At 64.3% G+C, this 227,592-nt stretch carries 210 protein-coding genes and 2 pseudogenes (2 of these 212 running past the window's edge); 81 read left to right on the top strand and 131 right to left on the bottom strand.

Translation table 11 applies throughout. The annotated features are described in order from the left end of the window. The 3 genes from FNV92_RS08185 to FNV92_RS08175 form a co-directional block, all read right to left on the bottom strand. A protein-coding gene (locus FNV92_RS08185) for a GMC family oxidoreductase (protein WP_143841395.1) crosses the window boundary here: on the bottom strand, positions 1–1,579 show its 5' portion. Its footprint begins 68 nt before the window's first position; the window shows 1,579 of its 1,647 coding nt (coding positions 1–1,579); its start codon is at positions 1,577–1,579; its stop codon lies off the left edge, out of view. A 17-nt stretch (positions 1,580–1,596) separates the two neighbouring features. Next, positions 1,597–2,190, bottom strand: a complete 594-nt coding sequence (locus FNV92_RS08180) for a GNAT family N-acetyltransferase (protein WP_015684158.1) — start codon at positions 2,188–2,190, stop codon at positions 1,597–1,599. A gap of 117 nt (positions 2,191–2,307) precedes the next feature. Next, the gene (locus tag FNV92_RS08175) at positions 2,308–3,234 is read right to left on the bottom strand and encodes an SMP-30/gluconolactonase/LRE family protein (RefSeq protein WP_015684157.1); all 927 of its coding nucleotides are present in this window, start codon (positions 3,232–3,234) and stop codon (positions 2,308–2,310) included. Between the two features lie 201 nt (positions 3,235–3,435). On the opposite strand from FNV92_RS08175, the gene FNV92_RS08170 reads away from it, so the two are divergent. Then, entirely contained in the window at positions 3,436–4,539 is a 1,104-nt protein-coding gene (locus FNV92_RS08170; protein WP_143841396.1) for a mandelate racemase/muconate lactonizing enzyme family protein, read from the top strand. A gap of 9 nt (positions 4,540–4,548) precedes the next feature. Here FNV92_RS08170 and FNV92_RS08165 read toward each other — a convergent pair whose 3' ends face one another. Then, the gene (locus FNV92_RS08165) at positions 4,549–4,893 is read right to left on the bottom strand and encodes a hypothetical protein (RefSeq protein ID WP_143841397.1); all 345 of its coding nucleotides are present in this window, start codon (positions 4,891–4,893) and stop codon (positions 4,549–4,551) included. A gap of 211 nt (positions 4,894–5,104) precedes the next feature. On the opposite strand from FNV92_RS08165, the gene FNV92_RS08160 reads away from it, so the two are divergent. Further along, positions 5,105–5,329, top strand: a complete 225-nt coding sequence (locus FNV92_RS08160) for a hypothetical protein (protein ID WP_015684154.1) — start codon at positions 5,105–5,107, stop codon at positions 5,327–5,329. 278 nt (positions 5,330–5,607) lie between these two features. Here FNV92_RS08160 and FNV92_RS08155 read toward each other — a convergent pair whose 3' ends face one another. After that, positions 5,608–6,264 carry a glutathione S-transferase family protein gene (locus tag FNV92_RS08155; RefSeq protein ID WP_143841398.1) on the bottom strand — a complete coding sequence of 219 codons (657 nt, stop codon included), beginning with the start codon at positions 6,262–6,264 and terminating at the stop codon, positions 5,608–5,610. 169 nt (positions 6,265–6,433) lie between these two features. On the opposite strand from FNV92_RS08155, the gene FNV92_RS08150 reads away from it, so the two are divergent. Then, positions 6,434–7,657 carry a polyhydroxyalkanoate depolymerase gene (locus tag FNV92_RS08150; RefSeq protein WP_143841399.1) on the top strand — a complete coding sequence of 408 codons (1,224 nt, stop codon included), beginning with the start codon at positions 6,434–6,436 and terminating at the stop codon, positions 7,655–7,657. Between the two features lie 19 nt (positions 7,658–7,676). On the opposite strand, the gene FNV92_RS08145 is transcribed toward FNV92_RS08150, so the two are convergent. From FNV92_RS08145 to FNV92_RS08120, 6 genes are all read right to left on the bottom strand, one after another. Further along, positions 7,677–9,545, bottom strand: coding sequence for an ABC transporter ATP-binding protein (locus tag FNV92_RS08145; protein WP_143841400.1), 1,869 nt, complete (start codon positions 9,543–9,545; stop codon positions 7,677–7,679). Between the two features lie 198 nt (positions 9,546–9,743). Next, entirely contained in the window at positions 9,744–10,670 is a 927-nt protein-coding gene (locus FNV92_RS08140) for a 2-hydroxyacid dehydrogenase (RefSeq protein ID WP_143841401.1), read from the bottom strand. Positions 10,671–10,677: 7 nt separating this feature from the next. Then, positions 10,678–12,006: an NAD(P)/FAD-dependent oxidoreductase gene (locus tag FNV92_RS08135; RefSeq protein ID WP_015684149.1), complete on the bottom strand. Its 1,329-nt coding sequence runs from the start codon at positions 12,004–12,006 to the stop codon at positions 10,678–10,680. A 67-nt stretch (positions 12,007–12,073) separates the two neighbouring features. Next, positions 12,074–12,949, bottom strand: a complete 876-nt coding sequence (locus FNV92_RS08130) for an ABC transporter permease (RefSeq protein WP_143841402.1) — start codon at positions 12,947–12,949, stop codon at positions 12,074–12,076. 3 nt (positions 12,950–12,952) lie between these two features. Then, on the bottom strand, positions 12,953–13,903 hold the full coding sequence (locus FNV92_RS08125) for an ABC transporter permease (RefSeq protein WP_143841403.1): 951 nt from the start codon (positions 13,901–13,903) through the stop codon (positions 12,953–12,955). A gap of 27 nt (positions 13,904–13,930) precedes the next feature. Beyond that, the gene (locus tag FNV92_RS08120) at positions 13,931–15,622 is read right to left on the bottom strand and encodes a peptide ABC transporter substrate-binding protein (protein ID WP_143841404.1); all 1,692 of its coding nucleotides are present in this window, start codon (positions 15,620–15,622) and stop codon (positions 13,931–13,933) included. A 217-nt stretch (positions 15,623–15,839) separates the two neighbouring features. Between FNV92_RS08120 and FNV92_RS08115 the strand changes: the two genes are divergently transcribed. From FNV92_RS08115 to FNV92_RS08100, 4 genes are all read left to right on the top strand, one after another. Continuing rightward, positions 15,840–16,472 carry a cupin domain-containing protein gene (locus FNV92_RS08115; protein ID WP_143841405.1) on the top strand — a complete coding sequence of 211 codons (633 nt, stop codon included), beginning with the start codon at positions 15,840–15,842 and terminating at the stop codon, positions 16,470–16,472. 126 nt (positions 16,473–16,598) lie between these two features. Then, complete coding sequence (locus FNV92_RS08110) at positions 16,599–18,440, top strand: ATP-binding protein (protein ID WP_143841406.1); 1,842 nt, start codon at positions 16,599–16,601, stop codon at positions 18,438–18,440. Between the two features lie 77 nt (positions 18,441–18,517). Next, positions 18,518–18,967 (top strand): cupin domain-containing protein, encoded by a 450-nt coding sequence (locus FNV92_RS08105; RefSeq protein ID WP_015684143.1) that lies wholly within the window; start codon positions 18,518–18,520, stop codon positions 18,965–18,967. Between the two features lie 43 nt (positions 18,968–19,010). Beyond that, the gene (locus FNV92_RS08100; protein ID WP_143841407.1) at positions 19,011–20,084 is read left to right on the top strand and encodes a hypothetical protein; all 1,074 of its coding nucleotides are present in this window, start codon (positions 19,011–19,013) and stop codon (positions 20,082–20,084) included. 8 nt (positions 20,085–20,092) lie between these two features. Here the strand turns inward: FNV92_RS08100 and FNV92_RS08095 are convergent, their stop codons facing one another. Beyond that, entirely contained in the window at positions 20,093–20,884 is a 792-nt protein-coding gene (locus tag FNV92_RS08095; RefSeq protein ID WP_143841408.1) for an ABC transporter substrate-binding protein, read from the bottom strand. A gap of 224 nt (positions 20,885–21,108) precedes the next feature. Between FNV92_RS08095 and FNV92_RS08090 the strand changes: the two genes are divergently transcribed. Next, complete coding sequence (locus FNV92_RS08090) at positions 21,109–22,302, top strand: efflux RND transporter periplasmic adaptor subunit (protein ID WP_143841409.1); 1,194 nt, start codon at positions 21,109–21,111, stop codon at positions 22,300–22,302. A 12-nt stretch (positions 22,303–22,314) separates the two neighbouring features. Continuing rightward, positions 22,315–25,473, top strand: a complete 3,159-nt coding sequence (locus tag FNV92_RS08085; RefSeq protein WP_143841410.1) for an efflux RND transporter permease subunit — start codon at positions 22,315–22,317, stop codon at positions 25,471–25,473. Positions 25,474–25,766: 293 nt separating this feature from the next. Here FNV92_RS08085 and FNV92_RS08080 read toward each other — a convergent pair whose 3' ends face one another. After that, on the bottom strand, positions 25,767–26,939 hold the full coding sequence (locus FNV92_RS08080) for an MFS transporter (RefSeq protein WP_143841412.1): 1,173 nt from the start codon (positions 26,937–26,939) through the stop codon (positions 25,767–25,769). Positions 26,940–26,989: 50 nt separating this feature from the next. Between FNV92_RS08080 and FNV92_RS08075 the strand changes: the two genes are divergently transcribed. After that, complete coding sequence (locus tag FNV92_RS08075; RefSeq protein ID WP_143841413.1) at positions 26,990–27,814, top strand: AraC family transcriptional regulator; 825 nt, start codon at positions 26,990–26,992, stop codon at positions 27,812–27,814. 18 nt (positions 27,815–27,832) lie between these two features. On the opposite strand, the gene FNV92_RS08070 is transcribed toward FNV92_RS08075, so the two are convergent. Next, positions 27,833–29,398: a winged helix-turn-helix domain-containing protein gene (locus FNV92_RS08070; RefSeq protein ID WP_143841414.1), complete on the bottom strand. Its 1,566-nt coding sequence runs from the start codon at positions 29,396–29,398 to the stop codon at positions 27,833–27,835. A gap of 144 nt (positions 29,399–29,542) precedes the next feature. Between FNV92_RS08070 and FNV92_RS08065 the strand changes: the two genes are divergently transcribed. The 3 genes from FNV92_RS08065 to FNV92_RS08055 all read left to right on the top strand — a co-directional run bounded on the left by FNV92_RS08065 (position 29,543) and on the right by FNV92_RS08055 (position 33,074). Continuing rightward, a complete protein-coding gene (locus tag FNV92_RS08065) occupies positions 29,543–30,514 on the top strand; it encodes a Bug family tripartite tricarboxylate transporter substrate binding protein (protein WP_143841415.1) in 972 nt (323 codons plus the stop codon). A gap of 31 nt (positions 30,515–30,545) precedes the next feature. Further along, positions 30,546–31,535: a methyltransferase gene (locus tag FNV92_RS08060; protein WP_244623747.1), complete on the top strand. Its 990-nt coding sequence runs from the start codon at positions 30,546–30,548 to the stop codon at positions 31,533–31,535. A gap of 186 nt (positions 31,536–31,721) precedes the next feature. Beyond that, the gene (locus FNV92_RS08055; protein ID WP_015684133.1) at positions 31,722–33,074 is read left to right on the top strand and encodes a malonyl-CoA decarboxylase; all 1,353 of its coding nucleotides are present in this window, start codon (positions 31,722–31,724) and stop codon (positions 33,072–33,074) included. Between the two features lie 193 nt (positions 33,075–33,267). Here FNV92_RS08055 and FNV92_RS08050 read toward each other — a convergent pair whose 3' ends face one another. From FNV92_RS08050 to FNV92_RS08035, 4 genes are all read right to left on the bottom strand, one after another. After that, positions 33,268–33,525 carry a DUF3297 family protein gene (locus FNV92_RS08050; protein ID WP_015684132.1) on the bottom strand — a complete coding sequence of 86 codons (258 nt, stop codon included), beginning with the start codon at positions 33,523–33,525 and terminating at the stop codon, positions 33,268–33,270. Then, the gene (locus tag FNV92_RS08045; protein ID WP_143841417.1) at positions 33,522–33,998 is read right to left on the bottom strand and encodes a glutathione peroxidase; all 477 of its coding nucleotides are present in this window, start codon (positions 33,996–33,998) and stop codon (positions 33,522–33,524) included. Before FNV92_RS08045 ends, FNV92_RS08050 begins: the two co-directional genes overlap by 4 nt. Before the next feature lie 2 nt (positions 33,999–34,000). Further along, positions 34,001–35,401 carry an amidase family protein gene (locus tag FNV92_RS08040; RefSeq protein ID WP_143841418.1) on the bottom strand — a complete coding sequence of 467 codons (1,401 nt, stop codon included), beginning with the start codon at positions 35,399–35,401 and terminating at the stop codon, positions 34,001–34,003. Between the two features lie 221 nt (positions 35,402–35,622). Then, positions 35,623–35,880 carry a DUF6894 family protein gene (locus FNV92_RS08035; RefSeq protein WP_168213305.1) on the bottom strand — a complete coding sequence of 86 codons (258 nt, stop codon included), beginning with the start codon at positions 35,878–35,880 and terminating at the stop codon, positions 35,623–35,625. Between the two features lie 248 nt (positions 35,881–36,128). On the opposite strand from FNV92_RS08035, the gene pqqA reads away from it, so the two are divergent. From pqqA to FNV92_RS07985, 10 genes are all read left to right on the top strand, one after another. Beyond that, complete coding sequence (pqqA, locus tag FNV92_RS08030) at positions 36,129–36,209, top strand: pyrroloquinoline quinone precursor peptide PqqA (protein WP_007595659.1); 81 nt, start codon at positions 36,129–36,131, stop codon at positions 36,207–36,209. A gap of 118 nt (positions 36,210–36,327) precedes the next feature. Further along, the gene (pqqB, locus tag FNV92_RS08025; RefSeq protein ID WP_143841420.1) at positions 36,328–37,257 is read left to right on the top strand and encodes a pyrroloquinoline quinone biosynthesis protein PqqB; all 930 of its coding nucleotides are present in this window, start codon (positions 36,328–36,330) and stop codon (positions 37,255–37,257) included. A gap of 20 nt (positions 37,258–37,277) precedes the next feature. Continuing rightward, positions 37,278–38,033 carry a pyrroloquinoline-quinone synthase PqqC gene (gene pqqC / locus FNV92_RS08020; RefSeq protein WP_416377748.1) on the top strand — a complete coding sequence of 252 codons (756 nt, stop codon included), beginning with the start codon at positions 37,278–37,280 and terminating at the stop codon, positions 38,031–38,033. A gap of 12 nt (positions 38,034–38,045) precedes the next feature. Further along, positions 38,046–38,357: a pyrroloquinoline quinone biosynthesis peptide chaperone PqqD gene (gene pqqD, locus FNV92_RS08015; protein ID WP_143841421.1), complete on the top strand. Its 312-nt coding sequence runs from the start codon at positions 38,046–38,048 to the stop codon at positions 38,355–38,357. Further along, entirely contained in the window at positions 38,354–39,553 is a 1,200-nt protein-coding gene (gene pqqE, locus FNV92_RS08010; protein ID WP_143841422.1) for a pyrroloquinoline quinone biosynthesis protein PqqE, read from the top strand. The genes pqqD and pqqE overlap by 4 nt, the downstream gene beginning before the upstream one ends. Then, positions 39,543–40,529 carry a prolyl aminopeptidase gene (gene pip / locus FNV92_RS08005; RefSeq protein ID WP_143841423.1) on the top strand — a complete coding sequence of 329 codons (987 nt, stop codon included), beginning with the start codon at positions 39,543–39,545 and terminating at the stop codon, positions 40,527–40,529. The genes pqqE and pip overlap by 11 nt, the downstream gene beginning before the upstream one ends. Before the next feature lie 25 nt (positions 40,530–40,554). Continuing rightward, positions 40,555–41,232 (top strand): DUF4286 family protein, encoded by a 678-nt coding sequence (locus FNV92_RS08000; protein WP_143841424.1) that lies wholly within the window; start codon positions 40,555–40,557, stop codon positions 41,230–41,232. A gap of 239 nt (positions 41,233–41,471) precedes the next feature. After that, positions 41,472–43,271: an FAD-dependent oxidoreductase gene (locus FNV92_RS07995; RefSeq protein ID WP_015684121.1), complete on the top strand. Its 1,800-nt coding sequence runs from the start codon at positions 41,472–41,474 to the stop codon at positions 43,269–43,271. Beyond that, a complete protein-coding gene (locus FNV92_RS07990) occupies positions 43,241–45,088 on the top strand; it encodes a 2-oxoacid:acceptor oxidoreductase subunit alpha (protein ID WP_168213306.1) in 1,848 nt (615 codons plus the stop codon). Before FNV92_RS07995 ends, FNV92_RS07990 begins: the two co-directional genes overlap by 31 nt. After that, positions 45,085–46,140, top strand: a complete 1,056-nt coding sequence (locus tag FNV92_RS07985) for a 2-oxoacid:ferredoxin oxidoreductase subunit beta (protein WP_143841426.1) — start codon at positions 45,085–45,087, stop codon at positions 46,138–46,140. The genes FNV92_RS07990 and FNV92_RS07985 overlap by 4 nt, the downstream gene beginning before the upstream one ends. On the opposite strand, the gene FNV92_RS07980 is transcribed toward FNV92_RS07985, so the two are convergent. The 3 genes from FNV92_RS07980 to FNV92_RS07970 all read right to left on the bottom strand — a co-directional run bounded on the left by FNV92_RS07980 (position 46,141) and on the right by FNV92_RS07970 (position 48,984). Next, positions 46,141–46,587, bottom strand: a complete 447-nt coding sequence (locus tag FNV92_RS07980) for a DUF4399 domain-containing protein (protein WP_168213307.1) — start codon at positions 46,585–46,587, stop codon at positions 46,141–46,143. Between the two features lie 17 nt (positions 46,588–46,604). Beyond that, entirely contained in the window at positions 46,605–48,128 is a 1,524-nt protein-coding gene (locus FNV92_RS07975; RefSeq protein WP_143841428.1) for an SUMF1/EgtB/PvdO family nonheme iron enzyme, read from the bottom strand. A gap of 271 nt (positions 48,129–48,399) precedes the next feature. Beyond that, positions 48,400–48,984: an STM3941 family protein gene (locus FNV92_RS07970; protein ID WP_143841429.1), complete on the bottom strand. Its 585-nt coding sequence runs from the start codon at positions 48,982–48,984 to the stop codon at positions 48,400–48,402. A gap of 200 nt (positions 48,985–49,184) precedes the next feature. On the opposite strand from FNV92_RS07970, the gene FNV92_RS07965 reads away from it, so the two are divergent. From FNV92_RS07965 to FNV92_RS07940, 6 genes are all read left to right on the top strand, one after another. Continuing rightward, entirely contained in the window at positions 49,185–49,805 is a 621-nt protein-coding gene (locus FNV92_RS07965) for a hypothetical protein (protein ID WP_143841430.1), read from the top strand. Positions 49,806–49,845: 40 nt separating this feature from the next. Beyond that, entirely contained in the window at positions 49,846–50,295 is a 450-nt protein-coding gene (locus tag FNV92_RS07960) for a DsrE family protein (RefSeq protein ID WP_143841431.1), read from the top strand. Positions 50,296–50,478: 183 nt separating this feature from the next. Then, positions 50,479–50,802, top strand: a complete 324-nt coding sequence (locus tag FNV92_RS07955) for an ArsR/SmtB family transcription factor (protein WP_015684113.1) — start codon at positions 50,479–50,481, stop codon at positions 50,800–50,802. Further along, entirely contained in the window at positions 50,799–51,230 is a 432-nt protein-coding gene (locus tag FNV92_RS07950) for an SRPBCC family protein (protein WP_143841432.1), read from the top strand. Before FNV92_RS07955 ends, FNV92_RS07950 begins: the two co-directional genes overlap by 4 nt. Positions 51,231–51,270: 40 nt before the next feature. After that, positions 51,271–51,477 carry a hypothetical protein gene (locus tag FNV92_RS07945; RefSeq protein ID WP_015684111.1) on the top strand — a complete coding sequence of 69 codons (207 nt, stop codon included), beginning with the start codon at positions 51,271–51,273 and terminating at the stop codon, positions 51,475–51,477. 11 nt (positions 51,478–51,488) lie between these two features. Then, entirely contained in the window at positions 51,489–51,926 is a 438-nt protein-coding gene (locus tag FNV92_RS07940) for a DUF1801 domain-containing protein (RefSeq protein ID WP_143841433.1), read from the top strand. Between the two features lie 216 nt (positions 51,927–52,142). Here the strand turns inward: FNV92_RS07940 and FNV92_RS07935 are convergent, their stop codons facing one another. From FNV92_RS07935 to FNV92_RS07920, 4 genes are all read right to left on the bottom strand, one after another. Further along, a complete protein-coding gene (locus FNV92_RS07935; protein WP_143841434.1) occupies positions 52,143–53,678 on the bottom strand; it encodes a SpoVR family protein in 1,536 nt (511 codons plus the stop codon). After that, entirely contained in the window at positions 53,675–54,952 is a 1,278-nt protein-coding gene (locus FNV92_RS07930; RefSeq protein ID WP_186355516.1) for a YeaH/YhbH family protein, read from the bottom strand. Before FNV92_RS07930 ends, FNV92_RS07935 begins: the two co-directional genes overlap by 4 nt. A 19-nt stretch (positions 54,953–54,971) precedes the next feature. Further along, the gene (locus FNV92_RS07925; RefSeq protein WP_041748088.1) at positions 54,972–56,915 is read right to left on the bottom strand and encodes a PrkA family serine protein kinase; all 1,944 of its coding nucleotides are present in this window, start codon (positions 56,913–56,915) and stop codon (positions 54,972–54,974) included. Between the two features lie 305 nt (positions 56,916–57,220). Further along, positions 57,221–57,883, bottom strand: coding sequence for an STM3941 family protein (locus FNV92_RS07920; protein ID WP_143841436.1), 663 nt, complete (start codon positions 57,881–57,883; stop codon positions 57,221–57,223). 320 nt (positions 57,884–58,203) lie between these two features. On the opposite strand from FNV92_RS07920, the gene FNV92_RS07915 reads away from it, so the two are divergent. Genes FNV92_RS07915 through FNV92_RS07890 form a run of 6 tightly spaced genes read left to right on the top strand, consistent with a single transcriptional unit; the run spans position 58,204 to position 65,709 of the window. After that, complete coding sequence (locus FNV92_RS07915; RefSeq protein WP_143841437.1) at positions 58,204–61,053, top strand: bifunctional transaldolase/phosoglucose isomerase; 2,850 nt, start codon at positions 58,204–58,206, stop codon at positions 61,051–61,053. 13 nt (positions 61,054–61,066) lie between these two features. Continuing rightward, positions 61,067–62,065, top strand: a complete 999-nt coding sequence (gene gnd, locus FNV92_RS07910) for a phosphogluconate dehydrogenase (NAD(+)-dependent, decarboxylating) (protein WP_143841438.1) — start codon at positions 61,067–61,069, stop codon at positions 62,063–62,065. A gap of 27 nt (positions 62,066–62,092) precedes the next feature. Next, positions 62,093–63,604 carry a glucose-6-phosphate dehydrogenase gene (gene zwf, locus FNV92_RS07905; protein WP_143841439.1) on the top strand — a complete coding sequence of 504 codons (1,512 nt, stop codon included), beginning with the start codon at positions 62,093–62,095 and terminating at the stop codon, positions 63,602–63,604. Next, on the top strand, positions 63,604–64,353 hold the full coding sequence (gene pgl, locus FNV92_RS07900) for a 6-phosphogluconolactonase (protein ID WP_168213752.1): 750 nt from the start codon (positions 63,604–63,606) through the stop codon (positions 64,351–64,353). The genes zwf and pgl overlap by 1 nt, the downstream gene beginning before the upstream one ends. After that, positions 64,340–64,870: a gluconokinase gene (locus FNV92_RS07895; protein WP_143841441.1), complete on the top strand. Its 531-nt coding sequence runs from the start codon at positions 64,340–64,342 to the stop codon at positions 64,868–64,870. The genes pgl and FNV92_RS07895 overlap by 14 nt, the downstream gene beginning before the upstream one ends. Before the next feature lie 26 nt (positions 64,871–64,896). Continuing rightward, positions 64,897–65,709, top strand: coding sequence for an HAD family hydrolase (locus FNV92_RS07890; RefSeq protein ID WP_143841442.1), 813 nt, complete (start codon positions 64,897–64,899; stop codon positions 65,707–65,709). A 1-nt stretch (position 65,710) separates the two neighbouring features. On the opposite strand, the gene FNV92_RS07885 is transcribed toward FNV92_RS07890, so the two are convergent. After that, complete coding sequence (locus FNV92_RS07885; protein ID WP_143841443.1) at positions 65,711–67,516, bottom strand: glycoside hydrolase family 15 protein; 1,806 nt, start codon at positions 67,514–67,516, stop codon at positions 65,711–65,713. A 29-nt stretch (positions 67,517–67,545) separates the two neighbouring features. Further along, entirely contained in the window at positions 67,546–69,507 is a 1,962-nt protein-coding gene (malQ, locus tag FNV92_RS07880; protein WP_143841444.1) for a 4-alpha-glucanotransferase, read from the bottom strand. Positions 69,508–69,710: 203 nt separating this feature from the next. On the opposite strand from malQ, the gene FNV92_RS07875 reads away from it, so the two are divergent. Genes FNV92_RS07875 through treY form a run of 6 tightly spaced genes read left to right on the top strand, consistent with a single transcriptional unit; the run spans position 69,711 to position 83,719 of the window. Further along, positions 69,711–71,657, top strand: a complete 1,947-nt coding sequence (locus FNV92_RS07875) for a maltotransferase domain-containing protein (protein WP_143841445.1) — start codon at positions 69,711–69,713, stop codon at positions 71,655–71,657. A 10-nt stretch (positions 71,658–71,667) separates the two neighbouring features. Continuing rightward, on the top strand, positions 71,668–74,961 hold the full coding sequence (gene treS, locus FNV92_RS07870; protein ID WP_143841446.1) for a maltose alpha-D-glucosyltransferase: 3,294 nt from the start codon (positions 71,668–71,670) through the stop codon (positions 74,959–74,961). Then, on the top strand, positions 74,954–77,101 hold the full coding sequence (glgB, locus tag FNV92_RS07865; RefSeq protein WP_168213308.1) for a 1,4-alpha-glucan branching protein GlgB: 2,148 nt from the start codon (positions 74,954–74,956) through the stop codon (positions 77,099–77,101). The genes treS and glgB overlap by 8 nt, the downstream gene beginning before the upstream one ends. Positions 77,102–77,104: 3 nt before the next feature. Next, a complete protein-coding gene (gene glgX / locus FNV92_RS07860) occupies positions 77,105–79,183 on the top strand; it encodes a glycogen debranching protein GlgX (RefSeq protein WP_015684094.1) in 2,079 nt (692 codons plus the stop codon). Continuing rightward, positions 79,180–80,934 carry a malto-oligosyltrehalose trehalohydrolase gene (gene treZ, locus FNV92_RS07855; RefSeq protein ID WP_143841448.1) on the top strand — a complete coding sequence of 585 codons (1,755 nt, stop codon included), beginning with the start codon at positions 79,180–79,182 and terminating at the stop codon, positions 80,932–80,934. Before glgX ends, treZ begins: the two co-directional genes overlap by 4 nt. A 1-nt stretch (position 80,935) precedes the next feature. Further along, the gene (treY, locus tag FNV92_RS07850) at positions 80,936–83,719 is read left to right on the top strand and encodes a malto-oligosyltrehalose synthase (protein ID WP_143841449.1); all 2,784 of its coding nucleotides are present in this window, start codon (positions 80,936–80,938) and stop codon (positions 83,717–83,719) included. A 3-nt stretch (positions 83,720–83,722) separates the two neighbouring features. On the opposite strand, the gene FNV92_RS07845 is transcribed toward treY, so the two are convergent. Further along, entirely contained in the window at positions 83,723–84,040 is a 318-nt protein-coding gene (locus FNV92_RS07845) for a polyhydroxyalkanoic acid system family protein (RefSeq protein WP_143841450.1), read from the bottom strand. Between the two features lie 175 nt (positions 84,041–84,215). On the opposite strand from FNV92_RS07845, the gene FNV92_RS07840 reads away from it, so the two are divergent. After that, positions 84,216–84,380, top strand: a complete 165-nt coding sequence (locus FNV92_RS07840) for a DUF3309 family protein (protein WP_007595743.1) — start codon at positions 84,216–84,218, stop codon at positions 84,378–84,380. Positions 84,381–84,490: 110 nt separating this feature from the next. Here FNV92_RS07840 and ligD read toward each other — a convergent pair whose 3' ends face one another. Beyond that, entirely contained in the window at positions 84,491–87,160 is a 2,670-nt protein-coding gene (gene ligD, locus FNV92_RS07835; RefSeq protein WP_143841451.1) for a DNA ligase D, read from the bottom strand. A gap of 119 nt (positions 87,161–87,279) precedes the next feature. Between ligD and ku the strand changes: the two genes are divergently transcribed. Then, complete coding sequence (ku, locus tag FNV92_RS07830; protein ID WP_143841452.1) at positions 87,280–88,161, top strand: non-homologous end joining protein Ku; 882 nt, start codon at positions 87,280–87,282, stop codon at positions 88,159–88,161. 117 nt (positions 88,162–88,278) lie between these two features. Here ku and FNV92_RS07825 read toward each other — a convergent pair whose 3' ends face one another. The 6 genes from FNV92_RS07825 to FNV92_RS07800 all read right to left on the bottom strand — a co-directional run bounded on the left by FNV92_RS07825 (position 88,279) and on the right by FNV92_RS07800 (position 96,393). After that, on the bottom strand, positions 88,279–88,968 hold the full coding sequence (locus FNV92_RS07825) for a response regulator (RefSeq protein ID WP_143841453.1): 690 nt from the start codon (positions 88,966–88,968) through the stop codon (positions 88,279–88,281). Continuing rightward, positions 88,965–91,688, bottom strand: coding sequence for a sensor histidine kinase (locus FNV92_RS07820; protein ID WP_143841454.1), 2,724 nt, complete (start codon positions 91,686–91,688; stop codon positions 88,965–88,967). The genes FNV92_RS07825 and FNV92_RS07820 overlap by 4 nt, the downstream gene beginning before the upstream one ends. A gap of 40 nt (positions 91,689–91,728) precedes the next feature. Then, positions 91,729–92,334: a K(+)-transporting ATPase subunit C gene (locus FNV92_RS07815; RefSeq protein WP_143841455.1), complete on the bottom strand. Its 606-nt coding sequence runs from the start codon at positions 92,332–92,334 to the stop codon at positions 91,729–91,731. 12 nt (positions 92,335–92,346) lie between these two features. Next, positions 92,347–94,464, bottom strand: a complete 2,118-nt coding sequence (gene kdpB / locus FNV92_RS07810) for a potassium-transporting ATPase subunit KdpB (protein ID WP_143841456.1) — start codon at positions 94,462–94,464, stop codon at positions 92,347–92,349. A 24-nt stretch (positions 94,465–94,488) separates the two neighbouring features. Beyond that, positions 94,489–96,192, bottom strand: a complete 1,704-nt coding sequence (gene kdpA / locus FNV92_RS07805) for a potassium-transporting ATPase subunit KdpA (protein ID WP_143841457.1) — start codon at positions 96,190–96,192, stop codon at positions 94,489–94,491. A gap of 111 nt (positions 96,193–96,303) precedes the next feature. After that, on the bottom strand, positions 96,304–96,393 hold the full coding sequence (locus tag FNV92_RS07800; protein WP_143841458.1) for a K(+)-transporting ATPase subunit F: 90 nt from the start codon (positions 96,391–96,393) through the stop codon (positions 96,304–96,306). A 611-nt stretch (positions 96,394–97,004) separates the two neighbouring features. Here FNV92_RS07800 and FNV92_RS07795 point away from each other — a divergent pair. The 8 genes from FNV92_RS07795 to FNV92_RS07760 all read left to right on the top strand — a co-directional run bounded on the left by FNV92_RS07795 (position 97,005) and on the right by FNV92_RS07760 (position 100,446). Next, positions 97,005–97,472, top strand: coding sequence for a hypothetical protein (locus FNV92_RS07795; RefSeq protein ID WP_168213309.1), 468 nt, complete (start codon positions 97,005–97,007; stop codon positions 97,470–97,472). Positions 97,473–97,509: 37 nt separating this feature from the next. Continuing rightward, positions 97,510–97,770: a hypothetical protein gene (locus tag FNV92_RS07790; protein ID WP_015684082.1), complete on the top strand. Its 261-nt coding sequence runs from the start codon at positions 97,510–97,512 to the stop codon at positions 97,768–97,770. 133 nt (positions 97,771–97,903) lie between these two features. Beyond that, positions 97,904–98,158 carry a hypothetical protein gene (locus tag FNV92_RS07785; protein ID WP_015684081.1) on the top strand — a complete coding sequence of 85 codons (255 nt, stop codon included), beginning with the start codon at positions 97,904–97,906 and terminating at the stop codon, positions 98,156–98,158. A gap of 24 nt (positions 98,159–98,182) precedes the next feature. Then, the gene (dapA, locus tag FNV92_RS07780; RefSeq protein WP_143841461.1) at positions 98,183–99,100 is read left to right on the top strand and encodes a 4-hydroxy-tetrahydrodipicolinate synthase; all 918 of its coding nucleotides are present in this window, start codon (positions 98,183–98,185) and stop codon (positions 99,098–99,100) included. A 26-nt stretch (positions 99,101–99,126) separates the two neighbouring features. After that, positions 99,127–99,516 (top strand): hypothetical protein, encoded by a 390-nt coding sequence (locus tag FNV92_RS07775; protein ID WP_168213310.1) that lies wholly within the window; start codon positions 99,127–99,129, stop codon positions 99,514–99,516. Positions 99,517–99,628: 112 nt separating this feature from the next. Then, entirely contained in the window at positions 99,629–99,820 is a 192-nt protein-coding gene (locus FNV92_RS07770) for a hypothetical protein (protein WP_143841463.1), read from the top strand. A gap of 17 nt (positions 99,821–99,837) precedes the next feature. After that, positions 99,838–100,233 (top strand): hypothetical protein, encoded by a 396-nt coding sequence (locus FNV92_RS07765; protein WP_143841464.1) that lies wholly within the window; start codon positions 99,838–99,840, stop codon positions 100,231–100,233. Between the two features lie 84 nt (positions 100,234–100,317). Beyond that, entirely contained in the window at positions 100,318–100,446 is a 129-nt protein-coding gene (locus tag FNV92_RS07760) for a hypothetical protein (protein WP_015684076.1), read from the top strand. Here the strand turns inward: FNV92_RS07760 and FNV92_RS07755 are convergent. Then, complete coding sequence (locus FNV92_RS07755; protein ID WP_143841465.1) at positions 100,443–101,027, bottom strand: TetR/AcrR family transcriptional regulator; 585 nt, start codon at positions 101,025–101,027, stop codon at positions 100,443–100,445. The genes FNV92_RS07760 and FNV92_RS07755 overlap by 4 nt on opposite strands. A gap of 85 nt (positions 101,028–101,112) precedes the next feature. Between FNV92_RS07755 and FNV92_RS07750 the strand changes: the two genes are divergently transcribed. From FNV92_RS07750 to FNV92_RS07740, 3 genes and pseudogenes are all read left to right on the top strand, one after another. Further along, on the top strand, positions 101,113–101,853 hold the full coding sequence (locus tag FNV92_RS07750; RefSeq protein ID WP_143841466.1) for a crotonase/enoyl-CoA hydratase family protein: 741 nt from the start codon (positions 101,113–101,115) through the stop codon (positions 101,851–101,853). Positions 101,854–101,924: 71 nt separating this feature from the next. Then, entirely contained in the window at positions 101,925–102,560 is a 636-nt protein-coding gene (upp, locus tag FNV92_RS07745; protein WP_143841467.1) for a uracil phosphoribosyltransferase, read from the top strand. A 33-nt stretch (positions 102,561–102,593) separates the two neighbouring features. After that, positions 102,594–104,164 (top strand): annotated as a pseudogene (locus tag FNV92_RS07740) (AMP-binding protein). Positions 104,165–104,171: 7 nt separating this feature from the next. Here the strand turns inward: FNV92_RS07740 and FNV92_RS07735 are convergent. The 11 genes from FNV92_RS07735 to FNV92_RS07685 form a co-directional block, all read right to left on the bottom strand. Next, on the bottom strand, positions 104,172–105,083 hold the full coding sequence (locus FNV92_RS07735; protein ID WP_168213311.1) for a flagellin: 912 nt from the start codon (positions 105,081–105,083) through the stop codon (positions 104,172–104,174). Positions 105,084–105,098: 15 nt separating this feature from the next. Further along, positions 105,099–106,874 carry a flagellar hook-associated protein FlgK gene (flgK, locus tag FNV92_RS07730; protein WP_143841468.1) on the bottom strand — a complete coding sequence of 592 codons (1,776 nt, stop codon included), beginning with the start codon at positions 106,872–106,874 and terminating at the stop codon, positions 105,099–105,101. An 18-nt stretch (positions 106,875–106,892) separates the two neighbouring features. Beyond that, the gene (locus FNV92_RS07725; protein ID WP_168213312.1) at positions 106,893–107,366 is read right to left on the bottom strand and encodes a flagellar protein FlgN; all 474 of its coding nucleotides are present in this window, start codon (positions 107,364–107,366) and stop codon (positions 106,893–106,895) included. Positions 107,367–107,375: 9 nt separating this feature from the next. Next, a complete protein-coding gene (locus tag FNV92_RS07720; protein WP_143841470.1) occupies positions 107,376–107,636 on the bottom strand; it encodes a hypothetical protein in 261 nt (86 codons plus the stop codon). 3 nt (positions 107,637–107,639) lie between these two features. Then, complete coding sequence (flgE, locus tag FNV92_RS07715) at positions 107,640–108,905, bottom strand: flagellar hook protein FlgE (RefSeq protein ID WP_015684067.1); 1,266 nt, start codon at positions 108,903–108,905, stop codon at positions 107,640–107,642. Between the two features lie 19 nt (positions 108,906–108,924). Beyond that, entirely contained in the window at positions 108,925–109,593 is a 669-nt protein-coding gene (locus tag FNV92_RS07710; protein ID WP_015684066.1) for a flagellar hook assembly protein FlgD, read from the bottom strand. Between the two features lie 418 nt (positions 109,594–110,011). After that, complete coding sequence (locus FNV92_RS07705) at positions 110,012–110,284, bottom strand: hypothetical protein (protein WP_143841471.1); 273 nt, start codon at positions 110,282–110,284, stop codon at positions 110,012–110,014. A gap of 166 nt (positions 110,285–110,450) precedes the next feature. Beyond that, positions 110,451–110,870 (bottom strand): flagellar export chaperone FliS, encoded by a 420-nt coding sequence (locus FNV92_RS07700; protein WP_168213313.1) that lies wholly within the window; start codon positions 110,868–110,870, stop codon positions 110,451–110,453. Beyond that, the gene (gene fliD, locus FNV92_RS07695; RefSeq protein ID WP_244623748.1) at positions 110,870–112,510 is read right to left on the bottom strand and encodes a flagellar filament capping protein FliD; all 1,641 of its coding nucleotides are present in this window, start codon (positions 112,508–112,510) and stop codon (positions 110,870–110,872) included. Before fliD ends, FNV92_RS07700 begins: the two co-directional genes overlap by 1 nt. Before the next feature lie 115 nt (positions 112,511–112,625). Next, positions 112,626–113,450: a flagellin gene (locus tag FNV92_RS07690; protein ID WP_015684060.1), complete on the bottom strand. Its 825-nt coding sequence runs from the start codon at positions 113,448–113,450 to the stop codon at positions 112,626–112,628. 143 nt (positions 113,451–113,593) lie between these two features. Next, positions 113,594–114,292, bottom strand: a complete 699-nt coding sequence (locus FNV92_RS07685) for an RNA polymerase sigma factor (protein ID WP_143841474.1) — start codon at positions 114,290–114,292, stop codon at positions 113,594–113,596. Positions 114,293–114,804: 512 nt separating this feature from the next. On the opposite strand from FNV92_RS07685, the gene FNV92_RS07680 reads away from it, so the two are divergent. From FNV92_RS07680 to FNV92_RS07670, 3 genes are read left to right on the top strand one after another with little or no spacing between them, the layout of a single operon-like run. Then, positions 114,805–117,219 (top strand): hypothetical protein, encoded by a 2,415-nt coding sequence (locus FNV92_RS07680; protein ID WP_143841475.1) that lies wholly within the window; start codon positions 114,805–114,807, stop codon positions 117,217–117,219. A gap of 59 nt (positions 117,220–117,278) precedes the next feature. Continuing rightward, positions 117,279–118,598: a hypothetical protein gene (locus tag FNV92_RS07675; RefSeq protein WP_168213314.1), complete on the top strand. Its 1,320-nt coding sequence runs from the start codon at positions 117,279–117,281 to the stop codon at positions 118,596–118,598. Between the two features lie 12 nt (positions 118,599–118,610). Next, positions 118,611–119,147: a hypothetical protein gene (locus tag FNV92_RS07670; RefSeq protein ID WP_143841476.1), complete on the top strand. Its 537-nt coding sequence runs from the start codon at positions 118,611–118,613 to the stop codon at positions 119,145–119,147. A 1-nt stretch (position 119,148) separates the two neighbouring features. Here the strand turns inward: FNV92_RS07670 and FNV92_RS07665 are convergent, their stop codons facing one another. Genes FNV92_RS07665 through FNV92_RS07640 form a run of 6 tightly spaced genes read right to left on the bottom strand, consistent with a single transcriptional unit; the run spans position 119,149 to position 126,116 of the window. After that, positions 119,149–120,393 carry an acetyl-CoA hydrolase/transferase family protein gene (locus FNV92_RS07665; RefSeq protein ID WP_143841477.1) on the bottom strand — a complete coding sequence of 415 codons (1,245 nt, stop codon included), beginning with the start codon at positions 120,391–120,393 and terminating at the stop codon, positions 119,149–119,151. Between the two features lie 7 nt (positions 120,394–120,400). Beyond that, a complete protein-coding gene (locus tag FNV92_RS07660; RefSeq protein WP_143841478.1) occupies positions 120,401–121,954 on the bottom strand; it encodes a class I adenylate-forming enzyme family protein in 1,554 nt (517 codons plus the stop codon). A 32-nt stretch (positions 121,955–121,986) separates the two neighbouring features. Next, positions 121,987–123,153, bottom strand: a complete 1,167-nt coding sequence (locus FNV92_RS07655; RefSeq protein WP_015684053.1) for an acyl-CoA dehydrogenase family protein — start codon at positions 123,151–123,153, stop codon at positions 121,987–121,989. A gap of 40 nt (positions 123,154–123,193) precedes the next feature. Then, on the bottom strand, positions 123,194–124,483 hold the full coding sequence (locus tag FNV92_RS07650) for a TRAP transporter large permease (protein ID WP_143841479.1): 1,290 nt from the start codon (positions 124,481–124,483) through the stop codon (positions 123,194–123,196). Positions 124,484–124,495: 12 nt separating this feature from the next. Beyond that, positions 124,496–125,044 (bottom strand): TRAP transporter small permease subunit, encoded by a 549-nt coding sequence (locus FNV92_RS07645; RefSeq protein ID WP_143841480.1) that lies wholly within the window; start codon positions 125,042–125,044, stop codon positions 124,496–124,498. 43 nt (positions 125,045–125,087) lie between these two features. Continuing rightward, a complete protein-coding gene (locus FNV92_RS07640; RefSeq protein ID WP_143841481.1) occupies positions 125,088–126,116 on the bottom strand; it encodes a TRAP transporter substrate-binding protein in 1,029 nt (342 codons plus the stop codon). Between the two features lie 228 nt (positions 126,117–126,344). Between FNV92_RS07640 and FNV92_RS07635 the strand changes: the two genes are divergently transcribed. The 4 genes from FNV92_RS07635 to FNV92_RS07620 are packed head-to-tail and all read left to right on the top strand — an operon-like array spanning position 126,345 to position 129,655. Next, a complete protein-coding gene (locus FNV92_RS07635; protein ID WP_143841482.1) occupies positions 126,345–127,547 on the top strand; it encodes a CaiB/BaiF CoA transferase family protein in 1,203 nt (400 codons plus the stop codon). A gap of 44 nt (positions 127,548–127,591) precedes the next feature. Next, positions 127,592–128,044 (top strand): MaoC family dehydratase, encoded by a 453-nt coding sequence (locus tag FNV92_RS07630; RefSeq protein ID WP_015684048.1) that lies wholly within the window; start codon positions 127,592–127,594, stop codon positions 128,042–128,044. Next, positions 128,044–128,895, top strand: coding sequence for an HpcH/HpaI aldolase/citrate lyase family protein (locus FNV92_RS07625; protein WP_168213315.1), 852 nt, complete (start codon positions 128,044–128,046; stop codon positions 128,893–128,895). Before FNV92_RS07630 ends, FNV92_RS07625 begins: the two co-directional genes overlap by 1 nt. 19 nt (positions 128,896–128,914) lie before the next feature. After that, positions 128,915–129,655, top strand: coding sequence for an IclR family transcriptional regulator (locus tag FNV92_RS07620; protein WP_143841484.1), 741 nt, complete (start codon positions 128,915–128,917; stop codon positions 129,653–129,655). Positions 129,656–129,714: 59 nt separating this feature from the next. Here the strand turns inward: FNV92_RS07620 and FNV92_RS07615 are convergent, their stop codons facing one another. From FNV92_RS07615 to FNV92_RS07600, 4 genes are all read right to left on the bottom strand, one after another. Continuing rightward, complete coding sequence (locus FNV92_RS07615) at positions 129,715–130,506, bottom strand: fumarylacetoacetate hydrolase family protein (protein WP_143841485.1); 792 nt, start codon at positions 130,504–130,506, stop codon at positions 129,715–129,717. Between the two features lie 88 nt (positions 130,507–130,594). Next, positions 130,595–131,413 (bottom strand): alpha/beta fold hydrolase, encoded by an 819-nt coding sequence (locus FNV92_RS07610; protein ID WP_143841486.1) that lies wholly within the window; start codon positions 131,411–131,413, stop codon positions 130,595–130,597. Continuing rightward, positions 131,413–132,201, bottom strand: a complete 789-nt coding sequence (locus FNV92_RS07605) for an SDR family NAD(P)-dependent oxidoreductase (protein ID WP_143841487.1) — start codon at positions 132,199–132,201, stop codon at positions 131,413–131,415. Before FNV92_RS07605 ends, FNV92_RS07610 begins: the two co-directional genes overlap by 1 nt. 9 nt (positions 132,202–132,210) lie before the next feature. Beyond that, entirely contained in the window at positions 132,211–133,182 is a 972-nt protein-coding gene (locus tag FNV92_RS07600; protein WP_143841488.1) for a Bug family tripartite tricarboxylate transporter substrate binding protein, read from the bottom strand. Positions 133,183–133,498: 316 nt separating this feature from the next. Between FNV92_RS07600 and FNV92_RS07595 the strand changes: the two genes are divergently transcribed. After that, positions 133,499–134,398 carry a LysR substrate-binding domain-containing protein gene (locus FNV92_RS07595; RefSeq protein WP_014440106.1) on the top strand — a complete coding sequence of 300 codons (900 nt, stop codon included), beginning with the start codon at positions 133,499–133,501 and terminating at the stop codon, positions 134,396–134,398. Positions 134,399–134,487: 89 nt separating this feature from the next. On the opposite strand, the gene FNV92_RS07590 is transcribed toward FNV92_RS07595, so the two are convergent. From FNV92_RS07590 to FNV92_RS07550, 9 genes are all read right to left on the bottom strand, one after another. Further along, complete coding sequence (locus FNV92_RS07590; protein WP_143841489.1) at positions 134,488–135,951, bottom strand: amidase; 1,464 nt, start codon at positions 135,949–135,951, stop codon at positions 134,488–134,490. Positions 135,952–135,967: 16 nt separating this feature from the next. Next, the gene (locus FNV92_RS07585; RefSeq protein WP_143841490.1) at positions 135,968–136,765 is read right to left on the bottom strand and encodes an FAD binding domain-containing protein; all 798 of its coding nucleotides are present in this window, start codon (positions 136,763–136,765) and stop codon (positions 135,968–135,970) included. Positions 136,766–136,775: 10 nt separating this feature from the next. Further along, complete coding sequence (locus FNV92_RS07580) at positions 136,776–139,163, bottom strand: xanthine dehydrogenase family protein molybdopterin-binding subunit (RefSeq protein WP_143841491.1); 2,388 nt, start codon at positions 139,161–139,163, stop codon at positions 136,776–136,778. A 2-nt stretch (positions 139,164–139,165) separates the two neighbouring features. Beyond that, positions 139,166–139,657: a (2Fe-2S)-binding protein gene (locus FNV92_RS07575; RefSeq protein WP_186355496.1), complete on the bottom strand. Its 492-nt coding sequence runs from the start codon at positions 139,655–139,657 to the stop codon at positions 139,166–139,168. Between the two features lie 20 nt (positions 139,658–139,677). Next, positions 139,678–140,784 (bottom strand): ABC transporter ATP-binding protein, encoded by a 1,107-nt coding sequence (locus FNV92_RS07570; RefSeq protein ID WP_143841493.1) that lies wholly within the window; start codon positions 140,782–140,784, stop codon positions 139,678–139,680. A gap of 9 nt (positions 140,785–140,793) precedes the next feature. After that, positions 140,794–141,684 carry an ABC transporter permease gene (locus tag FNV92_RS07565; RefSeq protein ID WP_143841494.1) on the bottom strand — a complete coding sequence of 297 codons (891 nt, stop codon included), beginning with the start codon at positions 141,682–141,684 and terminating at the stop codon, positions 140,794–140,796. Further along, positions 141,681–142,565, bottom strand: a complete 885-nt coding sequence (locus FNV92_RS07560; protein ID WP_143841495.1) for an ABC transporter permease — start codon at positions 142,563–142,565, stop codon at positions 141,681–141,683. Before FNV92_RS07560 ends, FNV92_RS07565 begins: the two co-directional genes overlap by 4 nt. 81 nt (positions 142,566–142,646) lie before the next feature. Beyond that, positions 142,647–143,996 carry an ABC transporter substrate-binding protein gene (locus FNV92_RS07555; protein ID WP_143841496.1) on the bottom strand — a complete coding sequence of 450 codons (1,350 nt, stop codon included), beginning with the start codon at positions 143,994–143,996 and terminating at the stop codon, positions 142,647–142,649. Between the two features lie 325 nt (positions 143,997–144,321). After that, positions 144,322–145,623: an MFS transporter gene (locus tag FNV92_RS07550; RefSeq protein ID WP_143841497.1), complete on the bottom strand. Its 1,302-nt coding sequence runs from the start codon at positions 145,621–145,623 to the stop codon at positions 144,322–144,324. A 362-nt stretch (positions 145,624–145,985) separates the two neighbouring features. Between FNV92_RS07550 and FNV92_RS07545 the strand changes: the two genes are divergently transcribed. The 3 genes from FNV92_RS07545 to FNV92_RS07535 are packed head-to-tail and all read left to right on the top strand — an operon-like array spanning position 145,986 to position 149,758. Beyond that, a complete protein-coding gene (locus FNV92_RS07545) occupies positions 145,986–147,200 on the top strand; it encodes an ABC transporter substrate-binding protein (protein ID WP_143841499.1) in 1,215 nt (404 codons plus the stop codon). Between the two features lie 7 nt (positions 147,201–147,207). Continuing rightward, complete coding sequence (locus FNV92_RS07540) at positions 147,208–148,941, top strand: FAD-dependent oxidoreductase (RefSeq protein ID WP_143841500.1); 1,734 nt, start codon at positions 147,208–147,210, stop codon at positions 148,939–148,941. A gap of 22 nt (positions 148,942–148,963) precedes the next feature. After that, positions 148,964–149,758: an IclR family transcriptional regulator gene (locus tag FNV92_RS07535; protein ID WP_143841501.1), complete on the top strand. Its 795-nt coding sequence runs from the start codon at positions 148,964–148,966 to the stop codon at positions 149,756–149,758. A 74-nt stretch (positions 149,759–149,832) separates the two neighbouring features. Here FNV92_RS07535 and FNV92_RS07530 read toward each other — a convergent pair whose 3' ends face one another. Both FNV92_RS07530 and FNV92_RS07525 read right to left on the bottom strand, forming a co-directional pair. Further along, positions 149,833–151,983: an ADP-ribosylglycohydrolase family protein gene (locus FNV92_RS07530; RefSeq protein ID WP_143841502.1), complete on the bottom strand. Its 2,151-nt coding sequence runs from the start codon at positions 151,981–151,983 to the stop codon at positions 149,833–149,835. A gap of 35 nt (positions 151,984–152,018) precedes the next feature. Then, positions 152,019–152,963, bottom strand: a complete 945-nt coding sequence (locus FNV92_RS07525; protein ID WP_168213316.1) for a LacI family DNA-binding transcriptional regulator — start codon at positions 152,961–152,963, stop codon at positions 152,019–152,021. Between the two features lie 186 nt (positions 152,964–153,149). Here FNV92_RS07525 and FNV92_RS07520 point away from each other — a divergent pair, with 186 nt between their 5' ends. From FNV92_RS07520 to FNV92_RS07510, 3 genes are read left to right on the top strand one after another with little or no spacing between them, the layout of a single operon-like run. Beyond that, positions 153,150–154,490 (top strand): ABC transporter substrate-binding protein, encoded by a 1,341-nt coding sequence (locus tag FNV92_RS07520; protein ID WP_143841504.1) that lies wholly within the window; start codon positions 153,150–153,152, stop codon positions 154,488–154,490. 7 nt (positions 154,491–154,497) lie between these two features. Beyond that, complete coding sequence (locus tag FNV92_RS07515) at positions 154,498–155,346, top strand: carbohydrate ABC transporter permease (RefSeq protein ID WP_014440089.1); 849 nt, start codon at positions 154,498–154,500, stop codon at positions 155,344–155,346. After that, entirely contained in the window at positions 155,343–156,170 is an 828-nt protein-coding gene (locus tag FNV92_RS07510) for a carbohydrate ABC transporter permease (protein WP_143841505.1), read from the top strand. Before FNV92_RS07515 ends, FNV92_RS07510 begins: the two co-directional genes overlap by 4 nt. Positions 156,171–156,231: 61 nt before the next feature. On the opposite strand, the gene FNV92_RS07505 is transcribed toward FNV92_RS07510, so the two are convergent. Genes FNV92_RS07505 through FNV92_RS07495 form a run of 3 tightly spaced genes read right to left on the bottom strand, consistent with a single transcriptional unit; the run spans position 156,232 to position 158,203 of the window. Further along, the gene (locus FNV92_RS07505; protein ID WP_143841506.1) at positions 156,232–157,011 is read right to left on the bottom strand and encodes an SDR family NAD(P)-dependent oxidoreductase; all 780 of its coding nucleotides are present in this window, start codon (positions 157,009–157,011) and stop codon (positions 156,232–156,234) included. Between the two features lie 53 nt (positions 157,012–157,064). Further along, positions 157,065–157,655 (bottom strand): thiamine pyrophosphate-dependent enzyme, encoded by a 591-nt coding sequence (locus FNV92_RS07500; protein WP_143841507.1) that lies wholly within the window; start codon positions 157,653–157,655, stop codon positions 157,065–157,067. Between the two features lie 5 nt (positions 157,656–157,660). Beyond that, positions 157,661–158,203 (bottom strand): thiamine pyrophosphate-binding protein, encoded by a 543-nt coding sequence (locus FNV92_RS07495; RefSeq protein WP_143841508.1) that lies wholly within the window; start codon positions 158,201–158,203, stop codon positions 157,661–157,663. A 241-nt stretch (positions 158,204–158,444) separates the two neighbouring features. On the opposite strand from FNV92_RS07495, the gene FNV92_RS07490 reads away from it, so the two are divergent. Beyond that, entirely contained in the window at positions 158,445–159,002 is a 558-nt protein-coding gene (locus FNV92_RS07490; RefSeq protein ID WP_014440083.1) for a hypothetical protein, read from the top strand. A gap of 70 nt (positions 159,003–159,072) precedes the next feature. Here the strand turns inward: FNV92_RS07490 and FNV92_RS07485 are convergent, their stop codons facing one another. The 7 genes from FNV92_RS07485 to FNV92_RS07455 form a co-directional block, all read right to left on the bottom strand. Further along, positions 159,073–159,777, bottom strand: coding sequence for a GntR family transcriptional regulator (locus FNV92_RS07485; RefSeq protein ID WP_244623750.1), 705 nt, complete (start codon positions 159,775–159,777; stop codon positions 159,073–159,075). Between the two features lie 101 nt (positions 159,778–159,878). After that, positions 159,879–160,622, bottom strand: a complete 744-nt coding sequence (locus FNV92_RS07480) for an aspartate/glutamate racemase family protein (protein WP_143841510.1) — start codon at positions 160,620–160,622, stop codon at positions 159,879–159,881. 9 nt (positions 160,623–160,631) lie between these two features. After that, the gene (locus tag FNV92_RS07475) at positions 160,632–161,897 is read right to left on the bottom strand and encodes an NAD(P)/FAD-dependent oxidoreductase (protein WP_143841511.1); all 1,266 of its coding nucleotides are present in this window, start codon (positions 161,895–161,897) and stop codon (positions 160,632–160,634) included. Between the two features lie 3 nt (positions 161,898–161,900). Then, positions 161,901–163,562: a thiamine pyrophosphate-binding protein gene (locus FNV92_RS07470; protein ID WP_014440079.1), complete on the bottom strand. Its 1,662-nt coding sequence runs from the start codon at positions 163,560–163,562 to the stop codon at positions 161,901–161,903. Then, a complete protein-coding gene (locus FNV92_RS07465) occupies positions 163,559–164,785 on the bottom strand; it encodes a pyridoxal phosphate-dependent aminotransferase (RefSeq protein WP_143841512.1) in 1,227 nt (408 codons plus the stop codon). Before FNV92_RS07465 ends, FNV92_RS07470 begins: the two co-directional genes overlap by 4 nt. A gap of 12 nt (positions 164,786–164,797) precedes the next feature. After that, positions 164,798–165,151, bottom strand: a complete 354-nt coding sequence (locus FNV92_RS07460; protein WP_143841513.1) for a RidA family protein — start codon at positions 165,149–165,151, stop codon at positions 164,798–164,800. An 11-nt stretch (positions 165,152–165,162) separates the two neighbouring features. Next, positions 165,163–166,080 carry an NAD(P)-dependent oxidoreductase gene (locus FNV92_RS07455; RefSeq protein WP_143841514.1) on the bottom strand — a complete coding sequence of 306 codons (918 nt, stop codon included), beginning with the start codon at positions 166,078–166,080 and terminating at the stop codon, positions 165,163–165,165. 237 nt (positions 166,081–166,317) lie between these two features. On the opposite strand from FNV92_RS07455, the gene FNV92_RS07450 reads away from it, so the two are divergent. From FNV92_RS07450 to FNV92_RS07440, 3 genes are read left to right on the top strand one after another with little or no spacing between them, the layout of a single operon-like run. Further along, complete coding sequence (locus FNV92_RS07450) at positions 166,318–167,157, top strand: transporter substrate-binding domain-containing protein (protein ID WP_143841515.1); 840 nt, start codon at positions 166,318–166,320, stop codon at positions 167,155–167,157. Positions 167,158–167,170: 13 nt separating this feature from the next. Next, positions 167,171–167,833, top strand: a complete 663-nt coding sequence (locus FNV92_RS07445) for an amino acid ABC transporter permease (protein WP_143841516.1) — start codon at positions 167,171–167,173, stop codon at positions 167,831–167,833. Further along, positions 167,830–168,588, top strand: coding sequence for an amino acid ABC transporter ATP-binding protein (locus FNV92_RS07440; RefSeq protein ID WP_143841517.1), 759 nt, complete (start codon positions 167,830–167,832; stop codon positions 168,586–168,588). The genes FNV92_RS07445 and FNV92_RS07440 overlap by 4 nt, the downstream gene beginning before the upstream one ends. A 30-nt stretch (positions 168,589–168,618) precedes the next feature. On the opposite strand, the gene FNV92_RS07435 is transcribed toward FNV92_RS07440, so the two are convergent. From FNV92_RS07435 to FNV92_RS07420, 4 genes are all read right to left on the bottom strand, one after another. Next, a complete protein-coding gene (locus FNV92_RS07435) occupies positions 168,619–169,239 on the bottom strand; it encodes a metallophosphoesterase family protein (protein WP_244623751.1) in 621 nt (206 codons plus the stop codon). 81 nt (positions 169,240–169,320) lie between these two features. Beyond that, complete coding sequence (locus FNV92_RS07430; protein WP_143841519.1) at positions 169,321–170,238, bottom strand: hypothetical protein; 918 nt, start codon at positions 170,236–170,238, stop codon at positions 169,321–169,323. Between the two features lie 36 nt (positions 170,239–170,274). Beyond that, positions 170,275–171,540: an MBL fold metallo-hydrolase gene (locus FNV92_RS07425; RefSeq protein WP_143841520.1), complete on the bottom strand. Its 1,266-nt coding sequence runs from the start codon at positions 171,538–171,540 to the stop codon at positions 170,275–170,277. Between the two features lie 311 nt (positions 171,541–171,851). Continuing rightward, on the bottom strand, positions 171,852–172,598 hold the full coding sequence (locus FNV92_RS07420; RefSeq protein WP_143841521.1) for a metallophosphoesterase family protein: 747 nt from the start codon (positions 172,596–172,598) through the stop codon (positions 171,852–171,854). Positions 172,599–172,859: 261 nt separating this feature from the next. Here FNV92_RS07420 and FNV92_RS07415 point away from each other — a divergent pair, with 261 nt between their 5' ends. After that, on the top strand, positions 172,860–174,557 hold the full coding sequence (locus FNV92_RS07415) for a GMC family oxidoreductase (RefSeq protein WP_143841522.1): 1,698 nt from the start codon (positions 172,860–172,862) through the stop codon (positions 174,555–174,557). Between the two features lie 163 nt (positions 174,558–174,720). On the opposite strand, the gene FNV92_RS07410 is transcribed toward FNV92_RS07415, so the two are convergent. Then, a complete protein-coding gene (locus tag FNV92_RS07410) occupies positions 174,721–175,317 on the bottom strand; it encodes a TetR/AcrR family transcriptional regulator (protein WP_143841523.1) in 597 nt (198 codons plus the stop codon). 79 nt (positions 175,318–175,396) lie between these two features. Between FNV92_RS07410 and FNV92_RS07405 the strand changes: the two genes are divergently transcribed. Continuing rightward, positions 175,397–176,281, top strand: coding sequence for an SDR family oxidoreductase (locus tag FNV92_RS07405; protein ID WP_143841524.1), 885 nt, complete (start codon positions 175,397–175,399; stop codon positions 176,279–176,281). Positions 176,282–176,377: 96 nt separating this feature from the next. Here FNV92_RS07405 and FNV92_RS07400 read toward each other — a convergent pair whose 3' ends face one another. The 6 genes from FNV92_RS07400 to FNV92_RS07375 all read right to left on the bottom strand — a co-directional run bounded on the left by FNV92_RS07400 (position 176,378) and on the right by FNV92_RS07375 (position 182,293). Then, positions 176,378–177,163 carry an ABC transporter permease gene (locus FNV92_RS07400; RefSeq protein ID WP_143841525.1) on the bottom strand — a complete coding sequence of 262 codons (786 nt, stop codon included), beginning with the start codon at positions 177,161–177,163 and terminating at the stop codon, positions 176,378–176,380. Continuing rightward, a complete protein-coding gene (locus FNV92_RS07395; RefSeq protein WP_041748716.1) occupies positions 177,160–177,972 on the bottom strand; it encodes an ABC transporter permease in 813 nt (270 codons plus the stop codon). Before FNV92_RS07395 ends, FNV92_RS07400 begins: the two co-directional genes overlap by 4 nt. 73 nt (positions 177,973–178,045) lie before the next feature. Continuing rightward, complete coding sequence (locus FNV92_RS07390) at positions 178,046–179,095, bottom strand: ABC transporter substrate-binding protein (RefSeq protein ID WP_168213317.1); 1,050 nt, start codon at positions 179,093–179,095, stop codon at positions 178,046–178,048. Positions 179,096–179,123: 28 nt separating this feature from the next. After that, entirely contained in the window at positions 179,124–180,431 is a 1,308-nt protein-coding gene (locus FNV92_RS07385; RefSeq protein ID WP_168213318.1) for an NAD(P)/FAD-dependent oxidoreductase, read from the bottom strand. Between the two features lie 16 nt (positions 180,432–180,447). Further along, the gene (locus FNV92_RS07380) at positions 180,448–181,164 is read right to left on the bottom strand and encodes an HAD family hydrolase (protein ID WP_143841528.1); all 717 of its coding nucleotides are present in this window, start codon (positions 181,162–181,164) and stop codon (positions 180,448–180,450) included. A 49-nt stretch (positions 181,165–181,213) separates the two neighbouring features. Next, positions 181,214–182,293 (bottom strand): ABC transporter ATP-binding protein, encoded by a 1,080-nt coding sequence (locus FNV92_RS07375; RefSeq protein WP_143841529.1) that lies wholly within the window; start codon positions 182,291–182,293, stop codon positions 181,214–181,216. 210 nt (positions 182,294–182,503) lie between these two features. Between FNV92_RS07375 and FNV92_RS07370 the strand changes: the two genes are divergently transcribed. Further along, positions 182,504–183,442, top strand: a complete 939-nt coding sequence (locus FNV92_RS07370) for a LysR family transcriptional regulator (RefSeq protein WP_143841530.1) — start codon at positions 182,504–182,506, stop codon at positions 183,440–183,442. A gap of 131 nt (positions 183,443–183,573) precedes the next feature. Here the strand turns inward: FNV92_RS07370 and uxuA are convergent, their stop codons facing one another. The 6 genes from uxuA to FNV92_RS07340 form a co-directional block, all read right to left on the bottom strand. Then, complete coding sequence (gene uxuA / locus FNV92_RS07365; protein WP_143841531.1) at positions 183,574–184,764, bottom strand: mannonate dehydratase; 1,191 nt, start codon at positions 184,762–184,764, stop codon at positions 183,574–183,576. 15 nt (positions 184,765–184,779) lie between these two features. Further along, on the bottom strand, positions 184,780–185,829 hold the full coding sequence (locus tag FNV92_RS07360; RefSeq protein ID WP_143841532.1) for an L-idonate 5-dehydrogenase: 1,050 nt from the start codon (positions 185,827–185,829) through the stop codon (positions 184,780–184,782). After that, on the bottom strand, positions 185,826–187,232 hold the full coding sequence (locus FNV92_RS07355; protein WP_143841533.1) for a TRAP transporter large permease: 1,407 nt from the start codon (positions 187,230–187,232) through the stop codon (positions 185,826–185,828). Before FNV92_RS07355 ends, FNV92_RS07360 begins: the two co-directional genes overlap by 4 nt. Before the next feature lie 4 nt (positions 187,233–187,236). After that, on the bottom strand, positions 187,237–187,815 hold the full coding sequence (locus tag FNV92_RS07350) for a TRAP transporter small permease (protein ID WP_143841534.1): 579 nt from the start codon (positions 187,813–187,815) through the stop codon (positions 187,237–187,239). A gap of 114 nt (positions 187,816–187,929) precedes the next feature. Next, positions 187,930–188,889, bottom strand: coding sequence for a sialic acid TRAP transporter substrate-binding protein SiaP (locus FNV92_RS07345; protein ID WP_168213754.1), 960 nt, complete (start codon positions 188,887–188,889; stop codon positions 187,930–187,932). Between the two features lie 89 nt (positions 188,890–188,978). Beyond that, positions 188,979–189,803, bottom strand: coding sequence for a FadR/GntR family transcriptional regulator (locus tag FNV92_RS07340; protein ID WP_143841536.1), 825 nt, complete (start codon positions 189,801–189,803; stop codon positions 188,979–188,981). Positions 189,804–189,945: 142 nt separating this feature from the next. Here FNV92_RS07340 and FNV92_RS07335 point away from each other — a divergent pair, with 142 nt between their 5' ends. Continuing rightward, positions 189,946–191,415, top strand: coding sequence for a mannitol dehydrogenase family protein (locus tag FNV92_RS07335; RefSeq protein WP_143841537.1), 1,470 nt, complete (start codon positions 189,946–189,948; stop codon positions 191,413–191,415). Between the two features lie 100 nt (positions 191,416–191,515). Further along, positions 191,516–191,923 carry a nuclear transport factor 2 family protein gene (locus tag FNV92_RS07330; protein ID WP_014440051.1) on the top strand — a complete coding sequence of 136 codons (408 nt, stop codon included), beginning with the start codon at positions 191,516–191,518 and terminating at the stop codon, positions 191,921–191,923. Positions 191,924–191,947: 24 nt separating this feature from the next. Here the strand turns inward: FNV92_RS07330 and FNV92_RS07325 are convergent, their stop codons facing one another. Then, positions 191,948–192,700, bottom strand: a complete 753-nt coding sequence (locus FNV92_RS07325) for an HAD family hydrolase (RefSeq protein WP_143841538.1) — start codon at positions 192,698–192,700, stop codon at positions 191,948–191,950. A gap of 143 nt (positions 192,701–192,843) precedes the next feature. Between FNV92_RS07325 and FNV92_RS07320 the strand changes: the two genes are divergently transcribed. Next, positions 192,844–193,683, top strand: coding sequence for an SDR family oxidoreductase (locus tag FNV92_RS07320; RefSeq protein ID WP_143841539.1), 840 nt, complete (start codon positions 192,844–192,846; stop codon positions 193,681–193,683). A gap of 128 nt (positions 193,684–193,811) precedes the next feature. Beyond that, a pseudogene (locus FNV92_RS07315) lies at positions 193,812–195,080 on the top strand (serine hydrolase domain-containing protein). A 57-nt stretch (positions 195,081–195,137) separates the two neighbouring features. Here FNV92_RS07315 and FNV92_RS07310 read toward each other — a convergent pair. Then, positions 195,138–196,025: a dienelactone hydrolase family protein gene (locus tag FNV92_RS07310; protein WP_143841540.1), complete on the bottom strand. Its 888-nt coding sequence runs from the start codon at positions 196,023–196,025 to the stop codon at positions 195,138–195,140. A gap of 668 nt (positions 196,026–196,693) precedes the next feature. Here FNV92_RS07310 and FNV92_RS07305 point away from each other — a divergent pair. Further along, positions 196,694–197,272 (top strand): MarR family winged helix-turn-helix transcriptional regulator, encoded by a 579-nt coding sequence (locus FNV92_RS07305; protein WP_143846064.1) that lies wholly within the window; start codon positions 196,694–196,696, stop codon positions 197,270–197,272. A 13-nt stretch (positions 197,273–197,285) separates the two neighbouring features. On the opposite strand, the gene FNV92_RS07300 is transcribed toward FNV92_RS07305, so the two are convergent. Then, on the bottom strand, positions 197,286–198,227 hold the full coding sequence (locus FNV92_RS07300) for a hypothetical protein (protein WP_143841541.1): 942 nt from the start codon (positions 198,225–198,227) through the stop codon (positions 197,286–197,288). 812 nt (positions 198,228–199,039) lie between these two features. On the opposite strand from FNV92_RS07300, the gene FNV92_RS07295 reads away from it, so the two are divergent. Next, a complete protein-coding gene (locus tag FNV92_RS07295) occupies positions 199,040–199,810 on the top strand; it encodes a response regulator transcription factor (RefSeq protein ID WP_041748075.1) in 771 nt (256 codons plus the stop codon). A gap of 188 nt (positions 199,811–199,998) precedes the next feature. Here the strand turns inward: FNV92_RS07295 and FNV92_RS07290 are convergent, their stop codons facing one another. The 33 genes from FNV92_RS07290 to flhB all read right to left on the bottom strand — a co-directional run. After that, positions 199,999–200,457 (bottom strand): hypothetical protein, encoded by a 459-nt coding sequence (locus FNV92_RS07290; protein ID WP_143841542.1) that lies wholly within the window; start codon positions 200,455–200,457, stop codon positions 199,999–200,001. Then, positions 200,454–200,966: a flagellar biosynthesis protein FlgN gene (locus tag FNV92_RS07285; protein ID WP_143841543.1), complete on the bottom strand. Its 513-nt coding sequence runs from the start codon at positions 200,964–200,966 to the stop codon at positions 200,454–200,456. Before FNV92_RS07285 ends, FNV92_RS07290 begins: the two co-directional genes overlap by 4 nt. A 39-nt stretch (positions 200,967–201,005) precedes the next feature. Further along, the gene (locus FNV92_RS07280) at positions 201,006–201,488 is read right to left on the bottom strand and encodes a rod-binding protein (RefSeq protein WP_168213320.1); all 483 of its coding nucleotides are present in this window, start codon (positions 201,486–201,488) and stop codon (positions 201,006–201,008) included. Next, positions 201,485–201,904, bottom strand: a complete 420-nt coding sequence (locus FNV92_RS07275; RefSeq protein ID WP_143841545.1) for a hypothetical protein — start codon at positions 201,902–201,904, stop codon at positions 201,485–201,487. The genes FNV92_RS07280 and FNV92_RS07275 overlap by 4 nt, the downstream gene beginning before the upstream one ends. A 5-nt stretch (positions 201,905–201,909) precedes the next feature. Next, positions 201,910–202,662 carry a flagellar biosynthesis protein FliR gene (gene fliR, locus FNV92_RS07270; RefSeq protein WP_143841546.1) on the bottom strand — a complete coding sequence of 251 codons (753 nt, stop codon included), beginning with the start codon at positions 202,660–202,662 and terminating at the stop codon, positions 201,910–201,912. Further along, the gene (gene flhA / locus FNV92_RS07265; RefSeq protein WP_143841547.1) at positions 202,659–204,740 is read right to left on the bottom strand and encodes a flagellar biosynthesis protein FlhA; all 2,082 of its coding nucleotides are present in this window, start codon (positions 204,738–204,740) and stop codon (positions 202,659–202,661) included. The genes fliR and flhA overlap by 4 nt, the downstream gene beginning before the upstream one ends. Before the next feature lie 78 nt (positions 204,741–204,818). After that, the gene (fliQ, locus tag FNV92_RS07260) at positions 204,819–205,085 is read right to left on the bottom strand and encodes a flagellar biosynthesis protein FliQ (RefSeq protein ID WP_014440037.1); all 267 of its coding nucleotides are present in this window, start codon (positions 205,083–205,085) and stop codon (positions 204,819–204,821) included. Next, positions 205,082–205,501, bottom strand: a complete 420-nt coding sequence (gene flgD, locus FNV92_RS07255) for a flagellar hook assembly protein FlgD (protein WP_014440036.1) — start codon at positions 205,499–205,501, stop codon at positions 205,082–205,084. Before flgD ends, fliQ begins: the two co-directional genes overlap by 4 nt. Positions 205,502–205,516: 15 nt before the next feature. Further along, positions 205,517–205,936, bottom strand: coding sequence for a flagellar biosynthesis repressor FlbT (gene flbT / locus FNV92_RS07250; RefSeq protein WP_143841548.1), 420 nt, complete (start codon positions 205,934–205,936; stop codon positions 205,517–205,519). Next, entirely contained in the window at positions 205,936–206,280 is a 345-nt protein-coding gene (gene flaF / locus FNV92_RS07245; protein ID WP_168213321.1) for a flagellar biosynthesis regulator FlaF, read from the bottom strand. The genes flbT and flaF overlap by 1 nt, the downstream gene beginning before the upstream one ends. Positions 206,281–206,349: 69 nt before the next feature. After that, positions 206,350–207,396, bottom strand: a complete 1,047-nt coding sequence (locus FNV92_RS07240; protein WP_014440033.1) for a flagellar hook-associated family protein — start codon at positions 207,394–207,396, stop codon at positions 206,350–206,352. A gap of 3 nt (positions 207,397–207,399) precedes the next feature. Continuing rightward, the gene (flgK, locus tag FNV92_RS07235; protein WP_143841549.1) at positions 207,400–208,875 is read right to left on the bottom strand and encodes a flagellar hook-associated protein FlgK; all 1,476 of its coding nucleotides are present in this window, start codon (positions 208,873–208,875) and stop codon (positions 207,400–207,402) included. Positions 208,876–208,909: 34 nt separating this feature from the next. Then, positions 208,910–210,142: a flagellar hook protein FlgE gene (locus tag FNV92_RS07230; protein WP_014440031.1), complete on the bottom strand. Its 1,233-nt coding sequence runs from the start codon at positions 210,140–210,142 to the stop codon at positions 208,910–208,912. A 90-nt stretch (positions 210,143–210,232) separates the two neighbouring features. Then, a complete protein-coding gene (locus FNV92_RS07225; RefSeq protein WP_014440030.1) occupies positions 210,233–210,814 on the bottom strand; it encodes a transglycosylase SLT domain-containing protein in 582 nt (193 codons plus the stop codon). Further along, entirely contained in the window at positions 210,765–212,087 is a 1,323-nt protein-coding gene (locus FNV92_RS07220; protein ID WP_143841550.1) for a flagellar hook-length control protein FliK, read from the bottom strand. Before FNV92_RS07220 ends, FNV92_RS07225 begins: the two co-directional genes overlap by 50 nt. Next, positions 212,084–213,271, bottom strand: a complete 1,188-nt coding sequence (locus tag FNV92_RS07215) for a chemotaxis protein (RefSeq protein ID WP_143841551.1) — start codon at positions 213,269–213,271, stop codon at positions 212,084–212,086. The genes FNV92_RS07220 and FNV92_RS07215 overlap by 4 nt, the downstream gene beginning before the upstream one ends. Continuing rightward, a complete protein-coding gene (locus tag FNV92_RS07210) occupies positions 213,268–214,605 on the bottom strand; it encodes a MotB family protein (protein WP_143841552.1) in 1,338 nt (445 codons plus the stop codon). The genes FNV92_RS07215 and FNV92_RS07210 overlap by 4 nt, the downstream gene beginning before the upstream one ends. A 6-nt stretch (positions 214,606–214,611) precedes the next feature. Then, positions 214,612–215,304, bottom strand: a complete 693-nt coding sequence (locus FNV92_RS07205; protein WP_014440026.1) for a hypothetical protein — start codon at positions 215,302–215,304, stop codon at positions 214,612–214,614. Further along, positions 215,301–216,926: a flagellar basal-body MS-ring/collar protein FliF gene (gene fliF / locus FNV92_RS07200; protein ID WP_014440025.1), complete on the bottom strand. Its 1,626-nt coding sequence runs from the start codon at positions 216,924–216,926 to the stop codon at positions 215,301–215,303. Before fliF ends, FNV92_RS07205 begins: the two co-directional genes overlap by 4 nt. Positions 216,927–217,229: 303 nt before the next feature. Further along, positions 217,230–218,138, bottom strand: a complete 909-nt coding sequence (locus tag FNV92_RS07195; protein WP_143841554.1) for a flagellin N-terminal helical domain-containing protein — start codon at positions 218,136–218,138, stop codon at positions 217,230–217,232. Positions 218,139–218,418: 280 nt separating this feature from the next. Continuing rightward, positions 218,419–219,327: a flagellin N-terminal helical domain-containing protein gene (locus FNV92_RS07190; RefSeq protein ID WP_014440023.1), complete on the bottom strand. Its 909-nt coding sequence runs from the start codon at positions 219,325–219,327 to the stop codon at positions 218,419–218,421. Positions 219,328–219,599: 272 nt separating this feature from the next. After that, on the bottom strand, positions 219,600–220,505 hold the full coding sequence (locus FNV92_RS07185; RefSeq protein ID WP_041748074.1) for a flagellin N-terminal helical domain-containing protein: 906 nt from the start codon (positions 220,503–220,505) through the stop codon (positions 219,600–219,602). Positions 220,506–220,766: 261 nt separating this feature from the next. Further along, on the bottom strand, positions 220,767–221,507 hold the full coding sequence (fliP, locus tag FNV92_RS07180; protein ID WP_014440021.1) for a flagellar type III secretion system pore protein FliP: 741 nt from the start codon (positions 221,505–221,507) through the stop codon (positions 220,767–220,769). Next, the gene (locus FNV92_RS07175) at positions 221,504–221,947 is read right to left on the bottom strand and encodes a flagellar basal body-associated FliL family protein (RefSeq protein ID WP_014440020.1); all 444 of its coding nucleotides are present in this window, start codon (positions 221,945–221,947) and stop codon (positions 221,504–221,506) included. The genes fliP and FNV92_RS07175 overlap by 4 nt, the downstream gene beginning before the upstream one ends. A gap of 42 nt (positions 221,948–221,989) precedes the next feature. Continuing rightward, entirely contained in the window at positions 221,990–222,685 is a 696-nt protein-coding gene (gene flgH / locus FNV92_RS07170) for a flagellar basal body L-ring protein FlgH (RefSeq protein WP_143841556.1), read from the bottom strand. Then, positions 222,686–223,462 carry a MotE family protein gene (locus FNV92_RS07165; protein WP_168213322.1) on the bottom strand — a complete coding sequence of 259 codons (777 nt, stop codon included), beginning with the start codon at positions 223,460–223,462 and terminating at the stop codon, positions 222,686–222,688. It abuts the gene before it with no gap. Positions 223,463–223,529: 67 nt separating this feature from the next. Continuing rightward, positions 223,530–224,660, bottom strand: a complete 1,131-nt coding sequence (flgI, locus tag FNV92_RS07160; RefSeq protein ID WP_143841558.1) for a flagellar basal body P-ring protein FlgI — start codon at positions 224,658–224,660, stop codon at positions 223,530–223,532. After that, positions 224,657–225,133, bottom strand: coding sequence for a flagellar basal body P-ring formation chaperone FlgA (gene flgA / locus FNV92_RS07155; RefSeq protein WP_168213323.1), 477 nt, complete (start codon positions 225,131–225,133; stop codon positions 224,657–224,659). Before flgA ends, flgI begins: the two co-directional genes overlap by 4 nt. Before the next feature lie 13 nt (positions 225,134–225,146). Continuing rightward, a complete protein-coding gene (gene flgG, locus FNV92_RS07150) occupies positions 225,147–225,935 on the bottom strand; it encodes a flagellar basal-body rod protein FlgG (protein ID WP_014440015.1) in 789 nt (262 codons plus the stop codon). Between the two features lie 17 nt (positions 225,936–225,952). Beyond that, complete coding sequence (locus FNV92_RS07145) at positions 225,953–226,282, bottom strand: flagellar hook-basal body complex protein FliE (protein WP_014440014.1); 330 nt, start codon at positions 226,280–226,282, stop codon at positions 225,953–225,955. 2 nt (positions 226,283–226,284) lie between these two features. Further along, on the bottom strand, positions 226,285–226,701 hold the full coding sequence (gene flgC / locus FNV92_RS07140; protein WP_143841560.1) for a flagellar basal body rod protein FlgC: 417 nt from the start codon (positions 226,699–226,701) through the stop codon (positions 226,285–226,287). Positions 226,702–226,712: 11 nt separating this feature from the next. Further along, a complete protein-coding gene (gene flgB / locus FNV92_RS07135; protein WP_143841561.1) occupies positions 226,713–227,114 on the bottom strand; it encodes a flagellar basal body rod protein FlgB in 402 nt (133 codons plus the stop codon). A gap of 65 nt (positions 227,115–227,179) precedes the next feature. After that, a protein-coding gene (gene flhB, locus FNV92_RS07130) for a flagellar biosynthesis protein FlhB (protein ID WP_143841562.1) crosses the window boundary here: on the bottom strand, positions 227,180–227,592 show its 3' portion. The gene runs 670 nt beyond the window's last position; 413 of the gene's 1,083 nt are visible here — the last part of the coding sequence; its start codon lies off the right edge, out of view; its stop codon occupies positions 227,180–227,182.

The raw sequence follows: 227,592 nt of genomic DNA, 5'->3' as shown, positions 1-227,592 counted from the left end.
CGCGGTCGGCGATCATCATGGTGGAGGCGTTGAGGTTCGCCGAGATCATGCGCGGCATGACCGACGCATCGATGACGCGGAGGCCTTCGAGACCGTGGACGCGGAGCTGGTCGTCGACCACCGCCCAGCTCGAATCCGCCGGGCCCATGCGGCAGGTGCAGCCGGGGTGGAAGGTGGTGGTGCCGCGTTCGGTGGCGGCGGCGAGGAATTCGTCATCGGTGTTGATGTTGGGGCCCGGGAAATCCTCATAGGCGTAATAGGGCGACAGCGGTGCGCTCTTCAGCAGGCGCCGCGCGAGCTTCATGCCGCCGACGATGACGCGGCGGTCGAGCTCGGCGTCGAGATAGTTGGTCTGGATGATCGGCGGGGCGAACGGATCATTGGAGCGGATGCGGACATAGCCGCGGCTCTCGGGGCGCTGCTGCCAGGAGGCGACCGTCATGCCGGGCTCGTCCTCGAGCTGGCCCTGCACGCCTTCCTTGTAGCTCGCCGGCGTGAAGGTGAGCTGCAAATCGGAGCTGTCGGCGCTCTCGCCCGAATGCCAGAAGCAATAGACCATGGTCGGCGACAGCGAGAGCAAGCCGCGGCGCGCGGTCGCCCATTTCAGCGCCTCGATCCACAGCGAGACGCCGCGGCGGAGCTCGTTGATGGTCTTGATGTCCTTGACGCGCGCTACCGTTCGCGGGGCGTAGTGATCTTGCAGGCCCTCACCAACAGGCAGGGCGTGACGCACCTGGATGCCGTGCGCGCCGAGCAGATCGGGCGAGCCGATGCCGGAGAGCTGCAGCAACTGCGGCGAATTATAGGTACCGCCGGACAGGATCACTTCCTTGTTGGCGCGCACTTCCACCGAGGTGCCGCCGCGGCCGCCCTTGATGTAGCGCACGCCGACGGCGCGCTTGCCCTCGAAGATGATCTCGGTCGCGTGCGCGTGCGTGTGCACATGCACGTTGGGCCGCTTCATCGCGGGCTTGAGGAAGGCCGTCGAGCCGGACACACGCAGGCCCTTGTCGATGGTGCGCTGGCAGTAGGAGACGCCCTCCTGCTTCGCACCGTTGTAGTCGGGGTTGCGCGGGATGCCGAGGCTCACCGCACCTTCCATGAAGGCCTCGCAGAGCGGATCGCGCCACTCCATCGTCGTGACCGTGAGCTTGCCGTCACGCCCGCGAAACGTGTTGTCGCCCTCGCCGACCCGCTTCTCCAGCCGCTTGAAGTAAGGCAGCACGTCGGCATAGCCCCAGCCGCGATTGCCCATCTGCGCCCAGGTGTCGAAATCCATCCGCTGGCCGCGATTGTAGATGTGACCGTTGATCGAGGACGAGCCGCCGAGCGTCTTGCCGCGCGGCGCATAAATGCTGCGCCCGCCGGTCCAGGGCCCCGGCTCCTGCTGGTAGGCCCAGTTGATGCTCTTCATGTGGAAGGTCTTGATGAAGCCCGCCGGCAGATGGATGTAGGGATGCCAGTCGCTCGGCCCCGCCTCCAGCACGCAGACGCTGGTCGAGGGATCTTCGCTCAGCCGGCTGGTGAGCACGCAACCCGCTGACCCCGCGCCGACGATCACATAATCAAATCTGTCCATGGTGCCTCGGCCGCCGCTCAGCGCGGCTTTTCGTTGAGCTGATAATTCAAATGCGTTCGCACCGTCGGCCATTCGGCCGCGGTGATGCTGTAGACCACGGTGTCGCGCAGCGTGCCGTTCGGAGCGACCTGGTGGCTGCGCAGGATGCCGTCCTGCTTGGCGCCCAGGCGCTCGATCGCATTGCGGCTCTGGTGGTTGAAGAAGTGGGTGCGGAATTCCACCGCGATGCAGTCCAGGGTCTCGAAGGCATGGGTGAGCAGCAGCAGCTTGCACTGCGTGTTGAGCGGACCGCGCTGCGCGCTCTTGCCGTACCAGGTCGAGCCGATCTCGACGCGCCGGTTGGCGGCATCGATGTTCATGTAGGTGGTCTGTCCCACGATCTTGCCGCCGGCGTCGAACACCGTGAACGGCAGCATCGAGCCCGCGGCCTGCAGGCCCAGACGGCGGTCGATCTCCTTGGCCACGTTCTCCGGCGTCGGGATCAGGGTGTACCAGATCTTGTAGATCTCGCCGTCCTTCACGGCCTCCACCAGCCCCTCGCGGTGCTGCTGCGACAGCGGCTCGAGACGGGCGTGCTGTCCACGCAGGGTGATGGGATCAGGCCAGGGCATTTGGGACTCTCTCTTGTGTCATTGCGAGGAGCGAAGCGACGAAGCAATCCAGATTGTCCCCGCGGGCGCATTCCTGGCTTGCTTCGCTTCGCTCGCAATGACGGTAACTAGCACCATTCACTTGTTTAGGAAATTGAGAGGCAAGCCGCCGCGCGGCCAGTCCATGGCGATCAGCTCACCCTTGCCCGACAGCGTGATGTAGGCGGTCTTCAGCCCGGGGCCGCCGAAGGCGATGTTGGTGGTGACGCGGTCGCCGGTCGGGATCTGCTCGACCAGCGTCCCGTCAGGCGCGATCACCGAGATGCAGCCGGAGACAAGGGTAGCGACGCAGACATTGCCGTTTGCTTCCACCGCGAGCGAGTCGAACATCTGGTAGCCGCCAAGGCCGCAGATCGGCTTGCCGCGCTCGCCGCGATAGATCACGTCGCGCGGCTTGAGCGTGCCGGGCGCGGAGAGCTCATAGGCCCAGAGCCGCCCCGTCGGGGTCTCCGCGATGTAGACGGTGTTCTCGTCCGGCGACAGCCCGATACCGTTCGCCGGCAAGATGCCGTGCACGACCTCGACGATCTCCTTCATGCCGGGCTTGAGGTAATACATGCCGCCGACATCCATCTCGCGGGCGCGACGCTTGCCGAGATCGGAGAACCAGAGGCCGCCGTGCTTGTCGAACACCAGATCGTTCGGCCCGCGCAGATCGTGCTCGCCGCATTTGGTCACGACGGTCTCGACCTTGCCGGTCTGCAGGTCGACGCGCTGGATCGAGCCGCCGAGATAATCGTCGGGCTGCGGGCCCGGCATGATCATGTTGCGGGTCGGAATCCAGGAGAAGCCGCCATTGTTGCAGAGGTAGATCTTGCCGTCGGGGCCGAGGGCTGCGCCGTTCGGGCCGCCCGGCACCTTGGCGACGATCTCCTTGCGGCCGTCAGGATAGATTCGGGTCAGGCGCTGGCCGCGGATTTCGACCAGCACCACAGAGCCGTCCGGCATCACCACGGGGCCTTCTGGAAACTCGAGGTCGGTGGCGAGAACACGAACGTTGGACATGAAGACCCTCCCGGCTGCTTGTTATGGCTTGCGCGGGATGTCCGGCACGGGCCCGCACGCAAGATTTGCCTGCGGTTATGACAAAACAGGTTCGCCTTGCCAAGCAAGCGAGCAGGTATGCCAGCGTTGCGCCACCCTACCCTTTCACCGAAAGCGCGACTACACTCGCTGAAACCGCTCACGAGAAAGAGGAACCGCGTCATGGAGATCACCGATGTGCGGGCGCACCAGATCCGCATTCCCTACGACGCCGGTGTCGCTAGCTTTCGCCAGGGCGCGTCCGCAATCTCCGCGCTCGACATGGTGCTGGTCGAGGTCACGACCGATGCCGGACTGACGGGCTGGGGGGATGCCTTCGCCTACGTCTGCCCCCGCACCACGCGCAGCGCCGTCGATGAAATGATCGCGCCGCAAGCCCGCGGGCTGAAGGTGCCTGACGCCGCCGGCATTCCCGCGACCATGGAGCAGATCCAGCGCAATCTGCACCTGTTCGGCCGCTACGGCATCACCATGTTCGCGATCTCCGGCCTCGACATCGCGCTGTGGGACCTGGCTGCGAAGATCGAGGGCGTACCGCTGCATCGCCTGCTTGGCGAGACCAGACGTTCGAATATTCCCGCCTATGCGAGCCTGCTGCGGATCGGATCACCGGAGAACATCGCCGGCGAATGCAGAAAGGCCATGGCGCTCGGCTATGGCGCGATCAAGCTGCATGAGACCACGACACCCGCGATATTTGCCGCACGCGAGGCGATCGGCCCCAATATTCCGCTGATGGTCGACATGAATTGTCCGCTGACCGGCGAGCAGGCGATCGCGTTCGCCAAAGCGTGCAAGGACGCACAGCCGATGTTTCTGGAGGAGCCGGTCTGGCCGCCGGAAGATTTTACTGCGCTCGCCGAGGTCCGCAGCAAGGGCGGGCTCGGCATCGCCGCAGGCGAGAACGCATGCACGGAATATCAATTCCGCCAGATGATGGACGCGGGGGCGGTGAGCCACGCCCAACCGTCGGTCATCAAGGTCGGCGGTATCACGGAGTTTCTGAAGGTTGCATCGCTTGCCGATCGGCTCGGTGTCAAAATCGTCCCGCATTCCCCGTATTTCGGCCCCGGCCTGCTTGCGACACTTCATCTGCTGGCGGGGCGGGACGACGGGCTTGTCGAGATGTTCTATCTCAAGCGCGAAGCCTGTCTCTGGGGCGGCCGGGCCGATGTCGATGCCACCGGCCATGTCGCGGTGCCGACAGGACCAGGGCTCGGGTACGAGCCCGATCGCGGCGTGATGGAGCGCTATCGCGTCGCGTGATAGCCGCGCCTATTTTGCCGCATCCTTCGGCGGCGGGGCGTCCTGCTTCTTCTTCAGATCCTCCACGATTTTCGCCTGCGCGGTCTGGAGATCGCTCAGGGTCTTCTGCAAGCCCGCGACACTCGTCTTCAATGCGTCGATCTGGCGATTAGCGGCATCCAGCTTCTGCTGATGATCGAGGCTGAGCTTGCCGATCGTCTTCTGGAGGAAATCGACGTTGCTCTGCAGGCAGCTCGTGCGCCGCTCCATCGTCTTCTCGACGGTGCATATCTCGATGCCGGGCACGTCCTGCGCGATCGCCAGCGTGGCGGGCAGCAACATCACGACACAAACGCCGGCGCTTTGAAGCAGCATGCAGGTTCCTCTCCCAAATCGATCACGGCAATGTGCGCTTTTTGCGCGCCGTCGCCGGAGGCTACCACACTCGTACCGCATTCTCGCGTTGAGCTTGGCTCGTCCCCGTTGGATGATCCTTGGCAGATGATCCTTGGGACGGGGAGCAGTGAACCGTGCGCGGAGGAAGTGGGCGCTCTTTCCGCGACTTTGATTAGGGGAGATTTTTGCGATGGCTACGCGCGACAGACGTCTGGCGGAATTCGATGGCGCGGGAGAACCGCCACCTGGCCTGCCGGTCGAGGTGCTGTGCGAGGATCACAGCGGAACGTATCAACTGCCGTTCGCCTGCCGTTATGTCGAGGGCCGCTGGCAGAACCACGCGGCCGGCGTCGCGGTGGAAGCCACCGTCATCGGCTGGCGCGTCCCGCGGGTGAAGCATTCGGGCGCCGCCTGACGGCCGCTTCTGTTCCAAAATGCAACGGGGCCGCGCGCCGCCTTAACCTTCGGAACGCGGCCCGAACGAATCACGTCCGAATCAGCCGAATCGCCCTGTTCCCGGTTGTTCACGGCTAGATGTCGCAACGAGGCCGCGCGCGTATACAACATCTGCGCGTACGGAGGCGGGCCGGCCCCGACGAACGGCGCCAAACGTTAACGACTTCAGGGATATGGCCGCCCGGTGCGGCGGCTCAGACCCCGCCACGGAAACAGGCAGGGCGGCGCCCGGCCTGCCTAATATTCGACCTCGAGCTCCTCGATCTCGGCCGGCTCGTCCTTGGCTGCAGCGATCCATTCCTTCATCTCGGGCATCGCCATGATGGTGTCGGCATAGGCCTTCAGCTTTGGCTCGAGCTTGACGTCATAGGTGACGAAGCGCGTCACCACGGGCGCGTACATCGCATCCGCCATGGTGCGCTTTTCGCCGAACAGGAACGGGCCGCCGGACTTCTCCAGGCAATCGCGCCAGATGAACCAGACGCGGTCGATGTCGGCCTGCGCGCGCGACCAGATCTTGAAGCCGGGGAAGTGCCCCTTCAGATTGACCGGCAGCGAGGCGCGCAGCGTGGTGAAGCCGGAATGGATTTCGCCGCAGATCGAGCGGCAATGGGCGCGCTGGACGCGGTCCGCGGGCAACAGCCCGGCATCCGGCATCGCCTCGTTGAGATATTCGCCGATCGCCAGCGTATCCCAGACCGTGGCGCCGTCGTGCCGCAGGCACGGCACCAGGATGGACGACGACAGCAGCAGGATCTCGGCACGCGCCGATGCGTCGTCCGGCGCGGTTACGATCTCCTCGAAATCGAGCCCGGAAAATTTCGTCAGCAGCCAGCCACGCAGCGACCAGGACGAGTAGTTCTTGCTGCTGATGGTCAGTGTCGCCTTCGCCATATGGCCCTTCCCTCACGCCTGATACTGGCACCCTGCCCGGCTCGCGGCGTGCCCATGCTCTGTGCTTCCCGCGAATAGAGCAGCAAGCGACGTGCCAGTTTTCCGGGCGATTTGACTCTTGTTTGGCTTCGATATTGCATAGCAGCACGGGACAAACGGGCGCTTCAGAATGATGTCGATGAATTATCAGGCGTTTCAGAACCACATGGATTTGACGGCGCCGTTTCGTGCGGGAGCCTCGTCCGCGCTCAAATTCCTCCATCTGGTGCCGCAGGGGACGTCAGATCAGGTGTTTGGCCGGCTCTCGGCCGCGCTGGAGATGATCTCGCGCTCCGCCCTCACCTATCACCGCCCGGCCTACGGCATCGACAGCGTCATGGTCGGCAACCGCGAAGTCGCGGTCACCGAAGAGATCGCCTACGCCACCCCGTTCGGTTCGCTGCTGCATTTCAAGAAGGAAGGCGTCGGCGAGCAGCCGCGCATGCTGCTGGTGGCGCCGATGTCCGGCCATTTCGCGACGCTGCTGCGCGGCACCGCGAAGACGCTGCTGCAGGACCACGACGTCTATATCACCGACTGGCACAATCCGCGCGACATCCCGCGCAGCGAGGGCCGCTTCGGGCTCGAAGACTACACCGAGCACCTGATCGACTTCCTGGGCCAGCTCGGCCCGCGCCCGCACATGGTCGCGATCTGCCAGCCTTCGGTCTCGGCGCTCGCGGCCGCCGCGATCATGTGCGAGAGCAATCATCCCTCGCGCCCGGCGACGCTGACGCTGATGGCGGGCCCGATCGACACCCGCATCCAGCCGACCAGGGTCAACGAATTCGCCAAGAGCAGGCCGATCGAGTGGTTCGAGCAGAACCTGATCAACTACGTGCCGGTGCAGTGCCGCGGCGCGCTGCGTAAGGTCTATCCGGGCTTCGTGCAGCTCACCGCGTTCGTCTCGATGAACCTCGAGCGTCACATCAAGCAGCACATGGATCTCGCCAACCACATCGCCAAGGGCGAGAAGGAGAAGGCCGCGACGATCAAGACCTTCTACGACGAATATTTCGCGGTGATGGACCTGCCGGCCGAGTTCTACATCGAGACCGTGCGCGACGTGTTCCAGGAGCATCTGTTGCCGCAGGGTAAGCTGATGCACCGCGGACGTCCCGTCGACACCAAGGCCGTCAGCCGCATGGGCCTGATGACGGTGGAAGGTGAGAAGGACGACATCTGCTCGATCGGCCAGACGCTCGCGGCACAGGACCTCTGCACCAGCGTGCGCGCCTATCGCCGCGTCCATCACATGCAGGCCGGCGTCGGCCATTACGGCGTGTTCTCGGGCAAGCGCTGGAACAACGAGATCTATCCGCTGCTGCGGGATTTCGTTCACGTGAATTCGTGATGGCGCCGCTCGTCGCGCCTCAGGCCGACCACTCCTCGCCCCAGACCTGGACGACGTGGCCGGGCGACACTTCCCGATATTGCCGCACCGGCGGCTGATAGTCCGGTGCGCGCACCGGGCTTCTGATCTCGTCGTTCGCGACCCCGCGCTTGGTGGCGCGGCGCGAGGGATCAGGCACCGGCACGGCGGCCATCAGCTTCTTGGTGTAAGGATGCTGCGGATTGCCGAACACGGCCGCACGCGGGCCGGTCTCGACGATCTCGCCGAGATACATCACCGCGACGCGATGGCTCATGCGTTCGACCACCGCGATGTCGTGGGAGATGAAGAGATAGGCGAGGCCCATGCTGGCCTGAAGGTCGAGCATGAGATTGACGACCTGCGCCTTGACCGAGACGTCGAGCGCGGAGACCGCTTCGTCCGCGACGATGAGCTTCGGTCCGAGCGCGAGCGCCCTAGCGATGCAGATGCGCTGGCGCTGGCCGCCGGAGAATTCGTGCGGGAAGCGCGCGGCCATGTCGGCGGTGAGACCCACACGCACCAGCAGGTCGGCGACCTTGTCACGCGCCTGCGACGCCGTGGCGAGCCCGTTGGCGAGCAAGGGCGCTGCGATCGCCGTCCCCACCGACATGCGCGGATTGAGGCTCGCGAACGGATCCTGGAACACGATCTGCATCTGCTTGCGATAATCGCGCAAGGTGCGACCGGTCATGGCGAGCACATCCTGGCCGTCAATCAGAACCGTCCCGCTGTCCGGTTCGATCAGCTTGAGGATGGAGCGGCCCGTGGTCGACTTGCCGCAGCCGGATTCTCCGACAAGCGCCAGCGTCTCGCCGGCGCGCAAGGTGAAGGAGATGTTCTCGACCGCGTGCACCCGGCCCGAGACTTTTCCGAACAATCCCGAGCGGATCGGAAAGCGCGTGGTGAGATTGGCAACTTCGAGCAGCGGCCGTTCGGCGATCGAGACCGTATCCGGTGTCTCGGTCGGCTCGTCCGATGTCCCCGTCACCTTGTCGACGATCGGAAACCGCATCGGCCGCGAATGTCCACCCATCGAGCCGAGGCGCGGCACGGCCGCGAGCAGCGAGCGCGTGTAGGGATGCGAGGGCGCCGCGAAGATGCGCGCGGTCGCGTCGGTCTCCACCGCCTGCCCGCCATACATCACCACGGTCCGATCGGCGATCTCGGCGACCACGCCCATGTCGTGGGTGATGAAGAGGATCGCCATGCCTTCCTCCTGCTGAAGCTCCTTCAGCAGTTCCAGGATCTGGGCCTGGATGGTGACGTCGAGCGCCGTGGTCGGCTCGTCCGCGATCAGAAGCTTCGGCTTGCAGGCCAGCGCCATCGCGATCATCACGCGCTGGCGCATGCCGCCGGAAAAACGATGCGGATGCTCGTGAAAGCGCGACTTCGCCGCGGGGATGCGGACACGATCGAGCAGACGAATGGTCTCCGCCTCCGCCGCCGCCCTCGACAGGCCGCGATGCTGGATCAGCGCTTCGGCGATCTGGAAGCCGATGGTGAGCACCGGATTGAGGCTCGTCATCGGCTCCTGGAAGATCATGGCGACGTCGTTACCGCGGATGCCCGTCATATCCACGTCCGGCAACGCCAGCAGGTCGCGGCCAGAGAGCATGACACGCCCCTCGACGCGGCCGATGTCCTTCGGAATGAGCCGCATGATCGAGAGCGCCGTCACACTTTTGCCGGAGCCAGACTCTCCGACGATGGCCACGGTCTCCCCGGCAGCGACGTCGAACGAAACGTTGCGGACGACCGGAATCCATCGCCGCTCGATCATGAAGGAGGTGACGAGGCCGGAGACGGACAGCACGGGTGCCTGTGCGTTGGCAACGACTCCGTCAGATGTGCCTGCGGCGATACTCATGCAAAGACCTTAGTGCATACCCCAGCTGAGGTGCGCTCCCGCCCCCGCTTGCGGGGGAGGGTTGGGGAGAGGGTGCTTCCACAAGCGAGGACCCCCAAGAGGAGAGAGCCTTCTCCCGGCGCTACGCGCCGACCTGTCCCGCAAGCGGGAGAGGTGAATTGAGCCCCTGGCCGCACCGATGTCATCATCATCCCGCCCTCAGTAACCACGGCTGCGATCGACGCGCCCGGGCAATTCCTCGCCGCGACGGTGGCGTGCGATCACGTCGAGCACGTAGTCGACGGCCGTGTCCGGCGTGGTCATGCTGGCGTTGTGCGGCGTCAGCAGGATGCGCGGATGGCCCCAGAACGGATGGCCCGCCGGTAGTGGTTCGGGATCGGTGACGTCGAGCACCGCGCCCGACAGCGCACCACTGTCGAGCGCCGCGAGGAAATCGGCTTCGACGAGATGCGGGCCGCGCCCGACATTGACCAGCGAAGCACCGCGCGGCAGGCGCGCGAACAGATCCGCGTTCAGGATGCCGCGCGTCTCGTCGGTCAGCGGCAGCAGGCAGACCAGGATGTCGGCCTGCGCGAGGAATTCCGGCAAGGCGTCCGCGCCCGCATAGCAAGTGACGCCCTTGATCTCGCGAGGCGAACGGTTCCAGCCGAGCAGCGGAAACTCGAACGCCCTGAGGCGCTCGAGCGCGGCTTGGCCGAGTTGGCCGAGCCCCATCACACCAACGCGCCGCCGCTTCGCCGGCGTGATCCGGATCTCGCGCCAGACCTGCTCCTTCTGCTGGGTCATGAAGTGCAGGAGATCACGATGCAGGGCGAGCACGGACATGGTGACGTATTCCACCATGGTCTCGGCGATACCCGGCTCCAGCATGCGCACGAGCGGAATGTGCGTCGGAACCTTCGTGGCATCGAACTGGTCGACGCCTGCTCCGACCGAGAACACCAGCTCGAGATTGGGAAACGTCGTCGCGATATCATCCGGCGGCACCCACGCCACGAGATAACGGATTTCGGAGGGATCGCCGATGTCGGGCCAGAGCCGGAACGGCAGCTCGGGCGCACGCTCGGCGAAGAAGGTCGCCCACTCCGCGCCGCGAACCATGTTGGCCTTGTAGAGAACCGACATACCGCCCTCAGAACGGGCTGACCGGCGCGAGCCGGCGGCCGTCGATCATGCGCTTGTGGCTGTAAGGCTCGGGATCGACCAGCGGCGTCGAGCCGGTGACGATATCGGCGGCGAGCTTGCCGGCGGCGGGACCGATGCCGAAACCATGGCCGGAGAAGCCGGTCGCGAGGAAGAATCCGGGGAGCGCGTCGACCGGCGAGATCACCGGAATGGTGTCGGGCGTGCAGTCGATGGTGCCGCCCCACGCTTCGGCGATCTCGATGTCCTTCAATTCAGGGTTTGCCTTGATCAGCGCGGCCAGCGCCGAATTGACCAGCGACATGTCGGGGGCGGGATCGCGCACGCGCTCGGTCTCGAATGGCGACGGCTTGTCGAGGCTCCAGCTGGTGCCCCGCACGATCTGGTCGAAGAACGACTTGCCGAACGACATCTTCAAACCATTGCGGCGATGCAGATAGGTCGGCCAGAACGTCCGTGCATAGCGAAACAGGTCGGGCGACAGCTCGACGGTGCCGCGGTTGCGCAGCGCCAGCGTAAAACCACCATCGAGACGGCGGCGGATGCAGTAGAAATCGGTGCCGAGCGCGCCCGAGGTGATCTCCGGTCCCGGCGTGGTCCGGCACGCGGTGGCGTTGACGAGGCCGATCGGCAACTCGATGCCATGGCGCCGGCAGAACAGCGACGACCACGCACCGCCCGACAGCAGTACGGACTGGGTACGAATGGTGCCCTTCTCGGTGACGACCGCGCTGACGCGCCCGCCTGATGTCTCCAGCCCGCGCGCGGCGCAGCCCTGGTGGATGGTGACGCCGTGCTTTCGCGCGGCGGTCGCGAGCGCGGGCACCGCCATCGACGGCTCGGCGCGCCCGTCGCTCGGCGTATGCAGGCCGCCGACCCATTCGTCGATATTGCCGGGCATGCGCTCGGCGACCTCGGCCGGCGTCAGGACGGTGGAATGAACCTGCTCCTCGCGCGCCATCGCCGCCCAGCGCTCCCAGCTCGCGAGCTCGTCCTTGCTCTTGGTCAGGAACAGCACGCCGGTACGGCGGAAGCCGGCATCGACACCGGCGTCGTTCTGCATGTCCTCCCACAGCCGCAGCGCCTCGCGCGCCAGCGGAATTTCCTCGCGCGCGCGCCCCTGCTGGCGGCACCAGCCCCAGTTGCGGCTGGACTGCTCGCCGCCGACATGGCCCTTCTCGATCAGCGCGACGGACTGGCCCTTCTTCGCCAGATGATAGGCCGCGGAGACACCGATCACGCCGCCGCCGATGACGACGACATCCACCTGCGCCGGCAGGCGTTCATCGCTGTTGATACGGTTGAGCGGCGGGGACATGGGACACTCCTTAACGTCAGTCTGGACTTCAATTCGATCGAGTTCTGGCTCGTCACGAGTTTGCCGATCATGGGATGTTCATGCGCGGATCGAGCGCGTCGCGCAGGCCGTCGCCGAGGAAGTTGAAACTCGTCACCGCCAGCGTGATGGCGAGGCCCGGCGCGATCGCGAGCCACGGCGCGCTGGTGAGATAGATCTGCGCATTGTTGAGCATGTTGCCCCAGCTCGCGGCCGGCGGCTGGATGCCGTAACCGAGATAGCTGACATAGGATTCGAGCAGGATCGCCTTCGCAACATTCAACGTCGCCGCGACCACGATCGGCGCGATAGCATTCGGCACGAGCTCGCGGAACATGATGCGCAGGTTCGACGAGCCGAAGGCAAGTGCGGCGACCGCGAATTCGCGCTCGCGCAGCGAGCGGACCTGGGCTTCGACGACGCGCGCAACCGCCATCCAGGCGGTGGCCGCGATCAGCACGGTCGTGGTGACGAGGCCAGGCTCGGTGAGCGCCGCCAGCGCGAGCAGCAGAAAGATCGTCGGGAAACACAATACGGCATCGACCAGACGCATCAGGACCGCGCCGACCACGCCGCCATAGAAGCCGGCGAAGGCGCCGACGGCGATGCCCACCGCCATCGCGATCACCATCGCGACGATACCGATCGAGAGCGACACGCGCCCGCCCATCATCAGCCGCGCCAGCACGTCGCGGCCAAGCTCGTCCGTGCCGAGGATATGCGCGCCCGACAGCGGCGGCGCGAACCGCTTCATGATGTCGATATAGGTGTCGTCGAACGGCAGCAGATAGGGGCCGAGCGCCGAGCCGAGGAGAAGCACCAGAATGATCACCGCCCCGGCGAGCGCGAGCCGATGCCGGCGGAATCGCCGCCAGGCGGCTTGGCCGGGCGCCGGCGGAACGGTGGAGAGGGCCGCGGAGGTCATCGCCTAGCCCACCCGGATGCGCGGATCGACGACGGCATAGAGGATGTCGGCGAGCAGGGAGCCGATCAGCACCATGGTCGCCGAGAACATCAGGATGCCCATCACCACGGGATAATCGCGATACCCGATGGAATCGAGGAACAGCCGCCCCATGCCGGGCCAGGTGAACACGGTTTCGGCAACCAGCGCGCCGCCGAGCAGCGTCGGAAACTGCAGGCCGCCCACCGTGATCATCGGCAGCAGCGCGTTGCGCAGCGCATGCACGGTGAGGATGCGCCATTCCGGCATGCCCTTGGCACGCGCAGTGCGGATATAATCCTGGTTGATGACCTCGAGCATGGAGGAGCGCATGAAGCGGCCCCACATCGCGGTCTCGACCAGCGCCAGCACCAGCGCCGGCGCGATCAGATGATGCAGGAGGTCGAGGAAGGATCCATCGCCGACGGTCTGCCGGTTACCCGCCGGCAGCCAGCCCAGCTTCACCGAAAAGATATAAATGGTGACGAGGCCGAACCAGAACGTCGGGATCGAGAGCGCGACCATGGCGCCGACGGTGGCGAGCGTGTCGAACAGCGAATACCTTCGCAGCGCACCGAGTATGCCGATCCAGCAACCGAGCAGCACAGCGACGATGGTCGCGGTCGCCATCAGCTCCAGGGTAGCGCCGAGATGCGACGAGATCACCGACAGCACCGGCTCACCGTCGCGATAGGATTTGCCCCAATCGCCTCTCAGCATGCGGCCGAACCAGTCGAGATACTGGACCGGAAGCGGGCGATCGAGGCCAAGCTGCCTGGTGACGCGATCGAGATCCTCCTGCGTCATCTGCCCGGATACCGCGAACTGGGAGAGCGGACCACCTGGCGCCAGATGCAGGATGGCGAAGCCGATCGCGGAGACGATCACGAGCAGCATGATCGCCTGCGCTAGGCGATTGGCGACATAACGGGCCATCTCAGGCGATCCAGCCTGCCCGAGACATCAGGCCCAGTACCATTCGCGCATGTTCCAACAATTGATGGAGGTGTTGATGTTGGGACGGAAGCCCTGCAGCCCTTCCTTCACGCCCTCGGCAATGAAGCCCTGGAACAGCGGCAGGATCGCCAGATCATTGCGGATGAGTTTTTGCAGCTCGCCATAGGTGGTCTTGCGTTGCGTCAGATCGAACTGCTTGGCGCCCTCGGCAAGAAGACGGTCGGCCTCGGCGCTCTTGTACTGATAGGTATTGTAGCCGCGGCCACCCTTGGCGGGCGTCGCGCCTGAGCCGAAGCGCGGCGTCACGTCGGGGTCGCTGCCCAGCATGAAGTTTACGCTGACCAGCACCGAATTGAATTTCGACTGCTGCCAGAAGTCGCCCCAGATCACGGCCGCCGGCATGTTGTTGACGCGCATTGCCGCGCCGATCGCGCGCCAGTCCTGGATCAGCAGCTGCTGGGTTTGCTCGCGCACGGCATTGCCCGATGTCGTCGAATTGGTGAACTCGAGCTTCACGCCGCCTTTTTCACGCACACCGCTGGAGCCGCGAACCCATCCGGCGGCATCAAGCAGCGCGTTGGCTTTGGCCGGATCGTATTTGTGTTGCGGAAGGCCTTGCTGGAACGACCAGGCCTGCTGCGGCACGAAGCTTTCGGTCAGACTCGGCAGGCCGTAGTTCAGCGCATCGATAATCGCCTGCTTGTTGATGGCGAAATACAGCGCCTCGCGCACCGTGCGGTCGGCGAGCGGCCCGAATTCCAGATTGGGCGCGATATGCTCGACCGAGGACGTCGAGGAAACGAAGATCTTGCGCCCCTTCAGCGTCTTCGCCTCCTGCACGAAGTTCGGCAGAATGCCTTGCAGACCGGTGTAATCGACCTGGCCGGTGCGGAACTGCGTGTAGAGAACGGTGAGGTCCGGGATGTATTTAAAGACCACGCGTTCGAGGTAGGGTCCCTTGCCGTGATAGGCGGTATTCGCATTCAACTGGATGTGGTCGCCCGGCACGCGCTCACCCCAGCGGAACGGCCCGGTCCCGACCGGCGCGTTGTGGAACGGCGAGGCGTTCGGATCGGTCACCTTCTCCAGAATGTGCTTGGGCACGATGAAGGTCAGCGCAGCCAGGATCGACATGTAGGGCGAATAGGCAGCTTCCATCCGCCAATGGATCTCGTCGGGGGCGACAACCTTGATGTCCTTGACGAGGCTGTGGCCGACGCGGCTGCGCGCACGAAAATCCGGATTGTTGATCAGCTCGAGCGAGAACTTGACGTCCTCGGCCGTGAACGGCGTGCCGTCGTGCCACTTCACGTCGCTGCGCAGCTTGATCTTCCAGGTCAGGCCGTCGGCCGACAGGCCGCCATTCTCGATCGTAGGGACTTCGCGGGCGAGGTCAGGAACGAACTTACCGTCGGGCTCGATGAACCAGAGCGGCGAGAACACCTGCCACCAGATGCCCTGGTCGACCTCGATGCCGGGCATCAGCGGATGAAAGACGGTCGGCTCCTGCGACAGCGCGGCAATCACTTGCCCGCGCGGCTTGTCCGGCGGATTTGAGGGACGCTCGGTCTGCGCGAACGCGTTGCCTGAAAGGCTCCATCCTGCCGCGGCGCCGGCGCCGAGCTGGAAGAATTGTCGGCGATTCGGAATGCCGAGATGCAGTGCTCCAACGCCGAACCTGCCGGTGTCGACTGCCATGACCACTCTCCGTTGTCGCACGCGGCACCTTCTCCCGCGCCCCGAAATCCCGGCAAAGGGACAGGAGTGGGCTTTAGTGCTTCTAAATTTTTCCGTCAAAAGTTCATCACGACTAAATACAGCTGTCAATCACATTGCTAGGATGCGCAACGTTTTCACTCCGACTGAAGCCCCGACCGGCACGGTCTTGGGCTGCGGCAATGCATGGGAGAGCGACATGGATGGTCGCGGCGATACCAACCGTCCGAAGGACGCCCCAACGATCGAGGCCGACGATGCGGTCGACCAGCGCCTCGGCGAAACCGTGCGGCTGCTGCGCCAGCGCGCCGGCCTTTCGATCCAGGACGTCGCCACCAAGACCGGCCTCTCCAACGGCATGATCAGCCAGCTCGAACGTGCACGCGCCATGCCATCGATCCGCACCCTGCGCCTGCTCAGCATCGCGCTCGAGGTGCCGATCTCCTACTTCTTCGAGACCAGCGATCCCAGCGACGTGCAGCGCTACATCGTGCGCAAGAACGCCAGGCGCCTGCTGCGGCTCACCGCCAGCGGCGTCGTCAAGGAGGCGCTGACCCCGGAAGACAAGGGCCAACTCGAACTCTACGAGTTGACACTCAATCCGGGAGCGTCCTCCGGCACCGACTTCCTCCAGCACACCGGCGAGAAGGCCGGCTACATCCTGTCCGGCAGCCTGCGGCTGTGGCTCGACAACCAGGCCCATGTGCTGGAAGCGGGCGACAGCTTTCGTTTTCCGAGCATCGTGCCGCACATGTTCGACAACCCGACCCAGCAGCCTTCGCGCGTGATCTGGGTGACGACGTTGCGGCAGACCGATTCGCCGGCAGGCTAGCCGCAACCTTCCTAGAGTACCGCAAATTGACCCTCGACGCAGCCGCGCCGAGTCTGTAGCTCACATCATGCCGGACTCTTCGACAGGCCGGCCGCGATCCGCGGCTGCCGTCTTTGGTGTGAGACCATGAAACTCAGGGGGCTTCTGACACTCGCGATGGCCGCGCAGGTCATCGTGACCGCTGTGGCTCTCCTCGCCTCCTATGCCGTGACCGGCGCCGGCTTCGGCGTGCCAGAGATCATCGCCCTGCTCGCAAGCGGCGCCGTCGCGGTGCTGCTCGCGCGGCTCTGCGCGCGCAAGATTGAGACGTCGCAGCAAAAACAGGCCGCGGCGCAACTTGCCGAGCAGGCGCAGGCCAGCGCGCAAATGACCCAAGCCGTGATCAAGACCGCGCTCGATGCCTTCGTTCAGACCGACGCGAACGGCATCGTCCTGGAGTGGAGCTTTCAGGCCGAGGCACTGACCGGATGGACGCGGCAGGAGGCACTCGGCACTGACGCCGTCGACCTGCTCGTCGCCGAGCCGCTCCGCGACGGCTTTCGGCAACGGATGATGCGGTTGCTGCCGGAGCTGTCGAATACGCCGATCGGCATCCGCTTCGAAGCAACCCTGCTGCACCGGGAAGGCGACGAGATCCTGATCGAGGCGTCGAGCACCGCGCTTCAGATTGGCGGGCGCACCGTCATCAACAATTTCGTCAAGGACGTCACCCAGAAGCGCGCCGCCGAGGAGCAGTTGATCCAGGCGCAGAAGATGGAGGCGGTCGGGCAACTCACCGGCGGCATCGCGCACGAATTCAACAACATGCTCACGGTGATCACGGGCACGATCGAGATCCTCGCCGACGCCGTGAAGGACAACCCGCCGCTTGCGACCATCACCAAGCTGATCAGCGAGGCCGCAGACCGCGGCGCCGCGCTGACGTCGAGCCTGCTCTCCTTTGCGCGCAAGCAGGCGCTGCAGCCGGCCGAGATCGACGTCAACGACCTGCTGGAGGAGCTCGCAAAGCTGCTGCTGGCAACCTTCGACAAGAAGATCGAGATCGTGACCAGGCTCGACGGCAATATCTGGCTGGCCTACGCCGACCGCGGCCAATTGAGCTCGGCCCTGCTCAACCTTGCGATCAACGCCCGCGATGCGATGCTGGACGGCGGCAGGCTGACGCTGACGACGCGTAACGTCGTGTTCGGCGTGCGCGAGGCCGTCGCGGTCGGTGCCGGCTATGCCGGCGACTATGTCGAGATCGAGATCACCGATACCGGCACCGGCATTCCGCAGGCGATCCTCGAGCGGATCTTCGATCCGTTCTTTTCGACCAAGGATGTCGGCAAGGGCACCGGGCTCGGCCTCAGCATGGTGTTCGGTTTCGTCAAACAGTCCGGCGGCGGCATCAAGGTCAACTCCGCAGAAGGCACCGGCACGACATTCACGATCTATTTGCCGAAGGCGGAGACCAGCACGCTCCGCCCGGCCGGTTACGACGAGCGCAAGGTCGTGGGCGGGACGGAAACCATCCTCTGCGTCGAGGACGACCGCGACGTCCGTCAATTCGTCACGGTCCAGCTCGAAAGCCTCGGCTACAAGGTCATCCCCGCCGCCGACGCGGCCGAGGCGCTTGCCATCGCGGGCGCAGGCACGCCGTTCGACCTGCTCTTTACCGATATCGTGATGGCCGGCGCCTTGAATGGACGGGAGCTCGCCGACGAGATGGTGGCCAAGCGCCCCTCCTTGAGAGTCTTGTTCACGTCCGGCTATGCCCACGACGCCCCGCATGGACCGGGACATACCACCATGGGCGCGCCGCTGCTGCCAAAGCCCTACCGCAAGGCGGAGCTCGCGCGCATGCTGCGCCGCTCTCTCGACACCGCGGTCGATGCCGCCGGCGATCCGATCCCGACGCCCTATTCGGTTCAGGCCGACGTCGAAGGCTTCTTGCGCAAGAAATCTTCCGATCGCGACCGGCGTTAACGCGCGTCTGACGGATGGACTCCGCCGCTCCGCTGGGCAAAACTCCGCGCCAGCAAGAATTCCATTGGAGGCGAGCCATGACTGCACTCGAAAAGGGCATTACCGCGAACGGCACGGGTTATGGCGGCAAGAGCTGGAACATTCTCGGCCAGGTCTATTTCCCCAAGGCCGTCACCGACTCCACCTTCGCGTTCGAGACCAACAGCGATCCCGGCCAGTTCGTGCCGGTGCACGTCCATCCGACCCAGGACGAATTCATCCTGGTGCAGGAAGGCACGCTCGACCTCAAACTCGACGGCGTGTGGGTCAAGGCCCATGCCGGCGACCTCGTGCGCCTGCCGCGCGGCATACCGCACGGCTATTTCAACAAGTCCGACAAGCCTGCCCGCGCGCTGTTCTGGGTCTCGCCGATGCAGAAGCTGGAGGCGCTGTTCACCCAACTCGACAATCTAACCGACCCCGCCGAGGTCGTGCGCATCTCCGCCCTGCACGAGGTCGACTTCCTGCCACCGGAGGCCAACGACTAGGTTACGATCTCCCGACGAACGAATCGTTCGGAGGGAGCCGGCCATGTGTGCACGCCGTCATGCCATCGCAACTCTTGCGGCGCTTGGGCTGATTTTCTCGGCTGTTGCCGTGAGCCGGGCACAAACGCTCACGGCAAGGCAATCGGAGGCGGTTGCGGCCTACGAGCGCGCGCTCAGCGATTTCAAATCCATCCTCGCCGAGCGGCGCAAGCAGATCGAGGCGAAAGAGCCGCTGCCGAAACTGCCGGGCCAGGCGATCTATCTCGCCCGCGTCGCCGTGATCAGCAGCTACAAAGACCTCACCGACGCCATGCCGTCGCGGATCGGGCGGCCCAACAAGTTCGAGATCCCTCCGGCCTATTTCGATGCCGACATCGAACCGCTGATCGACGAATACGGCAAGCTGTTCGATATCATGGAGGCGCCGCCGGCCAACGCGCAGAACTCGGCGACACCGTTCAAGGACGTCGTCGATCTCGCGGTCGCGATCGCGCGTGCCAAGGGGCTTGCGCCTGACCACGCCGAAGCCGCGGGCCGGATCAGTCTCGGGCTTTTCTTCGCGGAAACCAACGGCAAGCAGAATGTCCGCAACGGCCGCTCGAACACCTATATGGGCAGCTTCCAGACCGGCCCCTCCGAAGACCGCAACGGCCGCAGGAAGTGGGAGGCGATCAAATCAGAGATCGCGGCGGCCGATCCCGCGCTCGGCGCACGCGACGACAGGGAAGAGGCGCGCGCCCGCGGCACCGACCACCGCTTCAACCACTGGACCAACGTGCGCGACGGCCTGATGAACGCGCATGCGGATATCTTCCGGGAGATCCCGGGAATCGTGAAGACGCTGCCCGACCCGATCGACCAGATGAAACTGTTCGAGCTGATCCAGATCGTGCCGACCCCGACGCGGACCGCGCTCAAATCGGGCGACCTGCTGAACTACCGGGTGTCCAGTCCCACGATCATGAAGCACCTGCGCAACAACAGCATCTTCGCGTTCGGACAGGCCGACCGGGCGCGCAGCTCGGCCAGCTTCCCCGAGATCCTCGCCGCGATGTGGCTGTTCAATCGCAAGTTCGAGCGGGCAATGGCGAAATATGCCGAGATCAAGCCGCGCTGACGGCGGCCCTACTCGGTGCGGATCGGCGTGTCCTTCAGCCCGTTGTTGTCATAAGCCTTGCGTAGCGTGCCGTTCGTCGTCGCCTCCGTCATGAACTTCGTGACGAACGCCAGCGACTGGTTGTGGCCGAGCGGGACGGCGATGGCCGTCACCGTTTTCTTGAAGGTCTCGTCCAGCACCTTGGTGCCCGGAATCTTCTGCGCCATCTTGTTGAGCTGGTCGCGCGACAGCGCGAAGGCGTCGATCTCGCCGCTCTTCAGCAAGCCGAAGATCTCGTCATAAGTCTGATAGCCCGTGACTTTCGCATTCTTCAGATGCGCGATCGCGCCGCGCATCGTGGTGGTGGCGTTGACGGCCGCGACCTTGACGCCGGGCTGGTCGAGCGTGGCGAAGTTGGTGATGCTAGAGCCGGGCTTGACGATATAGGTGGCGTCGGCGACCTCGTAGATCGGGCCGAACATCATTTTGGTCTCGCGCTCGGGATCCCTGGGCAGCCAGGTGACGTCCCACGTCCCCTTGCCGGCCGCGTCGGTGATCTGCCCGGAATTCTGGTGCACGACATATTCGACTGGTACGCCGAGCTGCGCGGCCATCTCCTTGCCGAGATCGACGGGAACGCCGGCATAGCCGGCTTCGGTCTTGGTCGACCAGAACGCGCCGCCCGCCGGGCTGATCGCGATCGCGACCCGCAGCTTGCCGGTCGGCGCGATCTCGTCTTTCAGGCCGTCGGCTAGCGCGGGCATGGCAACCGCCGCTGCGAGTACGAGGCCGACGAAGGCCGATTGGAGAGTCGTGAGCATGTCATGTTCTCCTCACCTTTTCTTCTTGTCTTCTATCTTGCGGCCTTTGACGCAATACTGGTCGATCGTGCGCGCGATGAAAAGCTGTTTGTCATGACAAACTCGTCAAAGGGCACAGCGCCGTTTGCAGTGCAAGGTCTGTGACTGCCATGGCTATGGTGTTCCACAGCGGTTCATTTGTTGGTAGCCTGCTAGACTGACAGACTGCAATCGGGGGCCCCTGAATGACGCGCGCGAATCCCGCATCTCTCGCACATCGCAATGGAGAGTGGAGACAGATCGGGCGGGCGCTGACCGCCTTGGCTGCCGTGGCCGTGCTCGCGGGCTGCGAAGACAAGAACACCTTCGTCGCGCCGCCCCCGCCCAAGGTGGACGTCGCGACGCCGGTGCAGCGTGCGGTGACGCGCTATGTCGAGGCCACCGGCAACACCGCGCCGATCAAGAATGTCGACCTGGTGGCGCGCGTGCAGGGCTTCCTGCAGTCGATCGATTACCAGGACGGCACCTTCGTCAAGCAGGGCACCCAGCTGTTCACGATCGAGCCCGAGACCTACAAGCTGAAGCTCGAGCAGGCGCAGGCGGCGGAAGCCGGCGCACAGGCCTCGCTCCGGCAGGCGGAAGCCGACTTCAAGCGACAGAGCGATCTGGTGCAGCGCCAGGCGGTGTCACAGGCCACCCTCGACAGCTCGACGTCGACCCGCGACAACGCGCAGGCCAATCTCCAGCAAGCCCAGGCCAACACGAAGCTCGCGGAGGTCAATTACGGCTACACCAAGGTGAGCGCGCCGTTCGACGGCGTCGTCAGCGCGCACATGGTCTCGGTCGGCGAGCTCGTCGGCGTCTCCTCGCCGACCCAGCTCGCGACCATCGTCGCGATGGACCCGATCTATGTGAACTTCACCATCAACGAGCAGGACGTGCTGCGCATCCGCGCCGAGGCGGTCCGGCGCGGGCTCACCACCGCGGACCTCAAGCAATTCCCGATTCAGGTCGGCCTCCAGACCGAGAGCGGCTATCCGCACGAAGGCCACCTCGACTATGTCTCCCCGACCATCAATCAGTCGACCGGCACGCTGGCGGTGCGCGGCCTCGTGCCCAACGACAAGCGGGTGCTGCTGCCCGGCTATTTCGTCCGCGTCCGCGTGCCCTTCAGCCAGGAGAAGGACTCCCTCCTCGTCCCCGACACCGCGCTCGGCAGCGACCAGGGCGGCCGCTATCTGCTCGTCGTCAACGGCGACAATGTCGTCGAGCAGCGCAAGGTGCAGATCGGTCCCCTCGATAACGGGCTGCGCGTGATCGAGAGCGGCCTGAAGCCGGACGACCGCGTGGTGATCGCCGGGCTGCTGCGGGTGATCCCGGGCCAGAAGATCGACCCGCAAGCAACGAAGATCAGCCAGCCGCAAGCGTCTGCCAAGTAGGAGCGGCCGGTCATGATCTCAAAATTCTTCATCGAGCGGCCGGTCCTCTCGAACGTCATCGCGCTCCTGATGATCCTGATCGGCGGCGTCGCGCTGTTCAATCTGGCGATCGCGCAATATCCCGACGTGGTGCCGCCGACGGTGCAGGTCACCACACGTTACCCCGGCGCCAGCGCCAAGACCGTGATCGACACGGTGGCGCTGCCGATCGAGCAACAGGTCAACGGCGTCGAGGACATGCTCTACATGCAGTCCTACAGCGCCTCCGACGGCACCTACACGCTGACCGTGACCTTCAAGATCGGCACCGACCTGAACTTCGCGCAGGTGCTGGTGCAGAACCGCGTCTCCAGCGCGCTGTCGCAATTGCCGCAATCGGTGCAGAACCAGGGCGTCACCGTCCAGAAGAGGTCGACCTCGATCCTGCTGTTCGTGACGCTGACCTCTCCGGACTCCCGGTTCGACAGCCTTTACCTGAGCAACTACGCCACCATCAACATCCGCGATGAGCTGTCGCGTTTGCCCGGCGTTGGCAACGTCACGGTGTTTGGCGCCGGGCAATATTCGATGCGGGTATGGCTCGATCCGAACAAGCTGCAGGTACGCGGATTGGTGCCACAGGACGTCATCCAGGCGATCCAGCAGCAGAGCCAGCAGGTGTCCGCCGGGCAGGTCGGCGCGCCGCCGACGCCGCCGGGCCAGGCATTCCAGTACACGCTCAACGTCAATGGCCGGCTCGACGACACCAGCCAATTCGAGAACATCATCGTCAAGACCGGCACCAGCGGCGACGTCACGCGCGTGCGCGATGTCGGCTGGGTCGAACTGGGCGCGCAGACCTACAGCCAGATATTCTCGCTGAACAAGCAGCCCTCCGTCGGCATCGGCGTATTCCAGTCGCCCGGCGCCAACGCGCTCCAGGTCGAGCAGGCCGTCGAGAAGAAGATGGTGGAGCTCGCCAAGCGATTCCCGGAAGGCATCAAGTACGACACGCCGTTCGACACCACCAAATTCGTCGAGGCCTCGGTGCACGAGGTCTACATGACGCTGATCGAGGCCGGCCTCTTGGTGCTGGTCGTGATCCTGGTGTTCCTGCAGGACTGGCGCGCGATGCTGGTGCCGGCGACCACCGTGCCCGTCACCATCATCGGTGCCTTCGCCGCGATGGCGGCGCTCGGCTTCACCATCAACATGTCGACGCTGTTTGCGATCGTGCTGGCGATCGGCATCGTGGTCGACGACGCCATCGTCGTGGTCGAAGGCGCAGCCCACAATATCGAGCAGGGCATGAACGGCCACGACGCCGCGATCAAGGCGATGGACCAGCTGTTCGCGCCGATCGTCGGCATCACGCTGGTGCTGATATCGGTGTTCCTGCCGGCCTCGTTTCTCGCCGGTCTCACCGGGCGCATCTATTCGCAATTCGCGCTGGTGATCGCGGCAACCGCGCTTCTGTCCGCCATCAACGCAGCGACCCTGAAGCCGACGCAATGCGCGCTGTGGCTGCGGCCGACGGTGCCGCCGGAGCAGCGCAACTTCTTCTATCGCGGCTTCAACAACGTCTATAACCGGGTCGAGCACGGCTACACGCGGCTGATCACCTTCCTGTGCGGACATGCCACGGTGTCGGTCGCGGCCGCGCTGGTGCTGATCGTCATCGGCGGCTACGGCCTGTCGCGGGTGCCGACCGGCTTCCTGCCGATCGAGGACCAGGGCTATCTGATCGCCGCCATTCAATTGCCCGATGGCGCCTCGCTGGAGCGAACCCAGAAGGTGCTCGACCGTGCCAGCGAGATCATCAAGGAGACACCGGGCGTCCAGCAGGTCATCACCATCGCCGGCATCTCCGCGCTCGACAGCAGCGCCAGCCTCGCCAATGCCGGCGTCGCCTACATCATCCTGAAGGACTGGGAGGCCCGCAAAGGCCCCGGCGAGGATCTGCGTTCGCTGGTGTACGGGCTGAACGACAAGCTCGCCGTCATCATGGAGGCCCGCACCATCGTGCTGCCGCCGCCGCCGATCCAGGGCATCGGCAACGCCGCCGGCTTCTCGATGCAGGTCGAGCTGCGCGACGGCAACAGCGATTTCGCCAAGCTGCAGGCGATCACCGGCGCGGTGGTCAGCAACGGCCAGAGCCAGAGCGCGCTCCAGCGCGTGCAGTCCTCGTTCCGTTCCTCGGTGCCGCAGTTCAACGTCGAAATCGACCGCATCAAGACCCAGACGCTGCACGTCACCACCGATCAGGTGTTCTCGGCGCTGTCGACCTATCTCGGCTCGTCCTATGTCAACCAGTTCAACAAGTTCGGTCGCGTCTTCCAGGTCTACACGCAAGCCGATCCGGCCTTCCGCGTAACCGAGCGCGACATCGCCAACATGATGGTGCGCAACTCGAACGGCGACATGATCCCGATCGGCACCGTCGCCACGATCACGCCGGCCACCGGCCCGTCGCTGATCAGCCTCTACAATCTCTATCCGTCCTCGACCGTGATCGGCCTGCCGGCGCAGGGCTATTCGTCCGGCCAGTCGCTGAAGCTGATGGAGGAGATCGCGGACAAGACGCTGCCGCCGGGCACCGGCTACGAATGGACCGCGATGTCCTATCAGGAGAAGGCGGTCTCGAGCCAGATCTACTGGGTGTTCGGTCTCGCCATGCTGCTGGTCTATCTCGTGCTCGCCGGCCAGTATGAAAGCTGGTACGCGCCGATCTCGGTGATCCTGGCGGTGCCGCTGTCGCTGATCGGGCCGACGCTGGTCCTCAACGGGCTCAAGATCGACAACAACCTCTATTGCCAGATCGGCCTGATCCTGCTGATCGCGCTGTCGGCCAAGAACGCCATCCTGATCGTCGAGGTCGGGCTCGAGCTGCACGGCCGCGACGGCAAGCCCGTGCTGGAAGCCGCCATCGAGGCGGCGCGCGCCCGCTTCCGCCCGATCCTGATGACGTCGTTCGCCTTCATCCTCGGCGTGGTGCCGCTGGTGCTCGCGACCGGCGCCGGCGCCAGCGCGCGCAAGTCGATCGGCATCACCGTGTTCTCGGGCATGCTGGCCTCGACCTGCCTCGCGGTGCTGTTCGTGCCGGCCTTCTTCGTGGTGGTGCAGCGGTTCGAGAACTGGCGCGCGTCGAAGAAGGCGCCGAAGGCGCAGCCGGTGGCGGAGGTGAAGCCGTAGAGGGGCAGTCTCGACAGAGTCGCGAAAACAACCCCATGCACAGTAGAGACGGGTTGAAAAGGCTGGGAAAATTTCGGCCTTGCCGAAATCACTTGCGCCGTCGGGCAAAACAGGGGCAGAATGGCATCATCGGCGGCATGCGCAGGGTACCTCCTCATCCCCATCATTGCCGTATCCTCCGTCATTGCGAGCGCAGCGAAGCAATCCAGAGTCCCTCCGCGGAAGGACTCTGGATTGCTTCGTCGCAAGGGCTCCTCGCAATGACGAGTGGAGAAAGGCGCGCCTCACTCCCCTCACACCGCCTGCGGCGTCCGGATCTCGCGCGGCAGGATGATCGCGGCGGCGATCGCCAGCAGGCAGAGCGCGGCGAAGGCGTGCAGCATGGTGACGAAGCCGCCTTGTTCATACAACCACGCGACCAGCCCGACCGAAGCGCCGGCCGCGGTGAAGCCGATGAAATAGCGCACCGCATAGGCGCGCGAGCGCCATTCCTCGCTGGTGTACTTGCCGACCATGGCGTCGTTCACCGTGACCTGACCGAACGCGCCCATGACGATGCCGATCGAGACCAGGATCAGCGGCAGATTGGACAGGCTTGCGGCGAGATAGAGGAAGGGTGCCAGCATGAACGACAGCGGCAGCGCCACCGTTTTCAGCGAATAGCGGTCGAGGAGCCGGCCGATCGTGTACTGCGTCATCGCGCCGAACACGTAGACGCAGGCCGCGATGATTCCGAGCAGCGCCGGGCTTTTGGTGAGGTCCGCGAGCCGCTCGGCAAACAGCTTCGGCAGTGCCACGGTGACGGCGTTGAACGTGGTGGAGATCGCGATCACGACGATCAGGAGCGCGAGGATCACGCGCCACATGTCCTGTTTGGCGACGCGCGCCTGCGCTGCCGCCTGCTTCGAACCCTTGCGGTCCTCGTGCACGACCATCATCGCAAAAGCGATACCGATCAGGATCGTGACCACTCCGGGAACGATGAAGGCAAAGCGCCAGCCGAGATACTGCCCGATCACGCCGGTGACCAGCGCCGAGGAGGCCACGCCGAGATTGCCCCAGACGCCGTTGATCCCCATCTCGCGGCCGAGCCGGTCGGCATAGGACACGATCATCGCGGTGCCGACGGGATGGTAGATCGAGGCGAAGATGCCGATCGCGAACAGCGCGGCGCCGAGCTCAGCCGGCGTCCGCACGAAGCCGACCGAGATCATGGACAGGCCGATGCCGACGAAGAAGATCAGCATCATGTGGCGGCGGCTCCAGCGATCCCCGAGCCAGCCGGTGAGCAGCGAGCCCGCGCCGAAGGCAATGAAGCCCGGCGTCGCGTAGGGAAGCAGTTCCGAATAGGCCATGCCGAGCGCCGGCCCCATGATGATCACGGCGGCGGCAAAGATCAGCATCGCATAATGGTCGATGAAATGGCCTGCGTTGACGAAACTGATGACCTGGCTGGGGCTGTTCATACGAATCCTCTCCTGCTCGAAAATGAGTTATATGTCTGAGCCATGACGGGATGCGGCCAATGACTGTCTTGGAAACGCCAATTTTGGAAACGCCAATCCTCCGGGAGGTCCGGGGCAACCATCGCTCGACCGCGGGCGTGCATCTGGTCGCGCGGGACTATCCGAGGGGTCTGCGGCTCGCCCCGCACATGCACCGCGAGGCCCAGCTGGTCTATGCGGCCCGCGGCACCATGCAGGTGACGACGCCCGGGGGACGCTGGCTGGTGCCGCCGGACCGCGCGGTCTGGGTCCCGGCCCATCTCGAGCACGCCATCGACGTGCTCGCCGACATCGAGATGCGCACGCTGTATTTCGACCTGCCCTGGCTGACGCGCGAGCAGCGCAACGAGAGCCTCGCCAAGGAATTCGTGGTGCGGGTGTCGCCGCTGCTGCACCAGGCGATCCTCGCGCTGTTCGACGCCCGCAACACGCAAGAGCGCACCGAGCTGCTGGTGCGGCTGGTGATGCTGGAACTGCACCAGGCCGAGGATTCCGCCACGTTCGTGCCGCTGCCGCGCGAGCCGCGCTGCCGGCGCGCGGCGATGATCGTGCTGGACGATCCCACCGGCCTGCACGACATCGACACCCTGGCGCGCGAGGTCGGAACCTCCGCACGGACTCTGTCGCGATTGTTCTCGACGCAGACGCAGCTGAGCTTCAAGAGCTGGTGCCAGCGCGCCAGAATTGCGGCCGCGATCCAGCGCCTGTCCACCGATGCCGGCGTATCGGTCAAGCAGCTCGCGACCCAGCTCGGCTATGCCAGCGTGCCGGCGTTCTCGGCCGCGTTCCGTCAGGTGACGGGGCGGACGCCGACGGAGTTTGCGGGGAAGGGATGAGGCGCAGAGGCGAGCAGCCTACCTACTCAACACCGATTCTTCTGGAAGTCCTGCCTTGCGCAAGCCCTCGGCGATGCGAACTCGCTGTGCAAGACAGGTCGGATGATCCGTCGGCGAACTGGCATGGAATTGGGCGACGCTGAAGTTCGGAGCGAGCGTGAGCCCCGCCTGTACACAGGCCCGTGCTTCCTTGATCTGACCCAGATGCGCCTGCCCGGCGGCGAGGTAGAAATACATAAACGGCGCAATATTCCTGTTGGTCTCGATCGATCGCTTGAACCAGTGAACGGCAGCCTCATCGGCGCCGAGATATGATTGCGCAACGCCCGCCGTATTCATCCAGGAGGAAGCCTTGTTGTCGCGAGGAGAGAGCCGGAATGCTTCCATGACGTGGGCTTCGGTCTCTTCGGCTCGACCGAGATTGTTTTTACCGAGCCCAATCCACGCATGGGCCGTGGCCAGATTCCGGTCCAGCACCAACGCCCGCTCACATTCGGCAATGCCCAAGGCGGCGCGTTTTGTGAAGATCTGGACGACGCCCATCAGGCAATGCGCCCTCGCGTGATTGGGCGTCTGGGCAAGTATCCTCGTCAAGAGCGCTTCGACCACTCGCAGAGGCGCCGTCCTGTCAATCAGCATGGAGGTAGCCCGCATTGCATCGACAGAGGCTATGCCCACCATCGCCTCGACGTTCGCTGCATCCAGGCGGAGCGCCTGTTCGAAGAACGGGCGCGCCTGCGACAGGCTTGTGGGATCCGTTCCGCGATTCATATACGCCATGCCCTGGAAATACAGGTCCATGGAATCCGGATGGGGCGCCCGCGCCGCGCGCCGCGCCTCCACCATGACCAGCTCGGTCCCGAGTTGATTGGCAAGACGGGCACCGATCTCGTCCTGCATGTCGAAGAGGTCGACGATCTGCTTGTCGAAACGATCGCCCCACAAGTGATTGCCGGTCTCGGCATCGATGAGCTGGACGTTGATGCGCATCCGACTTCCAGCCCGCTGCACCGAACCCTCGAGCACATAGCGAACGCCGAGTTCGCGGCCGAGCTGCTTCAGATCGACATGCGTACCCCTGTAGGTGAAGGCGGTGTTGCGGCCGATCACGAAGATGCCGGCCATTCGCGACAGATCCGTGGTCAGGCTCTCGGTCACGCCGTCGACAAAATACTCCTGCGCGGGATCTGGGCTCAGATTGGCGAAGGGAAGAACCACAAGCGACGGCTTGCCTGTGGCGGGTCTCGGCAAGACGGCGACAGTTGCAGTCGTCGGCATTTCGCGCACCTCCGCGACGAAGCGGATGCCCTTGCGCGGAAAGGTCTTGATCAGGCGCTGCGCGTCTCCGGAATCTCCGATCGCCTTGCGCGCAACATTAAGTCGCGTGGTCAGGGCGACGTCGGAGACGGCGCGGCCATGCCAAATGGTACGGATCAGGTCATCCTTGCTGACGACGCGCTCGCGGTTGCCGATCAGATAGCCGAGCAGGTCGAAGACCTGTGGCGCGATGGCGATCGCATCCGCTCCGCGGCGCAGTTCGCGCCGCTCGGTGTCGAGAGAAAAATTTTCAAACAGATAGCGCAAGCCAATTCCCTGCGGCCATTCTGTTCAACAATAAGCTGTCGGTAAGGAAAATGTAAGCCGGCGACCAAGCCTGTCGGCGCCCCGACGTGGTACATCCAAAAGTAGAGCCCGCGCGGAAACGTGGGCCTGGTCAGGGAGAAGGCGATGATCACGCGTCGTGATGTGTTGTCGACAGCCGCTGCAGCATTCGCCACTTATCCTGCGCCGCGCGCGCTCGCACAGCCGCTCTCAAAAACCGTGCACATTCTGACAGGCTTCACGCCCGGGTTCCAGGACGCCATGGCGCGGCTCGTGGCCGGACAGATGAGCGGCTATGCGGAAACCATCGTGGTCGAGAGCCGCCCGGGCGCGGGCGGTCGCATCGCCGTCGAGGCGGTGAAGAATGCCGATGCCGACGGATCGACCATGCTGTTCTCGCCGCTCGGCTTCATGATGTTCTTTCCGCACGTCTACAGGACGCTGAGATACCAGCCGCGTGACTTCACACCGGTGTCGACCGTTGCCTCGACCCCGGCATTGCTGACGGTCGGCCCGAAGGTACCGGCCGACGTCAAGACGCTGGCGGACTTCGTTGCCTGGTGCCGCGCCAATCCTAAGCTCGCCACGTTCGGCACGCCGGGCGCCGGAACCACGCTGCATTTTCTCGGTACGATGCTGGGCCGCAGCGCGGGCTTCGATTTTCTTCACATACCCTATCAGGGCGGTGGCGCGATTCAGGATCTGGTCAAGGACGTGATTGCAGCGACCGTCATGCCGATCGGCAGCTCGCTCGGGCTTGTCCAGTCTGGAGATATTCGCGCGCTGGCGACCACCGGACCGCGCCGCTGCCAGTTCATTCCGGAGGTACCGACGATGCGGGAAGCCGGATACCCGTCGCTCGAGGACCTCACATGGTTTGCATTTTTCGTTCCGGCGAAGACACCAGCACCGATTGTCGATAAGCTCAATGCCGCGATCCAGGCGGCCGTGCGCACCGACGAGGTCAGGGCCGGCATGGCAAAGCTGGCCGTCGAGCCCGATGCGATCGCGATGGAGGACTGCGCCCGGCTGATCGCATCGGAATCCGACCGGTGGAGGGCGATCGTGCAGGAAACGGGGTTCGTCCCGACCGATTGACGGGAGGCAACACATGAGCGGGCCAGCATCCGTGCTCGACCTGGTGCAGTCGCATCGCGTCACCGCGGTGATCTATACTGCGGCGAAGCTCAATCTCGCTGAGGCTATCGGAGATGAGGCGAAATCGGTCACTGAGCTTGCCCTGCTGGTGTCCGCGGACGAAAGTGCGCTGCGCAGACTGCTCGTTGGTTTGACGACACTTGGCCTTTGCAGGCAGCTAGACCGGGATCGGTTTGCCATGACCGACCTCGGCCGGCAACTCGGCGAGACCGCCGACCCGTCCTTCAAGGACTGGGTTCTCTTTGAGGGCGAGATGCTCGTGCAATCCTGGAGCGGACTGGCCGATTCGGTTCGCACTGGAAAGACCGGGACACAGTTGCGCGGAGAAGGCGATGACCGCTATGCCGCCTCAGGCAATGCGCCGGAAGCAAATCGCCGGTTCAACGCTGCGATGGTCTGCCTCACGCGGTCCATCGTTCCAAAGATCGTCGCAACCCACGACTTCGCAGCCGCGCGCCTCGTCATGGATCTCGGCGGCGGCACCGGCGAATTGATCGGCGCCGTACTCCAGCATAACCCTCATCTTGGGGGCGTCGTCCTGGATCTCGCGCGTTGCGAGACAGATGCGCGCACGCATTTCGATCGGCTCGGTATCGCCGGCCGCTGCCAATTCGTCGCCGGGAGCTTCTTTGAAGACGTCCCCAGCGGCGCCGACACGATCGTGATGAAGAGCATTCTCCATAATTGGAATGACGACCGTTGCCTGGTCATCCTGCGAAATTGCCGGGACGCGCTGCCGCCGGGCGGGACGCTGATCGTGATCGAGCGGATTATGCCGGAGCTTGCCACGACGGAACCGGAGGATCGCTCCTGCGTCATGAGCGACCTCAACATGCTGCGCGGACCCGGCGGCTGCGAGCGGACGGAAGCCGAGTATCGCACGCTGGTGGGCTCGGCCGGCTTCGCTTTCGTCCGGACGACCAGTATCGGCTCATTCAGCCTGGTCCAGTTCAGGCAATAGGTCAATTGCTGCCATTGGCGACGCGGCGCGAGGCGCGATGTACGGCCCGGCTTCGGGACATAACAGCATTCTCGAAACGCACGGCCCAGCTCAAGTTGCCAAATTCCCCTGCATGATTGTGATCGGCTTCCGCCCAAATCACGTGTAAACTTCCCGCATCGCACAACCCGGTTTCGAAAGGCCCCGATGGCGAACGCCTTCTTCTCCGACCTGCTCGCCACCATCTCCGAGCGCGGCCGCACGCTGCTTCGGCGCGGCGATGGCGCGGACATCAAACAGGACGCCGACGGGCTGATCGAGCTCTGCGGCGCGCTGCTGTCGGGCCGGGGCGAAGCCTCCGGCACCGCGCTTGCGCGTGAGGTGCTGGATATCTACCAGGAGCTGGATGCGGCAGGACGCCGCGCCTTTTTCGATGGCCTCGTGCGTGATTTCGGACCGGACCGGGAACGCCTGTCAAAGGCCATCGAGAAGTGGCGCGCCAAGCCCAGCGACGAAGACGCAAGCGCGCTGCATTTCGCCTCGGAGCCGCGGCGGCAGGAACTGATCCGCCGCCTCAACCGTGCGCCGGGCGGCACCGGCGATCTCGTCAACATGCGGGCCGATCTGCTCGGCATGATGAAGGGCCATGCCGACCTTGCCGCGCTCGATCGCGACGTCTCGCATCTGCTGTCTTCGTGGTTCAACAGGGGGTTTCTCGTGCTGCGCCGGATTGACTGGTCGACCCCGGCCAACATCCTCGAAAAGATCATCCGCTACGAAGCCGTGCACGAGATCAGCGACTGGGACGATTTGCGCCGCCGCCTCGATCCGGTCGATCGCCGCTGCTACGCCTTCTTCCATCCCGCGATGGTGGACGAGCCCCTGATCTTCGTCGAGGTGGCACTGACCGAGACGATTCCGGGCGCGATTCAACCCCTGCTCGCGGTCGACCGCCAGCATCTGCCGATCGCGCGCGCCCGCACCGCCGTGTTCTATTCGATCTCCAACACCCAGCGCGGCCTGGGGGGCATCTCGTTCGGCAGCTTCCTGATCAAGCAGGTGGTCGAGGAGCTGCGCCGCGAATTGCCGAAGCTCGACACCTTCGTGACGCTGTCACCGGTGCCGGGATTCATGCAGTGGGTGAAGCAGGACAAGGATTTGCCGCTGACGGACGAGGACCGCGAGGTGCTGAAGCGCCTCGACGATCCCAAATGGTTCGAGAACCCCGAGACGACCACGCTGCTGCGCGCCGTGATCGAGCCGCTCGCCGCGCATTACTTCCTGAAGGCGCGCACGCCGAAGGGCCGGCTGATCGATTCCGTCGCGCGTTTCCATCTCGGCAACGGCGCCCGGCTCGAGCGCATCAACTGGCTCGGCGACCTCTCGCCGAAGGGCCTGCGCGAATCCGCCGGCGTGATGGTCAACTACCTCTATCGCCTCGACGACATCGAGAAGAACCACGAAGCCTACGCCAATGACGGCGAGGTCGTGGCGTCGAGCGCAGTGAAGAAGCTGCTGAAGGGCGAAGGACGCCGGCTGCTGGACATGCGGCTGTCGTAGCTGCGCGCTCAATTGTCGTCCCGGACAGGCGAAGCGCAGATCCGGGACCCATAGCCACAGGATCAGGTTTGACGACGACTCGGAGTTGCCAGCTGGCGCCGACGACTCCTCCCTGGGGTTATGGGTCCCCGCTTTCGCGGGGACGACACCGTTATTGGCGTGGCCACCGCGCCTCACAACGGCAATGAGCCGCCTACTTCTTATCCCTGAAATACGGCTCCACCGGGCCATGCACCTTGATGGTCAGCGGGTTGCCGTGACGATCCTTGGCGTTGCCGGCGGTGACGCGGACCCAGCCTTCGCTGATGCAGTATTCCTCGACATTGGTTTTCTCGACGCCCTTGAAGCGGATGCCGACGTCGCGGGAGAGAATATCCGCGTTGTAATAGGGGCTGTTCGGATCGACCGAGAGGCGGTCCGGAAATTCGTCGCTCATGATTGTCTCGCTCATAACAGGGTCTCGATTTGCTGCCGCAATCCTTCAGGCCGGGCGGTCGGCGCATAGCGCGCGATCACCTTGCCGGCACGGTCCACCAGGAATTTGGTGAAATTCCATTTGATGGAGGCGCCCAGCAGTCCGGATTGCTGGCGTTTCAGATACTCGTACAAGGGGTGCGCGTTGGCGCCGTTGACGTCGATCTTCTCGAACAGGGGAAAGGTGACGTCGTAATGGGTCGAGCAGAATTCCTGGATCTCACCCGCCTGCCCCGGCTCCTGCGCACCGAACTGGTTGCAGGGAAAGCCAAGCACGGAAAAGCCGCGCGGCGAGAGGTCGCGATAGAGATCCTCGAGCCCGCGATATTGCGGCGTGAAGCCGCATTTGCTCGCGGTGTTGACGATCAGCAGCACCTGCCCTTCGAAACGCTTCAGGGCAACCTCCTCGCCGGCAAGCGAGTTGGCCTTGAAGTCGTAGATGACAGACATCGTCAACCCACGGGATCGATCGGCGACGGCGGCACGCCGCCCGCCTCGATCGCTTCGCCCGCGAGCAGACACAAATCCTCGCGATAGCGGCCGGAGACGATGTGCACGCCGACCGGCGCCTTGCCGACAAGGCCGGTGGAGACCACGAGGCCCGGCAGCCCCATGAACGGGGTCGCGATCTGCGGCATCTGCGCTTCCCAGACTCGCTTGAAGGACTCCTCGTCCTTACGGTCGAGATGATCGGGGAACGGCAGCTCGCCGGAGACCGGCGTCAGCACGACAGCGTATTTTTCGAAGAACAGCATCCAGTCGCGGGTCAGCGTGGCGCGGCGGGTCAGGGCCTGCGCGTAGTTAGCCTGGTCCATCGGCGTGACCTTGGCGCGATTGCCGCGCAGGCAGGCCAGCGCACCGGGATCGCCTTCGCGCTCGGCCATCTCCAGCTGCGCCTCGTAACCGTCACCGAGCCAGAGCTTGATCTGCCACTGGACGGCTTCGCGCATCGACGGCGTGTTTTCGATCGTCTCGACGGTCCAGCCCGCGCGCTCCAGCCGCTTGCCGGCATCGATCACCGCCGCCTTCACCTCCGGCGTGGTGGCGAGCCCGTCTGGATTGAGGCAGAGCGCGGCACGCTTCGGTCGCGCGGGGCCTTCCAGCGGTGCCGGCACGTACCAGGGGTCGCGGATGTCGCGGGCCGACATCGCGGCGAGCGAAATCCTGACGTCGTTGACGGTGCGCGCCAAGGGTCCCGAGACCGCCATGATCTGCGGCCCGATCGGACGCTCCGGCAGCGCCGGATTGAAGGCGGGGATGCGGCCCAGCGTCGGGCGCAGGCCGTGCACGCCGCAGGCATAGGCGGGATAGCGGATCGAGCCGGCGATGTCGGTGCCGTGGGCGATATGGCCGATGCCCGCCGCGACCGCCGAACCGGCGCCGCCGGACGAGCCGCCCGGCGTCAGCGAGGCGTCGCGGGGATTCTTGGTGTCGCCATGGACGAGGTTGGTGGTGAACCAGCGATAGGAGAAGGCCGGGCAATTGGTGCGGCCCAGCAGAACCGCGCCCGCTTTCCGGAAATTGGCGACCACCGGATTGTCCTCGCGCGCGATCAGGTCGCGCTGGAGTTTCAGGCCATTGGTGGTGGCAAAGCCCTCCTGGTCGACATTGGCCTTGATGGTGACGGGAACGCCGGCGAGCACGCCGGGGTCCTCGCCCCGCGCGATCGCGGCATCGACGGCGTCGGCCTGCTTGAGCACGTCCTCGGGCCGGTGGTCGATCACCGCATTGAGCTGGGGATTGACCGCATCGAGCCGGGCGAGGCCGGCCTTGGCTGCCTCCCTGGCGGACACTTTCCTGGCTTTGACGAGGGTGGCGAGGTCGGCGGCCGACAGGCGCCAGAGATCTTGCATGGCTTGCTCCGTTTAACCGGCGTCTTTTAGCGCCGGGAACGCGGCAAAGCCATGTGGATTTCGCAGGGGCGAAGGGGCTAAGGGCCCGGATTGCCACATTTCCCGTCATTGCGAGGAGCGAAGCAACGAAGCAATCCAAACTGCCTCCGTGGAGACACAGTCTGGATTGCTTCGCTTCGCTCGCAATGACGAACGGAGAGAGTGGCAGGCCTCGCTACCGGCTAATGCCTTGTCGCGGACTGGTCGGGAACGTCCAGCAGGGCCTCGGTGAAGGGGAATTCCAGCACGATTTCGCCCTCGACGTCGGTGACTTCGATGACCGCCTCCATGAGCGCCGGCTGGGTCCCCTCGGATTTCAGCACCTCCAGGATCATCTGGCGGGCGACCTCCCAGGCACGATCGGGGTTGCGCAGATCCTCGCCTTCGGGATCCACGATCAACTCGTCGCCAATGCGGGTGTTGAAGAAATATTTGGGCATCACGGAGATCCAGCTAGACTCGCCTGTACCGGATTGAAAGCTGCACTGCACTCACAAGTGCTTTATCAGGACAGCGTTCACGACCGAATGCGCCACGCGCAAGGCAGCGTCACCGGAACCGATGTTCCAACATGATTTTCGCGGCGCAACATGGCCCTCTTCGGGAAAATTTCACTGGCGAACTTTTGTGCTCGCATTACTTTAACCCATGGGCGGATACGTCCGAGTTCGCGAAATGGAGAGCTGATATGGCCTGGAAAGCCCCGAAGATCGTCGAAGTGCCCTGTGGCATGGAAATCAACATGTATGTGAGCGCCACCCGCAAGTAAGCGGCTGGTGAGTTCGCGTTCTGCGCAGGTGGATCTTTCAGTCACGATGCATGTCCGGACGACAGGATTTGTGTCGGCGTGAGATCCACCTCGCGACATTGCCTCCAGGAGACGTAACATGCTTCGCGTCGTCGTCCTGGGCGCCGGGGCTGGCGGCGGAGTCCCGCAATGGAATTGCGGCTGCGAGGGCTGCCGGGCGGCCCGAGCCAACGGCCATGAGCTTTACCGAACCCAGGCCTCGGTCGCCTTCAGCGGCGACGGTGAGCACTGGTTCCTGATCAACGCCTCGCCCGACCTTCGCCAGCAATTGAACGCCACGCCGCAGCTGCACCCCAAGGCGGGCGCCCTGCGACACACGCCTGTTGCAGGCGTGATCCTGACCAACAGCGAAGTGGATGCGGTGGCGGGCCTGCTGTCGATGCGCGAGGGCTCGCCCTTCACGATCTATGCGCATGAGAAAGGGCTGGCGATCCTGGCGAGCAACAGCATCTTCAACGTGCTGAACGAGAAGAACGTCAAACGGCAGCCGATCGATATCCGCGAGCCGTTCGAGCCGCGACTGCCGGACGGCGCGCGCTCGGGGCTGGAGGTGCTGGCTTTCGCGGTGCCGGGCAAATCCGCCTGGTATCTCGAAGGCAAGGCGCATCCCGGCGGCGAAAGCGGCGACGGCGATACGCTGGGGCTGAAGATCACCGACAAGACCAGCGGCAAGTTCTTCTACTTCATCGCCGCCTGCGCCGAGGTGACCGACGCGCTGAAGGCCGAGATCGACGGCGCCGCGCTGGTGTTCTTCGACGGCACGGTCTGGCAGGACGACGAGATGATCCGGGCCGGGCTCGGCCACAAGACCGGCAAGAGCATGGGCCACGTCGCGATGTCCGGCGACGACGGCGCGATCGCGCGGCTGGCCGACCTCACTCTCGACAGGAAGATGTTTCTGCATATCAATAACTCGAACCCGGCGCTGCTGCCCACGTCACCCGAGCGCAAGGCCACCGAGGCGGCGGGCTGGCAGATACCCGCCGACGGAACGGAGATTGTGCTGTGAATGCCGCGTCACTGACTGGAATGACTGCACTCTCGATCGGCAAGGACATCAGGCTCAATTCGGCCGAGGAGCTGGAGGCGGCGCTGCGCCACATCGGCGCGACCCGCTATCACAGCCTGCACCCGTTTCATAAGCTGCTGCACGGCGGCAAACTGAACAAGGGCCAGGTGCAGGCCTGGGCGCTGAACCGCTACTATTACCAGAGCACGATCCCGATCAAGGACGCGGTGGTGATCTCGCGCTTCCGCGACCGCGCCACGCGGCTGGAATGGCGGCACCGGATCGAGGACCATGACGGCGATGTCGGCAGCGAGGGCGGCATCGAGCGCTGGCTGAAGCTGACCGACGGCCTCGGCCTCGACACGGCTTACGTGGAATCCACCGAGGGCATCCTGCCGGCGACGCGCTTCGCGGTGGAAGCCTATGTCCATTATTGCCGCGAGAAGTCGCCGCTGGAGGCGATCGCCTCGTCGCTGACCGAATTGTTCGCGCCCAGCATCCACGAGGAGCGCATTGCCGGCATGCTGCAGCATTACGACTTCGTCAACCCTGACATCATGAGCTACTTCAAGCGCCGCCTGACCCAGGCGCCGCGCGACGCCAATTTCGCGCTCGACTATGTCAGGACCCATGCGACGACGCCGGAGCAGCGCGCGTCGGTCTGCAATGCGCTGATCTTCAAGACCAACGTGCTGTGGGTGCAGCTCGACGCGCTCTATTACGCCTATGTCGAGGGCAACATTCCGCCGGGCGCGTTCGTGCCCAAAGCGGGTTGAAGAGGAACGGAAATGGCCGGGCCGCGTCATATCAGCGTCAGCGAGGCAAGCCGCCCCGTGCTGCCGCGGCACGCCAAGCTGAAATATGACGAGACGCGCAAGGTCTGGGTGATCCTGGCGCCCGAGCGGGTGCTGGCCCCGGACGAGATCGCGGTCGAGGTCTTGCAGCTCTGCAACGGCGAGCGCAGCGTCGGCGACGTCTCCGACCAGCTGGCGGCGAAATACGCCGCGCCGCGCGAGGCGATCCTCGCCGACGTCATCGTCATGCTGCAGGACCTCGCCGACAAGGGCTTTCTGACCGAGGCCCGGGAGAAGACATCATGAGCGATGTGCTCGGCCATCCCGCCATTCCACCCGACACCAGCGACAGCCTCGCGGTGCTGGAGAAGGGCCGCTCGACGGCGGAGACGTTTGGCATTCCGCTCGCGGTGCTGCTCGAGATCACCCATCGCTGCCCGCTGCAATGCCCGTATTGCTCCAACCCCGTGGAGCTCGATCGCTCCGGCAAGGAACTGACCACCGACGAATGGAAGAAGGTGCTGAGCGAGCTCGCCGAGATCGGCGTGCTGCAGGTGCATTTCTCCGGCGGCGAGCCGACGGCGCGGAAAGACCTCGTCGAGCTGGTCAAGCATGCGACCGACGTCGGCCTCTACACCAACCTGATCACCTCGGCCGTGCTGCTGACGCGCGAGCGGCTGAGCGAACTTGCCGATGCCGGGCTCTGCCATGTGCAGATCAGCTTCCAGGGCGTCGAGGAAGGCCTCGCCGACCGCGTCGCCGGCTACAGAGGCGGCCACCGCAAGAAGTTAGAGGTGGCAAGATGGACGCGCGAGCTCGATTTGCCGCTCACCGTGAACGCGGTGATGCACCGGCAGAATTTGCACCAGCTCCCCGACATCATCCAGATGTCTGTCGATCTGGACGCCGACCGGCTCGAGGTCGCCAACGTGCAATATTACGGCTGGGCGCTGAAGAACCGCGCCGCGCTGATGCCGACGGTGGCGCAGCTCGACGAATGCACTGAAATCGTCGAGGAGGCGCGCGAGCGGCTCAAGGGCCGGCTGTCGATCGACTACGTCGTGCCGGATTACTACGCGCTGCGGCCGAAGAAGTGCATGGGCGGCTGGGGCCGGCAGTTCTTCAACATCTCGCCCGCCGGCAAGGTGCTGCCGTGCCACGCCGCCGAGAGCATCACCGGGCTCGACTTCGAGTCGGTGCGCTCGAACCATTCGATCGCCTGGATCTGGCAGAACTCGGAGGCCTTCAACCGCTATCGCGGCACCGGCTGGATGAAGGAGCCGTGCAAGAGTTGCGAATTCCGCGAGATCGATTTCGGCGGCTGCCGCTGCCAGGCCTTCGCGCTGACCGGCGATGCCGCCAACACCGACCCCGCCTGCGCGCTGTCGCCGCTGCACGAGACCATCTTCAAGCAGGCCGAGCGTGAGGCCGAGGGCGAGACCAACCGCTTCCTCTATCGCAATTTCGCCGGCGGCACTCTGGAATCCGGCGATGATGCCTGACGCCGATGCGGCCGCATCCGCCAAACGTGCCGATCCCTTTGCACCGCTGACCTCCGAGATGATCGATGTCGGCGACGGCCACGAGCTCTATGTCGAGAGCGTCGGCCGCGCCGACGGAATCCCCGCCGTTTACCTGCACGGTGGCCCCGGCAGCGGCTGCCAGCCCGATCATCGCCGGCTGTTCGATCCCGAGCGCATGCATGCGGTGCTGTTCGACCAGCGCGGCTGCGGCCGCAGCCGTCCCAAGGGATCGCGCACGCACAACACCACCGCGCATCTGATCGCGGACATGGAGACGATCCGCGAGAAATTCGGCATCGCGCGCTGGATGGTGGTCGGCGGCTCCTGGGGCGCGACGTTGGCGCTGGCTTATGCAGAGGCGCATCCCGAGCGCGTCTCCGGCATCGCGCTGCGCGCGACGTTCCTGGGCACCCGAGCAGAAGTCGAGACGGCTTTCACCTCGCGCCTGTCGCAATTCTATCCTGCGCTCTACGAGGATTTTCTGAGCGTGCTGCCGCCCGAGCAGCGCGAGCGGCCGGTGGAAGCCTACTATCGTCGCATCCTCGATGCCGATCCGTCCGTCCACGGCCCGGCGTCGCGCGCCTGGCACGATACCGAACGCGCCTTGTCCGAGCATAAGCCGGCCAGGACGCGGATCGACCTCGCCTCGCTGAACGTCTGGCGCACATTGCCGGCGACGCCGTTCATGGAGGCGCATTATTTCGTGCACGACAGCTTCATGAGCGAGAACCAGTTGTTGCGGAACGCCGGTCAGCTCGCCGGCATTCCCGGCATCATCGTGCAGGGCCGCTACGATCTGTTGTGCCCACCCGAGACATCGCAGGCGCTCGCGAAAGTTTGGCCGGGTTCCGAGGTCAGGATCGTGGAAGAGGCCGGACATTCGCTCTATGATGCCGGCGTGCGGGACGCGGTCATGAAGTCGATCGCGGAGCTCGCGTCGAAGGCCGCGCGCTAATTTGCGAAAAAAGGACAACAAGAAAATGCCGCTCGCCGGGAAAGGCATGCTGCTGACGTCGATGAACATCGACAAAGCGAATGAGCCCGATTTCAACCGCTGGTACGATCGCGAGCATCTGGAAGAGCGCGTGGCGATCGAGGGTTTTCTGGAGGCGCGGCGCTATGTCGCGCACGCCGCCGATCCCAAATATCTCTCGCTGTATTCGACCGCGACGCTCGACGTGCTCGACAGTCCCGCCTATCGGACGCGGCTCGCCAATCAGACCGAATGGTCGCGGCGAACCATGGCGCATTTCAAGAACATGCTGCGCGTCGTCGCGCGCATCACCATCAGCAAGGGCAGCGGTCGCGGCGCCGCGCTCGGCCTGGTGCGGCTGCGGCCGACAGCGGACAATGCAGGCGCATGGCGTGATGCACTGCAAGAAAAGCTGGCGCCCGAGACGCACGAGGGCATCATCTCGATGCATCTGCTCGAGAGCGAGCCGGAATTATCCGGCGCAACGGCGGATATTCCGGCAACGCGCAACGAAGGCGCACGCGACTGGTTCGTGCTGATCGACGGCACGCATGTCGGCGCCGTCTCTGCCGTGATCGCCGAACGCTTCACCGGCCCGGCTGCAGCGCCCTTTCCGCTTCCCATCTCCGTCGGCACCTACAGCCTGATGTGGGACCTGGCGAAGAGCGACATCGCGCACAGGTGAGGCCTTCATCTGCAGCGCAGCATATTGCACCGCCGCATCGGTGGGCGCGGCGCGTTAATGCTGTGCGCGCGCAGCTCACATGAAAGCGGGTCATCGCGAAAATTTGCCGTTGTACTTCGGAACGGTTCTAATAAGCTAACCCAATGACGTCATTCAGAAACCAGATCGACGCGCATTAAGCGTCCGACAAGCTCAAGAAAAGGCCGCGGGGTCCTTGAGCCTGCGCGGACAGGGTAGGAATGAAACCGACCGATATTGCGGCCCCCGACTACTTTCACAAAGTGGTCGATTGCCAATGGGCCTGTCCTGCGCACACACCGGTTCCCGAATACATCCGACTGATCGCGCAAGGCCGCTACAGCGACGCCTACATGATCAATTGGAAGTCGAACGTGTTTCCCGGAATCCTGGGACGCACCTGCGATCGTCCGTGCGAGCCGGCGTGCCGCCGCGGACGCGTCGAGGAGACGCCGGTCGCGATCTGCCGCCTCAAGCGCGTCGCCGCTGATTTCAAGGACGACATCACGCAGCGCCTGCCGCGCCCTTCCGCGAAGAACGGCAAGCGCGTCGCCTTCGTCGGCGGTGGCCCGGCCTCGCTGACGGTGGCGCGCGATCTCGCGCCGCTCGGCTATCACTGCACGGTGTTCGACGGCGACCCCGAAGCCGGCGGCATGATGCGGACGCAGATCCCGAAATTCCGCCTGCCTAACTCCGTCATCGACGAGGAGACCGGCTACATCCTGGGTCTCGGCGTCGACTTCAAGGGCGGTCACCGCATCGAGAGCATGAAGGCGCTGCTCGCGGAGAAGTATGACGCGATCTTCGTTGGCTCCGGCGCGCCGCGCGGACGCGAGCTCGACATTCCGGGCCGGAAAGAGGCGGCCGGCAACATCCACATCGGCATCGACTGGCTGTCGTCAGTGTCGTTCGGCCACACCGACAAGATCGGCAAGCGCGTCATCGTGCTCGGCGGCGGCAACACCGCGATGGATTGCTGCCGCACCGCGCGCAGGCTCGGCGGCGAAGACGTCAAGGTGATCGTGCGCTCCGGCTTCGAGGAGATGAAGGCCTCGCCGTGGGAGAAGGAAGACGCGCTCCACGAGGATATTCCGATCCTCAACTTCCTCGTCCCCGTTGCCTTCGTTCACGACAATGGCAAGCTCACCGGCATCACCTTCCAGAAAGTGAAGGCCGAATACGATGCCAAGGGCAAGCGTAACCTCGTGCCGTCGGGCGAGCCGGACCAGACCATCGCATGCGACGACGTGCTGGTCGCGGTCGGCCAGGAGAACGCCTTCCCCTGGATCGAGCGCGACTGCGGCATCGAGTTCGACAAGTGGAATATGCCGAAGGTCGACCCGAAGACCTTCGTCTCGACCAATCCGAAGGTGTTCTTCGGCGGCGACGCCGCGTTCGGCCCCAAAAATATCATCTGGGCGGTGGCGCAAGGCCATGACGCCGCGCTGTCGATCCATAAGCTGCTCTCGGGAGAGGACATCACCGAGCGGCCGCTGCCGGAGGTGCAAATCTCCTCGCAGAAGATGGGCATCCATGAATGGAGCTATGACAACGACATCTCCAACGACAAGCGCTTCAAGGTGCCGCATCGCGACAAGGTGATCGCGCTGAAGGACATCCGCACCGAGGTCGAGCTCGGCTACGACGTCAAGCTCGCGCTCGGGGAGGCCGAGCGCTGCCTGAACTGCGACGTCCAGACCGTGTTCTCGACCTCGCTCTGCATCGAGTGCGACGCCTGCGTCGACATCTGCCCGATGGACTGCATCACCTTCACCAACAACGGTGAAGAAGCCGATCTGCGCCAGCGGCTGAAGGCGCCGTCGCTGCATCCGGACCAGGACCTTTACGTCTCCAGTGACCTCAAGACCGGGCGCGTCATGGTCAAGGACGAGGATGTCTGCCTGCATTGCGGGCTGTGCGCCGAGCGTTGTCCCACCGGAGCCTGGGACATGCAGAAATATCTCATCGAAATGACTCACGCAGGTTCGACATGTCCGACAAAAAGCCGCTCAGCAGCGTAAACGACTTCGTCGTCCGTTTCGCCAACGTCAACGGCTCGGGCTCGGCCAGTGCCAACGAGATGTTCGCGCGCGCGATCCTGCGCCATGGCGTACCGGTGAGCCCCCGCAACATCTTCCCCTCCAACATCCAGGGCCTGCCGACCTGGTACGAGGTGCGGGTGACGGAAGACGGCCATCTCGGCGCCCGCGGCGGCGTCGACATGATGGTGGCGATGAACCCGCAGACCTGGGACAAGGACGTCGCCGGCATCGAGCCCGGCGGCTATCTGTTCTACGATTCCACCAAGCCGATGCCGTCGACCAAATTCCGCGACGACATCACCGTGATTGGCGTACCCCTCACCGCGATCACCAACTCGACCTACACCGATCCGCGCCAGCGCCAGCTGTTCAAGAACATCATCTATTTGGGCGCGCTCTCGGCGCTGCTGGACATGGACCCGAAGCTGATCGAGCAGCTGATCGGCGAGCAGTACAAGGGCAAGGAGAAGCTCTTGTCCTCCAACGTTCACGCGCTGCATCTCGGCCGCGACTGGGCGCTGCAGAATTTGAAATGCCCGATCGGGCTGCGGGTGAAGAAGTCCGACAAGGTCGGCGACCGCATCTTCATCGAGGGCAACAGCGCGGCTGCGCTCGGCGCCGTCTATGGCGGCGCCACGGTGTGCGCCTGGTATCCGATCACGCCGTCATCGTCGGTGGCGGAGGCTTTCACCGCCCATTGCAAGAAGTACCGGCACGACCCCGAGACCGGCAAGGCGAAATACGCGATCGTGCAAGGCGAGGACGAACTGGCTTCCATCGGCATCGTCATTGGCGCCTCCTGGAACGGCGCGCGCGCGTTCACCGCCACCTCCGGCCCCGGCATCTCGCTGATGACCGAGTTCATCGGCCTGTCGTACTTCGCCGAGATCCCGGCGGTGATCATGAACATCCAGCGCGCCGGCCCCTCCACGGGCATGCCGACCCGGACCCAGCAATGCGACATCATCGCCTGCGCCTATGCCTCGCACGGCGACACCAAGCATGTGCTGCTGTTCCCGGAGGATCCGGCTGAAGCCTTCGAGTTCGCGGCAGCGGCTTTCGATCTGGCCGAGCGGTTGCAGACCACGATCTTCCTGATGCTCGACCTCGACATCGGCATGAACCACCGGCTCTGCCGTCCGCTGAAATGGGACGATTCCAAGCAGTATGACCGCGGCAAGGTGATGACCGCGGAGATGCTGGAACAGGGCCGCGACTTCGGCCGCTATCTCGACGTCGATGGCGACGGCATCCCCTACCGCACCTATCCCGGCACGCATCCGACCAAGGGCTCCTATTTCACCCGCGGCACGTCGCGTGATCGCTACGCGCGCTACTCCGAGGAAGGCTCGGTCTATGCCGACAACATGCAGCGTCTCGTCCGCAAGTTCGAGACTGCGCAGGATCTGGTGCCACGGCCGCTGCAGGCTAACGCGGAACGGCCGACCAAATATGGCGTGATCTATTTCGGCTCGACCTCGCCGGCGATGGACGAGGCGATCGGATTGCTGGAGGCGCGCGGACATCAACTCGACCGCCTGCGCATCCGCGCCTTCCCGTTCCATTCGAGCGTGGCGAGCTTCCTCGCCGAGCACGACTTCGTCTACGTGGTCGAGCAGAACCGCGACAGCCAGCTGCGCCAGCTCATCGTCAACGAGAACGGCATCGACCCCGTGCGCCTCGTGCCGATAGTGCATTACGACGGCACCCCGATCACCGCCCGCTTCATCGCAAAAGCCATTGGCGACCACCAGGATCACCTCAAGGTGACCCCGCTCCGCAAGGCCGTGTCATGACCTATATCGCCAAGCCGAAATTCCATCATCCGGGCCTCAAGAAGAACGAGCTCGGCTACACCCACCGCGACTACGAGGGCAAGATCTCGACGCTGTGCGCCGGCTGCGGCCACGATTCGATCACGGCCTCGATCATCGAGGCCTGCTACGAGCTGTCGATCGAGCCGCACCGGGTGGCGAAGATCTCCGGCATCGGCTGCTCGTCGAAGACGCCGGACTACTTCCTCGGCAACTCGCACGGCTTCAACACCGTCCACGGCCGCATGCCAAGCGTGCTGACCGGCGCCAACCTCGCCAACCGCGACTTGATCTATCTCGGCGTTTCCGGCGACGGCGATTCCGCCTCGATCGGCTTCGGCCAGTTCGCGCATTCGATCCGGCGCGGCGTCAACATGACCTATATCGTCGAGAACAACGGCGTCTACGGCCTGACCAAGGGCCAATTCTCGGCGACTGCCGACCGCGGCTCGAAGTCCAAGAAGGGCGTCACCAACACCGACAACGCCATCGACCTCGTCGCGATCGCCCTGCAGCTGGGTGCGACCTTCGTGGCGCGCTCGTTCTCCGGCGACAAGACCCAGCTGGTGCCGCTGATCGCAGCCGCGATCGGCCACAAGGGCGCGTCCTTCATCGACGTCATCAGCCCCTGCATCGCCTTCAACAACCACGCCGGTTCGACCAAGAGTTTCGATTATGTCCGCGAGCACAACGATGCTGTGAACCGGCTCGATGTGCTGGTCGGCCGCGATCCGATCGCGGTCGACTATGCGCCGGGCACGGTGCAGGTGGTCGAGCAGCATGACGGCAGCAAGATCGCGCTGCGCAAGATCGACGCCGACTACGATCCGCACGATCGGCTGGGGGCCCAGGCCTTCCTCGCAAAACATGCAGCGAAAGGCCAGATCGTCACCGGCCTGCTCTACGTCGATCCCGACGCGGACGATCTGCACGCCCATCTTAACACGGTCGAGACGCCGCTCAACACGCTGGAAGCGGACACGCTATGCCCGGGCTCGGCGGCGCTGGACAAGCTCAACGCCAGCCTGCGCTGATCATCTGCCCCGCTGAGACGGCTGCCTGACGCGCACGGTGATCTTGTCCGACACGACAGGCGGTTCGAACGGATAGTGCTTGGCGTCGCCCAGCACCAGTTGAAGGGTGTGGGTCCCGGGCGGAAGCTCGAGCAGCGTTTCGGTCTGCCCTGCCCCGAAATGCAGATGCGACTTGTCCTGCGGGATCGGCTCCTTCGGATCGATCGGGTCGTTGACATCGATCAGCAGATGATGGTGGCCGGCATTCTGGTAATCGTCGCCGGCATGGGTCACGCCCATGTTGCGCAAGCCGAACCGGACCAGGAATCCGCCGCGCACTTTCTGCCCATCATACGGGGTGATGAAATAGAGCTTTGCGTCCTTTGGCGCCGTCTTGCCCTGCGGATGGGCGACGCCCGGGAGCAATGCAAGCGCCGCCGAGAGCGCAACGCAGCGAAGGATCTGCATCAGATCGACTCCATCACTCAGGGACTGAGCGCGACACGAAACCCATGCGTCGGGTAGCGAACATTGGTATCGTAGCCGTCGCGGTTGGACGGTCGCACATATCTCGAATCGTTTTTCCAAGAGCCCGAGCGCAGCACGTGCGAGCTGCAATCGCCGCCACTCCACGCCGAGCCGTCAGTGGGCGCCCCCTGATAGGTCTTGTGCCAGCAGTCCTCGACCCATTGATCGACGCCGCCGCCCATGTCGTGGAGGCCAAACGGATTGGGCTTGAAGCTTCCCACTTTTACCGGCTGCTCGGACGCGGCAGCGCCGCAGTCCTTGCACCCGGCCATGCCCGGCTGGAGCTTGTCGCCCCACCAATATTTGGTCGACGTTCCACCGCGCGCGGCATATTCCCATTCGGCCTCGCTGGGGAGCCGGTAAGCTCTCTTCGTCGCCTTCGCGAGATAGGCGACATATTGCTGAGCGTCGGTCCAGCTGACATTGGTGACCGGCGCGTCATCGTTGCCGATGGCCGCGAAGCCGCACTCTTTTGCAGCCGCGCACTCGTTCCACTCCTGCACCGTCACCGGATATTTGCCGATCGAGAACGGCTTGACCGTGACCTGGTGAACCGGCCGTTCGGTCGGATCGTCATTGCTTCCCATCGCGAAGCTGCCGCCGCGGATGGCGATCAATTCGGGTTCACGGAGCGGCGTTGCCGAGGGACTGGACACCGGTGCAGGCGGAGGTGACGAGGCAAGCGAGGGCGATGGCTGCGGCGTCTGCACGGCCGCTTCGCGCGGCGAAGGCTCCGGGCTCGGGGACGCGACCGGAGACACGGCTGGCGCAGCGGCCTGCTGGCCGACCCTGCCCGGCTGCGCGAGCAAATACCAGAGCACGCCCGCGGCAATCATCATCACGGTGATACTTAGGAGAACGAGCAGAACGTTCTCGCGACGGCCGCGCGTCTTGCCGACCGCATCCGCGTCGGGCAGGACGCGATAGACACGGACGGGATCGGTGATGTTCTTGACCTTGCGATCCCCGAGCGATTCATAACCGCACACCACCTTGTGCTTGATCTGTTCGTAGATCGCGCCCGAGATGTAGACCTGACCGGGCTCGGCGATGCCCTCGATGCGTGAGGCGATGTTGACGCCATCGCCGTAGACATCGTCCGGTTCGACGATGACATCACCGAGATTGACGCCAATCCGGTATTCGATCCGAGTATCCTTCGGAAGCGAGGCATTGCGGCCGACAAGATTTTGCTGGATGACGATGCTGCATCGAACAGCCTCGACAGGGCTGTCGAAAATGGCAATGAAGCCGTCGCCCGTCGTCTTCACCAGACTTCCGTGGTGTTCGACGATGCTGGGTTGGATGAGATCCCGCTCGATCCGCTTGACGCGGACATGCGTGCCTTCCTCATCGACCTGCATCAAGCGGCTGTAGGACGCGATATCGCCGACAATAATGGCTGCGAGACGACGCGGCATCACGCCATGCGGCGGCGGCTCGTCCTGATTTCCAGATTTGAAGTTGCGAATTTCGCCCATTGCGGCGTACTCCACCAACTTGCAAGTGGCGAGATTAACCTACGACGTCGAGAGGCGATTGTCTGTGAAGGCTATCACATTGACGGACCGGGACAAATGTCTAAGCAAATCGCAATATCGGGTTCCAGAGAGCGAAGGCCGCACGGAGCTTGAACCTTCCCGGTCCTAGCAGCGACTAAATCTTCTCGCGAAACCTGGACTCTACCCTGCGATCGCGTTGTCCACGTAGCTGGAACATCGGCCCGGCACTGCCGGGAGATTCCGCGCCGCTTTAGCCGACAGGCACCGGCTCGGCCTCGGGCTCGGGCTCCGGTACGGCGTCGTCAGAATGGGCAGGTCGTCCGGCGCCCCAATATTGCTTGCAGATCTCGAGCAATGTTCCGACGTCCATGGTCAGGCCGCCGGCATTGACGACCACGCCATCGGCGCCGAGCGCCTTGCTCATCAATGCGCGCGTCAGAAATCCTCCGGCAAATCGCTTGGCGACAAGCGGATCGACCTTGAGCACGACGCACTTCTGCGCGCGCTGGTCCCAGATCTGTATCTTCCGCACGGCGCTCCAGGCGATGGTCTCGTCGGCGAGTCTGGTGTCGCGAATGCCGACACGGTTGATGAAGACCACCGGCGCCCTGGCGGTGGCCAGCCTCCAGAGCATCCTGCAGGTGGCAAGGCCGAAAAACACCGCGCCGATATAGCAGGCGGCGAGCTCGAACGTGGTGACGCCCTTGCCTTCCTGCCAGGTGAAGGCGAGCCCGGCACAGAGCAGCGTCAGCAGCAGGCAGGCGCCGAAGATCATCAGCAGCCGTCCCCGGGAATAGCCGATCGTGACGTGGGGCAAGTTCTGACTTACGGACATGTTCGACCGCCACCAGTCTTTTGCAACAACCTGGGGTTTAGGAACGCCCCTCCTTCTAAGGTGTTAAGGCTGGAACCTTGCGCGAGGCTCCCCACGGGAGTGCGAAGCATTCGCACGTGAACGCGCTGCGCCCGGCTTGCGACTAACTGCCAGTCGACCCCGCTGTCCCGATGCGGGCCGTTCACGCGCCCGGTGCGACCATGAAAGCTGCCCTCATCCTTCCATTCGTCCTTGCTGCATTCGTCGGCGCCGCCCGGGCCGGCGACGGCGACGACATCCGCGAGGCGGGCAAGACCGAGGCGGACAGCTTCGATGCGCGAATGTATGCCGGGGCGCCCGGCAGCAAGGCCTATGCCTGCTTCGTCCGCCGCTACGATGCCGAGCACCTGGCGCGACATCCGAAGCAGAAGGTCGCCGCCGTGAAGCTGCTGGTTTCGGCCGAACTCGACAGGGAGGACAAGCAGGTGCACAATTCCTTCCGGCTCGGCTTCAGATATCGCCATCGCTCCGGCGATTTCGACTCCAGCGGCTGGTGCAGCCATGTCGTGTTCACAAAAGACGGCAACGAGGTGCGGCTCGGCTGCGGCGTCGATTGCGAGGGCGGCGGCATCGGCGTCGCGCTTTCGAAGGACGACAAATCGGCGATCGTGCGGCTCGAGCGGGTCAGGGTCTGGCAGAACAACAAGCCGGATGACGAAGCCGAGCAATCGCTGGTCGCCGGCGCCGACGACGGGATTTTCCGCCTCGACCGCACCGGCATCGGCGAGTGCGCCTCGCTGGTGACCGACCGCGAGGAACTCGCCGCGCTCCGCCACAAATGATATGTCTCCGGCGAAGTCAGGCTTAATCGAGGAGATCGCCATGAACCGCCGGAACATCCTGTGGAGCGCCTTGTCTGCCTTCGGCACGGCGTTCGGCGTCTCGCGTGCCCAGGCCGCAACGGAAGCCGGCGCGGGCAGCAAGCTCAGAGTGGTCTATCACCTCAGCGACGCCGAGAAGGTCAATTTCGTGCTCGGCAACATCCAGAACCACATCGACGGCGTCGGCGGACCCGAGCATGTGACGATCGCGCTGGTGATCCATGGGCCGGCGCTGAAGGCGTTTCACTCGGCACAGGCCAACCCCGATATCAGCAAGCGCGTCGGCGATTTCTCCAGGGACGGCGTCGAGCTCGCCGCCTGCGGCAACACGATGAAGGCGCAGAATGTCACGCTGACGGATCTGCTGCCCGGCTTCGTCAGCGCGGAGCAAGGCGGCGTGGTCCGTTTGGCCGAGCTGCAGTCGCAGGGCTATCTGTATCTGCGGCCGTAGGGTTTGCCGCGAAGGCGATGCCACATTCGCCGTCATTGCGAGCGAAGCGAAGCGATCCAGAATCTCTCCGCGGAGAATTCTGGATTGCTTCGTCGCAAGCGCTTCTCGAGAGATATCGCTCTTGACTTACCCATAACCACACGGTTATGAATTAATCCATAACTTACAGGTTATGGATCACCAATGCCCGCCGCTCCCGACCTTCTGTTCCGGACGCTCGCCGACCCAACCCGGCGGGCGATCTTCGAGCGGCTGTGCCGCGAGGGGGAGCAGACGGTCGGGGCGCTGACGGCGCGATCGGGCGTTTCCCAGCCGGCGGTGTCGAAGCATCTTGGCGCGCTGAAGCAGGCCGGTCTCGTCCGCGACCGCCACGAGGGACGGCAAACCCACTACAGCGCGCAGCCCGGTGCGCTCAATCCGCTGATCGACTGGACCAGCCAGATGGCCGGGTTCTGGCAGAACCGGCTCGATGCGCTCGACGATCTCCTGAAGAGGATGGACCAATGACAGAAGCCGCAGCCGAGATGCGCTCCGTGGTGATCGAGCGCGAATTTGCCGCCCCGGCGGAGCGGATCTGGCGCGCGCTGACGCAGCCGCATCTGATCGAGGAATGGCTGATGAAGAACGACTTCAAGCCCTCGGTCGGTCATCGCTTCAACCTTCGCGGCGAATGGGGCGGCGTGCTGGACTGCGAGGTGCTCGCCATCGAGCCGCAGCGCATGCTCGCCTACACCTGGAACTTCTCGCATGCGGACGCGGCCTTCGATCTGAAGAGCGTGGTGACCTTCACGCTCACCCCGACGGGCGCGGGCACTCACCTGCGCGTCGAGCAAGCCGGCTTCAGCCCGACACAGAAGCAGGCCTATGGCGGCGCACATGCCGGCTGGAAGCAATTTCTCGCCAAGCTGGACGAGGTGCTGGCGCGGGTTGAGTAGCCACGCCACCAGCACAGATCAATTCTCAAGGGAGGTCCCAATGAACTCGAACATGCGGATTCGGCAGATCCATCGCTGGCTGTCGATCGCGTTCACGATCGCCGTCATCGCCAACATCGTCGCCATGATTCAGCAAATCCAGGCCGCATGGATCGGCTTCCTCGCGCTTGTGCCGCTGATCCCGCTGTTGATCACCGGGCTATATCTGTTCGCGCTGACCCATCTCAGCCGACGCAGCAACGCGTGAACGAGGCGACCATGAAAAAAGCTGTCACGGCAAAGACAAGCAGCCCGACGAAAGCTGACAGTGCTTCGCCGTCCAAGATGATCGACGGCAGGATCAAGGAGCTCGGCGACTGGCGCGGCGAGATGCTCGAGCGAATCCGTGCCCTGATCAAGGAGGCCGACCCTGATGTCACCGAGGAATGGAAGTGGCGCGGCGTTCCCGTGTGGGAGCACGACGGCATCATCTGCACCGGCGAGACCTACAAGGCGGTGGTGAAGATGACGTTTGCGAAGGGTGCAGCGCTGGATGACCCGTCCGGCCTGTTCAATTCCAGCCTTGAGGGAAACGTGCGGCGCGCGATCGATTTTCACGAGGGTGCGAAGATCAATGAGAAGGCGTTGATGGCGCTGATCCGCGCGGCGGTCGAGCTGAATGCGTCGAAGAAGAAGCCGGCCAAGAAGCCGGTTTAGAGCATCCTTGGTGAAGGCCAGCGCATGCGCCTCGTGCTTCGAGACGATCGCTTCCAGCGGTCTCCTCAGGATGAGGCCAAGCAGCATCTCGATTCGTGGAAATTGCAACCACGCACTCCCCCCTCATCCTGAGGGCCCGCCAAAGGCGGGCGTCTCGAAGGATGGGCTGCGGGCGAGCTATCCGCCACGTCGGTGCGACAGGAGCAGCCAGCCCCCTCAGGCCGCCGCGGTGACCGGGCGCGGGCTTACGACATATTCGCGCAGCACCTTGTCGTTGGCGTCGACCTCGATCAGCGAGACGTCGTAGGTCCAGAGATCGGCGAGGTGCTGGAGCACCCGCTTGGCGTCGGTCTCGTTGAGCTGCGCGCCCTTGATGACGTGGTGGTGCAGGATCAGCCGGCGGTCGCCGGAGAGATCGACGTCGACCACCTCGATGTTGGCGTCGATGTAGCCGACATCGTGCTGCCGCGCCAGCTCACGCCGCACGCGGCGGAAGCCGCGCTCATCATGGATCGCATCGACCCTAATGCCCGCACGCTCCTCGGGATCGTCGTGCAGATGGAACATGCGGAGCTGCCGCATCAGCTTCGGGCTCAGGAACTGGGCGATGAAGCTTTCGTCGCGGTAGTTGGCCCAGACGTCGCGCAGCACGCCCATCACGTCGTTCTTGCCGGCGATATCGGGGAACCATTCCCGATCCTCGTCTTCCGGCCTGGTGACGATGCGCTCGATGTCCTGCATCATGGCGAAGCCCAGCGCATAGGGATTGAAGCCCGAGAAGCGCCGATCATCGAATTCGGGCTGGAACACCACGTTGGTGTGCGATTGCAGGAATTCGAGGAAATTGCCGTCGGTGATGCGGCCAGTCTGGTGCAGCTTGGTCATGATGCGGTAGTGGACGTAGGTCGCGGTGCCCTCGTTCATGACCTTGGTCTGGCTCTGCGGATAGAAATATTGCGCGATGTGGCGCACGATGCGCAGCAGTTCGCGCTGCCAGGGAGCCAGCCGCGGCGCGCTCTTCTCCAGGAAATAGAGCAGGTTTTCCTGCGGCAGGCCGAGCAGCTTGCGGCGGCGCTCGAGGCTGAGCGTGGACTTGCTCTTGGCGGCGCCCTTGGGGACCGTCCGCCAGAGATCGTTGAAGACCTCCTCCTCGTGCTGACGGCGCCGCCCCGCCCGCTTCTCCTCGGCGCGCAGGTCGAGCTTCTTCTTGCCGGGATAGCGGTCGATGCCGTGCGACATCAGCGCATGCGCAGCGTCCAGCGTGCGCTCGACCTCGGTGCGGCCGTAGCGCTCCTCGCATTGCATGACGTAGGTCTTGGCGAAATCGAGATAGTCCAGGATGCCGTCGGCGTCGGTCCACTGCTTGAACAGATAGTTGTTCTTGAAGAAGTGGTTGTGGCCGAAGGCGGCATGCGCGATCACCAGCGTCTGCATTGTCGCCGTGTTCTCCTCCATCAGATAGGAGATGCAGGGCGAAGAGTTGATCACGATCTCATAGGCGAGGCCCATCAGGCCCTTGCGGTAGGAGGCCTCGTGATAGGCGAACTGCTTGCCGAAGGACCAGTGCTTGTAGAACAGCGGCATGCCGACCGAGGAGTAGGCATCCAGCATCTGCTCGGCGGTGATGACCTCGATCTGGTTCGGATAGACGTCGAGCCCGAGATCGTTCTTCGCCACCTCCTCGCAGGCATCGGTGATGCGCTGCAAGGTGTGAAAATCCCAATCCGCGCCTTCGAACAATCTTTCCGTCATGGAGCAGCTTTCTCCTGGGCAGTTTCGCGGCGCTGGAACAGATCGTGGAACACCGGGAAGATCTCGCTGCGCTCGCTGACCTTGCGCATCGAGAGCGGTGCGCCGCCGTTGCGCAGGCGCTCGTAGAGAGTCCAGAGCGAGGAGTCGGAGAGATCGAAGGCGCTGCCGCCCGATTCCCCGACCTCGAGATAGGCGAAGAACTGGCAGACCGGCAGGATCTTGTCGGTCAGCAGCATGCCGGTGAGCTCGCCGTCGGAATAGGAATTGTCGCCGTCGGAGGCTTGCGCGGCGTAGATGTTCCAGTCCGCCGGGCTGAAGCGCTCGCGCACGATCTCGTGCATCGCCTGCAGCGCGCTGGAGACCAGCGTGCCACCCGAGGCCGGGCCGTAGAAGAAGGTCTGCTCGTCCACCTCCTCGGCGCGGTCGGTGTGGCGGATGAAGACGATCTCGACATGCTTGTAGCGGCGCTTCAGGAACACGTAGAGCAGCATGTAGAATCGCTTGGCGAGATCCTTCATGTGCTCGGACATCGAGCCCGAGACGTCCATCAGGCAGAACATCACGGCCTGCGCGACGGGCTTGGGCACCGTCTCGAAGCGCCGATAGCGGATGTCGATCGGATCGATGAACGGAATCCGCTTCGACTTCGCCTTCAGCTTTTCGAGCTGGGCGAGCATCAGCAAGCGCTCGTCCTCGTCCGTGCAATCGGCGATTGCCGCTTCCAGCTCCTCGATCTCGTCCTTACTGGGGCGCTTGAGCGCGATACGACGCGCCATCGCGCGCCGCACGGTCCGACTCACCGAGATGTTGGAGGGCGAGCCCGATGTGGTGTAGCCGGCGCGCTGGATACCTTCGCTCTCGGTCTGCGCGATCTTGCGTTTGGCCAGATCCGGCAGCTCGAGATCGTCGAGGAAGAGATCGACGAACTCGTCGCGGCTGAGCACAAAGCGGAAGGCATCCTCGCTGTCGCCTTCGCCAGGGCCGGAATCCTTGGCGCTGCCCTGGCCGGAGCGCTGGAGATAGTCCCCCTCGACGAACTTCTTGTTGCCGGGCAGCACCATGTCGCGCGTCCCGCCTTCACGGCGGAACCGCGGCTCGTGCATGCCGTCGAGCGGGATCGTGACCTCACCACCCTCCAGGACGTCCTTGATGTCGCGTTCCTGCGAGGTCTTCTTGACGGCGCCCTGCACCAGGGATTTGGCCCGACGCAAGAACCGCTGGCGGTTCTCAAGACTCTTGCCGCCTGGATTCAGGCGCCTGTCAATGATGTGAATGGCCACTTTCTCATCCGCCTCAACCGGCTTGCTTCACGCGCATATACCATTCGACCAGCCGGCGAACCTGACGCTCGGTGTAGCCGCGCTCCACCATGCGTGCCACGAACTCGCCGTGCTTCTTCTCCGTCTCGCCGTCCTTCTTGGATCCGAACGAGATGACCGGAAGCAGGTCCTCGACTTGAGAGAATATCCGCTTTTCGATCACATCGCGAATCTTCTCGTAGGAGGTCCAGGTCGGATTCTTGCCGCCGTTCTGGGCGCGCGACCGTAACGAGAATTTGACCACCTCGTTGCGGAAGTCCTTGGGGTTGGCGATGCCCGCCGGCTTCTCGATTTTCGTCAGTTCCTGGTTCAAGAGTTCGCGATCGAGCAGCTGGCCGGTGTCGGGATCCTTGAAGTCCTGGTCTTCGATCCAGGCATCGGCGTAGTCGACGTAGCGGTCGAACAGGTTCTGGCCGTAATCCGAGTAGGATTCGAGATAGGCCTTCTGGATCTCGTGACCGATGAACTCGGCATAACGCGGGGCCAGATCCGCCTTGATGAATTCGAGGTAGCGCTTCTCGACTTCCTCGGGCAGCTGCTCACGCTTGATTGACTGCTCCAGCGCGTACATCAGATGCACGGCGTCGGCGGCGACTTCCTGCGGATCGTGGTTGAAGGTCGCAGCCAGGATCTTGAAGGCAAAGCGGGTGGAGACGCCGTCCATGCCCTCGTCGACGCCGGCGGCATCGCGATATTCCTGGACGCTGCGCGCCTTCGGATCGGATTCCTTCAGGCTCTCGCCGTCGTAAACCCGCATCTTGGCATAGATCGTGGAATTCTCGTGCTTGCGCAGCCGCGACATCACCGAGAACCGCGCCAGCGTCTCCAGCGTCGAGGGCGCGCATGGCGCGGCCGCGAGCTCGGAGCCCTGAATCAGCTTCTCGTAGATCTTCTGCTCTTCCGTGATCCGCAGGCAGTAAGGCACCTTGATCACGCAGATGCGGTCGATGAAGGCCTCGTTGTTCTTGTTCGACTTGAAGCTCGCCCACTCGGCTTCGTTCGAATGCGCGAGGATGACGCCGGTGAACGGGATCGCACCGATATTCTCGGTGCCGATGTAGTTGCCTTCCTGCGTCGCCGTGAGCAGCGGATGCAGCATCTTGATCGGCGCCTTGAACATTTCGACGAACTCGAGCACGCCCTGGTTGGCGCGGTTGAGGCCGCCGGAATAGCTGTAGGCGTCGGGATCGTTCTGGGCGTAGGTCTCGAGCTTGCGGATATCGACCTTGCCGACCAGCGAGGAGATGTCCTGGTTGTTCTCGTCACCGGGCTCGGTCTTGGCGATGCCGATCTGGCGCAGCCGCGACGGCTGGATTTTTGCGACTCTGAACTGGGAAATGTCGCCGCCGAAAGCCTCCAGCCGCTTGTAGCACCACGGGCTCATCAGGCCGGTGAGGCGCCGGCGCGGAATGCCGTATTTCTCTTCCAGCATCGGGCCGAGCTGATCGGGATCGAACAGGCTGAGCGGACTCTCGAACACGGGCGAGAGTTCGTCGCCGGCTTTCAGCACGTAGATCGGATGCACTTCCATCAGCGACTTCAGCCGCTCGGCGAGCGAGGATTTGCCGCCACCGACCGGACCGAGCAGATAGAGAATCTGCTTGCGCTCCTCTAGGCCCTGCGCTGCGTGACGGAAGAACCCGACGATGCGCTCGATGGTTTCTTCCATGCCGTAGAAGCCGGCGAAGGCCGGATAGGTGCGGATCGTGCGGTTCAAAAAAATACGGCCAAGGCGTGGGTCCTTGGCCGTGTCAATCGTTTGGGGCTCGCCGATCGCCGCTAGTAATCGCTCGGCCGCATTGGCGTATTTCATGGGATCGCTTCGACACGATTCCAGATATTCCGCCATCGACATGTCGTGCTGGCTTCTCGCCTCGAACGACCGAGCGAAAGCGTTGAACAAAGAATCGTTGTACATGATCCCTCTCCGCGTGAGTTCCGCTACACAACTGAACTAAAGCAGCGACGACTGGACCGTTCCGTAGCGCCACTCTCGAATCAGCGTGAGCACATGACGATCATTGGACACCCGGGTGCCAACTCCACGCAACGCACAACGTAGGCACTCATTGAGTTACGAACAGGCACATGCCTGTTATTTGTGCGAATCTGCGTCTATCATCGCTCATTTCCAAGAAATGTCACTCGCTCGCAACATCCGGGCATTACCGGGGGACGAGTCCATCCGGCACTGCAGCATAGAGCAGTCCGCGCGCGGCAATCTTATGTCGCTGGTACGGCGAAGCCACGAATGCCGTCGCGGGTGCCGCGTTCATCTTCCTGCTGCAATGCGGTGCGTGGGTTGCTGGCAGCATGACAATCGCGGCAGGCCCTCAGCAATGTGTCAAAATCGGTCACCAACCCATCCAGGCGGATGACGATACGATCGTTGTGCGCGCGGCGAGCCGAGGTGCGGATGGTGCAGAGCTGCCGCTGCAAGGCCGGCGTCGGCGTCAGCACGATCATCTTGTGCCCGCGGCATTCGTCAGCCGAAATCTCCGCGATCGAGTCCCACAGCAGAAATTCATTGCCGACGCGGAGGTCGCGGATGCCGTAGGGGGTGACGATCACCACCGGCCCCCGCTCGGCGGGCAACATCCAGATCAGCCGGCAGGTCATCAGGCCGAACACCACGACGCCGGCATAGCCGGCCATCGTGTCGTAGCCGCCGAGGCCGTCCCACCAGTCAAAGGCAAGAGCCGCACTGAGCAGGGTCATCGCGAAACCCGCCGCGACCAGCAGCCGCAGCTGGGTCGTACATGGACTGATTTCGAGATCGTGGAACGCGTCGATGCAAACGGCCGATCCGACCGCTTGCGGGCTGTCGGCGACGGAGAGCGCCAGACCGTCACGTTGTGCGTGCATGCTTTCCCCCAGCATGGCCATTCGCGACCAAGTCACGACGTACCAGGCGGATCGGAATCCGCCGATGATACTCCGCAGAGCCACTGGTCCAAGTGACGAAAGCCAACGAGACCAGCGGCCGGCGTTACGCAACGGGACCTCGGCCGGTCCTCCCGGCCAACGACTTTTTACGCAACACACGCTTCGCGATCTGGATCGCCATCATCGCCGCGGAGTTACACTGAGAGTATGACGCTGATACCCTTGATTAGTTCCCTCCCGGGAGCATGTAAGCTAGAGGATAGCGCGTCAGGACCGGCGCGGAAACCCCTCGCCCGCAGGCTTGGAGATAAATAAGCATCATGAATCCCGTCAAAGAACTGGAAAAGCACGGACAAGCCGTCTGGCTGGACTTCCTGGCCCGTGGTTTCATCGCCAAGGGCGATTTGAAGCGGCTGATCGACACCGACGGCGTCAAGGGCGTCACCTCCAACCCCTCGATCTTCGAGAAGGCGATCGGCAGCTCGGACGAATACGACGCCCCGATCGGCAAGGCGCTCAAGCGCGGCGACCGGACCGTCGCCGATCTGTTCGAGGCCGTCGCGGTCGAGGACATCCAGAACGCCGCCGACGTGCTGCGCCCGGTCTACGACCGGCTCAAGGGCGGCGACGGCTATGTCAGCCTGGAGGTCTCGCCTTACCTCGCGATGGACACCGCCGGCACGGTCGCCGAGGCGCGGCGGCTCTGGAAGGACGTGGGTCGCAAGAACCTGATGGTGAAGGTGCCGGCGACGTCGGAAGGTCTGCCGGCGATCGAAACACTGATCGGCGACGGCATCAGCATCAACATCACGCTACTGTTCTCGAAGGCGGTCTACCTTGAGGTCGCCGAGGCCTATCTCGCCGGTCTCGAAAAATACGTCGCCGGCGGCGGCAACCCCTCGCATGTCGCAAGCGTGGCGAGCTTCTTCGTCAGCCGCATCGACTCGGTCGTCGACAAGCAGCTCGACGAGAAGATCGCGCGCGCCAACGATCCATCCGAGAAGGAACGCCTCGCCGCGCTGAAGGGCAAGGTCGCGATCGCCAACGCCAAGGTCGCCTACCAGGACTACAAGCGCCTGTTTTCAGGCCCGCGCTGGGACAAGCTCGCCGCCAAGGGCGCGAGGCCGCAGCGCATGCTGTGGGCATCCACCGGCACCAAGAACAAGGATTACCGCGACACGCTCTATGTCGAAGAACTGATCGGCCCCGACACCATCAACACCGTGCCGCCCGCGACGCTCGATGCGTTTCGCGACCACGGCAAGCCGCGCGACAGCCTCGAGGAGAATGTCGAGGATGCCTATCGCGTGCTGGAAGAGCTGGAGCGTTCAGGTGTTTCGCTCGATGCCATCACCGAAGAACTCGTCAAGGACGGCGTGAAGCAGTTTGCGGATGCCGCTGACAAGCTCTACGGCGCGGTCGCGCACAAACGCGCCACCGTGCTTGGACCCGCGATAGACCGCCAACAGCTCTCGCTCGGCGACGGGCTCGGCAAGGCCGTGGCCAAAAGCACCGAGGAATGGCGCGGGTCCGCCAAGATCCGCAGGCTGTGGCAGCGCGACAAATCGGTCTGGACCGGCACCGACGAGGACAAATGGCTCGGCTGGCTCGACAGCGCCGCCAAGGCCGACGTCGCCGACTACGAGGATTACGCAAACCGCGTGAAGGGCCAGAAATTCTCCGATGCCGTCGTGCTCGGCATGGGCGGCTCGAGCCTCGGGCCCGAGGTGCTGGCCGAGACCTTTGCGAAGAAGGTCGGCTTCCCGAAGCTGCACGTGCTCGACTCCACCGACCCTGCGCAGGTGCGGGCGATGGAAGCGAAGATCGACATCGCCAATACCGTGTTCATCGTGTCCAGCAAGTCCGGCGGCACCACCGAGCCGAACGCGATGAAAGACTATTTCCATGAGCGCGTCACGCAGGCCCTCGGCCCGAAGGCCAAGACCGGCTTCCGCTTCATCGCGGTGACCGACCCCGGCTCGTCGCTGGAGAAGGCGGCCAAGAGCCTCAACTACGCCCGCATCTTCCATGGCGAGCCGTCGATCGGCGGACGCTATTCGGTGCTGTCGCCGTTCGGCCTGGTGCCAGCGGCAACCGCCGGCATCGACGTCAAGACTCTGGTCAAGCATGCGCTGGCGATGGCCCGCTCCTGCGGGCCTGACGTGCCGCCCAGTGAGAACCCCGGCGTGCAGCTCGGCCTCGCCATGGGCCTTGCCGGCCTCGAAGGCCGCGACAAGGTGACGATCCTGTCGTCGAAGAAGATCGCCGATTTCGGCGCCTGGGCTGAGCAGCTCATCGCCGAATCGACCGGCAAGGAAGGCAAGGGCCTGATCCCGATCGCCGACGAGCCGCTGGGCGAGCCTTCGGTCTACGGCAACGACCGCTTCTTCATCGACATCCGCACCGAGGGCGAAGCGGACGCCGCACACGACTCGCAGCTTGCCGCGATCGAAGCGGCCGGCCATCCCGTGGTGCGCATCGTGATGAAGTCGATCGACCATCTCGGCCAGGAATTCTTCCGCTTCGAGATGGCGACGGCGGTGGCCGGCAGCATCCTCGGCATCAACCCGTTCGACCAGCCGGATGTGGAAGCCGCCAAGATCAAGACCCGCGAGCTGACCACGGCGTACGAGAAGACCGGCGTGCTCCCCGCGGAGCAACCGGTGGTCAGCACGGACGAAGCCGATCTCTACACCGACGAGGCCAACGCCACGGCGCTGCGCGCCGCCGGCGCCAACGGCGACCTCACCTCCTGGCTGAAGGCGCATCTCTCCCGCTCCAATCATGGCGACTATGTCGCCCTGCTCGGCTACATCGCCCGCGACAAGGCGACAATCGACGCGTTGCAGGCGATGCGGCTAGAAGTGCGCGAGAAGCGTCACGTCGCAACCTGCGCCGAGTTCGGCCCGCGCTTCCTGCACTCCACCGGCCAGGCCTACAAGGGTGGACCCGACAGCGGGGTGTTCCTGCAGATCACGGCCGACGATGCCAAGGATCTTGCCGTGCCGGGCCAGAAGGCCAGCTTCGGCGTGATCAAGGCAGCGCAAGCGCGCGGCGATTTCGACGTGCTCACCGAGCGCGGCCGGCGGGCCCTTCGGGTGCACCTCAAGGGCGGACTCAAGAAGGGTCTCGCTGCGCTCAATGCGGCGCTCAACGACGCGCTGAACTAAGGGAATCTTTCAAATGCAACTCGGCATGATCGGCCTCGGCCGGATGGGCGGCAACATCGTTCGCCGGCTGATGCGCCACGGACATTCGACCGTGGTCTACGACAAGGACGCCAAGGCCGTCGCCGGCCTTGCCGCGGACGGCGCGGTGGGTTCGGCGACGCTCGAAGAATTCATCTCAAAGCTGGAGCGGCCGCGCACGGCCTGGGTGATGCTGCCTGCGGGCCACATCACCGAGACCACGATCGACACGATCGCAGGCGTGATGCAGGACGGCGACGTCATCATCGACGGCGGCAACACCTTCTGGCAGGACGACGTCCGCCGCGGCAAGGCACTGAAGGCTCGCGGCATCCACTATGTCGACGTCGGCACGTCCGGCGGCGTCTGGGGTCTCGATCGCGGCTATTGCATGATGATCGGCGGCGAGAAGCAGGTGGTCGACCGGCTCGATCCGATCTTCGCTGCGCTGGCCCCCGGCGCCGGCGACATTCCGCGCACGGAGGGACGCGACGGACGCGATCCCCGCATCGAGCAGGGCTACATCCACGCCGGCCCCGTGGGCGCCGGCCACTTCGTCAAGATGATCCACAACGGCATCGAATACGGCCTGATGCAGGCCTATGCCGAAGGGTTCGACATCCTCAAGAACGCCAATATCGAGGCGTTGCCTGCGGATCACCGCTACGATTTCGACCTTGCCGATATCGCCGAAGTGTGGCGGCGCGGCAGCGTGATCCCGTCCTGGCTGCTCGACCTCACCTCGACCGCGCTCGCCGACAGCCCGGCGCTTGCGGAGTATTCCGGCTTCGTCGAGGATTCCGGCGAGGGACGCTGGACCGTGAATGCGGCGATCGACGAGGCCGTGCCGGCGGAAGTCCTGACCGCGGCGCTCTACACACGTTTCCGTTCCCGTCGGGAACACACCTTCGCCGAAAAAATTCTCTCCGCGATGCGTGCGGGCTTCGGCGGCCACAAGGAGCCGAAGCAGCCGGGCGCTTCGAAACCCAAATAAGCGTAACAAAGCGAAGGCCAATCGTTCGTGACAAAAGACCCGCAGCCAAAGCCCAAGCCGGAAAATTGCGCCTTCGTCATTTTCGGTGTCACCGGTGATCTCACTCACCGCCTCGTAATGCCATCGCTCTACAACCTCGCCGCAGAAGACCTGTTGCCGGAAAAATTCTGCGTCGTAGGCGTGGCCCGCAAGGGCCAATCGGACGGCGAGTTGCGCGACAGCCTGATGAAGGGCCTGCGCGAGTTCGCAACGAGGCCGGTTGACGATGTCGTCGCCAAGCAGCTGCTGCAATGCGTGACCTTCGTCGAGGCCGACCCGAAGGACCCGCCGTCGTTCGATCGCCTGCGCGAGCATCTCGATACGCTCGAGTGCTCGCAGGGTACGGGGGGCAACCGGCTGTATTATCTCGCAACGCCGCCGGCCGCGTTCGCTCCGACCGCGCGCGAACTCGGCCGCACCGGCCTGATGAAGGAGAACGGGGCCTGGCGGCGGCTGGTGATCGAAAAGCCGTTCGGGACCGACCTCGCCTCGGCGCGGGCGCTGAACGCCGAGTTGCTGAACATCATGACCGAGCACCAGATCTACCGGATCGATCACTATCTCGGCAAGGAAACGGTGCAGAACATCCTGGTGCTGCGCTTTGCCAACGGCATGTTCGAGCCGATCTGGAATCGCAACCATATCGACCACATCCAGATCACGGTGGAGGAGAAGCTCGGCGTCGGCCATCGCGGCGGCTTCTACGACGCCACCGGTGCGCTGCGCGACATGGTGCCGAACCATCTGTTCCAGCTGATGTCGCTGGTCGCGATGGAGCCGCCGACGCGTTTCGACGCGCACTCCGTGCGCTCCGAAAAGGCCGATGTGCTCTCGGCGATCCAGCAGCCCAGCCGGGAAGAAGCGCTGAGAAATTCAGTGCGCGCGCAATATCTCGCCGGCCAGATCGGCGACGACGTCATCCCGGACTATCGCAAGACCGAGGAGGTCAAGCCCGGCAGCACCACCGAGACCTTTGTCGCACTGAAACTCATGATCGACAATTGGCGCTGGGCCGGCGTGCCCTTCTACTTGCGCACCGGCAAGGCGCTCGGCCACAAGCGCACGGAAGTGGCGATCAAATTCAAGCAGGCGCCGCTGTCGATGTTTTCGGGCACGGACATCGACCGCCTGTCGCAGAATTTCCTGACCATCGGCATCGCGCCGACCGAGACCATCGAGCTGCAGTTCAACGCCAAGATTCCGGGCCCGAGCATCACCATCGACGGCGTCGAGATGAAGTTCCGCTATGGCGATTATTTCCGGGCCGATCCCTCGACCGGCTACGAGACGCTGATCTATGACTGCATGATCGGCGACAACATCCTGTTCCAGCGCGCTGACGGCGTCGAGGCCGGATGGCAGGCGGTGCAGCCGTTCCTGGACGCCTGGAAGAGTGAAGGCACCAACGGCATCGAGACCTATGAAGCCGGCAGCGACGGCCCGAAATGCGCCGACGAATTGCTGCGGCGCGACGGGCGAAGCTGGCGGAAATTTTCGTGATGGCAACGGCCGGCCAGCCGAAGCTGATCGTCGCGGCCGACGCCGAAGCGCTGGCGCAGGCCGCAGCCGAGCGTGTGATAGCGCGGATCGCGGCCAATCCCGGACGAATCGCGATCTGCCTCACCGGCGGCTCCAGCCCGAAGAAGCTCTATCAGTTGCTCGGCAGCGATACCTGGCGCGACAGGATCCCGTGGGACCGCGTGCACTGGTTCATCGGCGACGAGCGTTTCGTGGCCGAGAGCGATCCCCTCAACAACATGGCGGTCGCCCGGGCGATCTTTCTCGATCGCAGCGCGCCGCCCGGCCATATCCACCCGATTCCGACCACGGCTGAAAATCCGGATCAAAGCGCGCAAGCCTATGCGCGCGAGCTGCAAGCCTTCTATGGCGCTGAAAGCCTCGATCCGGCACGACCGCTGTTCGACATGGTTTTGATGGGCGCAGGCCCGGACGGCCACACCGCCTCGCTGTTTCCCGGCTTCCCCGAAATCGAGGAGACCGAACGCTGGGTCGTCGGCGTCCCCAAGGCCAATGTCGCCCCGTTCGTGCCGCGGGTCTCGCTCACCCTGCCCGCTTTGGCCTCCTGTCGCGAAATGCTGTTCGAGATTGCCGGGCACGACAAGCAGCCGATCTTGACGCGCTTGCTCAATAGCGAGAGGTTGCCGGCCTTACGCGCGCGCTCGATTGGCGAGACCGTCTGGCTGGTCGACCAGGCCGCGCTTCCGGAGGGAATTCGTGGGCCGCGCTGAAGCACCTTGTGCATTGATCGTGATGGGCGTGTCGGGTTCGGGCAAGAGCACGGTTGCGGAAGCGCTGGGCGAGCGGCTCGGCTGGCGGTTCGAGGACGGCGACAGCTTTCACCCCGCCAGCAATGTCGAGAAGATGCGGGCCGGCCATCCCCTCACCGACGAGGACCGATGGCCGTGGCTCAACGCCATCGCCGACGAGATCGCACGGGTCTGCGACAGAGGTGAGCACGTCATCATCGCCTGCTCGGCACTGAAGCATACCTATCGGGACGTGCTGCTGCGCGGACGCGACGATGTCCGCTTCGTCTTCCTCAAGGGCACCAAGGAGCTGATTGCCGAACGGCTTGCGCACCGCAAAGGCCATTTCATGCCGACCGGGCTGCTGACCAGCCAGTTCGACACGCTGGAGCCGCCAGAGGCGAGCGAGCACGTCATCACCGTCTCGATCGACGAATCCGTCGAGGCGATCGTGGACGGCGTGGTGCGGCAATTGAAGCTGAGCGCGGCGAAGCGCTGAGGCCGAAAAACCCGGAAGGTCCTGCCATGACGAAAATCTCACTGGTCGTCTCCGACGTCGACGGCACGCTGCTGACCAAGGACAAGATTCTGACCGACCGCGCGAGAGGCGCGGTGCAGCGGCTGCACCAGGCCGGCATCGGCTTCACCATCACCTCCAGCCGTCCCGCGATCGGCATGCGCTTCCTGATCGAGCCGCTGGCGCTGTGGCTGCCGGTCGGCCCGTTCAACGGCTCTTCGATCGTCGATCCCGAGATGAACCCGGTCGAGCAGCATCTGATTCCCGCGAGCGCGGCCGAGCGGTCCCTGCAGATCCTGCGCGAATTCGGCGCCGACATCTGGCTCTTCACCACCGACCAATGGCTGATCGACAACGCCAGCGGCAAATATGTGCCCCACGAGCAGCACACGATCCGCTCCGAACCGACCATCGTAACGGACTTCTCGCCGTATCTCGCCAGTGCCTGCAAGATCGTCGGCGCCAGCGCCGATGCCGCCGGGCTCGAGGCTTGCGAGAAGGCGATGCAGGAGGCGCTCGGAGCTGAGGCCACTGCAGTTCGTTCGCAGACCTATTATCTCGACATCACCCCGCCCGGCTTCGACAAGGGCACGTTCGTGCAGGCGATGGCCAGGCGCCTGGGGATTGCGACCGACGCGGTTGCCACCATCGGCGACATGCAGAACGACCTCGCGATGTTCCGCGTCAGCGGCACCTCGATCGCCATGGGCAACGCCACCGACAGCGTCAAGGACCAGGCTACGCATGTGACGGCGAGCAATGAGCAGGATGGTTTTGCCGAGGCGATGGAGATGATCCTGAAGCGGAATGGGGCCGCTTGAGTCACTGCTTCGACCGCTGCACCGCCGGCTTGTCGCACTCCTGCCTTGCCGCCGACAGATTGTGTGCGGTGTTGATCAGCGCGATGTGGGTCAGGGCCTGCGGGAAATTGCCGGTCTGACGGCGCGCGCCTGAATCATATTCCTCTGCGAGGAGCCCTACATCGTTCGCGATGCCGACGACGCGATCGAGCAATACTTGCGCCTTGTCGAGACTGCCGGCCAGCACGTGGGCATCGGCAAGCCACAGGCTGCAGGCGAGGAACGCGCCCTCGATCGGCTGCTGCTCGTCGGAGACCTCGCGTGGATCGTGGCGCAAGACAAAACCGTCGCGCATCAGGTGTCTTTCGACGGCAGCGATGGTGCCGCGGATGCGTGGGTCTTGCGCCGGCAGGAAGCCGACCGCTGGCAGCAGTAGCACGCTGGCATCGAGCAGCTTCGAGCCGTAGGACTCGACGAAGGCATTCTCCTCCGCGTCAAATCCCTTGTTGCAGACGTCGCGGTGAATGGCCTCGCGCAAAGCGCGCCAGTGCAGCAGCGGCGCCCTGAAGCCAAAGGTTTCGGCGCTCTTGATGCCGCGATCGAAGGCGACCCAGGTCATGACCTTGGAGAAGACATAGTGCCGCGGCTGGCCGCGCCGCTCCCAGATGCCGTGGTCGGGCTGGTCCCAGACTTCGGCGAGATGATCGAGCACGGCGCATTCCAGCGCCCAGGTCACCTCGTCGTCGAGCTTGAGCTTGGCCATGCGCGACTGGTGGAATGCGTCGATCAGCTCGCCATAGACGTCGAGCTGGAGCTGCGCATGCGCGGCATTGCCGACGCGCACCGGCTGGGCGCCCTCATAGCCTTCGAGCCAGCCGGCCTCCCATTCCAGCAGGCGCCGCTGGCCCCAGATGCCGTACATGATCTGCATGTTCGCCGGCGCGCCGGCCGCCGCGCGCAGCAGCCAATTGTGCCAGGCCAGGGCTTCCTCGGTATAGCCCGAGTTCATCAACGCCAGCAGCGTGAAGGTGGCATCGCGCAGCCAGCAGAAGCGGTAATCCCAGTTCCTGGCCCCGCCGAGCTTTTCCGGCAGGGACGTTGTCGGCGCGGCGACGATGCCGCCGGTCGGGGCAAAGGTCAGCGCTTTCAGCGTGATCAGCGAGCGCAGGATGAGATCGTGATATTCACCGTCCCGCGTGCAGCGGCTGCACCATTCCTGCCAGAATTTCTCGGTCTCCTGGAGCGCGATCTCGGGATCGATCGCTTCGGGCGGATCGAGATGCGAGGGGCCGTAGGTTAGCACGAACGGCACGGTCTCACCCGCCTTCACCTCGAAGTCAGCGACCGTGGTCAGATCCTCGCCGCGGGTCTTCACCGGCGTGCGCAGCACCGTCATGTCCTGGCCGGCGACCGCCAGCAGGGAATGGTCGATCCGCCGCACCCAGGGAATGCCCACGCCGAAGCCGAAGCGGATGACAAGCTCCATCCGCATCTTGACCGTGCCGCTGACGCCGCGCACCAGCCGGACGATGTCGGAGGCCTTGCCGCGCGGCGGCATGAAGTCGATCAGCGCGACGGTGCCGCTGTTCGTTTCAAAGCGCGTCTCGAGGATCAGGCTGTTGCCGAGGTAGCGGCGTGAGATCGCTGTGATGTCCTCGCCCGGCGCGATCAGCCAGCGGCCGTTCTTGTGCGTGCCGAGGATCGCGGCAAAGCAGGCGTCGGAATCGAAGGCGGGCCAGCACAGCCAGTCGATCGAGCCGTTGCGCCCGACCAGCGCCGCGGTCTCGCAATCGCCGATCAGTGCATAGTCTTCGATCTTCTGAGACAATGTCTTGCGAGCCTAAAAATCCCGGAGGGTCAACTTCCGCCGATGAGGGAACGTTCCCGCGTCGCCGCCTTCAAAGCCGCGAGATCGACCTTCGCGGCGATCTTGTCGAGCGCGACAGGCAGGCGCTGGCGCCAGTTCGGATGCTCGTCGATCGTGCCGGGAATATTGGGCTGGTCGAGCACGCCGAGCAGATCCTCCAGCGATACCGCCAACAGCCGCGACGGCGTGCGCGACAGGAAGGCGAGCACCGAATAGAGGTCGTTGGCGGTGATGCCGTTCTGGCGCAGGATCTCGTCGAGCATGCCAAGAGCATCCCACCGCGCCTGCTCGCTCTCGCCGGGATCGAGTCCGAGCGAGAGCTTAACCTTGAGGTCGCTGAAGGAACGCCAGCCCGCATAGGTGCAGAGGTCGTGCGTGTTCAGCGTCACCAGCGCGTTGGGCCGGTAGAAGTCGGAGTTGCGGAAATGTCCGGCTTCGTCGCGCTCGAACATCATGACCAGGTAGGACCAGATGCCGAAATCCTGCATGGTCTCGCGGAAACCTTCCGGGACGGTGCCGAGATCCTCGCCGATCACGATACATTTGTGCGCCACGCTTTCGCGGGCGATGGCACCGAGCAGCGCCTCGAACGGCATCTGCACATAGGCGCCGTTGTCGGGCTTGAAGCCGCGCGGCACCAGATAAAGCCGCTTCAGCCCCAAGACGTGATCGATCCGGATGGCGCCGGCATGGCGCATCGAGGCCGCCAGCATGTCGGCGAACGGCACGAAGGACTGCGCCTCCAGGCCGCCGGCATTGAAGCCGGCGAGACCCCAGTCCTGACCGGCGGTGTTGAGCACGTCGGGCGGCGCGCCGACCGCAAGATGCCGCGAGATCGCGACCTGCTCATTCCAGGCATCGAAGCCGTTGGACTGCACGCCGACGGCAACGTCGAGATATAGCCCGACCCGCATGCCGAGCTGGCTGGCAAGCGCCTTGGCGGCGTGCAATTGGCTGTCGGCCGTCCACTGCACGAATTCGACGAACTCGACTTCCTCCTTGTCCGGACCATCGCGCAACTCAGCGCATTTGGTGTCGTCCGGCTGTTGCCATTCCGCCGGCCATTCCCACCACGGCGACACGAAACGATGGCGCAGCACCTCGAAGCAGGCGAAGCGGGACAACAGCGGCGCGCGATCAGCGCGAAAAGCGTCGAAATCGTTGCGGCGAACACCGCTCGCCTTTGTCACGAAAGCGTCAAAGGCGGCACGCAAGGCCCGCCATTTCAGCGCCGCCATGTCGGCATAGGGGACGCGGTCCCCCTCGCGCAGCCGCGCGGCGGTCGCCGCGGCATCCGGCACGAGGTCTGCCGAGAATTCAGGAATGGCCTCGACGTCGATATAGAGCGGATTGAGAAACAGCCGGCTGTTCGGCGAATAGGGGCTGCAATCGGCCGGATGGTTGTCGAACAGGACATGCAGCGGATTGAGTCCGACGCCGTCGGCGCCGAGTTGCTTGGCCAGCCGGACCAGACCGGCCAGATCGGTGAAATCGCCGATGCCCCAGTTGCGGTCCGAGCGGATGCTGTAAAGCTGAACGGCGAGCAGCCAGCCGCGGTCGAAATCGCCCCCGAAGGCACGCTCGGGCGCCACGATCATAGGCACGTCTTCCGTGGCACCTTCGGCATCGGTCAGCGTCAGACGGTGATAGCCGAGCGGCAGGTCGGCCGGCCAGGCGATCACGGGCTCGCGTGTCTCGCCCTGCGCGATCAGATTGCCGTTGCCGGTGATCGTCCATTTGAGCGGCGGCGCGCCAATGGCCGCGAGCTCGGTGCGCGAATGCCTGAGGGCACGCACCACCACCGGCCCCTGGACGAAGCGATAAACCCGCTTCTCCGGCAAGGCATCGAGGATGGATTTGAGGGCCACGGGATCGGTGACCCGCAGCTTTCCGAGGGCATCGACGAATTCGGACTGAACGCCCTTGATCTGGGCTTGAGCTAAAAGATCCATTCGGCACGCAGCTTGCAGGCCATTATCTGACCGGGGGGAAGGATTTTGTGAGGTCGCGGAAGAGGTTAGTTTGGGTCAACTCGCAAACCGCGCCTGCCGTTCCCAGGGGAACCAATGACACACAAGCGGCTTTCTATATAGGTATCAAGCGTAGGTTCCCGGCAAGGGAAACGGGCTCCTGCTTTCTTGTCAATGGCATCACCGTGAACAAGACAATTCAAACTGTCGAGAGCGCCGCAGCGGGCAGCGCTTTCCTCATCGAAGACATCTATCCGTCGATCGACGGCGGCCGCTTTGCCGTAAAGCGGATCGCTGCCGAACCGGTCGAGGTCTGGGCCGACATCTACCGAGACGGCGACGCCGTGATCGTCGCGGCGCTGATCTGGCGCCCGGAGCAGGAGCGTGAATGGCGGAGCGAGCCGATGATCCCTCACGGCAATGACCGCTGGTCCGGCGCGTTCACACCCGTTGAGCCCGGCCGATATATCTACGCCATCGAAGCCTGGACCGATGAATTCGCCACCTGGTCGCACAGCGTCGCGCGCAAGCAGCAGACCGGTGCGGATGTCAGCCTCGATGCGATCGAGGGCGCCGGCCTCTTGACCAAGGCGCATGGCGCGCGTCAGGACGCCGCGGCCGTCATCGTCAGGCAATGCGAGGATTTTCTTCAAACTGGTGAGGTCGCGCCGCTGCTCGCGACCGAGCTCGGCGCAGCCATGGCCGAGAGTCAGTCGCGCCCCGACCTGACCCGCTCGCAAAACTTTCCGCTGATCGTCGACCGCGACAGGGCCCGCTTTGGCGCCTGGTATCAGATGATGCCGCGCAGCCAGAGCCGCATTCCCGGCCAGCACGGCACGCTGCGCGACTGCATCGCGCGCGTGCCCGAGATCGCCGCGATGGGCTTTGACGTGCTCTACTTCACGCCGATCCACCCGATCGGCACGACTCGTCGCAAGGGCCGCAACAATGCGCCGGTGGCCAGCGAAGGCGATCCGGGGTCGCCCTATGCGATCGGCTCGGCTGAAGGCGGGCACGATGCGCTGCATCCGGAGCTCGGTACCATCGAGGATTTCCGCGCGCTGGTGGCGACCTGTCTCGAATACGGCCTCGAGCTCGCACTCGATTTCGCCGTGCAGTGCTCGCCGAATCACCCCTGGCTGACGCAGCATCCGGAATGGTTCAAGTGGCGGCCGGACCGCTCGGTGCGGACGGCGGAGGGCCCCTATTCGGATATCGTCATTCCCGATTTTGCATCCGTCGATCGAGCCGGGCTGTGGAATGCGTTTCGCGACGCCATGCTGTTCTGGATCGACCATGGTGTGACCATCTTCGCCATCGTCAATCACGACACCGCGCCGCTTCCGTTCTGGGACTGGCTGATCACCGACATCCGCCGCCGGCATCCCGAGGTCATCCTGTTCTCCAAGACGTTCGCACGTCCCAAGCTGATGAAGGGCCTCGCCAAGCTCGGCTTTGCGCAGTCGTTTAGCTATTTCCCCTGGCGCACCGCGAAGTGGGAGCTGGAGCAACATCTCGGCGAGCTGACGCGCTATCCCGAGCGGGATTTCTATCGCCCGAACCTGTTCGTCAACACGCCTGACCTGCTGCCCTATCATCTCCAGAGCGGCGAAGCCTGGACGTTCAAGTCGCGTGTCGCGCTGGCGGCGACGCTTTCGGGCAATTACGGCATCTACAGTGGCTTCGAGCTGCTGGAGCACGAGGCGTTACCCGGCAGCGAAGAATATCAGGACTCCGAGAAGTACCAGATCAGGCAGCGCGACTGGGACAAGCCGGGCAATATCAAGGCCTACATCACGGAGATGAACCGCATCCGCAACGACAACGCCGCGCTTCAGCAGACTGCGAACCTGCGCTTCCTTGCTGTCGAAGACGGCGAAACGATCGCGTTCGCCAAGGAGGCGGTCGATCCGGCCAATACCGTCGTCGCGGTCATCGCGCTCTCGCGCCATGGGCGCGAATTCTGGCTGCCGCTCGGCGACCTCACCATCGACGCCGGCGGCGAGCGCCGCCCCGTCAGCGCACTCGAAAATCTCCTGACAGGCGAACAGTCCCGCATCGAATGGGGCGGGATCAAATTGCGTATCGATCCCGACCGCGATCCGGCGCTCCTGTTCCGCTGCCTGGCGTAAGGATCACGCCATGAATGTATTGTCTTCCGTCGACACCAAGAAGGCTGAGGCTGCCGAAATCGTGGATGAGCTGTGGTACAAGGACGCCATCATCTACCAGCTCCACGTCAAGGCTTTTGCCGACAGCAACAATGACGGCATCGGCGATTTCGCCGGCCTGACCGAGAAGCTGCCCTATCTGCAGGAGCTCGGCGTCACCGCGCTGTGGCTGCTGCCGTTCTACCCCTCGCCCGGCCGCGACGACGGCTACGACATCGGCGACTATGGCTCGGTCAATCCCGATTTCGGGACCATGAAGGACTTCAAGCGCTTCATCCAGGAAGCGCAGAAGCGCGGCCTGCGCGTCATCACCGAGCTCGTCGTCAACCACACCTCGGACCAGCACAACTGGTTCAAGCGCGCGCGCCGCAGCCCGGCAGGCTCGAGCGCCCGCAACTGGTATGTCTGGAGCGACACCGACCAGAAATACCAGGGCACGCGGATCATCTTCACCGACACGGAAAAGTCGAACTGGACCTGGGATCACGAGGCCGGCGCGTTCTATTGGCACCGCTTCTTCTCGCATCAGCCGGATCTCAATTTCGACAATCCGCGCGTCGTCAGCGCGCTGATCCAGGTGATGAAGCGCTGGCTGGACGCCGGCGTCGACGGCTTCCGGCTGGATGCCATTCCCTATCTCTGTGAGCGCGAAGGCACCTCGAACGAGAACCTGCCGGAGACGCACGCGATCATCAAGCGGCTGCGCCAGGAACTGGATTCCTACTCGAAGGGCAAGCTGTTGCTCGCCGAGGCCAACCAATGGCCGGAGGACGTGCAGGAATATTTCGGCCGTGGCGACGAGTGCCACATGGCCTATCACTTCCCGCTGATGCCGCGCATCTACATGGCGATCGCGCAGGAGGACCGTTTCCCGATCACGGACATCCTGCGCCAGACGCCGGACATTCCGGCGAGCTGCCAATGGGCGCTGTTCCTGCGCAACCATGACGAGCTGACGCTGGAGATGGTGACCGACGTCGAGCGCGACTATCTCTGGACCACCTATGCCAACGATCCGCGCGCCCGCATCAATGTCGGCATCCGCCGGCGCCTTGCGCCGCTGATGGACAATGACCGGCGCAAGATCGAGCTGATGAACTCGCTGCTGCTGTCCTTCCCCGGCACGCCGATCATCTATTACGGCGACGAGATCGGGATGGGCGACAACATCTATCTCGGCGACCGCAACGGCGTGCGCACGCCGATGCAATGGAGCCCGGACCGCAACGGCGGCTTCTCCCGCTGCGACCCGGCCCGCCTCTATGCGCCGCTGATCATGGATCCCGTCTACGGCTATGAATCGGTCAACGTGGAAGCACAGTCGCGCAGCCTGTCCTCGCTGCTGAGCGCCACCAAGCGGCTGATCTCGGTGCGCAAGTCCACGCTCGCCTTCGGCCGCGGCACCATGACCTTCATCCGCCCCGCCAACCGCTCCGTGCTGGCCTATGTCCGGCAATATCGCGACGAGGTGATCCTCTGCGTCGCCAACCTCTCGCGCGCGGCGCAGGCGACCGAGCTTGACCTGTCGCCGTGGAAGGACCGCATCCCGCAGGAGATGCTCGGCCGCACGCGCTTCCCGCCGATCGGCGAATTGCCCTACATGATCACGCTCGGCCCCTACGGATTCTACTGGTTCCAGCTCCAGGAGCGCGACAAGTCCGAACCGGTGACGCCGCGCGCGGTACCGGAGTTCGAGACCCTGGTGGTGCCGGTGAATTCGACCTGGGTGTCGCTGGCGCGCGAGCGCGGCGTGTTCGAGCACGAGGTGTTGCCGGGATTCTTGTCGCGGACGCGCTGGTATCCCGAGCACAATCCCAAGCATATCAAGCCGACGCTGCTCTCGGCGGTGCCGTTCTGCGACATCGGCGACAACCGGCCCTGGATCGCGTTCTTCGAGACGGCGCAGCATGACGTCACGACGCGCTACGTACTGCCGATGCAGATCGAATGGGTGCGCTTCGACCGCGAACGCTTCAACCCGAAGGCGCTCGCCGCCGTGCGCCAGGGCGCGCGCGAGGGCACGCTGCTCGACGTCGCGACCGACCAGATCTTCATCGGCCTGTTCCTGCGCAATCTGTCGCAGAACCTGGTGGTGGAAGAGAACAATCTGCGGCTGGAGTTCAAGGCCACCAGCCGGTTCGCCGATTACACCATCAAGGAGCCCGAGCGCATCCGCGCGATCGAGCAATCGAACAGCACGGCGCTGGTCGACAACCAGTACGTTGCCAAGCTCTATCGCAAGCTCGACAGCGGCATCAGTCCCGAGATCGAGATCGGCCGTTACCTCACCGAGGTCGCCCGCTTTGCCAACACGCCTGCGCTGCTCGGCAGTGTCGAGCTGGTCGACGACGACAGCCGCAGCGCGCTCGGCGTGCTGCATGCCTATGTCGAGAACCAGGGCGACGGCTGGGCCGTCACCGCCGGCTATCTCGACCGCTATATCGACGAGCAGCGGGTGCTGCCGCCGGGCGAGATGCCGCGCGAGACCCAGGAGCAGGCGCCCTATCTGCACTTCATGGCGCAGATCGGCCGGCGGCTCGCCGAGCTGCACGTCGCTCTGGCCGCCGCAAAGCCCGACGATCTCGCACCGGAGCCGACCGGCCCCAATCAAGTCAAGCGCTGGACCGCGGACCTCAAGGCCCGCGCCGAGCGGGTTTTCGAGCGACTCGCCGACAGCCGCGTCGCCGGCCACGAGGGCGAGCGGCCGTTGATCGACCGGCTCGCCGCAATGCGCGCGACGCTGCCGGACCAGCTGAATGCGCTCTTGCCATCGGACATCGGCGGGTTGAACATTCGTCATCATGGCGACTTCCGCCTCGGGCAAACTCTGATCGTGAAGGACGATATCTTCATCATCGACTTCGACGGCGATCCGCGTCTGCCTTTGGCCGACAAGCGGCGCAAGCTGCCTGCCGCGCGCGACGTCGCTGGCCTGATCCGCTCGATTGATCTTTCGGTTAACGCTGCGCTCAGCCGTGCGCTCTCGGGCGGCGGCGACGAGCAGGGCCGGCTCGCGGCAGCGCTCGGCGAATGGCGAGAACGCGCCACCGCGACCTTCCTGTCGGCCTATCGCGAGGCTATGACCGACCGGCGGCTGTGGCCGCAAGACCGCCAATCCGCGGATGGCCTGTTAAGGTTTTTCCTGCTTGATCGAGCCTTCGACGAAGTAGAGTACGAGTTGTCCCACCGGCCGGAGGGGCTCCATGCGCCGCTGACCGGCCTGCTTCGCATCCTGTCCCGTGCCGAGAGCGAAGCCCATGCCTAAACTACCCGCCGAGGCCTACGCGATCATCGAGGGTCGCCACTCCGATCCCTTCCATTATCTTGGGTTGCATCCCGAGGGCGACACGAGCGTGGTGCGTGCCTTCCTGCCGGAGGCCTCGAACGTCGAAGCGGTCGGCGAGCATGGCGAGGTTGCGCAACTCGATCGCGTCCACGACGCCGGCCTGTTCATCGGCGCCCTGCCCAACGGTTCGAAGCGCTACCAGCTCCGCGCCAGGTTCGGCGACAAATTCGTCGAGCTCGAGGATGCCTACCGCTTTCCGCCGATCCTGACCGACTTCGATCTCTATCTGCTCGGCGAAGGCACTCATCAGCGCCTCTATGACAAGCTCGGCGCGCATCCGATGACGCTCGACAGCGTCGAGGGCATCGGCTTCGTGGTGCTGGCACCGAATGCGCGGCGCGTGTCCGTGGTCGGCGATTTCAATTTCTGGGACGCGCGGCGCCATCCGATGCGGGTGCGCGGCAACGGCTATTGGGAATTGTTCATCCCGCACGCCAAGGCCGGCGACCACTACAAGTTCGACATCATCGGACCGCACGGCCATCAGCTTCCGCAGAAATCCGATCCGATGGCGTTCGCGAGCGAGGTCCGCCCGAAGACCGCCTCCATCGTGTTCGACGAGGCCCATCTGCCGCGTCCACGTCCGGCGCCCGATGGCATCAACGCGCTGTCTGCGCCGATGTCGATCTACGAGGTCCATCTCGGCTCATGGCGGCGCAAGAACGGCGGCGAATGGCTGACCTATCGCGAACTCGCCGAACAATTGCCGGCCTATGCCCGCGACATGGGGTTCACCCATCTGGAATTCCTGCCGGTCAGCGAGCATCCGTTCGACGGCTCCTGGGGTTATCAGCCGACCGGCCTCTATGCGCCGACCAGTCGCTTCGGCACGCCGGAGGATTTCGCCGCGCTGGTCGATGCCTGTCACCGCGAGGGCGTCGGCGTGCTGCTCGACTGGGTGCCCGGCCATTTCCCGGATGATCCGCACGGGCTCGGCTGCTTTGACGGCACCTCGCTCTACGAGCACGCCAACCCGCTGCAGGGCCGCCATCTCGACTGGGGCACGCTGATCTACAATTACGGCCGCACCGAAGTGACGAACTTCCTGGTGTCGAATGCGCTGTTCTGGCTGGAGCGCTACGCCATTGACGGCCTGCGCGTCGACGCCGTGGCATCCATGCTCTATCTCGACTACAGCCGCCCCCCCGGTGGCTGGATCCCGAACCAGTATGGCGGCCGCGAAAACATCGAGGCGATCGCGTTCCTGCGCCGCGTCAACACCGAGCTGTTCGCGCGCTTCCCGCAGGCCACCACCGCGGCGGAAGAATCCACCTCGTGGCCGCAGGTCTCGCGCCCGGTCGAATTCGGCGGCCTCGGCTTCGGCTACAAGTGGAACATGGGCTGGATGCACGACACGCTGAATTACATCAGCAAGGATCCGATCCACCGCAAGCATCATCACGGCGACATCCTGTTCGGCCTGCACTACGCCTTCTCGGAAAATTTCATCCTGCCGCTGTCGCATGACGAGGTCGTGCACGGCAAGCGATCGATCCTCGGCCGCATGCCCGGCGACGAATGGCAGCGCTTTGCGAATCTGCGCGCCTATTACAGCTTCATGTTCGGCCATCCCGGCAAGAAGCTGCTGTTCATGGGCAACGAGATCGCGCAGGGCCGCGAATGGAATCACGACCAGTCGCTCGACTGGCACCTTCTCGAATACAAGAATCACTCCGGCATTCAGTCGCTGATCCGCGATCTCAACCGGCTCTATCGCGCCGTGCCGGCCCTGCACCAGATGGATTGCGACCAGGCCGGCTTCGAATGGCTGATCACCGATGATGCCAACCGCAACGTGTTCGCCTGGCTGCGCAAGGGGATCGACGCGCATGCACGCTGCCTCGTCATCGTCAACTTCTCGCCCAACGTCTACCGCAACTACCGCGTCCCCGTTCCGTTGGCGGGTAAGTGGAAAGAAGTGTTCAATTCGGACTCCGCCCATTATGGCGGCACCAATGTCGGGAACATCGGCGAAGTTCATGCCGTTGACGGCAAGGCGCCCGAGCTCCGCCTCACCATTCCGCCTCTCGCCGCGATCTTCCTCGTTCCGGAAAGCTGACCGATGCGCCTGACTGCTGGATCGCCCGCACGCCTCGGTGCAAGCTGGGACGGACGTGGCACCAATTTCGCGCTGTTCTCCGCGAATGCGCAGAAGGTCGAGCTATGCCTGTTCGACGGCCAGGGCCGGCGCGAGCTTGAGCGCATCGAGCTGCCCGAACGCACCGAGGACGTCTGGCACGGCTATCTCAACGACGTTTCGCCGGGCCAGCTCTACGGCTATCGCGTGCACGGCCCCTACGAGCCCGAGCATGGCCACCGCTTCAACGCCAACAAGCTGCTGCTCGACCCCTATGCCAAGCGGCTCGCGGGCCGGCTGGTCTGGAGCGACGCGCATTTCGCCTACCGCACCGGAAGCCCGCGCGAGGATTTGTCGTTCGACCGGCGCGACAACGCGCGCGGCATGCCGAAGGGCGTCGTCGTCGACGAGACTTTCAACTGGGGCCGCCGCGAGATCCGGCCCAATATCCCCTGGGAAGACACCATCATTTACGAGGCCCACGTCAAGGGCCTGACGCAGAAGCGCGACGACGTACCGCCGAATTTGCGCGGCACTTATGGCGGACTGTCGTCACCGGCGATGATCGAGCATCTGAAGAAGCTCGGTGTCACCACGATCGAGCTCCTGCCTATCCACGCCTTCGTCGACGATCGCATTCTGGTCGAGAAGAAGCTCGCCAATTATTGGGGCTACAACACGCTGTCCTTCTTTGCGCCCGAGGCGCGCTACGCCCAGGACAACGCGCTCGACTCCTTTCGCACCACGGTCGCGCGCCTGCACGATGCCGGCATCGAGGTGATGCTCGACGTCGTCTACAACCACACCGCCGAGGGCAATCACCTCGGCCCGACGCTGTGCTACCGCGGCATCGACAACGCCTCCTATTACTGGCTCAACCGCGACAACCCGCGCTATTACGACGACTTCACCGGCTGCGGATCGTCGGTGAACCTCACTCATCCGCGCGTGCTGCAGATGGTGATGGATTCGCTGCGCTACTGGGTCGAGGTCTGCCATGTCGACGGCTTCCGCTTCGACCTCGCCACGACGCTCGCGCGCGGACCGAACGGCTATGATCGCGGCATCTCGTTCCTGACCGCGATCCGGCAGGATCCGGTGCTGGCGACCGTCAAGCTCGTTGCCGAGCCCTGGGATCTCGGCCTCGGCGGCTACCAGGTCGGCGCATTCCCTTCGCAATGGTCGGAATGGAACGACCGCTATCGCAGCGCGATGCGGCGCTACTGGAGCGGCGAAGGCAGCCTGATCGGCGACATCTCCAGCCGCATGACGGCATCGTCCGATCTGTTCAACCATGACGGACGGCGGCCGCGCGCCAGCATCAACCACATCACGGTGCACGACGGTTTCACGCTCGCCGATCTCTTCAGCTACAACGAGAAGCACAACGAAGCCAACGGCGAGGACAATCGCGACGGCTCCAGCGACAACCACAGCAACAATTGCGGTGTCGAAGGCCCGACCGACGATCCCCAGATCATCGGGTTGCGCCGGCAGCTTCGCAAGAACGTGCTGGCCTGCCTGATGCTGGCGCAGGGCATTCCGCTGATCCTCGCCGGCGACGAGGTCGGCAATTCGCAATCCGGTAACAACAACGCCTATTGCCAGGACAACGAGGTCGGCTGGGTCGGCTGGGACAATCTCGGCAAGGAAGGCGACGACATGGTCGATTTCGTTGCCGGTCTTGCCGACATCCGCCGCCGCTTCTCGCAGCTTCGCAGCCATCGCTGGCTCGACGGCCGCCCCAAGGATGGCATCTCCTACGGTGCGCTGTGGCTGACGCCCGCCGGTGACGAGATGACGGAGAACGATTGGAAATTCCCGGAGGGGCGGTTCCTCTCATACGTGATGGGGCCGATGGAACCGGGAAGCGCCGCGATATTTATCGTACTGAACGCCGCCCCTGAAGAGATCGCATTCAAATTGCCGAAACTGACCGAATACAAGAGCTGGCAGCAGATCCTGAACACGACCGACGCCAAGCTGAACAGCGTTGATTTCCTGCCCGGAAGCGACAGCAAAGCGCCGCCGCGTTCCGTGCTCGCTTTCGCGGGGGCGCTATGAGGCCATCCTTCGGGGCGAGGCCGACGAAGGACGGCGTGTCGTTCCGGCTGTGGGCACCGGACGCACGGCGCGTCGATCTGCTGCTCGACAGGCGGCACGCGATGCAGCGCCGGCAGGACGGCTGGTATGTCGCCGACATCGCGGGCCTGCCGGTCAACAGCTCCTACAAGTTCAGGATCGACGACGATATAGACGTGCCCGATCCGGCATCGGCGTTCCAGCCCGACGACGTGTCCGGTCCGAGCGAGGTGATCGATCACGATGCTTTCTCGTGGCGCGCTGGGGATTGGCGCGGCCGGCCCTGGGAAGAGACGGTACTGATCGAAACCCATGTCGGCACCTTCACGCCGGAAGGCACCTATCGCTCCATGATCGACAAGCTTGATCATCTCGTCGCAACCGGCATTACCGCGCTGGAATTGATGCCGCTGGCCGATTTCGCCGGCCGCCGCGGCTGGGGCTATGACGGCGTGCTGTGGTATGCGCCCGACAGCGCCTATGGCCGCCCTGAAGAGCTCAAGACGTTGATCGACGAAGCGCACCTGCGCGGGCTGATGGTGTTTCTCGACGTCGTCTACAATCATTTCGGACCCGAAGGAAACTATCTCGGCCGCTATGCACCGACCTTCTTCACCGATGCACACACGCCCTGGGGCAGCGCGATCGACTATCGCGTGCCGCAGGTCCGCGCCTTCGCGATCGAGAACGCACTGTCCTGGCTGACCGACTACCGCTTCGACGGCCTCAGGCTGGATGCCGCCAATCACATCCTGGCCCTTCCCGGCGAGCAATCGATGCTGCACGACCTCAGCGTCGCCGTCGGCGAACTTGCCAAGGCAACGGGACGCCACGTCCATCTCGTGCTGGAGAATGGCGACAATCGCGCCGCCCTTCTCGACGCCGCTCAGGATCCGCCGAACGGGAAGTACCGAGCGCAGTGGAACGATGACTACCATCACGCCTGGCATGTGATGCTGACCGGCGAGCTCGCCGGCTATTACGCAGACTACCAGACGCCGCGCATGGATCTCGCCCGCGCGCTGGCTTCAGGCTTCGTCTATCAGGGCGAGATCTCGGAATTCTGGGGCAAGAAGCCGCGCGGTGAGGCGAGCGGCGAACTGCCTCCGGCGACCTTCGTCAACTTCCTGCAAAACCACGACCAGATCGGCAATCGGCCGCTGGGCGAGCGGCTGGAGAGCCTGGCTTCGCCGCGGCAGATCGACGCCGCGCTCGCGGTGACGCTGCTTGCGCCGATGGTGCCGATGCTGTTTCAGGGCGAGGAGTGGGGCTCCAAGGCGCCCTTCCCGTTCTTCTGCGATTTCCAGGGCGGCCTTGCCGATGCCGTGCGCAAGGGGCGCAGGCAGGAATACGACTGGGCCTATGAGAAATACGGCGACGAGGTCCCAGACCCGCTCGACCCCGCGACGCTGCAATCAGCCGTGCTCGACTGGGCCGGCCGTACCCCGGAGCAGGATGCGCGACTCGCGCTGGTGCGCGATCTTCTCGCACTTCGCCGCAAGGAGATCGCACCGCGGCTGAGAGGCGCCACCTTCGGCGACGCCGCAGCGGCGGATAGCGGCCTGTTGACCGCGCATTGGCGTATGGCGGACGGCGCGACGCTGCGCCTCGTCGCCAATCTGTCGGACAACGAGATCACGTATTCGAGCAACGACGCAGGCACACCGATCTGGGGCGACGCGAGCGGCGACCGGCTTCCGCCGTGGTCGGTGCTCTGGCGTCTCGGAGGCTAGCATGCCTCCCGCCATTCCTCTTGCGACCTACCGGCTTCAGCTCACCGCGGATTTCGACTTCAACAAGGCGGCCGCGGTGGTGCCGTATCTCAAGGCGCTCGGGATCACGCATCTCTACACCTCGCCGGTGATGAAGGCCCGCAAGGGCTCGACGCATGGCTACGACACCGTCGATCACAGCCAGTTCAATCCCGAACTCGGCGGCGAGGCTGGCTTCGCGCGGCTGAGCGACGCGCTGAGGCAGCACGATCTTGGCCTCGTCATCGATTTCGTGCCGAACCATGTCGGCGTGCACTTTGCCGATAATCCCTGGTGGCTCGACGTGCTGGAATGGGGCCAGGCCTCGCCGCATGCGGTCTCCTTCGACATCGACTGGGATCTGCTGCCCTACCGCGCCCGCGGCGGCGTGCTGCTGCCGATCCTCGGCGCCTCCTATGGCGAGGCGCTGGAGCGCGGCGACATCGAGCTGCGCTACGATCCCGGCGAAGGCAGCTTTTCCGCCTGGTATTTCGAGCATCGCCTGCCGATCGCGCCGGAGCGCTATGGCGAATTGCTGCGGGTGATCGTGAAGGAGGCCGATGCCGCCGAGACGGAAGCCGGCAAGCGGATGATCGCACTTGCCACGCGCTATACCGGGCTGCGCCGGCCTAACCGCAAGGAGGCGCCCGGCTTCAAGACCGAGTTGAAGGAGATCGCAGGCAGCGCCGACCTCATCGCGCAGGGCCTTGGCGCCTATCGCGCGGCCAAGGATCGACCGGCACAGACCTTGACGCTGCACCATCTGCTGGAGCGCCAGCACTACAAGCTCGGGCACTGGCGGCTCGCTTCCAGCGACATCAACTATCGCCGCTTCTTCGACGTCAACGGTCTCGCAGGCCTGCGCGTCGAGGACGCAAGCACGTTCGCCGCGACACACCGGCTGGTAAAGCAGCTCGTCGCCGACGGCAGGCTGCAGGGCATTCGTCTCGACCACATCGACGGCCTGCGCGATCCCGCGCAATATTGCCAGCGGTTGCGCCGTCTGGTGCGCGATGCGCAGGGCAACGCAAAGCCGTTCTACACGGTGATCGAAAAAATCCTGTGCGAGCACGAGCGCCTGCCGCACTTCGCCGGCGTTCAGGGCACCACCGGCTACGAGTGGATGAACGTCATCACCCAGGTCCTGGTCGACGCCAAGGGGCTGGAGGCGCTGGACGAGACCTGGCGGCAGATCAGCAACCGTCCGCCACAGCTCGCGCCCTATGTGAAGGACGCCAAGCGCCGCGTGCTGGAGACATTGCTGACCAGCGAATTCACCGTGCTGACGCGCCTGCTCGCCCGCATCGCCAACGGACACTACTCGACCCGCGATTTCTCAGCCGACAGCCTGCGGCAGGCGCTCGAACTCTATGTGCTGCATTTCCCGGTCTACCGCACCTACCTGACGCACAGCGACCCGACCGCCCTCGATCGCAAGCTGATCGACGACACCATCGAGCGGGCCCGCGCGGAATGGTTCGCCGCCGACGACGGCATTTTCGACTTCCTGCGCGATGCCCTGACCATGGACCTGCTCAAGCCCGGCCGCCCCGCGCACAGTGCCCTGCGCGTGCGCCGCTTCGCCCTGAAAGTGCAGCAGTTCACCGGGCCGATGATGGCGAAGTCACTGGAGGACACTGCATTCTACCAGTTCCACCGGCTGCTCGCGTTGAACGAGGTCGGCGGCGATCCCGCGAGCACCGGTCTCTCCATTCCCGCCTTCCATCAGGCCATGCAGGCCCGCGCCAGGGAATGGCCGCAAGGGATGACGGCGACCGCGACCCACGACACCAAGCGCGGCGAGGACGCCCGAGCGCGGATCGCGGCGCTCAGCGAGATCCCCGGCGAGTGGACCAGCGCAGTCTCACGCTGGAAGGTACTGAACGCGCCGCACCTGGCGCTCGACGGCAAGCTGCGCGCACCATCGGCAACGTTCGAATACATGCTCTACCAGACCCTGCTCGGGGCCTGGCCGCTCGAAGAGCCGGCCGATGCCGGCTTCGTCGAGCGCATCCAGGCTTATGCGCTCAAGGCCGCGCGCGAGGGCAAGGAAGAGACGAGCTGGCTCAATCCGCATGAAGCCTATGAGAACGGCGTCAACAGCTTCATCGCTAAGATCCTCGATCCTGCATTGTCAGGTGAATTCCTTGAATCGCTGCAGACGCTGGCCCGCCGCGTCGCACTGCTCGGCGCATTGAACTCGCTGAGCCAGCTCACCCTCAAGGCGACATTGCCTGGTGTTCCCGACTTCTATCAGGGCACCGAATACTGGGACCTGTCGCTGGTCGACCCGGACAACCGCCGCCCGGTGGACTTTGCCGCGCGGCACGCAGCGCTGCCGCAGGACGCCCCGGATTGGCACGGCTTGGTCCAGCATTGGCCGGACGGCCGGCTCAAGCTGGTCTGGACGCGACACCTGCTCAAGCTGCGCAATGAGCTCGCCGATGTCTTCGCCGAGGGCGACTACCAGCCTCTGGAAGTGCGCGGCGCGCACGCCGACCATGTCATTGCCTTTGCCCGCCGCCATGGCCGGACTGCGGCGATCGTCGTGGTTGGACGCCAGTTCGCGCCATTCACGCAGGCGGGCCGGGAATGGCCGGCGCCGGACGTTTTCGACGCAATTGTCGACGTCACCGGTTACACCGCGGGGGGACTTGCGGGCAACGAACTGCCGCTGGCACAGGCCTTCCGCGAATTTCCTGCCGCTGTCATCGAGGCCCGCGCAGCGAGCGCCGTCAGGCCTGCCCGGCAGCGCCAGCGCGCCTGACGCCTATTTTCCATCGTCCTTGGTCAGCAGCAGCTGACCGCGCTTGCGGATGGTGGCCTGCGCCATCTCGGCAAAGCGCTGCAGCAGCCACGGCAGCACCACCTGCACCTTGACGTGGTCGTCGGCGACGTCGACCTGACCGGACGCGATCTGGCCCATCGCGCGAATGCGAAAATTCATGGTGTCGCCGGCCCAGCGCTCCTCTTCGACCTGCATCACGGGAATGCTCGCGGCAGCGCGGCCGAGCCCGGTCTTGAGCCGACGCCCCGCCTCTTCGCGGCCGAGGCGATGCGGAATGGAGACGACTAGCGGTGCTGACATGATCCCTGCCCGTATTGACTGAACACTCACCTAGTTATGTCGGCCGCAAAGGTTCCATACGCCAAGCGCCTGCGGTCGTGTTTCATAAACGGAACTTTCAAACCTGCGGCAAGTTGCCCTCGGCACAACGGACAGAGGTGCCCCTTTCAGGAGAAAGGGGCCGGAGGAGATTCGCATGTCTATCGGTACAATCATTCTGATTATCCTGGTCATCGCCCTGCTCGGCGGCTTCAGCGGCATCGGCGGCGGCCCGTTCTACGGCACCGGCTATTATGGCGGCGGCGGCCTCGGACTCGTCATCGTCATCCTGCTGATCCTGCTGTTGCTCGGACGGATCTAACGGCGGACGGCGTAGGGCGGATTAGCGCGCAGCGCATCTGCAGGGCGTAACCCACCTCTTTAGTTTCCGCGGAGACAGACAGGGTGGGTTACGCCTTCGGCTAACCCACCCTACTTCTTTTTCCCCGCCAGCTTCTTCATCGCCGACTTGATCGACGCGGCCGCATCGTCATAGCCATCCCACGCCTTCGAGCGCGCCAGCAAGCCCGGCACGGTTCGCACCGTATAGCGCTTCGGATCGAGATCGCTCTTCACCTGTGCCCAGGTCACCGGCATCGAGACCGTCGCGCCATCCCGAGCACGCGGAGACAGCGGTCCAACCGCTGTCGACATCCGATCGTTGCGCAGATAGTCCAAAAAGATCTTCCCGTTGCGCAGCTTCTTGGACATGTTGAGCAGATAGCGCTCGGGCTCGTCATCCGCCATCCACTGGCAGACGCCTTGTGCGAAAGCCTTGGCTTCCTTCCAGCTGACCCTGTCGCGCACGCCGTGGAGCAACGGCACCACCACGTGTAGCCCCTTGCCGCCGGTGGTCTTGCAGAAACTCTCCATCCCCAGATCGGTCAAGCGCTGCCGCATCTCCTTGGCGGCATCGACGACATCGGCGAAATCCACATCCGGCGCTGGATCGAGATCGAACACCAGCCGGCCGGGCGTGTCGTAAGCATTCGGCGCGCAATTCCAGGGATGCAGCTCGAGGCCGCCGATCTGTGCGACCGCCGCGAGCCCCTCGACGCGGTCGATCTGCAAATAGGGCTTGCGGTCGCCCGAGACCTTGGCGAGTTCGAGCAGGTTCGAGCTGCCCGGCATGGCGTGGCGCTGGAAGAATTTTTCGCCGCCGATGCCGTCGGGCGCGCGCAGGATCGAGCAGGGGCGGCCTTTCAGATGCTCGATCATCCAGGCGCCGACCGCCTCGAAATAGCGGGCGAGATCGAGCTTTGACACGCCCTCCCCGTCGCCGGCGTCCGGCCACAACTCCTTGTCTGGCTTGGAAATCACGACGCCCATGACTTCGGCGCTGCCACTCGGCTTCGACGGCTTGGCCGCCTTCGCCGGAACGCGCCTTTTCGCGGAGGGCTTGGCAAGGGCGATATCGGCAGGCGCTTCCGCCTCGACCTCCTCGGCCGGCTTGTCCTGCCGCAGGCCCTTGAACGCGGCCTGGCGGATATTGCCATCGGCGGTGAAGCCGGCGAACTCGATCTCGGCGACGAGCTCGGGCTTGAGCCAATGCACGTCGCGGGTCTTCTTCGGCGCATTCTTGCCGCCGAACGGACTCTTGCTTGCCGCCGCCTCCTTCAGGAACGGCATGATGCGCTTGACCTTGTCGGCGCCAAAGCCGGTGCCGACCATGCCGACAAAGGCGAGGTGATCGCCGCGATGCACGCCGGCCATCAGCGAGCGGAATTTTCCAGCCGTGGTTTTCCAGCCGCCGATCACGACCTCATGTCCGGCGCGGCATTTTGCCTTGGTCCAGCTCTCGGTGCGGCCGGAACGATACGGCGCATCCAGCTTCTTCGACACGATGCCTTCGAGCTCGAGCTTGCAGGCCGATTGCAGCACCGCATCGCCGCCGCTCTCGAAATGCTCGACAAAGCGGATCTGGCTCGCTTTCTTCTTGGGTGCCTCCAGCAACTTCTTGAGGCGGGTCTTGCGCTCGCTGAGCGGGAGCCGGCGGCAATCGAGGCCCTCGGCGAACAGCAGGTCGAAGGCGAAGAAGATCAGCTCTTCGGTCTTGCCATCCGACAGCGCGGCCTGGAGCGAGGAGAAATTCGGTGAGCCGTTATGGTCGAGCGCGACGATCTCACCGTCGATCATCGCGTCCGGCAACGTGGCGGCTTCCTTCGCGATCGCGGCAAACTTGTCGGTCCAGTCGAGCCCTTTGCGCGTCCTCAGAGTGGCCTTGCCATCCTCGATCCGGAGCTGCACGCGGTACCCGTCGAACTTGATCTCGTGGCACCAGCCATCTCCCGACGGTGGGCGTTCAACCAACGTGCAGAGCTGCGGCGCGACGAAGTCCGGCATCTCCGAGACCTCCTTGGCAGTCGACGCAGTCATGGCCTTTTTCTTGGCCGCCTTGGAGATCTTCAGTGCCGCGCGGGGCGCCGCTTTGACGGTACGCCCTTTGGTTTCCTCCGCGCGGTTCGACTGCCAGACCGCATCGGCCTTGGTCGTGGCGCCCTTCGCCAGCATGAACGGCTTTGGCGCGCGGCCCTTCCCCTTGGCGATCTCCGCCATCGCGCGGCCGGACGCCACCGACTTGTCCTCGCTGAGAATGTCCTCGCTCTCACTGGCGAACTCGTCGCGGTGCTTGATCAGAAGCCAGTTGGTGCGCTTGCCACCGGTGCGGTCGTTGCGCATCCGCACCAGCACCCAGCTTCCGTGCAATTTGTCGCCGTGCAGCGTGAACTTCAGATCACCCTTCTTGAAGCCGGCTTCGGGATCCTCGCAGTCCCAGGTGCCACGGTCCCACAGCATCACAGTGCCGCCGCCATACTGTCCTTCCGGGATGGTCCCTTCGAAATCGCCATAGTCGAGCGGATGGTCCTCGACCTCCACCGCCAGCCGCTTGTCGTGCGGATCGAGCGAGGGCCCCTTCGTCACCGCCCATGACTTGAAGACGCCGTCGAATTCCAGCCGCAGATCGTAGTGCAGCCGGGTCGCATCGTGCTTCTGGATGACAAAACGCCGCTGCTTTGACGGCCTGACCGCGGTCTCTCCGGAGGGCTCCGGCGTCTGCTCGAAATCGCGCTTCTGTCGATAGGTGGATAGCTTTCTCAGCACGACCGAACCCGCTTTTGTCTTAGACGTTTGAGCCTATCACGGCGAAAGTCCCGCCCGGAACCAAAACCCCACAGCCCGGTTGGAGTTCCTGAAAAGCCTTGAAATCACTGGAGAATGCAATGGCCCCCCGCGCCTATTGGAAAGGGACGCTGAAGCTGTCCCTCGTCAGTTGCCCCGTCGTGCTCTACCCCGCCACGACCTCGGCCGAGAAGACGCGGTTTCACATGATCAACCGCGAGACCGGCAACCGGCTGAAGCAGCAGATGGTGGATTCCGAGACCGGCGATATCGTCGAGAGCGACCAGAAGGGTCGCGGCTACGAGCTACGCAAGGGTAAATATGTCGAGATCGAGCCGGAAGAACTCGAGGCGGTGCAGATTGAGAGCAACCACACCATCGACATCGAAAGCTTCGTGCCGAGCGAGGAGATCGACCAGCGCTATCTCAACCACCCCTACTATATCGCGCCCGAGGGCAAGGCTGCGATCGATGCTTTCGCCGTGATCCGTGACGCCATGAAGGACGAGGGCCGCGTGGCGCTCGCCAAGATCGTGCTCACCAACCGTGAGCACATCATCGCGATCGAGCCGCTCGGCAAGGGCCTGCTCGGCACTACGCTGCGCTTTCCCTATGAACTGCGCGACGAAGGCGAGTTTTTCGACGACATCAAGACGCCGAAGATCACCAAGGACATGGTCGAGCTCGCCGGTCACATCCTGCAGACCAAAGCCGCGCATTTCGACCCCGGGAAATTCAAGGACGAGTACGAGACCGCGCTGAAGGCGCTGGTGAAGCGCAAGGCCAGCGGCAAGGCCATCGAGCTGCCGGAGCGCGAAGAAAAGCCGAGCAACGTCGTCAGCCTGATGGATGCGCTGAAGCAGAGCCTGAAGGGGAGCGGGAAGAAGACCGCGGCGAAGTCGCATGGGCGCCGTACCACCGGCGGGCGGCGAGCGGCCAAGAAGACGCAGCGTTCGACAGCGCGGCAGAGGAAGGCGAGCTAGCTCGTCATTCCGGGGCGATGCGAAGCATCGAGCCCGGAATCCATCATGCCAAGCGTGACGGTCGGAAAAATGGATTCCGGGTTCGCGCTGACGCGCGCCCCAGAATGACAGCAGGGCCTAATCCCCTGCCTTCAGCCGATACCCGATCCCCGTTTCGGTCAGCACATATTGCGGCCGTTCCGGATCGGCTTCGATCTTCTGGCGGAGCTGGCGGACATAGACGCGCAGATATTGCGCGTCGGTCAGCTCGTCCCAGAGCTCCTTGAGCAGGAAGCGGTGGGTCAGCACCTTGCCGGCGTGCTGGACCAGCACACGAAGCAGGTCGTATTCCTTCGGCGACAGCTTGATGTCGCGCTCGCCGACCTTGACGATGCGGCGGACGAGATCGACGGAGAGATCGCCGGTGCGGAATACCGGGCGTTCGCCCTGCACCTGAAGCTGGTGCCGCAGCGCGGCGCGCAGGCGGGCCAGCAGCTCGTCCATGCCGAACGGCTTCGTCAGATAATCGTCGGCGCCGAGATCGAGCGCCTGCACCTTGCCGGCCTCGTCGCCGCGGCTCGACAGCACCACGATCGGTACGCTTTCGTTGCGCGCGCGTATCGTGCGCAGCAGCTCATGGCCCTGAACGTCGGGCAGGCCGAGATCGAGAATGATCAGCGCGGGGGCCTCAGCAAGCTTTTCCAGCGCGACCTTCCCGCTCGGCGCCTCCAGGATCTCGTAGCCCTGCGTCGTCAGCCCCATCCGCAGCAGCTTGCGGATCGGCGGCTCGTCGTCGATGACCAGAACCTTGATCGGGGCAGCGCTCATGCGGCAGTATCCAATGCTCGGGTCTGTGCCGGGATCGGCAGACGGATGGTGAGAACGGCGCCGCTGCGGTCGCTGCGGTTGGCAGCCGAGATCGTGCCGTGCATCGCCTCGACGAAGCCGCGGGAGATGGCGAGCCCAAGCCCGGTGCCGGGCCGAACATGATCGCCCTTCTGCGCGCGATAGAACTTGTCGAACACGCTCTCGAGCTCGTCAGGCGGAATGCCGCCGCCCTCGTCGGCAACCTGGAGCACCACATGGTCCCGCTCACGCCAGCTGCGGATCGCGATCGTGGTGTCAACTGGCGAATATTTCGCGGCATTGTCGAGCAGATTGAACAGCACCTGCTCGAACAGCACGGCATCGAGCTGGAGCATCGGCAGGTCGGCGGCCAGCACCAGCTCGACCCTGTGTGCGGTGAGGATCTTGGCTGCCCGCCGGAGCGCGCTGCCGACGATCTCGCTGAGATCATGCAGCGCCGTGTTGGGAACGATGGCGCCGGATTCGAGCTTTGTCATATCGAGCAGATTGGCAATGAAGCGGTTGAGCCGCTCGGATTCGTCGATGACCGTGGCGAGCAGATCGCGCTTCTCGGTATCGGACAGCGCGCCGGCGAGATCGCGCATGGTCGAGGCGGCGCCCAACACGGAGGCAAGCGGCGTCTTCAGGTCATGCGAGATCGACGTCAGCAGCGCCGAACGGAGCCGCTCGGATTCGACGGTGCGCTTGACGCGGTCCATGTCCTCGACCAGCAACACCCGCTCGATTGCCAGCGCGCCCTGGTCGACCAGCGCGTCGAGCAGCCGACGCTGGTCCGGCGTCAGCAGCGGACCCGTGCGGTCGTTGTCAATGCCGATGACGCCGATCGGGCCACGCCCGGTGCGCATCGGCAGGAACAGCCGTTTGGCCCCCGGCAACGTGTCCGATCCCCGGCCCGCGGGACGATCGTTGCTCCACGCCCAGTTTGCGGCGGCCAGATCGGCCTGGTCGAGCTCATCCTCCGGCGGATAGCCGGATTTGACCGTGAGCAGGCCGTCCTCGGGCAACAGCAGCACCACGCGAACCTTCAACATCAGCGCGGCCTGATAGGCGGTCGCCCACAACACGTCGTCGAGCGTGGCGGTGCCCGCAAGCTTGCGGCTGAACGCATAGAGCTGCTCGGTGGTGCGGATGCGGCCGATCGCAGTGTCGGCCTGGATCCTCACGCGCCCCGCAAGATTCGACACCAGCATCGCGATCAACATGAAGAAGAAGAACGCGGCGACGTTGGTCGGATCGGTGATGGTGAAAGTGTAGACCGGCGGCAGGAAGAAGAAATTATAGGCGAGCGACGACACCAGGCTCGCAAGCAGCGACGGCCACAGCCCATAGCGCACCGCGACCGTCACCACCGCGGTCAGGAAAACCAAATCGACATTCTCGACGCCGAACCGCGGCTTGATGACGACCGCCGCCGCAAGGCCGAGCACGGTGATGCCGAGCGCCTTGAGATAGGGCAGCGCATCGAACGGCTCCGACCGCGCGGCGGTCTGCACGGTCGGCTTCGACGGCGACTGCTCGGCGAGCTCGTCGCCGGGGATGACGTGAACGCTGATATTGCCGGCCCGGCGGACGAGATCATGCACGACCGAACCGCGCGTCAGTTCGAACCAGCGCGAACGCGTCGACTTCCCGATCACGATCTGGGTGACGTTGTTGCCTTGCGCAAAACTGATGACGTCGTCGGCGATGCGGCGGCCGACGGCGGGAATGGTCAGCGCCTCGCCGCCGAGCGCTTCGGCGAGCCGCAGCGTATCGGCGAGACGGTCACGCTGCTCGTCTGAAAGCTGAAGCGAGCGCCGCGTCTCGATCGAGATCGCGGTGAACGGCGCATGCAACCGGTCGGCGAGCCGCTTGGTGTAACGCACGAGGCTTGCCGCGCGCGGATCCTCGCTGACACAGACCAGGATGCGCTCGCCCGCGGCCCAGGGACCGGCGATGGCGTTCGCCTGCATGTGGGTGAGCAATTGCTCATCGACCCGCTCGGCCGTTCGCCGCAACGCCAGCTCGCGCAGCGCAGTGAGATTGCCCGGCGAGAAATAGTGCTCCAAAGCCCGCTCGGCTTGCCGGGACACATAGACCTTGCCCTCCTTCAACCGCTGGATCAGATCGTCCGGCGTGAGGTCGATCAGCTCGATCGCGTCCGCACGGTCGAACACCGAATCCGGCACGGTTTCGCGCACCCGCACATGGGTGATCTGGGCGACGACGTCGTTCAGGCTCTCGATGTGCTGGATGTTGACGGCGGTGTAGACGTCGATGCCGTGGGAGAGCAGTTCCTCGACGTCGAGATAGCGCTTCGGATGGCGGCTGCCGGCCGCGTTGGTGTGGGCGAGTTCGTCGACCAGCGCAATTTTCGGCCGCCGCGCGATCACGGCGTCGAGGTCCATCTCCTCGACGATCTGGCCGCGGTACTCGAGCCTCTGGCGCGGGATCACTTCCAGCCCGCGCACCAGCGCCTCGGTCTCGGCCCGGCCGTGGGTCTCGACGAAGCCGACCACGACATCGATGCCCGCCTTTCGCTTGGCATGGGCGCTTTGCAGCATCTCGTAGGTCTTGCCGACACCGGGGGCGGCGCCGACGAAGATCTTCAGCTTGCCGCTCGCACTCTCCTCCCGGCGCGCGGCTTCCAGCAGCGCCTCGGGAGACGGACGTTGTTCGGGATCGCGGCGCTCCTGGACCATCAGGCGAATATAATCATCCGGACGTCGCGAGCCTAGACCGCTACTTCGCGGCGATACGGTCGAGCGCGAGATTCAGCGCCAACACGTTAACCCTGGGCTCGCCCAGCAAGCCGAGGAAACGGCCCTGGACGTTGGAGGCCACAAGCTGCTTCACTGCATCTTCCGGCATATTCCGGGCCTTGGCGATGCGCGGCACCTGGAATTGGGCGGCGGCGGGCGAGATATCCGGATCGAGGCCGCTGGCCGAGGTCGTGACGAGGTCGACCGGGACGGCGGCGTTCGGGTTCTCCGCCTTCAGCTTGTCCACGTCCTCCTTCAGCCGGTCGGCCAGCGCCTTGCTTGTCGGACCGAGGTTGGAGCCACCCGAATTGGCGGCGTTGTAGGGCGCCGACACCGTCTTGGTCGAATCATTCGGGTCCGGCGCCAGCGTCGCCGAGAGGCGGCCGTGGAAATATTTGTCGTCCTTGAACTCCTGACCGATCAGGGCGGAGCCGATCACCTTACCGTCTTTCTCGATCAGGCTTCCGTTCGCCTGTGCGGGGAAGATCGCGCCGGCGATGGCGGTCATTGCAAGTGGATAGGCCAGTCCCGTGATGGCGGTGAGCACCAGCAACAGAACGATGGCGGGACGGATTTCTCTAAGCATGTTAGGCTTCCTTTAGGCCAGGTGCAGAGCGACGACGACGAGGTCGATCGCCTTGATGCCGACGAAGGGAATGACGATGCCGCCGAGGCCGTAGATCAGCAGGTTACGGCGCAGCAATGCACCGGCACCGACGGCACGGTAGGCGACGCCCTTCAGCGCCAGCGGAATCAGCCCGATGATGATCAGCGCGTTGAAGATGATCGCCGACAGGATGGCGCTTTGCGGGCTCGACAGGTTCATGACGTTGAGCACGTTGAGCTGGGGGTAGAACGCCAGGAACATTGCGGGGATGATCGCAAAGTACTTTGCGACGTCGTTGGCGATCGAGAAGGTCGTCAGCGCGCCGCGCGTCATCAGCAGCTGCTTGCCGATCTCGACCACCTCGATCAGCTTGGTCGGGTTGGAATCGAGGTCGACCATGTTGCCGGCCTCGCGGGCGGCCTGGGTGCCGGTGTTCATGGCGACGCCCACGTCGGCCTGCGCGAGCGCCGGCGCGTCGTTGGTGCCGTCGCCGCACATCGCCACAAGCTTACCCTTGGCCTGCTCGTCGCGAATCAGCTTGAGCTTGTCCTCGGGCGTTGCCTGCGCCAGGAAATCATCCACGCCGGCCTCCGCCGCGATCGCGGCCGCCGTCATCGGGTTGTCGCCGGTGATCATGACGGTGCGGATACCCATGCGGCGCAGCTCGGCGAAGCGCTCGCGAATCCCGCCCTTGACGATGTCCTTGAGCTGGATGACGCCGAGCAGCTTGCCGTCCTTCGCGACCGCAAGTGGCGTTCCGCCGGCCTTGGCGATCTCGTCGGCGATGGTCTGCACCTCGCGGCCGACGTCGGACAACGCCGTGGACTGGAGGGCACGGGCGGTGTTGCCGGAGGCAACCGCCAGCGTCGCACCGCCACCGATATAGCTGAGCATGGCATCGACCGCACCCTTGCGCACCGACGAGCCGCCGGCATCGACGCCGCTCATGCGGGTTTGCGCCGTGAACGGGATGAAGGTGGCGCCAAGCTCGGCCATGTCGCGGCCGCGGATGCCATACTTCTCCTTCGCCAGCACGACGATGGAGCGCCCTTCCGGCGTCTCGTCGGCGAGCGAGGCAAGCTGGGCTGCATCCGCCAGCTCCTGCTCGGTGACACCGCGCACGGGACGGAACGCGGTTGCTTGCCGGTTGCCGAGGGTGATGGTGCCGGTCTTGTCCAGCAGCAGTGTATCGACGTCGCCGGCGGCTTCCACCGCGCGGCCGGACATCGCCAGCACGTTGAAGCGCACCAGGCGATCCATGCCGGCGATGCCGATGGCAGAGAGCAGCGCACCGATCGTGGTCGGGATCAGCGTCACGAACAGCGCGACCAGCACGATCACCGAGATCGAGCCGCCGGCATAGGCGGCATAGCTTGGAATCGTGACGGTGGCGAACACGAAGATGATGGTGAGGCCAGCCAGCAGGATGTTGAGCGCGATCTCGTTCGGCGTCTTCGCACGCTCGGCGCCCTCGACCAGCTTGATCATGCGATCGATGAAGGTCGAGCCCTGCGCCGCTGTGATACGAACGCGGATCCAGTCGGACAGCACCTGGGTGCCGCCGGTCACGGCCGAACGGTCGCCGCCGGACTCGCGAATGACGGGAGCGGATTCGCCGGTGATGGCGGCCTCGTTGACCGAGGCGACGCCCTCGATCACTTCGCCATCGGAGGGGATGGTATCGCCGGCCTCGACCAGCACGATGTCGCCGACCTTCAGGCTTGTGCCCGGCACCAGCTTGAAGGGCTGGCCCGCACCGGTCAGCAGCTTGGCCTGGCTCTCGGTGCGGGTCTTGCGTAGCGATTCCGCCTGCGCCTTGCCACGGCCCTCGGCGACCGCTTCGGCGAAATTGGCGAACAGGACGGTAAACCACAGCCAGATGATGATCTGGAAGGTAAAGCCGAGGTTCTCACCACCTGTGACGAGGTCGCGCAGGAAGATCACGGTGGTGAGCGCCGCCACGATCTCGACCACGAACATCACGGGGTTCTTGATCATCAGCCGCGGATCGAGCTTGGTGAAGGACGCGCCGATCGCGGGGACCACGATCTTCGGATCCAGCATCGCCGAAACCGCCGTGCGCTTGTTGGTTTTGAGGACAGATTCCATGGACGTAACTCCGAAAGAGCTCGATCAGAAGACGTTGCCGGCGTTCATCGCGAGGTGCTCGACGATGGGGCCGAGCGCGAGCGCCGGGAAGAAGGTGAGACCGCCGATGATCAGGATCACGCCGACGACGAGGCCGACGAACAGCCCGCCGGTGGTCGGGAACGTGCCCGCCGACGGAGGGATCGATTTCTTGGCCGCCAGCGAGCCAGCGATCGCCATCGCCGGGATGATCATGAAGAAGCGGCCGACGAACATCGCGCTGGCGAGCGTGAGGTTGTAGAAGAGCGTGTTGCCGGTGAGGCCCGCGAAGGCCGAGCCATTGTTGCCGGTCGCCGAAGTAAAGGCGTAGAGCACCTCGGTGAAGCCATGCGGCCCGGCATTCGCCATCGATGCCACCGCCGCCGGATAGACTACGCCGACCGCGGTCCAGCCGAGATACATCAGCGGCAGCACCAGGATCGCGAGCATCGCCATCTTGACCTCGCGCGCCTCGATCTTCTTGCCGACATATTCCGGCGTGCGTCCGACCATCAGGCCGGCGACGAAGATCGCGAGCACGACGAACAGCAGCATGCCGTAGAGGCCGGCGCCGACGCCGCCGATGATGATTTCGCCGAGCTGCATGTTGATCAGCGGAATCATGCCGCCGAGCGCGGTGAAACTGTCATGCATCGCGTTGACCGCGCCGCACGAGGCGGCTGTGGTGATCACGGCGAACAGCGAGGACGCGACGATGCCGAAGCGGACCTCCTTGCCCTCCATGTTTCCGCCGGTGAGGCCGAGCGCGTGCATCGTCGCGGTGCCGTTGGCTTCCGCCCAATATGTGATGGTGACGCCGGCGACGAACAGCACGCCCATCACGGCGAGGATCGCCCAGCCCTGGCGCTGGTTGCCGACCATCCGGCCAAACACGTTGGTCAGCGCGGCGCCTAGCGTGAAGATCGACAGCATCTGCACGAAGTTCGACAGCGCGGTCGGGTTCTCGAAGGGATGCGCGGCGTTGGCGTTGAAGAAGCCGCCGCCATTGGTGCCCAGCATCTTGATCGCGACCTGCGAGGCAACCGGGCCGACCGCGATGGTCTGCTTGGCGCCTTCCAGCGTCGTGGCTTCGACGTAGTCGCCAAGCGTCTGAGGCATGCCCTGTGAAATCAGGAACAGCGCGTAGACGACGCAGATCGGCAGCAGCACGTAAAGCGTGGTGCGGGTGACGTCGACCCAGAAATTTCCGACCGTGCGCATCGAGGCGCGCGAGAAGCCGCGGATCAGCGCCACCGCGAGCGCAATACCGGTTGCCGCCGACAGGAAATTCTGGTGCGTCAGGCCGACCATCTGCACGAGATAGGAGATCGTGCTTTCGCCGCCGTAGTTCTGCCAGTTGGTGTTGGTGATGAAGGAGATCGCTGTGTTGAAGGAGAGGTCCTCCGCGACTGCTCCCTGGCCTGCCGGATTGAAGGGCAGCACAGCCTGGAGACGCATCACACCGTAGATGATGAGGAAGCCGCCGACGTGAAACAGCAGCATGGCGACCGTATAGGTCACCCAATGCTGCTCGCGCTTCTCGTCGACGCCGGAGAACCAGTAGATGCCGGCCTCGATAGGCCGCAGCACCGGCGAGAGGAACGTCCGCTCGCCGTTGAAGACGCGCGTCATGTACCAGCCGAGCGGCTTTGTGAGCGCGACGATGATCGCGCAGAAAAGAATGATCTGGAGCCAACCGATCATAGTCATGGCATTAACCCTTCAGGCTTTGTGTCCGGCGCAGCAGCGGCAGGAGCACCGTCAGCAGGCAGGCGACGAGCACGGCGTCCGCCAGCAGCAATTCGAGAATCAGCAGCACGATCAGAACCGCTCGGGCCGCAGCAGCGCGTAGGTGAGGTAGACCAGCAGAGCGAGCGAGACGGCGCCGGCAAGCGAATAGTCGAAGATCATGGCACGCTCCTCACAACCGTTCGCAGGCATAAGTGTAGCCGATCGCGAGCGCGAAGAAGCCGAAGCCCAGCGCCAGCATCAGAATGTCCATCATGGAAGAACTCCTCGTTGCGCTCTGTCTTGGACGCAACCATGTCTCTGTTCCCGGCGGAGAACTTGCGATGGATCAAGCGCAAGGCAGGTCTCGCGGCTCCCAGCCGGAACTTCACCGTGCTCAAGTGCCACCACGAACATAGGTTTTCGAGATGAGGGCTATGGCGAAGATATAGGAATCTCATAAGGGCTGGGGTGATCGAACGGCGCTGGTGCAACGACCTCCGCTGTCGTCCCGGACACGCGAAGCGCAGATCCGGGATCCATAACCAAGGGGAGACGTTTGGCGAGGACTCGGAGTGACCTGATTTGGGCGGCAGCTACAGCCTGTGGTTATGCGTCCCCGCGTTCGCGGGGATGACAGCGGAGAATGAGGCGACTGCGCCCTTCACCCTTCCCCTGCCCCATTTATGAAATCCCTATATCTCCCGCCCCGTCCCCATCTCGCTTTCAAATGCCCTCCCAGCCATCTTGGAGAGGCCGGCCGACTGACCGACGCCAAATCCAGGAGGTCTGACATGACCGCCGCTCTCCGACGCCTTTCCCCGCCTTCTCTCAGCCAGCAGCTCCGTGCCGCACCGGCGATGACCAGGCCGTTGATACTCGACATCATCGACAACGCCTGCCGGCGCTTCCCTTCGCTCGGGCAGAGCGAACGGACCGTGCGCGTCATGCGCCTGGTCGATGCCGAGGCGTGGGCCGATGCCGCGCTGGCGCTGATCGAGCTCGAGCTGCCGATGTGGCAGGTCCGCCGCATCGCCTATGACGAGGGTGAGTGGCACTGCGCGCTCTCGCGCGAACGCGAATTGCCGGACTGGCTGGACGCCGCGGTCGAAGCCCGCCACGCCGACCTGGCGCTCGCTCTGCTGTCCGCTTTCGTCGAAGTTCAGGCCTTGGCCGAGGAGGCGTCGCGGCCGAGCGTCCCCACGGTGCGTCCTGCCCCGGACTCGTTCTACGAGCCCGTCGGCTGCGAGAATTTCCGCTAGTTTCGGACAGGTTCGTGCCTTGCCGCAATCTTCGGACATGTCGCCGGCCCTGAGCCCGTCACGGGTGATCGCACGCTTTGCCGTCCGCATTGTGCTTCTCTCTGCCTTTGCCGCGTTCGGCAGCATCGGCTTCGGACGCAGCCTCAAGGCGCTGCTCTGGATGTCGATCATCCTGTGTGCGGCTGTCGCCCTTCTCAGGCGCGAGGCGCCGTTCGGCGCCGTCCTCAACCATTGGGACGAATGCGCCGCGTTCGGCGCGCTGTTCGCACTGGTTCATGTCGTCGACGAGCTGACCTGATCGCCGGCCTTTATGACGCGCTTATGAGATCGCCGCGCGGCCTCACTCGAAATCATATCTGCTTGAAACGATATTGATCGAACGGTTGCGGGACATGCGCCCGCCACCTCTGTCAATCGGAAGGAATACGTCCGTGAAACTCGTCGAACCTCCCTCGTGCAGCTCGCCCTCGACCATCGTCTTCATCGGCCGCAACCACAGGGGCCAATGGGTCGCCCAGGAACAGAATGGCCTCTATGGCGGCCTGTTCGTCAGCCGCGCCCAGGCCGTCAAATATGCGCTGTTCGAAAACGGGCAGCACCCTGAAACCATCGTCGAGCTGCCGCGCGAGATCGAGCTCGACATGGGCAAGAGCCCCAGCAGCAACAGCGTACGTCGCGCCGCCTGAGCCGGCGCATACAGACGAAAAGCCATGTTCACTCCTCCCTCAGCCTGGTTCACCGGCTTCATCCCGGACATGCCGACCCCGTTCGATGCGGCGGACGCGATCGATCTCAAGGCGTTTGCCGCCCTTTGCGAGCGACAGGTCGCGGCGGGCGTTCCCGCGCTCGTGGTCTGCGAGACGGCCGGCGAAGCGCCGACGCTCTCGCCGGCCGAGCAGGAGCTGATCATCCGCACCGCGGTCGATGTCGCTCGCGGCCGTGTGCGGGTCATCGCCGGCGCGGTCACGAACGCAACCAGCCATGCCATCGAGCTCGCGCGGCGGGCAGAGGCAGCCGGCGCCGACGCCGTGATGGCGGTGGTGCCAGCGTACAACAAGCCGATGCAGGAGGGGATGCTCGCGCATTTTCGGGCGATCGCCGGCTCGATCGACTTGCCCGTGATCCTGCACGACATTCCCTCCCGCACGCTGCGCCCGCTCGCCGACGAGACGCTTCTGCGCCTCGTCGAGTCCCGCCAGTTCGTCGGCCTGTGCGACGGCAGCGGCGACATAACCCGTCCGATGCGTATGAGTCGGCGCCTGCCGGCCGGCTTTCGCTTCCTATCCGGCGACGACACCACCGCGTTCGGCTTCATCGCCAGCGGCGGCGACGGGGCGATCTCCGAGGTCGCCAACATCGCTCCGGATCTGTGCCGTACGATCTTCTCGCAGGTCAGGCAGGGTCGGCTGCAATCGGCACGCTACCTGCACAAGCGCCTGATCCCGCTGATCGCGTGCCTCGCCAAAGAAAGCCCGGCCGCGCTCAAATACGCATTGAGCGTGCTTGGCTTGATCTCGCACGTCACGAGGCTGCCGATTGTCCCGTTGGACGCAGCCGCGCAGAGGGAGGTGGTACGGGCCTTCGCCGCGATCGCCGACGAGGAGCTGATCGACAGTGTCGGCGCCTGACGCGTCGCGGAGTGTCGGGGTATTTCATGCTGCAATCGGTCAAGGAATCTCACAGGCTGCTTCGCGCCTGGCAGCTGGCGCTGCTGCGCTTTGCCGTGACGCTGGATGAGTCCGACAGGCTCAATGCAGCGGCGCTCGCGGCGGAGCTCGATCGCCCCAGTGGCCAGCGTGACCCCGATGGCTCGCTCCACTTCTTCCGGCGAACCAGCTCGCAACTCTGCGCGGCCATCAGCGGGCAGCTTCAAGACGCGGATGCGATCCTCGACTGCTTCTGCAAGCAGATCGGGGAACCACGGCTAACGCTGGCCTTTGCCGCAGCGATCGGGATGACGCATCCCGATCCCGGGCCGGCCCAGCCGATGCGGCGCCCTGATCTCTTCAGCGGCCTGCCGGCACGACGGTCCGCATCATTATGATATTCCTATAAGGGCGCGGCGGCGCCCATCTCGCAATCCTACGCAACGATGGACATCATGGGTGGCAGATTGGAGCGGCTGTCTTGCCGCGCCGCTGACGAGGACCTCCAAAATGTCGATTCTGACACATGGCTTTGACCGACCTTTCGACGCAGCCGAGCGCCCGGCGCGGTTTTCGGCGGCGCGCAAGGCCCAGCTCAAGCGCGTCGGGCTTCAAGCGCTGGCCCTGCTCTCGATGGGCAGCGTGCTCACCGCGCTGATCGCACTGAAGACCGCCATTTATGTCTGGCACCTCCACGCCTGAGGGCATGGGAGACCATCATGACCTTGCAGATGTGTGAAGACGCCGCCATGGCCGCGATCGCCCTGCAGGCAGGGCGTCGCCGGCCTGAGGCCCAGCAGGCGCCGATTGGGACGCCGCTCGGGCCGATCGACCCCGATGTCGTGAGCGCTGCCATTCCCGCCTTTTTCATCGGGCGCAACCGCTCCGGTCTCTGGGTGGCGCGCGAAGCCCATGGGCGCGTCGGCGGTCTGTTCCTGTTCAGGAGCTCTGCGATCGATTTCGCCAACCGCCAGAGCAAGCCGGAGCGATGCGCCCTGGTGTTCCCAACCGGGACGTTCGAGCTCGACATCGAGAACCGCGGCAATCCGCTGATCGTGCTGGCAGAGGGAACGAGGCGGCTCCTTGCACGCATGACCACAAGAGGGCGGCCATGATCGAGCTCAAGATCGCCATCCTGGTTGCATTGATGACCGCATTGCTGCTCGGCATGCGCATCACCGCGGCCTCGGACAAATAGCATGCAGCTCCTCAAGGGGAATCTGGAGCAGGCTGTCACCACGACGATCCTGGTCATGACGCTGAGCCTGATCTGGGGCGCGATCCTGACACTCGTGATCACGCTCCTCGCACGCGGGCTTGGGGTTTAGCGCCTCTCGGTTTCCGCCTCGATCAGCCGCGCCAGTTCCGTCGCCGTGACCTCGATCGGCCTGCGACTGCGCTCGACGCGGGCCTGGATCAGCGCTCCCTGCAGCGCGGAAGTGCAGAGCACGGCAAGCGAGTCCGCCCGCGGGCGCGCAAACCCATCAGCAATGAGCTTCTCACGGAGGATCGATATTCGCGCCGCATAGGCCTTGCGGCCGGCCTCGGACACCGCGCGCTCGCGCGGCGCCAGTTCCAGCAGCACGGTCGTGATCGGGCAGCCGTTACGAAAGCCGGAGCCCTGCATCCACCCCGCCAGCAGCCTCGCATGGGCGCGCAGCAGATCGCCAGCCGAGCTGCAATCCTCCGCGAGCTTGGCCACGGTTTCCGCGACGCGGCGACCGGCCTCTTCGACCGCAGCCACCGCGATCGAGGACTTTCCGTCCGGAAAGTAATGGTAGAGCGAGCCCTTGGGCGCGCCACTGACATCCACGATGTCGTTCAGGCCGGTGCGGGCAAATCCCTGGCGGCGGAACAGCATCACCGCAGCGTTGATGATGGGCTGGCGGTGTTTCGGCACGGCCGGCATGGTGTTCTCCTCTGGCCCAAAATTATATTGATTGGTCTACATCAGCCTCCGACAGTCAAGTCACGACAACGGAAGGGAGAGCAAGATGTCCAATGGCGTGACTTACGAGCTGAGGGACGGCGTCGCACGGATCGTGCTCGACGACGGCAAGGTCAATGTGATGTCGACGGCCCTGCTGGGCGCAATCGGCGCGGCCTTCGACCGCGCCGAAACCGAGGCCGAGATCATTGTGCTCCGCTCGGCTCGGCCGGGCATCTTTTCCGCCGGCTTCGATCTGAAGGTGTTCGCCTCGGGCGATGCCGCCAAGAGCCTCGACATGGTGCGGGCCGGCGCTGAACTGGCGTTGCGGTTGATGTCGTTTCCGCATCCGACCATCGGCGTGATGGAGGGACACGCCTATCCGATGGGAACGTTCCTGCTGCTCGCCTGCGACGTCAGGCTGGCGGCGCGCGGTCCGCATCGCATGGGACTGAACGAGGTCGCGATCGGCATCGCGCCGCCGAGCTTTGCCATCGAGCTCGCGCGCAGCCGCGTGCACCCGGCCTGGCTCAGCCGTACTGCGACGCTGGGCGAGATGTACGAGCCCGAGCAGGCACTGACCGCCGGCTTTCTCGACCACCTGGTCGCGCCGGAAGCGATCGAAGGCAGCCTCGGCGAAATCATCGCGGGCTTGCGCGCCATTCACAAGCCGTCACACACCACTGCAAAGAAGCGCCTGCGCCAGCCCGCCATCGATGCCATGCGCGCAGCGATCGAGCGGGAGCTGACGATGGCTGCCTACGAGGCGAGCAGCCGGGCCCGCAGGGCGGTCGCGATGCCCGCTTGAGGCCGATGATCTCCCACTGAAAAAATCCGGCCGATCTGGCGAAATTTCGCGGAACCGTGTAGATCGGTTTCATGAGCATCAGCAGCGTCAACGTCGTCGCCCATCCCCTGGTCCAGCACAAGCTTTCCCTGATGCGGGAGAAGGATCGCTCGACCAAGAGCTTTCGCGAGATCCTGAACGAGATCGGGATGCTGCTGGGCTACGAGGTGACGCGCGACCTGCCGCTGGAGCTGGTCGGGATCGAGACGCCGATCGCGCCGATGCAGGCCCCGAAGATCGCCGGCAAGAAGCTCACGCTGGCGCCGATCCTGCGCGCCGGCGTCGGCTTCCTCGACGGCATGCTGGCGTTGATGCCGTCGGCGCGCATCGCCCATATCGGGCTCTATCGCGACCCCGACACATTGCAGGCCGTGGAATATTACTTCAAGGCGCCGCAGGATCTGTCCGACCGCACCGTGATCCTGATGGACCCGATGCTGGCGACCGGCAACTCGGCCTGCGCCGGTGCCACCCTGCTCAAGGCGCGCGGCGCCCGCGACATCCGCTTCGTCTGCCTGCTCGCTGCGCCCGAAGGCATCGCCCAGTTCCAGAGCGAGCATCCCGACGTGCCGGTCTGGACCGCCGCGATCGACGAGCGGCTCAACGACCACGGCTACATCGTGCCGGGCCTGGGCGATGCCGGCGACCGGATGTTCGGCACCAAGTAGACAGGTTTGCGCGATCGGGTTACTCCGGTTGGCATGAGCGCCAATGAATCTTCACTGCAATCGCTGATCGCCACCGAGACCGCCGCCGATCCCGCCTTCGTCTTCGACGGCGCGCCCGTCTCGCGCGCGGAGTTCTCTGCCAAGGTCGAGCAGACGGCGGCCTGGCTTGCGGCCCAGGGCGTCGGCCGGGGCGACGCCGTCGCGGTCTGGCTGGTCAACCGGGTCGAATGGATCGCGCTGCTGTTCGCGGCCGCGCGCCTCGGCGCAGTCATTGCCGCCGTCAACACCCGCTACCGCAGCGCGGAGGTTGCGCATCTGCTCAAAGTCTCCGGCGCCAGGCTGATGGTGGTCGAGGCCGCGTTCCGCTCGATCGATTTTGCCGCCATTCTCGCCGATATCGCCAGGGACGAGGTGCCCGCGCTGCAAGGGCTCGCGGTGGTCGGCGCGGATGCGATCCCCGCGCAATGGCCGTGCGTCCGCTTCAACGCCTTCGAGACTTATCCGCCTGCTCCGCTTGCGCAGAACGACGTCGACCTGCCGGTGCTGCTCTACACCACGTCAGGCACGACCAAGGGACCAAAACTCGTCGCCCACTCGCAGCAGACGCTGGCCATGCACGCCGCCTCCGTCGCCAAAGCGCTCAAGCTCGATCCGCAGCGCCATTCGCTGCTGGCGATGCTGCCGTTCTGCGGCACGTTCGGCATGACCAGCCTGCTCGGCTTCATCGCAGCCGGCGCGACCGTGCATGTGCTCGATGCGTTCGAAGCTGCGCCGGCGCTCCAAATTCTCAGCAAGCACAAGATCACGCACTCGTTCGGCTCGGACGAGATGTTCCGAGCATCCTCTCGCTCACCGATGCGCCGCGCCCCTTCCCGCATCTCGAAATCTGCGGCTACGCCGCGTTTCAGCCCGGCTGGCGCGAGTTGGCCGCGGAGGCCGAGGCTCGCGGCATGCCGCTGTACGGCCTCTACGGTTCGAGCGAGGTGCAGGCGCTGTTCTCGATCGCCCGCCCCGGTGACGCTTTCGCCGACCGCATCGAAGGCGGCGGCTGGCCGATGTCGTCCGAAGCGAAGGTGCGCGTGCGCGACATGGAGACCGGCGAGCTGGCCGCGCACGGCGTCTCCGGCGAGATCGAGATCAGCGCGCCCTCGTGCTTTCTCGGCTACTTCAACAACCTTGAAGCCACGCGCGAGGCGATCACCACCGACGGCTTCTTCCGCACCGGGGACATCGGCCGGCTACGCGGCGACGGCGCCTTCGTCTACGAGACCCGTGCGGGCGATGCGATGCGGCTCGGCGGCTTCCTGGTTGCGCCGGGCGAGATCGAGGACGAGCTCAAATCCTGCAGCGGCGTCGCTGACGCGCAGGTCGTCGCGGTCGATCTGAAGGGCCAGGCGCGTTGCGTCGCCTTCGTCATCGCGCACCAAGGGCAGCTGGAGCAGGCGACGCTGACCGCGCGGCTGCGCGAGCGGCTTGCCGGCTACAAGGTGCCGGCGCGCATCTATGTCGTCGACACCTTCCCGGTCACCGACAGCGCCAACGGCGTCAAGATCCAGCGCGCCCGGCTTCGCGCCATGGCCATGGACCGCATCGCAGCCGAATGAGCCCAGCCTATTTCAGGTAGCTCGCCAGGTTCATGCTCAGGATCTTGCCGAGCGCCGAATAGGACGCGGTCAGTTGCGACTCGTAGGTCGAGAGCTGCGCCGTAATCGCGGCGACGTCGACGCTGGTGAGGTCGCTCGACAACGTCTCGGCATAGCTCTTGTAGTCGGTTTGGCGGGCGCTCGCCGTCTCGATCGAGGATGCTGCGTTGGAGAGCTTTGCCTGGACCGCCGCGGTGTCGTCGAGAGCCGTACCGGCGAGATCAAGCGCGCTGGAGATGTCCGAGGACGACAGCGAGGTGCTGTTGGCCACGAACTTTAGAACGCGCATCACCTCCTCGAACGCCGAATTGTCGGCCGTGACGCCATAGGACACGGTCTGGTCGGCTGCGACACGCACCGAAGCTATCTCGTCATCTCCCCCGTAGTAGCCGGTGTCCGCCGTAGTGAGCGACCCCGCTCCCGACGAAAAGCTCGAGAGGTCGACCGGCGCAGTGTCCGTCTTGCCGCCGCCAAAGACATATTGGCCGTCATATTGCGTGTTCATGAGCGAGCCCATCTCCTCCAGCATCTGCTGGGCGGAGCTGATCACCGAGTTTGTCTCGGTCGAGCTTCCGGTCGAGGCGGCACTGAGCTGGGAACGGAGTTGGGTGAGAATGTCGGTCATCGAGCCGACAGCCGAATACATCACCTGGACCTTGCTGTCCGCGAGGGTCGCGGCATCGATGTAGGATTGCGCGCGCGTCACCGAGACCTGGAGGTTGACGACATGCTGCGCGTCCGAGCCATAGCCGCCATAATCGGTCGAGATCAGGCCCGACGATTCCTGGGTCTGCTTTTCGGCCATGACCGACTGCACGCGCAGCGCGTCCGCGATCATCTTGTTCGACTGCGCGAAGGTCGCGACCCGCATCGCCACCATGGCCCCACTCTCCTCTTATGTCGACTGCACGGCGGAGAGCAGCGCCGAATACATGGAGTTGATGGCCTCGATCAGCGCGGAAGCCGCCGAATATTTGTTCTGGAGCGTGCTGAGCTTCGCCGACTCCTCGTCGAGATTGACGCCGGATTGCGACGACAGCGAGTCCGCATAAGTCGATTGCGCGGTCTCCTTGGCGGTGTAGTTCGTCGACGCCTGCGACGATTTGCTCGCGACATCGGACACGATCGTCGAGGCGTAGTCGGCGAGAGAACCAGTCGTAGCGGCGAGCCCGCCAGTGGAGGAAAACGTCCGGGATTCCGTCAGAGCGTCGTAGAAGGCGTTGACGACCGTGGCTGACCCCGACGACAGCACCGTGCCGCCGACCGTCAGGCTCGACGAGGAGTCCAGGGTCGCGAGTTGAAGCTCGCTGGTCCCGGTCAGGATCTTGCTGTTGACCGCGATGTCCGACGCACCCGTCCCCGTCACCAGATCGTTGAGACCGAAATAGTCCGAAAATCCATCGCCGGAGCTCCCCACTGCGCTCGTCATCTCGTTGATGGCGACGCCATTGCCGGAGCCGGTAGCGGTGATCAAGAGATGGCCATCCGAATCGACCGATGCGGAAAGTCCGGAGATGCCGTTGATCGCGGTGACGAGGTCGCCGACCGTAGCATAGGACGACAGATCGAGATCGCCGTAGGAGACGAGATTGCCGCTCTGGTCGGTGGCGGCGATGCGCACCGTGCCGGTGGCGGAGAGCGCCGTGCTGCTGGTGACAGCGGTCGTACCCGTCAGGCTCGTCGGCGCCGGCACCGCAGAGGCGCCGTTCGAGATGCCGTTCATCGCGGAGGCGAGCTGCTGCGCCAGCTGGTCGAGCTGGGACTGCGCCGCGGGCAGGGTCTTGTCCCTCAGCGTCACCAGCGCGCCGATATCACCGCCTGATATCTGCGAGGTGATGTCGACCCCGTTGACCTCTATTGCACTGAAGCCGCTCGACGAGGAGCCGGCGGCATAGGTCGTCGACGCCGTTACGCTGGCCGCGGCTGTATAGCTGATCGTGTGCGCGGAACTATCGACCAGCGCCTGACCGGATGTCGTATAGATCTGGAGATCGCCGTTCGACGCCGTGAAGTAGCTGATGTTCATCTTGGAGGCGATGTCCTGGAGGGCCGTATTGCGCTGGTCCTCCAGGTCTGCGGTCGACTGGCCGGCCGCCGCCGTCTGCTTGATCGCCGCGTTCAGATCAGCGATCTCTTGCAGGTTCGAATTGACGTCGTCGATCGACGACGAGATGTCCTGGTCGGCATCGCTGCGGAGTTTCTGGATTCCGCTCGACGTCTCCCGCAACTGGCTCGCGACGTCATCGAGCGCGCTGATGACGTTGGATTGCAGCGAGGCGCTGCTCGGCGTACTCGCCAGCGACGACAGCGCCGATTCCAGCGAGGCGATGCTGTTTGCTAGCGAGGTTCCCGTGGAGCTCCCGTCGGTGCTGCTGGTCGAGCCGTAGAGCTTCTCAAGCGAAGTCAGATAGGTGTTGGTCGTATCGGCCGAACCGAGGTCGGAGGTCGCTCCGATCAGCGACTTCAACAGCAGCTTGTCGACCGTCGAGGTGATGCCGCTCACGGTGACGCCGGTGCCGACACCGTTGGTGACACTGCTCGACTGGCTCGCGGTCTTCGCGGTGTAGCCCGTCGTGTCGGCATTCGAGATGTTCGACGACGTCACGCTGATCTGCACGGACGTCGCCGACAGCCCGCTGAAGGCGATCGATCGTGCGATATTGAGTGACACGGCGGGACCCTCGACTCGTCAGGCGCTGCGGCTGGTGCCGCTGGAGACGGAACGCGTGGCAATCCGGCCGGAGGCGCCATAGGGCGACACCGCCGCGATCTGCTCGCGGATCGCCTGCATGACGGCCTCGATCCGGCGATTGCTGGCATCGATCGCCGCGCGCAGCCGCACCAGATTTTCGTCCATGGCCGCGCGCAGCTCCAGGATCCGCTCCAAGAGCTGCTCGCGCAGGATACGATCCGGGACATGCAGGCTGGTTGTGCCCGCGGCGCATTCGGCAACGGTCCGCTCGAACACCTCGGCCAGGCGGTTCTTCTCGTCGACCTGCTTCAGACGTGAGGCCGGCAGGCCCTTGGCGAGTTCCACATTCTCCTCAGCGACAAGCGCGGTCAACGTGTCGATCAGCGTGATCAGAGACTTGATCCGAACGTCGCCGTTCGCGCTGTTCGTCCTGGTGGCTTGGCTCTTGGCTTGAGCTACTGTCATGATCATCGCCTTCTTCTAATTATGCCGTTTGCCGCGGCCGGACTGCGCATTGCGCAAATAGGCGCCGATCGCGTTTGTTCTGACGGTGGCCTGCCTGATCTCGTCCTCGACTTCGCCACGCTGTTCCAACAGGCCGCGCCGGGTCGCTTCGACGTCGTCGATCAGCGCAAGCAGCTGCTTGCGGTCGCTCCCCTTGACGGTCTCGGCTCGCGTCAGCAGCCGGCGCAACCGGCGCAACAGCACTTCTCCGGCCTCCCTGGCTTCTTCGCTCCGCATAGCTCACCTCATCGCCGAGATCAGCGTGTCGTACATCTTGTTGACAGTGGAGATGACCTGGGACGCCGCCGAATAGGCCTGCTGCGCCGAGATCATGCTCGAGAACTGGCTGCTGGTGTCGGTGGTCGAGGACTCGAGCTCACTGCCGAAGATCGTGCCCGCGCCGTTCTCGCCGGATCCCTGCAGCGCGGCATTGCCCGACGTCACCGTCGCCGAATAGATACCGTCGCTGGAGGCAGAGAGCCCGTTGGGAGCGGCAAAGGTCGCCACCGCGATCTTGTAGATCGCGATGGTCTGGCCGTTGGAATAGGTAGCGTTGACCAGGCCGTCATCGCCGATCGCGATGCTGGACAGTTTGCCGTAGGACAGGCCGTCGGAATCGATGCTGGTGACGTTCACGGACGGCGTGGTCTCGCCGGAGGCATATTGGGTCAGCCCGTCGGTCTTGCCGACGGTGCCGAGATCCATGGTGACGGTGCTGCTGGCTGCGCCATCGGTCCAGCCTGTGATCGAGACGGTCGCCGGGCTGGGGCTGGTGCTGGCGAGCGAACCGTCGCTGTTGAAGGTGATGTCGATGGAGCCCGAGGCCGTGCCCGTCGCGGTGGTGGTATCCGAGGTCGAGGTTGGGTTGGCGAAGCTCGCGTTCCAGGTGTTGGTTCCGGTTTTCGTCCAGGTGATCTGCATCGAGTTGGCGGCACCGAGCGAATCGTAGACCGTCATCGAGCTGGTATAGGCATCGCCGGTCGCCGCATCCGACGGCAAATTGGCCGCGACCGTGGTCTTGGTGGTCGCACTGCCGCTGGTCGATGCGACCTGGGTGTTGATAGCCTCGAGATTGCTCGCCGACTCACTGCCGACGACGTTGCCATCGGCGTCGGTGCGCCATCCCTCGAGATAATAACCGTTGTTCTGGAGATAGCCGGCATTGTCGGTCGTGAAGGCACCGTTGCGGGTGTAGGCGACGGTGCCGCCCGACGTGGCGCTGGTTACCACGAAAAAGCCGGAGCCCTGGATCGCGACGTCGGTGGCGTTGGAGGTCGCAGCCAGCAGGCCCTGCTGGGTGATGTTGGCGCGGCCCGAGACGGTGACGCCACCCGAGGCATAGGAAGTCGTGTTGCTCGACGCCGTGACGAGCGCGTCGAACATTCCGGACGTCGTCTTGTAGGCGGTCGTGTCGGAATTGGCGATGTTGTCGCTGATCATCGACAGAGACTGACTCTGCGCACTGAGCGCCGAGATCGCCGAGGATAATGCGCCGCTGAGACTCATGATAAAACTCCGGAGGAAATCAGGATGTGACGCCGATGATGTTGGCGGCGCTGACGGAAACGCCGTTCACGGTCAACGAGGGTGTCGAGGTCGAGGTGTCGATGCCGGTTACCGTGCCGGTGACGGTCGTGTAGTTCAGGACCGAATTTCCGGAGGAGTTCGTCGCGGTCACCGAGATCGTGTACTGACCGCCGTCGGAGAGCTGATTGCCGCTGGAATCCTTGCCGTCCCAGGTAAAGCTGTTCGATCCGGCATTCCCGGTCCCGGTCCCGGTCCACACTGTGTTGCCGGAGGCGTCCTTGACGCTGATCGAGACATCCGAGGCGGCCGACGACAGCGAGTAACCGAACGTCGCCGAGCCATTGCTCAACGTCGATGTGTCCGTCTTCGCCTCGACGGTGTGGCCGATGTAGTTCACGGAATTCAGCGTCACCAGGCTCGAGAACGAACTCGCAAGCGAATTGAGGTTGGTGTTGATCGACTGCTGCGAGGTAAAATTCGCGTAGGAGGTGAGCTGATTGACGAGGTCGGTGGTCGAGGTCGCATCCAGCGGATTCTGGTTCTGGAGCTCACTGACGAGCAGGCTCAGGAAATCGCTGGATGTCAGCGTCGAATTGGACGACGTGCTCGACGACGACGTCGTCGTTGTCGTCGCGGTCGACGCAGAACTCGTTGCGGAAACGGTCATCAGAAGCTCCGGCTTTCCTGCGCTCCCGGCGACTGCGTGTCGATCGGCGGCGCTTGAAATCTGTGTGCTGATGAAACGGGTGGCCGCGTGGATTCAGGCGCGGATTCACGCGCGCGAAAGCGTCATTCGACACGGCAAAATCTGCCGCGTGTGTGCGTTAGAAGAGCGATGATGTCAGGCTAGCTTGCAGCCAAGAAGCCTCGCCCGCTCTCCTATCGCGACGAAACAATTGCATGTGAGATGAGTGTTTGGGGCGCTGACGCTTCCACAACGTCATGGCCGGGCTTGACCCGGCCATCCACGACTTGCCGCGAGAACGTGGATGCCCGGGTCAAGCCCGGGCATGACGACCTCTCTTGGCCAGCGAGCTATTTTTTGCCGCAACCGCAGGGTCGTGAAAAGAGACTTCGGAAAGCGCTCAGCTCTCTGCCGTCTCGCCTTCGGTGCGCGGCTCGGCCGTATCGCTCTTCATCTTCATTGCCGTTGCGACGATGCGGTCGGCGAGGCCCGCTGGCGCGCGCACAGCAGGCGCGGCAAGCGCAAGTCGCAAGGCGCGCGCCTCTTCCAGCACGGCCTGCGCTGCTGGCGATTGCGCAAGCAGCTCTTCTGCGGGCAAGCGCCGACCGTCGGGCCAGAGGGAGACATCCTCGCCCAGCCGATTGATCAATTCCTCAAACTCGGTGACGTCCATCGCCCCGCCGATCCCGCCTCGATCTGGCCGTCATAAAGCATTGCGGGCGAGGCGGAAACCGGATTTCAGCGGATTCGGGCGCCAAAAAGCGCCCGTGGCACGACGGAAATCGGCGAAAATGACCGGTCCCGACGCCGCTCCTCGCCTTGCGAAGCAACAGGCCGCCTCAGCCCGTCCGGGCCGAATCGGCCTTGCTGCCCCGCAACGTGGCATCAACGGACTCCCACGCCTCCCGCAACTCGGTCAGCCCGGCGATGATCCGCCGAAAGCTCTCGCGGGCATGCGGCCGGCCGTAGGCCTTGAGGCTCGCCAGAATCAGGACGTTGTAGGTCTGGAACATCCGTTCCGCCACCGCCCCACCCTTGGCGAAATCGAGATTGTGGCTCAGCCCGCGCAGGATCGCCGTCGCCTTCATCAGGTGCTCGTGTCCCTCCTCGAAGCGCCGTCCCTCCTGGGCGTTCAGCGACTTCTGGAGGGAGGTGATCGCCCCGCCAAGCAGCATCGAGACCGCCTTGAGCGGCGGCACGCTCGTTGCCGCTCCCCGATAGGCCTGGTTGGCCATGTACGCCATCGGATTATGCATCATCAGTTACTCGAGCTGGAATTGAGCAGGGCCTTGAGATAGTTGAGCGTGCTATTGGCGCTCTCGATCGCCGCCTGGTACTTCGCGTATTGCGTCTCGAGCTGCGACTGCAGCGTCGACGCTGCGCTGTTGATGTCGTCGACCTTCTGCTGGAGCTCATCGTCGCGGGTCGTTAGACTGGTAATCTGCGTTTGCAGCACGCCGCTCGACGACGAGTAGTCCTTTGCGAGCCGATAGAGCTGCGTTGCAATGCCCGAGGTCGACGTCACCGCGATCGACTGCGAGGTCGAGCCGCTATAGGTGAAGGCCATGCCAGCGTAGATCGAGCCGGAAGCGCCGATAATCGTAGTGCCGCTGACCGTGAACAGCGACGAGTCGCCGCCGACCGACGCCGACGTGAGGTTGCCGTCGGAATCGACCGCCAGATCAAGGGTGAAAGATTGCGGCGACGTTCCGGTATTGACGACGCTGAGCTGGCTCGACGACGTCGTCGTCTGCGCCGACAACAGCTTGGTCACGCCGCTCAGATTCGTGCTCAGGATATCCGACAGCGTGCTGGTATCCAGTTCGAGTTCATTGCTCTCGTTGAAGGACAGGCCGAGATCGGCCATGGTCAGGCCGCCCACAGTCGAGTTCAGTGCATTCTGAAGAGCATCCATGATGTTGCGCATCGTTCCGTCGCCGAACAGCACCGCGCTCGAATCCGCGGTGCCGTCGGTTGCGGTTTTCTGCTGTGCGATCACCTCGTCGCGAAAGGCGTTGTAATTGGTGACGAACGTCTCCAGCGTCGACTGGATCTGGCTGGTGTCGGTCTCGATGCTGATGCTCAGTGTCGCTCCGTCCGGCGTCACCTGGAGCAGGCTGAAGGTGACCCCGCTCAGGACGTCCGTGATGTCGTTGGTGTCGCGGGTCATCGCGATGCCGTCGAGCGTGAATTCGGCGGCCTGCGCCGCCTGGAGCTCGTCGGTGAAGCTCCCCGAACTGTCGGTCACCCCGAGCTTGTTGAGAATATCGTCCCCTGACGTGCTCGAATAGGTGATGTCGGCGGCATCCTCCGTGCCCGTCAGCACCATCTGGAACGAGGTGCTGGAGACCTGCACGATCGAGGCCTGGACATTGGTCGTCGAGGTCTGGGCATTGATGGTATCGACGATGTCCTGAAGCGACATCGTGCTGGTGATGGTGACATCGGACGTGCTGCCGCCCTCCAGGCCAATGGAAAACGTGCCGGAATATCCGAGTTCGTCGGTCTGACTGGATTGCGACGCGCCGGAAACCTTTTGCGCGGTGGCCAGCTGGCTGATCGTCAGCGTGTGGTCGCCGATCGCCGCCCCGCTCTTGAGCGTCATGGACAGCGCCGACGACGCGCTCACGTCGCCGGTGGAACTGATGCTCGCCGCGCGCGTCGCAAACGCGCTGGTGGACAGCGAATTGACCACCGCCGTGGAAAGCGACGCCAGGCCCGAAGATAGCGTCTTCAGATCGCTTTGCAGCGTCTGATAGGCCGATATCTTGGCTTCATTGTTCGTGATCGTGGTCGAGATCGTGTCCGCCTGCGCGGTCTTCGCGTCGACGGCGGACTGGATCAGCGCCGTCCAATCGATGCTGCTCGAATTGGTGGTGCCGCTCGTCGTGACCGACACGCCCGAGGAAGTCGTGCTTGTGCTGCTGGTGCTGGAGCTGACGCTGGCCACTTTGCTTGGTTGTCCCCGACAGAGAGGATCGGGCCGGCATCATGCCGGCCCGGTCAGTTGATCATCAGCCCAGGAGTTTGAGGAGGTACTGCGGCATCTGATTGGCGGCGGCCAGCGCCGAGACGGCAGCCTGGGTCTTCACCTCGGCCGAAGACAGCTTGGACTGCTCGGCCGCGATATCCACGTCCTTGATCGCCGAGTTCGCCGACTGGAGATTCTGCGTCTGGGTCGAGATCGAGTCCGACGAGAAATTGAACCGCGATTCCTGGGCGCCGATCGAGGCGCGCGCGGCGGAGACCGTGTCGATCGCGGTATCGAGGGCGTCGAGCGCCGAGGTCGCGCCGGACTGGGTGCTGACGTCGAGCGAGGTGACCGCGAGAGACGATGCCGTCAGGCTGGTCAGCTTGATATCGATGGTGTCGGAGCCGTCCGAGCCCACCAGCACGGACACGCCGGACGAGAACACGCTGGAACCGTCGAGCAGGCTCTGGCTGGAATAGCGGGTGCCGGTCGCGATCGAGTCGATTTCGGAGTTGAGCTGCGAGAATTCCGACTGGATGTAGGCGCGGCTCGAATCGGTCGTGGTGCCCGAGGCGGATTCGGAGGCCAGCGACTTCATGCGCGCGAGAATGTCGGAGATGTTCGAGGCGCCGCCGTCAGCGGTCTGCAGGATCGCGGTCGCCTGCGAAGCGTTGGTGGCGGCCTGCTGCAACGTGGTCACGTCCGAGGAAATGCGGGTGGAGATCGCAAGGCCGGCGGCGTCGTCGGATGCCGAGGTGATGCGCGAACCGCTCGACAGCTTCGAGAGCGAGCTGCTCTCCTGCGCGGAGTTGATGTTGAGATAGCGGACCGCGGCGTTGGCGGCCGTATTGGTATTGATGGCGGGCATTGGAAGCTCCTGTGCTGATGGGCAAGCGTGCCGCATCGTTGAAATCGACTTACGACGACGCGGACCGCAGCCCCGTCCGTTCGCTCAAACGACGGAGTGCAAGCAGATCAGGCGCGAAAATTTCTGCGCGGCGAATTTTATGGTTAGCAATCGGTAAACGCGGTGCGGATGTCGCGTTCGTGTTTTCGCAGCAACTGCCGAAGCTGCTGACGTCCGCGCTTGAGCAGCGACTCGACGGCCGCCACCGTGGTGTCCATCACCTGGGCGATCTCGCCGTTGCTCATGTTCTCATGGTACGAAAAGATCACCGCGATGCGCTGCTGCTCGGGCAGGCGCTGCATCGCAAGCTCCAGCATACCGTTCAACTCGTTGCGCTCGATGATCTCGACGGCGCCGGGCTGACCGTCGGCAACCTCGGGCACGGTATCGACGTTTTCGTTACGCGGCTTGCGACGCAGGTCGATGCAGCGGTTGGAGATGACCCGGTAGAGCCAGGTCGAGAATTTCGCGCGGCCATGCTGCCAGCGGCCGCGATGGCTCCAGATCTTGAGCATGGTGTCCTGCACCACGTCTTCGGCATCCGCCGCGTTGCCGACGATGCGCAGCGCAATCGCGTAAGCGCGGTCGATGTGACGCTCGACCAGCATACGGAATGCGACTTCGTCGCCGATGGCGAGCCTGTCGATAAGCTCGCTGTCCTCGTCATAGACGACATCGTCCGCGACCGGCGCGCTGTCCGGTGCGAGCGGCACCGACGGCGCTACCTGGACGATCGCATCATCAGGCATTGCCGTCGTGATCTCGGCCTCGGCGGGAGCCCAGACATCAGCAGCGTAACTCATCCCGCAACCTCCAACCCGCAACGCCGGCGGCGCACATGCCACACGGCTTCCAGGCGTTGAACGCGACACCAAAACAATCCAGGCGGATAATTTTTGTTATTTTTCAAGATGTTAGCCGGTCACTTTTGCCGGGTGTGGGGCAATAATTGCCGACTGCGCGATGGTCTTTCGCATCAAGCCTGCAATCTTCGCATCGTCTCGCGTCATGGCTGATCATCCATCCTGAACAGATGTACTCGTGAGAAAACGCTGACATTACGCGGCACTAGGTGATCGGGCGCGACACGCGCGTAGCACGCGAGGAAGCGATTGTTTCCGGGTGTGAACGAACGCGAGACGATCTCTGCACCCGGCAATTTTTTCCGAATCACCTTTTCGAACCTAGCTGTTTTTTTGAATCTGTCAGTCACGACGAACGCGATTTTGAATCGTGCGTGAACTTTTTTCGCATCGATCGCGCCTGACACCGCGTGCGCGCACGTTAATCGTCAGGGTGGACGGGGAATTGTCGCATGAAGATCGCAACGGCGGGGCTCGAGCCCCGCGCGCACATTGTTTCTGCCTGGTCATTCGATGTTTTCGATACGTTTCTGCTTCGCGCCTGCACGACGCCCGATGGCGTATTTGAAAGGACTTGCGAGCTTTCAGGCATTTCACGAATTTTGCCGAATGTTTCCGCGAGCTTCGTTCAGCATCGCATTCAGGCCGAATCGCGTGCACGCCGGACCGCGAAGGAGAAGCGCGGTACGAGCGAAGTTCATATCGGCGAAATCTATTCCTATTTTCCGTTCAAGCTGTTCGGTCTCTCGCGAGATGGCTTGAACGAGCTGATCGAATCGGAATTCGCCGCCGAGCTGGAGCTGTGTCGCGCCAATCCCGACATGATCAGGCAATATCTGGACATGAAGCGCGCCGGCCATCGCGTCGGCTTCATCTCCGACACGTATTGGAACTCCGGTCGACTGGCGCGGCTGCTGCGGGCCTGCCGTCCGGGACTGACGTGGGACTTCCTCTATGCGTCCTGCGATCATGGCAGCAGCAAGAGCGAGGCGCTGTTTGCGACCTATCTGTCGGAGCAAGGCATCGATGCCGCCGCTTCCTTTCACGTCGGCGACAACGAGAAGGCCGATATCGGGGGCGCGCGGCGGCATGGCATTCGCCCGCGCTACTATCCGCAGGCAACGGCACAGCTCGCCTCCAGGCTTCAGCGCGAGACCGCGCTGTTCGAGCTGCTGTGCGCGGGAGCGCCGTCACGGCTCGATCACGGCTCACGCACATTGCGGCGGATGGTCGCCACACGCAGCGCCGAGAAATCTCCTGCCTTCCATTTGGGTCTTACCATCCTCGGCCCGGCCATGACCGCCTTCGACGCCTTCGTGGCGCGGCGCTGCGAGGACGTTGCAGGGCCCGGCCGCAGGGTCGCGCTCGGCTTTCTCGGGCGCGACGGATTTCTGTCGCACCGGATCTGGCAGGAGCTGCACAGTGACACGGCGGCCTATCTCGAGATCAACCGCCGCGTCAGCCTGATCGCCTCGGCCGACACCATGCAGCCGCTGGTCGACCTCCTCAGCAAGGTCTTCAGGATCGACGCGCCGACCTTCGGCGATGTGGTGAAGCTCATGCCGCCGAAGGTCGCGGCGTTCTTCGCCGGCTTTCCCGGCGGTATCGCCTCCGGGGAAGAGCTCGCCGAGGCGCTTCCCGGCCTGATGGATCCCGACGAAATCGTGGAGCTCGCCGCAGGCCTGCGGGCCCGGCTGCTCGCCTATCTGCGCCAGGCCATCCCCGGCTTCGACGACTGCACCGACCTCGTGCTCGCCGATCTCGGCTATTCCGGCAGCGTGCAGAAGGCGTTGCGGCGCATCTTCGACCTCGAAGGCATCAAAATCCGCCTGCACGGCGCCTACCTGATGTCGCTCGACGACGCCTTCGACGACATCGCCGAGCGCGACAGCGCGGAGGGCTTCGTCTCCGACCTCGTCGTCACCCCCCATATCAAGCGCATGCTGATCCGCAACGTCGCGGTGCTGGAGCAGATCTGCTGCTCACCCGATGGTTCAGTGCGGGATTACGATGGCGGCGTGGCGCTGCGCGAGATCAATCCGCGGCCTGCAAGCCAGATTGCGTTGGCCGCCGAGATCCAGACCGGCGCCCTTGCCTTTGCGGAGAGCGCCGACGACGTTGCGCTCGACCATGGCCTCGATCCCTATGCGGCGACCGATGTCGCTTCACGATGGTGTGCGGCGACGCTGGCCCGGCTTCTGCTGCTGCCCGACAAGGACGAACTCGCTCTGCTCGGCGGATTGAAGCATGATGTCAATCTCGGCACGCACGCGCTGGCGCCGATGCTCGACGGCGAATTCGTCCGCCGTCAGGTCACGGCGCGCGGCCTCTCTGCCGCCTGTGCATCGGTCGCGCCACCAATGTGGCTGGCGGGCAGCTTTGCCCTGATGTCTCCGTCCCACGCCTATCTCTATACGTTGTTCGGCGCCAACCGCCTGCCAGCCGACGTCTTCGAGGAGAGTCCCTCCGGCACCGTCCAGGTCGGGCTGTTTCGCGGCGATGGCGAGGCCAGGCTCGAAACGGTGAGCGTCCATCGCACCGGCCTCGGCGAGCTGCGCGTCCGCATTCCGCTCTCGCGCACCATGGGCATCACCATGATCGCGCTGCCGCTGCCGAAATTCGCCGCCGAAGGCCTCCTGCATGGCGTGACCATCCAGACCGCCGAACTCGTCCGCGATGCGGCCGAGCGTCAGGACGTGATCGGCATCGCGGCGGAAAGCCTGGTCTATGCCGGAATTCAGAGGAATGGCGACCATTATCGCACCGAGAGCGAGGACGGCTGCCTGCTGATCCCGGTCGCCAAGATGACTGAAGATATCGCGATCTACTCCGTCGCAATCACGCCGCTCGGCTCCAGCCCCAAATAGTGCGCCTGATCGCCCGGCCCGGATCGTTCAAGTCCTGGGATGGGACCGGGGGTACGAAATTGACGGGCAGGACGCACGAAAACCTGGATCGGCTGCTGCAATCCGGCGGCATCAGGCTTGGACGAGCCCAGCGCGACCGCCTGGACTGGCTGGCCGGACAGTGCGGCGCGCCGACGTTCGACGATGTCTCAGACACCGGGCGAAAAGGCGTCATCATCCTGAGGGAACCGCCGAGTGGCGCGGCGGCCGAGCTGTTCTACCGTTCGCTCTCGCCCGGCTGTGCCGTCGTCATTCCAACGAGCGAGAATCCGGGCTTCGACTTCCTCAAGTCCAAGCTGACCGAGTTCGGCACCGTCGGCCCATGCGGCGCTGACGGCCCGCATGAGCTGTGGTGGGGCGGCATCGGTTGGTCGAAGTTCCTCACCGCGGCTGATACCTGCACCGTTCGCCCGCGAATCGTCTCCTGCTACCCGCGGGGCGGCGACGCGACCGCAGCCTCTTCGCTCCGAAACTCGCTCGAGCGACTTGCCCTTGCCTGCCACATCGAGCCGATCGACGCAGAGTTCAGCGACCGTGTCCTCTGCTTCGAGAAGGCCGAGTTCATCGTGCGGATGTGGAACAAGTACCGCGAGCCGCTGCTGTTCGTCGAAGCCGGCGCCATGCTGCGCGAGGCCCCGCTGCTGCCGTCGTTCCTCGGCTGCGATGTCGCGCTCCACAAATGGAACCGCTGGGAGATGTCGGCACGTACCCTCTATCTCGGCCGCACCGAACGCGCCGAGATGCTGTTGCGCGCCTGGCAACAGCTCGCAGCGTCCTATCCGACGATCTGGGAAGGTTATCTGCTCGACCAGGCCTGGAGCCTGACGTCCTCGCAGGTGCCGCTCGACACGGTGTGGCTGCCGCGGTCCTATCATGCGCTGAAGGGCGACCTCGGCGCGATGCGCGCCACGGTTCTGCATGACCAGCAAACGACGACGCTGGAGCTCGGGCCGGATCCGGCCTTTGCCGGCATCGTTCGCGCGGCCCGTCGCGCCGGCCGGAGCAGCGCCCGTGATGCCTTCATGGTGATGACCTCGAATGCCCAAACTGCGAACGGCGTGGCCGTGATCCTGCGCGACATCGCAGCCAGCGACGCCGGCGCGGTGGCCGCCACCGTGGAAGCCCTGACCGGCGCCTATACCGCCAATTGCGGCGGCTACGGTCGGCTCGAACTGTCGCTCTGCGCCTGGCAGGACGATGTCGGCGCCGCACGCGATGCCGCGGCCCTGGCGCGCTACCGCATCCTGGAGATCGCGCCGGGACAGCGCATCGCCAATGATTTCTTCGCTCACCAGGCCGCCGACGACGCAGTCATGACCGCCCGCCATCTCTTTCCCTGACGGACACGCAAGATGCTCAAGACCATCATCCTCCTCACCGACACCGTGCAACAGCAGCAGCCGCTGGCCAATCTGCTCCGCGAGCACAATCGCGAGCTCGCTTTCTGTTCGGCACTGCGTGCCCAGGATCTCTGCGCCATCGTGCCGGAGGTGCTGAGCGAAGCGCGGCTGGTGTCCTTTGCCGCCGATGTCGCCGTCCCCGAAAAGCTCCTGCTCCGGCTCGGCTATGGCGCCTACAAATTCTACGCCTTGCCGATGCAATATCCGGGTCTGCCGCCGGCACCCGACGAGAGCGATGACGATCCGCGCTGCTATTCCGTCATCGCACAATCGATGACGATCTGGCCCGATTTCAAGAAAGTGGTCGGCCTGGAAACCGTGACGATCCCGGACGGCACCGTACCCGCCGAGCGCGAGCGCCTGGTGTTCTCGCGCCTTGCGCATCTGTTCTGGCAGATGTCGGGCATGATCGCCGGCGAGGCCACGGATCTCCCGGGGATCATCGGGTCCGGCGAAAGCCAGCGGCCGACGCTCGCGATGATGAACTGAGTTATCGCGCAGAACGTCTCAGCTGCTCCGACAGGGCATCGCGATGCTCGGGCGCGGCTATCGCGATCATGCGGCGCGCACGCTCGACAAGACCGCAGCCGCGCAGCTCGGCGACGCCCCATTCGGTCACGATGGCATCGACATCGGCACGCGGCGTCGTCACGGTCTCGACATGCGTGACGATCCGGCTCGTGCCGTCGGACGCGGTTGCCGGCAGCCCGATGATCGCCCGGCCTCCGCGCGATGCATTGGCTCCGCGTACGAAATCGAGCTGCCCGCCGATCGCCCCGATGGTCACGCCATTCAGCGTCTCGGAATTCACGCTGCCATCGAGCCCGACCTGAAGCGCCGAGTTGATCGCGACTAGCCGCTTGACCCGCGCCAGCACGTTCTGGCCGTGCGTGTAGGACGTCGGCCGCACCGCCACAGCCTTGTTCTCGTGCACGAAGCGGTAAAGCCGCTGCGTGCCGATCATCTGGTTGGTGATGGTGATGCCGGCATCGATCTCCTTCTCCGTATTCGTCACCGCGCCGCGCTCGATCAGCTCGACGACAGCGTCGTTGATCAGGCCGGAATGGATGCCCAGATTGCGCACGTGGGACAGCGAAGAGAGGATCGCGTCAGGAATGCGCCCCACGCCGAACTGGAGTGTGCTGCCATCCGCAATCAGATCCGCAGCATGCACGGCGATGCGCCGCGAGACATCGTCGAGCGGCGGCGATGCCAATTCGACCGGCGGACGGCCGGCCGGCACGCGCACATGGACCGGCACGTCCTCGGGCCATTCCGCGCCGAACGTAAAGGGCGCATCCGGATTGATCTCGGCGACGACGAGGCGCGCGCCGCGCGCGGCATCGATGACATAGTCGTTGGAGAGGCTGGCGCTGAGCCGTCCCCCGGCTTCCGCAAGCTGCACGAGGACGACATCCGCCTTGTGGCGTCCCGCAGCGAAGTCGGCACAGAAGGCGCTGTAATTGCTCGGGATCACTTCGAGCCGGCCCGCTTTCGCAAGCCGCCGCGTATTGCCGATCACGCCGTAGCTCAGAAACGACACGTTCGCCGCGCTCGTGGCCGAAAACGTCTCCGAGAACACCGGGCCGACCATCATGCGAAAGGGTGGAAGCTGTGCTGCCTGCGCCATCAGAGCTTCGGTCAGGGTGACGGGCTCCGCCGTCGCCTGCCCGCACACGACGAGATCGCCTTCGCGGATCAGGCCGGAGAAGTCGATCGGCGCCTCCCCCGACATCGCCGCCTCAATCCATCGGCGCGAGGCGCGCGGAAGATTCGCCGAGCAGCGTGCGCAGCTCCGTCTTCACGATCTTGCCATAGCTGTTCTTCGGCAGTTCGCTGGTGAGGTAGTAGTGCTTCGGCCGCTTGAAGCGGGCGATCCAGGCGTTGCACATCTGGTCGAGCTCGTCGCGCGTGACTGCCCGGCCCGCGACGGGAACGACGATCGCCACGACCTCCTCACCCCAATCCGGATGCAGCCGCCCGATCACCGAGACCTCGGCGACGGCGTCATGCCGGAGCAGTACCTCCTCGACCTCCCGCGGATAGATGTTGGTGCCGCCGGAGATGATGACGTCCTTGGAGCGATCTTTCAGCGTCAGGAACCCGTTCGCATCGAACGCACCCATGTCGCCGGTGTAGAGCCAGCCGCCGCGCAGCGTACTCGCGGTCGCATCCGGGTTCTGCCAATAGCCAGGCATCACGGTATCGCCCCGCACGACGATCTCGCCGATCTCGTCAGGTGCAACGTCCCGCCCCGCTTCGTCCACGGTTCGCACCTGCACGACGCTCTGCGCGATGCCGACAGAAGCAAGGCGCTCCTCGTATTGCGGATGTCCGGCATCGACATGCATGGACTTCGGCAGGTATGTGATGGTCATCGGCGTCTCGCCCTGACCGTAGATCTGCACGAGCTTCGGTCCGAACACGGCCAGCGCGGCCTTGCAATCGGCGACATACATCGGGCCGCCGCCATAGATGATGGTCTTGAGCCCCGGCGCGCTCTCGCCCGCCGCTTCCGCAGCGACCGTCAAGCGCCGCACCATGGTCGGCGCGGCGAAGAAGGAGATGCCGTTTCGCCTCGCCGTCAGTTCCAAAATCTCGTCCGGTTCGAAGCGGCCGCTCTCGGGAATGATCTGCGCGCCCATGCCGATCACATGCGGCACCATGTAGAGGCCCGAGCCGTGCGACATCGGCGCGGCATGGAGCAGCGCCTCTCCCGGGGCGACCGGATTGATCTCCGCGAGATAGTTCAGCGACATCGCAAGCAGATTGCGATGGCTCAGCACCGCCCCCTTGGGCCGGCCAGTGGTGCCGCTGGTGTAGAAGATCCAGGCGGGATCAGTGATCCCGACATCGGCGATGGCGATGCCTTCAGTCTTTTCCAGGCGGCGATGCTCGGCCGAGCCGATTTCGACGGTGCGCGGCTTGACTGCCGCGATCGACAACGCTTCTGACGCAACGTTCGCCATATCCTCGGTCAAGAAGACGACCGCCGCGCCAGAATTGTCGAGAATGAACGCGACCTCGCGTGGGTGCAGCTTCGCGTTGATGGGAACGGCCACAAGCCCGGCGTGCCAGCAGGCATAGAGGCAGGCGACATAATCGGGCACGTTCTTCATCAGCAAGGCGACCCGGTCGCCCCTGGTCAAACCAAAGCGCTGCTGCAACGACGCGGCCAGCGAGGCCACCGTCGCGGCGAGCCGGCCGTAATCGGCAACCGGCGTCAGCCCCTTGAACAGCGTCGGCGCGGACGCATCCGCCTTGGCGGCGCGCAGGAGATGGTGAGCGAGGTTCATGGCGATCCTGCCAGATGGTCCACGCGCGAAGCCTAGTACGACTTCGCCAGTCCAAGCACCTTTTCCGCGATGAAGCTGAGCGCCAGTTGCGGGCTGACCGGCGCGATGCGCGGGATCAGACTTTCACGCAAATAACGTTCGACGTGAAACTCCTTGGCATAGCCGAAGCCGCCATGAGTCATGACCGACTGCTCGCAAGCCTGGTAGCCGGCTTCCCCCGCGAGATATTTTGCAGCGTTGGCTGCGGCCCCGCACGGCATGCCCTTGTCATACTGCCAGGCCGCCGACATCACCATCAGCCAGGCGGCTTCCAGCTCGACCCAGTTCACCGCGAGCGGATGCTGGATGCCCTGGTTCTTGCCGATCGGACGGTTGAACACAACGCGTGTCTTGGCGTATTCGCTTGCGCGCGACAGCGCGACCTTGCCGAGACCGACCGCTTCCGCCGCGATCAGAATCCGCTCGGGGTTCATGCCTTCGAGGATGTACTGAAAACCCTTGCCCTCTTCGCCGATGCGATCCTCCATCGGGATCTCGAAGTCTTCGAAGAACAGCTCGTTGGAATCGACGATCTTGCGGCCCATTTTCTCGATCTCGTGGACCTTGATCTTCTTGCGGTCGAAATCCGTATAGAACAGGCTGAGGCCGTGGGTGGGTGAGCGCACCTCCTCCAGCGGCGTGGTGCGCGCCAGCAGCAAGATCTTGTGCGCGACCTGCGCAGTGGAGATCCACACCTTCTGGCCGTTGACGATGTAGCGGTCGTTCTTGGCCACCGCACGGGTCTTGAGCTGCGTGGTGTTGAGGCCGGTGTTGGGCTCGGTGACGGCGAAGCACGCCTTCTCGCGGCCCTCGACCATCGGAGGAAGCATGCGCTTGCGCTGCTCCTCGGAGCCGAACACCACGACGGGATTGAGTCCAAACACGTTGATGTGCACCGCGGAGGCGCCGGACATGCCGGCACCGGATTCCGCGATGGTGCGCATCATGATGGCGGCCTCGGTGATGCCGAGGCCGGAGCCGCCATATTCCTCCGGCACGCAGATGCCGAGCCAGCCGGCATCGGCCATGGCCTTGTGGAAGTCGTGCGGGAAGCCGCCGTCATGGTCCTTCTTGAGCCAATAGGCGTCGGGAAAGTCCTCGCAGACTTTGGCGATGGCGTCGCGAATCGCTTCCTGCTGGTCGGTGAGCGCGAAATCCATGTGCTTGATCTCCTTATTGGGAGCCGCGAGAGCTCCGATCCTAGCGCCCCATCTGCGAGGGCAGCCAGAGAATGATCGATGGAAACGCCACCAGGATCGCGATCGCGATCAGGTGCGCGATGAAGTGCGGGAAGGTGCCGTGGAACACTTCGGCGACCGGCCGCTTGGCATAGCGGGCGACGATGAAGCAGTTCAGCCCGACCGGCGGCGTGATCATGCCGACCTCGGCGGTGACGATCTTGATGACGCCGAACCAGATCGGGTCGAAGCCGAGCGTCTTGATCAGCGGCAGCACGATCGGCACGGTCAGCACCAGGATCGCGATCTGATCCATGAACGAGCCGAGCACGATATAGCCGAACAGGATCAGCGCGATGATGACCCAGCGCGAGGTCGGCAAGGATCCGACCCAGGCGACGAGGTCCTGCGTAACATGCGTGAGCGTGAAGAAGTAACCGAAGATCGAGGCGCCTACGAGGATGGTCGCGATCATGCAGGTACCATGACAGGCGCTGAGCAGCGCGCGGTAGAGAGTAGCCGGGGTTACCCTGCGCTTGGCGATGGCCAGCAACAGTGCCCCCGCAGCCCCCAACGCCGAGGCTTCGGTCGGCGTCGCAATGCCGAGATAGATGGTTCCGGTGACGAGCGAGAACAGCAGCACCATCGGGCCGACCTGCCACAGCAGCGAGAATTTCTCGCGCCAGGAGACCGGTTCGACGCGCGGGGCCCTCAAAGGATCTTGCCAGACCAAAAATGAGATCGTCGCCATGATGGTCGCGGTCACGAGCACCGCCGGAAGAATGCCGCCGATCAACAATTGCCCGATGTTGACTTCCGCAAGCAGACCAAAGATTACCAGCGCCACGCTTGGCGGAATCAGCATGGCGAGCGTGCCCGAGATGGCGACGACGCCGGCGGCCATCTTCGGCTCATAGCCCTGCTTGATCATCGCAGGAAGGCTCGTCGACGACAGCGTCGCCGCAGATGCCGTGGAGGTGCCACAGATCGCACCGAAACCGGCGCCGGCCAGAGCGGTCGCCATGCCGAGCCCGCCGGGAACACGACCGATCCACGCCGATGCCGTCTTGAACATATCGTCGGCGACGCCGGACAGCAGGACAAGCTCCGCCATCAGCAGGAACATCGGAATCGTGATTAGCTCGTAAGACGAGACCGTCGAGAGCGGTGCCGTCTGGAGAATGCCGAACAGTGTTCCCGTGCCGCCGACCATCAGAAGGCCGACCGAGCCGGCGAAGCCCATGGCGAAGCCGACCGGCGTTCCGATCGCGAGCAGCAAAAACAGCAGGCCGAGTACGAGAATGAGTGTCATTTCAGGCTGCTCTTATTCGAAGCTGCGGGTTTCGTCGGTCAGAGGCGGCAATGGAAACAGATCGCGCCCAGAGGCGAGACTGAGCACATTGCCCACGAGTTGCAGCGCCAGCCGAAGCACCAGCACGCCGCAGCCGAACGGGACCAGCGCCGCGGAAATCCACGTCGGCCACGGAATAGCGCCGGCGAGCACGTCGTGCTGCTCGTAGTTCTCCAACGCACGCTCGAACCCGACCTTCGAGATCAGGATGAAGACGAACAGCCCCGTGAGCGCGGTAATGATCTCCGACAGACGCCGCTTGGCTGGCGACGCGCGCGACAGCAGGATGTCGACACCGACATGCGCATGCACACGCAAGGTATCCGACAGCGTCAGGAAGAACACGCCGGCCATCAGATAAAGGCCGATCAGGTCGTAGGTGAACGAGAGCGGACTATTCAGGAGGTAGCGCATGAAAACGTCGGCCACCACCAGCGCCATGATCGCGAACAGAGAGATGGCCGCGATCACCGTGAGCGCGCGTTCCAGCACGCCGAGAACATCTGTTGCCCGCTTGATCACCTCTAGTGCCCCCTTGCCGTATCGGATCGAGTTATTTGGCGAGTTACTTGGCACCGCCGGCGGCGAGCAGGCCTTCGAACTCCTTCAGCGCGGCGGATGCCTGCTTGCCGCGGCTGTCGAGACCAGCCGCCCATTCCTGACTGACGCCCTTCAGCTTGTCCTTCATCTCGGCGCGCGTGGCATCCGGCAGCGGATCGAAGCTGACGCCCTGGTCTTTGAGATGCTTCGTGGTGACTTCGCCTTCCTTGTCGACGTCGGCGCAGGCCTTCGGCGTGATCGCCTCCGAGGCTTCGTTCATGGCCTTCTTCACATCGTCGGGCAGCTTGTCCCAGACCGACTGGTTGATGGAATAGGCAACGATGAAGCTGCCGAAGCTGACGCCTTCGGTGGCGTGCTTGACCAGCTTGTCGAGACCGTAGGACACGACGCTGTCCAGCGGGAACAGCAGGCCATCCATCGTGCCGCGCGACAGCGACTCATAGGCATCGGGCGCGGCCATGCGCACCGGCACGGCGTTGAGCGCACGCAGCGTCAGGTCCTGCGCGCCGCCCGTGGTGCGCAGCTTCAGGCCCTGCATGTCCTTGATGGTTTCCACTTTCGACTTGACGGTCCACACCTGATAGGGCGGCAGTACCACGGCCATCAGCAGCTTGATCTTGTTCGGCGCGTATTCCTGCTTGGACAGAATGCCTTCGCGCGCGGTCTTCCAGTAGGCGAGCGTGCCCTGGCAGCTGGTCGCGAATGCACCCGGCAATTGCGCAACTTCCGACAACGGCATCTTGTCGGAGACATAGGACGGCCCGATGTAGCCGATGTCGACCACGCCGGACTGCGTCAGCCGGAGCATGTCCGCCGCCTTGCCGATCTGCTGGTTCGGATAATAGGTGAAGGTCACAGCACCGTTGGTGCGCTTGGTGACGTCGTCCATCCACGGCTTGAGCATCAGGCGGACGAGATAGTGGCCGGCGGGGAAGCTATCGGCGACCTTCAGCTCCAGCGCCTGCGCCGGAAGCGTCGAGACCGGCAGCGAAAGAGCGAGCGCTGCGGCGGCCCAGATCAGGTTCTTCTTCATTTCATTCTCCTTGACGCGTCCCCACGCCGAAGGCGGCAGCGACCCGCTGCAACACCGTCCGGCTCTCACTCCACTTCTTGCTTGAGTAAAATGTACATATATGTGAATTTATCTGTCAAGGATATGAATTACGCATAGGCCCATGCGCCGTAGCCGTAGCCCTCATAATTGACACGCAGCTTTTATGAATTCTAACTCCATGCATATGAATTCATTTAACGAGGCTTTATGGGACCGCTCGCCGGCTTCTCCATTCTCGACCTGACCTCGGTACTGATGGGCCCTTACGGCACTCAGGTGCTGGCGGACATGGGCGCCGAAATCATCAAGGTAGAAAGCCCCGAGGGCGACATCGTTCGCCAGATCGGTCCCGGCCGCACGCCCGGCATGGGCGGGATGTTCCACAATGCCAACCGCGGCAAGCGCAGCATCGTGCTCGATCTCAAGAAGCCGGAGGGGCGCGACGCGCTGCTGCGGTTGGCCAAGCGCGCCAACGCGCTCGTCTACAATGTGCGCCCGCAGGCGATGGCGCGGCTCGGCCTCGACTACGAGACGCTTCGCTCGGTCAATCCCGCGCTCCTCTATGTCGGAGCCTTCGGCTACGGCCAGTCCGGCCCTTATGCCGCAAAGCCCGCTTACGATGATCTGATCCAGGGCGCGGCCACCATCCCCACGCTGCTCGCAGCTGCCGGCGACGGCACGCCCCGCTACGTGCCCGTCACCATCGCCGACCGCATCGTCGGCCTGATGATGGTCAACGCGATCATGGGCGGACTGATGCACCAGCAACGCACCGGCATCGGGCAGCGCATCGACGTGCCGATGTTCGAGTCCATGACGGAGTTCGTCATGGTCGATCATCTCGGCGGACTGACCTACGACCCGCCGCTCGACCATGGCGGCTATGCCCGCCTGCTCTCGCGCTATCGAAAACCCTACAAGACCAGCGACGGCTATCTCTGCGTCCTCATCTACAACGACAAGCACTGGCGCAGCTTCTTCGAGGCGATCGGACGCTTGGAGTTCCTGCAGCAGCCGCGCTTCGCCAACCACGCGGCGCGTACCAAACACATCGACGAGATCTACGAGGAGATCGGCCAGATCTTCGTCACGCGCACCACCGCGCAATGGCGCGAGCTGCTGGAGCAAGCCGACATCCCCGTGATGCCGATGCACACGCTGGAGACGATCCTCGAGGACCCGCACCTCAAGGCGATCGACTTCTTCAGGACGGTGGATCACCCCGTGGAAGGCCGCATCCGCCAGATGCGCGTGCCCTCGACCTGGAGCGTGACCCAGCCGGAACCGGCCGGCCCAGCGCCCACGCTCGGCCAGCACGGCCGCGACATTTTGCACGAGGCCGGCTTCTCTCCGGACGAGATCGAACATCTCGCAGAGCAAAAGGCAGTTCACCTGGCCGCACCGCCCTAACGGCAGCGCGGGCCAAAATCGCAGAACACAGGGAGGAAACCGCGATGGCCGGACTTTATTTCGAGGACTTTTCCGTGGGCCAGGAATTCAGGCATCCGCTGACCCGGACCGTCACGGAGATGGACAACACCATGTTTAGCCTGCTGACGCTCAACCCGCAGCCGCTGCATATCGACGCGCATTTCTCCGAAAAGACCGAGTTCGGCCAGCGCATTTTCAACAGCCTTTACACCCTGGGCATCATGATCGGCATGACGGTCTATGATACCACCATGGGAACCACCGTCGCCAATCTCGGCATGACCGACGTGACTTTTCCGAAACCGGTCTTCCATGGCGACACCTTGCGGGCGACGACGAAGGTGCTTTCGTTGAGGGAATCCAAATCGCGCCCGAAAGCGGGCATCGTCGAGTTCGAGCACCACGCCTTGAACCAGAACGACGAGATCGTCGGCAAATGCCGCCGCATGGCGATGATGCACAAGAGGCCGGTCTGATGCGTTCGATGCTGTTCGTGCCGGGGGATTCCCCGCGCAAATTCGAGAAGGCGAGCGAAGGCAATGCCGACGCGCTGATCATCGATCTCGAGGATTCCGTCGTCACCGAGAAGAAGCCGGAGGCGCGCGGGTTGACACTGGCGATGCTGAAAGGCCGCAGCAAGTCGCATCATCTCTATGTCCGCGTCAACGCGCTCGACACCGGTATGACGCTGACCGATCTCGCCGCGGTGATGCCGGGCAAGCCCGACGGCATCGTATTGCCGAAGTCGCAAGGCGGCGATGACGTGCGGCAGGTTGCCACCTGGCTCGAGGCTTTGGAGGCTGCGGCCGGCATCACCATCGGTGCGACGCGCATCGTCTGCGTCGCGACGGAGACCGCCAGCTCAATCTTCGGCCTTGGCAGCTACAAGGGCTGCTCCCCTCGCCTCGCTGGCCTGATGTGGGGCGCGGAGGATCTTTCGGCTTCGCTCGGCGCCACCGAAAAAGCGTCGGCCGGCGTGTTCCACAGCCCCTATCGCCTCGCGCGCGATCTCTGCCTGATGGCGGCGGCTGCGGCGGAAGTCGCACCGATCGACACGGTTTATACCGACATCGACAACCTCACAGGGCTCGAGCAGGAGACGCGCGCGGCACGGCGCGACGGGTTTTCGGCGAAGGCACTGATCCATCCCAAACATGTCGACGTCGTCAACGCGGCGTTCGCGCCGACCGAAGCCGAACGCACATGGGCGGAGAAGGTGATCGCGGCGTTTGCGGGCAACCCGAACTCAGGCACGCTGCGTCTCGACGGACAGATGATCGACAAGCCTCATCTTCGCGCCGCGAAGAAGATTCTCGGCCAGAACTAGATCGGGACACCACCCCACCATGATCGTTCGCCAAGCCGCCAATGTACTGGAGATCATGGAATTCTTCGCGCAAACGAGGAAGCCGGCGACGCTTGCCGAGATCGCCGATCATTTCGGCTGGCCGCGCTCGTCGACCTTCAACCTGCTCGCGACGCTGTCGGAGAAGGGCTATCTCTATGAGCCGCGACCGCGCGCCGGCTTCTATCCGACGCCGCGGTGGCTTGCGATGGCACGGATGATCTCGGAGGTCGAGCCGCTGCCGCCGTGGACGCATCAGTTGATTGCCGATCTCTCGGCCGAGACCGGCGAGACCGCCTCGATCGTGGCGCCGGCCGGCGTGATGGCGGTGTTCATCGACGTCGTCGAGTCCCAGGCCGCAATCCGCTATTTCGCTACCATCGGCCACCGTGTGCCGATCCACGCCACCGCCAGCGGCCGCGCGCTGCTGCTGCAATATTCGCCGGAAGAACGCGACTCCGTCTATCGCAAGATCGAATTCAAGCAGTACGGCCCCTCGACGCCGATCAGCATCGAGGCGGTCGAGACCGAGCTGCGCAACTCGATCGCGCGCGGTTATTGCCAGAGCTTTGCCGACTACAGCCGCGACCTCGCCGGTGCAGCGATCCCGCTGCCGATCGGCGATCGCAGACTTTCCGTCGTCGTCGCCGGACCGGAGTTTCGCATCGGGCCGAAGATTGCGGAGGTTGCGGCGCTGATCGCGAGAACGGTGGACCGATTGCGGCCGAAAGCGGCGGCGTAAGCGACGGTGACAGTGCGCTCCCTCTCCCCGCAAACGGGGAGAGGCTAAAAACGTAGCCGCTATACGATCTTGATCGACATATCCGGCAGGCCCTCGAGCTTGCAGAGCAGGACGTCGCCCTTCACCACCGGGCCGACATTTTCCGGCGTGCCGGAATAGATGATGTCGCCGGCCTTCAGCTCGAACGCTTCCGACAGCTTTGCGATCTGCTCGGCGACGCTCCAGATCATCTTGCTGAGATCCGAGCTCTGCTTCACGGCCCCGTTGATCGCGAGCGAAATGGCACCCTTCTCGAAATGGCCGGTTTTGCTCGCCGGGTGGATCGGACCGATCACCGCGGCATGATCAAAGCTCTTGCCGATCTCCCACGGCTTCTTCTCCGCGGCCATGCCGTTCTGGAGGTCGCGCCTGGTCATGTCGAGGCCGAGCGCGTAGCCGTAGACGTGGTCGAGCGCCTTGTCGGCCGGGATATTGGAGCCGCCGGATTTCAGCGCGGCGACCAGCTCGACCTCGTGGTGATAGTTCTTGGTGAGCGACGGATAGGGATGATCGGCGACTTCGCCGACCGCGACGTTCTGGATCGCATCTGTCGGCTTCTGGAAGAAGAACGGCGGCTCGCGGTTCGGATCCGAACCGCGCTCGATCGCGTGCGCGGCGTAGTTGCGGCCGATGCAGTAGATGCGGCGGACCTGGAACACCTGGGTCTCGCCGACGATCGGGATCGAAACCATCGGCACCGGGAAGATCGGCCGCGGTGCCGCCTGCGCCGCGGCCGGCGCCACCTCCGTGAGGCTCGCTGCGGTCATCGCCGCTGCAGCTGTGAGCACGCTGCGTCGCGTGGTCGTTGTCATGGCTTCACTCCCTGATATTTGCCGTTTCTTGTCGAACGGTAGTCATAGAGCCAAACGACGGGCGGGCCAATGACCCGCCCTGTACGTCTTAAGTCGCGACGCGATCGAAGAACGCGCGAACCTTCTGCGCACAGGCGTCCGGATCCGTCGCAGCCACGTGATAGGAATCCCCGGGCAGCACTTCCAGCTTCGAGCCCGGAATCCTCTCCTGCCATGCCTTCACGGAGGCGACGTCGCCGAGGCCCGAGCCGGTGGTGGTGATCACCAGCGTCGGACGTTTGATCGACGGAAGCTCACCGGTGACATCGACCGTCGGCACCATTTGCAGAAACGCTTCCAGCGTCGAGGCCTTGGTCTTCGACATCAGCTTGATCCACCAGTCCAGCGCTGCCGGCGGCAGCGACGAGCCGAGCCGGCCGGCCGTGGTCTCGCGCACCCACGGCTCGACGCCCTGCTCACGGATCTGCTTGCGCCAGGTCGGTGCCCGCTCGTTGAACGAGGTTAGCGAGGCCGGCGCGCCGACTGCGGCGACAGCGATCACGCGATCCGGGTGCTTGGCCGTGAGGTGCATCGCCAGCGTGCCGCCAATCTTGCCACCGACCAGGAAGACACGGTCGAGCTTCAGCGCATCCAGCATGCGGATGATGTCATCGCCGAGACCGGCGAAGCGATAGGCGTAGTCGCCCTGCATCGGCGTCGAATCGCCATAGCCGCGCAAATCGGGGCGCACCACCAGATGATGCGTGGCGAAGTACGGCACCCAGCGCCGGAACGCCTCGCCGCTTTCGGCGAGGCCGTGCAGCATCACGACCGGCGGCTTGGTGTCCCAGGGCAACAGATAATCGTCGATGCGAACCGCAAGCTCGCAATCGTCGCTGACACCGATCTTCCGCAGTCCGCTAGCCATCAGATACACCTCGTTCCACCGCCATCGACATTGATGCAGGTACCAGTAATGAAGGATGCGCGGTCTGAACAGAGGAACGCGACGATGCCGGACACCTCGTGCGGTTGCCCGACGCGACCGAGCGGAACCGAGGCGATGGCCGCGGCATTGGTCGCGCCCTGATCCTGCCCCGCGATCGCCGCGCCCTGGGAGATGAGACTGTCCCAGCGGTCGGTCTGCACGGGGCCCGGATTGACGCCGGTCACTAGCACGTTGTCCGGCGCGCATTCCTCGGCCAGCGCCAGCGTGAAGTTCAGCAACGCCGCGTTGACCGCGCCGCCCGCCATGTAGGCCGCGCGCGGCTGATGCCCGCTGCGGCCGATGATGTTGATCACGCGGCCCCAGCGCCGGTCGCGCATCTCCGGCAGCACGTTGCGCGCGCAGCGCATGTAGCCGAGCAGCTTCAGCTCGATCGACTTGGCCCAGGTCGCGTCCGGCGTCTCCGCGATCCGGCCCATCGGCGACGCGCCGGCGTTGTTGACGAGGATGTCGATGCGACCGAAGGCTTCGCGCGCGGTCGCCATGGCGCGGGCGATGTCGTCGGGCTTGGTCATATCGCCGGCACAGGCGATCACACGCCGGCCCGTGTCCCGCGACATTTCCGTGGCTGCCGCGGCAAGCCGCGCGGCGTCGCGCGCGACGACGACGACATGCGCCTGCTCGCGCGCGAGCTCGGCGGCAATGGCCCGGCCGATGCCGATGCTGCCGCCGGTGACGACGGCAACCTTGCCGCCCAGATTGAGATCCATGAAGCGGCCCTAATCCACTGTCGCGCCGGAGGCCTTGACGAGCTTGCCCCACTTTGTGGTTTCGTCGGTCATGAATTGCCCGAAGGCGTCGCCGACAACTGTGCCGGGCTCCGCACCAAGCTCGGCAAGCCGCTTCTTCACGTCGGGCATCTTCAGGATGACCTCAAGCTCACTGCTGAGCTTCGCAAGTGCCGGCTGGGGCGTCTTCGCCGGCGCCACCAATCCGAACCAGGACGAAGCCTCGAAGCCGGGAATGGTTTCCGCGACTGTCGGCACGTCGGGCAAGGCGTCGGCACGCTTTGCGCTGGCGACCGCGATCGCGTTGATGGCCTTGCCCTGAACCTGCGGCAGCACCGCGGGCATGTTGTCGAACATGAACGGGATCTGCCCCGCAAGCAGGTCGTTCATCGCCGGCGCCGCGCCGCGATAGGGCACGTGGACGATATCCACGCCGGCCATGCTCTTGAGCAGCTCGCCGGCGAGATGATTGGTCGAACCGATGCCGGACGAGCCGAAGTTCAGCGAACCCGGCTTGGCCTTGGCCAGCACGATCAACTCGCCGACGTTCTTGGCCTGCACTGACGGATTGACGACCAGCACGATCGGCACCGAGGCGATCAGCGCCACCGGCGCAAAGGCCTTGGCCGGATCGAACGGCAGCTTCTTGTAAAGGGAGCCGTTGATGGTCAGCGGCGGCGGCGCGGTCAGCAGCAAGGTGTAGCCGTCGGCCTCGGCGCTCGCGACCGTCTCCGCGCCGAGATTGCCGCCGGCGCCGCCGCGGTTCTCCACCAGGAAGGTCTGACCGTTCCGTTCGGTCAGCTTCTGCGCGACGATCCGGGCGATGATGTCGTTGGACCCGCCGGCCGGGAACGGCACGATGATCTTGACGGGGCGGGAGGGGTAATCCTGCGCTAGAGCCGCGCCGGAAAACAGAACGGCCGCGCAGGCGGCCAGAAAGGTGCGTCGCATAACCCCGCGCATGGGCACTTCCTTGATGTTTGTCTTGTTGTTGATTGCATCATCACGCCGTCAGCATTGGCCTCAACTCTCCGGTATCGTCAAGCCGCTCAAGATCGCCGATCTGCGCGATCGGCCTCTCGATCTTGCACCGCCCTGCATTGATGCGGTCAGGTCTCGCGTCTTCTCGGACACGCCTTCGTTCTCGGTTAGTATCCTGGGAACGCGGAACGCCGAAAATCTGTAAAAATGGCTGAACCGGTGGCTATTCCTGCGTCACGCCTACGACCACCGCCGCTAGCATGGAACTTGCATAAATTCTGGGCGACATGGACGCCGCATGAACCTCATCAGTCTCGATATCCGCATGCTCCGGTCGCTGATCTCGGTGGTCGAGACCGGCAGCATCACCGAGACCGCGCGACGGCTGGGCCGCACCCAGCCGGCGATCACGCTGCAATTGCAGCGGCTGGAGGAGCTCACCGGCAAGCAATTGTTCGAGCATGCCGGCCGAAGGCTGATGCTGACCGAGGACGGCACCACGGTCCTCACCTACGCCAAATCCATCCTGCGGTTGCATGATGAGCTGATTTCGCAGCTTGCGTCGCAGGAGATCGAGGGCCAGGTCGTGCTCGGCACGCCCGATCTCTACGCGGCCTTCATGCTGCCGTCGATCCTCAGCGTGTTCCGGAAATCGTTCCCGCGCATCCAGGTCGAGCTCAACTGCGCGCTGTCGACGCCGCTCGTCGGGCTCGTCAAGCGCGGCGACGTCGATATTGCGCTCGTCACCCGCATGAACGATTTCACCGGCGGCCAGGTGGTGCGGCGCGAGCAACTGGTCTGGATGACCGGCGAGCAATCCGCCGCGCATCAGGAACGCCCGATCCCGCTCGCGCTATTGCCGCCCGGCAACATCTATCGCGACTACGCGATCGATACGCTGGAGCGCGCGAACCTGCGCTGGCGTATTGCCTGCGTCAGCGAGAGCGTCGGCGGGCTGCAGGCCGCAGCCTTCGCCGGCATGGCCGTGACCGTCCTTGGCCGCAGCGCGCTGGTGCCGGCGATGCGCGAGGTCGGCCCCAATGAGGGCCTGCCGCCGCTGCCGAAGGTCGAGCTGCTGCTCTACAAATCCAGCGGCGCCACCTCGAAGGCCGCAACCGCGCTGCACGATTATCTCGCGCATTACCTCCGTCTCGACGAGGAGCTCAGCGGCCGCGGCGCGCCGATCGACCTCGGCTAGGCTCGAAGGATCGAAAACAACCCCATGCACAGTAGAACGGACCTTGATTGCAAAGGGCTTTTTCCACGCGCCCGCGCTCTCCCCTTCGACTAGCGCAACGCCACCTGCGGCCAGAACTTCGACCAGGGCTGGGCCTGCTCGAACGCGGCAGCGATGCGGAAGATGGTGGGCTCGTCGAGCCACGGCGCAATGATCTGGAGACCGATCGGAAGGCCGTCGCGATCGAAGCCGCAAGGCAGCGTCGCCGCCGGAAGGCCGGCGAGGTTGATCGGCCAGGTGAAGGGCGACCAGCCGAGGTGCGGATCGACCTTGTTGCCGTCGATCGTGTCCACGCCGATCCGGCCGGCCTCGAATGCTGTCACCGCGACCGTCGGCGTCACCAGCGCATCGACGCGCTCGAACAGTTTGACGAATGCGCTGCGCGCCTGGCCGCGCCGGTAACCGGCCTCGACATAATCCGTACCGCTGTAGTTGCGGCCGGCGGTGACCACGTCGCGATAGTCGGGCTCGGAGCTGGCGAGATCGGCCGTGGTCTTGCTCGCGACGGCCGCCGCCTGCTCGGTGAAGGCAATCGGCTTCAGCGTATGCTCCAGAATGCGGGGATCGAGGCCCGGACCATCCATGGTGACCTCTGCACCGCAGGTGTCGAGAATGGCGAGCGCCTTGCCGAACGCCGCAAGCACGTCGGGGCTCACCGCGGCGTAGCCGAGATCGGCGCTGGCGCCGATGCGAAGGCCGTTCAACGGCGCGGCGTTGGTATCGAAGCGGCGCGGCGACACCGGCAGGCTGGCGGGATCGCGCAGATCATAGGCAGCGATGATCTCCAGCGTCAGCGCGGCATCCGCGACAGTGCGCGTGATCGGCCCGGTGTGTGCGAGCGAGGCCCAGGACGGCGGCGAAAAACCGGGCGAGCGCGGCACCAGGCCGAACGTCGGCTTCAGCCCGAACACGCCGCAGAAGGACGCGGGAACACGGATCGAGCCGACGCCGTCGGTGCCGATGGCGATCGGCCCACAGCCGGCCGCAACGCCCGCAGCCGCACCGCCGCTCGATCCGCCGCTGGTACGACCCTGATGCCAGGGATTGCGCGTGGTGCCGGTGACGGGGCTGTCAGCCGTCAGCTTGTAGCCAGACTCGCAGGTCGTGGTCTTGCAGGTGATGATCGCGCCGGCCGCCTTCAGCGCCGACACGACAGCGGCATCGGCTTCGGGCACGAACGCCCTGTTCATCGGCGAACCGCCATAGGCCGGCACGCCGGCGACGAACACGAGATCCTTGATCGTGACAGGCACGCCTGCGAGCGACCCCTTGGCCTCGCCCGCCTTCATCTCCCTGGTGACGCGATCGGCCTCCGCCCGCGCCTGCTCGTACATCGGCGTCACCACCGCGTTGCAGGCCTCGTTCGTCGCCTGAAGCGCAACGATGGTGTCGTCGACGACATCGCGCGGTGTGAACGCCTTGCGCCGGTAGCCGGCCATGATCTCGGTTGCAGAAAGCGCGCCGAGGCCAGTCGGCGCCGGCGGAAAGGCCGTTCGGCCGGAACCATCAGTCATCATCAAACCTAAAGAGCTAGCTGAGTGCCGCGTCGATGGCGCGCTTGGCCATGACGGTGACGAGATGCGCGCGGTAGTCGGCTTCGGCGTGGATATCGGAGGTAAGACCCTCCGTGTCGATCCTGATCACCGCGACCGCGGATGGATCGAAATTCTCCGACAGCGCCGCCTCCATCGGCGGCACCCGGAACACGCCTGGCCCCGCGCCGGTCACGGCGACGCGGACCTCATCGGCGAATTTCGCGACGAACACGCCGACCAGCGCATAGCGCGACGCCGGCGCCTTGAATTTCGCGTATCCCGCCTTGAGCGGCACCGGAAACCGGATTGCGGTGATGATCTCCCCGGGCTCGAGCGCGGTCTCGAACAGTCCGAGGAAGAACTTGTCGGCTGCGATCTCGCGCGTGCTGGTGACGATGGTGGCGCCAAGACCGAGCACGCCGGCCGGATAGTCCGCGGCCGGATCGTTGTTGGCAACCGAGCCGCCGATGGTGCCCCGGCTGCGCACGGCGGGATCGCCGATCATGGACGCCAACGCGGCCAGCCCGGGGATCCTGGTCTGGACCAGCTTCGAGGCGGCGACCACCGCATGCGGCGTCATTGCACCGATGGTGATGGTGGCGCCTTCATCTGTGATGCCATTGAGGTTTGGCAGCTTTGAAAGGTCGACCAGCGCGACCGGACTGGCCAGCCGCTGCTTCAGAGTCGGGATCAGCGTCATGCCGCCGGCGACGAGCTTGCTGTCCTCGATCGAAATCAGAAGCTTGGCCGCGTCGGGGATTTCACTCGGCTGGTGATAGGCAAACGATTTCATGGTGTCCTCCCTATTCCGCCGCCACCGGCAGCGACGCGTTTTGCAGCAGGCGCCAGATCCGGTTCGGCGTCGCCGGCATGTCGACATGGGTGACGCCGAGATGCGAGAGCGCATCGACCACCGCGTTGATGACGGCGGCGGGCGAGCCGATGGTGCCGACCTCGCCACAGCCTTTCACGCCCATCGGGGTGTGCGTGCACAGCGTGGAATGGGTCGCGACCTTCATCATCGGCATGTGGTCCGCACGCGGCATGCAATAATCCATCAGCGAACCCGACATGAGCTGGCCAGAGCCCTCGTCATAGACCGCGTTCTCAAACAGCGCCTGACCGACACCCTGCACGATACCGCCGTGCAACTGGCCCTCCACGATCATCGGATTGATGACCGTGCCAACGTCATCGACGGCCGTGTAATTGACCAGCGTCACCGTGCCGGTTTCCGGATCGACCTCGACCTCGGCGATGTGGCAGCCACCAGGATAGGTGAAGTTGACCGGATCGTAATAGGCCTGCTCCTCAAGCCCCGGCTCCAACACCTCGAGCGGATAGTTATGCGGGACGTAGGCGGCGCCCGCGATTTCCTCGAACGACTTCATGCGATCCGTGCCCGCGACCGAGAAGTTTCCGGCCTCGAACTGGATGTCGACTTCGGCCGCCTCGAGCAGATGGGCGGCGATCTTCTTGCCCTTTGCGATCACCTTGTCCGTCGCCTTCGACAGCGCGGCACCACCGACCACCAGCGAGCGCGAACCATACGTGCCCATGCCGAACTGCACGCGGTCGGTGTCGCCGAACACGATGTCGACATTTTCAAAGGACACGCCGAGCTTCTCCGAGACGATCTGCGCGAACGTCGTCTCATGGCCCTGACCGTGATTGTGGGTGCCGATCATGACCGTCACCTGGCCGGTCGGATGCACGCGCACCGTGGCGCTTTCATAGAGGCCGCCCCGGGCGCCCAGCCGCCCCGCGAAACGCGACGGCGCGAGGCCGCAGGCTTCGACATAGGTCGAATAGCCGAGCCCGCGAAATTTGCCCTTGCTGGCCGAAGCCGCCTTGCGCACGCCGAAATTCTTGACGTCGGCCGCAACCAGCGCGCCGTCGAGGCACCCCATCGGATCGCCCGAATCGTACTGCACCAGCACCGGCGTCTGGTACGGATAGGCTTCCTTCGGGATCATGTTGCGGCGACGGATCTCGACGCGGTCGATGCCCATCTCGCTGGCCGCGACGTCGACCATGCGCTCCAGCACGAAGGTCGCCTCCGGCCGACCCGCGCCGCGATAGGCATCGACAGGCACGGTGTTGGTGAACACGACCTTCACATTGCAGTAGATCGCGGGCGTGGTGTAGACGCCGCCGAGCAGCGGCGCGTAGAGGTTGGTCGGGATGTTCGGCCCGAACGTCGAGAGATAGCCGCCCATATTGGCGAGCGTGTTGACGCGAAAGGCGAGAAACTTTCCGGTCTCGTCGAGCGCGAGCTCAGCCTCGGTGACATGATCGCGGCCATGGCGATCCGAGACATAGCCCTCCGAGCGGCTCGCCACCCATTTGATCGGCCGCTTGACGCGCTTGGCCGCCCAGGTGATCACGGCCTCCTCGCCGTAGTGGAACTGCTTGACGCCAAAGCCGCCGCCGACATCGGGCGCAACCACGCGCAGCTTGTGCTGCGGGATGTTCAGCACCAGCGCCCCCATCAGGAAGCGCACGACGTGGGGGAACTGGCTTGTGGTCCAGAGCGTGAAGCGATCCGTGCCTGGCTCGTATTCCGCAATCGCTGCGCGCGGCTCCATCGGGTTGCCGATCAGGCGATTGTTGACGAGGCTCAGCTTGGCGACATGCGCGGCCTTGCGGAACGCGGCCTCGACCGCGGCCTTGTCGCCAAGCTCCCAGTCGCAGCAGATGTTGTTCGGCACGTCGTCGAACAATTGCGGTGCGCCGGGCCGGACAGCCTCAAGCACGCCGACCACCGACGGCAGCACCTCGTAATCGACGGCCAGCAACTCGGCCGCCGCATTTGCCTGCTCCGGCGTCTCCGCGATGACGAACGCCACCATGTCGCCAACGAAGCGCACCTTGCCCTGCGCCAGCATCGGGAACGGCGGCTCCTTCATCGGCACGCCCTTGGCATCCGAGATGCCCCAGCCGCAGGGCAACCCGCCAAGGCCATCAGCCTTGACGTCGTCACCGGTCAGGACCGCGATGACACCAGGCGATGCCAACGCCGCGCTCTTGTCGACGCCGCGCAACACCGCGTGCCCGTGCGGCGAACGCACGAATACGCCTGCGGTCATGCCGGGGCGCTTGATGTCGGAGACGTAATTGCCGCGGCCGGTCAGGAAGCGCTGGTCCTCCTTGCGCTTCGGTGAGGCACCGATGCCGATCACATTGTTCATGGTCACTCTCCCTTGGCGGCGTTCATGGCGGCAGCGCCGGCCAAGACCGAGACGACGATGTTCTGGTAGCCGGTACAGCGGCAGATATTGCCTTCGAGGCCGTGACGGACGTCGGCCTCCGTCAGGTCCGGCTTCTCAGCGGCGAGCGCGACCGCGGTCATCAACATGCCGGGTGTGCAGAAGCCGCATTGCAGACCGTGATGCTCACGGAACGCCTCCTGCATCGGATGCATCTGGTTCGAACCGGGCGCGCCCTGCAGGCCTTCGATGGTGAGCAGCGTCGCGCCGTCGAGCGCGGGTGCGAGCAGCGTGCAGCTCTTCACGGGAAGACCGTCCAGATGCACCACGCAGGCGCCGCACTGGCTGGTATCGCATCCGATATGCGTGCCGGTGAGGTTGAGCTGCTCGCGCAGCAGCTCGGCGACGATCGTCGCCGGCTCGACATCGACAGTGGTTGGCCGGCCGTTGAGTGTAAAGGATATCTGCACGGTCATACTCCTGTGCGCGACGGGTCTTAGGCGAGAGGCAACGCGCTGCCGGTAGCCCATGTGGCCATCACGACATCGCCGACGGTGAATGGATCTGCAAAGAAAGTTTTTTCCGGCACATAGGCCACGAACTCGTCGTCCGGCACGGTGTCGAGCATGACCTTGACGAAGTAGCCCTGGTATTCGATCGCGAGCACGCGGCTCGGCAGCGAGGTCGTGTAGCCCGGCGGCAACTCCTTGCCTGGACGCACCAGCGCAACATCGTCGCGGCGGACGGCAATGTCGACCTTGTCACCGACGCTGACATTCGCGCGCGCCTGCAGCGGCACTTCGATGCCGGAGGGAGCGGCCTGCGCGAGCGTGAAGCTCGCGCCGTTGACCTTTTCAACCCGTCCCGACAGCACGTTCTGGCCGCCCATGAATTCGGCGACGTAGCGATCGTGCGGATGGGCGTAGACATCGCGCGCAGCGCCCGCCTGCTTGATCTTGCCTTGCTCCATCACCACCACGAGGTCGGCCAGCGCGATCGCCTCGAGCTGGGTGTGGGTGACATGGATGAAAGTGATACCGAGCTCCTGCTGCATCCGGCGGAGCTCCTGGCGCATCTGGACGCGGAGCTGCTCGTCGAGCGCCGACAGCGGCTCGTCGAGCAGCAGCACCCGCGGCTCGGTGATCGCGGCCCGTGCCAGCGCCACGCGCTGCTGCTGGCCGCCGGACAGCTGCGCCGGCAGCCGGTCGGCGAATTGCGTCAGCCGGACCTTCTCGATCATGGCATCGGCCGCCCGCAACCGGTCGGCCTTGGACATGCCGCGCACGCGTAGCGCGAAGGCGATATTGTCGCGCACGGTGAGATGCGGGAACAGCGCGTACGACTGGAACATCATCGCGGTCCGGCGCTGCACTGGCGCGAGCCCGACGACGTTCTGGCCGCCGATCACGATCTCGCCCGCAGTGGGGTCCTCATGGCCGGCGATCATGCGCAGGATCGTGGTCTTGCCGCAGCCGGAGGGGCCGATGAAGCAGCAATAGGCGCCGTCGGCGATCTTCAAATTGACGCCGTCGACCACATTGGTGATGCCGTCAAAGCTCTTGCAGACGCCTGCCAGTTCGATATCGCCGCGATCGCTCTTCATAATTCCAGCTCAGCCCTTTGCACTGCTGCCGCGCTTCTTCTGGATCAGCACGATGCTGCCCAGGCTCGCGCCGATCACGACGAAGGAGACAATGGTCGTCACCGTGCCGAGCGCGTAGAGCGACGGCGAGGTGACATTCAGCGTCATGCTCCAGATTTCGAGCGGTAGCGTGTTCAGCGAGCCCGCCGTCTGCAGGCTGCGCGCGAATTCGTCATAGGATAGCGTGAACCCGAACAGCGCGACCGCGACGAGGCCGGGCGCGAGCACCGGGATCATGACCAACCAGATCGACTGCCAGCGGCTGGCACCGAGATCATAGGCCGCCTCCTCCCAGACGTGGTTGAAGCGCGACATCACCGCGAACATCACCAGCACGCCGAACGGAAGCGTCCAGGACAGCTGGGCGCCGAGTGCCGAGGTGTACCAGCTCGCATTGAGCCCGAGCGCCTGGAACAGAAGTCCCGTCCCGAGACCGAGCACGAGGCCGGGTGCCACCAAGCTGCCAATCATCATGTAGAAGACGAAAGTGTCGCCGCGAAATCGTTTGCGGAAACCGAGACCGGCCAGGAACGAGACCACCACGGTGATGACAGTGACGATGACAGCGAGCTTGATCGAACGGTCGAACGAGCCCTTGACGTCGCCGGTCCGCACTTGCGTGAAGAGGTCGACGAACCAGTGCAGCGAGTGGCCCTTCATCGGGAACACCAGGCCGCCGCGGATGTCCTGGAACGACAGGACGTAGATGCAGAACATCGGGCCGTAGAGCGCGATGACGTAGAGGCCGAACAGCGTCGCCAGCACGTAGAACGTCCAGGGACGTCCACCCTTGCTCGGCGCGATCGCCTTGGTCGTCGCAGGCGCGACCGTTTCGGGCATGTCGGCAGCCACCGCGCTCATCGCGTGATCTCCTGCCGGATATCGACGGTGCGCAGGATCAGCGACACGATCGCGACCAGCACCAGCGTCAGCAACACGGCGCTAGCGGCGGCGGTCGGATATTGCAGCACGCCGACGTCCTCGTAGAAGGCGCTGACCACCGAGGCCGAGCCGCCGCCGGACATCACCTTAACCACGAAGAAATCGCCCATCACGATCGAGACCACGAAGATGGTGCCGAGCGCGATGCCGCTCTTGGACATCGGCACCACGACCAGGCGCATGATATCGAAACGGCTGGCGCCGGCGTCGATCGCAGCCTCGATCAGCTTCTTGTCGATCCGGGCCATCGAGTTGAAGATCGGCACGATCATGAAGATCGTGAGCTGGTGCACATAGGCGATGACGACCGCGAGATCAGAGAACAACAGCACTTCGAGCGGCTGACGGATCACGCCCGTTCCCAGCAGCGCCTGGTTGATCAGGCCTTCCTTGCCAAGCAGCGGAATCCAGGAAATCATCCGGATGATGTTGGAGGTCCAGAACGGCACGGTGCACAGCAGGAACAGGCCGATCGCGAGCAGCTGGTTACGGACGTGGAACACCAGGAAGTAGGCGACGAAGAAGCCGATGATCAGGGTGAAGACCCAGGTCAACACGGTGAACTTGATGGTCGCCAGATACAGCTTCAGCGTCAGCGCCGAATGCAGCACATCGACGTAGCTCGCCAGCGTGAAGTCGGGCGTCAGTCCGCCAAAGCCGTCAGTGGTGAAGAAGCTCGCCGCCAGCACGACCAGGATCGGCGCCACGAAGAACGGCACGAGCACCAGCACCAGCGGCGAGACATAGAGCCAGCCGGTGAGATTGGCGCGTGGTGGAGTTTGAGCTGGACTTGGCTGCATATCGGCAAACGCCTCGAAGTCGGTCTTCTCGCACCGGCGCGTGACGGCGCCGGTGCTTCGCAACGTCAGGGAAAGCAGGTTTCACGCCACCTTGAAGTCGTTCCAGCGCTTGTTCATGTAGGCGGCTTCGTCCATCAGCGTGTTCCAGCACGAGATGTTCTTGACGCGATCGAGGAACGAACCGCCGTCGCGCTTGGTGCCGGCCTTCTCCATCGGCACGCCGTAGGGATCGTTGATCACCGCAGGCGCCGGCTTGCCGTCGTACCAGAAATCCCACTCCGCAGCGGTGAGGAATTTCTTGGCCGTCGACGGCACCGGACTGTAGTAGCCGTAGCGGCCGACGAAGCCGCCCTGCCAGCCAGACAGATACCAATTGAGATATTCGTAGGCGGCATCCAGCTTCTTGCCGGAGAGGTGCTTCATCAGGCCCATGCCGTTGCACCAGCCGCGATAGCCTTCCTTGCCGTTCTTGACGTTGACCGGCGCGTAGACGCAGGGGATTTCCTTCACGCGCACCGCCGCAACCGCGGGCGACCACATCGACTGGATCACCACTTCGCCTGCGGCCATCAACTGCACCGACTGGTCGAAGGTGGTCCAGGTCGCGCGGAACTGGCCCTGCTTCTTCAGCTCGATCAGCTTGTTGCAGGTGAAGTCGATCTCCTCCTTGGTCATGTTGCCCTTGTTGCCGTACTTGATCAGGCCGGCGCTCTCGAAGCAGAGCGCAGCGTCCATGATGCCGATCGCGGGCACGTCGAGGATCGCGGCCTTGCCCTTGAACTTCGGATCGATCAGATCCTTCCACTCGGTCACTTCATGGCCGACGAGGTCGGGCCGATAGCCGATGGAGTCGGCGTTGTAGACCTGCGGCAGGAAGGTCGCCCATTCGGTGACGCCGTCGTGCAGATCGGTGGAGTCGGGCTTGGATATGTACATCGCTTCATAGGGCGAGATGCCCTGGCGCGGGATCTTGTGGCCGTCGATCTCGCCCTTGGTGAAGATCGGCAGGATGTTGTCGAACTCCTTGATCTTCTTGACTTCGATGCCCTGGATGACGGAGCGCTTGGCGGCGAGCTTGGCCTGCCAGCCCTCGAGGTCGGCGATGTCGACCGTATTAGGCTGGCTTATGAAGCGGTTGATGGCGGCGGAGGTGTCGAGGTTCTGCATCGTCACCTTGAAGCCGAGATCCTTGGCCGCCTGGTCACCGATCGCCTTCACCACCGAGTAGGAGACGCCGACATGGCGCAGCTCGATATCCTTGATCTCCTGCGCCCAGATGGTCGGGAAACCGCGGATCGCATCCGATCCGACAGCTGCGCCCGCAACGGCTGCCGCACCCTTCAACAGCGTGCGCCGGCTCAATTTTTTCGTCGTCGTCACTTTCGTTCCCGCCGGATCGAAAGTGGACGTCCCCTTAGCCCCATCAGACATGGCAACCCTCGTTGGTTACGATGAACGTTCGCCCCGGTCGCCATTGACCGGCTGCGATGTGATCAATTGCCCGCGAGGCTAGGGGCGAGATTTTGCGAAGTAAAATTGGAAGTAAAAATCCGCCGTATAAACGCGGCTAATGGTTCGCGGCGCTGCATTCGGTTTTGGCAGCAACGCATAAGAAGGCGTCAGAACGTGTATGCAAGGCGGCGCGCAGGCCCGCGCAGGCCCACTCACGCGGCAGGCGTGATCAAGATCATGATGCGGATTGCCGCAAGCTTGTGCGCGGCGCGCGCCCGCGACGAAGCAGCGCGCCCTTCCGATCTCAGGATTTCAGCGCGGCGTGCGCCGTCTCCGGCGCCTTCAGCGTCGCGATGATCGTGATGATCGAGAGCGCGATGATGTAGACCGACACAGGCCAGTACGAACCGGCCCATGCCAGCAGCGCGGTTGCGATCAGCGGCGAGAAGCCGCCGCTCAGCGCGGCCGCGACATTGGCGCCCAGCGATGCGCCGCTATAGCGCACCTGGGTGCGGAACAGTTCCGGCATGAACGCCGCCTTCGGCCCGAACAGCAGCGCATGCGTCAGCGTCATCGTGACGACCAGCGCGAAAATGATCAGCGCCGGTTCTTTTGTATCGAGGAACCAGAACAGCGGAAACGCCAGCGCCACTGAGAACACGCCGCCGGCGAGATACAGCGCCTTGCGTCCGAAGATGTCGGAGAGCCAGCCGGCGAGCGGCAGCGTCGCGAACTCGACGAGCGCGGCATAGACCACCGCATCCAGGATCACCTGGCGCGGCAGGCCCAGCTTGGTCGTGGCATAGACCACGGTGAAAACGGTGAGGAGATAGGCAAGCCCCACTTCCGACACCGTGATGCCGATCGCGAGCAGGAAGCTGCGCCAGTCGCGGCGGAGCACCTCCAGCGCCGGCTGCGCCAGCACTTCCCTGCGCTCGACCACTTCCTTGAAATGCGGCGTCTCCGCGAGCTTCAGCCGCACGATGAAGCCGACGCCGACGAGCAGGATGCTGATCAGGAACGGCACACGCCAGCCCCAGCTCAGGAAATCCGCCTCGGGCAATTTCGTCATGAGCGCGAAGATGCCCGTCGACGCGGCGACGCCGACCGGAAAGCCGATCTGCACCAGGCTGCCGTAGAAGCCGCGCCGGTTGCCGGAGTGCTCGATCACCATGACCACCGCGCCGCTCCATTCGCCGCCAAGCCCGATGCCCTGGACGAAGCGCAGCACGATGAGCAGGATCGGCGCCCAGACGCCGATCTGGCTGTAGGTCGGCAGGCAGCCGATCAGGAAGGTGCCGAGCCCCATCGCGATCATGGTCGCGACCAGCATCTTCTTGCGGCCGAGCCGGTCGCCGTAATGCCCGATGATCGCGCCGCCGATCGGCCGCGCGACGAAGCCGACGGCATAGGTGGAGAACGCCGCCAGCGTGCCGACGAAAGGATCGAAGCTCGGGAAGAACAGCTTGTTCAGCACCAGCGCGGCCGCCGTGCCGTAGATCAGGAAATCGTACCATTCGATCGCGGTGCCGAGCGCGCTCGCCCACACCACATGCGCCGTCGCCGATTTCTCCGCGCTTGCGGAGACGCCCGTTGCTGCCGTCATTCCCTGTGCCCCAAAAGATTCCGGATGCATCATGGATAATCGTCATGACGGTTGCAATCTGTGGAGGTGTTGTCTCTCACAGGAGAACTCCACGAGATTTGGCGCCCCGCCGCTTCGACACCCGTCATTGCGAGGAGCACTTGCGACGAAGCAATCCAGACTGCCTCGGTAGAGACAGTCTGGATTGCTTCGCTGCGCTCGCAATGACGGTGCTGGGACGGTTGCGCCCCGCATCCTCGGATCGCAAGGGAGGAACGCTCCCTTTCGCATTATTCGCCATTGACAAACTCATTCGCCAATATCTAATTTACCGTCAGAACAACCGGCCGCCCCGAGCGGCCCATAAAAGAGAGGGAACGACAATGAGAGGGCTTCTGGCCTGCGCCATGTTCGCGGCCATGACTTCGGCTGCAATGACTTCAGCCGCGACCGCGCAAGTGTCCGACGACGCTGTGCGGATCGGCGTGCTGACGGATCTGTCGAGCTGGGGTCGCGACAACAGCGGGCCGGGCTCGGTCGAGGCCGCCAAGATGGCGGTGGAGGAATTCGGGCCGACCGTGCTGGGCAAGCCGATCGAGATCATCAGCGCCGACCACCAGATGAAGACCGACGTCGGCGTGCAGATTGCCCGCGGCTGGTTCGACAACGGCAAGGTCGACGCGGTCGTCGACATCCCCAATTCCGGCATCGCGATCGCCATCCACAACATGGTGCGCGAGCGCAACAAGATTGCGCTGCTCTCCGGCCCCGGCGCGAGCTCGCTGACCGACGAGCTGTGCAGCCCGAACACCGTGCACTTCACCTACGACACCTATGCCCTGTCAAAGGTGACCGCCTCCGCCGTGATCAAGGAAGGCGGCAAGTCCTGGTACTTCATCACCGCGGACTATGCCTTCGGCCAGCAGCTCGAGAAGGACGCCACGCGCTTCATCAACGAGATGGGCGGCAAGGTGCTCGGCGGCGTGAAGCATCCGACCAACACGGCTGACTTCTCCTCCTTCGCACTGCAGGCGCAGAGCTCGAAATCCGACGTCGTCGCCTTCGCCAATGCCGGCCAGGACACCGATAACGCGATCAAGCAGTCCGGCGAGTTCGGTCTCGTCCAGGGCGGCCAGAAGCTGGTCGGCCTCTTGATGTTCGACACCGACGTGCACGCGATCGGCCTGAAGGCCGCGCAGGGCACCTACATGACCACGGCGTCGTACTGGAACATGGACGAGGCGACGCGCGCCTGGTCGAAGAAGTTCTACGAGCGCACCAAGGTGATGCCGACCATGATCCAGACCGGCGTCTACGGCTCGGTGCTGCATTATCTCAAGGGCATCAAGGCCGCCGGCACCGACGATCCCGCCAAGGTGATGGCCAAGATGCGCGAGCTGCCGATCGAGGACGTCTTCGTCCATGGCGGACGCTTGCGCGAAGACGGCCGCGTCATCCGCGACATGTATCTGGCCAAGGTGAAGACGCCCGAGCAGTCCAAGGAGCCCTGGGATTATCTTGAGATCGTCAAGACCGTGAAGGGCGAGGACGCCTTCCGCCCGGTCTCCGAATCCAAATGTCCGCTGCTGAAGAAGTGAGGTTGACATGACCGGCAACGCGCACGACGCAAGCGAAACATACGAGTGCGACGTGCTCGTGGCCGGATCGGGCTGCTCCGGCATGTCGGCCGCGATCACCGCGCGCTATCGCGGCCTCGACGTGCTGATCGTCGAGAAGGAGCCGCGCTTCGGCGGCACCACCGCGCGCTCCGGCGGCTGGCTGTGGATTCCCGGCACCTCGCTGGCGAAGGCCTACGGCATCGAGGAAGGGCCCGAGCAGGCCCGCACCTATCTGCGCCACGAAGCCGGCAACAATTTCGACGCCGCGCGGGTCGACGCATTCCTGAGTGCCGGCCCCGAGGCGGTGGATTTCTTCACCAGCAAGACCGCGCTGCGCTTCGACATGCCGCTGGTGTTTCCGGACTATCACGCCGAAGCACCCGGCGGCACACAGGGCGGCCGCTCCATGGTGACGCGGCCGTTCGACGGCCGCGAGCTCGGCGATCAGATCAAGACGCTCGGCATGCCGCTGCCCGAGCTCACCGTGTTCGGCATGATGCTCGGAAGTGGCAAGGAGATCATCCACTTCATGCGCGTGACGAAGTCGCTGAATTCGGCGGTCTATGTCGCCAAGCGGCTGTCGCGCCATTTGATGGATGTGCTGCGCTATGGCCGCGGCATGACGCTCACCAACGGCAACGCGCTGGCGGGACGCCTCGCCAAATCCGCCCAGGACCTGAAGATTCCGATGTGGCTGTCCTCGCCCGTGCGCGAGCTGACGGTCGAGAACGGCGCAGTGACCGGCGCGATCGTATCGCGCGAAGGCCGTGAGGTCCGCATCCGTGCGCGCGCGGGCGTCGTGCTCGCCTGCGGCGGCTTTCCGCATGATGTCGAGCGGCGCAAGAAGATGTTTCCACACGCACCGACCGGCGTTGAGCATTTCTCCCCGGGACCGACCGGCAATACCGGCGACGGCCTGCGCCTGGCGGAGAGCGCCGGCGGACACGTCGAGAATCGGCTGCCGAACGCGGCGGCGTGGGTGCCGGTGTCGCTGACCACGCGCAAGGACGGTTCAAAGGGCGTGATGCCGCATTTCATCGACCGCGCCAAACCGGGCGTGATCGCGGTGATGCGCGACGGCAAGCGCTTTGCCAATGAGGGCAATTCCTACCACGACTTCGTCCAGGCCATGATCAAGGCCGCAAAGCCCGGCGAGGAGATCGCGGCCTATCTCGTCTGCGATCACAAGACGCTGCGCAAATATGGCCTAGGCTGCGTGCCGCCGTTCCCGATGCCGCTAGGTCATCACCTCGATACCGGCTACCTCATGCGCGGCGACACGCTGGAGGCGCTGGCGGCGAAGGCCGGCATCGATGCGACGGCATTCACCGAGACCGTCAAACAGTTCAACGCGACCGCGCCGCTGGGACACGACGCCGCCTTCGGCAAGGGCTCGAAGGCCTACAACCGCTACCAGGGCGACGCCATGCACGGTCCGAATCCCTGCATCGCGCCGCTGGAGAACGGCCCGTTCTACGCCATCAAGATGGTGATCGGCGATCTCGGCACCTATGCCGGCATCGTCACCGACGAGAATGCGCGCGCGCTGGACGCCGAGGGCCGGGTGATTCCCGGGCTCTATGCCGCCGGCAACGACATGGCGAGCATCATGGGCGGCAATTATCCCGGGGCCGGCATCACGCTTGGGCCGGCGCTGACCTTCGGCTACATTGCCGGCCGTCATCTCGCCGACAGCGCCGCCAAGCGCGACGCGGCGTAAGCCAGCCCACGCCAGGAGGCGCATGAAGAGAGAGAGCCGCGGCATCCAGTCGATCGAGGTCGGCGGAGAATTGCTCCGCGCGCTCGCCAGGAGCGGCGAGCCGATGATGCTGCGCGATCTCGCCCGCGAGGCCGGCATGACACCGGCCAAGGCACATCCTTATCTCGCCAGCTTCTCCCGCATCGGGCTGATCGAGCAGGACGAGACCACCGGCCGCTACGAGATCGGCGTGCTGGCGCTGGAGCTCGGCCTGATCAGCCTGCGCCGGCTCTCAGGCGTGCGCATCGCGCAGCCCAAGATCGCCGCGCTCGCGAGCCAGATCGGACATGCGGTCTCGCTGGCAGTCTGGGGCACGCATGGCCCGACCGTGGTACAGCTGGAGGAGCCCGGCCAGCCCATGCACATCGTGATGCGCGCCGGCTCGGTGATGGCGTTGCTGGAGACCGCGACCGGCCGCGCCTTCGCGGCCTTCCTGCCGGAGAAGACGATCAACGCCGCACTCGAAAGCGGCCTCGATCGCCAGGGCGTCGGCTACAATCCGAAGCGCGCGGTGAAAGGCGCGAAAGTCGCCGAGATGCTGGCCGAGGTCCGCAAGCACGGCCTCGCCCGCGCGCTCGGCGATCCCCTGCCTGGCGTCAACGCATTCTCCGCGCCTGTGTTCGACCATGCCGGCCATGTCGCGCTGGTGATCACCGCGATGGGACCGGAAGGCACGTTCGACGCCCGCTGGGACAGCCCGATCGCCCATGCCCTGCGCGACTGCGCCGGCGGCATCTCGAAGCGGCTCGGCTACGGCATGACGATCGCGGCGGAGTGATTGCCGCCAGGGTCGATTGCGCGGTGCGCGACCTCTCCCGCAAGCGGGAGAGGTGAGAGAGCAGCACTGCGCGGCTACAGCGGCGACACCCTCACCTCTTCCGCGGAGATCGATCCGCTGTCGACGACGAGCGCGATCGCACCGCCGGTCAGCGGCAGATCGCCACTATCGTGCACGCTGAACAGCTTCTTGCCGTCCACATAGGCTTCGATGCCGGTGCCGGCCACACGCAGCTCGACCTTGTATTTGCGATCGAGCTCCCAGGCGAACCGCTCGCCGGCCAGCACGATCTCGTCGTGCACGCGCTTGACCAGCCGCACGCGCCCGCCCTCGGCGCGATCGAACATCAGGGCATAATAGCGCTCACGTCCCTGCACGCGCGCGGCGAGGCCCCAGGCGTTCGCCAGCAGCGGCATGATCTCCGAGGTCACCCGATAATCCTTCCAGTCGCGCGTGCCCTGCGCGACGAAACCAAGCCCATCGCCATTGGTGGCGCGCAGGCCTTCCCACCGGGTCTGGAACTGGCTGACATTGTTGACCCAGGCGTGCTTCCACATTGTGCTGAGATTGTCGTCCGGCCGCTTCAGCACGGTGTCGGCCGCGCCGCTCCAGGTGAGGTAGTCTAGATAGAGCGTGCCATCGACGCCTAGAGGATCCTGCGTCACGATCTCGACGCCGATCTCGAAGATCGGATAGGCGCCTGTCTCCGGTACCTGCCAGCTCAGCACGGCCTCGCAGCCGCCCGCGAGGTCCTGCGCATCGCCATAGATATGGACCAGTTCGTCGCGCTCGTCATAGACGCTCGCGAAGAGGCGCACTGCGACGGTGCCGCTGTCCGTTTCCGACTCCAACCGGCACTCGACGCGCTGCCCGGAATACAGCGTCGGGCAGGACACCAGCTGATAGGTTGGCATCGTGAACACCTCCTTGTCGAAGAAGGTGGGGCTGGCGACGCGTGCGACGCGGCCGGGCGCGAGGCGGCGGAAGTCGATCGCAAGGCTGCGCGCGCCATTGCGGCTGTGACCGGTGACGTTGCTGAGTTGCACCTCGTGCAGGCGGGCCGGCGCTCCGCCCTTGGCATGGAAGCCCTGCAGGCTGCCCGGAAAATTGAAGTTGAAACGCGCGCCATTCTTGGCGACGGCCAGGGCGGGCGCGCCCGCGAGCATCAGTCCCGCTGCGACCAGCGACTGCGTCTCGATCACAGCATCGGTGATCGCGGCCCCGCCGTCGGCGGTCGAGACGTACATGCGGTCGGCGATCGGCGTGCGGAAATCCGGTCCGGCGTCGAGGCCGGCCAATCCAGTGCGGATGCCGAACAGGCAGCCGACGTTGCCGGCGTTGCAGTCCGTATCCCAGCCGGCCGTGTTGGCGATCCGCATCGCTTCCTGAAAGCTGTTCTCGCCATAGAGCGCAGCCAGAATGATCAGCGCGTGGTTGGGGACGACATGGCAGTTGCCGAGGAATTTGTCGTAGCCATAGCGCCCGGCGATCAGCGCACGGGTGCGCTCCCAGTCATTGCTGTTGTCGCCGGCATGCCAGTCGCGAACGTCGTTGACGACGCGCCGGATCAGCGAATCCTTCGGCACGAAACCGAGGCCGACGTCGATCAGCTTCTGCACGTCACGCTCGACGAAGGCTTGCGCTTCCATCGCCGCAAGCAGCTTTGCGGCATGCACGGATTCGCCGTCGTGGCTGACGCGCCCGGCCTGCTCGGCGAGATAGGCGGCCTGCTCGGGATTGCCCGGGCTCACCATCGCCCAGCCGTCGATGAAGATCTGCGCGCCGATCTGCTCGGCCACCGTGGTGCCGTTCAGCTCGATCGAACCGCTCTGCGGCGCGGGAATGCCGGACTTCAGCCGAAGATAGGCGGTGTGCTCGGTGGAGTTGCCGATGCCGCCCCACCACAGGATGGCACGCTCCTCGACGATATAATTCAGCCAGGCTTGCCCGATCTGCTTCGAGGTGAGCCGCTTGGGATAGCCGTTGTCCGCCAGTGCGCGCGGAAACGCAAACGTGCCGGAGACGTCGTCGTCGGTGACGACGAGATGATGCGAGCGCAAGGCGACGTCGCGGCGTTCGTTGACATAGTAGTTGATCGGCCCGAGCTCCTTCATGATGCGCTCATAGGTCCAGCCCTCGAAAGGCCGGCCGAGATAGACGCCGATGATCTTGCCGAGCACGCCGGCATAGACGCGCTCCGCGTAGTCATGAGGAATAGCCGTCACCTGTTTACTCCCATATCCAATTTTTGGCTCGCCGGTCAGACCGATGAGCGCTTCATGATCTCGAATTTCAGCTCATGGCTCCTGCCCGGCGCCTCGAGCCCGCCCGGCTGCAACCGCTTGACCAACGTCTCCGCGGCGAGCGCGCCGAGATCAAACTCCGGCTGCCGTACCGTGGTGAGCCCGAGCAGTTTTGCGACCGGGATGTCATCGAAGCCGGCGATTGCGATGTCATTCGGAATTGACAGACCGGCGCTACGTGCCGCCTCCATCGCGCCAAGCGCCAGCACGTCGCTCGCACCGAACACGGCAGTCGGGCGATAGCCCTTTCGTTCGAGCAGACGTCTCATCGCACGCGCACCTGATTCTTCAGAGTATGCGCTGTCGGTGATGAAATCGGGCGATAGCCCAGCCTCCCGCATCACCGCGCTGTAACCCTGTGCGCGCCGCTGACTCGGACCGAATTCGGCCTGGATCATGGCGATGCGCCGATGCCCGCGCGCGATCAAAAACCGAGTCATCTCGGCGGCGGCTTCCGCGTTGTCGATATAGACGCTGTCGATCGCGAGCGGCCCGTCCGGCTTGTGCTGGCTTTCCAGCCGCACCAGCGGAATGCCCTTGCGTGCGAGCACGGCGAGCTGCGGCACGCGCAGATGAAAGAACGTCGCGACGACGCCGTCGGCGCGTCCTTGCAACAGCCAGTCGATCGCGCGTGCTTCGCCGTCCGGCCGGCCATCGGTATCGAAGATCAGGACGTCATAGCCGGCTGGCGCCGCGACCGTCTGCAGCCCGCGTACAAGGCCCGGATAGAACGGGTTGGTGATGTCGGGGATGACGCACGCAAAGGTCATGGTCCGCGCGCTGCGCAGCATGCGCGCCGGATGGTTCGGCTGGTAGCCGAGCTCCTGCGCGACCTTGAGGATGCGCGTGCGTGTCTCGGGCGGGACGGACGGCGTCTCCGTCTTGTTAAGGACGAGCGACACCGCAGCCTGCGAAACGCCGGCCGCGAGCGCGATATCCTTCTGCGTGGGGCGGGCCGGCGCAGGTCTGGCGGCCCTCTTCCCCCGCGTCGTCCTCGTTGTTGACGTCGCCATCCGGCCTAGTTATACGTATTACTAAGGGAAAATCAACAATCGTCACCTGTACCGAGGAAACCGAGGTTCATCGCCATGACCATGACCCGACGCCAGCTTGTTGCCTCCATTCCCGCCGCAGCCCTTGCGGCAGGCCTGCCGCGCGGCGCCCTCGCCGAGGAGGGGCGCAAGGTCGTGACGTTCTGGTTCGGCCAGGCGAACTCGGATGGTCAGGCCGCGCTACGCAACGATCTGGTCGAGGCCTTCAACGCCTCGCAGGACAAATATCTGCTTCAGCTCGAGGTGAAGGGCGCCGCCGTCAATAATCTGCTGAAGGTCGCCCTCGTCGCCGGCAACGGTCCGGACATCGTGCAGACTGCCGGTCCCGCCTATCTCACCGCGATCGCGAATGCCGGGCAGGTTCTGCCCCTCGACGATTTCGCCGAGAAGTACAAATGGAAGGATCGCTTCCTCGCGCCGCTGCTCAACACCAGCGTCTACGGCGGCAAGCTCTACGCGCTGCCGCGCGACTACGAGTCGATGCACCTGTTCTACAACAAGGAGTTGTTCAAGCAGCACGGCTGGAAGCTGCCGACCAACCGGCAGGAGATGGAAGAGGTCGCCGACGCCGCGCTTGCCAAGGGGATCATCCCCTTCGGCGCCGGCAATGCCGACTGGAAGGGCGTGAACGAGTGGCTGATGACGGTGTTCTTCAACAACGTCGCCGGCCCCGATAATGTCCGCAAGGCGCTCGCCGGCGAATTGCCCTGGACCGCGCCGCCCTTTGTCGAAGCCGTCGAGCTGTCAAAGGCCTGGTACAACAAGGGCTATTTCGGCAAGAACTACTTCTCGCTGACGATCGAGCAGAGTTTCCTCCAGGTCGTCAACGCCAAGGCGGCGATGGCGTTCAGCGGCACCTGGTCGTTCGGTACAAAATCCTACGGCATGTCGAAGCCCGACACGGTGATGGACGTGATGCCGACGCCGACGCTTGGATCGGCCTTCACGGGATCGCTGGTGCACTTGGCCTGCGGCGCGACGCTGTCGATCGCAAAGACGTCGCAGAATGCGGAAGGCGCCGCCGCCGTGTTCGAGTTCATGCTGACGCGCAAGTTCTACGAGACCATGAACCGCGACTGGCCCGGCAAATGGGCCCTGCCGGTCAAGGACCTGCCGCCGGACATGCTCAAGGGCATCGGCTATCCGCTGTTCGAGAAGACCATCGCCAATCTGCACGAAGCCTTCAGCAGGGGGCAGTACGGCTTCACCACCTGGACGTTCTGGCCGGGTGCGACCAACTCCTACCTGATCGAGGGCATCGAGCAGGTCTGGCTCAACAAGATCACGCCGGACGCTTATCTTACCCGGATGCAGACGCTGTTCAGCCAGGAAGCGAAGGAAGGCAAGGTTCCGCCGCTGCCGCCGCGGACGGCCTGACCTCAAGATGTGGCTGTTCGCGCTTCCGGCGCTGCTGATCAATATCTGCATCATCCTGGTGCCCGCCGTGCTGACATTCACGGCGGCGTTCTTCATGTGGGATGGTGTCGGCAAGCCGGCGTGGGCAGGCCTCGCCAATTTCCAGAACATGTTCGCCGATCCCGTGTTCTGGTCCGCGCTGACCAATAATTTCATCTGGACGGCGATCTTTCTCACCGTGCCGGTCTGCCTTGCCCTGGTGATGGCCGCGGCACTGCTGATGGCGCCGAAGGCACGCATCGTCGTGCAGTCCATCATCTTCCTGCCGCGCATCATCGCGGTTGCAGTTACGGGGCGCATCTTCCAGGGCATGATCTTCAGCCCTGCCACCGGCATCGTCGCCTGGTTGAACGAGCGCGGCTTTTCGATCTCCGATCCCCTCGCCGACCCCGATCGTTCGCTCTATGCGGTCGCGGCCGTCGACATCTGGCACTGGTGGGGCTTTCTCGCGGTCGTGTTCCTGTCGGCGATGCGGCAGATCAGCGTCGACCAGATCGAAGCGGCGCGGCTCGACGGCGCGGGCTTCCTTGCGCTGTTCCGCTACGTGTTGATTCCGGGCATTCGCCCGACGCTCACACTCATGCTGATCCTGACCGTGATCTGGTCGTTCCAGGTGTTCGAGTTCATCTTCATCGTCACCCGCGGCGGCCCGGCCTATGGCAGCGAAGTGCTGGCGACGTTTGCCTATCGTCACGCCTTCTTCGAGGGCGACGTTGGCCAGGCCGCTGCCGCCGCCTGCGTCATGAGTTTGTTCGGCCTCTGCGCGACCGCTGTCTATCTCTGGCTCCAGATCACCGACGACGCGCAATCGACATGATCGGGGATCGCTGGAGCAGGACATTCAGCCTCGGGCTGATCGGCGTCGCATCGTTCAGCTCGCTGCTGCCGATCGCGCTTGCCGTGATCAACGCGCTGAAGACGACGACCGAGATCGGCAGCAATCCGCTGGCGCTGCCGACCCAGTTGCACTGGGAGAATTTTTCCTCTGCCTGGCGCAACGCCCAGCTAGGCCCGAGCCTGCTGCACAGTGCCGAGGTCGCGATCCTTACCATTGTCATGGTCTGCGTCACCGCGACGCCCTGCGCCTATGTGCTGGCGCGGCAGAGGGGCAAGGTCTGGCGCTTCATCACCTTCTACTTCATGGCCACGATCACCGTGCCCGTGCAGCTCTACCTCTATCCGCTCTATTTCATGTTCGCCAAGCTCGGCCTGGTCAATTCGATCCCCGCCGTGGCGCTGATCTACACCGCGATGTTCTCGCCGTTCGCGATTTTCCTGCTGCGCACCTATGCGCTGGCGATTCCCGTCGCGCTCGAGGAAGCAGCGCAAGTCGATGGCGCAAAACCGTGGCAGATATTCTGGTACGTGATCCTCCCGATGATGCGGCCGGGACTGTTGACAGTCGCGATCATCGTCGGCCTGAACGCCTGGAACGAGTTCGTCATCGCCGTGACGTTCCTCCAGAACGACAGCAACGTCACGGCGATCGTGCGCTTCTACAATCTGACCGGCCAGTACTCGACCGACTGGGGCGAGATGCTGTCTGCCGCCGTCATCATCGTGCTGCCGATCGTCGTGATCTTCGTCCTGCTCCAGCGCCAGTTCATCGACGGCATGACGTCGGGCGCGGTGAAGTCCTAAAGCGTTTTCGAGCGAAGTGGGTACCGGTTCGCGTGAAGAAAACACGTCAAAACAAAGAGCCCTACTTGTCCTTCACCGGCACCGTGTAGTTCAGGATCAGGCGGCCGCCATCGGGATAAATGGTCTGCCCGGTGATGTAGGACGCATCGTCACTGGCAAGGAAGGCGACGACCGAGGCAACCTCGCTCGGCTCTCCGCCACGGCCGGCCGGCGTCCGCGACATCACGGTTTTGCGGGCATCTTCCGAGGTGTAGATCGAGGATGCCACCATATCGGTCAGGATCGTGCCCGGCCCGACCGCGACGACGCGGATGTTGTGCGGGGCAAGCGCGACCGCGGCGACCGAGGTCAGCTGCTTCATGCCGCCCTTCGACATGGCGTAGGTCGCCAGCGCCGGGATCGCCAGCAGCGCGTTGACCGAGGACATGTTGATGATGACGCCCCCGCCGCCCTGCGCGATCATCTGCCTGGCCGCCGCCTGGACGCCGAAGAACGCGCCCTTCAGGTTGATGCCGATGATTTCGTCGAATTCCTCTTCGGAGATCTCCAGGATGTCCCGGTTGCGGGCGACGCCGGCATTGTTGACCATGATGTCGAGCCGGCCGAATTCCTTCACGGCGGTTGCGACGAGCTGGTCCACGTCGGCGCGCCTGGCGACATTGCCGACCACGGTACGCAGGGCGTCCGGCCGCCCGAGTTCGGCGGCCGTTGCAGCCAGACCGTCGGCATCGACATCGGAGATGACGACCTTTACGCCGTCATCGAGGAATCGCTTTGCACAGGCCTTGCCGATGCCACGCGCCGCGCCGGTGATGGCGGCGACCTTGCCGGATAGTTTCATGGGTCTCACTCCAGAAGTGCTGCTCGGGCGGCCATCCCGGATCAGACTCCGGTTCAGGCCGCCGCAAAGCCGAGATGAGCACGGAACCGGTTCTTGATAAAGACGGCATCGCGCGAGGGCAGCGAACGCGGCGGATTTTCCGCTAGAACCTTGATGACAAAGAGCCGCGGCCCATCGGCCGGTCCTGCGATCTCGGTCGCGAGACGTTTCACTTCCTCGATCGTCCGCGCGGTGCCGGTTGCGGCAAAGCCGCAAGCAACCGCGATCGCCGTGAGATCGACGCCACGACCGGTGTGGCTCGCCTGCATCCCGGTCTCGCCAAAGTGCTGGTTGTCGATCACGACGATGTCGAGATTGCGGGGACGCGCGACGCCGATGGTGGCAAGGCCGCCAAGGCCCATCAGTTGCTCGCCGTCACCGGTCAGGGCCAGCACGCGCTTGCCCGGCTGCGCCTGGGCCAGGCCGAGGCCGATCAGCGCGCCGCCGCCCATGGCGCCCCAGAGATAGAAATTGCCGTCGTGGTCGCCGACGGAATGAAGGTCATAGGTGGGCGAGCCCAGGCCGGAGACGACCAGCGTATCCTTGCGGTTCTTCAGGAGAGCCGCAACGGCGGCACGGCGATCGAGTTGAGAGGCATTAGACATCGACATCACCATTTCTTCTTTCCGATCAGGCGTTGCCCGATCAGGACCGCGATCTGCTGGTCTGAATCGTAGGCGAGCGCCGCGGCCGCTTCGACCGTCTCGACCAGATCCTCCGCCGTCTCCGCACGCATCACTTTCAAGCCGATCGCCTCCAGCGAGGGCTGCGTCGCCCGGCTCATCGGCACCTGCCAGGGATTGAACTCGGCCCATTCGCCGCGCATCGTCACCAGCATCAGGAGCGGAAAGCGGCCGATCGCCGACAGCGACAGCATGTTGATGCAATTGCCAACCCCGCTCGACTGCATCAGCAGCACGCTGCGCTGGCCGCCGAGCCAGGCGCCCGCGGCAATCGCGATGCCCTCCTCTTCGGTCGTCAGCACGTTGGTGGTGACGTCGCGGTCGGCCGAGAACAGGCGGATGAGCTGGCTATGGCCGGCATCGGGGACGTAGGACATCTGCCCGACGTCCGCGGCCTTCAGGATGCGATAGAGCTCGGATGGCCAGTCGTCGCCGGCGCGCGTTTCGGGATTGGGCTTAGGGCTGTGCACCGCTTGTCTCCTTGAATTTCGAGCAACATGCTAGCGATTATTCCGCGCGATGGCTCTGACCGTCTGGCACGATCAGGTATTGACGGATTGTATAGCCGCTCCCCCTTCGAAGCGCGGCACTGGGATATTCGGGAGCGTGATCAGGCAATCTCGAAAGAAATACTGCTCCGCATCCGCGACATTCAGGCCGTGGATTGAGACGATCGTTTGCACACAACGTTCGTCCATTTAGGAGCCTGACATGCCCGACGAGATTCTGCGCGACAAGATGCTTTCCAACTCTGCCTTCAGTCATATCATCAGGGTGCCGATCGAGAAGGTGAATATTGCCGATTGGTTGGCTTATCTGCCGGAGGCGGAATACCTGCGTTGCTGCCCTCCCGATCATATCTCATGCGGCTACACAACCACGGAGGGCGGCACACCGATGTCGATTAATGTGGAGATGATCGGCAAGACGCTCATGATACAACACTACGTCGCCGAGACCTTCACGCCGCCGCTTTGCCGGATGGTGTCCACCTCCGACGCATTCACCCCGAACGGAAGGACGCGCGTCCAGGTGATATGGACATTGTCGGTAAAGCGGATCGATGCCCAGAGCTGCGAGTACACCAACAGCGTAATCGCACACCCCACCACCGATTTCATGGACTTCATCGGCCGGAACGGCATCAGCTTCGAGGACGCAGCGGCTGGAAGGCAGCGCGACGGTGGTGATCACAATCGCCGCGAAACACCTCTCTTCGCAGAGAGCATCGCGCGCGCGGCCTTGAGGAGCCAAAAACTCGCGTCGTAGCTCTCTGGAGCCATTGAAGACAGCTGTGGCGCTATTTCTCATCCGGCGCCACGGCCGGGATTCGCTTTGGTTAATTCGCCGCAGACCTCGCCGCGGCCGGCATGTAGATCTGCGCGTAGCCTTCCTTGATCGCGGACGTGATGCGATCGAGGCGGCGATCGATGTGCTTCTCCAGCACCGAGACGCAGGCCTCTTCGTTCCGCGCCTTCAGCCCTTCGATCACGGCGCGGTGCTCGGCTTGGGTGTTGGAGCGGTTGATGCTGTCCATGTCGATCCAACGCACGAAGCGGATGCGGGCGTTGACGTTGCGCAGCACGCGCAGCATCTCGGCATTGTTCGACATCGCCATCAGCCGCTCGTGAAAGGTCTCGTCCAGCTCGACCAGCTCGACCGAAGAACGTTCGCCGGGATCGGGGCCGGTGGCTTCGAGAAACTTCAGCAGCGCGTCGATATCCTCGTCCTTCGCGCGCTTGATGGCGAGGCGGATCGAGGCGACCTCGATCGATTTGCGCAGCTCGTAGAGGTCGAAGATCTCGTGCGCGTCGAGCTCGCGGCAGAAGAAACCCTTGCCCGGCGTGAAGCGCAGGAAACCTTCGGTGTTGAGACGGTTGAGCGCTTCGCGCAGAGGCGTGCGGCTGACGCCAAGGCGTTTTGCCAGCTCGCCCTCGTTGAGCCGTTCGCCCGGCTTGAACTCATAGCTCACGGCCATCGCCTTGAGCTGTTCATAGACGCGATCGACGATACTATCGGAAGCCAGTTCCACGTTGCTCTTCATCTGCTGCATTCATGCCCGAACACAGCCTAATATACCGGGGCTGTGCCGACGATTGCAATGCAAACGACGACAGAGGTTGTGAAGAGGGACGACAGCCAAAATCAGGCGAAGGCGCGCGGGCGCAGTCCAGCATGAAACCAGGTGATCATGGAATAGATGTCGTAGACGGGCAACCCGACTTCGGCCTGCAAGGCTGCCGCATAAGGCGGCATGTTGGTGCATTCGAGGACAATGGCGCCGACATCAGGGTTTTTGGCGACAAGCTGCTTGCCGGCCTCGACCACGTCGCGCTCGGCCTGGGCGACGTCCATGTCGTCCTTCTCGGCCTTGATCAGGACGCGGAAAAACTCCTTGCCATGCTCGGTGCCGACCAGCGGCGTATCGAGCGGCACGCCGGCACCTTCGAGATGGGCCGGCGTCAAGGTCGACCCCGACACCGTGACGAGGCCGACGCGCTTGCCCGGCGGCAAGGTCGCCTGCACCCACGGCACCTGCATCAGCGATGAGGTCGCGACGGGAACGCCGACGGCGGCCGCGATCTCCTTCTGGAACAGCGAGAGGAAGCCGCAATTGGTGGTGATGGCCTCGGCGCCCAGCCGCACCAGATCCTTCGCCGCATCGATGAAGTCGGGCAGCAGACCGGCGGCGCCCTTCAGCACCACCTTCTCCGGCGATGCGCCGCTCACGACGCGATAGAGCACGGGGAATGGCCAGGTCGTGCCGTTGCCCATGTCGCCGGGAATGCGGGGGAAGCGCGCTTCCAGCATCAGGATGCCAAGCGGCGCGCCGTAGATGGCCTTGCCGCCACGGGCGATGCGGGAAGATGCATTGGCTGATGTGGTCATGGTGCGATCTCAGAGGAAGCGGGTAGGCGCGAACGGCGCGAGCGAAATTTCGGGCTGCTTGCCGCTCAGAAGCTGGGCGACGAGACGGCCGGTGCGGGCCGAGCCGACCAGGCCGATATGGCCGTGGCCGAAGGCGTAGACGATATCGCGCGAGGCGCGCGCATGGCCGATGCAGGGCAATCCGTCCGGCATGCTCGGCCGATGGCCGAACCAGGTCTTGATGCGCGAGGCCGGAATGTCCTTTGGCAGTTTCGGGAACATGCTGAGAAGATGATTGCGCAATATCTCGGCGCGCTTCCAGTTCGGCGCGGCCTCGAGGCCGGCAATCTCGACCGTGCCGGCGGCGCGCAGGCCCTTGTCGGTCCAGTTCACCACCATCTTGGCATCCGACGCCATCATCGAGCTGCGCGGCCCGGACTCAGGGTTCTCGATCATGACGTGATAGCCGCGCTCGGTCTCGAGCGGCAGCGGATCGCCGACCGACGCGGTGAGCCGCTTTGAATGCGCGCCGGCGGCGACGACGGCGGCTTCGCAGGGAATCTCGCCGATCTCGGTGATGACGGCGACGAGCCTGTTGCCGGAAAGCTTAAGCCCGGTTGCCTTGGCGCGCACGAGTTTCACACCGTTCGCCAGCGCATGATTGGCGAGCGCCGCGACATAAGCGCCGGGATCGCGGCAGCGCCCGGCTTCCTCCACCACCACGCCAAAGGTGTAGCGCGGATGCAGATCGGGCTCACGCTGACGCATCTCGTCGGCGTTGAGCTCCAGCCATTCGACGCCGACCTTCTTGCGCAGGCGCCAGCCGAGGTCGTTGTCGAAATTGCCGCGCGACGGGAACACATGCATCACGCCGTTGCGCTCGACCAGCTCGGGAACGCCGGCCTCTTCCGCAAGCTTCCGATGCAGCAGCGGCGCGTCCTTCAGGAGATCGCGCAGCGCGAAAGCCGTCTTCTCGACGCGGGCCTCAGTCCAGCCCGAGAGCAGGTACTTGACCAGCCAGGGCAGCGCCTTCGGCAGGTAAGACCAGCGGATCGCCAGCGGCCCGAGCGGGTCCATCAGATAGCCCGGCACCTTCTTCCAGATGCCCGGCTCGGCCGGCGGGATCACCGAATGCGAGGAGAGCCAGCCGGCGTTGCCGTAGCTTGCCGCCTGTTCGCCACCGGGCTCACCGGGATCGATCAGCGTGACGCGATGCCCCTCGCGCAGCGCCTCGATGGCGCTGACCACGCCGACCGCGCCGGCTCCGATGATGGCGACGTGGCGGCCCTCCGGCATCGCTTACGCCTTCACCGCCGGCGTGAAATCCTTGCCGACCGAGATCGCGCGCGGATCGATGATGCAATGGAGGATCGACGGCTTGCCCGAGGCGAGCGCACGTTCGAACGCCGGCGCGAACTCCTCGGTACGCTCGACGCGCTCGCCATGACCGCCGAACGCCTTGGCATACATCGCGAAGTCGGGGTTCTTGAGCTGGGTGCCGACCACGCGGCCAGGATAGTCGCGCTCCTGGTGCATGCGGATGGTGCCGTATTGCGAATTGTCGACGACGATGACGACCAGCGGCACGTCGTATTGCACAGCGGTCGCGAACTCCTGGCCGTTCATCAGGAAGCAGCCGTCGCCGGCAAACGCGATGACGGTGCGATCCGGAAATTGCCGCTTGGCGAGCACCGCCGCCGGCACGCCATAGCCCATCGAGCCCGAGGTCGGCGCAAGCTGCGAGGCAAAGCTGTGGAAGCGGTGATGGCGATGGATCCAGCCGGCGTAGTTGCCGGCGCCGTTGCAGACGATCGCGTCCTTCGGCAGGCGATCGCGCAGCCACGTCATGACCTGGCCATACTGGAACGTGCCCGGCAATTCGCGCGCCTTGTCGGTCCAGGCGAGATAATCGGCATGCGCCTTGGCGGCCTCGCCCTTCCAGGCAACCGCGCCTGAAGGCTTCAACGCCTCGACGGCGGCGGCGAACGCGGCAGGCGTCGCCTGGATCGCCAGCTCCGGCTGATAGACGCGGCCGAGCTCTTCCGAGCCCGGATGCACATGGATCAGCTTCTGCTTCGGCGTCGGAATGTCGAGCAGCGTGTAGGACGAGGACGGCATCTCCGACATGCGGCCGCCGATGAGAAGAATGACATCGGCGTTGTCGATGCGCGCCTTCAGGCCCGGGCTCGGCCCGATGCCGAGATCGCCGGCATAATGCGAATGGTCGGCGTCGATCAGCGACGCCCGGCGGAACGAGGTCGCGACCGGCAGGTCGAAGCGCTCGGCGAAGCGCGCGATGCTCTTCGTGGCCTCATCGGTCCAGCGCGAGCCGCCGAGGATGACGAGCGGCGCCTTGGCGCTGGCGAGCATCGCACCGACGCGCTCGACATCGGAAGGCGCCGGCCAGCTCACCGCCGGCTCGATACGCATGGCATCGGCGACGGCCGCGGTCTCGGTCAGCATGTTCTCCGGCAGCGCGATCACGACCGGACCAGGACGGCCCTGCATGGCGACGCGGAAGGCGCGCGCGACCAGCTCCGGGATGCGATCGGGACGATCGATCTCGACCGCCCATTTCGCCATGGTGCCGAACACCGCCTTGTAGTCGAGCTCCTGGAACGCCTCGCGCTCGCGCATGCCGGTGTCGACCTGGCCGACGAACAGGATCATCGGGGTCGAATCCTGCATCGCGATGTGGACGCCATGGCTGGCATTGGTGGCGCCGGGGCCGCGGGTGACGAAGCAGACACCGGGGCGACCGGTGAGCTTGCCATAGGCTTCCGCCATCATCGCGGCGCCGCCTTCGGCGCGGCAGATCACGACGTCGATCGGGCTGTCATGCAGCGCATCGAGCGCCGCCAGATAGCTTTCGCCGGGCACGCAGGTGACGCGGTCGACGCCCTGGGCGACCAGCTGATCGATCAGGATCTGGCCCCCGGTGCGGGTGTTACGAATGGTCATGACAGCTCCCTGCAGGCTTTGGCGATGCGCATCACGGCTTCGCGCAAGTTTTGTTCCGAGGTGGCGTAGGACAGGCGGAAATAAGGTGCAAGGCCGAAACAGCTGCCCGGCACCACGGCCACGTCATGCCTCTCCAGCAGGAAGCGGCAGAACGCGGCATCGCTGTCGATCGTGACGCCGTCCGGCGTGAGGCGGCCGATCAGGCCGGCGCAGCTCGCATAGGTGTAGAACGCGCCTTCCGGCCGGCGGCAGGTGACGCCGTCGATCGCGTTGAGCGCGTCGACCACGATGTCGCGGCGGCGCTGGAATGCGGCGCGGCGTTCGACCAGAAGATCCTGCGGCCCGGTCAGCGCGGCAATCGCGGCGGCCTGGCTCACCGAGCAGGGATTGGTCGTGCTCTGGCTCTGCACCACGGCCATCGCCGCGATCAATTCGCGCGGGCCGCCGCCATAGCCGACGCGCCAGCCGGTCATGGCATAGGCCTTGGAGACACCATTCACCGTCAGCGTGCGCGACTTCAGGCTCGGCTCGAGCGCCGCTGCGGTCACGAACGGCATGCCGTCATAGATCAGATGCTCGTAGATATCGTCGGCGATGAGCCAGACATGCGGATGGCGCTTGAGCACGTCCAGGATCGGACGCAGCTGCGGCGCGGAGTAGGCTGCACCGGTCGGGTTCGACGGCGAGTTCAGCAGCAGCCAGCGCGTCTTCGGCGTGATCGCGCGTTCGAGGTCGGCCGCATCGAGGCGAAAGCCGTTGTCCTCGCGGCAGAGCACGTCCACCGGCGTGCCGTCGGCGATCCGCACCATGTCGGCATAGCTGGTCCAATAGGGCGCTGCGAGGATGACCTCATCGCCGGAGCTGAGCGTCGCCATGAAGACGTTGTGGATCACCTGCTTGGCGCCGGCGCCGGCCGTGATCTCATCGGCGGCGTAGACGAGATCGTTCTCGCGCCGGAATTTCTGCGCGATGGCCGCCTTCAATTCCGGCGTGCCGTCCAGAATGGTGTATTTGGTCTGGCCGGCGCGAATGGCGCGCATCGCGGCGTCCTTGACATGGTCAGGCGTATCGAAATCGGGCTCGCCCGCGCCGAGCACGATCACCGGCCGTCCCTCGCGCTTGAGCCGTTGCGCGACCGCGCCGATCTTGAGGATCTCGGAGACGCCGATCGCGCCGATGCGCCGGGCGGGACGGAAGCTCGATGCGGAAGCCTGGACTGTCACGGCCGAGCCTTTTTATTTGCGCGCGGCGATCGCGATCACTTCGATGAGGAAGGCGGGATCGGCGAGCTCGACCTTGCCGCAGGCGCGCGTCGGCGCGTTGCCCGGCACGACCCAGGCATCATAGACCGCGTTCATGGCGTCGAAATCGTCCATCGTCTTGAGCCAGACCTGCACGCTGAGCAGGCGCGACTTGTCGGTGCCGGCGCGCGCCAGCATGTCGTCAACCTTCGCCAGCGCCTCTTTGGTCTGCTGGGTGATGTCGGCAGTCTTGGTATCAGCGACTTGTCCGGCGAGAAAAACGAGATCGCCGAACACGGAGGCGCGGCTGCGGCGGGCGTTCTGGTCGATACGGGTGATATCCGACATGGGATGTCCTCTTACTTGCCGGTGGCAATGATGCGGCGGCAGTGATCGAGCGCAGCACCAATGAGATTGTCGCTCGCCTCGGGCGTGCGGAAGGCCGAATGCGCCGACAGCGTCACGTTCGGCAGCTTGGTCACGGGGTGACCCGCGGGCAGCGGCTCGACGGTGAAGACGTCGAGGCCGGCGTGGCCGATATGACCCGAGCGCAGCGCGTCGAGCATCGCATCCTCGTCGACGACCGCACCCCGCGCGGTATTGATCAGGATGCTGCCCTTGCGCATCTGCGCGATGCGCTCGCGCGACAAAAAGCCTTTGGTCTCGTCGGTGAGCAGCAGATGCAGCGAGACGACGTGGCTGTCGGCCAGCAGCTTCTCCAGCGGAACGAATTCGACTCCGGGATGCGTCTTCGGCGTCCTGTTCCAGGCGATCACCTTCATGCCGCAGCCCGCCGCCATGCGCGCGGCTTCCGCCGCGATGCCGCCGAAGCCGATCAGGCCGAGCGTCTTCCCGGTGAGTTGCATCGCGTCACGGCGCAGCCAGTTGCCCTCGCGCATGCCGCGATCCATCTCGCCGAAATTTCGGGCGGAGGCCCACATCAGCGCAATCGCGCATTCGGCGACCGCCGTGTCGCCATAGCCCTTGATGGTGTGGACGGCGATGCCCCGCTCAGCAAGCTCTTCCGGATTCATGTAGCTGCGCGCGCCGGTGCCGAGGAAGACGACATGCTTCAGCTTCGCGCACGTCTCGGCGATCGCTGATGGCAGCGCGGTGTGGTCGACGATCATGATCTCGGCATCGCCAAGCAGGCCAGGCAGATCGTCGGGCTTGATGGAGGGGTTGCGATTGATGCTGACCGGCAGCTTCTGCGAGGCCAGCAATTTGTCGGTCACCGCCGCTAGGGTCTCATTCGCATCGACGAATAGGGCGCGCACAGGCCTCTCCTTCAGGTCACTTCCGTATTGCGTTCAGTCTTGTATTCAGAATTGAATGCTATTTACAATCCCCCGGCTTGGCGAATTTTGCGCAATCCTGCCAGGATATTGGGCTCACCTCTGCCTTGCCGCACAAATGGACAGCAAATCGAAATACCGTATTGCATTTTATCCTGAATACAGAAATAGTCCAGAGGCCGGACACGATCCGACCCAAATTCCAGGAGGCAACAAGCCATGAATCGCAGGGATGCACTCACCACCGTCGCGCTGGCAGGCGCCGCGATGGCCGCCGCGAGCAGCGCAGCCAAGGCCGACACCGCACCGACCTCCACGCTCGACCGCATCAAGAAGAATGGCGTGCTGCGCGTTTCCGTCATCGTGGGCCAGGAGCCCTACTTCCATAAGGATCTCGCCACCGGCACGTGGTCGGGCGCCTGCATCGACATGGCCAACGACATCGCGAGCAAGCTCGGGGCCAAGGTCGAGACGCTGGAATCGACCTGGGGCAACCAGATCCTCGACCTGCAGGCCGACAAGGTCGACCTCGCCTTTGCCGTGAACCCGACCCCGGAGCGCGCCCTCGTCATCGACTTCTCGACGCCGATCCTGGTGCACTCCTTCACTGTCATCACCAAGAAGGGCTTTGCCAAGCCGCAGACCTGGGCCGAGCTGAACAAGCCCGAGGTCAAGATCGCCGTCGACATCGGGTCCACGCACGAGACGATCGCACGCCGCTACTGCCCGAAGGCGACCATCCTCGGCTTCAAGAACCGCGACGAGGCAATCCTTGCCGTCGCCACCGGCCGCGCCGACTGCAACGTCTCGCTGGCGGTGCTCTCGGTCTCGACCCTGAAGAAGAATCCGAACCTCGGCGATCTCGCGATCCCGCGCCCGCTGCTGACGCTGCCGACCAACATGGGCATCCGCGCCGAGAGCGACCGCCGCTACAAGGATTTCCTCAGCGCCTGGGCCGACTACAACCGCGCGATGGGCCAAACCCGCGAATGGATGCTGAAGGGCTTCCAGGCGGTCGGGCTCACCCCCGACGATCTCCCGCCAGAAGTGCAGTTCTGACGGCTATCCGACGATGTATGTCTGGGAGTTCGCGGCGCTCAAGCCGTATTGGGGCCTGATCTGGCAAGGGCTCCTGGTCACCTTGTTCTACACGGTGACCACGGTGGTCGCGGGCCTCACGATCGGACTGGTCGTCGGCATCCTGCGCACGACGGCACCGCGCTGGGTTTCGGTGCCGCTGCGTCTCTACATCGAAATCTTCCGCTGTACGCCGCTGCTCGTGCAGCTGATCTGGATGTATTACGCCCTGCCCGTCCTGATCGGCGTCGACATGTCGCCGGCAATGGCCTGCTTCCTCGCGCTGTCGCTCTATGCCGGCTCGTTCTACGCCGAGATTTTCCGCGGCGGCATAGAAGCAGTCGATGTCGGTCAATGGGAGGCCGGACGCGCCATCGGCATGCGACGCGGCAAGATCTTCCGCCGCATCGTGCTGCCGCAGGCAACGCAGGTGATGATTCCCTCCTTCATCAACCAGACCATCATGCAGTTGAAGAACACCTCGCTGGTGTCCGTGGTGGCGGTCGGCGACCTGCTGTATCAGGGCACTGTCATCACCGCATCGAGCTACAAGCCGCTCGAGGTCTACACCACGATCGCCATCCTCTATTTCGTCGTGCTGTTCCCGCTGACCCTGGTCGCCGACCGGATCGAGCTCAGGATGGGAGCACACCGATGAGGGCCCTGATCGCGGACAACATCCACAAGGCATTCGGCGACCACGAGGTGCTCAAGGGCGTCTCGCTCTCGGTCGCGCGCGGCGAAGTCGTCACCCTGATCGGCGCCTCCGGCTCCGGCAAGTCAACTTTCCTGCGCTGCCTGAACCTGCTGGAAATGCCGCAACAGGGCGAGCTTGCGATTGGATCACACAGGTTTGCGTTCGGCAAAGGCCCTCGCGCGCCAAAGGACGCGCAACTTGCGCAATTGCGCGAACATGTCGGCATGGTGTTCCAGCACTTCAATCTGTTCCCGCACATGTCGGTGCTCGCCAATGTCACCGAAGGGCCCGTGCAGGTGAAAGGCATGGCGCGCGCCGACGCCGACGCGCTCGGCCGCGACCTGCTCGCCAAGGTCGGCCTCGCCGACAAGGCCGATGCCTTTCCGAGCCGGCTCTCCGGCGGCCAGAAGCAGCGCGTCGCGATCGCCCGCGCGCTGGCGATGAAGCCCGAGGTGATGCTGTTCGACGAGCCGACCTCGGCGCTCGATCCCGAACTCGTCGGTGAAGTGCTCGCCGTCATCCGCAGCCTCGCCGCCGAAGGCATGACCATGGTGCTGGTCACGCACGAGATGGCCTTCGCGGCCGACGTCTCCACCCGCGTCGGTTTCATGAACGACGGCATCATGGCCGAGATCGGCACGCCGGAAGAGACCATCCGCCAGCCGCGCAGCGACCGGCTGAAGGCGTTCCTGGCCCGGTTTCACGAGACGCATTAGGGCCGTTCGCGCTACCGCACGGTCAGCCGGCTACAAGCGGACGATATCGCCCAGACTGGTGGCAAACATCACCGGCCCACGCCGGCTGCTGGAAAATGCCGCGGCGCTCAGCGGGCCGCCAAAACATGCGCCGGTGTCCAGATTCAATCGATTGGCCCGCAGATCGGGGCGCCCGGATCTCACCGGCGTATGCCCGTGCACGACGAGCAGCCCGTGATCGTCGGCGGACGAGAGGAAGGGCTCCCTGATCCAGAGCAGATCCTCCTGCGACTGAAGAGACAGCGGCACGCCGGGACGAATGCCGGCATGGACGAACAGGCGATGCCGGTCCTTGTGCACCAACGGAAGCCGTCGAAGCCATGCCAGGTGCTCGGCAGGCAAATCGCTGGGATCATCGGCGCCGTAGCTGTCGAGGGTCCGCTCGCCGCCATTCCCCCACCAGCTCATCAGATCGCGATCCGCGCGATGCCTGCCCGCAGCGCGGACCAGCATCTCCTCATGATTGCCGCGCAGGCAGATGAAACGTCCCTCCTGATCCGACTGCCGGCGGATCAGGAAGTCGATGACCCCACGACTGTCGGGACCTCTGTCGATGTAATCACCGACAAGGATGAACCGCGCGTCCTCGTCCGGGCACGCCAATTCGCACACGGCGAGCAGCGTGAGCAGTTCGTCAAGACAGCCGTGAATATCGCCGACGGCAAAGGTCAGTGAATGCGCCAGAGCTCACTCCTAACCCGCGAACTGCCGCAGCAACGCCCTGAACTCCTCGAGCTTGAGCATACACGCATCATGCATTCCATAGCCCGCGAAGCTCGCCGTGAAGAAGCGAAGGTCGAAATGCTCGGACTCTTCGATCTCGTTGACGATATTCAACAGCCTTCTGCTGCGCGGGTTGTGGTTCGCCAGCAGGAAGACCACCTCAGGCTTGCCGGAAACGACGGCCCGGCCATATTTCTTGTGCGGCGTGAAATCGACCAGCTCCAGCTTCATCAACTGGTCGAACTGATCCTCGATCGTCTTGTTCAGGCTTTCGCGCTTGACGGAGTCGCCCAGGATCTTGCCGAGATCCTCGATGTGCTTTGCGATACCGGCGGCCCCGTCATAGGAACCCGTGCCATACTTCATCTCGATGAGGACCGGCGTGCAGCGGGTCTCGTCCTTGCGCTGGTTACTCGGCCATTTGAGTCCGACCATGTCGAGCCGCGCGCTGTGATCGCGATCGGCAAACTCAATGTCCGTGATGAAATACTCCGTGTCGTTCGACAGGACCGACCTGTTGTTCTCCCACGCGGCGAGTTGCTGAAACTCGCGCTCGGATTTGCGCGTCTCCGCAAAATGGAAGTTCATGGCTTCCTTGAGCCTCGGCAACGCCGTGACCCAGTTCGAACAATCAGCCGGAGTTTGAATAGCGCCGGCAGGCAGACCGAGGTCCTTTCCCCTGGCGTAGTTCAGGTCGAACTTCGCAGAGTACCCGCTAGCCTGCTCCGAAATGTGCAGAATGCTTCCGCCGCGATAGTAGACGTTGATGTAGTGACCGCGAAGCGCCAGCATCAGCGTGTCGTCGCTTTGGATCTTCTTCGTCAGTTCGGACAGCAGTCCTCCGTCCTGTAGATCCCCGATGAATTTGCTGGAGATTGCACTTCCCATTTATTACTCCCCTTCGCGGTCTCAAAAACAATTGCCTTAGACATCCCACCACTCGCCGTCCGCGCGGCGGGTGACGTTGTCGAAATAGTCGGAGAATCGTTCGCCGTGGAACGTGTGGATGGGCACGAGCCGACCCGGATTGAGCGCGCTCGCCAGCCGTTTGAGGTCGACAATGCTGGCGTGTCCCGACGTGTGGATGACTTCGAGCTGGATTCCACGCTCCAGCAGTTCAACCTTGAGTTTCGCACCGGGGCCGGCCTGCAGATATCCGTCCCATTGCGACCAGATCGCTCTCGCGTTGTCCCATAAATGACCCAGGTCGAGATCGCGCGCCATTGCGGGCCGAAACAGCATGACAGCCTTGTCGGCGATCTCCGCGATATGCTCGCGAAAGATGCGCGCCGACTTGTAGGGTTCGAGAAGGTCGAAGCGCTGGTTCCTGGCTATGTGGCGCCGTTGGTATTCCGGAACGTAAACGGACAGGTTCGGCCAACCGATAGCGGGGAGATTCGGATTGCCGGTGGCCCTCAGGATCTCCATCGCATAGAGATCAAGCAGTAGCGTCCGTCCCGTCCGCTTGCAGGCCCGGTAGATGCTGACCAGCCGGTCAATGTTCTGCGCCGATGCCGAGATCAATACCAATCCCGGCCGGCCGAAGCTCTCGGCCAGCCTGGCCTCGATTGCATCTTCGTTCTCGAAACGGTCGTGCTCGTTCAACCGGCCAAGGCTCGAGCCTTCCATCAGCATCGTGTCGATGCGTTCGGGCGGCTTGCTCACCAATCGCTCGAACAACGCGGCCTTTCGACCGTGAGCGCGGATATCGCCGCTGTAGAACAGATGACGCCCACAAGCCTCGATCTGGAGGGCGTAAGCGTCATAGGCCGAATGGTCGACGAGAAACGGCGTGATGCGGAAGGGACCGATCTGCAGGACAGTCCGGTCGCTGAGGTGCTGCGAGACGCTCGGGACGAAGGAGTTCGGTACGAATGGGGCGGCCGCGCTCAAGATGCGCGCCGTTGCCGCTCCCATGACCACTTGAATCCCCGGCCTGCACACCGGCAGCAATCCCCAGTGATCGCCATGTCCGTGCGAGATGACGATCGCGTTCAGGCCCGGATGGTCGCCGCGCAGCCCTTCCACGTCAGGCAGCAGAGCGTCCGAGACGTCGGCGGCGGCGAGAGGCAAGCCCAAATCCAGCAGTATCCTTTGGCCGCCTGCTTCCAGCTCGATGCAGGACCCGCCAATTTGTTGAGCGCCGCGGTGTATCCGCGCGCGGAAAGCGCCCGACGATTCACTTTGCATCTGCGGTCCCTGAATCTGGCCTAGCGACGCGGCCGCAGATGAAATTGGCTCTCGCGCCTCTCCCGCTGACCCGGCGCGTGCCGATCGAAGCCCCGTTCGGGAGAATTGGAGTTGTCGTGGTCGTTCAGGGGTCCAGGATTCATTGGGCAACAACTCCGAGATTGGCAATCATCTCTCTATATTCAAACGAGGGCCCGAGAAATTGCGCCTTTAGACCAAAAAAACTCCCGCGTTGCCCTCACGCAACACTTCGAAGCTCCAGTCTGGCTTCCTCGAACTCAGATTCATAGGCAATCGTTGGCCAAGCAGCATCATTTGCCCGCCCGCTGCACCCAGCCCGTCGCAATCGCGCTCGCCCAGGTCAGCATACCCTTGGCTCGCGCCAGGCCGGCCATGGCCGTGGTGTCATACGGCACGTACCGCATCGTCGCGGACCAGCCTCCTCCCGCACGATCCAGAATCGCGTAGCACGCATGCGGCGTGCCGACCTCGACCACGTAGGGCACAGGCAGCTTCCCGTCGTAGCCGGGCAATCCCACGCTGCCGGGATTGACGACCAGCCGGCCATCCCTCAGCCGCACCACGCGCGGAATGTGCGTGTGGGCGCACAGGATGATCTCGGCGTTGATCCCCTCCGCGCCAGCCTCGATGGAATCAATTCCGCTCGGATGCGCGCAGCCGTCGTCGGCGATGTGGTCGAGCCAGAATGCGGCATCATCGCCTGGCGATCCGTGGCACAGGAACACCCGCTCTCGATATGTCAGCGTGGACGGCATGCTGGCCATCCAGTCGAAGTGCCTGCGCTCGAGCTCGCGGAAATCGCTGCGGGTCGAACCACCGGCCTGCCAGAGCTCCACGAGGATTCGATCCTGATCGCCCCTGATTGACGGGAGGCCCCGCTCCATCAGCAGGTCCGCGGTTCGGGCCGCCTCGAGCGGGCCGCTGACATGGTCACCCAGGTTCACGATGTCAGTGATTCCGAGCACAGCGATATCCGCAAGAACCGCTTCAAGCGCCGGACGATTTCCGTGAACGTCCGCGATGGCAGCAAATCTCATATGGCCCACCCCATTCGGAACGGCCGATCGGTTTCGCTATGCGGGAGAATGCAGGACTGACACGTCTTTTCAGTCGGGTCTCTTTAGCTGCATTTGGTAAAGCGCCCGCAAGCTGAGGATCAAATCGGCGCTGGCGGAAAGAATACACAATCGAAGTGGCCGATCAAGCGACGCCGTACGACCTGTCGCGGCAATGCCGGCGTGACCTCGGGAAAATAACGCGCTACGCTTCCCGGACAAGAACAAGAGGAAACGCCAATCGTGTACGACTACATCATCGTGGGCGGCGGCTCGGCGGGGTCGGTGCTGGCCCACCGGCTCTCCGCGAAGAGCGCCAACAAGGTCCTGCTGTGCGAGGCTGGACAGGATACGCCGCCGGGCAACGAGCCAGCGGAGATCAGGGACAGCTATCCGGGCACCGCCTATTTCGACCCGCGCTTCCACTGGACCGAGCTCAAGGTCACGACCCAGGTCGTCAGCCACAACAATCCGCACGAAAGCCGTCCTCCCTTACGCAAATACGAGCAGGCGCGCGTGCTGGGCGGCGGCTCGTCGATCAACGGCCAGATGGCCAACCGCGGCGCGCCGACCGACTATGACGAATGGGACGCGCGCGGCGCCGAGGGGTGGACGTGGAACGACGTGCTGCCCTTCTTCAAGAAGGTCGAGCGCGATCTCGATTTCGACGGGCCGTATCACGGCAAGGACGGCCGAATTCCGGTACGCAGAATTCCGCGCGAGCACTGGACACGGCATTCGCAGGCTTTTGCCGAAGCCTTCCAGCAGGCCGGCCACCAATTCCTGCCGGACCAGAACGGAGAATTCGTCGACGGCTTCTTTCCGGTCACGCACTCCAACCAGGCCGAGCAGCGCGTCTCGGCCGCAATGGGCTATCTCGACCGCGACACGCGCAAGCGCACCAACCTCACGATCTCTACCAACACGCAAGTTCGAGAATTGCTGTTCGAAGGCACGCAATGCGTCGGCGTGAAGGCCATCGTGGACGGTCGCGAGCAGGAATTCCGGGGACGCGAGATCATCCTCTCCAGCGGCGCGATTCATTCACCGGCGCATCTGCTGCGTGCCGGCATCGGCCCGGTCGGCCACCTCAAGGATATGGGCATTCCCGTACGGATGGGGCTGCAAGGCGTCGGCCAGCGCCTGATGGATCATCCCTCGATCTCGCTGTCGTCCTTTGTCCGCCGCGGCGCGCGCATGAACGAGCATACCAGGCGCCACATGCAACTCGGCCTGCGCTACTCGTCGGAGCTGCCGGGCGTGCCCAGGGGCGACATGTTCGTCGTCCTGCTCAGCAAGTCGGCCTGGCACGCGGTGGGGGAGCAGATCGGCTCTCTGCTCACCTTCGTCAACAAGACCTATTCCGAGACCGGACAGGTCAAGCTCGCCTCGCGTGATCCCGCGGCCGAGCCGATCGTCGAGTTCAATTTGCTGTCCGACCGGCGCGACCTCGATCGCCTGATGAGCGGCTTCCGCAAGATGGCGGCGGTGCAGATGAGCGACGTGGTCAAGGCGGTGACGGACAAGCCGTTCCCCGCCTCCTATACCGACCGCGTGCGCAAGATCGGCGTGGTCAACAACACCAACAGGATCCTGACGAAGATCGCCGCGACCCTGATGGACGGACCGGCGGCGCTGCGTCACTACATGATCGACAATTTCGTGGTCGAGGGCTTTACCTTCGACGACGTCATCAACGACGATGAGGCGCTGGAAGCCTTCGTGCGCAAGGCGACCATCGGCGTGTGGCATGCCTCGTGCTCGTGCCGCATGGGCCGCGCCGACGATCCGATGGCGGTGGTCGACAACCAGGGCCGCGTCAAGGGCATCCAGGGCCTGCGCGTCGTCGATGCCTCGATCTTCCCGGTGGTGCCATGCGCCAACACCAATTTTCCGGTGCTGATGTCGGCGGAAAAGATCGCGGCAGCGATGATGCAGTGAACGCGAACAACGGCCGGGCGGATGGTGGATTCAATGGAATCCACCGCCCGCCCGGCACGTGAGGACAACGACGGCTAAACAAGCGCGATCATCCAGTGTGCGCTACGCGAGACAAATGCAGAGGCCTATACGGACAATATCCCCAAAAGGGTCGACCACAGCTTCAGTCCGGGTGCCGTTCTGGAAATGGCCATGCCAACATTGCAAGCTCTATGACGCGGCGAAGCTCGCTTACTGTCGCGCCAGCCTGCGGTAGATTCATGATTGCATGCAACACACCGAGGTAGTGCCACGCCAATCCGTCGACGTCAGCCGTCGACGCCAATTCTCCATTTGCGACCGCCTCGCGTAGGATGCCGTCGAGGACCGCGCGTTGCCGCCTAAGCCCTCGCCGCGCGACCGACTGCCCTCCTGGAGGCAGGTCGATCATCTCAGCGCACGACCGGGCCAGCATGCATCCAGCGGGGCGAGCCGTCCTGCCTTCTCTGGACAGGAATTCGTGCAACAGCGCCTCGAGTTGCTGGCGCTTCGTATCGCCTCGAACGGAGTTCATCCGCCGCACGACGCGCTCGACATAAGTCGAAAGGACTTCCTCGAACAGACCGTCCTTGTCTCGAAATCGCTTGTACAGGCTGGACCGCGACAGACCCATCGCCGTTGCCAGTTGATCGATCGATGAGGCCGAATAGCCGTGCCGCCAAAACACATCCATCGCGGAATTGATCACGGCATCGTCATCGAATTGGGGTTTCCCGCTCATCGTCTTCCCGCTTGACATATTGGAACGATCGTTCCAAGTATCTTGAACCGATCGTTCCAGGATACGAAAGGTTATCCGGATGTTCAACCCCTCCAAGCGTAGCGCCGGCCGTCCACGCATTGCGGTCGCGGGAGCCACAGGTCGCGTGGGCTCCGCCTTGATTTCGAAACTGGTCACCGAACCGGTCGAGGTTGTGGCGTTGACCCGCACGTCGGACGCTGAACGTCTGCCCTCCGGAGTTTCCCTTGCGACCGTGGACTTCGATGCGCGATCGACTTTGGACAATGCGATGCGCGGGGTTGACCGTCTGTTCCTCGCCCACGGCACGTCGCCCCGGCAAGTCGCCAACGAAATTGCGTTGATCGACGCAGCCGTGGCTGAAGGTGTAAGCCACATCGTTAAATTGTCCGTGTTGGGACCACCGTCTCGGCTGCATCCATTCGACTGGCATGCGCAGATTGAGGCGCATCTTGCGACCTGCGACATAGGCTTCACGGTTTTGCGGCCATCGAGTTTCGTCGATATCCTGGCGCGGGCTGGCGCTCCGGTTGCCAATGACACATGGGGCGGAGCAGCGGGCGATGGGTTGGTCAATTTGATTGACACACGCGATGTGGCAGACTCGGCTTTCGCCGCCCTTCTCGACGACGCGCATGTCACTTCTCAGCGCGCCTATCATCTGACCGGGCCAAAAGCGGTAAGCATGCCTGAGATAGCAAACGAGCTCTCTGGATTGCTTGGACGCGTGGTCACATATCAGCATCGAAGCCCTGCGCAGCAGCGTGAGAAGCTGCTCGCGTCGGGGCTTAACGAATTTGTCGCCGACCTGCTGCTCGGTCTGGACCGCCTTTTCTACGAATCGGTGCTCGCAGAAACCACATCAACTGTTCGCTCGTTGACGGGCCATGCTCCGCGCCCTGTGACCGACTGGCTAAGCGACAACATCTCGGCATTTCAAAAATAGCTGGGTCGCCAACCGCTACACGTTCGGCGTGCTGTTCGATCGCGACCTCGGCGAGCCCAGGTTGTTGGCCAGGAGTCGGACGCGGATGGAGCCCCCTCACCCACCCTTCTTCTGCCGCGCGCCCGCCGCGAGCACCAGCATGAACGACGCCGCCGTCATCAGCGTCGAGATCGCCGCGATCGTCGGATCGATCTCGTCGCGAAGGGCGGTGAACATGCGCTTTGTGAGCGGCTGATACTGGCCGCCGGAAATGAACAGCGCGACGATGGTCTCGTCCATCGCCGAGATGAAGGCGAAGATGCCGCCGGCGACCACGCTGGACTTGATCTGCGGCAGCGTCACCGCGAAGAAACTGCGCAGGCGGTTCATGCCGAGGCTGCGCGCCACCATCTCTTGCGCGGGGTCGAAGCTCTGCAGGCCCGCGAGCACCGAGATGACGACATAGGGCAATCCCAGCATCACGTTCGCCAGCACGAGGCCCGGCAGGGTCGCGACCAGGCCGACCTTGGCATAGACGAAGAAGATGCCGACCGCGGTGATGATGATCGGGACCACCAGCGGCAGCAGCAGCGCCATGTGGATGACGCGCATGATCCGCAGCCTGGACTGGCTGATGGCATAGGCTGCCGCGACGCCACACGGCGTCGCGATCACGACGGTCAGCAACGCGATCGTCAGCGTCACCCGCGTCGCCTGCATCCAGGCTGGATTGGCGAAATATTCCTGATACCAGCGCGTCGAGAACGACGGCGGCGGGAAGGTCAGAAAGCGCGCGCTGGAGAACGAGATCGGCGCGATGATCAGCACGGGCAGGATCAGATAGAGCAGCACCAGCGCGCTGATCACGTAGAGGGCAATCCGTGCGGGCGAGATGCGCGTCATTTCTGCCCCAGGATGCGATCGAGCGAGATGAAGCGGCTGACGGCAAAGAAGATCGCGAGCACGCTCAGGAGCAGCACGACGGCAACGGCGCTCGCGGCGCCGAACTGGTTGTAAAGCTCGACATTGCGGCTCACCAGCATCGACACCATGACGGTGCGGCCACCGCCGAGCAGCTCCGGTGTGATGTAGAAGCCGAGACAGAGCACGAACACCATGGTGCAGCCCGCGAGCACGCCCGGCAGCGACAGCGGCAGGAAGACGCGGACGAAGGTCAGTGACGGGCTCGCCCCCAGGCTGGCGCCGGCCTGCATCAGATCGCCGGGGATCTTCTGCATGGTGGCGTAGAGCGGCAGCACCATGAACGGCAAAAGGATGTGCACGGTCGCCACCACGGTGCCGAAGGTGTTGTGGACCAGCGCGAGCGGCTCGGAGATCACATCGAGATAACGCAAGAACTGGTTGATCACCCCGGTGCGCTGGAGCAGCGCCAGCCAGGCATAGGCCCGCACCAGCACGCTGGTCCAGAACGGCAGCACGACCAGCGACAGGATGAGGATGCTCCACCCTTTCGGCACGGAGTTGGCGAGGTAGGCCACGGGATAGCCGAGCAGCAGCGCGATTCCCGTGACCGCAAGGCTGATCTCGAAAGTGAGCGCGAAGCTGCGCCAGTAGATGTCCTCGGTGAAGACGCGGCGATAGTTCTCCAGCGTGAAACCGTCGTGGTAGATCGACTGCCAGGCGAGCCAACCGACCGGCAGCACGATCAGAGCCAGGATCACCAGCAGCGCCGGCGACACCAATGCCAGCATCAGCGCATGCTCGCGGCGCTGATGCTTTTGCGATGAATCGGGCACGGAAGTCGTCAACGCTGCCTCGCTTCGCTTACTTCTGCATGAACGATGCCCAGCGCTTCTCGGCGGCTTCGCCCGCGGGCGAGGACCACCAGGCGTAGGACATCAGCGCCTGCTTGGCCGCATTGGACGGCTCGCTTGGCAATTGCGCGGCGCGCTCGGGCTTGATCACGCTGGTCTCGAACGCCTTGGGGTTGCCCGGGCCGTAGTCGATGTGGAGCGGCAGGTTCGCCTGGTGCACGGGATCGACGGCTTCGTTGAGGAATTTCACGGCCGTCTCGAGATTCGGCGCGCCTTTGAGAATGCACAGCGAGGTACTCTGCAGGATGCCCTGGTTGTAGGTGAAAGCGACCTTGGCGCCCTCCTTGGCCACGGCGCTGACGCGGCCGTTCCAGGCCATCTCCATGTCGACCTCGCCGTCATTGAGCAGCTGTGCCGATTGCGCGCCCGAGGTCCACCACACCGTGATGTTCGGCTTGATCTCTTCGAGCTTCTTGAAGGCGCGGTCGACATCGAGCGGATACAGCTTGTCGGGTGCGACGCCGTCGGCCATCAGCGCCGCCTCGAGCGTGGCGATCGGGTGATTGCGCAGCGCGCGGCGGCCGGGGAATTTTTTCACGTCCCAGAAATCGATCCAGCTGTTCGGCGCGTCCTTCGGGAACGTCTTCTGGCTGAAAGCCAGCACGCTGGAATAGAACTCGTAAGAGATCGAATAGGGGCTGCGATACGCCTCGGGCATCGCCGCCGCGTTCGGGATCTTCGAGAAGTCGAGCTTTTCGATCAGCCCCTGCTCGCCGCCGCGCAGGCAATAGCCGGTGGGGGTGTCGACGACGTCCCAGATCGGCTTGCCGCTGCCGACCTGGGTCTTGATCGCGGGCCAGGCGTCCGGAATGGAATCCTGGTTGATGGTGATGCCGAGCTTCTTGGCGGAAGGATCGAGGATCGCAACCGTCTGCGCCTGCTGATAGGCGCCGCCCTGCGAAACGAAGGTGATCTGCTCGGCAGCGTTCGCCGCGGTGCCGCTGAGCACAATGGCGCCCAACACCGCATAACCATATCCAAGATTTCGCTTCATCGTCATCCTCGCCTCCTCTGTCGCCACAAAAATCTCACTGACCGATCGCATCGAGAAACTGGTACCAGCCGGCAACCATGCGCACGGCGGGCTCGCGCAACGGATAGAACGGGATCGTCTTCATGCGTCGCGCGTCGAGCAGCCCGACATCGGGCATCTCGCCGCGCACGAAAGCGGCGAGATAGCGGCCCATCAGGCTGGACATCGCAACGCCGGCGCCGTTGTAGCCAACCGAGAACAGCGTGCGGTCGTCGAGCCGGCCGATATGCGGCACCGAGTCCAGCGTCATCGCGACGAGGCCCGACCATCTGTAGGCGAGCGGGACGTCGGCCAGATCAGGGAAGATGCCGACCATCGCCTTGCGCAGGGCGTCGAAGGCAGCTTCCGAATCCTGCCTGCCGAAGGCGCCGCGGCCACCGAAGATCACGCGATTGTCGACCATGCGGAACCAGCGCATCATGCGCTTGGTCTCGGTGTAGGTGCGCCCGGTCGGCATCAGCCTTCCCGCGAGATTGCGCGGCAGTTGCTCGGTCGCGACCATGGCGCTGCGGAACGGGATCAGCGTGCGCTGCAGATGCGAGGTCGCACCGGTGAGATCGGAATAGCTGTTGGTGGCGATGATCGCTTGCTTGGCGCGCACCATGCCTTGCGGCGTCTCGACGACGACGCCGTCCTTCTCGCGCCGGAGCTTGAGCACCGGCGACTCCTGGAAAATCGGCACGCCGCGGCGCGCGACGCCATCGGCGAGGCCGCGCAGATAGTTCAGCGGATGGATGCCGCCGGAGCCGGGATTGAGCACGCCGCCGACGAAGATGTCGGAGCCGGTTTCGTCGCGCACGCCGTGCTTGTCGAGGATGCGGACCTCGGCAGAGCCCATCTCGCGCGTCATCCAGTTGGCTTCGTCGATCGCGGCCTTCAGCGTCGTCTCGTTGTGCGCGGCCTTGACCTGGCCGGTGCGCGTCAGGTTCGCGCTGGTGATGCCGAATTCGGAGACCAGCTCCTCGACCATATCGGCCGACTCATGCGCGATCTCGTACATGCGCCTGGCCATGGCGCGGCCATGCGCAGCGTCGATTTCGCGGAACGACAGACGGAATTTTGCGGTGATCACCCCGCCATTGCGGCCGCTGGCGCCCCAGCCGGGACGGTTGGCCTCCAGCACGATTGGCGCGAGGCCGTCCTTCGCAATGTGGTGCGCGGCGGACAGGCCGGTATAGCCTGCACCGATGATCACCACATCCGCCTGATGCTCGCCCGACAGCACGGGAAAGTCGCGCGCCGGCTCCGCCGTGGCTTCCCACAGCGAGTTGACCGATGGCATCGCGTTCCAGTCCCGTGTCATGCCCGCGCTCACGGACTTACGCCGCCGGGCCGATGGCGGCGTCGGCGAGCGCCTTCAGCGTCGGGAAGTGGAAGTCGGGCTTGGTCAGCGCCTCCACGGCGGGCGTGCCGCCGAAGCCGGCGATACCCTGGCGTCGCTCGATCCAGCACACTTTGTAGCCGAGCTTCCGCGCGATCCCGATGTCGTGGTACTGGCTCTGCGCGACGTGCAAGATATCGGATTGCTTGTAGCCGAAGGCGGACTGGCGCCCCTTGTTGTAGGCGAAGAATTCCGGATTCGGCTTGGCAACGCCGGTGTCGTCCGCGCAGACGGTGTCGTCGAAGGGATTTCCGAGCGCGTGCGCGTAAGCTGACAGCGCAACGCGATCGGCATTGGTCATCGCCACCAGGCGGAACTTCGTGCGCAGCCGCTTCAGCGCTTCGGCCGAATCCGCGAACGGGGCCCAGCGCAGCACCGAGAGCTGGAAGGCGTCGCAGGACGCGTCGTCGGACGGCAATCCGAGCTCCTTGGCGAGATGGCGATAGACGTGGAACATCGCCTCGCTGGAGCGCTCGTAGTGCTGGTCGCGGCCGCGCTTGTAGGGCTCGAAGATCTGATCGTCGCTAAGCTCGGCCGGCGTCTTGCCCGAGATCCTGCGCACCGCGGAAAGCACGCCGGCCTCGAAATCGATCAAGGTGCCGACGACGTCGAAAGTGAGAACCTTGAAATTGCTGAACGCGGCTTGGGTCGACATGTTGGCTTCTTCTCTCAGTTGAACAAGGCTTGAATTCAGTCCACTCTCTTCAGTCCACTCTCGGCACCACGATGGTGTCCTCGGGGTGAAGGGTGACGGTGAGGCTGCCGCCGAGCGGCGGGATGCGACTGTAGGCCTGGTGATAGGCCGGCTGGCGCAGGCTGAGCGCATCGCCGCCTTCGAGCGCCAGGAAGATGCGCAGGCTCTCGCCCTGGTAGACGATGTCGGTGACCGTGCCGGTCAGGCGGTTGCAGCCGGCCTCCTGCGCGCCGTCGTCGATCAGCAGCTTTTCGCTGTGCACGGCAAGCATCAAGGCGTCGCCATCGGGAATGGCGCGGGCGCTGCGCAGCAGGGCATTGCCGAGCGCGACGCTGCAGGCATCGACACGGCGGACCGGCAACATCGTGGCTTCGCCGATGAAGCTGGCGACAAAGGAATCGGCTGGATGATCGTGCAGCCGCTCGGGCTCGTCGATCTGGATCAGGCGGCCGTCCTTCATCACCGCGACGCGGTCGCTCATGGTCAGCGCCTCGCGCTGGTCGTGGGTGACGTAAATGATGGTGGCGCCGATGCGCCGGTGCAGCGCGCGCAGCTCGATCTGCATGGATTCGCGCAGCTGCTTGTCGAGCGCCGAGAGCGGCTCGTCCATCAGGATCAGGCGCGGCTCGAAGATCATGGCGCGCGCCAGCGCCACGCGCTGCCGCTGGCCGCCGGAGAGCTGCGCGATGCCGCGCTCTTCATAGCCGGAAAGGCCCACCATGCTGAGCGCGGCGCGCACCTTGTCCGGCCAACTCGCCTTCGGCAGGCGCCGCGCGCGCAACGGAAAGGCGACATTCTCGCCGACGCTCATATGCGGGAACAGCGCGTAGTTCTGGAACACGACGCCGATGTCGCGCTTGTGCGGCGGCATCCAGGTGACGTCGCGGCCGCCGAACAGGATCGTTCCACTCGACGGCAGGATGAAGCCGCCGAGAATGCCGAGCAGCGTGGTCTTGCCGGAGCCGGAGGGGCCGAGCAGCGAGACGAACTCACCAGCGCCGACATTGAGGGAAACGTCGTCGAGGGCGCGAACGGCGCCGTAGGCCTTGCTGGCCGACCTGATCTCGACGCTCTCCGCTCGCTTATCCAACGATCGACCTCGCCCGTGTCCTTATCCGGCGTGCCTCACTGCGCGCCATAAGCCTGCTTTATAGACAGAGATTTGGAGCAATCACGGTTCAGCGTGCGCTGCACCAAATGTTCTCACAAACACCCTGTCTTTAGGCTGTGATGTCAATGACAACAGACTTGGCAGAATCCGGCAATTGCCAAATTGTTACGGGCCTCATAACATGACGTTATGCCTGAGCTCCGCCGGATGCTTCCCTCCAGTAACGCTCTCTTCGTCTTCGACGCAGCGGCGCGCAACGGTAGCTTCACCGCGGCCGCCGCCGAACTGAACGTCACGCAGCCCGCGGTGAGCCGGATGCTCGGACAATTCGAGGAGCATCTCGGCGTGCGCCTGTTCGATCGCAAAGCGGGCCGCGCGGTGCTCACCGAGGAAGGCGAGCTGCTCTATCGCCGCGTGCTCGAAGGCTTCCGCAGCATCGAGAGTGGCCTCGTCGAGATCGAGCGGCGGCGCAAGGGCACCGAGACGGTGACGCTGTCAGTCTCCTCCGCCTTCACCACGCACTGGCTGATGCCGCGCATCGACAAGCTGCAGCGGCAGTTTCCGCAAGTTGATCTGCGCTTCCAGCTCATCTCCGGCGCATTGCGCGGCCCGGTGGAGAATGTCGACCTCGGCATGCGTTTTCGCGATCGCGACGAACCGTCGTCGGGCGGCACGCTGGTGATGAAGGAAGTGACGTTGCCGATGTGCAGCCCCGGCTACCTCGGCGAGACCGATCCCGCCGAGGGCAACACCATCATTCGTCTCGCCGAGACCCCGGGCGACTGGGCCGCGGATTACGCCTCGCTGCTCACCGGGCGCCGCGGCGCGGCCAAGGCGCTGAGCTTCACCGATTATGCGGTCGTGGTGCAGGCCGCGCTACTCGGCCAGGGCATCGCGCTCGGCTGGCTGACCGTGACCTCGCACTGGCTGCTGACCGGCGCACTGGTGCCGGCGTCAGAGACGCTCACCACCACGCGCCGCATCTGCGAATTCCTACCGCCACGCAACCGCGTGATGCGCCCCATCGCCGCCGAGATCCGCGACTGGATCATCACGCAGATGCAAAGCGAGATCGCCGCGATCGACCGGCTCTACCCGAAGCTCGGCGCGATGGCGGCGTGTTATTAAGTAGCGAGTGAACTTCATGAGAGGTCGTCATGCCCGGGCCTGTCCCGGGCATCCACGTTCTTTGTGCCGCAGGGCAAGACGTGGATGGCCGGGACAAGCCCGGCCATGACGCTGTGGCAGCTTCGGCACCCTCACCGATGCTCAATCGCCCGGATCGCGCCGCGCAGTTCGGCAAGGCCGCGCAGGCGGCCGATCGCGGTGTAGCCGGGATTGGTGCGCTTGGTGGCGGCGAGATCGTCGAGCATGCGGTGGCCGTGGTCGGGGCGGAACACGATTTGCTTGTCGGGCGAACGCCGCGCGTTCTCCTTCAAGAGCGCCTTGAGCACCGCCACCATGTCGACATCGCCGTCGAGATGGTCGGATTCGTAGAACGACAGGCCGTCCGCCTCGCGCTTGGTCGCGCGCAGATGGGCAAAGGCGATGCGCGGGCCGAAGCGCTCCGCCATCGCGGGCAGATTGTTCTCAGGCCGCACGCCGAGCGAGCCCGTGCACAGGCAAATGCCGTTGGCCTTCGACGGCACGGCGTCGAACAGCGCCTGATAATCGTCGGCGCTGGAGGCGATGCGCGGCAGACCGAACAACGGGCGCGGCGGATCGTCGGGATGCAGCGTCAGGGACACGCCGAACTGCTCGGCCACCGGCGTCACGCGCGCCAGGAACTCGGCGAGATGCTGCCGCAGTATCCTTGGCGTGATGTCGCGGTAGGTTTCCAACCGGTCGCGGAATTGCGGGATCGTCATTGGCTCGGTGGTCGAGCCCGGCAACGCGCTGGCGATCACCATGATGAGGTAGTCGATGTCCGCCTGGCTCATCTTCTCGAACAGGGCCTTCGCGCGGGCCTGCTGCTCGGGCGAGTATTCCTGTGCGGCGGCGGGCCGCTTGAGGATGTGCAGCTCGAACGCGGCAAAGCGGTCCTGGTCGAAGCGCATGGCACGGGCGCCGTTCGGAAGCTCCCATTCCAGATCGGTGCGGCACCAGTCCACCACCGGCATGAAATTGTAGCAGATGATCTTGATGCCTGAGGCGGCCACCGCCTCCAGGCTCGCGATCCACGCCTCGATCGACTGCGTTGCCTTGCCACCCAGGCGCTTGACGTCGTCGGGAATCGGAATCGATTCCACCACCGACCAGGTCAATTGCGAGCGGCCGGGCTGGCCGTTCTCGATGAAGTTCTTGCGTTCCTCGACCGCCTTGCGCGTCCAGGCCTCGCCGATCGGCACCTGATGCAGCGCCGAGACGATATCGGTCGCACCGGCCTGCCTGACATCGTCGAGCGAGACCGGATCATCGGGCCCGTACCAGCGCCATCCCTCGAGCATCATCACAACTCTCCCGGATCAGTTCGCGGTCAGCACGACCTTGACGCTCTGCGAACGGTCGAGCGCCAGTCGCAGCGCGTCCGGCGCCGTGGACAGCGGCCGTTCGGCGGTGACCAACGAGAGCACGTCGACGCTGCCGGCGCCGATCAGCTCCACCGCGGTCATGAACTCGAACCCGAAGCGGAACGAACCGCGCAGATCGATCTCCTTCGCCATCACCGCATTGGCCGGCACCGGAATCTGGCCGCCCGGCAGATTGCCGATCTGCACCACAATGCCGCCGCGCCTGACAATCCCGATCGCACTCGCAAGGCCCGCGGCCGTGCCCGAAACTTCGAACGCGATGTCGTAAGGCCGCGAGGCTGCCTGCGCCTTCAAACCTTCCTCGCCAGCGGAGACGTTCTCGACATGCGTTGCGCCGAGCTTGGTCGCAAAGGCGAGCGGCGCCGGCGCGATATCGGCCACCGTGATGTCGGCCATGCCGGCGCGGTGCGCGGCGAGCATGGTCAGAAGCCCGATCGGGCCAGCGCCGAAGATGATGCCGCGCTTGCCTTCGATGTTGCCGGCGCGCGCGACCGCGTGCAGGCAGACCGCCAGCGGCTCGGCCAGCGCCGCGGCCTGATAGGACACATGGTCCGGGATCTTCACGCACTGCGCCGGGACCGCGTCGAAGTAATTGGCGAAGCCACCCTGCATGTGCGGCGTCTTCGAGGCCGAGCCCATGAAGTAGATGTTCTCGCAGAGGTTCGGCCGGCCTTCTCGGCAGGCGACGCAATGGCCGCACCAGCGCGAGGGGTTGATGGCGACGCGGTCGCCGACTTTCAGGTTCGCTGCGGAGCCCGAGATCTCCACGACTTCACCTGATATCTCGTGGCCGAGCACCAGTGGCGACTTCACCACGAAGTCGCCGGTGCGGGCATGACGGAAGTAATGCATGTCCGAACCACAGATGCCGCCGGCACCGAAGCGGATGCGCACCATGCCGTCGGCGAGCTTGGCGAGCGGATGCTCGATCATGCGGAGATCTTCGGGGCCGAACAGGGTTGCGGCGAGAGCGGTGGAGGTCATTTGGAGAGTCCCATGTATTTCGGCAGCCAGAGGGTGAGTTCAGGGATGTAGGTGATCGCGATCAGCGCGACCATCAGCGGCACCAGCCAGGGTAGGATTGCGACCGTCGTGCGCTCGACCGAGAGCTTGGCCACGCGGGCGAGCACGAACAGCACCATCCCAAGCGGCGGATGCAGCAGGCCGATCATCAGGTTCAGCGTCATGATCAGACCGAAATGAATCGGGTCGATGCCGAGCTTGAGCACGATCGGGAGCAGGATCGGCACCAGAATGGTGATCGCCGCCGTGGTATCGATGAAGCAACCGACGAACAGGATCAGGACGTTGGCGAGCGCCAGGAACACCCATTTGTTGTGGGTGATGCTGAGCATCCAGTCCGAGAGCAGCTGGGCTGCCTGCGATACCGTCAGCAGCCAGGCGAAGATCGAGGCAGCCGTGACGATGAACAGCACCGAGGCCGTCGTCTCGATGGTGTCGAAGGTCGCCTTCGCCACCGTCTTCAGCGTCATGGTGCGGTAGCGGACGAGGCCGAGGAACAGCGACCAGATCACGGCGGCAACGGCGGCCTCCGTCGGCGTGAACCAGCCCAGCGTCATGCCGCCGATCAGGATCACCGGCGCCATCAGCGCCATCACGGCGGAGAAGTCGAAGTACCAGTCGATCGCGAGCAGCGTGCCGAGGCCGATGACCACCGCCATGTTGACCGACATGCCCGCCAGCACCATCAGCCAGATCGCCATCGGGAACGCCAGCACGATGACGATCTCGAGGCCGGCCGAGCCGAGCTGCGGCCAGGAGAACGGCGTGTCGCTGCCCCATTTGTTCTTGCGGGCGAAATAAGTCACGGTCCCCATCATCAGCAGCGTCATGACGATGCCTGGGATGACGCCGGCCAGGAACAGTGCGCCGATCGATACGTTCGCCATCATGCCGTAGATCACGAAGGGCAGCGAAGGGGGAATGATGGGGCCGAGCGTCGCCGAGGCCGCGGTGACGCCGACGGAAAACTCCGTGGAGTAGCCGTGGTCCTTCATCGCCTTGATCTCGATGGTGCCGAGGCCGGCGGCATCCGCGATCGCGGTGCCGGACATGCCGGAGAAGATCACCGAGCCGATGATGTTGACGTGGCCAAGGCCGCCGCGCATCCAGCCGACCAGCGCGACCGCGAATTTGTAGATGCGGCCGGTGACGCCGGCGATGTTCATGAGATTGCCGGCGAGGATGAAGAACGGCACGGCGAGCAGCGGAAAGCTCTCGACGCCGGCGATCATTCGCTGCGCCAGCGTGACGTCTGGCGTCACGCCGCTGACCAGAATGTAGAGCAGCGACGACGCGGCCATGGCAATCGCCACGGGAACGCCGAGCAGCATCAGGACGAGGAAGCCTCCAAGCAACAGCAGCATGACTTTATCCTTCAAAACCGTCGTAGGCGCCGGGACGTTCGAGGATCGAGTAGCCCTGTCGCAGATGTTGAACCGCCACCTGCACCGATCGCGCGAACATCAGCACGAAGCCGGCCAGCACGGCGTAGTAGACGTAGTCCTTGGGCAGATTGATCGTCGTCATCGACTCGTCGCCGATGATCTGGATGTAGACCCACACCAGCTTGATGGCGTAGCCGAAGAAGGCGATCCGGATCAGGTCGATCACGGTCGAGAGCACCCGCGCCGCGAGGTGCGGCAGATAGCGATAGATCAGATCGACCTGGATGTGCCGCGACAGCCGCACGCACATCGAGGAGCCGATGAAGACCACGCCGATCAGGCAGTAGGTCGCGATCTCCTCGGTCCAGGCGTAGCTGTCGTTGAGCACGTAGCGGGTGAAGAACTGGAGGAAGACGGCAAGCGCCATCACCCAGAAAATCGCCAGCGCCACCCAGTCCTCGAAGGCGTAGACCCCGAGATCGACTTTCGGCGCCGACTCCTCCTCGAAGGTATGGGCAATCTCGTCCGCAGTGATCTGCCGGTGCGTTTCGGCGGTGGACATGGGGGACTCCTCGGGACCTGAACGTCGTTCCGGGATGGTGCGCTAGCACCAGACCCGGAACCTCGAGATTCCGGGCTCGGCTCTTCGAGCCGCCCCGGAATGACGACTACGTTGTCACTTGACCGCCTGGATGCGTTCCCAGTCGGCCTTGCGATAGCCGAAGGTCTCGAACGGAACGTTCTTCAGCACGATGTCGCGGAACTCGTTCTTGTCGACCTCGGTCACGGTCAGGCCCTTTTCCTTGAAGAAGGCGACGAGCTTGGCCTCGTTCTGCTTGATCTCCGCGGTCGCCTTGGCGGCGGCTTCCTGCGCGACGTCGGTGAATATCTTCTTGTCCTCGTCGCTGAGCTTCTTCCAGAGCGCACCCGCGACCACCGTGTTGAGGTGGTCGACGATGTGTCCGGTCAGCACGATGTGCTTCTGCACCTCGTAGAACTTCTTGGCCTCGATCGTGGTCAGCGGGTTCTCCTGCGCCTCGACGGTGCCGTTCTGGAGCGCGAGATAGACTTCGGCGAAGGCGATCGGCGCGGTGTTGGCGCCGCAGGCGCGCGGCATCGCAAGGTATGCCGGCACGTCGGGCACGCGCATCTTCAGGCCCTTGAGGTCGGCGCAGGTCTTGATCGGCTTGTTCGACGAGGTCTGGCGCACGCCGTAATAGGTCACGGCGACGATGTGGTGGCCGCTCTTGTCCTCGTAGCCCTTGGCAAGTTCCTTGAAGATGTCGCTCTTGGTGTAGGCGAGGAGATGGTCGGAGTCGCGGAAGGTGTAGGGGTAATAGGTCACGCCGATCGGCGGAAAGCTCTTGGCCGCGAAGCTCGAGCCGGAGATGATGATGTCGACCGACCCGAGCGAGAGGCCCTGGTTGATGTCGGCTTCCTTGCCGAGCTGCGAGGCCGGATAGACGTCGACCGTGTAGCGCCCGTTGGTGCGCTTGCCGATCTCCTGTGCGGCCCAGACCGAGGCGCTGTGGAACGGCTCCGAGGTCTCGTAGACATGGGCCCATTTGAGCTTGGTCTGTGCCATGCCGGGATTGGCCGTTGCAAACATCGCCGCGACCGAAGTCGCCAGCACCATCGTCATCTTCTTCAACACTGACTTATCCTCCACTGACTAAAGTCTGCTTCTTGTTCGCCCGCCCCGAAGCGGAAACGGGCCGCCCAATCTCATCGTTGCCGCGCGCTGCCGCCCTTGGTCTGCGTCTTCGGCGCGCGTTCTGGCTTTGCTGATTTTGCCGGCTTTGCCTGATTTTCCGCCGTCCGGACTCGCCCCGCAGGCGATCCCGCGGCGCTCTCGGCGCCGAAATTCTGCGCGAAACGCTCCTGGGAGCACACCAGATGAGCGCGCATGGCATCGCGCGCGGCGTCCGGATCATGCGCCGCGATGGCGTCGCGCACGGCGCGATGCTCGTCGAGCGCGGTACGCCACGTGCCCGGGCTCTCGAAATAATGCGCAAGCTGCGCGAAATACGGATTGAGACGCTGGTCGAACAGCTCGCCGACCACGCGCACCAGAACCGCATTGCCGAGGCTTCCGGCGATCGCAACGTGAAACGCACGGTCATGGACCATCGAGGCTTCGCCGGGATGCGCGACATTCTCCATCGCGTCGAGGGCGGCGTCGATGCGGGCGACATCGTCCTTCGTCGCCACGCGTGCGGCCTGCTCGGCAATGGCGCTTTCGAGAAATTCGCGGGCTCGCAGCAGCTCGAACGGGCCTTCGATGACCGCGGCGGCAGGCACGGCCATCGCCGGGGCAGCAGGCTCGATCACGTAGATGCCCGAACCGACGCGGATACGGACGCGGCCCTCGACTTCGAGCGCGATCAGGGCTTCGCGCACCGTCGGCCGCGACACCTTGAGCTGCTCGGCGAGCTCGCGCTCGGTCGGCAAGCGGCTGCCGACCGCGTACTCGCCGCTGTCGATCAGGCTTCGCAATTGATCGGCGACCTGGCGATAGAGCCGTCTCGCCTCCACAGCTTCCAGCGGCACGCTGGTCCTCCCCGATGGAGCGCACCGGGTTCACCCCGGCGGCCCGCCAATTTTGGAAAATTGGTCTTACCAATTGACCGGAGCATTGACCGAGGATGGAGGCCATGTCAAGCAGCGGCCAAAGCAACAGGGAGAGACGACCATGCGGCTCGGCCGCGCCCAACTCGACCGGCTGCCGCCGGCCATCCGCCGTCCCGCCTATGACCGGTCGCGCGTCACGCCCGGCATCGTGCATCTCGGTCTCGGCGCGTTTCATCGCGCCCATCAGGCCGTCGTCATGGACGATTGCCTCGCCGCCGGCAGCATGTCCTGGGGCATCGTCGGCGCGAGCCTGCGCAGTCCGGAGACGCGCGACGCCCTCGCCCCGCAGGATCATCTTTATACGGTCGCGATACGTGCCGCCGAAGGCACCGAGCACCGCGTCGTCGGCGCGCTGCTCGACAGCAGCGTCGCGCGCGAGAAGCCGGCCGCGCTGGTCGAACGCATGGCCGACCCCGCCATTCGCATCGTCTCGCTGACGGTCACCGAGAAGGGCTATTGCCACACACCGCAGACCGGCGATCTCGACGAGCGGCATCCTGATGTCGTGCACGATCTCAACAATCTCGACGCGCCGCGCTCGGCGCCCGGCTTCATCGTGGCCGCGTTGGCGCGCCGGCGGGCGCAGGGACTGGCGCCGTTCACCGTGCTGTGCTGCGACAACCTCGCCGCCAACGGCCACACCGTGCAGCGGATCGTGACGCAGTTCGCGGCGCTTCGCTCCAGGGACCTCGGCAAGTGGATCGCTGATGGCACGGCCTTCCCCTCGACCATGGTCGACCGCATCGTGCCGGAAACAACCGATGCCGACCGCGACGCGGTGTCGTCCGCGCTCGGCCTGCGCGACGCCTGGCCCGTGATGACCGAGCCGTTCACGCAATGGGTCATCGAGGATCGTTTTACGGCGGGCCGGCCCGATCTCGCCGCAGCCGGCGTCGAACTCGTCACCGACGTCAAGCCGTTCGAACTGATGAAGCTGCGGCTGCTCAATGCCAGCCATTCCGCGCTGGCCTATCTCGGCTATCTCGCCGGATACGAGACCATCGCCGACACCATGGTCGATCCGCATTTCGCACGCCTCGCCGCGCAGGTGATGGAAGAGGCCGCGGTGACGCTGACGATGCCATCAGGCACTGATCTTTCCGCCTATCGCGCCTCGCTACTGAAACGCTTCGCCAATCCGGCGCTGCATCACCGCACCTGGCAGATCGCGATGGATGGCTCGCAGAAGCTGCCGCAGCGCCTGCTCGGCGCGATGCAGGATCGCCTTGCCAAAAACCTGCCGATCGCAACGCATGCGCTCGCGGTCGCCGGCTGGATGCGCTACGTCACCGCGCTCGACGAGCAGGGCCGCGCCATCGACGTGCGCGATCCGCTCGCCGGCGAGTTCGCGGCGCTGGCGCGCGAAGCAGGCCCCGTCGCTGAACGACTGGCGCCGGCACTGCTCGGCGTCGAAAAAGTATTCGGACCACTGGGCGCCGAGCCGCGCCTGCGCGAGGCCGTCACCACGGCGCTCGGCCAGCTCTATGCAAAGGGTGCGCGGCAGGCGGTGGAGGCGCTCGTCTCGGCGTGACTACAAAGCAGGCAGCCATGCTGCACTGCGGTCAAAACGAACGCAAAATCGAACGGAAGTCGCGCTTGATTTTTGCCTGTCATTGCCTCACCCGGGAGCCATGGCAAACGACAGCAAGGTCATCGCCGCGAACGCGGCCTTCTACGCCGCCTTTTCGAGGGGCGACTTCGACGGCATGGAACAGATGTGGGCCGATGACGACGCCATTTCCTGCATCCATCCCGGCTGGCCGGCGATCATCGGCCGCGCCACCGTGATCGGAAGCTGGCGCGATATCCTGCAAAATCCGGAGCGACCGCAGATCGTTTGTGCCGAACCGCAGGCCATCGTCGACGGCGACAGCGCCCGTGTGCTCTGCATCGAGATCGTCGACGGCACCGCCTTGGCCGCCGCGAACCATTTTCGCCGCGTCGGCGACGGCTGGCGCCTGGTTCACCATCAATCGAGCCCGATTGCGCAGATTGTCGAGCAGGCAGAGGACGATAGAACAAGTCACCGCGTCCATTGACCGCGCCAGGTCCTGCGGCACGTTCTACTGTGCATGGGGTTGTTTTTCGCTTTTTGTCTGGAGCGCGAGTTCTGACAGATCATTCAGCACCACTTGCGCCCCGCTGAAATCATCGTCCCGGAAGAACATGCTGCGGGTGATGAGCACCGGAATATTCGCGCCTGAGGCCGCGATCAGGCCATTGGCGGAATCCTCGATCGCGATGCAGTCTGGTGCATCCAGCTTCAGCCGCGCCAGGACTTCGAGATAGACGTCCGGCGCCGGCTTCTTGTGGCGGACATCATCGCCGGCAACGATCGCATCAAAATCCGCGGCCCAGTGGCTCCCCAGCGCCCGCGCCAGCAGCGCATCGATATTGCCGTGCGACGTCGTGGTCGCAATCGCAAGCCGCTGGCCGCGCGCCTTCGCGGCTGTGAGGAGATCCATCACGCCCGGCCGCAACGGGCAGCAGCCGGTCTTGATCAGCTCGGCATAATGCGCGGTCTTGACGCGATGGAGCGCGGCGATGTCCGCGTCCGACAATGGCAAGGCGATCCGCAGCCTGCCCTGGTAGGCGCGGATGCGCTCCTTGCCGCCGGTGACCCGCAGCAGCTCCCTGTAGATCGCACGGTCCCAGTGCCAATCGAGGCCGCGGCGGATGAACGCTTCGTTGAAGGCCTGCCGATGCAGTTCCTCGGTTTCCGCAAGAGTGCCGTCGACATCGAAGACCAGCGCAGCGGCGCGCCGGATCAGCTCTGCGGCGCCCGGTCGCGCGATGGTGGCCGTTCCTCCCGGCATGGTCGACGCCTCCCTCGTGACGTGCGACCATCGCCCGGGACGGCGAGCGAGTGAAATCGCAATATCTTTTGCCGGACCCAAAAATCCCTTATGAGCGGGCGACGCGATGGTGCGGTCGGAACCTTCATCGGCACGGGAGACGCATGCGGCTCTTCATCCTCGGCCGTGGCTATAGCGCCCGGCACTTCGTTCGCAAGTACGGCGACAGCTTCGCGCATGTCGCCGGCACGGTGCGCGATCCCGCCAGGCGGGACGATCTCTCCGGCCTCGAACTGCATGCCGTTTCCGGCGAACCGACCCGCGAGACGGTCGGGCTTGTCCGCAACGCCGATGTCCTTCTCGTCTCGATCCCACCCGGCAGCTCCGGCGACCGCGCCATCCCGGCGTTCAGCGACGTTCTGACGACCGGCCGCCGCAAGGTCATCTATCTCTCGACCATCGGCGTCTATGGCGATCACGCCGGCGGATGGGTCGACGAGAGCACGCCGCCCCAGGCCGCTCTCGACCGCACGCGGATGCGGCTGACGGCCGAGCAGGCCTGGACCGACACGACGCGTGGCGATGCCGCGATCCTGCGGCTCGCGGGCATCTACGGCCCCGGCCGCAACGCGCTAGCGACGCTGCGCGCCGGCACGGCCCGGCGCATCATCAAGCCCGGCCAGGTCTTCAACCGCATCCATGTCGACGACATCGCAAGCGCGATCATGGCCGCGATACGCCATCAGGGCGGCGGCACGTGGAACGTCTGCGACGATGAGCCAGCGCCGCCCCAGGACGTGATCACCTACGCCGCGAGACTCATCGACATCGCCCCGCCGGAAGAAGAAGCGTTCGCGACGGCCGAGATGTCGGCAATGGCGCGCAGCTTCTATTCCAGCAGCGCCCGCGTCTCCAACGCGAAATTGAAGAACGAGCTCGGCGTCACGCTCGACTACCCGACCTATCGGCACGGTCTCGACGCGTTATTGCGCGCCGGAGAGTGACGATAGGGTTCCGGCATCTCCGGCGCGTCCCAGACATGCCCTGCCCGCGCTTGACTTCGTTCCGGCGCAGACGTGATCTAGGCATCGCGCGAGCCACTCGCATAACGAGCTCGCCTTGGGAGGACGCAATGAACAAGACGATCGTCATGATCGCGGCGGCGGCTGCCGCCATCACGTTCGGGACAGCGCGCGCCGCGCCGCTGCCCGAAATCACCCCCGACGAGGCCGGTTTCTCGAAGCAGGGTCTCACCCGGCTCGACGATTTCTTCGCCCGCGAGATCGCCGCCAAGCGCGTTCCCGGCGCGGTCGTCGCGGTGGCGCGCGACGGCAAGCTCGTCCACTACAAGGCCTACGGCATGCTCGATCCGGACAAGGGCACACCGATGCCCGTCGACGCGATCTTCGCACTGGCCTCGATGACCAAGCCGATGGCGGCAGTTGCCGGCCTCACTCTGATGGAGAAAGGCCGGCTGCCTCTCCAGGCCAAGCTCTCCGACTACTATCCGGGCTTCGCCGACATGAAGGTCGGCGTGACCCAGGCTGACGGTTCGCTCAGGCTCGAGCCGCAGGCCTCGCCGATCTTCATCCACGATCTCTACCGGCATACGTCCGGATTGATGTATGGCGGTCGCCCGGACAGCTCCAGCCCGGTGGCGCGGCAATATCCCGACGGCATTTCGCCCGCTGTGGACGGCGACACTCAGGCTTTCATCGACCGCATCACGAAACTGCCGCTGGCGCATCAGCCGTCGACCGAGTTCGAGTACGGTTTTTCGATCGACGTGCTCGGAGCCGTGGTCGAGAAGGTGAGCGAGCAGAAGCTCGGCGAGTATCTCGCCGCCAATGTCTGGCAGCCTCTCGGAATGAAGGACGCCACCTTCCATCCCACCGACGCGCAGCGGCCGCGGCTCGCCCGCCCGTTTGCCAACGATCCGCTGACCGGCAAGCCGCAAGCCATCAAGCTGCTGGACACGCCGACCAAATTCGATTGCGGCGGCGCCTGTTCGTTTGCGACGGTCGGCGACTACATCCGCTTCGGGCAGATGCTGCTCGACGGCGGCGAGCTCGACGGCCAGCGCATCCTCTCGCCGAAGACCGTGCATCACATGACGACCAACCACCTTGGTCCCGAGATCTAGAACAACGTGGCAACCATCGAGCCGCATCGCGCCGGCTTCGGCTTCGGGCTGTCGGTCGCGGTCCGCACCAGCGAAGGCCTGTCGTCAGTTCCCGGCAATCCGGGCGAGTTCACCTGGAATGGTGCGTTCGGAACGCAGTTCTTCTGCGATCCAAAGGAACGTCTCGTGGTGGTGGTGGGAACCGCGGCGCCGGGCGAGCTGCGCAAATACTATCGCGAACAGGTCCAGGACATCGTCTACGGCGCGATGGTGAAGTGAGAGTCGCGCCCTGAAATGAAGAGGGCGGCCGCTCGGGCCGCCCTGCGAAATCCGGCGTCAGCTCAGGACGCCGTACTTCTTGAACCAGGCCTCCGCCTGCTTCCAGGCATCTTCCGCCGCATCCTTGCGGTAGCTGCCGCGGTAGTCGGCATGGAAGCCGTGCGGCGCGTCCGGATAGATCTTGAACTCGGCCGTCTTCTTGTTCTCCGCGAGCGCCGCTTTCATCTGCTCGACCTGGGCGACGGGAATGCCGGTGTCGGCGCCACCATAGAGGCCGAGGACCGGGGCCTTCATTTCCGGAGCCAGTTGCATCGGGCTCTTCGGCCACAGCGGATTGGCGGGGTCGGCCACCGTGCCATAGAAGGCGACGCCCGCCTTGAGCGCGCCGCTATGGGCGGCATATTCCCAGACGGTGCGCCCGCCGCGGCAGAAGCCGATGATGCCGAGCCTGGCGGTGTCGCCGCCTTGCGATCCTGCCCAGGCCGCGGTCGCGTCGAGGTCGGACAGCAGCTCGGCGTCCGGCTTGGCATTGACGACCGGCAGCAGATCCTTGATCTCACTGACTTTGGTGAGGTCGACGCCCTTGCGGAAGTAATAGTCGGGTGCGATCGCGAATGCCCCGAGCTTGGCCAGGCGCCGCGTCACGTCCTTGATGTATTCGTGCAGGCCGAAGATCTCCATCGCCACGATGATCACGGGCGCCTTGGTGTTGCCGGCCGGGCGGGCGAAGTAGACGGGCATCTCTTCGGAGCCGACCTTGATCTTGGCCTCGCCAGCCTGGAGGCCGCTGGTGTCGGTCGCGATCGCCTCGGCGCGGACCGGCCCGGCCGCGAGCGTGTAGCCGGCGGCAACGGCCGCGGTGGCGCTCATGAATCCGCGGCGCGAGACCGGGGCGACTTTCGTCAGCCCGACGACGTCGGATGTCATGGTGGTTTCAATGCTCATCGGTCTATCCTTCCTGATGCCTGGCCCTGTTCCTTCAGGCGACGCATTCGCCAATAATTGCAGGCCAAACGCAAATCACCAGCCTGCGAGCGCATGCCCTGACGATCGAGGCAAGCCAGAGCCGGTCGGCGAACGACGATCTGAAGCCCGTTGCCGACGGGCGGTGCGATACCCGGATCGGTGAGGCATGTCGGTCCTCATTGCCTGGACCGATCATGCTTTGGATTTAACCGTCCAGGCACATCGCAGCGCAACATCCATTAACCGAAAATGGCGGTTCTCCCGTCGTCATTCTCGTAACTCGAGTTGCGGGCACCTCACTCGTCCGCGCGGTTTGAAACATCATGCAGCAACAAATGGGCTCCGCAGTGGCTGCTACGACACATCATGTTGCTCGGATACCGCGCGCTATCGAAATCTGGCGCACGTCCCCCGGTCATTTGACTGAAATTTTCAGAAGAGTTGAGCCGTCCAATTTACTCGAACTTTCTTTGTGACGCTCTAGTTCCACATCCGAACCTTTGATCTCCAGAACGGAGAAGCGTCTTCCAAGCGCGGCCAGTCGTCCCGTTTCGAGTGAAGCATCGCTCGACAGCTTCATTCTCGCCCGCCCGGATTGCACGACCAAAGACCCAATTGAATATGGCTTTATCCGGTCCGGACTTGAGATGATTTTGGCTCGCGAATCGATTGAATTATTGGGGCAGATGGCCCGCATCCTGTGGTTCGAAGGCACCAAGCACGGCCTGCGCGACCGCGAATGGATGGCCCTGCGCTTCCTCTCCCGCGCCAACCGTTTCTCGCGGACGCCCTCGGCGCTCGCGAGCTATGTCGGCACCACACGCGGCACCGCCTCTTTCATCATCGGCGAACTCGAACGGCTCGGATATGTCGAGCGCAAGCGCTCCGCCACGGACAAGCGCTCGGTGTTGCTCAGCGTCACGCAACAGGGCAAGAAGTTCCTGATGCGCGACCCCGTCAACGTGCTCGTCGAGGCGATCGCCGTTCTCGACGACGATGGCAAGATCCGCTTTCGCGACACGCTCCGGCACGTGTTGGATCAGTCGGACGCGGCGGAGCAACGGCACCATACCGACGTTTGCAAGCGATGCATCTTCCTGCGTGAAGATCGTACCGCTGCGGACGGCAAGGCGACGGTCGAGTTCAGTTGCCGCCTGTTCCGCGCACCGATCGCGGAGCCCGAAATCGACCTGCTATGCACCAGCTTCGAGCATCACCGCCAGTAGAAGGCTCCGCTCGTCAGGGCCCTGCCTTGCGTGACGAGTAGATGACGCCGCCGCTGGCTTCCACCACCAGACGGCCGTTCTCGCTCCTGATCTCCTCGATGCGGCCAAGGCCGGGCACCTGCTGTCCCAACACGGCCTCTATGACGCCGTTCGGACTTTGGAGGATCGCAATCCCCTCATAGGCCTGGCGAACCGACCAGCCCTTGATCACCTTGCGCGGCGCCGTCATGCGCTCGGACGGAGCCACCGAACCGGTGATCTCGGGCGCGGTGACCGAGGCCATCACTGGCATCGGCTGCTGCGGTTGTGAGGCCACGGGCGTCGGAGCCTGGGCCTGCGCCTGCGCGAGCTTGTCGAGCTTCACCGTCGAGGACGAGCTCACTCGTTCGATACGATCCAGGTTCTCGGCGAAACGGCCAAACCGGTCGTTGGTCGCCTTGCTCGATTGATCGACCGCGGTGCGCAGTCCGTCGAGATTTTCGGACACGCCCGACACTTGCTTGCGCAGTTGCGCGACGGTCTCGCGCAGATTCCTTATCTCCGTATTGGCCGCGACGTTGTTCTGGGCGGGTTGCATGGTGAGATACGCGATCACGCCGGTGCACGCGCAGACAACGAGAACAGCGGCCACCGCCAATGTCGCGAGCGGCGCGACCCAAGTCGGACGGGGCGGCGGCGGCTTGGCCACGATCGTCGCGGGCTTCAGCACGACCGGCGCAGGCTTGGGTATCGCCATCTTGTCGAGGCGCGCCTTGGCACGAATACGCTTCAGACCCTCGAGCGCTTCCTTCGCCAGGGTTTCATCGCTCGCCGCAGCCGACGCTCGCTTCGAGCTCGCAGCAGGCTTGGTCGCTCGCGCCGCAGTGTCCTTGTTGTCGCGCGCTTCCGGACCCGGCTTCGCTGCCGCGGAAACATCAGCGGTCTCGCCGGGACGAGCTTGTCCATCGGACAACATATGAAAATGCTCCGTTCGGTTCGGTCTATCGAACAGTGAAGCTAGTTGCCGAAGCTTGCCTGAAACGTGCGCAACGAAAACCTTTCATCACGCGCAACGCGACGCGACATGAGTCCAATGCGTCATGCACGTGGTGATAGTGCGACTCGAAAGACACACACTCGCCAAGATTTCGCCAAGCTGTAGTCGCTACTCCGTACATGAGTCGAATTGTCGCATGTGGATAAACAGACTCGATCGTCAATTCGGGGTTGAAAACCCCTCCATGCACGTCACCCGCGGCACAACGCAAAATGGCTGTGATTATACGGAGATGCGGAACTTTACGACCGTCAAAGTGCAAAACTAGTTCAGATTTGAAATCAACTGATGCGATTGAATATACAAAGAAACAACCCGAAACGAATCAACAGCATCAAACACACATAGCAATCGCTTTGTTGCGCGTGCTTGATCGGAAATCGGCAATTGTTACGGTCCTACTCAAGTGATTCTCGCCAGTTGGCGAGGGGATCGGCAGAGTTCAGTAGCGTTCGAATAAGCAACTTGGCGCAACTGTTCTAGGTCGCTGTCTCAATCCGCTCCGCGAGGTGATCCGTAAGACCCCCGCCGAGCCTCACAGTAAGCGTTCAGTATCGAGTCGAAGTAGCAGGCCTGCGCACGCAGGCACTGAATGCGTAGGGCTGCCCGCGAATATCGAAGCCACAATATCGGTGCGCGGGAATGGAATGTCGTCAAACAGCATCGTTGCCGAGCCGGGGCATCACAACAACCAGCCGGCCGCAACAAGTGCGAAACAGGGGCGAAGACTGATGTATATTATCGTTGATGATCGCGAGAGCGTCACGAACAGCTACGTTGCAGGGCTTGTTCGCGAAGGCGTATCGTCGATCGGATTCTCCTCCGGAGAATTCTGGGAATGGCTGCAATCTGCGAGTGAATCGGATCTGGCAGCGGTCGACGCCTTCCTCCTCGGGGATTGCGATTCCCGCGGAAGCCTGCCGAGGGCGATGCGCAAGCGCTCTTCGGCCCCCATCATCGCCATGAGCAGCCAGAAAATGCTCAAAAACACGCTTGAGCTGTTCGAATCGGGCGTCGACGATGTCGTGCACGTGCCGATTCACCTGCGCGAGATCCTCGCCCGAACGGCCGCGATCGCGCGCCGCCGGGTGGGAGAGCTACCGAGGCCCTGCGAGACCAGGATCCAGGTCTTCTTCAACGGACGTGACCCCGAGATCGCGGGCCACGCCCTCACCCTGCCCCGCCGCGAACTGCGCATTCTCGAATATATGGTCAGCAACCACGGCAAGTGGATCACCAAGACCCAGATCTTCAACGCGGTCTACGGCATCTTCGAGTCGACCTTCGACGAGAGCGTGATCGAGAGCCACGTCAGCAAGCTGCGCAAGAAACTCCGCGACCGCCTCGGCTTCGATGCGATCGTGGCCCGACGCTACGTCGGATACCGCATCAACATCCCGGCTGGCGAGACCATCGACGTGCCGATGCAGGACCTCGACGAAGTCGGCCTGCTCCTGAACAGGGCGCATGCCGCCCCGGCGGCGTACCCGGCCGGAAACTGACGCGGCGGGACACCGACACGAACTGACGACAACGGCCTCTGCGGAGTACCCTTCGCAGAGGCCGTTGCACGTTCAGCGGCGGACACGGCAAAACACGGCTACCGCCCCGTCGCGGCAGCCGCCATGGCTCCAGAGACTCGTCCTGACGCGTCTTGAAGCGAACCGGTATCCGCCTCGCTCGAAGCGCTTCAGGGCTTCTGCTGGAATTCTTCCTTCGAAACGTAGTTGAAGTCCTCGATCAGAACGTCCTGGACGACGTCGGCCTGCATCCGCTCGTTCACGCGCTGCTTGATGGCAGTCGTGAGGATGGAGAGGTCGTAGCGGGCGAGCTTCCTGAAATCGAGACGATCGTCAGCATAGATCCTGCGGAAGGCCTCGTCGACGACGAACGGTTCCGGCGGAACGCTGAGCTGGTGCATGGTCCGCGCCTCGACGGTGTAGACGAAGCGCGCCACGATATAACCCTGCACACCGCCGCCCTCGACCATGGGCACGCTCAGCGCGCGTGTTTTCTGGTACTGAAGTCCGTCGAGAAATTCGTCCTTTGCCGGCATAAGGGTGCCGTTTTCCTTCCAATAGGCCACGCCATAGCTCGTGCCCGCGGTGAGGATGCATACCCAGAGCCCGGCCAGCACGAGTCTGATCATTTTCCGTCCTGCGTTGTACGGCCCGTGTAGGTACCGTCCGATTCGGCGTCCTTGATCGCCCTGACGATGATGGTCGCGACCTCGCGCACCGCATCGTAGTGCATTTCGAGGATGGAACGATTTCGCTCGAGCTTCTCGCGCAGCCGCTGTATCTCCTCGGTAATCTCGACCTCGCTGCCGAGATGCATCCGCGCCCGCATCAGGCGGACGAATTCGAGCATGCTGCGGCTCTTCCGCGCGCTGAAATCGTCGAAATCGACCTTCTTGCCCGTCGCGAGCGCGGCCGTCTCCTCCTCGACGATGCTCTCGAGCCGGCGGATCGCCGCCAGCAGGCCGCGCATCTCGTCGGATCTGGTCCCGTCGGCGACATCGATCTCCGCCTCGTTGCCGACATTCGGCAGCAGCACGGGCAACAACGCATCACTCGATGCGGCCTCCGTCGTCATCGCCTCGGTATCCCCGACCAGCTGCTCCATCACCACAGCCGCCGCGCCTTCTTGTGCCTGCATTGAAAATTCACCCCTCAACTTCTGTCGCCCATTTCCGGATCATGATCCGACCTTGCCCGTAACGTCCGGACCCGCCGGATGCGCAGCGGCGAGCTGCTTGGCAATGCCGATGCCCTTGCCCTTCGCGAGCTGAGCACCAAGCTGTTCCGCCAGCATCGACTTCCAGACGCCGCCGGCCGTGCCCTTGCCGAAGACCTCCTCCGATTCCTTCGGCAGCATGGTCTCGACGAAGGTCTGCAGGATGAACGCCTCGAACTTCCGGTACACCTCTCCGGACGCCGGTGCCTTGATCACCTGCACGGGCGGCCCGTTGACCGCACCCGACTGCGCTTCGGCAACCTTCGCCGCGGCTTGATCGCCGGTCGCTGCCTTGGCTTTACCGACCTCGGCATCCATCGTGGCGGCGAAATCGGTGTCGGCTGATTTCAGCGCATCGAGCTTCGCAGTCGCTGCGCGCTGCGTCACGGGATCGGCGGCATCGAGGACGTCGAGGACGAGGTCGGGCGTCGCTGTCACGATCATGTCTTTTTCCGGTTGGCTGGCCGCAGCGTCCACTCGCGCACGGCAGGGCTTATTCCCGTCATCTCCTCGAGCGAGCGCTTCTCCGCGTCGCGAAGCTTGTCGGCGAGCGCCGCCTTCGCGACCTGCTCGAGCTGTTTCACACGACGGCTCTCCGAGCGGACCTGGTCGAGCTGCTGCGATGCCTGCGCCTGAACCGCGCGCGCACCAACGCTCGTCCTGTTCAGGCGGCGTGCGATCGATTCGCTCGACGAGCCCGCCGGCGGACTCCCTTCGTTCAGCGTACCGACCAGCCATTCCTGCTCGTCCTGCAAGCTGCGCTCCTGCTGCCGCAATTGCGCCAGCTGCCACTCGGACAGCCGGAGCTGGAGCTTCACGAGCGAGACCATTCGGCCGAGCTTGTCCGCGCGCGACGTCATGGCCGTCACTCCGCCAGCCACGACGAGACGCCGAGCATGAATTGCGTCAATAGCTCGTCGCTGGTGAGGTAGAGCAGCAGGAATCCACCAAACAGCACGAAGGGCACCGAGATGAAATAGACCGGAATTGCCGGCGTCAGCTTGTTGATCAGGCCGACCGCCAGGTTGACGATGACCGAGTAGACGATGAAGGGGCTGGTGATGCGCAGCGTCAGAACGAACGCCTCCGACAGGCGACTGACGAGCAGATCGAGAGCCATGCTTCCGCCGAGCCTGCTGCCTGGATGCCAGACGTCGTAGGAGTTCATCAGCCCCCGCAGAATCTGCCAATGCTGGTCGGTGATGAAGAACAGGGTGGTGACGGACGCCATGATCAGCGGCACCAGGGCCGGCGCCGGATCGGTGTCGCCGACCGGCGTGCCCGGGATGTTGCTCAGCCCGATCGCGCTTGCCATCACGGTCGCCATGGTCTGGAGCGCGAGGAAGAACACACGCCCGCCAAGCCCGATGACGCTACCGACCACGATTTCGGAGAAGATCAGGAGCGCAAGCGTCAGCGGCGCGGCGTTGTCCGTGAGAGGCTTCAGGATTGCGATCAGGATCGGCGTCAGCGCGAACGTCGTGACGAGCGCGACGAACAGGCGGATCTGGGCCGGAACGTTGACGCTGGAATAGCCGGGCACCAGCATCAGGCAGGCGCCGATGCGACAGAACACGATGAACGTCACCAGCACGCTGTCGGCAAGGCCGCTGATCACGATATCGCTCCGAGAGCTCTGATCTCGGCGCTGCGCGCGACCTCGACATGCGACAGGATCGGCAAGGTCGGGAACACCCGCTCCAGGATCATCCGGACATAGGGGCGGGCTTCGGGCGTCACCGCCAGAACCACACTGGTGCCGTTCTCGGTAAACTTGCGGATCGCAGCACTGGCCTCGGTCGCGAACTGTTCGATCAGGCGCGGATCGGCGTCGAATTCGACGACGTCGCCCTTGGCGTCGCGCTTCAAGCTCTGGTGGAACGCCAGGTCCCAGCGGTTGCCGAGACGGATGACGTTCAGCACGCCGTTCTCGGAGAGATCGCCGCAGATCTGCTGCGCAAGACGCGTCCGCACATGCTCTGCGACCTGCTCGGAGCGCCGCACATGGGGCGCGATCTCGGCAATGGCCTCGAGGATCAGATGAAGGTTGCGGATCGACACGCGTTCGGCCAGCAAGATCTTCAGGATCGCCAGCAGGCCGGAATAGGAGATCTGCGAAGGGCAGAGATCCTCGATCAGGCGCTTGTATTCGGGATCGAGCCGGTCGAGCAGCCCGCGCATGTCCTTGTAGGACAATAGCTGCGAGAGGTTCGCCCTGATCACTTCGCTGAGATGCGTGAGCAGCACCGACAGGTTGTCGACCGGCTTGCAGCCCTGACGCTTGACTTCGTCGGTGAAGGCCTCCGCGACCCAAAGCGCCTTCATGCCGAAGGCGGGCTCGATCACCTCTTCGCCCGGCACGTCGGGCTTGCCGTCCTTGTCGACGAGCACCAGCACTTCGCCCAGCCGCAGTTCACCATGGGCGATGCGCGTGTCGTGGATCCGGATCTGATATCCCTTGGGATCCATCGACAGATTATCGGTCAGCTTGATCTCGGGAATGACAAAGCCGTACTGCTTGGCGAACTTCTTGCGGATCTTGCTGACCCGGTGCGCAAGCTCGTTGCGCGAGCCCAGGAGATGGACGGAAAGATGACCGCCGAGCGCCAGTTCGATCTCCGCGGTCTTGAGCGATTCCTTGACCGATTCCTTTGCATCGGCCTGGGCGCGCTCGTCGGCCTTGCGCGCATGCTCCTTCTTCTCCCGCGCCGCCTGCCGCCTCGGCAGCGAGTAACCGACGAAGGCCATGACGCCGCCCAGCAGCACGAACGGCGCCATCGGCAGCCCCGGCATCAAGGCGAGCACGAACATCATCAACGACGCCGCCGACACCGCGCGAGGATAGCCGCCGAGCTGCCGCAGTACGGCCTGCTCCGCCGAACCCCTGGTGCCGCCCTTGGAGACCAGAAGGCCCGCCGACAGCGACACGATCAGTGCCGGCATCTGCGTTACGAGACCGTCGCCGACGGAGAGTTTGGTGTAGACGTCGGCGGCGCGCGACAGCGTCAGACCGTGATGCGTGACGCCGATGATGATGCCGCCGAAGATGTTGATCGCGGTGATGATCAGGCCGGCGATGGCATCGCCACGGACGAATTTCGAGGCACCGTCCATCGCGCCGAAAAAGGAGCTTTCCTCTTCGAGCTCGCGACGCCGACGCTGGGCTTCCTTGTCGTCGATCAGGCCCGCGGACAGGTCCGCGTCGATCGCCATCTGCTTGCCGGGAATGGCATCCAGGGTGAAGCGGGCGCCGACTTCGGCGATACGCGTCGCACCCTTGGTGATCACGACGAAGTTCACCGTGACCAGGATCGCGAAGATGATCAGACCGATGACGAAGTCGCCGCCCATGACGAACTTCGAGAAGCCGGCGACGACATGGCCCGCGGCGGTTTCCCCCTCCCCGCCGCGCGACAGGATCAGACGTGTCGTCGCCACGTTGAGCGCCAGACGCAGGATCGTTGCGATCAGCAGCACGGTCGGAAAGGCGGAGAAATCGAGCGGCCGCTGAATCCACAACGCGACCATCAGGATCAGCGCCGAAAGCGCGATCGAGATCGCGAGGCCGAGATCGATCAGGATCGGCGGTATGGGCAGGAACAAGATCGTGAGCATGGCCACGATCCCGCCGGCGAAAAAGGCATCCGCCCCGAAGCGGCGCGGGCTTGGCAGGCTAGCAGCTAACGTATCGGCCATGGTTCACCGGCAGAGGGTCCGGCCCGCAATCTGCCGTGCAAAGCTTACGCGAGGGTGGTGGCCGATGACCCCCTGGGATCAGAAGCCGCGCTCGATATGCGAATAGACCATCTCGGTGAAGGTCGAGAGATGCGCACCGATGAAGGAGCCGGAGATGGCCACGACCACGAGAATGACGATGATCTTCGGGACGAAGGTCAGCGTCACCTCCTGAATTTGGGTAAGGGCCTGGATCAGCGCAATGAGGGTGCCGACCAGCATCGCCGCTCCGACCGCGGGGCCGGAGGCGACGATGATGGTCCAGATCGCAGCCTGGACGATGTCGAGGGCGTCCCTCTCGTTCATGACTGGCTGATCGTGAGCCCGGGCCCGACCGCCACCTTCGTGCCGTCCTGGAGGGTCGCGACGGAGCCGTCACTGTTGATGGAGATCGAAACGACCTTGCCGGAGAAGGTTTTCCCGGTCGAGTCGGTGAAGCTGACCGTCTTTCCGATCAGCCCGTCGGCCTGCGACAGCGATTGCGACGACAGCAGCGCATCCAGCTTGGTATTGGTCTGCATCGCCTGCTCGACCGTCGAGAGTTGGGCGAACTGGCTCATATATTGCGACGTATCCATCGGATTGGTCGGATCCTGATTCTTCATCTCGGCGACGAGGAGCTGAAGAAACGTATTGTAATCGACGGTGTTGCTCGCCGTGGTCGTGGTGGAGCCGGTCGAACTGGACTTGTTGGTGCTATCGGTTGCGCTGGTGACGTTCATATTGCCTCTCCGCTGTCAGGCAGCCTCGAATGGGGTTTCGGTGGTGGCACGGGCCAGATCGGCCAGGATTGCCTCCTCAACCGGAAACAGCGCCCGGATTCGCTTGAGCGCGTCGAAATACCGGGTCGTCTTGACCAGCTCGTCGATCGCGGCGAGCCCGTCCAGCATCTCGCGGCTCTCGCAAACCGCAAGCAGCGCCGCATGATGTTCGCCATAGAGCGCGGCCGCGGCGACGACGTCCGTCGGATTCATCAGCATGAGCTGGACGATGAAGTAGAGCTGCCGCAGCGCCGTGGTAGCGTCCGAGGCCTGCATGACCTGCCCTTCGAGCAGGAACATCACGTCGTTGACGAGCTCGACGGAGACCTTGCGGTCCACGCGCAACACCGCGCCGTTGATGTAGATGCGTTCGCCGGCCCGCAGGGATATCTTCATTAAAGCGCGTCTCGGATCAGGCGGTTGATTTCGATCAGCTGCACCACGTCGTTCGACCTCTCCTCGCGAAGCCGGTCGGCTTCCTTGACCACCCACAGGCCAATCGAGATGATGTCGGCGCGCAGCTTCTCCGGAAGCCCATTCTCCGGATGTGCGAGATCTTCGATGAAGATCGTCCACAGCCGCCGCACGTAGAGCAGGCTCTCGACCAGGTCCTCGAAGCTGAAGCGCCCCTTCTGGAGCCGCTCGAGCCGGTCGATGCCGAGGCTGAGCGCCTGCCGCTCGCGGCCCCGCGCCTCATAGCCGCTATCGTCGACGACCGATCCATAGGCTTCAAACGTCATCAGAACCACTCTGCGCAGGAGACCGAACAACACGACAAAGGTTACGAGCCTTACGAATGGAGCCGAGGCTCAGAGATAGTTGACGAGGCTGATCTGCTGGAGCTGCGAGGTGAGTGCGAGCGCCGTCTTGATCTGGGTCTGCAGGGTATTGACCCGGACCGAGGCCTCGGTCGGGTCGACCGCCTCCATCTTGACGATCTGATTGTTCAGAATGTCCTGCTGAACCTTGAGCTTTTCGGTCGCGCCGGTGACCCGCTGCTGGACCGTGCCGACGCTGCCGCCGAGCGTGGCGAGGTCGGTGATGGCGTTGCCGACCAGGCCGATGGCCTTGTCCACGACGACCTGGAACGTCGCCTGGTCCAGGTTCACGTTCCCGAGATCGGCCATCATGGTGTACGCCTCGGCGAGCTTGCGGAAGCCGGTCTGGTTGGCGCTCACGGAGGTATCGGCGATCTCCGTCGTGGAGATGCGGCTCTGCATGACCTGGTCGGTGGCCGTTGACCAATTGGTGTTCCAGGCCGGGCTCGCGAATTCGGCATCAAACGTGGTGTCGAGGAAGGTCTGCATCTGGGCCGGCGTGATGGTGCTCACGGCCGGCGACGACTGCGAAAAGCCGAATGCCGCGAGGAAATCCGCATCGACCTGATTTTTGCTGGCCGAGCCCGCGGTGTAGGCCGTGATCGGCGTGTTCTGCGTGTTGATGCCCGAAAAGAGATACGAGCCGTTATAGGAGACGTTCAGCGCGCCGATCAGATCCTGGAGATTGGAGGACGCAGGCGGCAGGATGATCCGCCCGCCGCCGTCGGTACTGCGGGCCGCGATCAGGTCCTTGAGGAAATCCGTTGCGGTCGAGCCGAGCTGGGTGATGCGACTCTGCGTGATGTCCAGGCGTCCGGAGACCAGCTCGTTGGTATCGACGAGCTGATCGGCGAAGCTCAGGTCCGCCCTCAGCGTGACGTCGCTTCCCGTCGTGGCGCCAAGCTGGAGGCCGACATCGGCGAAGCGGCCGGTGGTGGCTTCCTTCGAGGCCTTGGCCAACGCAGCCTGATTGTTCGTTATCGAGGACCTCAACGACGAGGACAGCATCAAGGTCGAGATGTAGTTGGCGCTCATCATGACTTAGTTCCCCACGGCAGCCAGCAGGCTCTGCAACATCTGGTCGACCGTCGAGATGATCTTCGACGACGCCGAGTAGGTACGCTCGACCTGGAGCATCAAGGACATCTCGTCGTCCATGTTGACGCCGCTGACGTTAGACAGCGCCGCGTTGCTGCGGTCGAGCAGCGTGTTCTGGTAGGTGGCGCTATCGTCCGCGGCCTTGCGCTGGTTTTCGATCCAGCTCGTCGACGACGCCGCGAAGTCGATCAAGCTGCCGCTCGGCTTGCCTTGCGTGGTTGCATCGAACGGCTGCGATGCGTCCATACCGCCGATGAGCTGCTGAAGCCGCGTCGAGTAGCCGCCGCTGCCGGCAGTGTTGTATTGGTATGCCACGTTGCCGCTGATCGCGCCGTCGCGCAGGAGATTGGGGTTGCCGCCCTGCGCCGGATCGACCGACGCGGCGACACTGATCAGGCCGGCGAGGCCGACCGAGACGGTGGCGCTCGCGGGCATCGCCGGCGCACCCGGATAGGTGAAAAGGCCGGGCACGTCCGGCAACGCCGAGGCGGTCTGGTCGACCTCCTTGAAGGTTTCGACCAGACCGCGCGCGATTTCGTCGAGCTGGCTCTGATACGTCACCGTGGCGTTGTCGCGCAGCTCGGCGAGACCCGCGAGCTTGCCGGCCTTGATCGGCATCACGGAATTGGCGCCGGTAACCGGGACACCGTCGATATAGACGGCGTTGCCGGTGGTCCCGGGCGAGTAGATGTTGGTCGCAGCGAAGCTGACCGAGCGGGCCTGCTTGTCGAACAGCACGACGCCGCTGTCGGTATAGAGCGCCGCGTCGCCGTTGGCGCGGAGCGTCATCGAGACGCCAACCTCCTGCGACAGCTTCGAGACGATGGTGTCCCGCTGGTCGAGATAATCGGTGACGTCGTCACCGGTGATCGTTCCCTTCACGATCGCGGTGTTGACCTTGTCGAACTGGGTGAGCAGCTGATTGATATTCGCGACCGAGGTCGCCATGTCGGCGTCCGCGCCCTCGCGCACCGTCTGCACGGTCTTGGTAGCCTGGTTGAGCGCCGTCGCCATGTCCTTGGCGGAGGTGACCGCCGCCTGCGCTAGCGTGGTGTTGTCAGGGGCGTTGGCATATTGCTGAAGCGCCTGCTTCAGCTTGTTGAGCTGGGCGGTCGGCGATTGTCCGGTTTCGGGATCGTCCACGGTCGAGGCGGATATCGTCTGAAGACCGTTCAGGATCGCATCCTGCTTGGCGGACGCAGACGTCGCGATCAAGACGTTGTTGTAGAGACCGGAGCTCGCGGCGCGCTGGATCGCCGCCACGTAGACGCCGGCCCCGGGAAGATTGTCCAGCACCGCGATCTTGCGCGAATAGCCGGCAGCGCTGGCGCCGGCGATGTTGCGCGAGATGGTCGACGACTGGATGCCCGACGCCATGAGCGACGCGCGAGCGGAGTCGAGAGCAGCGGTGAGGGACATGATCTACTCTTGAGCGGGATGAACGTTGAGGGATTCAGCGCTTCAGGTTGACGACAACGTCGAGCAGGTCGGCGCCGGTCTGGAACGATTTCGAGTTGGCGGTGAAGCCGCGCTGCGCCTCGATCATCCCGGTGAGTTCGTCCGCGAGGTCGACGTTGGAATCTTCCAGCGAGCCGGACTGAATCGTGCCGAGCCCGCCAGTGCCGGCATTTCCGGCCTGCGCATTGCCCGAGTTCTGGTTGGTCGAATAGACGTTACCCGGCTCGGGCGTCAGATTGTCGGGGCTCGCGACATCGGCGAGCATGAGCGTATACAGAGTCAGTTGCTGCCCGTTCTTGAGAACGGCGGTCACGTGGCCCGCATCGTCAACGTCGACCTTGTCGATGGCGGAAGGCGTGCTGCCGTTGACGGTCGCCTTGAAGCTGAAATCGGTACCGACCTGCGTCATGTTCGACAGGTCCATGGTCAACGCCGCACCGCCGGGGACGTTCACGGTGAGGCCCGTCGGGCTCGCCGCAGCCAGCGCGCCTTTTCCGGCCGCCGTGGTGTCGAAGGTGAAAGTGGTGGCGGGGGCAAGCGAGGTGCCCGTCGCGGAGTCATAAACCTGGACCTGCCACGTATCCAGACCCGCCGCAGTCGCGGTGTGGGACATGTAGACGTCGAGCGTCACGGCCTGGCCGATATTGTTGTAGGCCACGATCGAGCTCTTTGATGAATATGCGCCTGGGCCGGGCGGACCGGCAATGACGGCCGCTTTCGGGTCGAGGTTGCCGGTCGTGAGCGTCCCCGCCGTCGACGGCACGGGCACCTGCGAAACCTGGGCGATGTTGACGATCTGCATTCCCGCCAGACTGTTCTGCGAGAAATTGGTCACCAGGCCCGGCTGACCGAGAAGGTAGTAGCCGGCAGCATTGACCAGATTGCCCTGACTGTCAGGCACGAACGAGCCGGCGCGCGTCAGGTACTGCTGTGTGTTGGTTGCGTTCGATACCACGAAGAAGCCGTTGCCCTGAACGGAGAGGTCCGTGCTCGACGTGGTGAACTGCGTATGCCCGGCGTCGCTGATGGCGTAGCGGACGGTCGTCTCGACAGCGCCGGAATCGTAATTGCCCGAGCCGCTCTTCAGGATGAGCGAGGAGAATTCGGTCGAAGCCCGCTTGTAGCCGGTGGTGTTGACGTTCGCGATGTTGTCCGAGACCGTCGACAGCTTGTTGGACTGCGCGGCCATCCCGGAAACGCCGGTGCGCATAATGCCGTAGAGGCTCATCGAGAGGGCTCCTTTGGAAGGTTGTAGTTACAATGAGGGTTCTTGCTTGCGCGGGGCTGATGGTTCGGAACCATGCACAACTTCATGTGGTCACGTCGTTTTCGGCTGACAGAACGAGCGCGCCTTGTCGGTCCAGGCGCCGAATCCGCTCGAGACGAGATGCGCAACGATGTGGCAGACGTAGCGCTTCTGCGCTGGCTGGTTGTTCGGGCCTGCGTTGTAGCGGGCGACCGCCATGGTCCAGCTTCCCTCGCGCTGCTTGAGCTCTTTCAGGAAGCGCGCGGCATATTCCACGTTCTTGGCGGGATCGAACATCGCCCGCACCGACGCGAACTTGTCGCCGTGATAATAGTGGTTGATCTGCATGCAGCCGAGATCGATCAGCTTGATCCCCTTGCTCCGCATCGACTCGAAATTCGCGATCGCGTCGTTCATGTCCTTGGCGAACACGGTCTGGCCGTCGGCACCGAGCGCATAGGGATAGAGCGCACCGCGCCGCCCGGTCTCGGTGAGGCCGACGGCATAGAGAATGCCGAGCGGAATCCCGTGCTGCTGGGACGCGCGCGCCATCTCGCGCTCGCAGGGGCGTGCATTGTCGGTCGCCGCTGCCGCAGCGCCCACGTTACAGATAAACAGGGCCGCGACGAATCTGCGGGCCCACGTCCTGGTCATGACGCGTCTCCTGGTTGGACTGGGGCTCCTGCCGGGCCTGCCTCGCACCGCCGTCCGATCGGCCGGACGAATTGCTCGCGCCGTCGAACGAGCCTTGCGACTGTGACGACGGGTGCTGCTGGCCCGCGAGCTGCGGCTGCGACTGCCCGGAACCGCTCTGGAATCCGTCCCGCGAACCGTGCTGGACCGGCGCGACGTCGGCGACATAGCCCGCGGAGTGCATGAGATCGCGGATCGAGTCGCGCTGCTGGTCCAGCATCAGGCTGGTGTCCTTGCGCTCGGCCGCGAGGTGGACGGAAACCTCCGAGCCCACCAGGCGAAGGCGCACGGTGACATTTCCGAGCGACGGCGGCTCAAGATTGATGGTCAGGATCTTGAGCGGCTCAGACGCGTTGGTCTGCGACGTGGCGAGATCTGCAGCGGCCGACGCCGTCGGCGCGGACGATTCCTTGAGCTCGGTGACGACCGCGTTGGCGATCTGCTGCGTGGGACCGAACTGCGCCGGCGGCAGATGGGTTTCCTGCTGGACCACGGTGACCTTGGTCGTCTCGGGCAAGGTCTCCCGTGCCGAGGCTTTGACAGCGCGCTCGACATTGGCGGTAACGGCCTCGAAGCCCTGCGTCGCGGGCATTGCTCTTGACGACGCTTCGTTGCCCGGCAGGACGGTTGCCGGCGCCTGCGCAGCCGCGGTCGATGGGCGCGCACCCGGCGCGAAATCGGCGGTAGCAACCTTCGCCATGCCTGTTGCCTGAACCTCACGCGTCGGCGTCGACGAGGGTGCGTCGCGCGCGGGCGCGTCTTTCCTGTCGGCGCCGATCGATTGCGTCTGCGGCTTCGCTACCGGTACGGTGGCCAGCTCCTGGCCGACAATCGCCGGAATGCCCGACCTGTTCGAAACGTCCGCCTTCGGGGCGGAGTCGACCGCACCTGGCGTTTGCGACGTTTCGTCGACCTTCTGGACGGATGATTTGTGAGCGGACTTGGGCTCGTCGGCGGTCTCGGTGCGCTCGTTCACCGTCTCGTCGTTCGTCTTGTCCTTCCCGGTCGGGTGCGCCAGGCGTGTCCGCAAGGATGCCGCCTTCACGCCCGTGTCGCCGCCGTCGTCTTTCAGCGCCCGCTTCGCGAGGTTCGAGACGGTGTGGAGCAGATCGTTGAACGACGAATCCGACGACTTCGCTCCGGCGTTCTTGCCGGATCGCGACGTGCCGCGAATATTGAGGCTTTCGGCCAGCCCCGAAAAGACCTGTCCCGAGGTTCCACTGAGCTTCGTCATGGACGGCGATCCTTGGTGAGGCGTTCGAGGTCGCCCAGCTGCTTCTGCGCGCGGGCGAGTGTCGCGGTCGACGACGCGAGATCGAGACGCGCCGGCGTGACCGGAGGTTTGTCGGCTGCGGCGGCGGGCCCACCCGCGAACGGTTTGCGCACGTCGAGCGCGAGCTGGACCGTTGCATTCAGCAGAGGAATGTCGCGCTCGGGCAGCTTCGACCGGTCGAGCGCCTTCAGCTCGGCGAGACCACCGTCGTACTCGTCGGTAAGCACCCGCGCGACCCCGCGGAAGAAATGCGCACGCTCGCGATCCGCGGAAGCATCGGCGCTGAGCACCAGCGCGCGCTCGCCGGCAAGCTCGGTCACGGCCAGCCGTCCACGCAGCATCGCGCTGCGCGCGATCGCGAAATAGAGCTTGAGGCGGCTGGCGCGGTCGATCTGCTCCAGCAGGGTGACGATCCGCGCAAAGCGGCGCTCGTCGAGCGCGAGGCTCGATTGCGTCAGGCCCGAGGAAAAGCGCTGCCAGAAGTCCCCGGCATAGACCGAGTTGCGGTAATGGCGGATATAGGCCAGCGTCAGGAACTCGAACTTGTCGAAATCCTCGGCCTGCCCGACCAGCAGGATCTCGCGCCGCAGTGCCGCCTCCTCCACCAGCGTACCCGGCAACAGCAGGCGCGCATCGTCCAGGCGCTCGATCGCGAGCGTTGCCTCGGAGCGTGCGAACAGCGCGCCCTGGACCAGCGCGACCTGTCCGCCTAGTCCCGACGGAAGTGTGCGCGGCTTGACGCCCTTGAGCAGCTCGCGCGCCTCATCCTGGCGGCCCTCGACATAGGCGAGCGCACCATTGAACAGCCGCTCGTCAACGTTCGGCTTAGGCAGCTTGCGGACCAGCTGCGGTCCGCCGCCGCTGAGCAAATAGATCACCACGGCCTGGCCGTTCTGCGCATTGGTCCATACGCTGGTGTCGGCAGCGAGAAATTTCTCACCGATCTGCCGGATCAGCGCGACGTGGCCGCTATGTGCCGCCATGTCGCCATTGGCGATGCCGTCCTGCACCGCCTGCAATGTGCGTACGAGCTCATATGGCTCGCCCGAGCCCGGCGCCGGGGCCGATGCCGGATCAGCGAGTGCACGGATTGCCGTGAGCGGCAGCAGCAACAGCAGTGCGGCGCGGCCGAGCAGCCTGATCAAGGGCGCTTCTCCCGGATCAGGATTTCAATCCGGCGATTCTGCGCGGCGGCCGGATCGTTTTGCAGTTTCGGTCGCCGATCGGCGTAACCTTCGACATGCTCGATCCGCTGTGCATCGACGCCGGAGCGGACCAGCATGTAATAGGCCATCTGCGCGCGGGCGGTCGACAGCCGCCAATTGTCGTAATTTTCCGACTTGTACTGCCGATTATCGGTGTGGCCGCGGACGATGATCATGCCGGGACGCTTCGTCAGCAGCGGCCCGATCTTGTCGATCACGCGGATGAGTTCGGGCCGCGGTTCGGCCGAGCCGACCGCGAACATGCCGAAGCTCGCGTCGTCGGTCAGGCTGATCAGAAGACCTTCCTCGACCTGACGGACCTCGGCCACCGGTCCCGCGCCGGCCTTGATGTCCGACAGTGCATCCGCGATCGCAGACTGAAGCTGCTTGACGGTCGGCTGCTCGGTCTGCGCGGAGTCGCGCTGTTCGGACTCCTTCGCCGCATCGCCGGGACGCGACGGCGCGGCGGCATTGGCCTGGGCACCGGCTTGAGCGCCGGGCTGCGCGTTCGCCTGGACACTGCCGTCGCGTTGAGCCTGCGACGGCGCAGGTCCCGGTGGCAGCAGGGGCGACAGGTTTGCTGACGACGCATCGGCGTTCTGAGCCACGCTTCCGCCGGCATCCTCCTGCCTGGCGCGGCGAGCCTGCGGCTCGCCCTGCCCCGTTCCGGACGCGTTGTCGCGCGCGGAAGCGTTCGGCTTTGGCTCGCTGTCGACGAAACGGTCCGCGTCCTTGGACGTCTGCGGCGCCAGCTTCCAATAGCCGGGATCGAACGGGTCGCGATAGGCATCGCCTCCCTTGAGGCCTTCCTCTTCGGCAGAGGTCAGCGCGCCGGCGCGACGCTGGCCCGAAGCCTGGTTCGCGCTGTTGGCGATCTCCGCAAGGGTCGCATAGGGATCGCGGAAGAGGATCTTCTCTTCGTAGGACGCCGGCTTCTCGGCCGTCGGGGAATCGCCGCGACGCTCCTCGTTCGGCCCGGCCGGCTGGCGCTTGCCATCCTGCCCTTCGGTCGTGGACGGCTCCTTCTTGGTGAGATCCTTGAGGCCCTTCGGCGCGGGCGCATTCTCCGCGAGCTTGATCGGATTGAAATAGCTCGCAACCACCTGCTTCTGGTCCTGGTTGAGCGCATTCAACAGCCACATGACCAGGAAGAACGCCATCATCGCGGTCATGAAGTCCGCATAGGCGATCTTCCAGACGCCGCCGTGATGCGGCTCCTCGGCGAAGGCGCTACGCCGGCGAATGATCACCAGCTCTTGCTTGACCTCATTCATGGCGGGCTACCGGCGCGCCTCGTTCAGGCGTTCGCTCCAGGCCGAAATCTGCGTCTCGATCACGGTCTGGTCGGCCACGACCCGAACCTCGAACGTCTCGGCGGCCTCATACTGGATGCCCGTTCGCCTGCTGGCCTCGAGTTGCGTCCGCACCAGGTCGAGCAGTTCGCCCGGACCGGTGACCTTGAACACCGGCACCGGCGAATTGCCGGTCAGAGCCGCAATCTGTTCGACCAGCGATTCGATCGCCTTGTCGCGGACCGCCTCAGCGAGGAAGGGCAGCAAGATCCGCGCGACGGAGCTCGCGATGTTGGTCTCGATTTCGCGGCAGGCCGCCTCGAACCCGTTGACGATCGCGACCGCCTGTTGGTCGGACCATTTGGAACGCTCCTCGCCGAGCCGGATCGCGCTGCGGACGCGCTCCTCGGCGACCCTGGAATCGCCTTCCGCGATGCCGGCGGCATGGCCGCGACGATAGGCATCTTCGAGAAGGTTGGCCGACGGAGCTTCCGCCTCCGGCGCTGGAGGTTGCGCCTGAGCCTGACGTTGCGGCTGGGCCTGAGGCTGCGGCGGGGGCTCACGCCGGACCTCCTTCGGCCTTGTCAGCACGTCCTGGACCTTCGGCGGCGGAGGCGGTGGCGCCTTGGCCCGGCCGTTGGCGTCGAACTGCGTCAGAAGTTTTCCGATAGCCGCGTTCATGCCGCCTCCTCGCGTCGCATCCAGTCTTTAAGGATCGCTGCCGCCTGAGCCTGATCGAGCCGGACAATCTGCTCCAGCCGCTTCTGCGGTGTTCGTTGCATCTTACCTTCAAGGTCTTCCACGAGGTTGAGCTCGGGGTCCTGACTGTCGCCCAAGGCGAGGGCCGCCGCAGCTTCGAGCTCCGCGGCCTCGGCCGCCTCGGTCTGCTCCTGCTGGGCACGGTGGGTGAGGATGCCATTGACCGCGGGACGCAGGCCGAACCAGACCAGCATCGACGCAACCGCCAGGATGGTCACAGCGTTGATGACGCTGCCGAGCTGCTTGTTGATCATCTCGACGAAGCTGATCGGCGGCACCGGCGCCAGTTCGCGCGAGCCCTCGATGAAGTCGACGGCCGTCACCTGGATCTGGTCGCCACGCGTCTTGTCCAGCCCCCCGGCGGTCGCCGCAAGCTGGCTGATCTCGGCGAGCTTGCTGTCGACGATGGCCTGGTTGCTCTTGTCGCCGAGATCGGCGACGAGCCGGGCTCGATTGACCAGGACGGCGATGAAGAGCTTCTTGACGGAATAGCCATCGCTTACCGTCGTCGTGGTCTTGGATGAGACTTCGAAGTTGGTGACGTCCTCGCGCCGGGTCTTGTCCTCGCTGGAATTCTTGGTGCCGCCCGAGTTCACCTGCTGATCAGGAAGATTTTGTTGCACCGTGGTCGGCGTCGAGCGATCCGCGTTCTGTGACTTCTCGTTTTCGCGGACGTTGCGGACCGAGCGCTCGGCGCGACTCTCCGGGTCGTAGACGGTCTCGTTCGTCTGCCGCTTGTCGGTCGAGAGCTGCGATGCGACGCTCACCTCGAAATTGTCGAGGCCCAGATACGGCGTCAGCGCCTTACGGATGTTCTCCTGCACCATGCCGCCGACCGTCTTCTGAAGGCTTGCCATCTTGGTGGGAGCGGCAGTGGCTTCGTCCTCCTCGGCGAGCAGCATCGAACCATCGGCATCCAACACCGTCACCTTGTCTTTGCTCATGCCCGGAATGGCCGCGGCAACGAGGTGGCGGATCGACTGAGCCGTTCGCGCCTCGATCGCACCGTCAGTGCGCAGCACGACCGACGCCGAAGGGGGTTGCTGCGTCGCGCGGAACGAGCCCCGCACCGGCAGCACGATATGGACCCGCGCCGCCTTCACGCCCTTCATCAGCTGCACCGTACGCGCGATCTCGCCTTCGAGCGCGCGGAGCTTGGTGACCTCCTGCATGAACGACGTAAGGCCGAGCGAACCGATCTTGTCGAACAGCTCGTAGCCGGAATTGGCGCTGGTCGGCAGCCCCTTTTCGGCCAGCAGCATCCGCGCCTGCATGGTCTGGCTCGGGCGCACCGAGACTGCATCGCCGGCTGTATTGACGTCGAAGCTGATGTTCTGCTCGCGCAACGCCGCGCCCATACGCGTCACGTCTTCGCGGCTGAGGCCCGTGTAAAGCGTTTCGAACTCGGGCCGGCTCAGGTAATAGGCGCCGCCGACCACGGTGACGAGGACGGCAAAGCCGATCAGACCCAAGGCCATCAGGCGTCGCGGCCCAAGCTCCAGCAGATTGTTGAGCAGTTGCTGTACCTGCGCGCGACTGAGCATATGACCTCGTACCAATGCGAACGTATGCGACACTCCGCTGCCAACCTTGTCTGAAGGTTGTGCGCAAACGCGAATGTGTCGGTTCGCAGGCGAGGCGTTGTAATTTTACAAGAATCCCAGGTGACGCAGTGGGTCCGGCGGCAACACCCGGACGCGCAAGCGCGGGGCAGCCGATCGGCGGCGGCGTGTCGGATGAGGCATGGCGTCAGGGGATCGGGTACGGGCACGTCATGTGCCGTCACAGCCGCCGGTCACGGCGGGACCGTGCTCCCGAGGGAGCACGGTCGTTGTCAAAGCCGGCGCTTACTTGAACAGCGAGAGGATGCTCTGGCTGTTCTGGTTGGCAATCGAGAGCGCCTGCACGCCGAGTTGCTGCTGGGTTTGCAGCGCCTGAAGGCGGGTGGATTCCGCGTTCATGTCGGCGTCGACGAGCTGACCGACACCGCGGTCTACCGAGTCCATCAAGGTCTTGACGAACTCCGTGTTGGTCGAGAGGCGGTTCTTGACTGCACCGAGATCGGCAGCGGCCGAGGCCACGGAGTTGAGCGCAGTGGTGACCTGCGCGATGTAGCCGTCGAGCGTGGTCTGGTCAGCGGCCGAATCGGTCAATGCGCTGATGTTGATCGTGTTGATCGACGCGGTGCCGCTCACCTTGTCCAGGATGCCGGTCTGGGTCGAGGTGTAGAGCGAGTAGTTGGCGATCGTCAGGGTGATGGAGCCGATGGTGGGCGTGCCGCCGACGCGCGAGAACGACGACACCAGGTTGAAGGTCGCCGGCGTCGCCGCCGTTGCGCTCAGCCAGTTCACACCGTTGAAGGTTGCCGCGTCGGCGGTCCCCTTCATCTGCTGCTGGATCTGGGTGATGTCGGCCTGGATCTTGGTGCGGTCGATGCCTGCGGTCTTGGCTTCGACCAGCAGTGCCTGGAGCTTGGTCAGCCCCCCGGTCTGGTCGCCGACAACCGCGGTTAGAGCGGTATATTCGGTGTCGACGGTCGCAGCCGACAAACCGAGCGAGTCGGAGACGGCGGAGAGCGCGGCGTTGTCGGCACGCATCGAGGTCGCAATCGACCAATAAGCGGCATTGTCCGAAGCGGTCGAGACGCGCTGGCCGGTCGAAATCCGGTTCTGCGTGGTCGCGAGCTGCGAGCTGACGTTGCGGAGGGTCTGCAGCGCGGTCATTGCAGAAGAGTTGGTGAGCAGACTGGAGCTCATTTTTTGACGTCCCCTTGAAACAGATTGAATTGATTTTGGGACATACCGGACTTGCACCGGTACGACAGGGCGGCCTCATGCCTTTGGGCGGCGGAAAAAGCAGGCCCAACGTGTCGTACCGCGACAATAACGCACGTAGGCTGTGCGAGGCTTGCGGCTCTGTGACCTGACCGCAACAGAAAGGGCCGGGGCAAGCTCATGGCTCGACCCGCGCACACCAGACCAAAAGGAAAGGGCCGCGCTTCGCGAGAAGCGCGGCCCTCCCAAGGCTAGTGAGGGCTTAGCGGAACAGCGAGAGGATGCTCTGGCTGTTCTGGTTGGCGATCGAGAGTGCCTGGACGCCGAGCTGCTGCTGGGTCTGGAGAGCCTGAAGGCGGGTGGATTCCGCGTTCATGTCGGCGTCGACGAGCTGACCGACACCACGATCCACCGAGTCCATCAGGGTCTTGACGAACTCCGTGTTGGTCGAGATGCGGTTCTTGACGGCGCCGAGATCGGCGGCGGCCGAGGCCACCGAGTTGATCGCAGTCGTGACCTGCGCGATGTAGCCATCGAGCGTGGTCATGTCGGCGGTCGAGTCGGTCAGCGCGGAGATGCTGATCGTGTCGATCGAGGCGGTGCCGCTTACCTTGTCCAGGATGCCGGTCTGGGTCGAGGTGTACAGCGAGTAGTTGGCGATCGTCAGGGTGATCGAGCCGATCGTCGGCGTGCCACCGACGCGCGAGAACGACGACACCAGGTTGAAGGTCGCCGGCGTGGTCGCCGTCGCGCTCAACCAGTTCACGCCGTTGAAGGTCGCCGCATTCGCGGTGCCCTTCATCTGCTGCTGGATCTGGGTGATGTCCGCCTGGATCTTGGTGCGGTCTATACCGGCCGTCTTGGCCTCGACCAGCAGCGCCTGCAGCTTGGTCAGACCACCGGTCTGGTCACCGACAACCGCGGTCAGAGCGGTATATTCGGTGTCGACGGTCGCAGCCGACAGACCGAGCGAGTCGGAGACGGCGGAGAGCGCGGCGTTGTCGGCGCGCATCGACGTCGCGATCGACCAGTAGGCCGCGTTGTCCGAAGCAGTCGACACGCGCATACCGGTCGAGATCCGGTTCTGCGTGGTGGCAAGCTGCGAGCTGACGTTGCGGAGGGTCTGCAGCGCGGTCATTGCAGACGAGTTGGTGAGAAGGCTAGAACCCATTTTTGATGTCCCTTTGAAAGTAGATTTGAATTTGGGGACATACCGGGCTTGCACCGGTACGACAGGGCGGCGTCATGCCTTTGGGCTGCGCGAATGCGGTTAGGCCCAACCCGTCGTAGCGAGCAGGCTAGCGCACGAAGCTTGTGCGAGGCTTGTGGCCCTGTGGCCCAGCCGCAACAGGACAGCCGAAGTCACGGCGTGCGCGCCGCGCCACGCCAACGAAAGGGCCGCGCTTCGCGAGAAGCGCGGCCCTCCTCAGTTCGTTTCCGGGCTTAGCGGAACAGCGACAGGATGCTCTGGCTGCTGTTGTTGGCGATCGAGAGTGCCTGCACGCCGAGCTGCTGCTGGACCTGGAGGGCCGCCAGGCGGGTGGACTCCTGGTTCATGTCGGCGTCGACGAGCTGGCCGATACCGCGATCAACCGAATCCATCAGCGACTTCACGAAGTCCGTGTTGGTCGAGATACGGTTCTTGACGGCGCCGAGGTCGGCGGCGGCCGCGGCGACCGAGTTGATCGCAGTCGTGACCTGCGCGATGTAGCCGTCAAGCGTGGTCTGGTCGGCCGCCGAGTCGGTCAGCGCGCTGATGCTGATCGTGTCGACCGACGCGGCGCCGCTCACCTTGTCCAGAATACCGCCCTGGGTGCTGGTGTAGAGCGAGTAGTTGGCGACGGTCAGGCTGATCGAGCCGGTGGTCGGCGTGCCGCCGACGCGGGAGAACGACGACACCAGGTTCACCGTCGTCGGCGTGGTGGCGGTCGTGCTCAGCCAGTTCACACCGTTGAAGGTCGCCGCAGAAGCGGTCGCCTTCATCTGCTGCTGGATCTGGGTGACGTCAGCCTGGATCTTGGTGCGATCGATACCGGCGGTCTTGGCCTGCACCAGCAGGGACTGGAGCTTGGTCAGGCCGGAGCTGCTGTCGCCGACAACCGTGGTCAGAGCGGTGTATTCGGTGTCGACGGTCGCGGCCGACAGACCGAGCGAGTCGGAGACGGCGGAGAGCGCGGCGTTGTCGGCGCGCATCGAGGTTGCGATCGACCAGTAGGCGGCGTTGTCCGAAGCGGTCGAAACACGCTGGCCGGTCGAGATGCGGTTCTGCGTGGTGGAGAGCTGCGAGCTGACAGACCGCAGGGTCTGGAGCGCGGTCATGGCGGTCGAGTTCGTAAGCAGGCTTGACATTGCGAATGTCCCTTTATGTACGCGTTACATTTTCACGAGGGGACATACCGGGCTTTCACCGGTACGGAGGGGCGGCATCATGCCTTTGGACTGATGTGGGTGGGGTCCAACCCGCCGTGCCGCATTGCTAGCACGTCGAATCTTGCGCGCGGATTAAGATCGGATTGAATTACGCTGTAATATCAGATGGTTAACATTACCCAACGCTAACCATGCCGCGGTACTTCCCGCTAACCATAAGCGGCCGGCCGGCCGTCGATCCTACGAGAACGACCGCACCAGGCCCGAGGCGAGCAGATTCCAGCCGTCGATCAGCACGAAGAACAACATCTTGAACGGCAGCGCGAGGATCGTCGGCGGCATCATCATCATGCCCATCGACATCGTCAACGTGGCCACGATCATGTCGATCACGAGGAACGGCAGCATGATCAAGAACCCGATCTCGAACGAGCGCCTGAGCTCGGAGATCATGAAGGCCGGAATGATGACGCGCAGATCGATGCGCTTGTCGTCGAACTTCTTGCGAAAGCTCTCTGCGGCCAGTGACTCGAAGGTCTGGAGATCCTTGTCGCGAACGTGAGCCAGCATGAAATCGCGGAACGGATCGGTGATCTTCACGTAAGCCTCTTCCTCCGAGATCTCGTTCTTCATCAGAGGCTGGACGCCGGTTTCCCAGGCGCGATCGAAGGTCGGAGCCATCACGTAGAAGGTCATGAACAGCGCAAGGCTGATCAGCACGAGATTGGCCGGCGTGGTTTGCAAGCCGAGACCGGAGCGCAGGAACGACAGCGCCACCGCAAATCGCGTGAAGCTCGTCACCATGATGAGCAGACCCGGCGCCACCGACAGCACCGTGATCAGCGCCATCAGCTGGATGATGCGGCCGCTGGTCGAGCCGTTTCCGGGCGGCAGCAGCGAGTTGAGGTCCGGAATCTGGGCGAGCGCCACTTCGGGCAGGACGACCAGAATCAACGCGAGCAGCAGGACTTTCACTCTCACTGAATCACCAACGTCTCAATGATCAATTCGCGGACCTTGCCCGACGAGCGGATGTTGGCGCGTTCGGCGAGGTCGTCGCGCAGATGCTGCAGCCCGCGCGATCCCTCGAACTGGCCGACCGTCGCCGAGCGCAGATAGGTCACGATGTCCTCGCTGATGTGGGCGGCCAGGATGCCTGCGTCCTCGTCACTCATGCTGTCGGTCACCATGGAAGCTTCGACACGGGCCCAGTTGTTGGCCGGCGCGGCAAGATTGGTCACGATCGGGGACAGCTTCCTCAGCCGCGCGCTGCCGGCGTAGCTCGAGGCAAGGGGCGGCGGTGTGGCGGTCTTCTTCGCGTCCGCGACGCGCTCGGCAGCCGCAAACAGATGCAGGCCGGCAAGCGCACCCGCGCCGATCGCGACGAGGGTCAGCGCCAGAATGGCCGCAATCAGGCGCATCACGTCCCCTGCCCTCGCGAAGCGGCCCGACGGCTGCGAATCTCAGAATGGTGCGACGGCGTCATAGATCCGATGTCCCCATCCAGGCTGCTGCACGTCAGACAGATTTCCGTGACCGCCGTAGGAGACGCGCGCCTCGGCGATCTTCTCGTAGGAGATCGTGTTGGTGCGCGAGATATCGCGCGGACGCACGATGCCGCCGACATTGAGCACGCGCATCTCCGTGTTGACCTTGAATTCCTGCGACCCGCTGATCATCATATTGCCGTTCGGCAAGACGTCGGTGACAATTGCGGCGATCGACAGCTTGATGTCCTCGGTGCGATCGATCTGGCCGTTACCCTTAATCTGGGTATTGGTGCTGAGATTGGCGCTGGTCGAGCCCTTGTCCTGCCATCCGGCGACGTCCATCAGCCAGTCGAGGCCGAACTTGACCTGCGAATCGCGCGAACGGCCGGTCTTGTTGTCCAGCTTGGCCTTGTCCTGCATCGAGATGATCACCGTCACGACGTCGCCGGTGCGCCGGGCCCGGGGGTCGCGGTACAGATCGGTGCCGTCGTCCCAGGTCGAACGGTAGCTGACAGGCGAGCGAAGCCGTGGCGTCACCGGGATCGGATCGGCCTGCGTCCTCAGCCCGCTGCCGACCGGCGACAGGCGCGGACCGGTCAGGACCTCCGCGGGATCGCCGACGCATCCGGCAAGCATCACGAGCGACAGGATGAGGATGAGATGTTTCATCTACTTGGTCTTTCCGTCATCCACGCGACGCATTCCGCCGAGCAGATCGGCAAGGTGCGCCGCGCGCGCCGTCTCCATCTCGTTGAAGATCGCGCTCGAACTCCTCGGGCTGAGCTTGGCGAGCACGGCCGCAGCGGTCTCGTCCGCCATGCCGGCGATCTGGGTCGCCGCGGCGTCCGGCTTCATGCGCGAATAGATCTCGACGACCTGCGCCTCGGCCTTTTTCAGGAAATCGTCGCGCAGCGCCATCCACTTCTCGTATTCGGCGCGTTTGGCCTCGACCTCGGCGATCCGTTCGCGCAGCAGGGTCTCGGCCTTTTCCAGCTCCTTGAGCTGCCATGCCAGTCTCGCATCGACGGCGGGGTCGGCGACGTTGCTGCAGAACAGGGCAACGTCGCTGTCCGCGGGTGCAGCCGCCTGCGCCGGTGCGGGCTTCGGCGGGACCGTGACGCTGCCGGGCTTGGCCGTGCGCACAGGCGCGGCTGCGGACGCTGGGGCCTGTGCACGCGTTTCGGACGCCGGCACCGCGCCGGTGATCGCAGGTCCGGAGTCTTCAGCCGCCCACGCCGTCGCCCGGATCGACGCGTTGTCACCTGGTACCGGCGTGACCGGCGAGGACGGCTTTTGCGGTCCAGCCGCGCGGGCACGCGCGAAGGACAGCAGGTTGAGCGGCTTGGTCGGCTTGGCCTCGTCCAGTGCGAGCACGGGCGAAGCGCTCGCGAGCGCGGAGACCGCGATCAGGAGGAGGAGTTTGGCTTTGTGATCCAGCTTCAGCATCGGGCCGCGTGCGATTCTCGGTCGAGACCTCAGCATTGAGCGACCAAGCTTGCTCGACGCTTGTGCATCATTGCACGATGACGTCGGCCTGGAGTGCGCCGGCCGTCTTGATCGCCTGGAGGATCGCGATGATGCCTGATGGCTTCAGGCCGATCTGGTTCAGTCCACGCACCAGGCGCTGGAGATCGACGCCGCTCAGAATCGCTACCTGCGATCCGGCCTCGTTGGCTTCGACGATGGTCTGGGGCACGACCACAGTCTGGCCCTGCGAGAACGGCGCCGGCTGCGACACCACGGGAAGCTCGGTGACACGAACCGTCAGATTGCCGTGCGTCACGGCAACGGTCGATATGCGCACGTCACGCCCGATCACCACCGTGCCGGTGCGCTCGTTGATCACCACCCGCGCCGGCGTGTCCGGCTCGACCGTCAGCTCGCCGATTTCAGCCAGAAAACGGACCGGGCCGATATGGCGCGGCTTCGACAGCACGATGGTGCGGAAATCGCGTTCGAACGCAATCTGGGCGCGATAGCGGCCGCCGGCGAAGCGATTGATGGCATCGAGGATACGCGTCGCGGTGACGAAATCGGGGTTCTTGAGCTCCAGCACCAGGAACTCCATCTCGTGGAGGCTTCCCTGTACCTCGCGCTCGACCAGCGCACCGTTCGGGATGCGCCCCGCGGTCGGCGTACCCTGGCTGACGTTCTGAGCCTGGCCGCCGACGCTGTAGCCGGCGACCGTGACCGCGCCCTGCGCCACCGCGTAGACCGCTCCGTCTGCCGCGCGCAACGAGGTCATCACCAGCGTGCCGCCGAGCAGCGAGGTCGCATCGCCAAGGGACGACACGGTCACGTCCATGCGCTCACCCGCCCCGATCGAGGGCTGCAGGTCCGCAGTCACCATCACGGCCGCGACGTTGCGCGTACGCAGTGTGGTCGGACGCGGGGGATTGTTGGTGCTCGTGGTCTCGTTCCTGACGTTGATGCCCATGTTCTCGAGCATCGACTGAAGGGACTGCTCCGTGAACGGGGCGTTACGGAGCGTGTCGCCGGTGCCATTCAGGCCGATGACGAGGCCGTAGCCCACAATCTGGTTTTCACGCAGTCCTTTGATGTCCGCGATGTCCTTGATACGGACTGCGGCCTGGGCGCTGGCGGCGAAGACGAGGAGGACGAGCGCGAGCAGGACTCTGGTCATGATCCGTCCACGACCTTGATGGTGCCGTCCGGCTGGACGACGCCCCTGATGATCACGCCTGTGTCCGTGTTTCGGATCGGGATGAGCGCGCCGGGCGCGCCCGACTGCATGGCCGAGCCGTAGGTCACGATCGACAGGCCGCTATCCTCGACCACGACCTTGACCATGGCACCGCGCGCGACAGTCCAGGGATCCTCCACCGAATTGCTCGGGATCGGCTGGCCCGGCAGCAGCGTGCGCCGTGCCATGCGTCCGACCAGGACCTGGCGTCCTTCGATGAACATGGCAACGCCAAGCACGTTCGGCGCGAAGGCGCGTTCCGTGATCATGTCGTCCCGGATCAGCTCACCGGCGCGGATCGAAACGGCCGGCACGGGAAGCCGCTTCTCCTCGGCCGCGGCGAGGCGCGCCGAGACCAGAACCAGCAGCACGGCGGCCAATCCGCGCACCATCAAGCCCACCCTGTTCAACATCGAGACACCGGAACTAGCGCATGCCCTTCGAGACCGTCTGGGCCATTTCATCCGAGGCCTGGATGACCTTGGCGTTCATTTCGTAGGCGCGCTGCGCCGAGATCAACTCGGTGATTTCCTTGACCGGATCGACGTTCGAGGCTTCGAGATATTTCTGGTTGATCTTGCCGTAACCGGAATCGCCCGGGAGTCCGACGACTGGCGTGCCCGACGCCGTGGTCTCGCGATAGAGATTGCTGCCGAGCGGCTCGAGGCCCGCCTCGTTGGCAAAATTGGCGAGGTTGAGCTGGCCGATCTGCCGCGCATTGATTTCGGTGTCCAGCTTGGCGAACACCTGTCCGGTCTGGTTGACCGTAACCTCGACGGTTCCCTGCGGCACCGTGATGGCGGGATCCAGCAGATAGCCGTCGATCGTGACGAGTTGGCCGTTCGCGTTGGTGTTGAACGAACCCGCGCGGGTGTATTGCACTTCGTTGTTCGGGCCGAGCACTTGAAACCAGCCCCGGCCGTTGATGGCCATGTCGTAAGGGTTTCCGGTCTGCGTCAGCGCGCCCTGAATGTGAAGCTTGCGGATGGCCGCCGACTTGACGCCAAGTCCGAGATTGGCGCCCTCCGGAATCGGCGACGAGCCGTTGACGTTCGTGACGCCCTGCATGCGATCCATCTGATAGAACAGATCGGTGAACTCCGCGCGAGCCCGCTTGTACGACGTCGAGTTGATGTTTGCGATGTTGTTCGCAATAACTTCGATGTTGGTCTGCTGGGCATTCATGCCCGTGGCCGCAATGGCGAGCGATTTCACAGTGTCATTCCTTCAGGTCAAATCGACATACGAACGACTTCTTGGTAGGCCTGCACTACCTTGTCGCGAACCGCGACCGCCGTCTGCAAGGCCTGCTCGGCCGACATCAGCGCCTCCACGACGCGACGCGTCGATTCCTTGCCCTGCATCGCCGAGATTGACGCCGCTTCGCCCGCCTTCAGCGTTCCGATCGCGTCCGTCGTCACCTGCTTCATCACCGATTCGAATCCGACGTCGTCGGTGGACTGGATCGCGGTCGGCGCGGCGGGCGCGATGGCCTGCGCTTCGGTTGCACGGGACGCCGCCTGACCTGCGGAAATCGCCGTGGATGAAATTGCTTCAAGCATTGTCAGCTCCTCAGCAGGTCGATGGTCATGCCCAGCATCGACCTCACCTGTTTCACGACCTGTAGATTGGCTTCATAGGACCGGTTGACTTCCCGCATGTCGGCCATCTCGATCATCATGTTGACGTTCGGCAGCTTGACGTAGCCGGCCTTGTCGGCGGCGGGATGCCCCGGATCGTACTCGACGCGGTACGGCGTGGTATCGACGCCGATCTCCTTGACTTTCGCGAGCTGCGCGCCCGAGGCGCGATCCAGCGCGGCGTCGAACGTGATGGTCTTGCGTTGATAAGGGTCGGCGCCGGCTGTACGCCCCGTCGACGTCGCGTTGGCGAGGTTTTCCGAGACGATGCGCATGCGCGTCGATTGCGATTCGAGCCCGGAGCTCGCGACCGTCAATGACGCTTGCAGGGAGTCCAGCATTTCAATTCACCTCAGCTCTTCGCGCTCGACAGCAGCATGCGGTGAAACGACCGCACGACCGCCGCGTTCATCGAGTAGTCACGACTGACGTCGCTACCCTTGATCAACTCCTGCTCGAGACTGACCGAGTTGCCGGAGTGAACCACTTCCCAGCTGTCTTTCTTCGCGGTCTTCCGCGTGTCGGTCTCGGCAGCAGACAATTGCATGTGCGAGGGAGACGTCGTCGCAAGCCTGACCGGCGTGTTGTCGAGCACCTTGTTGAAAGGCTCGACGTCGCGCGCCTTGAAGCCCGGCGTATTGGCGTTGGCAACGTTGGTGGCAATGGTCGACTGGCGGAGCTCGAGATACCGCGCCTGCGACGATGCGAGTTCGAAGAGATATAGCGGTCCCACGACAGCCCCATTCTGGTCCATTGGTAGAGAAGCTTAGGGGCGCAAGCTTTCGTCAGGCTGATGGAGCGGACGCAGTCCTCGGAAATCTACTGAACGTTCTCGGGCCGCGGCGCCTGCTTGGACTGAAGGAAATAGATGAGCTCGGCGACGGGCCGGAAGAATTCCGCGGGAATCACCTGATCGACCTGCACCGCTTCATAGAGCGCGCGCGCGAGCGCCTTGTTCTCGATCACCGGGATCCGGTTTTTCTCGGCGACCTCGCGGATCTTCAGCGCGATCACGTCCATGCCCTTGGCGACGACGACCGGCGCCGCGTTTTCCTCGCGCTTGTAGCGCAGCGCGATCGCAAAGTGTGTCGGGTTTGCGATCACCAGCGTCGCGCGCGAGGCGGAGGCGATCATCCGCTGGCGCGAACGATCGCGCGCGAGCGAGCGCAGGCGCGCCTTGACCATCGGATCGCCTTCCGCCTGCTTGTGCTCGTCCTTGATCTCCTGCTTGG

It is taken from the genome of Bradyrhizobium cosmicum, from assembly GCF_007290395.2.
GTDB lineage: Bacteria > Pseudomonadota > Alphaproteobacteria > Rhizobiales > Xanthobacteraceae > Bradyrhizobium > Bradyrhizobium cosmicum.
Note: the sequence above shows the minus strand (reverse complement) of the source record. Positions and strands in the feature narration are given on the sequence as shown.

Bases quoted from the DNA above. Each gene is read 5' to 3' on its own strand.
- FNV92_RS08180 (WP_015684158.1), bottom strand. From the start codon at position 2,190: ATGCCCTGGCCTGATCCCATCACCCTGCGTGGACAGCACGCCCGTCTC.
- FNV92_RS08175 (WP_015684157.1), bottom strand. From the start codon at position 3,234: ATGTCCAACGTTCGTGTTCTCGCCACCGACCTCGAGTTTCCAGAAGGC.
- FNV92_RS08170 (WP_143841396.1), top strand. From the start codon at position 3,436: ATGGAGATCACCGATGTGCGGGCGCACCAGATCCGCATTCCCTACGAC.
- FNV92_RS08165 (WP_143841397.1), bottom strand. From the start codon at position 4,893: ATGCTGCTTCAAAGCGCCGGCGTTTGTGTCGTGATGTTGCTGCCCGCC.
- FNV92_RS08160 (WP_015684154.1), top strand. From the start codon at position 5,105: ATGGCTACGCGCGACAGACGTCTGGCGGAATTCGATGGCGCGGGAGAA.
- FNV92_RS08155 (WP_143841398.1), bottom strand. From the start codon at position 6,264: ATGGCGAAGGCGACACTGACCATCAGCAGCAAGAACTACTCGTCCTGG.
- FNV92_RS08150 (WP_143841399.1), top strand. From the start codon at position 6,434: ATGATGTCGATGAATTATCAGGCGTTTCAGAACCACATGGATTTGACG.
- FNV92_RS08145 (WP_143841400.1), bottom strand. From the start codon at position 9,545: ATGAGTATCGCCGCAGGCACATCTGACGGAGTCGTTGCCAACGCACAG.
- FNV92_RS08140 (WP_143841401.1), bottom strand. From the start codon at position 10,670: ATGTCGGTTCTCTACAAGGCCAACATGGTTCGCGGCGCGGAGTGGGCG.
- FNV92_RS08135 (WP_015684149.1), bottom strand. From the start codon at position 12,006: ATGTCCCCGCCGCTCAACCGTATCAACAGCGATGAACGCCTGCCGGCG.
- FNV92_RS08130 (WP_143841402.1), bottom strand. From the start codon at position 12,949: ATGACCTCCGCGGCCCTCTCCACCGTTCCGCCGGCGCCCGGCCAAGCC.
- FNV92_RS08125 (WP_143841403.1), bottom strand. From the start codon at position 13,903: ATGGCCCGTTATGTCGCCAATCGCCTAGCGCAGGCGATCATGCTGCTC.
- FNV92_RS08120 (WP_143841404.1), bottom strand. From the start codon at position 15,622: ATGGCAGTCGACACCGGCAGGTTCGGCGTTGGAGCACTGCATCTCGGC.
- FNV92_RS08115 (WP_143841405.1), top strand. From the start codon at position 15,840: ATGGATGGTCGCGGCGATACCAACCGTCCGAAGGACGCCCCAACGATC.
- FNV92_RS08110 (WP_143841406.1), top strand. From the start codon at position 16,599: ATGAAACTCAGGGGGCTTCTGACACTCGCGATGGCCGCGCAGGTCATC.
- FNV92_RS08105 (WP_015684143.1), top strand. From the start codon at position 18,518: ATGACTGCACTCGAAAAGGGCATTACCGCGAACGGCACGGGTTATGGC.
- FNV92_RS08100 (WP_143841407.1), top strand. From the start codon at position 19,011: ATGTGTGCACGCCGTCATGCCATCGCAACTCTTGCGGCGCTTGGGCTG.
- FNV92_RS08095 (WP_143841408.1), bottom strand. From the start codon at position 20,884: ATGCTCACGACTCTCCAATCGGCCTTCGTCGGCCTCGTACTCGCAGCG.
- FNV92_RS08090 (WP_143841409.1), top strand. From the start codon at position 21,109: ATGACGCGCGCGAATCCCGCATCTCTCGCACATCGCAATGGAGAGTGG.
- FNV92_RS08085 (WP_143841410.1), top strand. From the start codon at position 22,315: ATGATCTCAAAATTCTTCATCGAGCGGCCGGTCCTCTCGAACGTCATC.
- FNV92_RS08080 (WP_143841412.1), bottom strand. From the start codon at position 26,939: ATGAACAGCCCCAGCCAGGTCATCAGTTTCGTCAACGCAGGCCATTTC.
- FNV92_RS08075 (WP_143841413.1), top strand. From the start codon at position 26,990: ATGCGGCCAATGACTGTCTTGGAAACGCCAATTTTGGAAACGCCAATC.
- FNV92_RS08065 (WP_143841415.1), top strand. From the start codon at position 29,543: ATGATCACGCGTCGTGATGTGTTGTCGACAGCCGCTGCAGCATTCGCC.
- FNV92_RS08055 (WP_015684133.1), top strand. From the start codon at position 31,722: ATGGCGAACGCCTTCTTCTCCGACCTGCTCGCCACCATCTCCGAGCGC.
- FNV92_RS08050 (WP_015684132.1), bottom strand. From the start codon at position 33,525: ATGAGCGAGACAATCATGAGCGACGAATTTCCGGACCGCCTCTCGGTC.
- FNV92_RS08045 (WP_143841417.1), bottom strand. From the start codon at position 33,998: ATGTCTGTCATCTACGACTTCAAGGCCAACTCGCTTGCCGGCGAGGAG.
- FNV92_RS08040 (WP_143841418.1), bottom strand. From the start codon at position 35,401: ATGCAAGATCTCTGGCGCCTGTCGGCCGCCGACCTCGCCACCCTCGTC.
- FNV92_RS08035 (WP_168213305.1), bottom strand. From the start codon at position 35,880: ATGCCCAAATATTTCTTCAACACCCGCATTGGCGACGAGTTGATCGTG.
- pqqA (WP_007595659.1), top strand. From the start codon at position 36,129: ATGGCCTGGAAAGCCCCGAAGATCGTCGAAGTGCCCTGTGGCATGGAA.
- pqqB (WP_143841420.1), top strand. From the start codon at position 36,328: ATGCTTCGCGTCGTCGTCCTGGGCGCCGGGGCTGGCGGCGGAGTCCCG.
- pqqC (WP_416377748.1), top strand. From the start codon at position 37,278: ATGACTGCACTCTCGATCGGCAAGGACATCAGGCTCAATTCGGCCGAG.
- pqqD (WP_143841421.1), top strand. From the start codon at position 38,046: ATGGCCGGGCCGCGTCATATCAGCGTCAGCGAGGCAAGCCGCCCCGTG.
- pqqE (WP_143841422.1), top strand. From the start codon at position 38,354: ATGAGCGATGTGCTCGGCCATCCCGCCATTCCACCCGACACCAGCGAC.
- pip (WP_143841423.1), top strand. From the start codon at position 39,543: ATGATGCCTGACGCCGATGCGGCCGCATCCGCCAAACGTGCCGATCCC.
- FNV92_RS08000 (WP_143841424.1), top strand. From the start codon at position 40,555: ATGCCGCTCGCCGGGAAAGGCATGCTGCTGACGTCGATGAACATCGAC.
- FNV92_RS07995 (WP_015684121.1), top strand. From the start codon at position 41,472: ATGAAACCGACCGATATTGCGGCCCCCGACTACTTTCACAAAGTGGTC.
- FNV92_RS07990 (WP_168213306.1), top strand. From the start codon at position 43,241: ATGTCCGACAAAAAGCCGCTCAGCAGCGTAAACGACTTCGTCGTCCGT.
- FNV92_RS07985 (WP_143841426.1), top strand. From the start codon at position 45,085: ATGACCTATATCGCCAAGCCGAAATTCCATCATCCGGGCCTCAAGAAG.
- FNV92_RS07980 (WP_168213307.1), bottom strand. From the start codon at position 46,587: ATGCAGATCCTTCGCTGCGTTGCGCTCTCGGCGGCGCTTGCATTGCTC.
- FNV92_RS07975 (WP_143841428.1), bottom strand. From the start codon at position 48,128: ATGGGCGAAATTCGCAACTTCAAATCTGGAAATCAGGACGAGCCGCCG.
- FNV92_RS07970 (WP_143841429.1), bottom strand. From the start codon at position 48,984: ATGTCCGTAAGTCAGAACTTGCCCCACGTCACGATCGGCTATTCCCGG.
- FNV92_RS07965 (WP_143841430.1), top strand. From the start codon at position 49,185: ATGAAAGCTGCCCTCATCCTTCCATTCGTCCTTGCTGCATTCGTCGGC.
- FNV92_RS07960 (WP_143841431.1), top strand. From the start codon at position 49,846: ATGAACCGCCGGAACATCCTGTGGAGCGCCTTGTCTGCCTTCGGCACG.
- FNV92_RS07955 (WP_015684113.1), top strand. From the start codon at position 50,479: ATGCCCGCCGCTCCCGACCTTCTGTTCCGGACGCTCGCCGACCCAACC.
- FNV92_RS07950 (WP_143841432.1), top strand. From the start codon at position 50,799: ATGACAGAAGCCGCAGCCGAGATGCGCTCCGTGGTGATCGAGCGCGAA.
- FNV92_RS07945 (WP_015684111.1), top strand. From the start codon at position 51,271: ATGAACTCGAACATGCGGATTCGGCAGATCCATCGCTGGCTGTCGATC.
- FNV92_RS07940 (WP_143841433.1), top strand. From the start codon at position 51,489: ATGAAAAAAGCTGTCACGGCAAAGACAAGCAGCCCGACGAAAGCTGAC.
- FNV92_RS07935 (WP_143841434.1), bottom strand. From the start codon at position 53,678: ATGACGGAAAGATTGTTCGAAGGCGCGGATTGGGATTTTCACACCTTG.
- FNV92_RS07925 (WP_041748088.1), bottom strand. From the start codon at position 56,915: ATGTACAACGATTCTTTGTTCAACGCTTTCGCTCGGTCGTTCGAGGCG.
- FNV92_RS07920 (WP_143841436.1), bottom strand. From the start codon at position 57,883: ATGGCCATGCTGGGGGAAAGCATGCACGCACAACGTGACGGTCTGGCG.
- FNV92_RS07915 (WP_143841437.1), top strand. From the start codon at position 58,204: ATGAATCCCGTCAAAGAACTGGAAAAGCACGGACAAGCCGTCTGGCTG.
- gnd (WP_143841438.1), top strand. From the start codon at position 61,067: ATGCAACTCGGCATGATCGGCCTCGGCCGGATGGGCGGCAACATCGTT.
- pgl (WP_168213752.1), top strand. From the start codon at position 63,604: ATGGCAACGGCCGGCCAGCCGAAGCTGATCGTCGCGGCCGACGCCGAA.
- FNV92_RS07890 (WP_143841442.1), top strand. From the start codon at position 64,897: ATGACGAAAATCTCACTGGTCGTCTCCGACGTCGACGGCACGCTGCTG.
- malQ (WP_143841444.1), bottom strand. From the start codon at position 69,507: ATGGATCTTTTAGCTCAAGCCCAGATCAAGGGCGTTCAGTCCGAATTC.
- treS (WP_143841446.1), top strand. From the start codon at position 71,668: ATGAATGTATTGTCTTCCGTCGACACCAAGAAGGCTGAGGCTGCCGAA.
- glgB (WP_168213308.1), top strand. From the start codon at position 74,954: ATGCCTAAACTACCCGCCGAGGCCTACGCGATCATCGAGGGTCGCCAC.
- glgX (WP_015684094.1), top strand. From the start codon at position 77,105: ATGCGCCTGACTGCTGGATCGCCCGCACGCCTCGGTGCAAGCTGGGAC.
- treZ (WP_143841448.1), top strand. From the start codon at position 79,180: ATGAGGCCATCCTTCGGGGCGAGGCCGACGAAGGACGGCGTGTCGTTC.
- treY (WP_143841449.1), top strand. From the start codon at position 80,936: ATGCCTCCCGCCATTCCTCTTGCGACCTACCGGCTTCAGCTCACCGCG.
- FNV92_RS07845 (WP_143841450.1), bottom strand. From the start codon at position 84,040: ATGTCAGCACCGCTAGTCGTCTCCATTCCGCATCGCCTCGGCCGCGAA.
- FNV92_RS07840 (WP_007595743.1), top strand. From the start codon at position 84,216: ATGTCTATCGGTACAATCATTCTGATTATCCTGGTCATCGCCCTGCTC.
- ku (WP_143841452.1), top strand. From the start codon at position 87,280: ATGGCCCCCCGCGCCTATTGGAAAGGGACGCTGAAGCTGTCCCTCGTC.
- FNV92_RS07825 (WP_143841453.1), bottom strand. From the start codon at position 88,968: ATGAGCGCTGCCCCGATCAAGGTTCTGGTCATCGACGACGAGCCGCCG.
- FNV92_RS07820 (WP_143841454.1), bottom strand. From the start codon at position 91,688: ATGGTCCAGGAGCGCCGCGATCCCGAACAACGTCCGTCTCCCGAGGCG.
- FNV92_RS07815 (WP_143841455.1), bottom strand. From the start codon at position 92,334: ATGCTTAGAGAAATCCGTCCCGCCATCGTTCTGTTGCTGGTGCTCACC.
- kdpB (WP_143841456.1), bottom strand. From the start codon at position 94,464: ATGGAATCTGTCCTCAAAACCAACAAGCGCACGGCGGTTTCGGCGATG.
- kdpA (WP_143841457.1), bottom strand. From the start codon at position 96,192: ATGACTATGATCGGTTGGCTCCAGATCATTCTTTTCTGCGCGATCATC.
- FNV92_RS07800 (WP_143841458.1), bottom strand. From the start codon at position 96,393: ATGATCTTCGACTATTCGCTTGCCGGCGCCGTCTCGCTCGCTCTGCTG.
- FNV92_RS07795 (WP_168213309.1), top strand. From the start codon at position 97,005: ATGACCGCCGCTCTCCGACGCCTTTCCCCGCCTTCTCTCAGCCAGCAG.
- FNV92_RS07790 (WP_015684082.1), top strand. From the start codon at position 97,510: ATGTCGCCGGCCCTGAGCCCGTCACGGGTGATCGCACGCTTTGCCGTC.
- dapA (WP_143841461.1), top strand. From the start codon at position 98,183: ATGTTCACTCCTCCCTCAGCCTGGTTCACCGGCTTCATCCCGGACATG.
- FNV92_RS07775 (WP_168213310.1), top strand. From the start codon at position 99,127: ATGCTGCAATCGGTCAAGGAATCTCACAGGCTGCTTCGCGCCTGGCAG.
- FNV92_RS07770 (WP_143841463.1), top strand. From the start codon at position 99,629: ATGTCGATTCTGACACATGGCTTTGACCGACCTTTCGACGCAGCCGAG.
- FNV92_RS07765 (WP_143841464.1), top strand. From the start codon at position 99,838: ATGACCTTGCAGATGTGTGAAGACGCCGCCATGGCCGCGATCGCCCTG.
- FNV92_RS07760 (WP_015684076.1), top strand. From the start codon at position 100,318: ATGCAGCTCCTCAAGGGGAATCTGGAGCAGGCTGTCACCACGACGATC.
- FNV92_RS07755 (WP_143841465.1), bottom strand. From the start codon at position 101,027: ATGCCGGCCGTGCCGAAACACCGCCAGCCCATCATCAACGCTGCGGTG.
- FNV92_RS07750 (WP_143841466.1), top strand. From the start codon at position 101,113: ATGTCCAATGGCGTGACTTACGAGCTGAGGGACGGCGTCGCACGGATC.
- upp (WP_143841467.1), top strand. From the start codon at position 101,925: ATGAGCATCAGCAGCGTCAACGTCGTCGCCCATCCCCTGGTCCAGCAC.
- FNV92_RS07735 (WP_168213311.1), bottom strand. From the start codon at position 105,083: ATGGTGGCGATGCGGGTCGCGACCTTCGCGCAGTCGAACAAGATGATC.
- FNV92_RS07725 (WP_168213312.1), bottom strand. From the start codon at position 107,366: ATGATCATGACAGTAGCTCAAGCCAAGAGCCAAGCCACCAGGACGAAC.
- FNV92_RS07720 (WP_143841470.1), bottom strand. From the start codon at position 107,636: ATGCGGAGCGAAGAAGCCAGGGAGGCCGGAGAAGTGCTGTTGCGCCGG.
- flgE (WP_015684067.1), bottom strand. From the start codon at position 108,905: ATGAGTCTCAGCGGCGCATTATCCTCGGCGATCTCGGCGCTCAGTGCG.
- FNV92_RS07710 (WP_015684066.1), bottom strand. From the start codon at position 109,593: ATGACCGTTTCCGCAACGAGTTCTGCGTCGACCGCGACGACAACGACG.
- FNV92_RS07705 (WP_143841471.1), bottom strand. From the start codon at position 110,284: ATGGACGTCACCGAGTTTGAGGAATTGATCAATCGGCTGGGCGAGGAT.
- FNV92_RS07700 (WP_168213313.1), bottom strand. From the start codon at position 110,870: ATGATGCATAATCCGATGGCGTACATGGCCAACCAGGCCTATCGGGGA.
- FNV92_RS07690 (WP_015684060.1), bottom strand. From the start codon at position 113,450: ATGCCCGCCATCAATACCAATACGGCCGCCAACGCCGCGGTCCGCTAT.
- FNV92_RS07685 (WP_143841474.1), bottom strand. From the start codon at position 114,292: ATGAGTTACGCTGCTGATGTCTGGGCTCCCGCCGAGGCCGAGATCACG.
- FNV92_RS07680 (WP_143841475.1), top strand. From the start codon at position 114,805: ATGAAGATCGCAACGGCGGGGCTCGAGCCCCGCGCGCACATTGTTTCT.
- FNV92_RS07670 (WP_143841476.1), top strand. From the start codon at position 118,611: ATGCTCAAGACCATCATCCTCCTCACCGACACCGTGCAACAGCAGCAG.
- FNV92_RS07665 (WP_143841477.1), bottom strand. From the start codon at position 120,393: ATGTCGGGGGAGGCGCCGATCGACTTCTCCGGCCTGATCCGCGAAGGC.
- FNV92_RS07660 (WP_143841478.1), bottom strand. From the start codon at position 121,954: ATGAACCTCGCTCACCATCTCCTGCGCGCCGCCAAGGCGGATGCGTCC.
- FNV92_RS07655 (WP_015684053.1), bottom strand. From the start codon at position 123,153: ATGGATTTCGCGCTCACCGACCAGCAGGAAGCGATTCGCGACGCCATC.
- FNV92_RS07650 (WP_143841479.1), bottom strand. From the start codon at position 124,483: ATGACACTCATTCTCGTACTCGGCCTGCTGTTTTTGCTGCTCGCGATC.
- FNV92_RS07640 (WP_143841481.1), bottom strand. From the start codon at position 126,116: ATGAAGAAGAACCTGATCTGGGCCGCCGCAGCGCTCGCTCTTTCGCTG.
- FNV92_RS07635 (WP_143841482.1), top strand. From the start codon at position 126,345: ATGGGACCGCTCGCCGGCTTCTCCATTCTCGACCTGACCTCGGTACTG.
- FNV92_RS07630 (WP_015684048.1), top strand. From the start codon at position 127,592: ATGGCCGGACTTTATTTCGAGGACTTTTCCGTGGGCCAGGAATTCAGG.
- FNV92_RS07625 (WP_168213315.1), top strand. From the start codon at position 128,044: ATGCGTTCGATGCTGTTCGTGCCGGGGGATTCCCCGCGCAAATTCGAG.
- FNV92_RS07620 (WP_143841484.1), top strand. From the start codon at position 128,915: ATGATCGTTCGCCAAGCCGCCAATGTACTGGAGATCATGGAATTCTTC.
- FNV92_RS07615 (WP_143841485.1), bottom strand. From the start codon at position 130,506: ATGACAACGACCACGCGACGCAGCGTGCTCACAGCTGCAGCGGCGATG.
- FNV92_RS07610 (WP_143841486.1), bottom strand. From the start codon at position 131,413: ATGGCTAGCGGACTGCGGAAGATCGGTGTCAGCGACGATTGCGAGCTT.
- FNV92_RS07605 (WP_143841487.1), bottom strand. From the start codon at position 132,201: ATGGATCTCAATCTGGGCGGCAAGGTTGCCGTCGTCACCGGCGGCAGC.
- FNV92_RS07600 (WP_143841488.1), bottom strand. From the start codon at position 133,182: ATGCGCGGGGTTATGCGACGCACCTTTCTGGCCGCCTGCGCGGCCGTT.
- FNV92_RS07595 (WP_014440106.1), top strand. From the start codon at position 133,499: ATGAACCTCATCAGTCTCGATATCCGCATGCTCCGGTCGCTGATCTCG.
- FNV92_RS07590 (WP_143841489.1), bottom strand. From the start codon at position 135,951: ATGACTGATGGTTCCGGCCGAACGGCCTTTCCGCCGGCGCCGACTGGC.
- FNV92_RS07585 (WP_143841490.1), bottom strand. From the start codon at position 136,765: ATGAAATCGTTTGCCTATCACCAGCCGAGTGAAATCCCCGACGCGGCC.
- FNV92_RS07580 (WP_143841491.1), bottom strand. From the start codon at position 139,163: ATGAACAATGTGATCGGCATCGGTGCCTCACCGAAGCGCAAGGAGGAC.
- FNV92_RS07575 (WP_186355496.1), bottom strand. From the start codon at position 139,657: ATGACCGTGCAGATATCCTTTACACTCAACGGCCGGCCAACCACTGTC.
- FNV92_RS07570 (WP_143841493.1), bottom strand. From the start codon at position 140,784: ATGAAGAGCGATCGCGGCGATATCGAACTGGCAGGCGTCTGCAAGAGC.
- FNV92_RS07565 (WP_143841494.1), bottom strand. From the start codon at position 141,684: ATGAGCGCGGTGGCTGCCGACATGCCCGAAACGGTCGCGCCTGCGACG.
- FNV92_RS07560 (WP_143841495.1), bottom strand. From the start codon at position 142,565: ATGCAGCCAAGTCCAGCTCAAACTCCACCACGCGCCAATCTCACCGGC.
- FNV92_RS07555 (WP_143841496.1), bottom strand. From the start codon at position 143,996: ATGTCTGATGGGGCTAAGGGGACGTCCACTTTCGATCCGGCGGGAACG.
- FNV92_RS07550 (WP_143841497.1), bottom strand. From the start codon at position 145,623: ATGACGGCAGCAACGGGCGTCTCCGCAAGCGCGGAGAAATCGGCGACG.
- FNV92_RS07545 (WP_143841499.1), top strand. From the start codon at position 145,986: ATGAGAGGGCTTCTGGCCTGCGCCATGTTCGCGGCCATGACTTCGGCT.
- FNV92_RS07540 (WP_143841500.1), top strand. From the start codon at position 147,208: ATGACCGGCAACGCGCACGACGCAAGCGAAACATACGAGTGCGACGTG.
- FNV92_RS07535 (WP_143841501.1), top strand. From the start codon at position 148,964: ATGAAGAGAGAGAGCCGCGGCATCCAGTCGATCGAGGTCGGCGGAGAA.
- FNV92_RS07520 (WP_143841504.1), top strand. From the start codon at position 153,150: ATGACCATGACCCGACGCCAGCTTGTTGCCTCCATTCCCGCCGCAGCC.
- FNV92_RS07515 (WP_014440089.1), top strand. From the start codon at position 154,498: ATGTGGCTGTTCGCGCTTCCGGCGCTGCTGATCAATATCTGCATCATC.
- FNV92_RS07510 (WP_143841505.1), top strand. From the start codon at position 155,343: ATGATCGGGGATCGCTGGAGCAGGACATTCAGCCTCGGGCTGATCGGC.
- FNV92_RS07505 (WP_143841506.1), bottom strand. From the start codon at position 157,011: ATGAAACTATCCGGCAAGGTCGCCGCCATCACCGGCGCGGCGCGTGGC.
- FNV92_RS07500 (WP_143841507.1), bottom strand. From the start codon at position 157,655: ATGTCTAATGCCTCTCAACTCGATCGCCGTGCCGCCGTTGCGGCTCTC.
- FNV92_RS07490 (WP_014440083.1), top strand. From the start codon at position 158,445: ATGCCCGACGAGATTCTGCGCGACAAGATGCTTTCCAACTCTGCCTTC.
- FNV92_RS07485 (WP_244623750.1), bottom strand. From the start codon at position 159,777: ATGAAGAGCAACGTGGAACTGGCTTCCGATAGTATCGTCGATCGCGTC.
- FNV92_RS07480 (WP_143841510.1), bottom strand. From the start codon at position 160,622: ATGACCACATCAGCCAATGCATCTTCCCGCATCGCCCGTGGCGGCAAG.
- FNV92_RS07475 (WP_143841511.1), bottom strand. From the start codon at position 161,897: ATGCCGGAGGGCCGCCACGTCGCCATCATCGGAGCCGGCGCGGTCGGC.
- FNV92_RS07470 (WP_014440079.1), bottom strand. From the start codon at position 163,562: ATGACCATTCGTAACACCCGCACCGGGGGCCAGATCCTGATCGATCAG.
- FNV92_RS07460 (WP_143841513.1), bottom strand. From the start codon at position 165,151: ATGTCGGATATCACCCGTATCGACCAGAACGCCCGCCGCAGCCGCGCC.
- FNV92_RS07450 (WP_143841515.1), top strand. From the start codon at position 166,318: ATGAATCGCAGGGATGCACTCACCACCGTCGCGCTGGCAGGCGCCGCG.
- FNV92_RS07445 (WP_143841516.1), top strand. From the start codon at position 167,171: ATGTATGTCTGGGAGTTCGCGGCGCTCAAGCCGTATTGGGGCCTGATC.
- FNV92_RS07440 (WP_143841517.1), top strand. From the start codon at position 167,830: ATGAGGGCCCTGATCGCGGACAACATCCACAAGGCATTCGGCGACCAC.
- FNV92_RS07430 (WP_143841519.1), bottom strand. From the start codon at position 170,238: ATGGGAAGTGCAATCTCCAGCAAATTCATCGGGGATCTACAGGACGGA.
- FNV92_RS07425 (WP_143841520.1), bottom strand. From the start codon at position 171,540: ATGCAAAGTGAATCGTCGGGCGCTTTCCGCGCGCGGATACACCGCGGC.
- FNV92_RS07420 (WP_143841521.1), bottom strand. From the start codon at position 172,598: ATGAGATTTGCTGCCATCGCGGACGTTCACGGAAATCGTCCGGCGCTT.
- FNV92_RS07410 (WP_143841523.1), bottom strand. From the start codon at position 175,317: ATGAGCGGGAAACCCCAATTCGATGACGATGCCGTGATCAATTCCGCG.
- FNV92_RS07405 (WP_143841524.1), top strand. From the start codon at position 175,397: ATGTTCAACCCCTCCAAGCGTAGCGCCGGCCGTCCACGCATTGCGGTC.
- FNV92_RS07400 (WP_143841525.1), bottom strand. From the start codon at position 177,163: ATGACGCGCATCTCGCCCGCACGGATTGCCCTCTACGTGATCAGCGCG.
- FNV92_RS07395 (WP_041748716.1), bottom strand. From the start codon at position 177,972: ATGCTGGCATTGGTGTCGCCGGCGCTGCTGGTGATCCTGGCTCTGATC.
- FNV92_RS07390 (WP_168213317.1), bottom strand. From the start codon at position 179,095: ATGACGATGAAGCGAAATCTTGGATATGGTTATGCGGTGTTGGGCGCC.
- FNV92_RS07385 (WP_168213318.1), bottom strand. From the start codon at position 180,431: ATGACACGGGACTGGAACGCGATGCCATCGGTCAACTCGCTGTGGGAA.
- FNV92_RS07380 (WP_143841528.1), bottom strand. From the start codon at position 181,164: ATGTCGACCCAAGCCGCGTTCAGCAATTTCAAGGTTCTCACTTTCGAC.
- FNV92_RS07370 (WP_143841530.1), top strand. From the start codon at position 182,504: ATGCCTGAGCTCCGCCGGATGCTTCCCTCCAGTAACGCTCTCTTCGTC.
- uxuA (WP_143841531.1), bottom strand. From the start codon at position 184,764: ATGATGCTCGAGGGATGGCGCTGGTACGGGCCCGATGATCCGGTCTCG.
- FNV92_RS07360 (WP_143841532.1), bottom strand. From the start codon at position 185,829: ATGACCTCCACCGCTCTCGCCGCAACCCTGTTCGGCCCCGAAGATCTC.
- FNV92_RS07355 (WP_143841533.1), bottom strand. From the start codon at position 187,232: ATGCTGCTGTTGCTTGGAGGCTTCCTCGTCCTGATGCTGCTCGGCGTT.
- FNV92_RS07350 (WP_143841534.1), bottom strand. From the start codon at position 187,815: ATGTCCACCGCCGAAACGCACCGGCAGATCACTGCGGACGAGATTGCC.
- FNV92_RS07345 (WP_168213754.1), bottom strand. From the start codon at position 188,889: ATGGTGCTGGCGACTTCGGTCGCGGCGATGTTTGCAACGGCCAATCCC.
- FNV92_RS07335 (WP_143841537.1), top strand. From the start codon at position 189,946: ATGCGGCTCGGCCGCGCCCAACTCGACCGGCTGCCGCCGGCCATCCGC.
- FNV92_RS07330 (WP_014440051.1), top strand. From the start codon at position 191,516: ATGGCAAACGACAGCAAGGTCATCGCCGCGAACGCGGCCTTCTACGCC.
- FNV92_RS07325 (WP_143841538.1), bottom strand. From the start codon at position 192,700: ATGCCGGGAGGAACGGCCACCATCGCGCGACCGGGCGCCGCAGAGCTG.
- FNV92_RS07320 (WP_143841539.1), top strand. From the start codon at position 192,844: ATGCGGCTCTTCATCCTCGGCCGTGGCTATAGCGCCCGGCACTTCGTT.
- FNV92_RS07310 (WP_143841540.1), bottom strand. From the start codon at position 196,025: ATGAGCATTGAAACCACCATGACATCCGACGTCGTCGGGCTGACGAAA.
- FNV92_RS07305 (WP_143846064.1), top strand. From the start codon at position 196,694: ATGATTTTGGCTCGCGAATCGATTGAATTATTGGGGCAGATGGCCCGC.
- FNV92_RS07300 (WP_143841541.1), bottom strand. From the start codon at position 198,227: ATGTTGTCCGATGGACAAGCTCGTCCCGGCGAGACCGCTGATGTTTCC.
- FNV92_RS07295 (WP_041748075.1), top strand. From the start codon at position 199,040: ATGTATATTATCGTTGATGATCGCGAGAGCGTCACGAACAGCTACGTT.
- FNV92_RS07290 (WP_143841542.1), bottom strand. From the start codon at position 200,457: ATGATCAGACTCGTGCTGGCCGGGCTCTGGGTATGCATCCTCACCGCG.
- FNV92_RS07285 (WP_143841543.1), bottom strand. From the start codon at position 200,966: ATGCAGGCACAAGAAGGCGCGGCGGCTGTGGTGATGGAGCAGCTGGTC.
- FNV92_RS07280 (WP_168213320.1), bottom strand. From the start codon at position 201,488: ATGATCGTGACAGCGACGCCCGACCTCGTCCTCGACGTCCTCGATGCC.
- FNV92_RS07275 (WP_143841545.1), bottom strand. From the start codon at position 201,904: ATGACGTCGCGCGCGGACAAGCTCGGCCGAATGGTCTCGCTCGTGAAG.
- flhA (WP_143841547.1), bottom strand. From the start codon at position 204,740: ATGGCCGATACGTTAGCTGCTAGCCTGCCAAGCCCGCGCCGCTTCGGG.
- fliQ (WP_014440037.1), bottom strand. From the start codon at position 205,085: ATGAACGAGAGGGACGCCCTCGACATCGTCCAGGCTGCGATCTGGACC.
- flgD (WP_014440036.1), bottom strand. From the start codon at position 205,501: ATGAACGTCACCAGCGCAACCGATAGCACCAACAAGTCCAGTTCGACC.
- flbT (WP_143841548.1), bottom strand. From the start codon at position 205,936: ATGAAGATATCCCTGCGGGCCGGCGAACGCATCTACATCAACGGCGCG.
- flaF (WP_168213321.1), bottom strand. From the start codon at position 206,280: ATGACGTTTGAAGCCTATGGATCGGTCGTCGACGATAGCGGCTATGAG.
- FNV92_RS07240 (WP_014440033.1), bottom strand. From the start codon at position 207,396: ATGATGAGCGCCAACTACATCTCGACCTTGATGCTGTCCTCGTCGTTG.
- flgK (WP_143841549.1), bottom strand. From the start codon at position 208,875: ATGTCCCTCACCGCTGCTCTCGACTCCGCTCGCGCGTCGCTCATGGCG.
- FNV92_RS07230 (WP_014440031.1), bottom strand. From the start codon at position 210,142: ATGAGCCTCTACGGCATTATGCGCACCGGCGTTTCCGGGATGGCCGCG.
- FNV92_RS07225 (WP_014440030.1), bottom strand. From the start codon at position 210,814: ATGACCAGGACGTGGGCCCGCAGATTCGTCGCGGCCCTGTTTATCTGT.
- FNV92_RS07220 (WP_143841550.1), bottom strand. From the start codon at position 212,087: ATGACGAAGCTCAGTGGAACCTCGGGACAGGTCTTTTCGGGGCTGGCC.
- FNV92_RS07210 (WP_143841552.1), bottom strand. From the start codon at position 214,605: ATGAATGAGGTCAAGCAAGAGCTGGTGATCATTCGCCGGCGTAGCGCC.
- FNV92_RS07205 (WP_014440026.1), bottom strand. From the start codon at position 215,304: ATGAACGCGGCTATCGGAAAACTTCTGACGCAGTTCGACGCCAACGGC.
- fliF (WP_014440025.1), bottom strand. From the start codon at position 216,926: ATGCTCAGTCGCGCGCAGGTACAGCAACTGCTCAACAATCTGCTGGAG.
- FNV92_RS07195 (WP_143841554.1), bottom strand. From the start codon at position 218,138: ATGAGCTCCAGTCTGCTCACCAACTCTTCTGCAATGACCGCGCTGCAG.
- FNV92_RS07190 (WP_014440023.1), bottom strand. From the start codon at position 219,327: ATGGGTTCTAGCCTTCTCACCAACTCGTCTGCAATGACCGCGCTGCAG.
- FNV92_RS07185 (WP_041748074.1), bottom strand. From the start codon at position 220,505: ATGTCAAGCCTGCTTACGAACTCGACCGCCATGACCGCGCTCCAGACC.
- FNV92_RS07175 (WP_014440020.1), bottom strand. From the start codon at position 221,947: ATGCGCCTGATTGCGGCCATTCTGGCGCTGACCCTCGTCGCGATCGGC.
- flgH (WP_143841556.1), bottom strand. From the start codon at position 222,685: ATGAAACATCTCATCCTCATCCTGTCGCTCGTGATGCTTGCCGGATGC.
- FNV92_RS07165 (WP_168213322.1), bottom strand. From the start codon at position 223,462: ATGCTGAAGCTGGATCACAAAGCCAAACTCCTCCTCCTGATCGCGGTC.
- flgI (WP_143841558.1), bottom strand. From the start codon at position 224,660: ATGACCAGAGTCCTGCTCGCGCTCGTCCTCCTCGTCTTCGCCGCCAGC.
- flgA (WP_168213323.1), bottom strand. From the start codon at position 225,133: ATGTTGAACAGGGTGGGCTTGATGGTGCGCGGATTGGCCGCCGTGCTG.
- FNV92_RS07145 (WP_014440014.1), bottom strand. From the start codon at position 226,282: ATGCTTGAAGCAATTTCATCCACGGCGATTTCCGCAGGTCAGGCGGCG.
- flgC (WP_143841560.1), bottom strand. From the start codon at position 226,701: ATGCTGGACTCCCTGCAAGCGTCATTGACGGTCGCGAGCTCCGGGCTC.
- flgB (WP_143841561.1), bottom strand. From the start codon at position 227,114: ATGGACCAGAATGGGGCTGTCGTGGGACCGCTATATCTCTTCGAACTC.